Origin of the sequence: Stutzerimonas stutzeri, from assembly GCF_000219605.1 — a bacterium.
GTDB classification, from domain to species: domain Bacteria; phylum Pseudomonadota; class Gammaproteobacteria; order Pseudomonadales; family Pseudomonadaceae; genus Stutzerimonas; species Stutzerimonas stutzeri.
Genome location: NC_015740.1, coordinates 514,375 through 745,060, shown reverse-complemented (window position 1 = coordinate 745,060; position 230,686 = coordinate 514,375). Strand labels below are relative to the sequence as shown.

Genomic DNA, 230,686 nt, shown 5'->3' with positions numbered 1-230,686 from the left:
CTTCGAACTTGGTGTGCGGCTTGATGGTGCCCGGCTTGGCCAGAACCTGACCACGCTCCACTTCGTCACGCTTGGTGCCACGCAGCAGCACACCGCAGTTCTCGCCAGCACGACCTTCATCGAGCAGCTTGCGGAACATCTCAACGCCGGTGCAGGTAGTCTTGGTGGTCGGACGCAGACCGACGATCTCGATCTCTTCCTGAACCTTGACGATGCCGCGCTCCACGCGACCGGTTACCACGGTGCCGCGACCGGAGATCGAGAACACGTCTTCGATCGGCATCAGGAACGGCTTGTCGATGGCACGAACCGGCTCGGGGATGTAGCTGTCGAGGGTCTCGACCAGCTTCTTCACCGCAGTGGTGCCGAGCTCGTTGTCGTCTTCGCCGTTCAGCGCCATCAGCGCGGAGCCGATGATGATCGGAGTGTCATCACCCGGGAAGTCGTAGGTCGACAGCAGGTCGCGAACTTCCATCTCGACCAGCTCGAGCAGCTCGGCGTCATCAACCATGTCGGCCTTGTTCAGGAACACGACGATGTACGGAACACCAACCTGACGGGACAGCAGGATGTGCTCGCGAGTCTGCGGCATGGGGCCGTCAGCAGCCGAGCAGACCAGGATCGCGCCGTCCATCTGGGCAGCACCGGTGATCATGTTCTTCACGTAGTCAGCGTGACCCGGGCAGTCAACGTGCGCGTAGTGACGGACGTTGGAGTCGTACTCTACGTGGGCGGTGTTGATGGTGATGCCGCGAGCCTTCTCTTCCGGAGCGCTATCGATCTTGTCGAAGTCGACACGAGCGGAACCGAAGACCTCGGAGCACACGCGAGTCAGAGCGGCAGTCAGAGTAGTCTTGCCATGGTCGACGTGACCAATGGTGCCGACGTTGACGTGCGGTTTGTTACGTTCGAATTTTTCCTTAGCCACGACAGTAAACCTCTTACTTAAAGGGCTGAATCAACCTTGTTTTTTGACGAGCGTCTCGACGATATTCGCCGGAGCCTCAGCGTATTTGGAGAATTCCATGGAGTAGCTCGCGCGACCCTGAGACATGGAACGAACGTCGGTTGCGTAACCGAACATCTCTCCGAGCGGAACCTCAGCACGGATAATCTTGCCGGAGACCGAGTCTTCCATACCCTGGATCAGACCACGACGACGGTTCAGGTCACCCATCACGTCACCCATGTAGTCCTCAGGGGTCACCACTTCGACCTTCATGATCGGCTCGAGCACCTTGCCGCCGCCCTTCTGGGCCAGCTGCTTGGTCGCCATCGAAGCTGCAACCTTGAACGCCATCTCGTTGGAGTCGACGTCGTGGTAGGAGCCATCGAACACGGTCGCCTTCAGGCCGATCAGCGGATAGCCGGCGACAACGCCGTTCTTCATCTGCTCTTCGATGCCCTTCTGGATTGCCGGGATGTATTCCTTCGGAACCACACCACCCACAACTTCGTTGGTGAACACCAGGCCTTCGGTGATGTTGCCCTTCTCGTCCACGTCCGGGGTCGAGAAACGGATCCAGCAATGACCGAACTGACCACGACCACCGGACTGACGAACGAACTTGCCTTCGATCTCGACATTGTCCTTGGTGATGGTTTCACGGTAGGAAACCTGCGGCTTACCGATGTTCGCCTCAACGTTGAACTCGCGACGCATACGGTCGACGAGAATGTCGAGGTGCAGCTCACCCATACCGGAAATGATGGTCTGACCAGTCTCTTCGTCGGTCTGGACACGGAACGACGGGTCTTCCTGAGCCAGTTTGCCCAGCGCGATACCCATCTTTTCCTGGTCTGCCTTGGTCTTCGGCTCGACAGCTACCGAGATAACCGGCTCCGGGAAGTCCATACGCTCGAGGATGATCGGCTTCTCGATCGAGCAGAGGGTGTCACCCGTGGTGACGTCCTTCATGCCGATCAGCGCGGCGATGTCGCCGGCACGGCACTCCTTGATCTCGTCACGCTGGTTGGCGTGCATCTGCACCATCCGACCCACGCGCTCCTTCTTGCCCTTGACCGAGTTGATTACCGAGTCACCGGAAGACAGCACACCGGAATAAACACGAGTAAAGGTCAGGGTACCCACGAACGGGTCGGTAGCGATCTTGAACGCCAGAGCGGAGAACGGCTCGTCATCACTTGCATGACGCTCGTCGATCTGCTCTTCGTTATCCGGATTGACGCCCTGAATCGGGGGAATCTCGGTCGGCGCAGGCAGATAGTCGATGACAGCATCGAGAACCAGGGGCACGCCCTTGTTCTTGAAGGACGAACCACAAACGGCCGGAACGATTTCACAGGCGATGGTGCGCTGACGCAGACCAGCCTTGATCTCTTCGATGGTCAGCTCACCACCTTCGAGATACTTGTTCATCAGCTCTTCGTTGGCCTCGGCCGCAGCCTCGATCATGCTCGAGCGATATTCTTCGGCCAGATCCATCAGCTCCGCCGGAATCTCTTCCTCGCGGTAGGTGGTTCCCTTGTCGTCATCGTTCCAGTAGATGGCCTTCATCTTGATCAGATCGATCTGACCGGCGAAGTTCTCTTCGGAACCAATGGCCAGCTGAACAGGAACCGGGGTGTGACCCAGGCGCTGCTTGATCTGACCGACGACGCGCAGGAAGTTGGCACCCTGACGGTCCATCTTGTTGACGTAAACGATACGCGGCACGCCGTACTTGTTGGCCTGACGCCATACGGTTTCGGACTGCGGCTCAACGCCGGAGGTACCACAGAACACAACGACAGCACCGTCGAGAACGCGCAGGGAGCGCTCTACTTCGATGGTGAAGTCAACGTGACCGGGGGTATCGATGACGTTTACACGATAGTTGTCGTACTGACCGCGCGAACCCTGCCAAAAGGTCGTGACAGCAGCGGAGGTGATGGTGATACCACGCTCCTGCTCCTGCACCATCCAGTCGGTGGTCGCCGCACCGTCATGCACTTCACCCATCTTGTGGCTGAGGCCGGTGTAAAACAGAATCCGCTCCGTGGTGGTAGTCTTGCCCGCGTCGACGTGGGCACAGATACCGATGTTACGGTAGCGGTTGATAGGGGTAGTACGGGCCACAATAAGGTCCTCGTAAAAGTTGCGCTTGATTTAGAAGCGGTAGTGCGAGAAGGCCTTGTTGGCTTCAGCCATACGGTGCACGTCTTCGCGCTTCTTGACCGCAGCGCCTTTACCTTCAAAAGCATCCAGCAGCTCGCCAGCGAGGCGCAGCGCCATGGATTTTTCGCCACGCTTGCGCGCAGCATCTACCAGCCAGCGCATGGCCAGCGCGTTACGACGGGAAGGACGAACTTCGACCGGAACCTGGTAGGTAGCACCGCCTACACGGCGGGACTTGACTTCGACCAGCGGAGCGATGGCATCGAGTGCTTTTTCGAAGACTTCCAGGGGGTCGCCATTCTTGCGCTCCTTCACCTTGTCCAAGGCACCATAAACGATACGCTCGGCAACGGCCTTCTTGCCGCTTTCCATCACGTGGTTCATGAACTTGGCCAGGATCAGACTTCCGTACTTCGGATCGTCCAGAATCTCGCGCTTGGCTGCTACACGACGTCTTGGCATTGATAAGCCCTCAAACGGTCTTCAGGTTAGCTCGGAACGGTAACGCGCAGGTTACGCCCGACCTTACTCTTATCGACTCAAATAAATAGAAATACTGCTTACTTCGGACGCTTGGCGCCGTACTTGGAACGACCCTGCTTACGGTCTTTTACGCCGGAGGTATCCAGCGAACCGCGCACGGTGTGGTAACGCACACCCGGAAGGTCTTTTACACGACCGCCACGGATCAGCACTACGCTGTGCTCTTGCAGGTTATGACCTTCACCACCGATGTAGGAGGCGACTTCATAGCCATTGGTCAGACGAACACGGCACACCTTACGCAGTGCGGAGTTCGGTTTCTTCGGCGTGGTGGTGTACACACGGGTGCACACGCCACGACGCTGCGGGCAGTTTTGCAGCGCAGGGACGTCGCTTTTCTCGACGACCCGCTTGCGCGGCTGACGTACCAGCTGGTTGATAGTTGCCATCTACTAGCTCCACTGTTGTCTTTCGACACAAACGAAAAATGGCAGGGCACGAAGCCCCGCCAATTTAGGGGTACGAGAGTCTAAAGAGCTTCTCGCCCACCGTCAAGGCAGGCCCCGGCTTGCGACCGGGGCCTGGCACTCTCAATTGCCGCTGGAGTTCAGCGCTTCAGTCAGCGCCGCCTCGACTTCATCGGCACTCACGCGGACCGGCTTCTCGGCATCACGCTTGCGCTTGCGCTCGCTGTGATACGCCAGACCGGTACCGGCCGGGATCAGACGACCCACAACCACGTTCTCCTTCAGGCCGCGCAGGTAGTCGCGCTTGCCAGTCACGGCCGCTTCGGTCAGCACGCGGGTGGTCTCCTGGAATGAGGCCGCGGAGATGAACGACTCGGTCGACAACGACGCCTTGGTGATGCCCAGCAGGACGCGGACGTACTTGGCGACGAACTTGTCCTCTGCGCTCAGACGCTCGTTCTCTTCCAGCACCTGGGTCAGTTCCATCTGGTCGCCCTTGATGAAGCTGGAATCGCCCGACTCGGTGATCTCGACCTTGCGCAGCATCTGCCGCAGGATGGTCTCGATGTGCTTGTCGTTGATCTTCACGCCCTGCAGTCGGTAAACGTCCTGGATCTCGTTGACGATGTAGCGTGCCAGTGCGCTGACGCCCAACAGCCGCAGAATGTCGTGCGGGTTGCTCGGGCCGTCGGAGATCACTTCACCCTTGTTCACCTGTTCGCCTTCGAAGACGTTCAGGTGACGCCACTTCGGAATCAGCTCTTCGTACGGATCGCTACCGTCGGTCGGCGTAATCACCAGGCGACGCTTGCCCTTGGTTTCCTTACCGAAGGAAATCGTGCCGCTGATTTCCGCCAGGATGGACGGCTCCTTCGGACGACGCGCTTCGAACAGGTCGGCAACGCGCGGCAGACCACCGGTGATGTCGCGGGTCTTCGAGGTTTCCTGTGGGATACGTGCGATGACGTCACCCACATTGATCTCGGAGCCGTCCGCAACACCGACCAGCGCGTTAGCCGGCAGGAAGTACTGGGCCGGTACGTCGGTACCTGGCAGCAACAACTCCTTGCCATTGGCGTCGACCATCTTGATCGCCGGACGGATGTCCTTGCCTGCTGCCGGACGGTCCTTCGGATCCATCACCTCGATGTTGGTCAGACCGGTCAGCTCGTCGGTCTGGCGCTTGATGGTGATGTTCTCCTCCATGCCAACGAAGGTCACGACACCCTTCATTTCGGTCACGATCGGGTGGGTGTGCGGGTCCCACTTGGCAACCACGGCGCCAGCGTCGACCTTGTCGCCTTCCTTCACGGAAATCACAGCACCGTACGGCAGCTTGTAGCGCTCGCGCTCACGACCGAAGTCGTCCGCCACGGCCAGCTCGCCGGAACGAGACACGGCCACCAGCGCGCCATCGGCACGCTCGACGTGCTTCAGGTTATGCAGGCGGATGGTACCGCCGTTCTTCACCAGCACGTTGTCGACGGCCGAGGTACGGCTCGCCGCACCACCGATGTGGAACGTACGCATGGTGAGCTGAGTACCCGGCTCACCGATCGACTGGGCAGCGATAACGCCGACCGCCTCGCCGATGTTGACCTGATGCCCACGGGCCAGATCACGACCGTAGCACTTGGCACAGATGCCGTAGCGGGTTTCACAGGAGATCGGCGAGCGCACGATCACTTCGTCGATGCTGTTCAGCTCGATAAAGTCGACCCACTGCTCGTCGATCAACGTACCCGCCGGAACCAGCACGTCATCGGTGCCCGGCTTGAGCACGTCACGCGCAATCACGCGACCCAGCACGCGCTCGCCCAGCGGCTCGACCACGTCGCCGCCTTCGATGTGCGGAGTCATGTGCAGACCCTGCTCGGTGCCGCAATCGATCTCGGTGACCACCAGATCCTGCGCGACATCCACCAGACGACGAGTCAGGTACCCGGAGTTCGCGGTTTTCAGTGCGGTATCCGCCAGACCCTTACGAGCACCGTGCGTGGAGATGAAGTACTGCAGTACGTTCAGACCCTCACGGAAGTTCGCCGTAATCGGCGTTTCGATGATGGAGCCGTCCGGCTTGGCCATCAGGCCACGCATACCGGCCAGCTGGCGAATCTGAGCCGCGGAACCCCGCGCACCGGAGTCGGCCATCATGTACATCGAGTTGAACGAATCCTGCTCGGCTTCGTTGCCTTCGCGGTCGATGACCTTCTCTTTCGAGAGGTTGGCCATCATGGCCTTGGACACTTCGTCGTTGGCCTTGGACCAGAGGTCGATCACCTTGTTGTACTTCTCGCCCTGGGTAACCAGGCCGGAGGCGTACTGCGATTCGATCTCCTTCACTTCTTCGGTGGCCGCATCGATGATGCGCGCCTTCTCGTCCGGGATGACGAAATCGTTCACACCGATCGAAACACCGGAAATGGTCGAGTAGGCGAAGCCGGTGTACATCAGCTGGTCGGCGAAGATGACAGTATCCTTCAGACCAACGGTGCGGTAGCACAGGTTGATCAGCTTGGAGATCGCCTTTTTCTTCATCGGCTGGTTGACGACGTCGAATGACATCCCTTCCGGCACGATCTGGAACAGCAGCGCGCGGCCGACGGTGGTGTCGACGATGCGGGTGTTCTTGGTGATGCTGCCGTCACGATCCTTGATGGTCTCGTTGATGCGCACCTTGACCCGGGCGTGCAGCGAGGCTTCACCGGCGCGGAACACGCGGTCGACTTCCTGCAGGTCGGCGAACACGCGCCCTTCGCCCTTGGCATTGATGGCTTCACGGGTCATGTAGTATAGACCCAGAACCACGTCCTGCGACGGAACGATGATCGGCTCACCGTTGGCTGGCGAGAGGATGTTGTTGGTCGACATCATCAGCGCGCGCGCTTCCAGCTGAGCTTCCAGCGTCAGCGGCACGTGCACGGCCATCTGGTCACCGTCGAAGTCGGCGTTGTACGCGGCACAGACCAGCGGGTGCAGCTGGATCGCCTTGCCTTCGATCAGTACCGGCTCGAACGCCTGGATACCCAGACGGTGCAGGGTCGGTGCGCGGTTGAGCAGTACGGGATGCTCGCGAATCACTTCGGCGAGAACGTCCCAGACTTCCGGCAGCTCGCGCTCGACCATCTTCTTGGCCGCCTTGATGGTGGTGGCCATGCCGCGCATTTCCAGCTTGCCGAAGATGAACGGCTTGAACAGCTCGAGCGCCATCTTCTTCGGCAGGCCGCACTGGTGCAGACGCAGGGTCGGACCTACGGTGATCACGGAACGACCGGAGTAGTCCACGCGCTTGCCGAGCAGGTTCTGACGGAAACGACCCTGCTTGCCCTTGATCATGTCAGCCAGGGACTTCAGCGGGCGCTTGTTCGAACCGGTGATGGCGCGGCCGCGGCGGCCGTTGTCCAGCAGCGCATCGACCGCTTCCTGCAGCATGCGCTTTTCGTTGCGCACGATGATATCCGGCGCCGACAGGTCGAGCAGGCGCTTCAGACGGTTGTTGCGGTTGATCACGCGGCGATACAGATCGTTCAGATCCGAAGTCGCGAAACGACCGCCATCCAGCGGAACCAGCGGACGCAGATCCGGCGGCAGCACCGGCAGCACGGTCAGGATCATCCACTCCGGCAGGTTGCCCGAGCCATGGAAAGCCTCCATCAGCTTCAGACGCTTGGAGAGCTTCTTGATCTTGGTTTCCGAGTTGGTCTGCGGAATTTCCTCGCGCAAACGGCCAATCTCGTGCTCCAGGTCGATCTGGATCAGCAGCTCGCGGACAGCCTCGGCACCCATGCGGGCATCGAAGTCGTCACCGAACTCTTCGAGGGCTTCGAAGTACTGCTCGTCGTTAAGCAGCTGACCTTTCTCCAGAGTGGTCATGCCCGGATCGATCACCACGTAGCTCTCGAAATAGAGCACGCGCTCGATATCGCGCAGGGTCATGTCCAGCAGCAGGCCGATACGGGACGGCAGCGACTTCAGGAACCAGATGTGCGCGACCGGAGAAGCCAGTTCGATGTGCGCCATGCGCTCGCGACGCACCTTGGCCAGCGCAACTTCCACACCACACTTCTCGCAGATCACACCGCGATGCTTGAGGCGCTTGTACTTGCCGCACAGGCACTCGTAGTCCTTGACCGGGCCAAAGATCTTGGCGCAGAAAAGGCCGTCACGCTCGGGCTTGAACGTACGGTAGTTGATGGTCTCCGGCTTCTTCACTTCACCGAAGGACCAGGAACGGATCATCTCGGGGGACGCCAGGGCAATCTTGATGGCATCGAACTCTTCGATTTGACCCTGGTTTTTCAACAGATTCAGCAAGTCTTTCAAGGCCTTTCCTCCTCACGGACCTGCGGCAGCCGGCTGACGCCGGGTGCCGCGCAGGCGGTGCGTGGTTATTCGGTTTCCAGATCGATATCGATACCGAGCGAGCGGATTTCTTTGATCAGCACGTTGAAGGACTCCGGCATGCCGGCCTCCATGCGGTGATCGCCGTCCACGATGTTCTTGTACATCTTGGTCCGCCCGTTCACGTCGTCCGACTTGACCGTGAGCATTTCCTGCAGGGTGTACGCGGCGCCATAGGCCTCCAGGGCCCAGACCTCCATCTCCCCGAAACGCTGACCACCGAACTGCGCCTTGCCGCCCAGCGGCTGCTGGGTGACCAGACTGTACGAACCGGTGGAACGCGCGTGCATCTTGTCGTCGACCAGGTGGTTCAGCTTGAGCATGTACATGTAGCCGACGGTGGTGGTGCGCTCGAACGCATTACCGGTACGGCCGTCGAACAGCTGCATCTGGCCACTTTCCGGCAGATCGGCCAGCTTCAGCATGGCCTTGATCTCGCGCTCCTTGGCACCGTCGAACACCGGGGTCGCCATCGGCACGCCCTTGCGCAGGTTGTTCGCCAGGTCCAGCACTTCCTGATCGCTCAGGTCGTCCAGATTTTCCTGACGCCCGCCGATCTCGTTGTAGATCTCGTGCAGGAACTTGCGCAGCTCGGCGACCTTGCGCTGCTCTTCGAGCATCAGGTTGATCTTCTCGCCCAGGCCCTTGGCCGCAAGGCCCAGGTGGGTTTCGAGGATCTGCCCGACGTTCATACGCGACGGTACACCCAGCGGGTTCAGGACGATGTCCACCGGCGTACCGTTGGCATCATGCGGCATGTCTTCGACCGGCATGATCACCGAGACCACACCCTTGTTACCGTGACGACCGGCCATCTTGTCGCCCGGCTGGATGCGACGCTTGATGGCCAGATAGACCTTGACGATCTTCAGCACGCCCGGTGCGAGGTCGTCGCCCTGCTGCAGCTTGCGCTTCTTGTCTTCGAACTTGTCGTCGATCAGCTGACGGCGATCGGAGAGGTAGGCCTGGGCCTTCTCCAACTGCTCATTCAGCGCGTCTTCGGCCATGCGCAGCTTGAACCACTGGCCATGCTCGAGCCCGTCGAGGATCTCGTCGGTGATCACGACACCCTTCTTCAGACCTGCACCGCCCTCGGCAGTCGCACCGACCAAGGCCGAGCGCAGACGCTCGAACGTGGCGCCTTCGACGATACGGAACTCTTCATTGAGGTCCTTGCGGATCTCGTCGAGCTGCATCTTCTCGATGGCCAGCGCACGGGAGTCGCGCTCGACGCCGTCGCGGATGAACACCTGCACGTCGATGACGGTGCCCTTGGTGCCGGTCGGCACACGCAGGGACGTGTCTTTCACGTCGGAAGCCTTCTCACCGAAGATCGCACGTAGCAGCTTCTCTTCCGGGGTCAGCTGGGTTTCGCCCTTCGGCGTCACCTTGCCGACCAGGATGTCGCCTGGGCCGACTTCGGCACCGACGTAGACGATACCGGCCTCGTCCAGCTTGTTCAGCGCAGCCTCACCCACGTTCGGGATGTCTGCGGTGATCTCCTCTGGGCCGAGCTTGGTGTCGCGCGACACGCAGGTCAGTTCCTGGATATGGATAGTGGTAAAACGGTCTTCCTGAACCACGCGCTCCGAGAGGAGGATGGAGTCCTCGAAGTTGTAGCCGTTCCACGGCATGAACGCGACGCGCATGTTCTGACCCAGTGCCAGCTCGCCCATGTCGGTGGACGGACCGTCGGCCATGATGTCGCCACGCGCCACCACGTCACCCTTGCGCACCAGCGGACGCTGGTTGATGCAGGTGTTCTGGTTGGAGCGGGTGTACTTGGTCAGGTTATAGATGTCGACACCCGCTTCGCCGGTCTCGACCTCATCGTCACGCACGCGCACCACGATACGGCTGGCATCGACCGAGTCGATCACGCCGCCGCGACGAGCGACCACGCAGACGCCGGAGTCGCGTGCCACGTTGCGCTCCATGCCGGTACCTACCAGCGGCTTGTCCGAACGCAGGGTCGGCACGGCCTGACGCTGCATGTTGGAACCCATCAGCGCGCGGTTGGCGTCGTCGTGCTCGAGGAACGGAATCAGCGAGGCAGCGACGGAGACGACCTGCTTCGGAGAGACGTCCATCAGGGTCACGTCTTCCGGCGCCTTGACGGTGAATTCGTTCAGATGACGCACAGCCACCAGCTCGTCGACCAGCTTGCGACCGTCCAGCTTGGCGCTGGCCTGAGCGATGACGTGGTCGGCTTCTTCGATTGCCGAGAGGAATACGATCTCGTCGGTGACTTCGCCATCCTTGACCACGCGGTACGGACTTTCCAGGAAGCCATACTGGTTGGTGCGGGCGTAGGCGGCCAGCGAGTTGATCAGACCGATGTTCGGACCTTCCGGAGTTTCGATCGGGCAGACACGGCCGTAGTGAGTCGGGTGCACGTCACGCACCTCGAAGCCGGCACGCTCACGGGTCAGACCGCCCGGGCCGAGTGCGGAGACGCGGCGCTTGTGGGTGATCTCCGAAAGCGGGTTGTTCTGGTCCATGAACTGCGAGAGCTGGCTGGAACCGAAGAACTCCTTCACCGCCGCCGCAACCGGCTTGGCATTGATCAGGTCCTGCGGCATCAGGCCTTCGCTTTCGGCCATCGACAGACGCTCTTTGACCGCACGCTCGACGCGCACCAGGCCAACGCGGAACTGGTTTTCGGCCATTTCGCCGACACAGCGCACGCGACGGTTACCCAGGTGATCGATGTCGTCAACGATGCCTTTGCCGTTGCGGATGTCGACCAGGGTCTTCAGAACCGCGACGATATCCTCACGGCTCAGTACGCCGGAGCCCTCGATCTCGGTACGACCGATACGGCGGTTGAACTTCATCCGGCCGACAGCCGACAGGTCGTAGCGCTCGGCAGCGAAGAACAGGTTGTTGAACAGCGTCTCGGCGGCGTCCTTGGTTGGCGGCTCGCCCGGGCGCATCATGCGATAGATCTCGACCAGCGCTTCGAGCTGATTGGTGGTCGAATCGATCTTCAGCGTGTCGGAAATGAACGGACCACAATCGATGTCGTTGGTGTACAGCGTCTCGAAGCGTACGACCTGCGCCTTGACGATCTTCGCCATGACGTCGACGGTCAGCTCGGTGTTGCACTCGGCGATGATCTCGCCAGTGGCCGGATGCACGATCGCCTTGGCGACGGTACGACCCAGGACGTAGTCCATTGGCATCTCGAGTTCTTTGATGCCGGACTTGTCGAGCTGGTTGATGTGGCGAGCGGTGATGCGACGGCCCTGCTCGACGATGACTTTGCCGCTGTCATCCTTGATGTCGAAAGTAGCGATCTCGCCGCGCAGACGCTGCGGTACCAGTTCCAGCGCCAGGGTTTCGCCTTTGACGTGGAAGACGTTGGTATCGTAGAAGGCGTCCAGGATCTCTTCGGTGCTGTAATTGAGCGCACGCAGAAGAACCGAAGCCGGCAACTTGCGGCGACGGTCGATACGGACGAACACTGCGTCCTTCGGATCGAATTCGAAGTCCAGCCAGGAGCCGCGGTAAGGAATGATGCGCGCGGAGTACAGCAGCTTGCCGGAGCTGTGGGTCTTGCCGCGGTCATGATCGAAGAACACGCCCGGCGAACGATGCAGCTGGGAAACGATGACGCGTTCGGTACCGTTGATGATGAAGGTACCGTTCTCGGTCATGAGGGGGATTTCCCCCATGTAGACTTCCTGTTCCTTGATGTCCTTGATGGCCTTGTTCGACGACTCTTTGTCGAAAATGATCAGGCGCACCTTGACGCGCAGCGGAACGGCGAAGGTCACGCCGCGCAGGACACATTCCTTGACATCGAAAGCCGGCTCGCCCAGGCGATAGCCGACGTATTCCAGCGCTGCATTGCCGGAATAGCTGATAATCGGGAAAACGGATTTGAAGGCTGCATGCAAGCCAATGTCGCGGAACTGATCTTTGGTCGCTCCCGCCTGCAGGAATTCGCGATACGAATCCAGCTGGATGGCCAAAAGATACGGCACGTCCATCACGTGCGGTAACTTGCTAAAGTCCTTGCGGATACGTTTTTTCTCAGTGTATGAGTAAGCCATCAGCGTTCCCCAGCTTGGTCACCTGCTTGTTGGCTTCTCCCGACGGGAGCAGCCAGAAAATCTTGCGAACCCCATGGTTCGCGCCACCTGTAGGTGGCTTCCGAGGAAGAGCCAGCATGGCTGGCTTTCCATAACGGAAAAAGGCCGGTGGCAAGAGCCACCAGCCATCAGCCTGTCGCGAGTCGCTCGGGCTGTAGACGCAAGGTCGTCGCTTACTTGAGCTCGACTTTGGCGCCAGCTTCTTCCAGAGCCTTCTTGGCTGCTTCGGCTTCTTCCTTCGAAACGCCTTCCTTGACCACGCCCGGGGCGCCGTCAACGACAGCCTTGGCTTCTTTCAGGCCCAGACCGGTCAGCTCGCGAACCGCCTTGATCACGTTCACTTTCTTGTCGCCGGCTTCGGCCAGAACGATGGTGAACTCGGTCTGCTCTTCAGCAGCCGGGGCAGCGGCAGCCGGGCCAGCGGCAACAGCGGCAGCAGCGGTAACGCCGAAAGTTTCTTCCATCGCCTTGATCAGCTCGACGATTTCCATGACGGATTTCTGGCCGATCGCTTCGATGATTTGCTCGTTAGTCAGAGACATGACTATCTATTCCTGTATTGGGGTGACAGCTTACGCAGCCATCAAATTAAACATGTGATTTTGAAAGGGCTTACGCTGCCTTAGGCAGCCGCAGCTTCTTTCTGGTCGCGAATAGCTGCCAGGGTGCGAGCGAGCTTGCTGGTGGCGCCTTGAATCACGCTCATCAGCTGTGCAATGCCCTCTTCGCGAGTCGGCAGGCTTGCCAGTACGTCGATCTGGTTTGCTGCGAGGAACTTGCCCTCGAACGCAGCTGCCTTGATCTCGAACTTGTCCTGACCCTTGGCGAATTCCTTGAAGATACGAGCAGCAGCGCCCGGATGTTCATTGGAAAATGCGATCAGGGTCGGGCCTTTGAACACGTCGTTGAGCACGTCGAACTGAGTGCCTTCAACAGCGCGCTTGAGCAGGGTGTTACGCACGACTTTCACGTATACACCAGCCGCTCGGGCCTCTTTACGGAGTCCGGTCATTGCGCCGACGGTCACGCCACGGGCATCAGCCACGACAGCGGACAGACCGGCTTTGGCAGCCTCGTTGACTTCAGCGACGATGGCCTTCTTGTCTTCGAGTTTAATTGCCACGGGTTTACTCCTGGTTTTTACCGTTTCGTCAGGCCGAAGCCCGACGGCGTTTTGGTGTCTGATTCGGTACGAATCGGGAGCACCATCTGCGTAGGTTCAAGAGATCACTCTCCGGGTTTAAGGCTTGCGCCACCTACGGTCTTGGATAGCCCCCGCCAGGCAGGGACCCCAATCTTGCGAGCCGCCTCACGAATGAGGCGACTGATGTCTTACGCTTCCAGGGAAGCCTGATCGATGACCAGTCCCGGACCCATGGTGGTGCTCAGGGTCACGCGCTTGACGTAAATACCTTTGGACGTCGACGGCTTCAGGCGCTTCAGATCCGACAGCAGCGCTTCGACGTTCTGCTTCAGCGCAGCGGCGTCGAAACCGACTTTACCCACGGAGGTGTGGATGATGCCGTTCTTGTCAGTACGGAAACGTACCTGACCGGCCTTGGCGTTCTTGACAGCGGTCGCGACGTCCGGAGTGACAGTACCCACCTTCGGGTTCGGCATCAGGCCACGCGGGCCGAGAATCTGGCCCAACTGACCAACGACACGCATAGCATCCGGAGAGGCGATGACGACGTCATAGTTCAGGTCGCCGCCCTTCATTTCGGCAGCCAGATCGTCCATACCTACGCGGTCAGCACCGGCGGCCAGAGCAGCTTCGGCGCCCGGACCCTGGGTGAAAACGGCTACGCGGACGGTCTTGCCAGTGCCATTCGGCAGAACGGTTGCACCGCGAACGACCTGGTCGGACTTACGCGGATCGACACCGAGATTGATCGCGATATCGAACGACTCGGTGAACTTGACAGCAGAAACCTCTGCCAGCAGCTTGGCGGCGTCTTCGAACGCATACTGCTTGCCGGATTCGATTTTCTCAGCGATAGCCTTCTGGCGCTTGGTCAGCTTAGCCATTACACACCCTCCACATTCAGACCCATGCTACGAGCCGAACCAGCGATGGTCCGAACGGCAGCTTCCATTTCGGCAGCAGTCAGATCAGCCTGCTTGGCCTTGGCGATCTCTTCCAACTGCGCACGAGTGACGGTGCCGACCTTCTGAGTGTTGGGGCGAGCGGAACCGCTGGTGATGCCAGCAGCTTTCTTCAGCAGCACTGCAGCAGGAGTACTCTTGGTTTCAAAAGTGAAGCTGCGATCGCTGTAGACAGTGATGATCACGGGAGTCGGCAGACCGGGCTCCTGGCCCTGGGTCCGGGCGTTGAACGCCTTGCAGAATTCCATGATGTTGACGCCATGCTGACCCAGAGCGGGGCCGACGGGCGGCGACGGGTTAGCCTGACCGGCCTTTACCTGAAGCTTGATGTAAGCTTGAATCTTCTTAGCCATAGTTACTCCGTTACGGGTTATAACGCCTTGCGGCTCCCCATTGCTGATTTATCCCAGTGACGACAAAACCCCGCAGCCTGAAGCTGCGGGGTGAGGGATGCTTCGTTCAGTTAAACCTTTTCGACCTGACTGAACTCCAGCTCTACTGGCGTAGAGCGACCGAAGATAAGAACCGCAACCTGGATTCTGCTCTTCTCGTAATTGACCTCTTCGACCACGCCATTGAAATCTGCGAACGGACCATCGGCCACCCGCACCACTTCACCTGGCTCGAAGAGCGTTTTCGGTTTCGGCTTATCACTGCCATCGGCGACGCGACGAAGAATGGCCTCAGCCTCTTTGTCCGTAATGGGCGCCGGCTTGTCAGCCGTACCGCCGATAAAGCCCATCACACGAGGAGTATCCTTGACCAGGTGCCAAGTACCCTCATTCATCTCCATCTGAACGAGCACGTAACCTGGGAAGAACTTGCGCTCACTCTTGCGCTTCTGCCCGTTACGCATCTCGACCACTTCCTCGGTCGGAACAAGAATCTCGCCGAACTCATCTTCCATGCCGGCAAGCTTGACGCGCTCAATCAGAGAGCGCATGACGTGCTTCTCGTAACCCGAGTAAGCATGCACAACATACCAACGCTTAGCCACGAGACACCCTTAACCCACAACCATGGAGACCAACCAGCCAAGCAGGGAATCGAGCCCCCACAACAGCAGCGCCATAACCAGAACGACAACGACCACGATCAACGTAGTCTGAGTGGTTTCCTGACGGGTCGGCCAGACGACCTTGCGAATCTCGCCGCGCGCTTCTTTCAGCAACACGGCAAACGAACGCCCCTTGGACGTCTGCAGAGCAACAAACGCGGCAACCACGCCTATTGCGAGAACAGCAAGGACACGATAGAGAATAGGCTCAGCGGAGTAGTACTGATTGCCAACAACAGCAACCACAACCAAAGCAGCCACAACAAGCCACTTCACCAGATCGAAGCGCGCATCATTGGCTTCAGCTTTGACATTCATCTGCTAGAACCTTGTAAAGACTGCCATATTCGATATTGAAAATGGCAGGCCAGGAGGGAATCGAACCCCCAACCTGCGGTTTTGGAGACCGCCGCTCTGCCAATTGAGCTACTGGCCTAGAAAGAGACAGGCCGACTATTATGCCGACCTGCTTCAAACAGATCAATCGTTATTCGACGATCTTGGCAACCACGCCGGCACCAACGGTACGACCACCTTCGCGAATCGCGAAGCGCAGGCCGTCTTCCATGGCGATCGGCTTGATCAGGGTGACAACCATCTTCACGTTGTCGCCCGGCATTACCATCTCGACGCCTTCCGGCAGTTCGCACGATCCGGTCACATCAGTGGTACGGAAGTAGAACTGAGGACGGTAGCCCTTAAAGAACGGGGTGTGACGACCACCTTCTTCCTTGGACAGCACGTACACTTCGGCTTCGAACTTGGTGTGCGGCTTGATGGTGCCCGGCTTGGCCAGAACCTGACCACGCTCCACTTCGTCACGCTTGGTGCCACGCAGCAGCACGCCGCAGTTCTCGCCAGCACGACCCTCGTCGAGCAGCTTGCGGAACATCTCAACGCCGGTGCAGGTAGTCTTGGTGGTCGGACGCAGACCGACGATCTCGATCTCTTCCTGAACCTTGACGATGCCGCGCTCTACGCGACCGGTTACCACCGTGCCGCGACCGGAGATCGAGAACACGTCTTCGATCGGCATCAGGAACGGCTTGTCGATGGCACGAACCGGCTCGGGAATGTAGCTGTCCAGGGTCTCGACCAGCTTCTTCACCGCAGTGGTGCCGAGCTCGTTGTCGTCTTCGCCGTTCAGCGCCATCAGCGCGGAGCCGATGATGATCGGAGTGTCGTCACCCGGGAAGTCGTAGGTCGACAGCAGGTCACGAACTTCCATCTCGACCAGCTCGAGCAGCTCGGCGTCATCAACCATGTCGGCCTTGTTCAGGAACACGACGATGTACGGAACACCAACCTGACGGGACAGCAGGATGTGCTCGCGAGTCTGCGGCATGGGGCCGTCAGCAGCCGAGCAGACCAGGATCGCGCCGTCCATCTGGGCAGCACCGGTGATCATGTTCTTCACGTAGTCAGCGTGACCCGGGCAGTCAACGTGCGCGTAGTGACGGACGTTGGAGTCGTACTCTACGTGGGCGGTGTTGATGGTGATGCCACGAGCCTTCTCTTCCGGAGCGCTATCGATCTTGTCGAAGTCGACACGAGCGGAACCGAAGACCTCGGAGCACACGCGAGTCAGAGCGGCAGTCAGAGTGGTCTTGCCATGGTCGACGTGACCAATGGTGCCGACGTTGACGTGCGGTTTGTTACGTTCGAACTTTTCTTTAGCCATCGAGACCGTCTCCCATCGTTGAATTGAGCTAGTCACGCCACCATTAAAACAAAGGCAGATATTCACATATCTGCCTTTGAGGTTTGGAGCTCATGAGCGGATTTGAACCGCTGACCTCACCCTTACCAAGGGTGTGCTCTACCAACTGAGCTACATGAGCGAAACATATACCGCAAACATCGAACCTGGAGCGGGTAGCGGGAATCGAACCCGCATCATCAGCTTGGAAGGCTGAGGTTCTACCACTAAACTATACCCGCGAACGCCGAAGCTTACGCTTGAATCTGGTGGAGGGGGAAGGATTCGAACCTTCGAAGTCTATGACGTCAGATTTACAGTCTGATCCCTTTGGCCGCTCGGGAACCCCTCCAAAGTGAGGCGGCATTTTCAGCATCTGCCACCACGCTGTCAAGCATTTTCTCATATAAATCTTGAGGTTAGCTTCATTGACAGCCGCTCCACGGAGAGACCATTCAGCCCTCGCTGCGAAGCGGGCGCCATTCTATGCAAACTATTCAGAAGTTGCAACGCCCGCGCAGGGCATCTGCCGATGCTGCAGCTCCGGCATGTCGTTCTTCAACCCCTGCAACATTGCATCGTCCAGCTGACCACGGCTGGCGGCCCCTACGCGCACCCAGTACTTGCGGTGCATTCTCGGTAACTCTCGAACCAGCGCCGCATAATCCACCTCGCGCAAGCGCGCAACGACCCCTTCTGCAGAGTCTTTGCGGGAAAATATTCCAAGGGAAATGCCGTTTGCCAGATCGCCTACCGTAATGATGTAGCTGTCGATATTGCGACTTTGCAGCTCACGCAACTGACGCAAAGACGCCTGCCTGGACGCTAGAGGAGGCAGATACACCCAGTAGTCCACGCCACTGGCTGTATCCACCTCCTGTATTTCAGACTGTACGTCCAGGCTTAGCAGCCTCTGCTCCAGGGCTTCCGCCGGCGGCCGATCATCGAACCCACCCAGGAACAAGCAACCGTTCTCTGTAGCGAGCGGCGAGGCACTGCTTCTGCGCTCCTTTGCTGAAGATTCACTTAGCAGCGTTATGTTCTGCTGAGGGCGATTATAGGAATCCAGCGGCGTTATTTCTTTGACACGGACCGGAGACTGATACTGGTGCTGAATCCAGAAAAAAACATTCAAAAGCACCAAAAGAAGAAACAACCAACGCATTCGATTTTCAACCTTATAGATGCGCTAGGGGCAAGCGATTGCCAGCCCTCGGAAAACGAGATCCGGCACCCGCTGGATCAGATCGATATCCTCTATGAGCGCAGCGTCCCCTCCCGTGGCATATACACTGACGTCCGTCCCGAAACGACCACTGGCGTGCGCGATTTGCGACGACACAAAGCTGCGAAGCATCAACAGGCAGCCGCGCTCTACTGCTTCACCTGTAGTGCGCCCAGGCTCTAGAGCGTCGCACGAGGAAAGCGCCTCCTCCATCGAATAACGTATGCGCTGCGTATGAGTATGTAACTGACTTCTCAGCAAGGACAGGCCGGGACAAATGTAGCCACCTAGGTGCAAGCCGTTCTCATCCACAAGATCCGCAGTTACTGCCGTGCCCAGGTCCACCACAAGCATTGCATTGCGCCTTAACTGAAAAGCGCCAACCATAGCCAGCCAGCGATCCATCCCGAGACGCTCGTGCTCTAAATATCCATTGACTACCCCGCCAAGCTCCTTCGAGGGCACAGCGCGCTGCACCCCAACACCTAGCGCGTCCGATATACGCGAGCAGATTTCTGCGGTTTCCTGATCGCTGCGGACACTGACCAATCTGGCTTTTGATATTCGCAACAAGGCCAAACTGGCGAGTTCGCTCAACAGTTCTATCGACGAACTCGAGGCCCCTTGCGCAACCACGACTCCAGAGTCAGGGCTCAACGCGCGCCACTTGATCAAGCTGTTGCCGCAATCCAGCTCAAGAATCATCGATCCAACCTCAAGCTAAGTTCTCCCCCACTGAAGGAACGCTCAACACCATCAATCATTAGCCTGAGCCCACCTTGCGGATCGACCCCTAAGACCGTTCCTGATAGCTCATGCGCGCCGGTACTAAGCGTACAGCTTTGCCCCTGCCAAATATGGGCGGCCTCCCACTCCTCCCTGAGGCTGGCGAAACCAGCAGCCAGGTGTCGATCAAGGTATGTCTTGAGTGTGGCGGCGAGCGTCAGCAGCAGCTCATTTCGATCAACCATCCCAATCCACTCCCGGAGCGATGTCCAAGGTTGGTCGATCCCCTCAGCGTCCGCCATATTCACATTGATCCCGATGCCGGCTATGACATGGCACTCATCCGCCGGATCCCCGGTCAACTCCAGCAGAATCCCGCCGATCTTGCGCCCGTCCACATACACGTCGTTCGGCCACTTCAGCCCGGCTTGAGGCAATCCCATTCCGCGCAATGTCTGCATGACGGCCAAGCCGACCACCAGACTCATGCCCGACAGCTGCCTAGTGCCACCGTGCACCTTGAACGCCAAGCTGCAATACAGGTTCTGCCCGAACGGACTCACCCAGTGCCGCCCACGCCGCCCCCGTCCGGCAGACTGAGACTCGGCAACTACCAGGAACGGAGCCCGACCAGTAGACAGAAGCCGTAGAGCTTCTGCGTTTGTCGAGTCGAGAGCGTCGAAGAGATAGAGCTCCCAGCCCAACGCCTCCAATTGCGGAAGCAACTGATCTTCGGTGAGCAGCGACAATGGCTCTGCCAATCGGTACCCGCGGCCTGGGACCTTATAGAGGGGGAGCGCGGTTTCATTCTGAATGCGCTGGAGGTGTTTCCAGACAGCACTGCGACTTACTCCCAATGCCTCGCCCAACTCCTGCCCAGAATGAAACCGCCCATCTTGGAGCAACCTTAAAAGCTTATTCATGCCACCCCCATAACGAGGCCCGAATAATAGCGATACAGAGAATGGCTGCACAAAGCTTTCTGCCGCCCCAAAAGCAAACCCCCGACCCGCTTACGCGGATCGGGGGTTTGGTGTAGGAGCTTGACGATGACCTACTCTCACATGGGGAAACCCCACACTACCATCGGCGATGCATCGTTTCACTTCTGAGTTCGGAATGGGATCAGGTGGTTCCAACGCTCTATGGTCGTCAAGCAATTCGGTTGCTGCCTCGGGGTTTAGCCGCTGCAGCGAATTGGGTATGTGATCGAATCGGTATTGCGTGTTCGTGCAGATTTTCGGTCTGTTTGTCGACTTACCGTCTAACAGCCAAATTGTTTGGGTGTTATATGGTCAAGCCTCACGGGCAATTAGTATTGGTTAGCTCAACGCCTCACAGCGCTTACACACCCAACCTATCAACGTCGTAGTCTTCGACGGCCCTTTAGGGAGCTCAAGGCTCCAGTGAGATCTCATCTTGAGGCAAGTTTCCCGCTTAGATGCTTTCAGCGGTTATCTCTTCCGAACGTAGCTACCCGGCAATGCCACTGGCGTGACAACCGGAACACCAGAGGTTCGTCCACTCCGGTCCTCTCGTACTAGGAGCAGCCCCTCTCAAATCTCAAACGTCCACGGCAGATAGGGACCGAACTGTCTCACGACGTTCTAAACCCAGCTCGCGTACCACTTTAAATGGCGAACAGCCATACCCTTGGGACCGGCTTCAGCCCCAGGATGTGATGAGCCGACATCGAGGTGCCAAACACCGCCGTCGATATGAACTCTTGGGCGGTATCAGCCTGTTATCCCCGGAGTACCTTTTATCCGTTGAGCGATGGCCCTTCCATACAGAACCACCGGATCACTAAGACCTACTTTCGTACCTGCTCGACGTGTCTGTCTCGCAGTCAAGCGCGCTTTTGCCTTTATACTCTGCGACCGATTTCCGACCGGTCTGAGCGCACCTTCGTACTCCTCCGTTACTCTTTAGGAGGAGACCGCCCCAGTCAAACTACCCACCATACACTGTCCTCGATCCGGATAACGGACCAGAGTTAGAACCTCAAGGTTGCCAGGGTGGTATTTCAAGGATGGCTCCACGCGAACTGGCGTCCACGCTTCAAAGCCTCCCACCTATCCTACACAAGCAAGCTCAAAGTCCAGTGCAAAGCTATAGTAAAGGTTCACGGGGTCTTTCCGTCTAGCCGCGGATACACTGCATCTTCACAGCGATTTCAATTTCACTGAGTCTCGGGTGGAGACAGCGCCGCCATCGTTACGCCATTCGTGCAGGTCGGAACTTACCCGACAAGGAATTTCGCTACCTTAGGACCGTTATAGTTACGGCCGCCGTTTACCGGGGCTTCGATCAAGAGCTTCGCTTGCGCTAACCCCATCAATTAACCTTCCGGCACCGGGCAGGCGTCACACCCTATACGTCCACTTTCGTGTTTGCAGAGTGCTGTGTTTTTAATAAACAGTCGCAGCGGCCTGGTATCTTCGACCGGCATGGGCTTACGTAGTAAATACTTCACCCTCACCGGCGCACCTTCTCCCGAAGTTACGGTGCCATTTTGCCTAGTTCCTTCACCCGAGTTCTCTCAAGCGCCTTGGTATTCTCTACCCAACCACCTGTGTCGGTTTGGGGTACGGTTCCTAGTTACCTGAAGCTTAGAGGCTTTTCCTGGAAGCATGGCATCAACCACTTCGCTTTCTAAAAGAAAGCTCGTCATCAGCTCTCGGCATTAAGACCCCGGATTTACCTAAGATCTCTGCCTACCACCTTAAACAAGGACAACCAACGCCTTGCTGGCCTAGCCTTCTCCGTCCCCCCATCGCAGTAACTAGAAGTACGGGAATATTAACCCGTTTCCCATCGACTACGCTCTTCAGCCTCGCCTTAGGGACCGACTCACCCTGCGTCGATTAACGTTGCGCAGGAACCCTTGGTCTTTCGGCGTGCGAGTTTTTCACTCGCATTGTCGTTACTCATGTCAGCATTCGCACTTCTGATACCTCCAGCGAGCTTCTCAACTCACCTTCACAGGCTTACAGAACGCTCCTCTACCGCTCAACTTGCGTTGAACCCGTAGCTTCGGTGCATGGTTTGAGCCCCGTTACATCTTCCGCGCAGGCCGACTCGACTAGTGAGCTATTACGCTTTCTTTAAAGGATGGCTGCTTCTAAGCCAACCTCCTAGCTGTCTAAGCCTTCCCACATCGTTTCCCACTTAACCATGACTTTGGGACCTTAGCTGACGGTCTGGGTTGTTTCCCTTTTCACGACGGACGTTAGCACCCGCCGTGTGTCTCCCGTGCTGACACTTGCTGGTATTCGGAGTTTGCATCGGTTTGGTAAGTCGGGGTGACCCCCTAGCCGAAACAGTGCTCTACCCCCAGCAGTGATACACGAGGCGCTACCTAAATAGCTTTCGAGGAGAACCAGCTATCTCCGAGCTTGATTAGCCTTTCACTCCGATCCACAGGTCATCCGCTAACTTTTCAACGGTAGTCGGTTCGGTCCTCCAGTCAGTGTTACCTAACCTTCAACCTGCCCATGGATAGATCGCCCGGTTTCGGGTCTATTCCCAGCGACTAGACGCCCTATTAAGACTCGCTTTCGCTACGCCTCCCCTATTCGGTTAAGCTCGCCACTGAAAATAAGTCGCTGACCCATTATACAAAAGGTACGCAGTCACCTAACAAAGTAGGCTCCCACTGCTTGTACGCATACGGTTTCAGGTTCTATTTCACTCCCCTCTCCGGGGTTCTTTTCGCCTTTCCCTCACGGTACTGGTTCACTATCGGTCAGTCAGTAGTATTTAGCCTTGGAGGATGGTCCCCCCATGTTCAGACAAAGTTTCTCGTGCTCCGTCCTACTCGATTTCACTTCTAAGATCCTTTCGCGTACAGGGCTATCACCCACTATGGCCGCACTTTCCAGAGCGTTCCGCTAAAATCAAAGAAGCTTAAGGGCTAGTCCCCGTTCGCTCGCCACTACTAAGGGAATCTCGGTTGATTTCTTTTCCTCAGGGTACTTAGATGTTTCAGTTCCCCTGGTTCGCCTCACACACCTATGTATTCAGTGTGTGATAACCATCTTATGATGGCTGGGTTCCCCCATTCAGACATCTCCGGATCAAAGTCTGTTTGCCGACTCCCCGAAGCTTTTCGCAGGCTACCACGTCTTTCATCGCCTCTGACTGCCAAGGCATCCACCGTATGCGCTTCTTCACTTGACCATATAACCCCAAGCAATCTGGTTACTGTCTATAACGTGAAGACGACATTCGCCGAAAATTTGCATAGAGAACACGCAAATTTTACCTTGACGCGACATGCTGCCAGTGAAAGCAACACATCGGTCTACTTCTATCACATACCCAAATTTTTAAAGAACAGTTCTGGCGCAAAGTCCAGAAATCAATGCTCAACCCAGGCAATCAACCTCATCCTGGTAAACACTCATTTCTGAGCTTTCGGCGACTAGAGTTAATGGTGGAGCCAAGCGGGATCGAACCGCTGACCTCCTGCGTGCAAAGCAGGCGCTCTCCCAGCTGAGCTATGGCCCCTTCGATTGGTGGGTCTGGGCAGATTCGAACTGCCGACCTCACCCTTATCAGGGGTGCGCTCTAACCAACTGAGCTACAGACCCAATCGTTACTCTCGGGTCTAAACCCAATCGCCTTTCGCAAGTGAATCAAGCAATTCGTGTGGGAGCTTATGACGAAGCCGGTGTCTTCGATTAAGGAGGTGATCCAGCCGCAGGTTCCCCTACGGCTACCTTGTTACGACTTCACCCCAGTCATGAATCACTCCGTGGTAACCGTCCCCCCGAAGGTTAGACTAGCTACTTCTGGAGCAACCCACTCCCATGGTGTGACGGGCGGTGTGTACAAGGCCCGGGAACGTATTCACCGTGACATTCTGATTCACGATTACTAGCGATTCCGACTTCACGCAGTCGAGTTGCAGACTGCGATCCGGACTACGATCGGTTTTATGGGATTAGCTCCACCTCGCGGCTTGGCAACCCTTTGTACCGACCATTGTAGCACGTGTGTAGCCCAGGCCGTAAGGGCCATGATGACTTGACGTCATCCCCACCTTCCTCCGGTTTGTCACCGGCAGTCTCCTTAGAGTGCCCACCTTAACGTGCTGGTAACTAAGGACAAGGGTTGCGCTCGTTACGGGACTTAACCCAACATCTCACGACACGAGCTGACGACAGCCATGCAGCACCTGTGTCAGAGTTCCCGAAGGCACCAATCCATCTCTGGAAAGTTCTCTGCATGTCAAGGCCTGGTAAGGTTCTTCGCGTTGCTTCGAATTAAACCACATGCTCCACCGCTTGTGCGGGCCCCCGTCAATTCATTTGAGTTTTAACCTTGCGGCCGTACTCCCCAGGCGGTCGACTTAATGCGTTAGCTGCGCCACTAAGATCTCAAGGATCCCAACGGCTAGTCGACATCGTTTACGGCGTGGACTACCAGGGTATCTAATCATGTTTGCTCCCCACGCTTTCGCACCTCAGTGTCAGTATTAGCCCAGGTGGTCGCCTTCGCCACTGGTGTTCCTTCCTATATCTACGCATTTCACCGCTACACAGGAAATTCCACCACCCTCTGCCATACTCTAGCTCGCCAGTTTTGGATGCAGTTCCCAGGTTGAGCCCGGGGCTTTCACATCCAACTTAACGAACCACCTACGCGCGCTTTACGCCCAGTAATTCCGATTAACGCTTGCACCCTTCGTATTACCGCGGCTGCTGGCACGAAGTTAGCCGGTGCTTATTCTGTTGGTAACGTCAAAACAGCAAGGTATTAACTTACTGCCCTTCCTCCCAACTTAAAGTGCTTTACAATCCGAAGACCTTCTTCACACACGCGGCATGGCTGGATCAGGCTTTCGCCCATTGTCCAATATTCCCCACTGCTGCCTCCCGTAGGAGTCTGGACCGTGTCTCAGTTCCAGTGTGACTGATCATCCTCTCAGACCAGTTACGGATCGTCGCCTTGGTGAGCCTTTACCTCACCAACTAGCTAATCCGACCTAGGCTCATCTGATAGCGTGAGGTCCGAAGATCCCCCACTTTCTCCCGTAGGACGTATGCGGTATTAGCGTTCCTTTCGAAACGTTGTCCCCCACTACCAGGCAGATTCCTAGGCATTACTCACCCGTCCGCCGCTGAATCATGGAGCAAGCTCCACTCATCCGCTCGACTTGCATGTGTTAGGCCTGCCGCCAGCGTTCAATCTGAGCCATGATCAAACTCTTCAGTTCAATACTGCTTGGGTTTTGAGAAAACCCTAAACTTGGCTCAGCAATCGCAAATCTCTTTACTAGAAAGAGTAACTCTCGAATAAACGAGTGTTGCTTTGTGATGCTGATAATCTTGCGACTACCAGTCTTACATTCACAAGCACCCACACGAATTGCTTGATTCAGTTGTTAAAGAGCGTTTCGATCAAGCCTTTCGTCTCAACCGAGGCCGCGCATTCTACAGCAGCCTTTCTTACTGTCAAGCTGTTTTTCGAAAATCTCTTTTCTACTCAACCGCTTGCCGCCTCGATCAATCTGCATCTCTCGTCAGCGGGAGGCGAATCATACAGCGTCCAAAACCGCTGTCAACCACCTCTTTCAACCGCTTTCGATCAACCCGACCGAAGCCACCAACAGGACTCAACCACCGCCCTGCCAGCGCGGCGCATTCTACCCGAATCCGCCACCAGTGCAACCCTTTTATTTAGCTAACCTTTTGATTTACAAGAGGTTTTGCTTGAGGACTGCGCCGGAAGTGGTGCGCATTATAGGCACCTGAAAACTGCCGTCAACCGTTTATTTCGGTTTTTAACCCGACTTTAGCGCAACGCGAGCGAACGACTTCTTGCCTGCCTGACAGACATGCGTCGCGCCCAACTCAAACACGAAATCGCGATCCACGACCTGCCCGTCAACACGCACCCCGCCAGAGCCGAGCAGATCGCGCGCCATGGCAGCGTTCTTAACGAGCCCGGCTTTATTGAGAACAGAGGCAATAGGCATGTCCTGCTCGGAAACCAAGTCAATCTGAGGCAGGTCCTCTGGTAGCTCGCCATCCTTCATTCTATTACCTGCCGAGCGATGAGCCGTCGCAGCGGCTTCGTCACCATGGAAACGCGCAACGATTTCCTCAGCCAACTTGATCTTGATGTCGCGCGGATTGGCACCGCGCGACACGTCGGATCGAAACTCGGCAATCTCTTCCTCAGAGCGGAAGCTAAGCAGCTCGAAATACCGCCACATGAGCGAATCAGGAATCGACACCAGCTTGCTATACATCACTCCAGGCGCTTCCTGGATCCCGACGTAGTTCCCAAGGGATTTGGACATCTTCTTGATGCCATCGAGCCCTTCAAGCAACGGCATGGTCACCACGCACTGGGAAGGCTGGCCGTACGCCCGCTGCAGCTCACGCCCCATGAGCAGGTTGAATTTCTGGTCCGTCCCGCCGAGCTCGATATCAGCTTTCAGCGCCACGGAGTCATAGCCTTGAACCAGCGGATACAGGAATTCGTGAATGGCGATCGGTTGGTTGGTCGAGTAACGCTTACTGAAGTCGTCACGCTCGAGCATTCGCGCAACTGTGTACTGGGAAGCCAGGCGAATGAAGTCTGCAGGCGACAGCTGGTCCATCCAGGTTGAGTTGAATGCCACTTCGGTTCTTGCCGGATCCAGAATCTTGAACACTTGAGCCTTGTAGGTCTCGGCGTTCTCCAGCACCTGATCCCGCGTCAGCGGCGGCCTTGTGGCACTTTTGCCACTTGGGTCACCAATCATCCCGGTAAAATCACCTATAAGGAAGACTACCTGATGCCCGAGCTCCTGAAGCTGGCGCATCTTGTTGATCAGCACCGTGTGACCGAGATGAAGGTCGGGAGCCGTCGGATCGAATCCAGCCTTGACGCGCAGCGGCTCGCCTCGCTCAAGCTTGGCAACCAGCTCAGACTCGACGAGCACCTCATCAGCGCCCCTCTTGATCACCGACAACTGCTCTTGAACCGACTTCATGGCAATGCCCCGCACCATCCATTATAAAGGGCGACAACCTTACAATATCGCAGGCCGTTTACAAACCTCGAGGCCTGCACCGGCCGGCAGTTAACTAGCCGCAAGGGTTGCCTCAGCAGGGCTTTGCTTATATTTTAGACAGTTATTTCCCGCACAAAAAAATGCCAGAAGCCCAATGATGCCTTCCAAATCAAAAGCTCCGAACTACCCCAAGAGCCATCTTCTGGCTGCTAGTGGTGTAGCCGCGCTGCTGAGCCTGGCGCTGCTCGTATTCCCATCCCGTGAAGTCGAAGCGAAGAAAACCTTCCTCGACCTCAAGCTCGAGTCCTCCGGACAGATCATCGCCGAGCCTGATACCACCGCGCAAAGCCCCGCAGATTCTCCGTTCGCCTACGCTTCCGACATGCAGACATCCGAGCAGGCGAGCAGTGACGAGGACAAACCAGAAGACCAGACTGGCGAGCCTGTTGCCGAAACCGATCCTCTGGCAAAAAGCGTAGTGGTAGCCAATGGGGATACGCTATCGACCGTATTTGCCAAGGTTGGCCTGTCGCCAGCCGTCATGCATGCAGTCCTGGCGAGCAGTCCGGATGCCAAGCAGCTTTCCCGCCTGAAGATCGGTCAGACGCTCGAATTCCAGCTGACCGAGCAAGGTGAGCTCGCGAGCCTGCGAAGCAAGCTCAACAGTCTCGAAACCCTCGCGCTGGAACAAACCCCCAAGGGTTACGTATTCAAGAAAGAGCAGGTGAAGCCGGAGGTCAGTACCGTCTATGCCCGCGGCGAGATCGATAGCAGCCTGTTCCTCGCAGCCAAGCGCGCCGGCCTCAGCCACAACCTGACGATGGATCTGGCCAATGTCTTCGGATATGACATCGATTTCGCGCTCGACATCCGCAAGGGCGACAGCTTCGAGGTCATTTACGAAGAGAAGACTGTGGAAGGTCAGCGCGTAGGTACCGGCAATATCCTGGCTGCCCGCTTTACCAACCGTGGCAAGACCTATTCTGCGGTTCGTTACACCAGCAAGGATGGCACCACCAGCTACTACAACGCCGACGGCACCAGCATGCGCAAAGCGTTTATCCGTACGCCGGTGGACTTCGCCAGAATCAGCTCGCGCTTCTCCAATGGCCGCAAGCATCCCATTCTGAACAAGATTCGTGCACACAAAGGCGTGGATTACGCCGCTCCACACGGCACGCCGATCAAGAGCGCGGGAGATGGCAAGGTCCTGCTGGCAGGCCGCAAGGGGGGTTACGGCAATACCGTGATCATCCAGCACGGCCAGCGCTATCGGACCCTTTACGCGCACATGCAGGGCTTCGCCAAAGGCGTACGCAACGGTTCCACCGTGAAGCAGGGCCAGATCATCGGGTATATCGGGACCACCGGACTTTCCACCGGACCGCACCTGCATTACGAGTTCCAGGTAGACGGTGTCCACGTCGACCCACTCGGACTGAAACTGCCAATGGCCGACCCGATCGCCAAGAGCGAGATGCCACGTTTCATGCAGCAGAGCCAACCCCTGATGGCGCGCATGGATGAAGAAAGGGCCACCATGCTGGCCCTCAACCGGCAGTAATCGTGCCCCTCTATCTGGGAGTGATGTCTGGCACCAGCCTGGATGGTGTGGACCTCGCTCTTGTAGAGCAGACCGACCACACTCGCCTGCTTGCCACCCGCTACCAGGCGATGCCTGACCAGCTCCGCCAGGAGCTGTTGGCGTTGTGCTCATCCTCTGGGGATGAACTGGCGCGGGCGGCCATAGCGGAGCAGCATTGGGCGAAGCTGGTGGCCGGCATGGCCAACCAGCTACTCGCCGAGCAGCACCTCTCGCCCGAATCCGTACGCGCCATCGGCAGCCACGGCCAAACGGTGCGTCATGAACCCCAGCGCGGTTTCACCATTCAGATCGGCAATCCAGCGCTGCTGGCAGAGCTGACCGGCATCACCGTCGTCAGCGACTTCCGCCGTCGCGATGTGGCCGCTGGCGGCCAGGGCGCGCCGCTTGTGCCGGCCTTCCATGAGTCGGTTTTTGGCAGGGCTGATCGAGTGCGCGCGGTGCTCAACATCGGCGGCTTCAGTAATCTCAGTCTTCTATGTCCCGGTAAGCCCACCCATGGTTTCGACTGCGGGCCGGGCAATGCCCTCATGGATGCGTGGATTCAGCGCCACTTGAGCCAACCGTACGACCGTAACGGCGACTGGGCGGCCAGCGGCACGACAGATCAAGGCCTGCTTGGCGACATGCTGCGCGACAGCTTCTTCACGACGCGTGGGCCGAAGAGCACCGGACGCGAGCGATTCAATCTCGAATGGCTGGAAAGAATGCTGGCAGGACGCGAGCACCTGCAGCCCGAAGCAGTACAGGCAACACTGCTCGAGCTGACCGCCAGAAGCATTGCCGAATCACTTGTTGGGAGCCAACCCGGTACCCAGGACCTGCTCGTTTGCGGCGGCGGCGCGCATAACCTGGTGCTGATGCGGCGTTTACAAGCGCTACTCCCCGCCATAGATGTCAGAAGCACGGACAGCGAAGGCGTGCCGCCGGATTGGGTGGAAGCGATGGCGTTCGCCTGGCTCGCGCATTGCTGCCTGGAGCGCATTCCTGCCAACCGCCCCAGCGTGACCGGGGCAAGAGGCGAGCGCATCCTCGGCGCCATTTATCCCGCATAGCAAGCCGCGCAAACAAAAACGCCGTGCATAAGCACGGCGTTCTCGGTTCAACGATGGGTCAGATTGAAAACGACTGTCCGCAACCGCAGGTGGTCGTGGCATTCGGATTCTTGATGACAAAGCGCGAGCCTTCCAGACCTTCCTGATAGTCAACCTCAGCACCTGCCAGGTACTGATAGCTCATCGGATCCACCACGAGACTGACGCCCTCGCGCTCGATAACCGTATCGTCATCGGCCACATCCTCATCGAACGTGAAGCCATACTGGAAACCCGAGCACCCGCCACCCGTGACGAAGACGCGCAGCTTCAGGCGCGGATTGCCTTCCTCATCGACGAGGCTCTTCACCTTGCTCGCAGCCCCCTGACTGAACTGGATGGCGGTGGGCGTGAAGGATTCGACACTCATTGGGTTCTCCTGGCGTGAAACGCCCTACTGCGTTGACGTTGCATTATCGGCTTGCCTGACAAAACCGGTCAACTATTCACCATTGCCCGGTCGAGCTACGTCATGCGACTCCATCACGGCAGCAGCGCCGCATTGCCCAGCCCCATGCGCTCGTCCAGATCAAAAAGGATGTTCATGTTCTGGACGGCCTGACCAGAGGCACCCTTCACCAGATTGTCGATGACCGACAGGATCACGACCAGATCGCCACCCTGAGGGCGGTGCACAGCGATACGGCAGACGTTGGCGCCACGCACGCTACGGGTCTCAGGGTGGCTGCCCGCGGGCATGACGTCCACAAAAGGCTCATCGGCATAGCGATGCTCATACAGGCGCTGCAGATCCACCGAAGTATCCGCAACCGTAGCGTACAGTGTCGCATGGATGCCGCGAATCATCGGGGTCAGATGCGGGACGAAGGTCAGGCCAATGTCACCCTGAGCTGCCCGGCGCAGCCCTTGGCTGATTTCAGGCAGATGACGGTGCCCTTTGACGGCGTACGCCATCATGCTTTCGCCAGCCTCGGTGAACAGCGATCCGATCTTTGCGGCGCGTCCGGCACCACTGACACCGGACTTGCAGTCGGCGATCAAGCGCGACGCATCGGCCAGTCCGTTCTCCAGCAAAGGCAGAAAACCCAACTGGGTCGCGGTTGGATAGCAGCCAGGTACCGCGATCAGGCGAGCCTTCCTGATCTGATCGCGATTGACCTCCGGCAGGCCGTAAACCGCTTCGGGCAGCAGCTCGGGAGCGCCATGAGCCTGGCCGTACCACTTGGCCCACTCATCGGCATCCTGCAACCGGAAATCCGCCGACAGGTCGATCACCCGCGTTCCCGCGGCCAGCAGCTCTCCGGCCAGTGCGTGAGCAACACCATGCGGAGTAGCGAAGAACACGACATCGCAGGCGCCCAGCGTGGCTGCATCGGGCACGCTGAATGCGAGGCCATCGTAATGCCCGCGCAGGTTCGGGAACATGTCGGTGACCTTCACTCCATCCTCAGAGCGGGAGGTGATCACCACCACTTCGGCCTGCGGATGCTGAGCGAGCAGGCGCAACAATTCGACGCCCGTATAGCCTGTGCCGCCTACGATACCGACCTTGATCATGACCTGCCCTCGAACTGAAAACGTAAAGGCGCGATGATAAAGCTGCTTTGATCGCGGGCCAACCGTCGGGATGACGGGCGCGACCCCAGCCACTACTATCGACGCGTCCGCCTTCGAAGGATTCAATCCGATGCTTTACCTCTGGCTCAAAGCGCTGCACATCATCGCCATCGTTTGCTGGTTTGCCGGCTTGTTCTACCTGCCGCGCCTGTTCGTCTATCACGCGATGAGTGACGATCAACCTAGCCGGGAACGCTTCAAGATCATGGAAAGGAAGCTGTACCGCGGCATCATGCTGCCGTCGATGATCGCCACCCTGGTTTTCGGAGTATGGATGGTCATGCTCAACCCCGGATTGTTCAGCACCGGAGGATGGCTCCACGCGAAGCTGACCCTGGTGCTTCTGCTGATCGGCTATCACCACATGTGCGGTGCGCAGATGAAGCGCTTTGCACGTGACGAGAACATGCGGGGCCACGTTTTCTATCGCTGGTTCAACGAGATTCCCGTGCTCTTTCTGATCGCCATCGTCATTCTGGTGGTCATCAAGCCGTTCTGAAAGCTCCGATCAAAGCCGGCCCGGCGGCCGGCTTTGTGGCATACAGCTCGAAGTCTTGGCTGAACCGTGTTGTTTCCGCTGTGCAAGCTCTCTACTCTTGCCCCACCACCCATCTGTGACACGGACGCCACATGCAAGAAGCTCAATTCAGGATTGTCTTCAACGGCGAATTGATGCCAGACATGCCTCTCGAGGCAGTGAAGACCAATCTCGCAGCGCTATTCAAGACCGACCTCGGCAAGGTGGAACGCCTGTTCAGTGGCGAGGCTGCCATCATCAAGAGCAAGCTCAGCAGCAATGAGGCCGACAAGTACCTCGGCGCGCTGCACCGGGCGGGGGCCAGGGCATACAAGGAGCCCGAGCGCATGGCACCCTCGTTGAGTCTGGTCCAGACCGAGGAAGAGCTGGCTGCTGCACGCGTTCATGAGCCCAGCGCCGCTCCGATGACCTGCCCCAAATGCGGCCACGTGCAAAGCCAATCCAGCGAATGCAGCGCCTGCGGCATCATCATCGACAAGTACCTCGCACGCCAGGCCCAGCTGCGCGAGGAGACCAAGCCTCGCAGCGCAAGTGCAGGGCCTTCCCCGTACGCGCCTCCCTCGTCCCTCGTAGGCGAGGTCATGCCGATGCACGGGGAACTCAAGCCCTTCTCCGTCAGCGGACGGATCGGTCGACTTCGCTATCTGGCCTGGTCACTGGTCGTCGTGCTCGCGTCAGCGGGGCTGTTCGGCATCGCCGGAATTATCATGGCCATCTCCAGCATTGCCGGCGTGATCTGCATGGGCCTGATCTTCATCGGCATGCTGGTGGTCAACGTACAGATCGGCGTGCAGCGCCTGCACGATTTTGGTTGGTCTGGCTGGCTGCTCCTGCTGAACCTGGTGCCAGTCGTCGGCACGATCTTCCCCTTCGTCATGATGCTCGTGCCGGGAAGCAAAGACGTCAATCGATACGGCTCGCCGCCGCCCCCCAACAGCCTGTCGGTAAAGATACTCGCGACCCTCTGGCTGGTGGTCATCCTGATTGGCGTCGCGGCAGCATTGACCGTCCCGACGCTGGTCGATCTGCGCCAGAGTGCCTTCTGAGGTCAGCAGTCAATCAGCACGCACCGTACGACCCTGCGCCCAGGCGCGCAGGGCCGATAGATGCTCGGACATGACCACCGACAGTGGCGCGGTCGCTCGCAGGCTTTCGAGCAGCATCGCCTGATCGACCGGTCTTTGCTGGGCTTGGGCGGCATAGACGGCGCTGACCACCACCTGCTCGATTTCCGCACCAGAGAATCCTTCACTGGCCTCGGCTAGCGCCATGAGCCCGAGACCGTCCGGCTCCATTTCACGGCGAGCAAGGTGAATTCGGAAGATCTCCGCGCGCGTCGCCAGGTCGGGCAGGTCGACGAAGAACAGCTCGTCAAAGCGCCCTTTGCGCAGCAACTCAGGCGGCAGCCGATCGATCGCGTTCGCCGTGGCCACCATGAACACCGGGGCGGTGCGCTCAGCCATCCAGGTCAGCAACGTCCCCAATACCCGCTGGCTGACACCGCCGTCCATGTCGCCGGTTGCCAGGCCTTTCTCGATCTCGTCCATCCACAGCACACAAGGCGCCATCTGTTCGGCCAGTGCCAGAGCCTCCCGCAGATTGCGCTCGGTTTCGCCGAAGTACTTGTTGTACAGGCACGCGAAGTCAAGGCGCAGCAGGGGCAGCCCCCATAAACCGGCAACCGCCTTCGCAGCGAGGCTCTTGCCGCCACCCTGGACCCCGACCAGCATCACTCCGCGTGGCAGGTCGTCACCCTGACCGCCGAGGAATGCGCCCTGACGCTCAGCCAGCCAGCGCTTGAAATTCGCCAGCCCTCCGACTTCCGCAAAGCGCGCGGTTTCGTATTCGAAGCCCAGCACGCCGTCGAGATCCAGCAGCCGGAACTTGGCCCGGTTGAGGTCGGGCAGGTCATCTTGCGTGATGGCGCCGTCATCGCAGATGACATTGCGCGCGAGGGCTCGCGCCTCGGCGTGGCTTAGGCCGCGCAGATTCTTCACGACCTGCTGCAGGGTCCGATTGTCGGTGCGAACCCTCGCCCCTCGATTGCGCTCGCTCCAGCGAGTGGCTTCCTCACGAACGATCGCGATCAGCTCCTCTTCGGCAGGCAACGACAGGCTGAATCGTGCAGCGAGGCGTTGCACCTCGGGCGGCAGCTTGAGCGCATGCGACACCAGGACGATGGTGGGCGCCATGGGCGCTTCGCTCAGTGCAATATCCTTGAGCAAGCGCACCAGCTTTGGCTCGTCCAGGTATGGATGCAGGTCGCAGAACACATAGAGGTTCGCCCGAACGTCCTGCTTCACCCGCTTGAGCGCCACCTCCGGCGAGCAGCTTTCCTCGCCGCCTTGCAGCTCACCCCCGAAACCCAGATGCCGCAGCCCTTCGGTAGCAGACCAGACGTAAAAACCCAAGCCTTGCCGTACGGCCAGCCCCGTCAGGGTTTCGAGCACCCGCCGCTCGTCCCACGACTCGACCAGCACGAGTTTGACGCGCGATTCGAGCACAAGGCCCAGATCATGGATATCGTTCTTCACCTCACCTCCCTGTGCAGGCTCACCCTGGCTGGATCGCCCTGATACACTGTACGGCCGACGCAATCGGAGAACCGTCATGGATTGCCTGTTTTGCAAGATCGTGGCCGGGGAAATCCCGGCGCGCAAGCTTTATGAGGACGATCAGGTCATTGCCTTCCACGACATTGGCGCTCCGGCTCCCGTCCACTTTCTGGTCATTCCGAAAAAGCACATTGCCACGCTGCATGATTTGAGCGAGAAGGACGACAAGGTGCTCGCCGGGCACATCCTCTTCACGGCGCAGCGCCTGGCCGAAGAACAGGGCTGCCAGGATGGCTTTCGAGTCGTAATGAACTGCAACGACCTTGGCGGGCAGACGGTCTATCACATTCATATGCACGTACTCGGACAACGCCAGATGCACTGGCCGCCCGGCTGACGGCAGCGCAATCCCCGCACCGCGAATGATGCCTTGCTAGCGACCTCATCTTTTTCCGGAGGACATATGCCCAGCCAACGCCACTACTCCCCTGCCGACCGACTGCTCATGCAGGCCGATGCGGCATTACGGACGCTGCTCCCGTTCAGCGGTCAACCCTCGCGCCCTTCGCCGGCACTGCTGAAGACCGAGACGGAGCTCAGCGAGAGTGAAACCCGCCATGTTGCCGGGTTGATGCGCATCAACCACACCGGTGAAGTCTGCGCCCAGGCGCTTTACCAGGGGCAGGCACTGACGGCGCGCCTGCCGCGGGTGCGCCAGGCGATGGAGCAGGCTGCGGATGAGGAGATCGATCATCTGGCCTGGTGTGAGCAGCGCATCCGCCAGCTGGGCAGCCACACCAGTGTGCTCAACCCGATTTTCTATGGCCTTTCCTTCGGCATCGGGGCCTCGGCCGGGTTGATCAGCGACCGCATCAGTCTCGGCTTTGTCGCGGCGACCGAAGACCAGGTCTGCAAGCACCTGGACGATCACCTCGGCCAGTTGCCAGCCGGGGATGAGAAATCCCGATCCATTCTCGAGCAGATGCGCGAGGACGAAGCACAGCATTCCACGGCGGCGATCGAAGCCGGTGGGCTGCGCTTCCCGGCACCCGTCAAGTTCGGCATGAGCCTGGTTTCCAAAGTCATGACCAAGGCCACCTACCGCATCTGAATAGGCGAGCGGGCACAAGAAAGGGCGCAGCGGCGCCCTTTCTTGTTTATGTCGAACCTCTGATACGCCGGGCATGTATCCGCGAAGACACAATTGAATTCATGCTCGATGCGATGTGTTCGTTCCCTCGATCCGAATGAACGCGCAAAAAGCCGAAGGTGACGATGTTCGATCGAATCTTCGATCAGCAAAGAGTGCCTTCAGCGGCGAGATCATGGCAATGTCGAGATATTTGCACTTGTGATCGATCACATCGCTAAGAATCTGGTGAGCCATTCGGCGTCGTACGCGTCGTCCATGCGTTGTACATACGCCAGTTAATCTTGGTCAGGTTATCGAGCCTGGCCGGACCTGCACGGCCACGATCAGTCCAGTTCGACGATTTCGTAAGCGTGGGTGATCTCGACGCCAGCTCTACCGAGCATGATGGAAGCGGAGCAGTACTTCTCGGCCGACAGCTCGACGGCGCGCTTGACCTGAGCCTCCTTCAGCCCGCGGCCCTTGACGACGAAACGCAGGTGGATACGAGTAAATACCTTGGGGTCTTCCGAAGCGCGTTCGGCCTCTACGAAGGCTTCGCAGCTATCGACCGCCTGTCGCGACTTTTTCAGGATGCTGACCACGTCGAAATTGCTGCAGCCACCCAGGCCGAGCAGCAGCATCTCCATGGGCCGTACACCGAGGTTTCGCCCACCGTTCTCGGGTGGCCCGTCCATGACAACGACATGACCGCTTCCGGACTCACCCAGGAACATTGCGCCATCGACCCATTGAATGCGCGCTTTCATCGCCAACTCCATAAAGACCAGAACAAATAGCTTAACATGGGTCGTCTTGTCGCCAGCGACGATACACACGACTAAAGGTGCGTTGACCCGCACGTTTCCGGTGTCGCAACTTTGCTCTCGGACTACCTTCGTCGTTAAGCTGACGAAAGCTGAATCATAGTCACAAATAACAATAACCAATCAGTCTTTCAAATACTTATCCGGACCCCACAGCATGGTAGCTATCTCGCTCACGCCCAAGATCAAGATCAAGAATATCGACAAGTTGCTCGCGCACTGCCATAGACGGCGGTACACGGCAAAAAGCACGATCATTTACGCTGGCGACCGTTGCGAGTCGCTTTTTTTCATCGTCAAAGGCTCGGTCACCATCCTTATCGAGGATGATGACGGCCGCGAGATGATCATCGCTTACCTGAACGCGGGCGACTTTTTCGGAGAGATGGGGCTTTTCGAAAAGGAAGGTTCGGACAAGGAACGTAGCGCCTGGGTCCGCGCAAAGACCGAGTGCGAAGTGGCCGAGCTGAGTTACGCGAAATTCCGCGAGCTGACCCAGCAGGATCCGGACATCCTCTACGCCCTCGGCAGTCAGATGGCCGAGCGTCTGCGCAACACCACACGCAAGGTCGGCGACCTGGCCTTCCTCGACGTTACCGGCCGTGTCGCGCGCACCTTGCTCGACCTGTGCAAGCAGCCCGACGCCATGACTCATCCGGACGGCATGCAGATCAAGATCACCCGCCAGGAAATCGGCCGTATCGTCGGTTGCTCCCGCGAGATGGTCGGTCGGGTGCTCAAGAGCCTGGAAGCCCAGGGTCTCGTCTATGTCAAAGGCAAGACCATGGTGGTATTCGGCACTCGCTGATCCTTCAGACCGCTACCTGCCAGCGCGCAATGCGCGGGCAGGCGGTCACTCCGGATCGGCAGCGACAGGGGCCGCACGGCCGCGCGAACGATCAGGGTAGAACAGGCGCTGCAGCTCTACGCCAGGTTGCTCGGCGCGCATGAACGCTTCGCCCACCAGGAATGCATACACCTGGTTTATCTCCATCAGCTCGACATCGGCACGATTGAAGATCCCGCTCTCGGTCACCACCAGACGATCCTTTGGAATCCGCGGCAGCAGATCCAGCGTGGTTTCCAGATTGACCTCGAAGGTATGCAGGTTGCGGTTGTTGATGCCCACCAGCGGCGTTTCCAGACGCAGCGCACGTTCGAGTTCGGCAGCGTCGTGCACCTCTACCAGCACGTCCAGCCCCTGCTGCTTGGCCACCGCGGCCAGCTCGTGCATACGCACATCGTCCAGTGCCGCGACGATCAGCAGAATGCAGTCGGCGCCAAGCGCTCGCGCTTCGACCACCTGATACGGGTCGATCATGAAATCCTTGCGGATAACCGGCAGCGAGCAAGCCGCCCGCGCCTGCTGCAGATATTCATCGGCGCCCTGAAAGAAATCGATGTCGGTCAACACCGACAGGCAAGCAGCGCCCCCGGTCTCGTAGCTGGCGGCAATTTCGGCGGGCAGGAAGGGATCGCGAATGACCCCTTTGCTCGGCGATGCCTTCTTCACCTCAGCGATAACCGCAGGCTCCTTGCTGCGCACCCGGCGCTCAAGCGCGGCAGCGAAGCCACGCACCGGTTCGGCAGCTGCGGCACGCTGCTCCAGCTCACCCAGCCCGACCTGGCGACTGCGCTGCGCAACCTCCTCGAACTTGCGGGCGATGATCTTCTCCAGAACGGTCGGCACGCTCACTTTTGATTCTCCTGCTTGAATACCGCGGTGAAGGACACCAGCTCCTCCAGCTTGTCACGCGCCAACCCGGTGCTGAGGGCATCATGCGCCATCTCGACACCCTGCTTCAGGCTGCTCGCCAGATCGGCTGCGTAAAGCGCAGCGCCAGCGTTGAGCACGATCATGTCGGCAGCCTTCTGCCCGTTCTCGCTCTGCCGACGCCCCAGCGCATCGCGGATCAAGGCCAGCGAACCCTGTGCATCCTCGACGTTCAGACCGATCAGGCTCTGACTCTTGATCCCGAAGTCTTCGGGCTGAATGCTGTATTCACGGATCTCACCATCCTTCAGCTCGGCAACATGCGTTGGCGCGGCCAGACTGATCTCGTCCAGCCCGTCCTGCGCATGCACCACCAGCACATGCTTGCTGCCCAGACGCGCCAGCACTTCGGCCATCGGCCGGCACAATGCCTTGCTGAACACGCCAAGCACCTGATGGCAGACGCCGGCCGGGTTGGCCATGGGGCCGAGGATATTGAACAGCGTCCGCAGGCCGAGTTCGCGGCGCGGGCCGGCCGCATGCTTCATGGCGCCATGATGGGCCGGGGCGAACATGAAGCCGACGCCGACCGTATCGACACTGCGCGCCACCTGCTCGGGCGTCAGGTCGAGGAAGACCCCGGCCGCCTCGAGCAGATCGGCGCTGCCGCTCTTGCCGGATACTGCGCGGTTACCGTGCTTGGCGACCTTGCCGCCAGCGGCCGCAACGACGAACGAGGCGGCAGTGGACACGTTGAAGATATTCATGCCGTCGCCACCGGTGCCACAGGTGTCGACAAGCTTGTCGGTGTCGAAACGCACCGGGGCAGCAAGCTCACGCATGACCTGCACCGCGCCGACGATCTCGTCGATGGTTTCGCTCTTCATGCGCATGCCCATGAGGAACGCACCGACCTGCGCATCAGTGCATTGACCGGTCATGATCTGACGCATCACCGCCTGCATCTCTTCGGTGGTCAGGTCCAGCTGACCGACGATGCGGTTGAGGGCTTCCTTGATATCCATCAGCGCACGCCTCCGGTCTGCTTCAGAAAATTCGCGAACAGCTCATGGCCCTGTTCGGTGAGGATCGATTCGGGGTGGAACTGCACACCCTCTATATTCAGCGTTTTGTGCCGCAAGCCCATGATCTCGTCGGCCGAGCCATCGTCCAGCTGGGTCCAGGCGGTGATTTCCAGGGAGTCGGGCAACGTCTCGCGCTTGACCACCAGCGAGTGGTACCGGGTGACGGTCAGCGGATTATTGAGCCCGGCGAACACACCCTGGTCATGGTGAAACACCGGGCTGGTCTTGCCGTGCATGGCCTGCCGAGCACGTACCACATCGCCACCGAAGGCCTGACCGATGCTCTGGTGGCCGAGGCAAACGCCGAGAATGGGCAACTTGCCGGCGAAATGACGAATCAGCTCCAGCGACACGCCGGCCTCGTTCGGCGTGCACGGGCCCGGCGAGACGACGATGCGCTCCGGATTCAGCGCTTCGATCTCGGCCACGCTCAGCTCGTCGTTGCGCACCACCTTGACGTCGGCACCAAGCTCGCCGAGGTACTGCACGACGTTGTAGGTAAAGGAATCGTAGTTATCGATCATCAGCAGCATGATCAGTTCTCCTGCTGGTCGCGTTCGGCCAGGGCCACCGCGCGGAACATGGCGCGGCGCTTGTTCAGCGTCTCTTCCCACTCGAGCGCAGGCTGCGAATCGGCAACGATGCCGGCGCCGGCCTGCACGTGCAGTTCGCCGTCCTTGATCACCGCGGTACGAATTGCGATGGCGGTGTCCATGTTGCCGTTCCAGGCCAGATAGCCGACCGCGCCACCGTAGACACCACGCTTGACCGGCTCCAGCTCGTCGATGATTTCCATCGCGCGGATCTTTGGTGCCCCAGAGAGCGTGCCGGCCGGCAGGATCGCGCGCAGCGCGTCCATCGCCGTCAATGGCGCCTTGAGCTGACCGGTGACGTTGGACACGATGTGCATGACATTCGAATAGCGCTCGATGACCATCTTCTCGGTCAGGCGCACGGTGCCGGTCTCGGCGACACGACCGACATCGTTGCGGCCCAGGTCGATCAGCATCAGGTGTTCGGCGAGCTCCTTGGCATCGCTGAGCAGGTCCTGCTCCAACGCCAGATCAGCCTCTTCGTTGGCACCGCGCGGACGCGTGCCGGCGATGGGGCGGACCGTGACCAGGCCTTCCTCGACCCGCACCAGCACTTCCGGCGACGACCCCACCACGTGGAAGTCGCCGAAATTGAAGAAGTACATGTAGGGCGTCGGATTGAAACAGCGCAGCGCGCGGTACAGATCGATCGGTGCGGCCTGGAACGGGATCGACATGCGCTGGGAAATCACCACCTGCATGCAGTCGCCAGCCAGGATGTAGTCCTTGATGCGGTTGACGGCCTGCTCGTAGTCCTCGCGGCTGAAGCTGGAGCGAAAGGTCGGCTCGGCGCCGTTGCTCTTTTCGAAATCCAGGCCCAGGCGCGGCGTGATCGACTGGCGCAGCTTTGCCCGCAGCGATTGCAAGCGAGCCTGGCCCGCCTCGTAGGCGTCCGGCTGCGACGGGTCGACCAGCACGATGCAGTGCAGCTTGCCAGCGAGGTTGTCGAACACCACCACGGCGTCGGACACCATCAGCAGGATATCCGGCGTGCCCAACGGATCGGGATTGGGGCAGTTACCCAGTTTGCGTTCGACATAACGCACGCTGTCGTAGCCAAAGTAGCCCACCAGGCCGCCATTGAAGCGCGGCAGGCCCTCCACCGGCGCGACGCGGTAGCGCTGCTGGAAGGACTCGACGAACGCCAGCGGATCTTCGACCTCACAGGTTTCGGTCTCGACGCCATCGGTAGTTATGCTGATGCGGTGATCCTGCACGCGCATTACAGTGCGGCAAGGCAGACCGATGATCGAATAGCGCCCCCACTTCTCGCCGCCCTGGACGGACTCGAGCAGGTAGGAATTCGGCGCATCGGCCAGTTTCAGGTATAGCGACAACGGGGTGTCGAAGTCGGCGAGGGTCTCGAACGACAGGGGAATGCGGTTATGGCCTTCGGCGGCCAAACGCAGGAATTCTTCGCGGGTCATGTCAGCCTCGTGGTCTGAGGAGGGTTCGAACGAACAACGGCAAACGCGCCGGCCTGGCCGGCAGGAAAAGTCAGGCGCGCCAGCGCCAACGGGCCAGGGCCTTGATGACTTTCATCCATTGTCTGCGGGTGAGCACCACGAGCGGATCTCTTCGGGGGGTCAAAAAGAGTCCGGCCACACTAGCGCAGCCCCGGAGCCGAAGCAACCAGCTCGCGCAGGTTGTCGAGCACCAGCGCTGGCTGCTCATTCGCGATGGGCTCGCCGTGGTTGTAGCCATAAGTGAGCGCGACACAGGGGACCGCCGCCGCCTTCGCAGCCCGCACGTCATTGCGCGAATCCCCCACGAACAGCGATTCGCGGGGCGCAACGCCCGCCTTGTCCATCACCCAGAACAGCGCCGCCGGATCGGGCTTCTGCTGCGGCAAGGTATCGCCACCGACCAGCCACTGGAAGTAACCGGCCAGCCCCTTCTCCTCCAGCAGCGGTTCGATGAACTGCGCCGGCTTGTTGGTGATGATCGCGAGCTTCACCTCGCGCTCGCGCAGCCAATCCAGGCATTCGCGAACGCCCGGATAGACGGTGGTTAGCTCATGGCCGCCGGAGTATGCCTGCATGAACAGCGCCAGCGCCTCGTCAGCCAGCTCGTCGGCCACACCGTCATGGTCCAGCTGCCCGGCCAAGGCGCGACGCACCAGCACGCGCGAGCCGTTGCCGACCCAGTCGCGTACCCGCTCGATGCCGGCGGGCTCGCGACCGAGCAGCATCAGCATCTTGTCCACCGCGGCGGCCAGGTCCGGTACCGAGTCCATCAGGGTGCCGTCCAGATCGAACATCACCAGCCGTGGCAGCGTGCCGTCGAACAGTTGCTCCAGGCGAGTCATGGGCGGGCCAGCGCCAGCTCGGCGCGCATCTGGTCGATCACCGCCTTGTAGTCCGGTTGGTTGAAGATGGCCGAGCCGGCGACGAAGGTGTCCGCGCCTGCTGCGGCGATCTCGCGGATGTTCTTCGGATTGACGCCGCCATCGATCTCCAGGCGAATCTCGCGGCCGCTGGCGTCGATCAGGGCGCGCGCCTCGCGCAGCTTGTCCAGCGTGCCGGGAATGAACTTCTGCCCGCCGAAGCCAGGGTTGACGCTCATCAGCAGGACCATGTCGACCTTGTCCATGACGTACTTGAGCACGTCTAACGGCGTTGCCGGATTGAACACCAGACCGGCCTTGGCGCCGCCGTCCTTGATCAGCTGCAGCGAACGGTCGATGTGCTCCGAGGCTTCCGGGTGGAAGGTGATGTAAGTAGCGCCGGCCTCGAGGAAGTCGCCGATCATGCGATCCACCGGCTTGACCATCAGGTGCACGTCGATGGGCGCGGTGACGCCATGCTTGCGCAGCGCCGAGCAGACCATCGGGCCGATGGTCAGGTTGGGCACGTAGTGGTTGTCCATCACGTCGAAATGGACGATGTCGGCGCCGGCGGCCAGCACGTTGTCCACTTCCTCGCCCAGGCGGGCGAAATTGGCGGAAAGAATCGAAGGGGCGATGGCGAACGGCTGCATGACGACCTCGGGTAGCACGGCAAGATGCCGCGCATTGTACCCGAGGGGTCAGGGTTGCGGCGCGCCTGACATCCGCCACGAATGCCGGCGCGCCAGGTCGGATCAGGTCAGCTCGTCGAAACACTCGCCGAGGATGGCCAGGCCGCGCTCGAGCAGCTCGTCCTCGACGGTCAGCGGCACCAGCACGCGCAGCACGTTGTAGTAGGTACCGCAGGACAGCAGGATCAAGCCCTTCTCCCGCGCCCGGGCGACGATCTGCGACGTCAGCGCCGCGGCCGGTCGCGCCAGGTCGCCATCCTCGAACAGCTCGATGGCGATCATCGCGCCGAGGCCGCGCACCTCGCCGATCTCCTTGTGCTTGGCCTGGATCGCCTTGAGGCCGGCGGTGAGCTTCTCCGCCACCGCCTTGCAGCGGTCGAGCAAATGCTCCTCCTCGAAGATTTCCATGACCGCCAGCGCCGCCGCGCAGGACAGCGGGTTGCCGGCATAGGTGCCGCCCAGCCCGCCGGGCGCGATGGCATCCATGATCTCGGCCTTGCCACAGACACCAGCAATCGGGAAACCACCACCGACGGATTTGGCGAAGGTGGTCAGGTCGGCAACCACGCCCATCTGCTCCATGGCGAAGAAGGTGCCGGTGCGTCCGGCGCCGGTCTGCACCTCGTCGGCGATCAGCAGGATGCCGTGCTCGTCGCAGAGCGCGCGCAGGCGGGCCATGAAATCCTTCGGCGCGACATTGAAGCCGCCCTCGCCCTGCACCGGTTCGACGATGATCGCGGCGATGTCGCGCGGCTCGGCGTCGTTCTTGAAGATGCGCTCGATGCTCGCGATCGAGTCATCGACGCTGACACCATGGATCGCGCAGGGATACTGCGCACGGAAGATCCCGCCGGGCATCAGGCCCATGCCGGCGGAGTACGGGGCGACCTTGCCGGTCAGACCGAGGGTCATCATGGTGCGGCCGTGAAAGGCGCCGGTGAAGGCAATCACGCCGGCACGGCCGGTGGCGGCGCGGGCGATCTTCACCGCGTTCTCCACGGCCTCGGAGCCGGTGGTGACCAGCAGAGTCTTCTTGGCGAAATCACCCGGTACCCGCGCGTTGATCTTCTCGCACAGCTCGACGTACGGCTCGTAGGCCAACACCTGGAAGCAGGTGTGGGTGAGCTTGTGCAGCTGGTCTTCCACCGCCTTGACGATCTTCGGGTGCAGGTGGCCGGTATTCAGCACGGCGATGCCGCCGGCGAAATCGATGAACTCGCGGCCCTCCACATCCACCACGCTGCTGTTCTTCGCGTGGTCGGCAAAGATCGGGTGGATCTGGCCGACGCCACGGGGAACAGCGGCGACACGGCGTTGCATCAGGGATTCGTTGGTCTTGCTCATAAGCTCCTCGGTAGCCGCTCATCGTCGGCACGGGTCGGAAAGAACGCCAGGAAGCGGGCGCGGCAGCATACGATGATCGACTGCCGCACCATCCAGAGCGTTCGGATTACAGTAAAACTCCGTGCATTATTTTGCACGCCTGATTTGAGCCGCTTGGTCAGATGCCGCCCAGGCACAGGTATTTGATTTCCACGTATTCATCCAGGCCGTACTTCGAGCCTTCACGTCCGAGGCCCGATGTCTTCATGCCACCGAACGGCGCCACCTCGGTGGAGATCACCCCGGTGTTGATGCCCACCATGCCGTACTCCAGCGCCTCGGCGACGCGGAACACGCGGCTCAGGTCGCGGGCGTAGAAATAGGCGGCAAGGCCGAATTCGGTGTCGTTGGCCTGGCGGATCACCTCGGCTTCATCGCGGAAGCGGAACAGCGGCGCCAGCGGGCCGAAGGTTTCCTCGCGCGCCACGGCCATCTCGGCAGTGACGCCGCCCACCAGCGTCGGCTCGAAGAAGTTGCCACCCAAGGCATGGGGTTTGCCACCGGCCAGCAGGGTGGCACCCTTGGCGAGGGCGTCCTGCAGATGGCGCTGAACCTTGGCCACGGCTGCGGCGTCGATCAGCGGACCGGTGGTCACGCCCTCCTCCGCTCCGTTGCCGACCTTCAGCCGCGCGACCGCCGCGGAGAATTTGTCGACGAAGGCGTCGTAGATGCCGTCCTGCACGTAGATGCGATTGGCACATACGCAGGTCTGCCCGGCGTTGCGGTACTTGGAGATCATCGCGCCCTCGACCGCCGCGTCCAGATCGGCGTCGTCGAAGACGATAAAGGGTGCGTTGCCGCCCAGCTCCAGCGAGAGCTTCTTGAGCGTCGGCGCGCACTGCTGCATCAGCTTGATGCCCACCGCCGTCGAGCCGGTGAACGAGAGCTTGCGCACCACCGGGTGTTCACAGAGCTCGGCGCCCACTTCGCGGGACGTGGCGGCATCGGCGGTGATCACGCTGAACAGCCCCGCCGGGATGCCCGCACGCTCGGCCAGTGCGGCCAGTGCCAGCGCCGAGAATGGTGTCTGCGGTGCCGGCTTGAGCACCATGGCACAGCCCGCGGCGAGGGCCGGGCCGGCCTTGCGGGTGATCATCGCGCTGGGGAAATTCCACGGCGTGATTGCCGCGGTGACACCGACCGGCTCCTTCTGCACCAGGATGCGCTTGTCGCCCGCGTGGGCCGGGATCACGTCGCCGTACAGGCGCTTGCCTTCCTCGGCGAACCATTCGAGGAAGGATGCGGCGTAGGCCACCTCACCCCGCGCCTCGGCCAGCGGCTTGCCCTGTTCGGCGGTCATGATCCGCGCCAGGTCTTCCTGATTCTCCAGCATCAGTTCGTACCAGCGCCGCAGGCGCGCAGCGCGCTCCTTCGCGGTCAGCGCGCGCCAGGCCGGCTGGGCTGCCTGCGCGGCTTCGATGGCGCGGCGGGTTTCACCGCGGCCCATGTTCGGCACGGCGCCGATCAGCTCGCCGGTGGCCGGGTTGAAGATCTCGGTGCGCGCGCCACTGTCGGCCTCGCGCCATTCACCGTTGAGATAGGCCGTTTGGCGCAACAGATCGGGTTGCCCAAGTTGCAGAGTCATGTGCGTATTCCGTCAGGCAGGTTGTTGGGTGCGCAGCTTCTCGGCGCGGCCTCGCAGCCACTCCAGGGTCAGCAGCAGGGCGATGGAGAAGCCGATCAGCAACGTCGCCGCGGCGGCGATGGTCGGGCTGAGGTTCTCGCGGATGCCGCTGAACATCTGCCGTGGCAGGGTGATCTGCTCGGGGCCGGCGAGGAACAGCGTCACCACCACTTCATCGAACGAGGTGGCGAAGGCGAACAGCGCGCCGGAAATAACCCCCGGTGCGATCAGCGGCAGGGTTACCCGGAAGAACGCGGTCAGCGGCGAGGCGCCAAGGCTGGCCGCGGCGCGCACCAGGTTGTAGTTGAAGCCCTGCAGCGTCGCCGACACCGTGATGATCACGAAGGGCACGCCGAGCACCGCGTGCACCAGGATCAGCGACAGGTAGCTGTTGCCCATGCCCAGCGGGGCGAAGAACAGGTAGCTGGCGACACCGATGATCACCACCGGCACCACCATCGGCGAGATCAGCACCGTCATCAGCAGCGCCTTGCCGCGGAACTCCGCGCGGGTCAGGCCGACCGCCGCCAGGGTGCCAAGGACCACGGCGAGCAAGGTCGCAGCCGGGGCGATGAGCAGACTGTTCTTCAGCGAGCGCATCCAGTCCGCCGAGGTGAACAGCGCCTCGTACCAGCGCAACGAGAACCCCTGCAGCGGATAGACCAGGAACGAACCGGAGTTGAACGACAGCGGCACGATGACCAGCACCGGCACGATCAGAAACAGCAGCACCAGCGCGCAGAGGATGCGCAGAGCGTAGTACCAGGCCCGCTCAACGGGCGACATGTAGGGGCTCAGCATGAACGGTTCTCCTGCCCGGCATGAAGACTCTGAAAAGGCGGCCGCGCCGCGACGTGGCCCATCTCAACCCAGCCGCAGACGGCTGGCACCGACCAGCCAGCTGTAGATGACGTACAGCAGCATGGTGGCGAGCAGCAGCAGGCCGCCCAGCGCCGTGGCCATGCCCCAGTTGATGGTGGTGTTGGTATAGAAGGCGACGAAATAGCTGACCATCTGGTCGTTCGGGCTGCCGAGCAGCGCCGGGGTGATGTAGTAGCCGATGGCGATGATGAACACCAGCAGGCTGCCGGCACCGACCCCGGCCAACGTCTGCGGGAAGTACACCCGCCAGAAGCTGGCGAACGGATGACAGCCCAGCGAGACCGCCGCACGCATGTAGCTCGGCGAGATGTTCTTCATCACGCTGTAGATCGGCAGGATCATGAACGGCAGCAGAATGTGCACCATGGCGATGTACACACCGGTGCGGTTGAACACCAGCTGCAGCGGCTCGTCAATCAGGCCCATCTTGAGCAGCGCACCGTTGATCAGCCCGCCCGACTGCAGCAGCACGATCCATGCGGCGACGCGCACCAGGATCGAGGTCCAGAACGGCAGCAGCACCAGGATCATCAGCAGGTTGCTCTGCCGCGCCGGCAGGTTGGCCAGCAGATAGGCCAGCGGATAGGCCAGCAGCAGGCAGACCACCGTGATCACCAGGCCCATCCAGAACGTGCGGGCAAAGATGTCCAGGTACACCGCCTGATCCGGCGAGACCTTGGCCAGCTCACCCAGCTCGTCGATGCGGTGATCCAGCGCCGCCAGCAGGTAATAACCGGTCACCGCACTGTCGTTACGCTGGATGATCTGCCAGAACGCCGGATCGCCCCAGCGCTCGTCGAGCGCCTCCAGCGCCTCCTGATACGACGCGGGCGTCTCGCGGAACGGCAGCGCTCGCGCGGTCTTGGTCAGCAGGCTGCGGTAGCCGGCCAGCTCCATGTTCAGCCGCTTGGACAGATCGCCCAGGGTTTGCTCGCGACGCGCCTGATAGAGGTCCTCGGCCAACGCCTGGTAGGCGGGTTCCGCCGGCAGTCCGCGACCATCCCATGCGGCCAGCGCCTCCAGCGTGCGTGGCAACGTGTTCACCACCTCCGGATTCTCGACGCTGCGCCAGAGCAGCGAGGCGATGGGAACCAGGAAGGTCAGCAGCACGAACAGCAGCAGCGGCAGGATCAGCGCCTGCGACTTGAGCTTGTTCACCCGTTCGGCCCGTGCCAGTCGCTGTTTCAGATTGGGCTCGGCGATCTGGTTCGCCGGCAGGGATATTGCTGTGGCCATGAAGACTCCGCGATTCGTTCCGATGGCTGGGACCGGCCCCGCCAGTGCGGCGGGGCTCCAGGGTCAGCGTGCTGCCCAGGCGTTGAAACGCTGTTCAAGCTGTTCGCCGTAGTCGGCCCAGAAGGTCACGTCCATCGCCACCTGGTCGGCGATGTTTTCCGGCGCGGTGGGCATCTGCGCCAGGCGTTTTTCATCCAGCAACGACACGGCCTGGGTGTTCGCCGGGCCATAGGCGATGTTCTCGGCATAGGCCTTCTGCTGCTGCGGCTCGACGGTGAAGGCGATGAACTTGCGTGCCTGCTCCTGACTCTTGGCACCCTTGGGGATGGCCCAGGAATCGAAGTCGTAGATGCCGCCGTTCCAGACGATCTGCAGGTTGCTCTCGTTCTGCACGGCAGCGATGCGGCCGTTGTAGGCGCTGCTCATCACCACGTCGCCGGAGGCGAGGAACTGCGGCGGCTGCGCGCCGGCTTCCCACCACTGGATATGCGGTTTGAGCTGATCGAGCTTCCTGAAGGCGCGGTTCTGGCCGTCCTTGGTGGCCAGCACCTGATAGACCTCCTTGGCCGGCACACCATCGGCCATCAGCGCAAATTCCAGGGTGTACTTGGCACCCTTGCGCAGGCCGCGCTTGCCGGGGAATTTCTCGGTATCCCAGAAATCCGCCCAGCCGGACGGCGCGTTCTTGAGCTTGTCGGCGTTATAGGCGAGTACCGTCGACCAGACGAAGAAGCCCACGCCGCAGGGCTGTATCGCACCCTTGACGAAATCGCCCGGATTGCCGACGAAGCCCGGATCAAGCTCCTCGAACAGCCCCTCGTCACAACCGCGCGCCAGCTCCGGCGACTCCACCTCCACCAGGTTCCACGACACACTGTTGGTGTCGACCATCGCCTTGACCTTGGCCATTTCGCCGTTGTATTCGCCGGCGACGATGCGGCCGTGACCGGCGGCTTCCCACGGCTGATAGAAGGCCTTCACCTGGGCCTGCTTGTTGGCGCCGCCGAAGCTCACCGCAGTGAGGTTCTCGGCAGCCGCTTGCCCGGCACAGACGAGCCCGAGCGCCAGCGCGGACAGTTTCAGGTAGTTGCTCATGACAGTTCGCTCCTTGATGCAGTTGTTTGGGGTTGCTGCGGGCTTGGCTCAGGCCGCCTGCAGCGGGTCGAGCGCGCGGACGTGCTCGACGTGCCAGCCGATCGGCACCACGTCGCCCACGCGCAGGGCTTGGTCGAACTCGGCGATCGGCTGCTTGACGAAGAAATCGCTGACGCCGCAGACCTCGAGACGGATGCGGATGTGGTCGCCCAGGTAGATGAACTCGGCAACGCGCCCGGTGAAGCGGTTCGGGCAGCTGGCACTGGCACCGTTGAGCAGCACCCGCTCCGGACGGATCGACAGGCTGACCGGCGACCCCGTCGCACCGACATTGACCGCCAGCGCCTCGACGGTTTCGCCGCGGCCGAGCTTGACCGTGCAGCTCTCGCCACGCCGCTCCAGCAGGTGCGCCGGCAGCCGGTTGTTTTCGCCGAGAAAGTTGGCGACGAAGGTGTTCAACGGCTTTTCGTACAGGGTGCGCGGGTCTTCGATCTGCTGGATCTGGCCCTGATGGAACACCGCCACCCGATCGGACATGGTCAGCGCCTCACCCTGGTCGTGGGTGACGTACACCACGGTGACGCCGAGGCGCTCGTGCAGGTGCTTGATCTCCATCTGCATCTGCTCGCGCAGCTGCTTGTCCAGCGCGCCCAGCGGTTCGTCCATCAGCACTAGCTGCGGCTCGAACACCAGCGCGCGGGCGAGCGCCACGCGCTGCTGCTGGCCACCGGAAAGCTGCGCCGGATAGCGGTTGCGAAAGCCCTCCAGCTGGACCATCGCCAGCGCGCGCTTGACCCGCTCCTTGATGTCCGGCTTGGCCATGCCGCGCACGCTGAGCGGAAACGCCAGGTTTTCCGACACGGTCATGTGCGGGAACAGCGCGTAGTTCTGAAACACCATGCCCATGTCGCGCTTGTGCGGCGGCACGTTGTTGATCGCCCGGCCATTGAGGAGAATCTCCCCCGCGGTGGGCGTCTCGAAACCGGCCAGCATCATCAGGCTGGTGGTCTTGCCCGAGCCGGACGGCCCGAGCAGGGTGAGGAATTCGCCGCGGCGGATGTCCAGGTTCAGATCCCTGACGATCAGCGACTCGCCGTCATAACTCTTCTGGACGCCGCGAAAGCTCACCAGGATATCGTTCGTCGTTGACTCGACCATGCTGCTGCACCTGCCTAACCGTTGAACCGTGGCCACAGCGTAGAAGCGCAGCGGCGGCGGAAAAATCGGTGCAGCGGAGCGATTGCCCTAGGCGTGCAGGAGAGTCGCGTGTAGGGAACGCCCTACAGACGGGTCGGCGGGCGGGAGCTCAGACCAGCTTGTGTTCCATGGCATAGCGCACCAGGTCGGCCACGGAATGCGCGGCCAGCTTCTGCATCAGGCGGGCCTTGTGGGTGCTGATGGTCTTGCTGCTCAGGGCCAGCTTGCCGGCGATGTCGTTTACCGAATCGCCCTGCACCAGGCGTTCGAACACCGAGTACTCGCGCTCGGAAAGCAATGCATGGGGCGGCCGCGAATCGGTCAGACCGACCTCGAAGACCATGCGGTCGGCCAGTGCCGGGTCGATGTAGCGCCCGCCACCGGCCACCTTGCGCAAGGCAGTCAACAGCAGCGCCGGCTCGCTGTCGTTGGTCGCGTAGCCGGCGGCACCTATCTTCAGTGCCCGCGCCGCCATCTGCGCTTCGTCGTGCATCGACAGCACCAGCACCGCCGGCGGCTGGCTCAGCGCGCGAATCCGTGGGATCGCCTCGAGGCCGTTGACGCCGGGCATGGAAAGGTCCAGCAGCACCACGTCGCAGCTGACCTGGCGCAGCTGGTCGAGCAACTGCTGGCCGTTGGCGGCCTCGCCGACCACCTGCATGTCGCGCGCCATACCGATCAACTGTTTGATGCCCTCACGGACGATGGTGTGATCCTCGGCGACCATGACCCTGACCATGACGGCAGTGCTCCAGTGCTTGCAGGTGAAGGAAGTGGCAGGGGGTCCAGCGGGACCCGTGCCGTGATGGTAGTGCCCTCGCCGGGCTGGCTGTCGATGCAGAGCTGGCCGCCGAGCATCTGGATGCGCTCGCGCATGCCCACCAGGCCGAACGAGCTGCCCGCGCTGCGCGCCGCGTCGGCGAAGCCACAGCCGTCATCGCTGACGCGCAGGCAGAGCATGTCGCCCTCGAGCTGCAGCTGCACGCTGACCGTTTGTGCGCGGGCATGGCGCATCACGTTGGTCAACGACTCCTGAAGGATGCGGAACAGGCCGATGGCCTTGGCATTGCCCAGCGCGGGCGGGCACTCGGGCACCTCGACCAGGCAGGCCACGCCGCTGCGTTCCTCGAAGCGCCGCGCCTGCCACTCCACCGCCGAAGCGATGCCGGCATCGAGGATCGGCGGGCGTAGCGCCGTGGCCACGTCGCGCACCCGCTGGAACAGCTGGGCGATCAGCCGCTTCATGCTGTCCAGCCGCTGCGCCAGCGCCGGATCGAGCTCGGCGAAGCCCAGCTCGCACATCGAGGTCTCGAGCTTCAGCACGGTCAGCACCTGGCCCAGCTCGTCATGCACCTCGCGCGCGATGTGCGCCTTCTCCTCCTCGCGCACCGTCTCCAGGTGCGCGGCCAGCTGGCGCAATTGCGCGCGCGAGGCATCCAGCTCCAGCTCGATGCGCTTGTTCTCGGTGATGTCCCAGACGATACCGTCCCACACCTGGCGGCCATCCGGCTGGCCGCGCACGGAAGCGCGGATATCGGCCCAGCGCACGTCGCCATCGCGATTGAGAATGCGCCCCTGCCAGCGCCAGTCCTGGCTTTTCTCCAGCGCCAGCTGCTGGCTGGCCCAGTAGCCGGCCTCGTCATCGGCATGCACCAGGCTGCGGATGCCCTGCCCCGGCTGCAACAGGCGCTCGGCGGAGTAGCCCACTAGGCGCTGGCTGGCTTCGCTGATATAGGCGACCCGTACCGGCGCCTGCGGCCCGTCGCGCTCCAGGCGAAACACCAAGCCCGGCACGTTGCCCGCCATGGCCTTCAGGCGCGCTTCGCTCTCCTGCAGCTGGGCGCTGGCGCGGCGGCGCTCGGTGATGTCGGCGAGAAAGACCACCAGGTATTCGCGGCTGCCGAAGCGCAGGAAGCTGTAGGTGACCGCCGCCGGAAAGCGCTGGCCGTCGGCGCGCTGCCACTCGCATTCGTGCACCTGGCGGTCGTCTTCGCCCGTGCGCGCGGCCCGCCAACGCGCCAGCCAGGCATCCATGCCCAGCGCCGGGTCGAAGGTTTCCAGCGGCAGGTCGAGCAAGCCACCGGACGAATGCCCGAGCAGCAGTTCGGCGGCCTGATTGGCGTAGCGCACTCGGCTGTCCCAGTTGAGCCAGAGGATGCCGACAGTGCTGTGATCGAGACAGAACTGCGTCAGCCGCTGCGCTTCCTCGGCCGCCTCGCGCAGCGCGATGTCGCGGCGTGCGGTCTTCAGCCGACTTTCCAGCAGGCCATGCTGACGTCGCTGCCAGGCCAGCATCAGCAGACAGGCCAGCAGCAGTACGCCCAGCAGCAAGGCCAGGCTTCGCCAGTACCCGACCTCGCGTCCGAGGTCGATGCTGCGAGGCTTGAGCCACTGTTCCTGCAGCTGGCCGAACTCCCGAGCCGGGAACTGCCGCAGCGCGGCGTCGAGCACCGCGGCGAGCTCGGGGCTGTCGCGCCGCGAAGCGATCCGCAGCAGCTGCGGGTTGCCCAGGTCGCCGACCACTGCCAGGGCGTCGTATTCGAGCTGTTGCGACAGACGAGCGAACAGCGGCTCGTCGACGACCGCGTAGCTGGCCTTGCCCTCCAGTACCTGGCGCAAGGCATCGGCCTGGCTCGCCGCGGTGAGCACGGTGATATTGGGGTAGTTGCTGGCAAGGAACTCGCTGACCGGCCCCGGCCCCGCCGCGGCAACCAGCTCGCTGGGATGCAGGTATTCCAAGTCGACGGCGCGTGGACCAGCGCGATCACCGACGATCAGCCGCGGGATGCGCAGGAAAGGATCGCTGTAGCGCCACAGGCGCAACCCGGCCGGCGTCTGGCGCAGCCCGGGTGCCACGTCGATCCTGCCTTCCAGCGCCGCCTCCTGCAGCGCCGCCTCGTCGTTGAAGCGGCGCCATTGCAGCCGCACGCCGAGTTCGGCGGCAAGCTGTTCCATCAGCTGCACATGGAATCCGGACAGGCGCCGCTGACGCTGGTCATATTCGGCATACGGCGCGCCCATCACCACGCCCACCCGCCATTCGGCATGCTGTTCGAGCCAGGCACGACTGGCGGCATCCAGCGACACGGCGCCAGCGGCAAATGGCGTGGCCAGGCTGAGCAGAAGAAAGAGGCGCAGGGATAGAGCGAACATATATTCACGCGATTGATGGGCGTGCCGACACGCTGTTGTAATGCATAACCCCTGCCGGCGCCAGCGTGGTGCCGGCCGCTATCCGGAGACAGCCCATGTGCCGCCTGCCCGCTATCGTGCTCCTGCTCAGCGTTGCGCTCGGTGGCAGCCTGCCGTCTGTTGCTCAGGCCCAGGAGCCGGAAGCCGCCGAGCAGACGCAGGCGGATGAGCCAGCCTCCCGCCCGCGTCCGGCCCCGCAGACCCGCGGCGAGGCATTGGCTGCCGGGCTGCAGCGGCAGCTCGAGACGGCGGCGCAGATCGAACTGGGCGGCGACGACAGGTTTCTTGCCCTCTGGCAGCCAGCCAATACCGCCAAGCCCCGCGGCGTGGTGGTCATCGTGCCGGGCGAAGGCGAGACGGCCGACTGGCCGCGGGCGGTCGGCCCGCTTAGACGGGGCCTGGCGGCACATGGCTGGCATACCCTCAGCCTGACGCCCGACGATCCGGAGCTGAGTCCCGGCCCGCGCCTGCCGCCACCCGAGCCATCGGCTGCGGCCGATAAGCCCACCGGGGACAGCGACAGCGAGACCGAACAGCCTGCTGCGCCGCCCGATTCGGCTGGCTATCTACCCGAACAGACAGCCCCGGCGGACAGTGACGAGCCTGACGCGACTGCAGCCGAGCAGGATGCGCCGCGGCCCAGCCACGCCGAGCGCATGCAGGCGCGACTGGCGGCCGCCATCGAAAATGCCCGGACCTTGCAGGCACCGACGATCACCCTGCTCGGCCATGGTACGGGAGCTTACTGGGCTGCCCGCTATCTCGCGCAGACACCGTCGAAGGAGATCGCCCAGCTGGTCCTGATCGATCCGCGCGCGCCGGCGGTCGCCGAGAAAGCCTTGGATGATGATCTGGCGAAGCTGGCGGTCGGCATCGGCGACTTCCACACTGGCGACCGCCCGGTTGCCCAGCGGCAGGCCATGCAGCGACGCAACGCCATGCGCCGCGCCGGACATCCGGATTATCGACAGGTCGCCCTGCCGAACCTGGGTGGCGGTCGCGACGCCGATCAGGAGCAGCTGGTGCGCCGGGTGCGCGGCTGGCTCGCGCGCAAGCCAGTGCGCTGACCGGCTCAGCGAAAACCGCGGCGCTCGCGGATCAGCGCATAGGCGCTGTGCAGCTCGCGGGTGCGCTCGGTCGCTTCGCGAACTTGCGCCGGGCTCGCTCCCGCGCCAGCCTGCTTGTCCGGGTGATGCTTGCTCAGCAGGCGGCGATAGGCCCGTTTGATCAGCTGCGGGTCGCTATCTTGGCGCACACCCAGTAGCTGCAAGGCCTGCTCGTAGGCTCCGCCGCGCCCGGCCGGCGCCTCGTTGCGCCGCGCCGCGCCCTGATCGAGCGCCGCCACTTCGGCAGCATTCCAACCCAGCCACTTGCCCCAGAGCAGCACCAGTTCATGCTCACGTGCGCCCATGCTTCCCTGGGCTCGGGCCATGCGCCAGCAGGCCTGGATCAGGCGCCGCCCCTCCTCACGCTGCCCACGTAGCCGCTGCAGGGTCACGCGCAAGCCATCGCCGCTGGCCTTGCCGCGATTGAACGCGGCGATGGCCCGCTGCTGCCCCGACGCATCGAGGCCCTGGCGGCGCATCTCCTCGCGTGCCGCCTGGATATGCGCAGGACTGACCCGCCCGCCACTTTTGGCCAGGCGCCCGAGTAGAAAGAACAGCAGCTCATTGCCCTTCAGCGCCGACTTGCCAGCCAGGCGCTCACGCAAGCTGGCCCATGAATCGAGCCCCAGACGGCGATCCAGCACCTGGCCCAGCAGACCGCCGAGCAGGGCACCGGGAATGCTGGCGAGCAACCAGCCGATCAACAGCCCCAGCAGGGTAATGGGCCAGAACATCTCAGCGCCGCGCCTCGAGTATCCGTTCGACTTCCGCCAGCCGTTCGTGGGTACCGACGTCAATCCAGATGCCTGCGAAACGCTCGCCGCTCACCTGCTGGTCGGCCATGGCACGCCGCAACAGGGGTGCGAGCTTGAAGGCACCGGCCTGACAGCCTTCGAACAAGGCCGGATGCAGCACCGAGATGCCGCTGTAGGTCAGCGCGTCGCCCTCCCCTTCGGCTGTCGCGACACGCTCGGCGGCCAGGCGGAAATCGCCGCCGGGGTTGTGCGGCGGATTGTCGACCAGCACCAGGTGGGCCAGCCCATCGAGCGGTTTGCGTAGCCGGGTAAAATCGTAGTCGGTCCAGATATCGCCGTTGACCACCAGGAAGGGCTCATCGCCGAGCAGGCCCAGGGCCCGGTGGATTCCGCCGCCAGTCTCCAGCGGCTCGCCTTCGGCCGAATAGCGGATCGCCACGCCGAAACGGCTGCCATCGCCGAGATAGTCCTCGATCTGCTGGCCGAGCCAGGCATGGTTGATCACCAGCTCGTCGAAGCCGGCGGTCGCCAGGGCACGAACGTGATACTCGATCAGCGGCACGCCGGCGGCGCGCACCAGCGGCTTGGGCGTGTGCAGGGTCAAGGGGCGCAGGCGCTCGCCCTTGCCCGCGGCGAGGATCATGGCCTTCATGCCTGCGGCGCCTTTGGCAGCTCGGCGATCAGCTGCCGCAACTCGCCCAGCTCCGGCCGCCGCGCCAGCACGGCCTCGATATAGGCGAAGAAACGCGGCACATCGGCGAGATAACGGGGCTTGCCGTCGCGATGGCAGATTCGCGCGAAGATGCCGATCACCTTGAGGTGACGTTGCACCCCCATCAGATCGCTGGCGCGCAGGAATTCCTCGAACGACTCGGGCAGCGCCACGCCCGCCGCACGGGCACGGCCCCAATAGACCTCCAGCCACGCCCGTACCTGCGGCTCGGGCCAGCTGAGGAAGGCGTCCTTGAACAGCGAGGTGATGTCGTAGCTGACCGGGCCGAGCACCGCGTCCTGAAAGTCCAGGACGCCAGGATTGGGCTCACTGATCATCAGGTTGCGCGGCATGTAGTCGCGATGCACCAGAACCCGTGGTTGCGCCAGGGCCGAGTCGATCAGCAGCCGGCAGATGCGCTCCCACGCGCCCTGCTGCGCTTCGCTGAACGCATGGCCCAGGTGGCGCTGCACGTACCATTCGGGAAACAGCTGCAGTTCGCGCCGCAGCAAGGCCTCGTCATAGGCCGGCATCGCCTGCGCGACCGGCTGCAGCTGGAACTTGAGCAGCGCCTCGATGGCATCATCGAACAGCTGATCGGCGTTACCCGCGTCGATCACGTCCAGATAGGTCTGACGTCCGAGGTCGGTCAGCAGCAGAAAGCCGCGCTGCAGGTCAGCAGCCAGCACCTGCGGTACATGCACACCGGCTTCGTCCAGCATCTGCGCCACCTTGACGAAGGGACGGCAGTCTTCCTGGGGTGGCGGCGCGTCCATCACGATCAGGCTGCGCTCGCCGCCTTGCCAGCGGAAGTAACGACGAAAACTGGCATCGCTGCTCGCCGCGGTGAGCTCCGCGGTCGGTACTTCGCCCCAGCCGCAACGGGCGAAGAGTTCCGGTAGTTGCTGGTCCAGCCAGGCGCTGAGGTCCAGCAGACGTTGATCTTGATGCGGCATCCAGGGGGTCTCCACGGCGCTAGCCGATAGGCGGGTCATGCTTTATTATCCTGCATCTTTCTCAGCCCATCGAGAGGCGTGCGGCCCAGCCGGCCGATGGCTCGCCGCAAGCACGGACCAAAAAACAAGATGGCAGTCAAATACCCCGCGTTTCGTAAAAAATTCCCTCTATTGGTTACTGGCGGTCTGCTCGCATTGCAACCGGTAGCTGTTCCTTTTGTTTTCGCCGCCGAACAGTTCGCCTGCCAGCCGGACGCATCCGGGGGCTGGAACTGCGCCTCCAACGCGGCCAGCCCCGCTCTGCCTCCGCGCCCGGCCCATAGCGGCAGCGCCGTGAGCACTGCGGCCACCGCCAAGCCAGGCACTGCCCAGGCGCAGCAGCCGACAGCCACGACCAAACTGGTCACCGAGAGCAAGGGCCGCGCGCTGGCCTCACGCAGTGCCGACTACAGCCATCTGGACTGGGTGCCCCGCGATCAGCTGACACCCGCTCAGCTCGCCGAAACCGGCCCGTACTGCGCAGGCACCTATGTCGAGCCTGACCGTCCCGGCAAATTCGACACCACGCCGATGAGCGAAGCGCCGACCTACGTGTCGGCCAAGGCCACACGCTACGAGCAGGAGCAGGAAATCGCCACCCTCGCTGGCGATGTGGTTCTGCGCCAGGGCAGCATCCAGGTCGAGGCGGATGAAGCCAGCCTGCACCAGCTGGAAAATCGCGGCGAGCTGACCGGCAACGTCCGTCTCCGCGACCGCGACGCACTGCTGGTAGGCGATCGCGCCGAAATCTTCCTCGACAGCGGCGAAGCCAAGGTGGAGAACGCCGAATATGTCGTGCACTCCGGCAAGGTCCGCGGCAGCGCGCAGTACGCCAAGCGCGAAGAGACCGCGATCATCCGCCTCAAGGATGGCACCTACACCAGCTGCGAGCCGGGCGAAAATACCTGGCACCTGAAAGGCAACAACGTCACGCTGAACCCGGCCACCGGCTTCGGTTCGGCAACCAACGTCACGCTGCGGGTCAAGGATATTCCGGTGTTCTACACACCTTATATCCACTTCCCCATCGATGACCGTCGCCAGTCGGGCTTCCTCGCACCGAGCATCGGTTCGTCCAGCGACAACGGCTTCTCCGTGCAGACCCCGTACTACTTCAACCTGGCGCCGAACTTCGACGCCACGCTGTATCCGCACCTGATGACCGATCGCGGCCTGCTGATGGAAGGCGAATTCCGCTACCTGACGCGCAGCAGCGAGGGCCAGTTCGGCGCCGCATACCTGGATGACAGCAACGACGACCGCAAACTGCAGTCCGAGTACGAGGACCAGCGCTGGATGTACAGCTGGCAGAACCGTACCGGCCTGGATTCGCGCTGGCTCGCCGAGGTGGACTACACCGATATCAGCGATCCCTACTACTTCCAGGATCTGGATACCAACCTCAACATCAACCAGCCCGATCATCTCGATCAGCGCGGCACGCTCACGTACCGCGGCAACACCTACACCGCGCGCCTGAACATGCATGCCTACGAGCGCGCCACGGTAACCGACATCACGCCTTACGAGCGCCTGCCACAGCTGACCCTGGACGGGCGCCTGCCTTTCCAGCCGGGCGGCCTGAACTTCGCTTACAAGACCGAGTTCGTCAGCTTCCAGCGCAGCCTGCGCAGCGGCAACTTCATCAATGAAGATGGCAATCCGGAGCAGTGGTATGACGATCGGCTGAGCGGCCTGAACCGCGCCGAAGGCGAACGCGTGCACCTAGAGCCCGGTGTCAGTTTGCCGCTGAACTGGGCATGGGGATTCATTACCCCATCGCTGAAGTACGCTTACACCCAATATGATCTGGATTTGGACGCTCGCGGGCGTGATCCGGCATTCGGCGGCGTCACCGACTTCAAACGCTCACCTGATCGAAGCGTACCGATCCTTAGTGTCGACAGCGGTCTGTATTTCGACCGAGACACCCAGTGGTTCGGCCAGAACTATCGCCAGACCCTCGAGCCGCGCCTGTTCTATCTCTATGTGCCGAAGGAAGATCAGGACGATATTCCGGTTTTCGATACCGGTGAAAGCAGCTTCAGCTATTCCTCGCTATGGCGCGAGAACCGCTTCTCCGGTAATGATCGGATTGGAGATGCCAATCAGGTTTCGCTCGGCGTCACCAGCCGCTGGGTCGAGCCCAACGGTTTTGAGCGCCAGCGCTTCAGCATCGGTCAGAGCTATTACTTCCGGGACCGCGAAGTCCAGTTGCCTGGCATGACCGTTGCGGACCGCGCCGATGCCAGGGCAGACGTGTCGCCCTACGCACTGGAGTATATGTATCGCTACAACCGCGACTGGCGGTTCACCTCAACCTTCAATTGGGATCCGGATGCTGGCCAAACACGTTCGGGCAGCGCCATGTGGCATTACCAGCCGGAAGATAACCCAGGCAAGATCGTCAACCTCGGCTATCGCTACCGCAACGACACAGTACGTTTCGACCAGGCGACCGGCGAATGGAGATATGGCGGGGATTATGGCAACGAAGTGCTTGAGAACGGCGATCCGAATCCGGAGTACATCAAGGACTACTACAAGATCAACCAGCACGACTTCTCGGTCATCTGGCCGGTGGTCCCGCAATGGAGCGTCATCGCCCGTTGGCAGCATGACTACAGCCGCAGCCGCACCCTGGAAGCCTTCGGTGGCTTCGAGTACGACAGTTGCTGCTGGAAGCTGCGCCTGATCAATCGCTACTGGATCGACTACGACGAGACCAGCCTCAACCCCGACCGCAACGACGAGCCGGACCGCGGCATCTTCCTGCAGATCGTCCTCAAGGGACTCGGCGGCGTAGTCGGCAATGCGACCGAAACTTTCCTCGACGAAGGCATCCAAGGCTACCGTGAACGTGAAGACCAAGCTTTCTGAAGTACTGCGCCCGCTCGCGCTCGGCGCACTGCTGCTGAGCGGTGCGACCCTCGCGCCTGCGGCCCTCGCCCAGGTTCAACCACTGGATCGCGTGGTGGCGATCGTCGATAACGACGTCATCATGCAGAGCCAGTTGAATCAGCGCATGCGCGAGGTCCAGCAGACCATCGAGAAGCGCGGCGCCGATGCGCCGCCGACCGACGTGCTGCAACAACAGGTGCTCGAGCGCCTGATCACCGAGAATTTGCAGCTGCAGATCGGTGAGCGCTCCGGCATCCGCATCTCCGACGAAGAACTCAACCAGGCCATGGGCACCATCGCCCAGCGCAACAACATGTCGCTGGAGCAGTTCCGCGAGGCGCTGGCCCGTGACGGCCTGAGCCTGGAAACCGCCCGCGAGCAGATCCGCCGCGAGATGGTCATCAGCCGTGTGCGTCAGCGCCGCGTCGCCGAGCGTATCCAGGTGTCCAACCAGGAGGTGCAGAACTTCCTCGCGTCGGATCTCGGCAAGCTGCAGCTGTCCGAGGAGTACCACCTGGCCAATATCCTCATCGCCGTGCCGGAAGGTGCCGACTCGGCCACCATCCAGGCTGCCGAGCGCACGGCCATGGACACCTATCAACAGCTACAGCAGGGCGCGGACTTCGCCCGCCTGGCCGTGTCCCGCTCGGGCAGCGAGAACGCGCTGGAAGGTGGCGACATGGGTTGGCGCAAGGCCGCCCAGCTGCCGCCACCGTTCGACACAGAAGTACGCGAGCTGTCGGTCGGCGAAGTGACCCAGCCGGTGCGTACGCCGCCGGGCTTCGTCATGCTCAAGCTGCTGGACAAGCGTGGTGGCGAGACGCAGGTGCGCGACGAAGTGCATGTGCGTCACATCCTGATCAAGCCCAGCGCGATCCGCAGCGACGAAGAAGCCCGACTGCTGGTGCAGCGTCTGCGTGACCGCATCAATGCCGGCGAAGATTTCGCTCAGCTGGCCAGGAGCTTATCCGAGGACCCGGGTTCGGCTCTCAACGGTGGCGACCTGAACTGGATCGATCCGGCCTCGCTGGTGCCCGAGTTCCGTGAAGTCATGGCCAACACCCCCAGTGGCGAGCTGTCCCAGGTATTCAAGTCGCCCTATGGTTGGCACATCCTCGAGGTGCTCGGCCGCCGCGCCACCGATGCCAGCGAGCAGTTCCGCGAGCAACAGGCGCTGAGCCTGCTGCGCAACCGCAAGTACGATGAAGAGCTGCAGGCCTGGCTGCGCCAGATCCGTGACGAGGCCTACGTCGAGGTCAAGCTCTAAGCTGCACGCTGTAACTACACGCAACAGCAATGCGGGGTGATGGCCGAAGGGTCGCCACCCCGTTTTCATTTCCGGCGGATCACCGCCCGATGCCTAGCGGAGAATCTCGATGCCCACGTCCCGCCCCTTCGTTCTGACGCCCGGCGAACCGGCCGGCATCGGCCCGGATCTGTGCCTGTTGCTGGCACGCCAGGCGCAACCGCGGCCATTGGTGGCCATCGCCAGCCGCGCGCTGCTGGCCCAGCGCGCCGAACAGCTGGGGCTGAGCATCGAACTACGCGATGCCGGACCGCAGGACTGGCCCGGCGAGCCCGCGCCAGCCAACTGTCTGTACGTCTGGGACACACCGCTCGCCACAGCGGTGACGGCAGGCCAGCTCGACCCGCGCAACGCTCACTATGTACTGGAGACGTTGACCCGCGCCGGGCGCGGCTGCCTGGACGGCAGTTTCGCCGGCATGATTACCGCCCCGGTGCACAAGGGCGTGATCAACGAAGCCGGCATTCCCTTCTCGGGACACACCGAATTTCTCGCCGAGCTGACCCACACCGAACAGGTGGTGATGATGCTCGCCACGCGCGGCCTGCGTGTGGCGCTGGTGACCACCCACCTGCCGCTCAGGGATGTCGCCGATGCGATCACCGCCGAGCGTCTGCAGCGGGTCACGCGCGTCCTGCACGCGGACCTGGTGAGCAAGTTCGGCATCGCCCGCCCGCGCATTCTGGTCTGTGGCCTGAATCCCCATGCCGGGGAAGGCGGCCACCTGGGGCGCGAGGAAATCGAAGTCATCGAGCCGACGCTGGCGGGTCTGCGCGAGGAGGGCATCGAGCTGATCGGCCCACTGCCCGCCGACACGTTGTTCACCCCCAAGCACCTCGAACACTGCGATGCAGTGCTGGCGATGTATCACGATCAGGGCCTGCCGGTGCTCAAGTACAAGGGCTTCGGCGCAGCGGTCAACGTCACCCTCGGCCTGCCGATCGTACGCACCTCGGTGGACCACGGCACCGCCCTGGACCTGGCCGGGACCGGCCGCGTCGACATCGGCAGCCTGCAGGTCGCGCTGGAAACGGCCTACCAGATGTCGGGCGTCGCTTAGGAAGCCGGTCCACCCCGGCATCCGTCTCGCAATGGGTGCCGGCCCGGCGACTCAGCTGGTAAGCTTCGCTCCTTTCATTTTTCGCTTTACGCTCTTGCTTGACGCTTGCGGCTTGAAGCCTGGAGCTGCCTTCATGTCCGACTACCAACACCGCGCGCGCAAACGCTTCGGCCAGAACTTCCTGCACGACGCCGGCGTGATCCACCGCATTCTGCGGGCGATCCACGCTAAGCCGGGTGAGCGACTGGTGGAGATCGGTCCCGGGCAGGGTGCCCTCACCGAAGGGCTGCTCGACAGCGGCGCCCAGCTGGATGTCGTCGAGCTCGACCTGGACCTGATCCCCATCCTTCAGGCCAAGTTCGCCGGGCGCGAGAACTTCAACCTGAACCAGGGCGACGCCCTGAAGTTCGACTTCAGCCGGCTCAGCCAGGAGCCGGCCAGCCTGCGCATCGTCGGCAACCTGCCCTACAACATCTCGACCCCGCTGATCTTCCACCTGCTCGAACACGCACAGCTGATCCGTGACATGCACTTCATGCTGCAGAAGGAAGTGGTCGAGCGGCTGGCCGCGCAACCTGGCGGCGGTGATTGGGGGCGGCTGTCGATCATGGTGCAGTATCACTGCCGGGTGGAGCATCTGTTCAACGTCGGCCCGGGTGCCTTCAACCCGGCACCGAAGGTCGATTCGGCGATCGTTCGCCTGGTGCCGCACGAGACGCTGCCTCATCCGGCGCGCGATCACCGCCAGCTCGAGCGCGTCGTTCGCGAGGCGTTCAATCAACGGCGCAAGACCCTGCGCAACACCCTCAAGGGCCTGCTGGATGCCGAAGCCATCGAGGCAGCGGGCGTAGATGGCAGTCTGCGCCCCGAACAGCTGGACCTGGCGGCCTTCGTCCGCCTTTCCGATCAACTGACCGAGCGCAGCTAGCGCATCCGCCCTGGCGCCTCCCGCGAGCTGACCATGACCGAAGACCCACGCTACCGCATCGACGTCAGCGTCACGCCCCGCTATCTGGCCGCGCAATCCGAGCCGGAACAAAACCGCTATGCCTTTGCCTACACCGTAACCATCGAGAACAAAGGCGAGGTGGCGGCGCAGCTGCTGTCGCGACACTGGATCATCACCGACGGCGACGGCCACGTGCAGGAAGTGCGTGGCGCCGGCGTCATCGGCGAACAACCGTTGATCGCACCGGGCGAGCACCACGTCTACACCAGCGGAACGTTGCTGCCGACCTGTGTCGGCAGCATGCAGGGCAGCTATCAGATGGTGGCCGAGGACGGTCACAGCTTCGATGCCGTCATCGCACCGTTCCGCCTTGCCGTACCCGGAGCATTGCATTGACGACCTATGCCGTCGGCGACCTGCAGGGTTGCCTCGAACCCCTGACCTGCCTTCTGGAGCGGGTCGACTTCAGCCCCTCGCGGGATTGTCTGTGGCTGGCCGGTGATCTGGTCAACCGCGGCCCGCAGTCGCTGGAAGCCCTGCGTTTCGTGCGCGACCTCGAATCCTCCGCGATCACCGTGCTGGGCAACCACGACCTGCACCTGCTGGCGGTGGCCCATAACATCGAGCGCATGCGCAAGTCCGACACCCTGCAGGCGATCCTCGACGCTCCGGATCGCACCGACCTGATCGACTGGTTGCGCCAGCAGAAACTCATTCACCATGACGCCGAGCGGCATACCGCCATGGTGCACGCCGGCATCCCGCCGCAGTGGTCGCTGGAAAAGGCCCTGCGCCGCGCCGCCGAGGTTGAGCAGGCGCTGCAGGACGACGCATTGCTGCTGCCCTTCCTCGACGGCATGTATGGCAACCAGCCGGCGAAGTGGAACAAGGAGCTGCACGGAGTGCCGCGCCTGCGCCTGATCACGAACTACTTCACCCGCATGCGCTTCTGCAAGGCCGACGGCACGCTCGACCTGGACGCCAAGGAAGGTGCCGACAGCGCGCCAGCCGGCTACGCGCCCTGGTTCAGTCACGCCAGCCGCAAGACCCGCAACGTCAAGCTGATCTTCGGCCACTGGGCCGCACTGGAAGGCCAGTGCGACGAGCCGAACGTCTTCGCGCTGGACACCGGCTGCGTCTGGGGCAACGCCATGACCCTGATGAACCTCGACAGCGGCGAAATGCATCGCTGCGAATGCGAACACGGGAAACCCGCATGACCGACTTCAAACGCATCCCGCCGGAACAGGCCCACGCCATGCGCAATGCAGGCGCGGTCATCGTCGATATCCGCGACCCGCACAGCTTCGCCAACGGCCATATCAGCGGCTCGCGGCACCTGGACAACCATTCGCTGCCGGACTTCATCGCTGCGGCCGACCTCGACCATCCGCTGATCGTTACCTGCTATCACGGCCACTCCAGCCAGAGCGCCGCAGCCTATCTGGTCAACCAGGGCTTCTCCGAGGTCTACAGCCTCGACGGTGGCTTCGAGCTCTGGCGCCATACCTACCCCAGCGACGTCGAGCACGACGAACAACAGTAAAAAATTATTTCGCCTCAACGCCGCGTCATCCGCGGCCCAGACGCTGTTGTCAGCCGAACGGCAGCGCCGAAAACCCCTCGCGCACCTTGACCTTGCCGAATCCGAACTATCCTTGAGTTCAGGCCATCCAAATAAACGAAGCCGGGAAACGGCTGACGGAATTCAGGGTTTCGACCATTAGGTGTTCGGGGGAACTCCACTGGCCGCCACTTCGGCCGTGCTCCAGAGTGCCTGATGACGCGCCTATTCGTGCATCGATCGAGGTGAAGTCATGAGCATTTTCAGCCACTTCCAGCAACGTTTCGAAGCGACCCGCCAGGAGGAATATTCACTCCAGGAATACCTCGATCTGTGCAAGGCGGACCCACGAACCTACGCCAGCGCGGCCGAGCGCCTGCTGATGGCGATCGGCGAGCCCGAACTGGTGGACACTTCCACCGACCCACGACTGTCGCGCATCTTCTCCAACAAGGTGATCCGCCGTTATCCGGCCTTCGAGGATTTCCATGGCATGGAGGAATGCATCGACCAGATCGTCTCCTACTTCCGCCACGCCGCGCAGGGCCTGGAAGAGAAGAAGCAGATCCTGTATCTCCTCGGCCCGGTGGGCGGCGGCAAGTCGTCGCTAGCCGAAAAGCTCAAGCAACTGATGGAACGCGTGCCCTTCTACGCCATCAAGGGCTCGCCGGTCTTCGAATCGCCGTTGGGGCTGTTCAACCCGGTGGAGGACGCGCAGATCCTCGAGGAGGACTACGGCATCCCGCCGCGCTACCTGAACTCGATCATGTCGCCCTGGGCGACCAAGCGCCTGCAGGAATTCGGCGGCGACATTTCCAAGTTCCGCGTGGTCAAGCTCTACCCGTCGATCCTCAACCAGATCGCCGTGGCCAAGACCGAGCCGGGTGACGAGAACAACCAGGACATCTCTTCGCTGGTGGGCAAGGTGGATATCCGCAAGCTCGAGGAATTCCCGCAGAACGATGCCGACGCCTACAGCTACTCGGGCGCGCTGTGCCGGGCCAACCAGGGCCTTATGGAATTCGTCGAGATGTTCAAGGCGCCGATCAAGGTCTTGCACCCGCTGCTGACCGCGACTCAGGAGGGCAACTACAACAGCACCGAGGGCCTGGGCGCGATTCCCTACAGCGGCATCCTGCTGGCCCACTCCAACGAGTCGGAGTGGCACAGCTTCCGCAACAACAAGAACAACGAGGCCTTCATCGACCGCATCTACATCGTCAAGGTGCCGTACTGCCTGCGCGTCTCGGATGAGATCAAGATCTACGACAAGCTGCTGGCCAACAGCTCGCTGTCCAGAGCTCATTGCGCGCCGGACACGCTGAAGATGCTGGCGCAGTTCTCGGTGCTGTCGCGCCTGAAGGAGCCAGAGAACTCAAACATCTATTCGAAGATGCGCGTCTATGACGGCGAGAACCTCAAGGACACCGATCCCAAGGCCAAGTCGATCCAGGAATACCGCGATGCCGCTGGCGTCGACGAGGGCATGAACGGACTTTCCACCCGTTTCGCCTTCAAGATTCTTTCCAAGGTGTTCAACTTCGACCCCCACGAGATCGCCGCCAACCCGGTGCACCTGCTTTACGTGCTGGAGCAGCAGATCGAGCAGGAACAGTTCCCCGCCGAGGTGCGCGAGCGCTACCTGCGCTTCATCAAGGAGTACCTGGCGCCGCGCTACATCGAGTTCATCGGCAAAGAGATCCAGACCGCCTACCTCGAGTCTTACAGCGAGTACGGGCAGAACATCTTCGATCGCTACGTGCTGTACGCCGACTTCTGGATTCAGGATCAGGAATACCGCGATCCGGAGACCGGCGAAATCCTCAACCGCGTGGCGCTCAACGAGGAGCTGGAAAAGATCGAGAAGCCAGCCGGCATCAGCAACCCGAAGGATTTCCGCAACGAGATCGTCAACTTCGTGCTGCGCGCCCGCGCCAACAACAACGGCAAGAACCCGTCGTGGCTGTCCTACGAGAAGCTGCGCGTGGTGATCGAGAAGAAGATGTTCTCCAACACCGAGGACCTGCTGCCGGTCATCAGCTTCAACGCCAAGGCCAGCAAGGAAGACCAGAAGAAGCACAACGATTTCGTCGTGCGCATGGTTGAGCGCGGCTATACCGAGAAGCAGGTTCGCCTGCTCTCCGAGTGGTATCTGCGGGTGCGTAAATCGCAGTAAGCGGCTGGAAGCCTGAAGCCGGGAACGGAACGCTCCGCTTCCGGCTTCGGGTCTATGCTTTTCAGCCTAGCCCGGAGGGCCTATGAGCTACGTGATCGACCGTCGCCTGAATGGCAAGAACAAAAGCACGGTGAACCGCCAGCGCTTCCTGCAGCGGTACCGTGGGCACATCAAGAAAGCGGTGGAGGAAGCCGTTGGCCGTCGTTCCATCACCGACATGGAACACGGCGAACAGATCAGCATCCCCGGACGCGACATCGATGAGCCGGTACTTCACCACGGCCGCGGCGGACGCCAGACCATCGTCCACCCCGGCAACAAGGAGTTTGTCGCCGGCGAGCGCATTCCAAGGCCGCAGGGTGGCGGCGGAGGGCAAGGCGCAGGCCAGGCCAGCAACAGCGGCGAAGGCATGGATGACTTCGTCTTTCAGATCACCCAGGAGGAGTTTCTCGACTTCATGTTCGAGGACCTGGAGCTGCCCAACCTGGTCAAGCGTCACCTTACCGGCACGGACACCTTCAAGACGGTACGCGCCGGCATCGCCAACGAAGGCAACCCGTCGCGCATCAACATCGTCCGCACCCTGCGTTCAGCCCATGCCCGCCGCATTGCGCTATCGGGCAGCAGCCGTGCCCAGCTCAGGGCGCTGAAGGCCGAGCTGGAACGGCTGCGCCTGGAGGAGCCGCACAATTTCGGCGACATCAAGGCTGCCGAAGAAGAGATCGAACGGCTCAAGGCGCGCATCAACCGCGTGCCATTTCTGGACACCTTCGATCTCAAGTACAACCTGCTGGTCAAGCATCCCAACCCCAGCTCAAAGGCGGTGATGTTCTGCCTGATGGACGTTTCCGGTTCGATGACCCAGTCCACCAAGGACATCGCCAAGCGCTTCTTCATCCTGTTGTACCTGTTCCTCAAGCGGAACTACGACAAGATCGACGTGGTATTCATTCGCCACCACACCAGCGCCAAGGAAGTGGACGAGGAAGAGTTCTTCTACTCGCGCGAAACCGGCGGCACCATCGTTTCCAGCGCGCTGAAGATGATGCAGGAGATCATGGCCGAGCGTTATCCGGCCAACGAGTGGAACATCTACGCCGCGCAAGCTTCCGACGGCGACAACTGGAACGACGATTCGCCGCTGTGCCGCGATATCCTGATCAACCAGATCATGCCGTTCGTGCAGTACTTCACCTACGTCGAAATCACCCCGCGCGAACACCAGGCGCTCTGGTACGAATACAATCAGGTCGCCGAAGCCTTTTCCGATGCGTTCGCCCAACAGCAACTGGTGAGCGCCGCGGACATCTATCCGGTGTTCCGCGAACTCTTCCAGCGGCGCATGACCAGCTGAGGTGTGCAGCATGAAACGACAGCCCATTTCCACCGGCTCGGAATGGACCTTCGACCTGATCCGGCAGTACGACCGCGAGATCGGCCGCATCGCCGAACGCTATGCGCTGGATACCTATCCGAACCAGATCGAGGTGATTACCGCCGAGCAGATGATGGACGCCTATGCGTCGGTGGGCATGCCGCTGGGCTATCACCACTGGTCCTACGGCAAGCAGTTCCTGCATACCGAAAAGCACTACAAACGTGGCCAGATGGGGCTGGCCTACGAGATCGTGATCAACTCCGACCCCTGCATTGCTTACCTCATGGAAGAGAACACCATGTGCATGCAAGCACTGGTAATTGCCCATGCGAGCTACGGCCACAACAGTTTCTTCAAGGGCAACTACCTGTTCCGCACCTGGACCGACGCCAGCTCGATCATCGACTACCTGGTGTTCGCCAAGCAGTACATCATGCAGTGCGAGGAACGCCACGGCATCGATGCGGTGGAAGACCTGCTCGACTCGTGCCACGCGCTGATGAACTACGGCGTCGACCGCTACAAGCGCCCCTACCCCATCTCTGCCGAGGAAGAACGGCGCCGGCAGAAGGACCGCGAGGAGCATCTGCAGCGGCAGATCAACGATCTCTGGCGAACCATTCCCAAGGGCGCCGACAAGGGCGACGGGCAGGCCGGGAACCAGCGTTTCCCGGCGGAGCCGCAGGAGAACATTCTCTATTTCATCGAGAAACACGCCCCTTTGTTGGAGCCGTGGCAGCGCGAGGTGGTGCGCATCGTGCGCAAGATCGCACAATACTTCTATCCACAGCGCCAGACCCAGGTGATGAACGAGGGCTGGGCCACCTTCTGGCACTACACCCTGCTCAACGATCTGTACGACGAAGGCCTGGTCACCGACGGCTTCATGATGGAGTTCCTGCAGTCGCATACCAGCGTGATCTACCAGCCCGGCTTCGACAGCCCCTACTACAGCGGCATCAACCCTTACACCCTGGGCTTCGCCATGTACCAGGACATCCGCCGGATCTGCGAGAACCCGACCGAAGAGGACAAGCGCTGGTTCCCGGACATCGCCGGCAGCGACTGGCTGACCACTGTGAAATTCGCCATGAACAACTTCAAGGACGAGAGCTTCATCCTGCAATTCCTCTCGCCCAAGGTGATCCGCGATTTGAAGCTGTTCAGTATTCTCGACGACGACCGCAAGGACGAACTGCTGGTGCCGGCGATCCACGACGAAAGTGGCTACCACACCATTCGCGAATTGCTCGCGGCGCAGTACAACCTCGGCAACCGCGAACCCAACGTGCAGGTGTGGAACGTCGATCGCCGCGGTGATCGCTCGCTGACCCTGCGTCACATGCAGCATGATCGCAAGCCGCTGGGCGCATCCACCGACGAGGTACTCAAGCATCTGCACCGGCTGTGGGGGTTCGACGTGCACCTGCAATCGATGCAGGACGACAAGCTGGTCAACACCCATCACATGCCCCCTCGCGCCAGCAACGAGACGGAGACCGACAGCCGCTTCCCCGGCATGAACTTCGCCTGACCGACGTCGCGGGCAACGCCCGCGGCCCCTTCCTCAGCACCAATCTGTGGCCATACGGCCGATATCCTTTATCCTCCGCGCCTACGGAGGTGGTTATGCAGATCTACAAAGTCGGCGGCGCGGTGCGTGATCGCCTGTTGGGGCGCGCGGTCAGTGAAGTGGACTGGGTGGTGGTCGGCGCCACCCCGGAGGTAATGCAGGCCCAGGGCTTTCGCCCGGTGGGAGCAGACTTTCCGGTGTTCCTGCATCCGCAGAGCGGCGAGGAGTACGCCCTGGCCCGTACCGAGCGCAAGAGCGGCCGCGGTTATGGCGGCTTCACCTTCCATGCCAGCCCCGAGGTCACCCTCGAGGAGGATCTGCAGCGACGCGACCTCACCATCAATGCCATTGCCGAAGACGAGCAGGGGCAATTGATCGACCCCTACGGCGGCCAGCGTGATCTGCAGGCCCGACTGTTGCGCCACGTGTCGCCGGCCTTTGCGGAAGACCCGCTGCGCGTGCTGCGCGTGGCGCGCTTCGCCGCGCGTTACGCCGACCTCGGTTTTCGCATCGCCGACGAAACCCTTGAGCTGATGCGTCAGCTGGCGCGCTCCGGCGAGCTGTCGGCACTCACCGCCGAACGCAGCTGGAAGGAGATCTCCCGCGCCTTGATGGAGCCGCGCCCAGATGTCTTCATTCAGGTACTGCAAGCCTGTCACGCCCTACCAGAGCTGTTCCCCGAACTGGCTGCCAGTTTCGAGGAGCAAAGCGCACATGGCGAAGCATTGCTCGGCGCACTGCGGCGCTGTGCGAAGCACGCCCAGCCACTGCCGGTACGCTGGGCCTGCCTGCTGCTCGGCAGCGCCGGACCAGCCGCCAGCCAGGAGGCACGCCTGCAGGCCATCGCCGCCCTGAACCAGCGCTGCAAGGCGCCGCGGGATTGCCAGGAACTGGCGATGCTGTTCGGCCGCTACCACCAGAACGCACTCGATGCGCGCACGCTGCCCGCCGAGGCATTGCTCGACATGCTGCAGCACTTCGATATCTATCGCCGCCCGGAACGCTTCGAGCACTTCATCGCGGCCTGCGAAATGACCGCCCCGGCAGACGGCGCCGCGCAACCCTTACCCCAGGTCGACTACCTGCGGGCGGCGGCGAAAACAGCTCGTGACGTCGCGATCAAACCGCTGCTGGAACAAGGCCACCAGGGCGCCGAGCTGGGCAAGGCACTCGCCGCTGCCCGACTCGAGGCACTGCGGCGGCATTGCCAGCAGAATGCGAATAACGGCTAGTCAGGCACAACGCGGCGGGTGGGCGCGGACCAGCTCCGGGGGCGTGAGCTCCGCGCCGCGCCACTGGAAGGGCACCGGCCAGAGCTGTTGGTCGATGGTCGATTGCGCCCACAGCTCGGCAAAGCTGGCGTCCGCGGCCGGGTGCCGTACGGTCGGGGCCAGCAGCGCCAGCGGCCAGAGCACGAAGGCGTTCTTGAGAATCTCCGCACGCGGCAGCAGCAAACCGTGGAAATTGCCGACCAGCTCGCCATAGAGCAGCACGTCGATATCTAGTGGCAATCCCTTGCGATCCGGCGCGTAACGACCGTTGTCCGCCTCGATGAACTTGAGCCGCCGGTCCAGTTCGGTCAGCGGCAGCTCGGTATCGCCGGCGACCACGAGGTTGTAGAAGTTGTCGCCCTTGTAGCCCACCGCCAGGCTTTCGAACACCGGCGAACAACGCATGTTCACCAGCAGCTCGGCCAGCGCATCGAGGCCGGCATGCAGATGGGGCTCACGCTGGACATTGCTGCCCAGGCCGAGCAGCACCGGAGTTAGCGACATCCGCGTTCGATCTCCACGCCCAGCGCACGGGCGCGCGCATTGACGCCGGGCTTGGTGACCCGCAGGCGCAGCCAGAGAATGCCGAACTCGCTCATCAGGCGCTGCGCCAGGCGTTCGGCGAAGGTCTCGACCAGCTCGAAGCGCGCCTCGGCAGCGAACTGATCGATGGCTGCGGCGACCTTGGCATAGTCCAGCGCCTTGTCCAGCTCGTCGTTCCGCGCCGCCGGACGGATGTCCCAGCCCAGCGTCAGGTCCAACTGCAGGCACTGCCGGATGCCGCGCTCCCAATCATAGGCGCCGATCACCGTATCCACTTCCAGGCCTTCGATGAAGACTGTATCCACGCAACGTTCTCCTGCGGCACGACAAGCTCGAAACGCGCCGTTAGACTCAGGGACTCCCTGCCCCGGATGGATTCCATGTTCTGGCTGCTGACCTTGCTCGCGTACCTGATCGGCTCGCTGTCATTCGCCATACTGCTCAGCCGCCTGGCCGGGATACCCGACCCGCGCGCCGGTGGCTCCGGCAACCCCGGCGCCACCAATATGCTTCGTCTGGCCGGCAAGCGCCTGGCGATCTGCACGCTGTTCGGCGATCTGCTCAAGGGCTTGCTGCCCGTCCTGCTGGCCGCCTCGCTGGACATGAGCGTCCAGCAGCAGGCCTGGATCGGTCTGGCGGCGGTATGCGGCCATCTCTATCCGTTGTACTTCCGTTTTCGCGGCGGCAAGGGCGTGGCGACCGCCGCCGGCGCCCTGCTCGCGCTCTACCCGCCGGCCGCGCTGTTGGCCATCGCCGCCTGGCTCCTGGTATTCCGCATGACCCGCACCAGTTCGCTGGCAGCCCTGATCGCCCTGCCGCTCTGCCTGCCGCTGCTGGCCTGGCAGCAGCCCGGTGCGCTGCTGCCGATGAGCCTGTTGGCAACGCTGATAGTCTGGCGTCACCGCAGCAATGTTCGCGATCTGTTCGCTGGCCGGGAAAGGCACTTCTAGGTCGATGCGGTTCAGATCGCCGGCAGCGTCTCCATTGACCAGCGTGGCTGTACGGCGATCGCCGGCCCATCATGCTGGCCCGCCAGCAGGCGTTGACAGCCAGCGTAGGCGATCATTGCGCCGTTGTCGGTGCAGAAACGTGGCCGCGCATAGAACACCTGCCCCTTGAGTTCGGCAAGCATCGTTTCCAGCGACTGACGCAGCGACTGGTTGGCACTGACCCCTCCAGCGATGACCAGCGATTTCAGCCCGGTCTGCTTCAGCGCCCGTCGGCACTTGATGGTCAGCGTCTCCACCACCGCCTGCTGGAAGGCCAGCGCGATGTCGCAGCGAGTCTGCTCGCTGTCGTCGCCGGCATCGCGGCACTGCTGCCAGGTATTGAGCGTGAAGGTCTTCAACCCACTGAAGCTGAAGTCCAGCCCCGGCCGGTCGGTCATCGGGCGCGGGAAGACGAAGCGTCCCGGCGTGCCCTGCTCGGCCAGCCGTGCGATCTCCGGTCCGCCCGGGTAGCGCAGGCCCATGAGCTTGGCGGTCTTGTCGAACGCCTCGCCAGCGGCATCGTCCACCGATTCGCCGAGCAGCTCGTAGCGGCCGATGCCATCCACACGCACCAGCTGCGTATGCCCGCCAGACACCAGCAAGGCGACGAACGGAAACGCCGGAGGCTGCGCTTCGAGCATCGGCGCCAGCAGATGACCTTCCATGTGATGCACACCGACCGCCGGCACGCCCCAGGCCAGCGCCAGCGCCTGAGCACAAGACGCACCGACCAGCAGGGCACCGACCAGGCCCGGGCCTGCCGTATAGGCCACCGCGTCGACCTGCCCCGCCTCGCGGCCGGCCTCGGCCAGCACCTGACGAATCAGCGGCAGCATGCGTTTCACGTGATCACGGGAAGCCAGCTCCGGCACCACGCCGCCATAGACGCGATGCAGGTCGATCTGGCTGAATAGCGCGTCGGCCAGCAGGCCCCGCTCGCTGTCATAAAGCGCGACACCCGTTTCGTCGCAGGACGTTTCCAACCCCAGCACCAGCATGGGTTCAACCTTCCGGAAGGCGAATGAAGCCGTGCATATTAATCGTCGGGCCGTCCGACCGACCAGCGCTTTTCGATCAGGGGCTTTGCATTCCGCCATTGGAGCGGGTAACATCCGCAACCCTTAAAACCAGCGTGCTTGCGAGTCATTGCCGAAGCGCGTTGCCACCGGTAATCAAGTGAAGGTAAGTCCTGGATGCCCGCTGTCAAAGTTAAAGAGAATGAACCCTTCGACGTAGCACTGCGTCGCTTCAAGCGCTCCTGCGAAAAAGCCGGCGTTCTGGCCGAAGTCCGTTCGCGTGAGTTCTACGAGAAGCCGACTGCCGAGCGCAAGCGCAAGGCTGCTGCAGCAGTCAAGCGTCACGCCAAGAAAGTGCAGCGCGAGCAGCGCCGTAGCGTCCGCCTGTACTGATCCAGTACGGCTGACGTCGCATCAAACCCGGCTTCGGCCGGGTTTTGCATTGCATGCAGACTCCGCTTCGCCAGCCGGCGAAAGGCCGGAGTTTTTTCATTTCCGGCGCATGCGAGCGTAATCTGATACCCCTATGGCCGGACTGATCCCCCAATCCTTCATCGATGACCTGCTCAACCGCTCCGACATCGTCGAAGTGGTCGGTTCGCGCATCCAGCTGAAGAAGACCGGCAAGAACTACAGCGCCCTCTGCCCGTTCCACAAGGAAAAGACGCCGTCCTTCAGCGTCAGCCCGGACAAACAGTTCTACTACTGCTTTGGCTGCGGCGCCGGCGGCAACGCCCTCGGCTTCGTCATGGACCACGACCAGCTGGACTTCCCCCAGGCGGTCGAAGAACTGGCAAAGCGCGCCGGCATGGAAGTCCCACGCGAGGACAGCGGGCGCAAGCACAAGCCCCGCCAGCCGGTCGATTCGCCACTCTACCCACTGCTCGCCGCCGCCGCCGACTATTACCGCCAGGCGCTGAAAAGCCATCCGACGCGCAAGGCCGCGGTGGAGTACCTCAAGGGACGCGGGCTGTCCGGCGTCATCGCCCGCGACTTCGGCCTGGGCTTCGCACCGCCCGGCTGGGACAACCTGATGAAGCACCTCGGCGGTGACGCCCTTCAGCAGAAGGCGCTGATTGATGCCGGCCTGCTGATCGAGAACGCCGAGAACGGCAAGCGCTACGACCGCTTTCGCGACCGCGTGATGTTTCCCATCCGCGACAGCCGTGGTCGGGTGATCGCCTTCGGTGGTCGGGTGCTGGGCGACGACAAGCCCAAGTACCTCAACTCGCCGGAGACCCCGGTATTCCACAAAGGTCAGGAGCTCTACGGCCTCTACGAAGCGCGCCAGGCCAACCGCGATCTCGACGAGATCATGGTGGTCGAGGGCTACATGGACGTCATTGCCCTGGCCCAGCAAGGTCTGCGCAATGCCGTCGCCACCCTGGGCACCGCTACCAGCGAGGAACACCTCAAACGCCTGTTCCGCATCGTTCCCAGCGTGCTGTTCTGCTTCGACGGGGACGCCGCCGGACGCAAGGCTGCCTGGCGCGCACTGGAGGCAACATTGCCGAACCTTCAGGACGGGCGCCGCGCCCGCTTCCTGTTCCTGCCGGACGGCGAAGATCCGGACACCTTGGTCCGCGCCGAGGGCACCGACGCCTTTCGCGCCCGCATACAGCAACACTCGCAACCACTGGCCGACTATTTCTTCCAGCAACTGAGTGAAGAGGCCGATCCGCGCTCCCTGGAAGGCAAGGCCCATCTGGCGACACTGGCCGCACCGCTCATCGAAAAGATACCGGGCAACAACCTACGCGCACTGATGCGTCAGCGCCTGGCCGAGATCACTGGGCTCAACGGCGAGGCGCTGCAGCACATGGCCGCCGCGCCCGTATCTGCGCCCAGCAGCACGCCGACCTACGACGACTACACCTACTACGACGCCAGCCCGGCCTACGGCGAGCCCGACCACTTCGAGCCACCGGAACCCGTGCAGCCGCAACCGCGCAACGGCAAGCCAGGCAAGAAAGAGTGGAAAAAGGACTGGAAAAAAAACGGCCAGGGTCCAGACTTAATGCCACGCGGGCCGCGCACACCCGCCACGGTCGAGCCTCCGGCACTGACCACCCTGCGCACCCTTCTGCACCACCCGGAGCTGGCGCAGAAGGTCGAAGACGTCAGCCATTTCGCCGCAGAAGACGATACCTATGCCCAACTGCTGGTAGCGCTGCTCGGCACCCTGCAGAAAAACCCCAAGCTGCGCAGCCTGCAGCTGATCGCCCGGTGGCACGGCACCGATCAGGGACGACTTTTACGCGCACTTGCAGAGAAAGAATGGCTGATCTCTGCCGATAACCTTGAACAGCAGTTTTTCGACACCATTAATAGCCTTGCCGCCAGACAGCGGGAACGGCGCCTCGAAAGCCTGCTGCGCAAGGCTCGCCAGGGTGAACTCAGCGCAGAGGAAAAAGACCAACTGCGTAACCTATTGAGCCGCAACGCAATACCCGCTACACCGACCTCAACTGGCGCGTGAGGTCCTAGCTCGGCTATAATGCTCAGCTTGTTTTCAGCCCGCCAGAACCTTCAGTGGATAGGGTTATATGTCCGGAAAAGCGCAACAGCAGTCCCGCCTCAAAGAGTTGATCCAGCGTGGCCGTGAGCAGGGTTACCTGACTTACGCCGAGGTTAACGACCACCTGCCGGAGGATATTTCCGATCCGGAACAGGTGGAAGACATCATTCGCATGATCAACGACATGGGCATCAACGTATTCGAGACCGCTCCGGATGCCGATGCCCTGTTGTTGGCCGAAGCCGATACCGATGAAGCCGCAGCCGAAGAGGCCGCAGCCGCACTCGCCGCGGTCGAGACCGATATCGGCCGCACCACCGACCCAGTGCGCATGTACATGCGCGAGATGGGCACCGTCGAACTGCTGACCCGCGAAGGCGAGATCGAAATCGCCAAACGCATTGAGGAAGGCATTCGCGAAGTCATGAGCGCGATCGCCCACTTCCCTGGCACCGTCGACAGCATCCTCGCCGACTACGAGCGCGTGACGAACGAAGGCGGTCGCCTGTCCGACATCCTCAGCGGCTACATCGACCCCGACGACGACGGTGCTGCCGCACCGCAGGAAGTCGAGCCGGAAACGCCGCAGACCACGGCCAAGCCGGTAGTCGACGACAAGGACGACGACGACGAAGAAGAGTCGGATACCGAGGAAGAAGAAGGCGACGGCGGGCCCGATCCGGAAGTTGCGCGCGTGCGCTTCGGCGCGGTCGCCGAACAGCTTGAGAAAGCCAACAAGGCCCTTAAGAAGCACGGCCGCGCCAGCCAGCAGGCCACCGAGGAGCTCGAAGCCCTCGCCATCCTGTTTATGCCGATCAAGCTCGTGCCCAAGCAGTACGATGCCCTGGTCGAGCGCGTGCGTGATGCTCTGAACCAGATCCGTGCTCAGGAACGCGCCATCATGCAGTTGTGCGTGCGTGATGCCCGCATGCCGCGCGCCGACTTCCTGCGTCAGTTCCCGAGCAACGAGACCAATCTCGACTGGGCCGAGCAACTGGCTGCAGGCAAGAGCAAGTACGCCGAAGCCATCGGCAACCGCAAGGAAGAGATTCAGCGCTGCCAGCAGAAGCTCATCGAACTGGAACAGCAGTGCGAACTCGCCATCGCCGACATCAAGGACATCAATCGCCGCATGTCCATTGGTGAGGCCAAGGCCCGCCGGGCGAAGAAGGAGATGGTCGAGGCCAACCTGCGCCTGGTGATATCCATCGCCAAGAAGTACACCAACCGCGGCCTGCAGTTCCTCGACCTGATCCAGGAAGGCAACATCGGCCTGATGAAGGCGGTGGACAAGTTCGAATACCGCCGCGGCTACAAGTTCTCGACTTACGCCACCTGGTGGATTCGCCAGGCGATCACTCGCTCCATTGCCGACCAGGCGCGGACCATCCGCATCCCGGTACACATGATCGAGACGATCAACAAGCTCAACCGCATCTCCCGTCAGATGCTGCAGGAAATGGGCCGCGAGCCCACGCCCGAAGAGCTTGGCGAGCGCATGGAAATGCCCGAGGACAAGATCCGCAAGGTGCTGAAGATCGCCAAGGAGCCAATCTCCATGGAAACGCCGATCGGTGACGACGAAGACTCGCACCTGGGCGATTTCATCGAAGATTCGGCCATGCAGTCGCCGATCGACGTGGCCACCGTGGAAAGCCTCAAGGAAGCCACCCGCGAAGTACTGTCCGGCCTCACCGCCCGTGAAGCCAAGGTACTGCGCATGCGCTTCGGCATCGACATGAATACCGACCACACCCTCGAGGAAGTCGGCAAGCAGTTCGATGTCACCCGCGAGCGCATTCGCCAGATCGAAGCCAAGGCGCTGCGCAAGCTGCGCCACCCGACGAGAAGCGAGCACCTGCGCTCCTTCCTCGACGAGTAAGACCCAGAACCCCCGGCATGCCGGGGGTTTCTTTTTTCACCAATGCCTATCAACAGGGCGCTTCGATTGGCGCCACTGTCATCCGCCGTTATAATCCGCCGGCCTTCTGGGGGCCTATAGCTCAGTTGGTTAGAGCAGAGGACTCATAATCCTTTGGTCCACGGTTCGAGTCCGTGTGGGCCCACCACCTTCAAAGCCGCGCATTGCGCGGCTTTTTCATTTGTGCAGGACACCAGGTCTGCCCTACAGCTGTCGCGCTGGAGTGCCGGCTACTGCCACAGCTCGCTAATAACCAGATCGCATATAAACAGCAGGAAAGGTTTCTGGACTCTCTAAGCTGACCTCTCTATCGTGCGCGCGGGGCCGCTGTTCGGCTCTTCGTCGTCGCCACCTTAAGGATGTCCATGTTTCCCGAATCGCTGCCGCTGTTGTTCGTCTGCGCCTTGCTGATCTGGGTATTGGTGGCGTTCATCAGGGAGAGCTGGAGCCCGGATATCGTCGTCGCAATCGCGGTGGCGGTGTTGCTGGCCACCCAGCTGCTGACACCGGGCGAGGTGCTCGGCGTGCTGTCCAACTCGGCGCCAGTGACGATCGCCTGCATGTTCATCATATCCGCGGCGCTGGAGCGCACCGGCTGTATCGATGCCCTAGGCACCTGGCTCGGCGACCTGGTCGGCACCAGCCCTACCCGCGTACTGTTCGGCCTGACGATCACCGCGCTGGTGATTTCCGCCTGCCTGAACAACACGCCGGTGGTCGCGATCCTCACGCCGGTGGCGATTTCGCTGGCCAAGCGCGCCGGCACCACGCCGTCGAAGCTGCTGATTCCGTTGTCCTACGCGACCATTCTCGGCGGCACGCTGACCATGATCGGCACGTCCACCAACATCCTCGTCGATGGCGTGGCGCGCAAGGCCGGCCTGGCGCCGTTCGGCATGTTCGAGATCACTGCGGCCGGCCTGATCATGGCAGCTGCCGGCATGATCTACCTGCTGACGGTCGGCAGGCATCTGCTACCGGAGCGCGACACCCTGTCCAAACTGCTCGGCCCGCGTCTGGATCGCAACTTCATGACCGAACTGCGCGTGCCGCTCAACTCCCCGGTGATCGGCAAGACCATCGCCGAGGCCAACCTGAACGGCGGCAGCGGCCTGCAGGTGCTGCAGGTGAACCGCGACAGCCAGCTGTTCAGCCGCCCGGAGCACGACTTCGTCCTCAGCGCCGGCGACCTGCTGATGATCCACGGGCAGGTCAAGGATGTGGTGGAGCTGCGCGAGAGCGGCCACCTGACCTTCAACCGCGGCGACGCCTTCGAGACCATCAGCAGCGAAGACGTGATTCTCGCCGAAGCCATTGTCGGCCGCGGGTCGCGCTACAGCCACCGGCCGATGCGCGACCTCGACCTGTCTGCCCGCTATGGCATCAGCGTGCTTGCCGTGCACCGCCAGGACGAGAACATTCAAGGCAACTTTGATGATTTCCAGCTGCAGTTCGGCGACGTCATGCTGGTCGAAGGCACCCCGGCGCAGATCAAGCGTTTCGCCGACAACGGCGAGCTGATCAGCCTCAACGCCGTACAGGAACGCGCGTTCCGCCGTGACAAGGCGCCGATCGCCATCATCGCCACGCTGGCAGTGATGGGGCTCGCCGCCTTCGGCGTGATGCCGATCGAAGGCCTGGCGATCATCGGCGCCGCCACGGTACTGGCCACGCGCTGCCTCGATGTCGAGGACGCCTACAAGGCCGTGGACTGGAAGATCCTCAGTCTGATCTTCGGCATGCTGGCCATCAGCATCGCCATGGACAAGGTAGGTCTGGTACAGCTGATCGTACAGAACGTGACCACCGTGACGCCCTGGGCCGGGCCGTTGTTCATGCTGTCGTTCATCTACCTGCTGACCTCGTTGCTCACCGAGATGCTGTCCAACAACGCCGTGGCGGTGCTGATCACCCCCATCGCCATCGGCCTGGCGCAGCACCTGGGCGTCGACCCACGCGCCTTCGTGGTGGCGGTGATGTTCGCAGCAAGCGCCAGCTTCGCCACACCGATCGGCTACCAGACCAATACCTTCGTCTACAACGCCGGGGGCTATCGCTTCGCCGACTTTCTCAAGATCGGCATCCCGCTGAACCTGCTGCTCTGGCTGGTCGGAACGCTGGTGATCCCGCTGTTCTGGCCACTAACGCCGATTTGACGGCAAGGCTTGCGCTGGATCATTGACCGGTCAGGTGTTCAGTTTCATGCTCTCGGGCCTTTGCCATGATGAACAAGAAAAAGGAGCGCGCCATGAAACTGGAAACCCTCGCCATCCACGCTGGCTACAGCCCGGACCCGACCACCAGGGCGGTGGCGGTGCCGATCTACCAGACCACCTCCTACGCCTTCGATGACACCCAGCACGGCGCCGACCTGTTCGACCTGAAGGTGCCGGGCAACATCTACACGCGCATCATGAATCCCACCACCGACGTGCTTGAACAGCGCGTCGCAGCGCTTGAAGGCGGCGTGGCTGCACTGGCCGTAGCCTCGGGCATGGCAGCGATCACCTACGCCATCCAGACCATCGCCGAAGTGGGCGACAACATCGTCTCGGTGGCCAAACTCTATGGCGGCACCTACAACCTGTTCGCCCATACCCTGCCGCGCCAGGGCATCGAGGTGCGTTTCGCCGCCCACGATGACATCGCAGCCCTGGAAGCGCTGATCGATGGTCGCACCAAGGCGGTGTTCTGCGAATCCATCGGCAACCCGGCGGGCAATGTCATCGATCTCGCCGCCCTGGCCGAAGCCGCGCACCGCCACGGTGTGCCGCTGATCGTCGACAATACAGTCGCCACGCCGATGCTCTGCCGGCCGTTCGAGCATGGCGCCGACATCGTCGTGCATTCGCTGACCAAGTACATGGGCGGCCACGGCACCAGCATCGGCGGAATCGTCGTCGACTCCGGCAAATTTCCATGGGCACAGCACAAGGAGCGCTTCGCCCTGCTGAACACGCCGGATGTGTCCTACCACGGCGTCACCTACACCGAGGCCTTCGGCCCGGCCGCCTTCATCGGTCGCTGCCGCGTGGTGCCGCTGCGCAACATGGGCGCAGCGATTTCCCCGTTCAACTCGTTTCTGATCCTGCAGGGGCTGGAAACCCTGGCGCTGCGCATGGAGCGTCATTGCGAGAATGCGCTGAAGGTCGCCGAGTTCCTCCAGGCCCATCCGCAGGTAGCCTGGGTCAAGTACGCCGGCCTGCAGGATCATCCCGAACACGAACTGGCACGCCGCTACATGGGTGGTACGCCGGCCTCGATCCTCTGCTTCGGCATCGAAGGCGGCATGGAGGCCGGCGCACGGTTCATCGATGCACTCAAGCTGGTGGTGCGCCTGGTCAACATCGGCGATGCCAAGTCCCTGGCCTGCCATCCGGCGAGTACCACGCACCGCCAGCTGAATGCCGAGGAGCTGGCCCGCGCCGGGGTGTCGCAGGATCTGATCCGGCTGTCCATCGGCATCGAGCATATCGACGACATCCTTGCCGACCTGGCCCAGGCGCTGAGCGCATCCAGGGGCTGAGAGCGCCCGCGGCTTGATATCCGCCGGCGAGGCTCCACATTATCGGCATACCGCCGTGGAGCCTCGCCATGACCGATTCGTTGATCGTTCCCTGCGCACAGTGCGCCAGCCTCAACCGCATCCCTGCCGCGCGCGTACATGACGCGCCACGCTGCGGGCGCTGCAAGTCCGAGGCGCTACCGGACCAACCGTTCGAGCTGCAACAGAGCCAGTTCGCCAACCAGATCAAGGGCGACCTGCCGCTACTGGTGGATGTCTGGGCGAGCTGGTGTGGCCCCTGCCGCAGCTTCGCCCCGACCTTCGCCGAGGCCGCCCGCCAGCTGCAGGGCCGCTGCCGCCTGGCCAAGCTCGATAGCGAAGCCAATGCCCAGCTGTCGACACAGCTCGGAATCCGCTCCATTCCCAGCCTGATCCTGTTCCGTGACGGTCGCGAAGTGGCACGACAGAGCGGTGCCATGCCACTGCCGCAACTGCTCGCCTGGCTGGCACAGCAGGGCGTGCGGTGAGGGGCCGACCGTCTGCTGGAACGTTTGCCGTTGCCGTCGAGTCCACTGAATATCAGTGACCTCCACAGGAGCGCCTCATGTTCGGCAAGTCTTCGCACACCTTCGAAATCAACTACATCTACCAGAACGACCCGCGCGCCGAGACCTATGACGCCGACGTCGACAGCCTGTCCCAGGGCGAGGCGGCGCGGCACCTCATCCAGCTGCACAATGCCGATGCCGAGAACAGCCTGGTGATGCCGAAGGCCGATGCCGACGAGGCGCAGCTGCTGGAGCAGGCCGAAGTCATGGGCATCACCGACATCCGCGTGACCCGTGTGCACAAGCACGAGAAGGGCGATACACCCGGCCACTACAAGCAGCCCTGAGCGAACGCCTAGCGCTGAGCGGAGGCCTCGCGCGTTACCAGCTCCATGAAGGCCTGCGCCAACGGCGACTGCTCCTGCCGGCGTTTGACCAGCCAGACGGCGGTGGTCGCATCCTTGTCCTGCAGGGTGAGAAAGCGCACGCCGTCGATGCGGATGCGCTGGAACGACGCCGGCAACACCGACACTCCCAGCCCGGCGGCGACCAGGCCGATGATGGTCAGCGCCTCGTTCGCCTCCTGGGCGATGCGTGGATTGAAGCCCGCACGGCGCGCCAGGCTGAGCAGCTGGTCGTACAGCCCCGTACCGTAGCTGCGCGGGAAGAACACGAAGGGCTCCTCGGCCAGATCGGCCAGCGTCAGCCCCTCGTCCCCGGCATCAGCCAGCCGGTGTCCCGCATGCATCAGCGCCACCAGCGGCTCACTGAACAGCTCGACGGTCTGCAGGCCCGCCGGCAACGCGAACGGGCGAATCATGCCCACTTGCAGCGTCTCGTCCTGGACGGCATCGACCACCTGCTTGCTGGTCATCTCCTGCAAATCCAGATGCACCGCAGGAAAGGTGCGGCGAAAGGCCAGAATCGCCCGCGGCAGGATCGAGGTGAACGGCGCCGATGAGGTGAACCCCACCTTGAGCTCACCGATTTCGCCCTGTTCGGCGCGCCGGGCCACGTCTACCGACTTGTCGACCTGCGCGAGCGTGCGCCGCGTTTCCTCGAGAAACAACCGGCCCGCGTCGGTCAGCGCCACGCGCCGGTTGGTCCGATCGAACAGCCTTACGCCGAGTTCCTGTTCCAGCGCCTGGATCTGCTGGCTCAACGGCGGCTGTGAAATGCGCAGCTGTTCGGCGGCGCGACCGAAGTGCAGTTCCTCGGCGACCGCCACGAAGTAGCGAAGATGACGCAGCTCCATGAGGGCTCCTTATGAGTCGCAAAACATATCATTCAGGTCGAATAATATATTGGATAGCTTAGACAAAGCTTCCTATCATTCCTCCCATAAACCCAAACAACAGCAATCGCGCCCGTCGATCGAAAAAGCGATCACAGGCGTAACGGGCCGCTTTTGGCCGGAAAAAGCGAATCGGACAGAGGTCTTCATCGTGAGCAGTACGCACGACGCCAGCGACGCGTCAGCAGAGATACCGGCGCCTGGCGCGCCCATCAGCCATACAGAGAAAGGCACCCCGCGCTTCGCGCGCACCGCCCTGGCGCTGTTCGCCGGCGGCTTCGCCACCTTCGCCCTGCTCTACTGCGTGCAGCCGATGATGCCCATGCTGTCGCAGGCATTCGGCATCAACGCAGCGCAGAGCAGCTTGATCCTTTCGCTCTCGACGCTGACCCTGGCCGTCGGCCTGCTGATCACCGGGCCGATCTCCGATGCCATCGGCCGCAAGCAGGTGCTGGTCGCCTCCCTGCTCGCTGCCGCGGTGTTCACCGTCGGTAGTGCGCTGGCGCCCAGCTGGCATGGCGTTCTGCTGATGCGCGCACTGGTCGGCCTGGCGCTCAGCGGCGTGGCTGCAGTGGCCATGACCTACCTGAGCGAGGAGATCCATCCCCACCACCTGGGCCTGGCAATGGGACTGTACATCGGCGGCAACGCCATCGGCGGCATGAGCGGACGCTTGCTGAGCGGCGTGCTGGTGGATTACCTGTCCTGGCATAGCGTGCTGGGACTGATGGACGGGCTGGCGCTGCTGGCGGCCCTGCTGCTCTGGCGCTTTCTACCGGAATCGCGGCACTTCCGTCCGCGACCGCTGCGCCCGCAGGGGCTGTTGCAGGGCTACCGCCTGCACTTCCGCGATGCCGGCCTGCCCTGGCTGTTCCTGCAGGGCTTCCTGCTGATGGGCAGCTTTGTCACGCTGTACAACTACATCGGCTATCGGCTGATTGCCGAGCCGTTCCACCTCAGCCAGACCATGATCGGTCTGCTGGCGGTGCTCTACCTGTCGGGCATCTACAGCTCGGCTCAAGTCGGCGCGCTGGCCGATCGCTTCGGCCGGCGGGTGTTCTGGCTGGTAATCGCCCTGATGCTGGCGGGCGTGGGCCTGACCCTGTTCGACCGGCTGCCGCTGGTGCTGCTGGGCATGCTGCTGTTTACCTTCGGTTTCTTCGGCGCCCACTCGGTCGCCAGCAGCTGGATTGGCCGCCGTGCCCGGCAGGCACGCGGCCAGGCCTCCTCGCTCTATCTGTTCAGTTACTACCTGGGCTCGAGCATCGCCGGCACGCTGGGTGGGGTCTTCTGGCACGCCGCCGGCTGGGATGGCGTCGGCCTGTTCATCGCCTCGCTGCTGCTGATCGCCTTCGCCGTGGCGCTGCACCTCGCGCGCCTGCGTCCGCTGCCGGAGCCGCAGACGGCACACTGAGCCCGCAATGCAAAACGCCCAGCTGATGCGGGGCGTTTCGTTTCGAGCCGTTGAAAAGTCAGGCGTGGTATTGCGCGGACAGTTCGTGCACCGACTCGATGAAGGCGCCGGCATGGGCTGGATCGACTTCCGGCGTGATGCCGTGGCCCAGGTTGAACACGTGGCCATTGCCATGACCGAAGCTTGCCAGGATACGCGCGACCTCGGCGCGGATGGCGTCGGGCTTGGCATAGAGCACGCTCGGGTCCATGTTGCCCTGCAGCGCCACCTTGTCGCCGACGCGGCGGCGCGCCTCGCCGATGTCGCAGGTCCAGTCCAGCCCCAGCGCTTCGGCACCGGCGTCGGCCATGGACTCCAGCCACAGCCCGCCACCCTTGGTGAACAGGATCACCGGCACGCGGCGGCCGTCATGTTCGCGGATCAGACCGTCTACGATTTTGCGCATATAGGCCAGGGAGAACTCCTGATAGGCCGCGGCCGACAGGCTGCCACCCCAGGAATCGAAGATCTGCACCGCCTGGGCGCCGGCCAGGATCTGGCCGTTGAGGTAGCTGGTAACCGACTGGGCCAGCTTGTCCAGCAAGGCGTGCATTGCCTGCGGGTTTTCGTAGAGCATCGCCTTGGATTTGCGGAAGTCCTTCGAGGAGCCGCCTTCGACCATGTAGGTCGCCAGGGTCCACGGGCTTCCGGAGAAACCGATCAGCGGTACGCGGCCGTTGAGTTCGCGGCGAATGGTACGCACCGCGTCCATCACGTATCCCAGATCCTTCTCCGGATCGGGAATCGGTAGCGCCTCGATGTCTGCCGCACTGCTCACCACCTTCTTGAAGCGCGGACCTTCACCGGTCTCGAAGTACAGGCCGAGCCCCATGGCGTCCGGCACGGTGAGGATATCGGAGAACAGGATCGCAGCATCCAGCGGATAGCGATCCAGCGGCTGCAGGGTTACCTCGCAGGCGAGCTCAGGATTCATGCACAGGCTCATGAAGTCACCGGCCTTGGCGCGGCTGGCCCGGTATTCGGGCAGATAGCGGCCGGCCTGGCGCATCATCCACACAGGGGTGACGTCGACAGGCTGCTTGAGCAGGGCACGAAGGAAGCGGTCGTTCTTCAAGGCAGTCATGGCAGGGTTCCAGCGAAAAAGTGCCGTGCATTGTCGCAAAGCGGAAAAAAAAAGGCACGGCGAGTGCCGTGCCTTTTACCTTTGGGCTTGATTCAAATCAGGCCGTTCCGAGCCCCTGTCGGCGCTCGATCAACACCGATCAGACGCCGAGGTAGTCCATGATGCCTTCGGCAGCCTGGCGCCCTTCGTAGATCGCGGTCACCACCAGATCGGAGCCGCGAACCATATCGCCGCCGGCGAAGATCTTCGGGTTGCTGGTCTGGTGCTTGAACTGACCCCGCTCCGGGGCGACGACGCGGCCCTGGTTATCCAGTTGGATACCCTGGCCCTCGAACCACGGTGCCGGGCTCGGCCGGAAACCGAAGGCGATGACCACCGCATCGGCAGGCAACACCTGCTCGGAGCCCGGGATCGGCTCGGGGCTGCGGCGGCCACGGGCATCCGGCGCGCCGAGACGGGTCTCGACTACCTTCACACCTTCGACCTTGCCTTCGCCGACGATGGCGATGGGCTGGCGATTGAAGAGGAACTTCACGCCCTCTTCCTTGGCGTTCTTCACTTCACGGCGCGAACCCGGCATGTTTGCCGCATCACGACGATAGGCACAGGTCACGCTCTTGGCGCCCTGGCGGATGGAAGTCCGGTTGCAGTCCATCGCGGTATCACCGCCACCCAGAACCACGACCTTCTTGCCCTTCATGTCGATGAAGTCCTCGGCGGACTTTTCGAAGCCAAGGTTGCGGTTGACGTTGGCGATGAGGAAATCCAGCGCGTCGTACACCCCCGGCAGATCCTCGCCAGGGAAGCCGCCCTTCATGTAGGTGTAGGTGCCCATGCCCATGAACATGGCATCGTAATCAGCCAGCAGCTGATCGATGCTGATGTCCTTGCCCACTTCGGTGTTCAGGCGGAACTCGATGCCCATGCCGCTGAAGATCTCGCGGCGGCGGCTGAGCACGGTCTTTTCCAGCTTGAACTCAGGGATGCCGAAGGTCAGCAGGCCACCGATCTCGGGGTTCTTGTCGAACACTACCGGGGTCACGCCGTTGCGCACGAGGATATCCGCGCAACCAAGGCCCGCCGGGCCGGCACCGATGATGGCGACTTTCTTGCCGGTCGGCTTGACCTTGGACATGTCCGGCCGCCAGCCCATGGCGAAGGCGGTGTCGGCGATGTACTTCTCTACCGAGCCGATGGTCACCGCACCGAAACCGTCATTCAGTGTGCAGGCACCTTCGCAGAGGCGATCCTGTGGGCATACGCGGCCACAGACTTCCGGCAGGGTGTTGGTCTGATGAGCCAGCTCGGCAGCGGCGAGGATGTTGCCCTCGGAAACCAGCTTGAGCCAGTTGGGGATGTAGTTGTGGACCGGGCATTTCCACTCGCAATAAGGGTTGCCGCAGCCCAGGCAGCGATGGGCCTGCTCGCAAGCCTGCTGCGGCTTGAAGGGTTCGTAGATCTCGACGAACTCCTTCTTGCGCTGGCGCAGCAGCTTCTTCTTCGGATCCTTGCGCCCGACCTCGATGAACTGGAAGTCGTTATTCAGACGTTCAGTCATTTCATAACCTCTCAACAGCGGCCGTAGACGATACATACGGCTGCAAGACAATCAGGGTGAGCAGCGGCCCCAGCCAAGGCGGGGCCGCTGCCTGAAGCGGCTTCTTGTTATTGCGGGTTGGCCCGGGTGCTCGACAGCAGCGAGGCCAGGTTGGCCGCCTTGGGCTTGACCAGCCAGAAACGACGCAGATAGTCGTCAAGATTATCCAGCAGTTCTGCCCCCCACTCGCTCGCGGTTTCGGCAACGTACTCACGCAGCACATCCTGCAGATGGCTGCGATGGGCTTCCATCGCCTCGCCGGTGATGCGCTGCAGGTTGACCAGTTCGTTGTTCACGCGGTCGACGAAACTGTTGTCCATGTCCAGCACGTAGGCGAAACCACCGGTCATGCCGGAGCCGAAGTTGTGCCCGGTCTTGCCCAGTACGCAGACAAAGCCGCCGGTCATGTATTCGCAGCAATGGTCGCCCGTGCCCTCGACGACCGCATGGGCGCCGGAGTTGCGCACGGCGAAACGCTCGCCGGCAGTACCGGCGGCGAACAGCTTGCCACCGGTGGCGCCGTACAGGCAGGTATTGCCGATGATGGCCGAATCCTGCGAACGATAGGCAGCGCCCTGCGGTGGGGTGACCACCAGCTTGCCGCCGGTCATACCCTTGCCGACGTAGTCGTTGGCGTCGCCTTCCAGGTACAGGTTCAGGCCGCCGGCGTTCCACACACCGAAGCTCTGCCCCGCCGTGCCCTTGAAGCGGAAGGTAATCGGCGCATCCTTCATGCCCTGGTTGCCATGCTGACGGGCGATCTCGCCGGAGACGCGCGCACCGATGGAACGGTCGCAGTTGCAGATCTCCAGTTCGAACTCGCCGCCGCTCTTGGCGTCGATGGCACTCTTGGCCAGCTTGACCATTTCTTCTGCCAGCAACCCTTGGTCGAACGGCGGGTTCTTCTCCACTTCGCAGAACTGCGGCTTGTCGGCCGGGATGCTGCTGCCGCCGAGCAGCGGCGTCAGGTCGAGGTTGTTCTGCTTGGCGGTGTCGCCCGGCAGCACTTCGAGCAGATCGGTACGGCCGATCAGCTCGCCGAGGCTGCGCACGCCCAGCTTGGCCAGCCACTCGCGGGTTTCCTCGGCGACGAACTGGAAGAAGTTGACCACCATGTCGACCGTGCCGATGAAGTGATCCTTGCGCAGCTGCTCGTTCTGGGTTGCGACGCCGGTGGCGCAGTTGTTCAGGTGGCAGATGCGCAGGTACTTGCAGCCCAGGGCGATCATCGGCGCGGTCCCGAAGCCGAAGCTTTCGGCGCCGAGGATCGCGGCCTTGATCACGTCCAGGCCAGTCTTCAGGCCACCATCGGTCTGCACCCGGACCTTGCCCCGCAGGTCATTGCCGCGCAGGGTCTGGTGGGTTTCCGCCAGGCCCAGCTCCCACGGCGAACCGGCATAGCGGATCGAGGTCAGCGGCGAGGCACCGGTGCCGCCGTCGTAACCGGAGATGGTGATCAGGTCGGCGTAGGCCTTGGCCACGCCGGCGGCGATGGTGCCCACGCCCGGCTCGGCCACCAGCTTGACGGACACCAGCGCCTGCGGATTGACCTGCTTGAGGTCGAAGATCAGCTGCGCGAGGTCCTCGATGGAATAGATGTCATGGTGCGGCGGCGGGGAGATCAGGGTCACGCCGGGCACGGCGTAACGCAGACGCGCGATCAGGCCATTGACCTTGCCACCGGGCAGCTGGCCGCCTTCACCCGGCTTGGCGCCCTGGGCGACCTTGATCTGCAGCACTTCGGCGTTGACCAGGTATTCCGGGGTCACACCGAAGCGGCCGGTTGCGACCTGCTTGATCTTCGAGCTGCGCTCGGTGCCGTAGCGGGCCGGGTCTTCACCGCCCTCACCGGAGTTCGAACGCGCCCCGATGCGGTTCATCGCCGCGGCGATGGCTTCGTGGGCTTCCGGCGACAGTGCGCCCAAGGAAATACCAGCGGAGTCGAAGCGCTTGAGGATGGCATCCAGCGGCTCGACCTCCTCCAGCGCCAGCGGCTGATCGGCCAGCTTGACCTTGAGCAGGTCACGCAGCATCGCCACCGGGCGCTGATCGACCAGCGCCGTGTACTCCTTGAAGCGGCTGTAGTCACCGCTCTGCACGGCGAGCTGCAGCGCGCTGACCACGTCGGGGTTGTAGGCGTGGTACTCGCCGCCGTAGACGAACTTCAGCAGGCCACCCTGCTGGATCGGCTTGCGGCTGCTCCAGGCTTCGACCGCCAGCGCCTTCTGCTCGGCCTCGAGGTCCTCGAAGCGGGCACCCTTGATGCGACTGGCGACGCCGCGGAAGCTGAGCTCCACGACCTCGTCGGACAGGCCGACGGCTTCGAACAGTTGCGCGCCGCGGTAGGACGCGATGGTCGAGATGCCCATCTTGGAGATGATCTTCATCAGCCCCTTGGAGATGCCCTTGCGATAGTGCTTGAACACTTCGTAGAGATCGCCCAGCACCTCGCCGGTACGGATCAGGTCACCCAGCACTTCGTAGGCGAGGAACGGGTAGACAGCTGTCGCACCGAAACCGATGAGCACTGCGAAATGATGCGGATCGCGAGCGGTGGCGGTTTCCACCAGGATGTTGCAGCTGCAGCGCAGCCCGGTCTCGACCAGGCGGTGGTGTACCGCACCGACCGCCAGCGAAGCATGCACCGGCAGTTTGCCCGGAGCGATGTGGCGATCGCTCAGCACCAGCAGCACCTTGCCCCCGCGCACGGCCTCTTCGGCCTGATCGGCGATGTTGCGGATCGCCGCCTCGAGGCCGGTACCTTCCTCGTAGTTGAGGTCGATGACCAGACGCTCGAAGCCGGGCCGCTCGAGGTTCATGATCGTGCGCCATTTGGCGGGCGAGATCACCGGCGTGGTCAGGATCGCCCGATTGGCGTGTTCGGCGGTTTCCTCGAAGACGTTGCGCTCGGCACCCAGACAGGTTTCCAGCGACATCACGATGGCTTCGCGCAGCGGGTCGATCGGCGGGTTGGTCACCTGGGCGAACTGCTGGCGGAAGTAGTCGTAGGGCGAACGCACGCGGCGCGACAGCACGGCCATGGGCGTGTCGTCGCCCATCGATCCGACCGCTTCCTGGCCCTGTTCGGCCAGCGGGCGCAGCACCTGGTCACGCTCCTCGAAGGTGACCTGGTACATCTTCATGTACTGCTTGAGCTGGTCGGCATCGTAGAAAGCCGAACCGTGATCGTTGTCATCCAGCGTCGACTGGATGCGCAGCGCGTTCTGCCGCAGCCACTTCTTGTAAGGCTGCTGCGCCTTCAGGTGGTTGTCGATGTCATCGGTGTGCAGCACCTTGCCGGTGTGGGTGTCCACCGCGAGGATCTGCCCCGGGCCGACACGACCCTTGGCAAGCACATCTTCCGGCTTGTAATCCCAGACGCCGACTTCGGACGCGAGGGTGATATAGCCATTCTTGGTGGTTACCCAGCGCGCCGGACGCAGCCCGTTGCGGTCGAGCAGACAAACCGCGTGGCGGCCATCGGTCAGCACCACGCCGGCCGGGCCATCCCAGGGCTCCATGTGCATGGAGTTGAATTCGTAGAAGGCACGCAGGTCGGGGTCCATGGTCTCGACGTTCTGCCAGGCCGGCGGAATGATCATGCGCAGGCCACGGAACAGATCCATTCCTCCGGTGACCAAGAGTTCGAGCATGTTGTCCATGCTCGAGGAGTCAGAACCGGTGCGGTTGATCAGCGGCGACAGGCTTTCGAGATCCGGCAGCAATTCGTTGGCGAACTTCAGGCGGCGCGCCTGGGCCCAGTTGCGGTTACCGGTGATGGTGTTGATTTCGCCGTTGTGCGCAAGAAAGCGGAACGGCTGAGCCAGCCGCCACTGCGGCATGGTGTTGGTGGAGAAACGCTGGTGGAACACGCAGATCGCGGTCGCGAGGCGCTCGTCACCCAGGTCCGGGTAGAACTGGGCCAGGTCGGCCGGCATCATCAGGCCTTTGTAGATGATGTCCTTGTCCGAGAGGCTGCAGACGTAGAAGGCGCTGTCGTCGGCCAGTGCGACTTCGGCGCGGCGGCGGGCGAAGAACAGCTTGATGCCGAACTGACGCTCATCGAGGCCCTCGCCGGAAACGAACACCTGCTCGATGCGCGGCAGACGCTCGAGCGCCAGCTGCCCGAGAACGCTGGTGTCCACCGGGACCTCACGCCAGCCAACCAGGGTAAGCCCCTGCGCCTGGATTTCCTCGCTCAACTGAGCACGAGCGCGATCCGCCTTGCTGGCGTCCTGATCGAGGAAGACCATGCCAACCGCATATTGGGCCGGCAGCTCGGCGTTGAAATGCTCCAGGGCCTTCGCGCGCAGAAAGGCGTCAGGCTTCTGCATCAACAGACCGCAGCCGTCGCCGGTCTTGCCATCGGCGTTGATGCCGCCGCGGTGAGTCATGCATGTCAGGGACTGAATGGCAGTCTTTAGCAGGTGATGGCTTGCCTCGCCCTGCATGTGGGCAATCAGACCGAAGCCGCAGTTATCCTTGAACTCTTCAGGACGAAACAGACCTGCTCTCATAGGCACTCCACCAGCTAAATGCGTTGTAAATCAACCCCTTATTGACGGCGCAGCGACTCACCCCGTCATTCACGTGGGCAAAAGGGGGAGCAGTTTACAAAGCCCGCTAGATCGGCACAATTATTTTTGCAAGCCCCAAAACAGTGCGTTGCGCACTTTTTTGGGGCATTTTTTATCGAGCTGGCGCCAATTCCTGCTGGACGCTGGCGAAACTTCGTACCCATGGCTTGCCGGCCTGGAGCGAAGCGGGCAGCGACTTCACCGCTGCAACCGCTGCCGCTCGGTTGGCAAAATTGCCATAGGTGACGACGTAGAGCGGCTTGCCTTCGTGCGTCTTGGTGAAGTAGCGATAGCTGGCGCCGTGCTGCTGAACGATCGCTTGGGCATTCTTTTCGACACGTGTCCCGAGGATCTGGACCAGATAGTTGCTGCCCGGCTGACTGGCATACCAAGACCGATTGCCTGAAGCGCTGGGCGCAGCAGTAGGCGCTGGCGTACGCTCGGCGACATTCTGCCGCACCTGCGGCGATGCCGGAGCAGGCGCCTGTGTCGGCGCCGGCGTCGGCACCGTTGCAACAGGCGGAGCAGGCTGGGCACGCTCCACCGGTGCAGGTGCAGGTGCAGGTGCAGGTGCAGGTGCAGGTGCAGGTGCAGGTGCAGGAATTGTCGATTCGCGCGCACCGGGAAGCGCAACCTCAGCATCGTTTTCGCCACCTGCAGCGGCAGCGGCAGCGAGCGGCTCTCGAATCACCGGCTGCGCATCACCGCCCAGCGGCAGCGACAACGGCCGTTCCTCAGCATCGAACTCGATCGCGGTTTGCCCGCCCTGCTCAGACGAAGCCGCTGATGAGCCCGCCGGAGCATCGAGCGGCAACTGAGTGGCTTGCGGCGCAACCGACCGCTCACCCTCGCCACCACGCAGAACCAGAAAGCCAATCGCGACCACCACAATCACGGCCAGCGCCGCCAACAGATGTTTCTTCGGCAGCGGCAATGCCATGCCGGTGGACTTCCGCCGTCCGCGACTGCTCTGCATCGCCGCGAGAAGTTCGTCACGCGCCACCTGGTTGATCGCTCCAGGCCAGCCGCCCGACTGATCATGGATACGCGCAATCTGCTCCTCGTTCAGGCACTCGATGCCGCTACCCGCACCTTCGAGCCGCAGCGCCAGATACTCGCGCGTCTCATCTTCTTCATAAGGTTGCAAGGCGATGGCGTGATGGCGTTCTTCGCCTTCGCTCAGGGCTTCAAGTCGCCCGGCCAGCGCAGGCTCGCCAAACAGAAAGACGTGCGGGCGCGCTTCAGGTGTCCCCGCAGCCAGACGCAGCAGGGTCTCCACCGCAGCGCCAGTCAGGCGCTCGGCATCATCCACCAACAGATAGACTTCCTGCCCCGTCAGAGCCAGCTGGACTACCTGCGCCATGATGCCATCGAAATCGGCGTCCTGACTGTTGAGTGCCTGAGCGATCTGCGCCAACAGCGCACTGGCGTCCATGGTGCTCTGCGGAGTGACGACTACGCTCTGCACAGCCTGCTTGTTGCTGCTGGCGACAAGCGCCTGGCGTAGCAACGTTTTGCCGCTGCCTTCCGGCCCGGTCACCAACAACAGCAACTGGCTGTAACGGGCCAGGTGGTGCAGCTGCCCAAGCACCGGCTTGCGCTGAGCGGGAAAGAACTTGAACCCCGGAACACGGGCCGCGAAAGGGTCATGGCTGAAGCCATAGTGAGTCAGAAACGCGTCGTCCGCGGACAAACTGTTCATGGAAATTTTCTTACGCTCCCAAGTGTTCCGTCATAACACCGTAATCGGCGCTCAAGGTGGTTTCGAGCACGCCGCGAGGGAAGTCGCCTGTGACAACCGCCTCCCCCATCTGCCGAAGCAGCACGAGACGGAGACGACCATCCAGGACCTTCTTGTCCACCGCCATGTGCTCAAGGAAATCTTGCGGCTGCATCTCGGCAGGAGGCACCACCGGCAGCCCGGCTCGCTGCAAAAGCCGGATGGCGCGATCACGATCCGCCTGGCCGATCCAGCCGAGCTGAGAGGACATCTCAAGCGCCATCACGGTTCCCGCCGATACCGCCTCACCATGCAGCCAGACCCCATAACCCATATGGGTCTCTATGGCGTGGCCAAAGGTATGGCCCAGGTTGAGGGTGGCGCGCACACCCGATTCTCGCTCGTCCGCATTGACCACCTTGGCCTTGGCTGCGCAGGAACGGTGGATCGCCTCGGTCAGCGCCAGTGAATCCAGCGAGCGAATCCGATCGATATTGGCTTCGAGCCAGGTCAGGAAGGGCTCGTCGCAGATCAGCCCGTACTTGATGACTTCAGCCAGCCCTGCAGACAGCTCGCGAGACGGCAACGTCGCCAACGTGGCGGTATCGATGACCACCGCACGAGGCTGGTAGAACGCGCCGATCATGTTCTTGCCCAGCGGGTGGTTGATGCCGGTCTTGCCACCGACCGAGGAGTCCACTTGCGAGAGAAGCGTGGTCGGCACCTGGATGAAGTCCACACCACGCTGGTAGCTGGCGGCCGCGAATCCCGCCATGTCGCCGATGACGCCGCCGCCCAACGCCACGACCGTTGTATTGCGATCGTGCCGAGCACCGAGCAGTGCGTCGAAAATAAGCTGAAGCGTCTCCCAATTTTTGTGGCTTTCGCCATCAGGCAGGATTATGGGGGTAACGGAATAGCCGGAAAGCGTGCTCGTCAGACGATCGAGGTACAGTGGCGCAACCGTTTCATTGGTCACGATGGCGACTTGGCGGCCGCGAATCTTGCTTGCAAAAAGATCGCTGCGATCGATCAATCGCTCGCCGATATGAATGGGATAGCTACGCTCGCCGAGATCGACCTGAAGAGTCTGCATGGGGCCCCCAACAATAAAGGGGGCTAGGATAGCGCAGATTCATCCTGGCTTTCACGGGGAGGCAATGAAGCGAGCCTATCGAGAATTTCCATGACCACCAGCCGCGGCGGACGCTCGTCTGTCTCGATGATGATATCCGCAATGGAGCGGTACAGCGGGTCGCGAATAGCCATGAGCCCAGCAAGAACGGTACGGGGATCGCTTGCCTGCAGCAACGGACGATTGCGGTCGCGCGACGTGCGCTCGAGCTGCTGATCGACAGAAGTGCAGAGATAGACGACGCGACCACCGGAGCGAAGTGCCTTGCGATTGTCCTCGCGCAACACCGCGCCCCCACCCGTAGCGAGCACCACCCCGTCCTGCTGACAAAGATCGGCGATCACTGCACGTTCACGCTCGCGAAAACCGGCCTCACCCTCTACATCGAAAATCAGAGGAATGCTGGCGCCGGTCCGCTGCTCGATTTCCTTGTCGGAATCCTTGAATGGCAGACGCAGCTCTTTGGCAAGCAAGCGCCCGATGGTGCTTTTACCAGCTCCCATCGGGCCTATGAGGATGAAGTTGTGCAACGATTACTGGCCCACGGCGACCGCTCGGTAGTTGAGGATTCTAGGGGTCAAGAAGACCAGAAGCTCGGATTTTTTATCTTCCACGATGTCCCGTCGGAAGAGGCGACCAACGAACGGAACGTCGCCCAGAAACGGCACTTTTTCAATGCTGCTGATCTGGCTGTTGGAGAATACACCACCGATGACGATTGTTTCTCCGTCGGTAACAAGAACTTTGGCGTTGACTTCGTTCTTGTTGATCGGCGGCACGCCATTCAGAGCGTTAGCAAAATCAGGGGCATCCTTGGTGACCTTGACCTCCATGATAATGCGGTTGTCCGGCGTGATCTGCGGCGTCACCTCAAGCGAAAGAGCTGCCTCCTTGAAGGATGTCGACGTTGCGCCACTCGAACTGGCTTCTTGGTAGGGGATTTCCGCACCTTTCAAGATCTTGGCCGTTTCTTTATCCGCAGTAACCACCTTTGGCTGGGAGACGATTTCACCGTTACCGGTTTTCTCCATAGCCGACAATTGAAGGTCCAGGATTCCATGGTCCGAGACATAGCCGATCCCAATGCCGGCGGTGCTGTTAAGCACTCCTAGATCGACAAATGGAACCGGGGCCAACGCATCTTCAAGCTTAAAATTGCCGACTTTGTCTGTACCTGGGAGAAGATATCGACCGCTATCTTCATCACGGCCGATGGCACCGTCCTTGCCATACAAGCCCCAGCTGTCGTTGGTGTAGCTCCCCCCCCAACGAACCCCAAGCGCTTTGTCGTAGCCCACATTCGCCTCAACAATGCGCGCCTCAATCATCACTTGCCGCACAGGAATGTCGAGCTGAGCGACGATGCGACGCAGCTCGTCAAGTCGCTCCTGCGTTTGATAAGCGATGATGTTATTGGTGCGATCATCCACCGCTATAGAGCCACGATCCTCTGCAACGGCGCCGTTGCTCGTCACTGACTGGAACAGGCGAGCAATGTCCGCAGCCTTGGCATAGTTGACTTGCACGACCTCACGACGCAACGGTGCAAGCTCGGCAATCTGGCGCTGCGACTCGAGCTCTTGGCGCTCACGCGCAGCGATTTCGTCAGCTGGCGCAACGAGCAGCACGTTCCCTACTTGCCGCTTATCCAGCCCCTTGGTTTTCAAAACCAGATCGAGCGCTTGGTCCCAAGGCACGTTCTGCAAACGAAGGGTGATGTTGCCACTGACGGTGTCGCTGGCAACCAAGTTCAGGTCAGTAAAATCAGCGATCAACTGGAGTACGGAACGAACATCAATATCCTGGAAGTTCAGCGACAGTTTTTCACCGGAATAGGCAAAACGGTCTGTCTTGCGCTTATCGGCCTCTTCTTCTGTAAGGGGCTTTACGCTGATGGTCAGCTTGTTGTCTGTCTGATAGGCGAGATAATCGTATCGCCCTGTAGGCTCGATGGCGATACTGGCGCCGCCTGCCTGAGCGGTCGAGTCGACAAACTTCACCGGCGTAGCAAAATCCTGGACGTCGAGCCGAACACGCAGTGCTTCAGGCAGCTCCGCCTTGGCGAACACAACGCGGATCTTTCCACCCTGCTCTTCGATAGTCGAACCTACCGACGGATCGGACAGTGTGATTACCACGTTTCCGGCACCATCCTCACCGCGGCGAAAATCGATATTGTCGATCGCCTTGCCGGCCGCAAACGGCTTTACCGGGGCTGGCTTGACAAGCGGAGCAGTGATCGCGGCGGATGCAGACACAGGGTTGGCCGCTCCCGAACTTTCTCCCAGCACGACAAACAGATTGTTCCCGTCCACTCGAGTGGAATACGGAACAAGCGCGGTCAGATTGACGATGAGCCGGGTGCGCCCTTGAGCCTCGACGACCGTTACGCTGCGTGCATTACCAACGCCCAGCTCCCGATTTTTGGCCCCCAGGTTGTTGGATACGCCTGGAAGATCCAGGGCAATGCGCGCGGGCTGATCCAGCGTGTAGCCACGAGGTGACGCGACAGGCTCGTCAAATGCCAGTTTCAACTCAACCCGATCGCCCGGCAAAGCAGCCACATCCAAGGCGTTGAGATTGGCCGCCAGCAGTGCTGGCGAAATAAATGCCGCCAGCAGAGATACGCCCAGGCGAGAAAGGGTAGTGTTCATAAATTGCTTCCGTTGTGCAGACCGGTAAAGGTTTTCCATTCTTTTGCCCCGCGCTAGGTGCGCTCTTTCAAGGTCAGACTGCGCGGGCGCTCAAGCCACCCACCCTCTCCATCAGGGACGATTTCAACCACATCCACTGCGGCCTCGCTGATTTCGACGATGCGCCCGTGGTTACGCCCCAGGTAATCGCCAATCTTGACCCGGTGAACACCATCGCCCCCCTTGATCAGCGCATACCGGCCACCTCCATTGGCCAGCGTGCCGACCATGGAAAAGTTCTCGATATTGAACCCCTCGAGAAACTGCTTGACTCGTGACTCGTCGGGCTGGATGTCCTTCGACCCTCGCTGCCGCTGCGCCAAGTCAAGCTTCACGGGCGGCTGGAATGGATGACGCAACGCTGCTGCGCTATAGGTGAACGCCTCATAAGGGATGAAGGCCGGCAGAGGTTCGATCGTGCCCTTCGGCTTGGTTCTCACCTCATCCATATACTGCTGTAGGTCGTTGAAGTCAGAACTGCCACTGCAGCCCGAAAGCACCGCCAGGGTCAGACCCAGCGCAGTCAGTCGCCCCCCCTTCATTTCTGCAGCCCCTTGTCGTTATAGCGATAAGTCTTGGCAACGATGCTCATGCGCAATTTCGATGTAGCAGCTTCACCCTTTTCGGGAAGTATCTCGAAATCATGCAGCGTAACTATTCGCGGAAGACTTGATACGCCGCTTACGAATGTCGCCAGGTCGTGATAGCCGCCAATGACCTTGATATTGATCGGCAGTTCGATATAGAACTGCTGAGCCACTTCGGGCTGCAACTTGATCTCCTCGAACTCCAACCCGCTACCTAAACCAGTACGAGTGATGTCTTCCAGCAGCCCCGGGACCTCGGTATCGCTTGGCAGCTGTCGAAGCAGCGCACCGAATGATGTTTCCATTTCGGCCATCTGCTCTTTGTAAGCTTCCAGGTTAGCGGCCTGAAACGCCTTGGTTGAAAACTGTTGTTTTAGAGTTACCTCTTGAGCACGGTGCTGCTCGAGTTGCAACTGCAGATCCTGCAAGTGAAAGTAATACCCCAGGCCGAGCACTGCCGCGAGCACTATCACACCAGTAATAAATTTAACCGGCGCTGGCCACGATCCCAGGTTATTCAAATCCAGATCGGCAAGATCAACCTTGCGAAGACTTTCCAACGACTCAGCCAGACTCATGGCTTAGCTCCTTCCGTAGATGCGCCCGGCTGGGTCTGCTGCACTGTCAACTGGAAGACATTTTCCTGATCGACGGCCCCCGCAGTAACCGCCTTCACCTCGTTCAGATTCGGCGCTTCAAGCCAATCGGAGCCGTCGAGATTACGCATGAGGTTTGAAACCCGATTGTTCGATTCAGCAGCACCAACGATCGCGATGTTCTTTCCGGTCATTTTGAGCGACGTGAAATAAACACCTTCGGGCAGCGTTCTAACGAGCTGATCGAATACCCGGCCAATGATGGGGCGATTCCCCTGAAGATCCTGAATAATCTTCATTCGCTCCAGAAGTTGCTGGCGACGCTCCTTCAACTCTTTGATTTCCGCGATCCGAGCATCCAGAACTGCAATTTCTTTTTTGATGAACTCGTTCCTCGCATTCTGATGCTCGATCGCACCCTGAAAATAGCGATCGCCTAGGAATACCAATCCGGCAGCGACGACAAGTACGCCCATGAGGGAAGCCAGAAAGCGCTGCTTACGCTCTTCCCGCAGCTGTTCACGCCAAGGAAGTAGGTTGATCTGAGCCATCAGTCAAAGCTCCTCAGCGCCAAACCGCATGCAATCATTAATGCAGGCGCATCGCTGGCCAGCGCCCCGGCGTTCACCTTGCCGCTCAAAGCCATATCGGCGAAAGGATTAGCCACTAGAGTTTGCGTTCCGATCTTTTGCTGAATCATGTGATCGAGACCTGGAATGGAGGCCGTCCCGCCCGCGAGCAGGATGCAGTCGACGTCGTGGAACTGCCCTGCAGCGAAGAAGAACTGCAACGAGCGGGATACCTGCTGCACCACCGCCTCCTTGAACGGAAGCAGGACTTCACTGTCGTAGTCATCTGGGAGACCGCCTTGCTTCTTGGCAAGGCCGGCTTCTTCCTGAGACAGACCGTAGCGGCGCTGGATCTCTTCGGTCAGTTGGCGACCACCGAACAGCTGCTCGCGCGTGTAGATGGTACGCCCGTTATGCAGCACGCTCAGGGTTGTCATGGTCGCGCCGATATCGACGACGGCAACGGTCAGCTCGCCGTGCGCTGTACCCAGCTGTGAAGCGAGCAACCCATAGGAGCGCTCAAGCGCATAGGCCTCGACATCCACCACTTTGGCGGTAAGCCCGGCCAAGGCCAGCGCGGCTTCACGGATCTCGACATTCTCTTTACGGCAAGCGGCGAGGAGAACTTCTACCCTGCCAGGCGCGCGAGGCGCAGGACCTTGCACCTCGAAGTCGATCGCGACTTCCTCCAGTGGGTAGGGGATGTACTGATCCGCCTCGATCTTGAGCTGGTTCTCGAGCTCTTCATCAGAAAGCCCGGCATCCATTTCAATCATCTTTGTGATGACGGCAGACCCGGAGACAGCGACAACAGCGGACTTGCAGCCGGTCTTGGCCTTGGCAACGACTCGCTGCAGGGCCTGACCGACACCCTCAAGTTCGGCGATATTCTTTTCGACGACGGCATTCGGTGGTAGCGGCTCGACGGCATAAGCCTCGACGCGGTACCGATTACCCGATCGACTTAATTCGAGGAGCTTGACTGAGGTCGAACTGATATCGATCCCAAGCAGCGTGTTCGCTTTCTTAGTGAAGAGCCCTAGCACGACCGATTTCCTATCTTTATCCGCAACTTACGGATTAATTATGTTTATCCACATTAGATAACAGCCTTGACAGAAGCGCAAATGGCTACCCGGCAAAAAAAGCGCATATAATGTGAACGGTTTTCCCTTTCAGCATCGTCGCCGCTCCCCCTCCCAAATCCTGGATTCCAAGAACCCCGATGCGTTTTTTGAAATTTCTTATCTGGTCGTGCTTCGCAGTTTTTTGCGCCCTGTTGCTCAGCATCAGCGGTGCATTTCTCTACCTCAGCCCTAACCTGCCCTCGGTCGATTCCCTTCGCAGCATCCAGCTCCAGATCCCGCTGCGAGTCTACAGCGCCGATGACAAGCTGATCGCAGAGTTTGGCGAGATGCGGCGCTCGCCCATTCGCTTCGACGACATACCGCAAGCCTTCATCCACGCGCTGCTTGCCGCGGAGGATGACAATTTCGCCAATCATTATGGCGTCGACATAACCGGCCTGATGCGCGCTGCCACGCAATTATTGAAAAGCGGGCAGATTCAGACCGGTGGCAGCACCATCACCATGCAGGTTGCAAAGAATTACTTCCTGACCAGTGAGCGGAGCTTTTCACGCAAAATCAACGAAATTTTGCTGGCCCTGCAGATCGAGCGAGAGCTGAGCAAAAACGAGATCCTCGAGCTGTACGTCAACAAGATCTACCTCGGCAATCGCGCCTATGGAATCGAGGCCGCCGCTCAGGTCTATTACGGCAAGCCCATCTCCGAGCTGAGCGTTGCCCAGCTGGCGATGATCGCCGGCCTGCCGAAGGCCCCATCCGCATTCAACCCATTGGTCAATCCGGCGCGCAGCAAGGAGCGACGGGATTGGATCCTCGGTCGCATGTATCGCCTTGGCTCCCTGGATGAATCAAGCTATCGGCAGGCCCTGGCCGAACCTGAGACCGCTCGGTACCACGGAGCAAAGCCGGAGCTCGACGCCTCCTATATCGCCGAGATGGCACGCGCAGAAATGGTCGGCCGCTTCGGCAGCGCCGCCTACACGGATGGCTTCAGGGTCTACACGACGGTTTCCAGCGAGCGCCAGATCGCGGCCAATAATGCACTGAACAGCGGACTGATCGAGTACGACCAGCGCCATGGCTATCGGGGGCCGGAAGCCAATCTGGCCAACGCGCCCCGCGATACCTGGCTTCAAGAACTTGCCAAGTACCGAAGCCTTTCCGGCCTGCAGCCTGCCGCGGTCACCCAGGTAGAGACCAGTGGAATCCTCGTCATCACCCGCGATGGTCAGGAACACACGGTGAGCTGGGATAGCATGAAGTGGGCCCGGCCGTACCTCGGCATCAATAGCATGGGGCCTCGCCCGCAGCGTCCGGCGGACGTGGTGAAGGTGGGAGACGTGGTGCGCATTCGCTGGCAGGACGAAGCCGCCGTGTTCAGCCAGGTTCCGCAGGCACAAGCGGCACTGGTTTCGCTCGACCCTGAGGATGGTTCGATCGAAGCGCTGGCGGGCGGTTTCTCCTTCGGCCAGAGCAATTACAACCGTGCCATCCAGGCCAAGCGCCAGCCGGGATCCAGCTTCAAGCCGTTCATTTATAGCGCCGCGCTGGACGCCGGTTACACCGCGGCGAGCCTGGTCAACGACTCGCCCATCGTGTTCGTAGAGCAGGGCATGGACCGCATCTGGCGACCGAAGAACGACAACAACACATTCCTGGGGCCGATCCGCATGCGCGAAGCGCTGTACAAGTCCAGGAACCTGGTGTCGATTCGGCTGCTGCAGACCATGGGGGTCGACTACACCATCAACTACATCACTCGCTTCGGCTTCAACGCGCAGGACCTGCCGCGAAATCTTTCCCTGGCGCTAGGCACGGCAACGCTCACGCCAATGGAAATCGCCACCGGCTGGACCACCTTCGCCAACGGCGGCTACAAGATCGAGCCCTACCTGATCCAGCGCATCGAGGATCGCGAGGGCAACCTGCTGTTCGAAGCCAATCCGGCACGCGTCCCGCCGCGAGAAACGCAGACTGCAGATGTCGAGGTCCATCCGGTGCAGAGCAGCCCGGACATCGCGGACGGTGAACAAATGCCAGCCGCGCCGCGCTTTGCCGAACAGGTACTCGACGAACGCACCGCCTACATCATGACCAGCATGCTGCAGGATGTGATCAAACGAGGCACCGGGCGCCGCGCGCTAGCCATGGGCCGTGACGACATCGCCGGCAAGACGGGCACGACCAACGACTCCATCGACAGCTGGTTCTCCGGCTACAACGCCGACCTCGTCACCACCGTTTGGGCTGGCTTCGATCAACCGCAAAGCCTCGGACGCAACGAGTATGGCGGAACGGTCGCGCTGCCGATCTGGATGAATTACATGAGCGCCGTGCTCAAGGACATGCCTGAGCATCCTCCGGCTGAGCCCGACGGACTGCTCAAGCTGCGGATCGATCCTGTCAGCGGCCGGGCTGCCACGCCCAACACACCCGATGCGTACTTCGAAGTGTTCAAGAGCGAAGACTCACCACCGCCGATGGGCGAGTTCGATCCTGGCTACCAGGCGCCGGGCAGCCCGCTGCCCGCTGACGAAGCCGCGCCACTCGATCTGTTCTGATCCAGAGGCGGACTTCGCAGCCAAAAAAAACCCCGCCTCGGCGGGGTTTTTCTTTTTCAGAGCGAATCAGCCGTTGAACACATCGCCGACCGACTGCAGCGGATAGTGCGATGGGTATGGCAGCGTGGCCACACCACTCTCGATCGCCGCCTTGGCCACGGCATCCGATACCAACGTGATCAGACGCGGATCCATGGGCTTCGGAATGATGTACTCGCGACCGAACTCCAGGCTGTCCACACCATAGGCAGCGGCAACTTCGGCCGGTACCGGCAGCTTGGCCAGATCACGAAGAGCCAGCGCGGCGGCGATCTTCATCTCTTCGTTGATGCGCTTGGCACGAACGTCCAGCGCACCGCGGAAGATGAACGGGAAGCCGAGGACGTTGTTGACCTGGTTCGGGTAATCGGAACGACCGGTCGCCATGATCACGTCCGAACGGGTTGCATGTGCCAGCTCAGGACTGATCTCCGGATCCGGGTTGGAGCAAGCGAACACGACCGGATTGGCCGCCATGCGCTTGAGGCCTTCCGGGCTCAGCAGGTTGGCACCCGACAGGCCGACGAAGACATCAGCACCATCGAGCGCGTCATCCAGGGTGCGCTTGTCGGTTTCGTGGGCGAACACGGCCTTGTACTGGTTGAGGTCGTCGCGGCCGGCGTGGATCACGCCCTTGCGGTCGATCATGAAGATGTTTTCGATCTTCGCGCCCATGCTGACCAGCAGCTTCATGCATGAGGTAGCGGCAGCGCCGGCACCAAGGCAGACGATCTTCGCCTGCTCCAGCGTCTTGCCGGCGATCTCCAGTGCGTTGAGCATGCCTGCCGCGGTCACGATGGCGGTGCCGTGCTGGTCGTCGTGGAAGACGGGGATGTCGCACTGCTCGATCAGCGCGCGCTCGATCTCGAAACACTCCGGCGCCTTGATGTCTTCAAGGTTGATGCCACCGAAGGTGATCGAGATGCGCTTGACGGTATCGATGAAGGCCTGCGGGCTCTCTGCGTCGACTTCGATGTCGAACACGTCGACACCCGCGAAGCGCTTGAACAGAACGCCCTTGCCTTCCATTACCGGCTTGGAAGCCAGCGGACCGAGATTACCCAGACCGAGAATAGCGGTGCCATCGGAGATAACCGCCACCAGGTTGCCCTTGCCGGTGTAGCGGTAAGCCAGTTCCGCATCGCGAGCGATTTCGCGAACCGGCTCGGCGACGCCTGGGCTATAGGCCAGAGAAAGGTCACGAGCGGTGGCGGTCGGCTTGGTGAGCTCGACGCTCAACTTTCCCGGACGGGGCTGGGCATGGTATTCGAGCGCGGCAGTTTTCAGGTCAGTCATGTGGCATTTCCGCTTATTTTTACTGGGACAGACAGGCGGTCGAGCATACGCCAAGAACGAGCGCGCTCACAAGCCAACGTGCGGAGCAGGCTGTCAAGCCCAGACCCATACGACTTTTCGGGTAGAGCACTGACTGCCCGGTCAGCGTGACAACCCGAGCATTGCGGGATGGGTAACCCGCAACATCCAGCGCGCCTGCCCTGTCCCAGTCCGTCCGCGACGATCTACCAGCCAACCTCTGGGTTCGAGCGTCTTGCCAGCAAGCCTGGGTAATTGAGCCAGGTCGAAGGCACTGAACGCCTGCGGCGGAATGTGAACCACCAGCGGGCCCTCCATCTCCAGCCAGTAGCCGCCGCGATTATGCTCGACCCGCTCGACCATCCCCTGCAACAAGGCGAACCCACCCTGCCTCACGGCGCGAGTCGAACGCGGCGTCAACTTGCGCCAGACACCCAGGCGAGATTGACGCGCCTGCTGCTCGGCCCGCTGGTGGCAAGCCACCAGCGCCGTGTTAGGGGCGATCGCCACCATCAGGCCAAGGCCCTCGGCCAGCAAGGCCGATTCCAGATTACGGCCCTGCTCGTCATAGGCGTGGGCCAGGGTACGACCGTAGCGATCCTTTGACTCGCGCCCGGGGACCAGCCCCACTCGCCCATTGCTGGCCTCGACCAGCGCGCGCAACCGGCGCTGCGCCGCCACGGCGAACGGCTCGGCCTTGCGCCCATCACGCCCCAGTTCCGGCGTGTTGATACCGATCAGGCGCACGCTTCGCCCATCGACCAGACGCAGCGTATCGCCATCGACCACCTTTGCCACGCCCACCAGCGGCAGTGTCCCGGGCGAGGGACAGAACGCAAGGGCCTGCAGGCTGTAGAAGACAGAAACGAAAAAGGCGCCCACGAGGGACGCCTTTTTCATGTGTTCGGAAAACCTCATCGGATTCCCGCCGCGTCGGCTTACTTGGCGCCGAACACACCGAAACGCTGCTTGAAGCGATCGATACGGCCGCCGGTATCCAGCACCTTCTGCTTGCCGGTGTAGAACGGGTGGCACTCGGAGCAGACGTCGATGTTCAGGTTCTTGCCCAGGGTGGAGCGGGTCTTGATGACGTTGCCACAGCTGCAGGTGGCTTCGATTTCGACGTAGTTCGGATGGATATCGGCTTTCATGGTGAATCCTCTGGGATTGCGTGCCGCCACCCGACCCTATGTCGAGTACCGCACGAAGTAGGGCGCGAATCATACCAGAGCACAAAGGTGATGCAAGCGCAGGCGACCGGCGTCCCGCCACCCGGATCGCGCTATGGGACGGCGGCGAGCGCCGCGATCGTTTACCATCGGCGCTCATTATCAAGGATCACCGCGTGCCTTCCTGCATCCTCCGTCTGGCGCTGCCTTCGCCGCTGCGCCGCCTGTTCGACTACCTGCCACCGCACGGCGCAACTGCCGGCTCGTTGCAGCCGGGCATGCGCCTGCGCGTGCCGTTCGGCCGGCGCGAGGTCATCGGTGTGCTGGTAGAGCTGAGCGATCAGAGCGAAGTGCCGCTGGAAAAGCTCAGACCGGCCATCGAGCTGCTGGACAGCACGCCGCCGCTGCCGCCCTCCCTGTTCAAGCTTTGCCTGTGGACCGCCCAGTATTACCAGCACAGTCTGGGAGACACCCTGAGCTGGGCACTGCCGGTCCTGCTGCGCCAGGGTGAACCGGCCGAAGCCCGTCTGGAACGCTACTGGCGCCTGGCGGAAGGCGCCAATCCGGACGATCCCCGACTGTCGCGCGCTCCGCGTCAGCGCGAAACCCTGAAGATCATCGCGCAGCATGCCCACGGCCTGCCCCATGCCCTGTTGGGCAAACTGCAACTGAACAAGGACAGCCTCGATCTGCTGCTGGAAAAAGGCCTGGTGCGAGTCGAATCGCGTCGCTGCAGTCCGCCGCGACAGCACAGCGGCAGCTGGCTGCTGCAGGCCGAGCTGACGCTGAATGCGCAGCAGCGCGCGGCGTTCGAAGCGATCAGCGCCGGCCTTGGTGGTTTTCAGGCCTTCCTGCTGGCCGGCGTCACCGGCAGCGGCAAGACCGAGGTCTATCTGCAGCTGATCCATCGAGTGCTCGCGGCCGGCAAGCAGGCCCTGGTGCTGATTCCGGAAATCAACCTGGGCCCGCAGACACTGGCCCGCTTCGAACAGCGCTTCAATGCCCGGATCGCGCTGCTGCACTCCAACATCAACGACCGCGAGCGGCTCGATGCCTGGCTCGCGGCCCGCGATGGCGAAGCGGACATCATCATCGGCACCCGCTCAGCCCTGTTCACGCCGATGAAGAATCCCGGCCTGATCATCATCGACGAGGAACATGACGCTTCCTATAAACAGCAGGAAGGCCTGCGCTATCACGCTCGCGACCTGGCGCTGGTCCGTGCTCGCCAGGAAAACCTGCCGATCGTGCTCGGCTCGGCGACGCCCTCTCTGGAAAGCCTGCACAACGCCCACAGCGGACGCTATGCGCTACTCAAGCTGAGCCAGCGCGCCGGCAATGCCCAGCAGCCGCGCTTCCTGCGGCTGGATGTGAAAAGTCGCCCCCTGGACGCCGGCATATCCGGCCCGCTGCAACAGGCCATCGGCCAGACGCTCGCAGCCGGACAGCAGGTACTGGTCTATCTCAACCGCCGCGGCTTCGCCCCAACCCTGCTCTGCCACGACTGCGGCTGGCTCAGCCAATGCCAACGCTGCGATGCGCGCATGACCCTGCACCAGCGGCACAACGAACTGCGCTGCCACCACTGCGGGCACGTCGAGCGCCCGCCGCGCAACTGCCCCGATTGCGGCAAGGTGGACCTGCGTCCGGTCGGCGCCGGGACCGAGCGCGCCGAAGAACGGCTTGGCGTCCTGTTCCCGGATTACCCGGTGCTGCGCATCGACCGCGACAGCACGGCGCGCAAGGGCGCGATGGAAAAGATGTTCACCACCATCAACCGTGGCGACCCCTGCCTGCTGGTCGGCACCCAGATGCTCGCCAAGGGTCACCATTTCCCCCGGGTGACCCTGGTGGCGATTCTCGATGCCGACGGCGGGCTGTTTTCCGCCGACTTCCGCGCCAGCGAACGCATGGCTCAGCTGATCGTGCAGGTCGCCGGGCGCGCCGGACGCGCGGAGGAGCCGGGCAAGGTGATCATTCAGACGCACCTGGCCGATCACCCGCTGCTGGTGCAGCTGACCGACCAGGGCTATTTCGCCTTCGCCGAGCAGGCGCTGTCCGAACGGCGCGCGGCCGGCCTGCCGCCCTTCAGCCACCTGGCATTGCTGCGCGCCGAAGCGCAGAAGCCCGGCCAGGCCGAGTCCTTTCTCGACGAGGCCTGCACGCTGGCGGAGCAAACGCTTGGGCAGCTGCCGCTCAGCGGCATCGAGCTGCTCGGTCCGGTGCCAGCGCCGATGGAGCGTCGCGCCGGGCGCTACCGGGCGCAGTTGCTGCTGCAGGGCAACGCCCGCGCAGCCCTGCATCGTCTGATGGATGCCTGGGTGCCGCTGCTCGAGCAGCTGCCCGGCGGACGCGCCGTGCGCTGGAGCCTGGATGTCGACCCGATCGATCTGTTCTGATCATGCCGTCGGAACCATGACTTTCCGGCAGCGCGAACCACACGGCTTGAAGCCGCACCCATCACGCCCCGATAATGCCGGGTTTTCGCGCACTTCCTGCGGACCGAGCCGACCATGAAAGACAGCATTCGCCACCTGATCCAGCAAGCCCTAGTCCGCCTGACCAGCGAGGGCGTGCTGCCGGAGGGACTGACGCCCGCGATCCAGGTGGAAAACACCAAGGACAAGAGTCACGGCGACTTCGCCAGCAACATCGCCATGATGCTGGCCAAGCCGGCCGGCATGAAACCGCGGGAGCTGGCCGAGAAGCTCATCGCCGCGTTGCCCCAGGACGCGCAGATCAGCAAGGTCGAGATCGCCGGCCCGGGCTTTCTCAACTTCTTCCAGAACAGCGACGCCCTGGCCCAGCGCCTCGAAACCGCGCTGGCCGATGCGCAACTTGCGGTGCACAAGGCGAGCGCCAAGCAGCGTGTGGTGATCGACCTGTCCTCGCCGAACCTGGCCAAGGAGATGCATGTCGGGCATTTGCGCTCCACCATCATCGGCGATGCGGTGGGCCGGGTGCTGGAGTTCCTCGGCGACGAGGTGATCCGGCAGAACCACGTCGGCGACTGGGGCACCCAGTTCGGCATGCTGCTGGCCTACCTCGAGGAGAAGCCGGCCGCCGCGGAAAGCGAGCTGGCCGACCTCGAGCAGTTCTACCGCGCCGCCAAGCAACGCTTCGACGAGTCGCCCGAGTTCGCCGATCGCGCCCGTGAGCTGGTGGTCAAGCTGCAGGCGGGTGATGCCCAGTGCCTGAGCCTCTGGACGCGCTTCAACGATATCTCGCTGTCGCATTGCCAGAAGATCTATGACCGCCTCAACGTCAAGCTGACCCCGGCTGACGTCAAGGGCGAAAGTGCCTACAACGCCGACCTGGCGGACATCGTCGAGGCCCTGCGCGAGAAAGGCCTGCTGACCGAGGACAATGGCGCCCAGTGCGTCTTCCTCGATGAATTCAAGAACGCCGAAGGCAACCCGCTGCCGGTGATCGTGCAGAAGGCCGGTGGCGGCTATCTCTACGCCACCACCGACCTGGCCGCCATGCGCTATCGCAGCCAGCAGCTGCACGCCGATCGCGTGTTGTATTTCGTCGATCAGCGCCAGGCCCTGCATTTCCAGATGGCCTTCGAAGTGGCCCGCCGCGCAGGCTTCGTCCATGAAGGCATGCAGCTGGAGCACATGGGCTTCGGCACCATGAACGGCGCCGACGGCCGCCCGTTCAAGACCCGCGATGGCGGCACGGTCAAGCTGATCGACCTGCTCGACGAAGCCGAGCAGCGCGCCTATGCCCTGGTCAAGGGCAAGAACCCCGAACTCGACGAGGCCGAGCTGCGTCAGATCGCCCGTGCGGTGGGCATTAGCGCGGTCAAGTACGCCGACCTATCCAAGCATCGCACCAGCGATTACCGCTTCAACTTCGAACTGATGCTGAGCTTCGAAGGCAACACTGCACCTTACCTGCTCTATGCCTACACCCGCGTGGCCAGTGTGTTCCGCAAGCTGGGCAAGGGTATCGACGAGATCAGCGGACATATCCAGCTGGACGCTGAGCAGGAACTCGCCCTGGCCGCCAAGCTCGCCCAGTTCGGCGAAGTGCTGAACAGTGTGGGCGAAAAAGGCGAGCCGCATCTGCTATGCGCTTACCTCTACGACCTGGCCGGGCTGTTCTCCAGTTTCTATGAGCACTGTCCGATTCTCAGTGCCGAACAGGATGCGCAAAAGCAGAGCCGCCTGCGCCTGGCTGCCTTGACCGGCCGTACCCTCAAGCAGGGCCTGGAACTCCTCGGCCTGGAACCACTGGAGCGCATGTAAGTGGCAGCAAGGAAGAAAGCCGCACCCAAGCGGGGCGCCAGCCGTTACCAGGCGCCGGCCAAGCAGCCCGTGCCTGGCTGGATCTGGCTGGTCTGCGGCCTGGTCATCGGCGGATTCATCATGTTCCTGATGAGCCTCGAACCGGGCGGTGAAGAGGTCAAACGCGCCAAGGAAGCACCCAAGACCGCCGTGAAGGAACAGCCCAAGCGCACGCCAGCCACTGAGCAGCCACCCAAGCCGAAGTATGATTTCTACACCCTGCTGCCCGAGTCCGAGGTGATCCTGCCGCCGGAGGCCAAGCAGCCCGAGCCGCCGAGCGCGCCGGTCACACCGGAAGAAGCGGCGAAGATCGACGAGGCTCGCGCCCAGGCCGCGCTCAATGGTCAGGTGCCACCGCCGCCACCGACCGTGGCCAAGGCGCCGGTGACGCAGTTCTTCCTGCAGGCCGGCTCGTTCCGCCAACAGGCGGAGGCCGACCGGGTACGCGCACAGATCATCCTGCTTGGCCAGGATGTGCGGGTGGAAAGCGTCAAGGTACGTGACGAGCCCTGGTACCGGGTGCTGGTCGGCCCGTTCGGTAGCCGCGAGCAGCTAAACGCTGCGCAGAAGACGCTGGCCGCCAGCGGCTACAAGAATCTACTGCTGCAGCAACGGCAAGCGCGCTGACAATAAAACGCCGGGCATGCCCCGGCGTTTTTCTAAGTTAGCGGGAGGGCTCCGCTCAGCTTTCCCGGGGCGCATAAGCGAAGACATCGGCACGCATCTGATGCGGGTCCATCCCCGCGGCCACCAGCGCATCCAGCGTGCCGTACACCATCGACGGCGAGCCACTGGCATAGATATGCAGCGGCTTGAGGTCACTGAAATCCTCGCGAATCGCCTCGTGCAGCATGCCGCAGCGTCCTTCCCAGCCGCAGACGTCGCTGACCACACGGTGCAGGTGCAGATTGCTCATGCCCTGCCACTCTTCCCAATGGGGCAATCGGTAGAAATCCTCCGGCCGCCGCACACCCCAGTACAGATGCACCGGATGCGGGAAACCGGCAGCCCGGCAGTACTCGATCAGGCTGTGCATCTGCGCCATGCCGGTACCGGCGGCGATCAGCACCAGCGGCCCCTCCGGCAGCTCGGCCAGGTGCGTGTCGCCGAAGGGCATCTGGATTCGGGCGAAGCCCTGGCGACGCAGGAAGGCCAGCAGTTCGACGGCCGACTCCTCGCGAGCCAGCACGTGCAGTTCCAGCTCGCGGCCACTGCCCGGCGCCGACGCCAGGGAGAAGGCCGACCATTCGCCGTCCTCGCGCTGCAGCAACAGGTACTGTCCGGCGTGGTAGCGCGGCTGACGCCCGGCCGGCAGGCGCAAGCGCAGGCGCACCACGTCGCCACCCACATCCTCGTAGCCGCTGATCTGACAGCTCAGCTCGCGCACCGGCAGCTCGCCGGGTGCCAGCACGCCATCCCAGAGCAACACACAGTCTTCCAGCGGCTCGGCCAGGCAGGCCAGCAGCTCGCCATGATCCCGCACCTCGCCGGCCTGCCGCACGCTGCCCTCGACCAGCAGCGAGGCGCAGATATGACAATTGCCGTTGCGGCAGCTCTGCGGGCATTCGTAGCCCAGCCGCTTGGCTGCATCGAGGAGGCGTTCGCCGGGGCGTACATCGAGCACGGCGCCGGAGGGCTGCAAGGTCACTTTCATCTGCACGTCTTTTCTGTGAACGGGATAACCCGCCAAGGCTTCGGACGGGCTCGGGCCCGCCTCTTCGGTTATGTCAGTCGATACCCAGCTGCGACCAGAGTTCATCGACCCGCCGCTTTACTGCCGGATCCTGGACGATGGCCCGCCCCCACTCACGGTTAGTCTCGCCCGGCCACTTGTGTGTCGCATCCAGGCCCATCTTCGAGCCCAGCCCGGAGATCGGTGAAGCGAAATCCAGGTAGTCGATCGGCGTGTTGTCGATCATCACCGTGTCGCGCTTGGGGTCCATGCGCGTGGTGATGGCCCAGATCACGTCGTTCCAGTCGCGGGCATTGATGTCATCATCGGTGACAATGACGAACTTGGTGTACATGAACTGCCGCAGAAAGCTCCACACGCCGAGCATCACCCGCTTGGCGTGGCCGGGATACTGCTTCTTCATCGTCACCACCGCCATGCGGTAGGAGCAGCCTTCCGGCGGCAGATAGAAGTCGACGATCTCCGGGAACTGCTTTTGCAGGATCGGCACGAACACCTCGTTCAGCGCCACACCGAGAATCGCCGGCTCATCCGGCGGACGCCCGGTATAGGTGCTGTGGTAGATCGGATTCTTGCGGTGGGTGATGCGCTCGACGGTGAACACCGGGAAGCGGTCCACCTCGTTGTAGTAGCCAGTGTGATCGCCGTAGGGCCCCTCATCGGCCATCTCGCCGGGATGGATATGCCCTTCGAGGACGATCTCGGCATAGGCCGGCACCTGCAGTTCGGAGCCGATGGCCTTGACCAGCTCGGTGCGCGAGCCGCGCAGCAGGCCGGCGAAGGCGTACTCGGAGAGCGTATCGGGCACCGGCGTGACCGCGCCGAGAATGGTTGCCGGATCGGCACCCAGCGCCACCGCTACCGGGTAGGGTCGATCAGGGTACTTCTCGCACCACTCGCGGAAATCCAGCGCTCCGCCGCGGTGGCTCAGCCAGCGCATGATGACCTTGTTACGGCCGATCACCTGCTGACGGTAGATGCCGAGGTTCTGCCGTTCCTTGTTCGGCCCCTTGGTGATGGTCAGGCCCCAGGTGATCAGCGGCGCGGCGTCCCCCGGCCAGCAGTGCTGCACCGGAATCTTCGTCAGGTCGACGTCGTCGCCCTCGACGATCACTTCCTGACAGGGCGCATCCTTGAGCACCTTGGGCGCCATGCTGATGACCTTCTTGTAGATCGGCAGCTTGCTCCAGGCGTCCTTCAGCCCCTTCGGCGGCTCCGGCTCCTTGAGAAAGGCCAGCAGTTTGCCGATCTCGCGCAGCTCGGAGACATCCTCGGCGCCCATGCCCAGTGCCACCCGTCCCGGCGTGCCGAACAGATTGCCCAGCACCGGCATATCGAAGCCGGTCGGATTTTCGAAGAGCAGTGCCGGGCCTCGCCTGCGCAAGGTGCGGTCACAGATTTCGGTCATTTCCAGGACGGGAGACACAGCAGCCGTGACGCGCTTGAGCTCACCACGTTTTTCCAGGCCGCTGATAAAGTCGCGCAGATCGCGATACTGCATGCTTGAGCCTCGCATGGGCCGGCAGGTCGGGGCGCAGAGTTTAGCGCCAGCGCCGGGTTTTCCAAAACCTGCAGACAGACAAAGGCCGGGTTTCCCCGGCCTTGTTGGCAACAACGAATCGCTTACTTGCGCTTCATGGACATGAAGAATTCGTCGTTGGTCTTGGTGTCCTTGAGCTTGTCGAGCAGGAACTCGATGGCGGCGATCTCGTCCATCGGATGCAGCAGCTTGCGCAGGATCCAGATGCGCTGCAGCTCGTCCTCGGCGGTCAGCAACTCCTCGCGGCGGGTGCCGGAGCGGTTGATGTTGATGGCCGGGAACACACGCTTTTCAGCGATGCGGCGGTCCAGTTGCAGCTCCAGGTTACCGGTGCCCTTGAATTCCTCGTAGATCACCTCGTCCATCTTCGAGCCGGTTTCCACCAGCGCGGTGGCGAGGATGGTCAGCGAGCCGCCCTCCTCGATGTTGCGCGCGGCGCCGAAGAAACGCTTGGGCTTCTCCAGCGCGTGGGCGTCGACACCACCGGTGAGTACCTTGCCGGAGCTCGGGATCACGGTGTTGTAGGCACGCGCCAGGCGAGTGATGGAGTCGAGCAGGATGACCACATCCTTCTTGTGCTCGACCAGGCGCTTGGCCTTCTCGATCACCATCTCAGCGACCTGCACGTGGCGGGTCGGCGGCTCGTCAAAGGTGGAGGCCACCACTTCGCCGCGCACGGTGCGCTGCATCTCGGTCACTTCTTCCGGGCGCTCGTCGATCAACAGGACGATCAGGTGGCACTCGGGATTGTTGCGGGTGATGTTGCTGGCGATGTTCTGCAGCATGATCGTCTTGCCCGCCTTCGGCGGGGCGACGATCAGGCCGCGCTGACCCTTGCCGATCGGTGCGCAGAGGTCGATCACGCGACCGGTGAGGTCTTCGGTGGAGCCGTTGCCGGCCTCCATCTTCAGGCGCTCGTTGGGGAACAGCGGGGTCAGGTTCTCGAAGAGAATCTTGTTCTTCGCGTTTTCCGGCCGATCGTAGTTGATCGAGTCGACCTTGAGCAGGGCGAAGTAGCGCTCGCCTTCCTTCGGCGGGCGGATCTTGCCGACGATGGTGTCGCCGGTACGCAGGTTGAAGCGACGGATCTGGCTGGGCGACACATAGATGTCGTCCGGGCCGGCCAGATAGGAAGAATCCGCGGAGCGCAGGAAGCCGAAACCGTCCTGGAGAATCTCCAGCACGCCGTCACCGGAGATTTCCTCGCCGCTTTTCGCGTGCTTTTTCAGCAGGGAGAAAATCACGTCCTGCTTGCGCGAACGGGCCATGTTGTCGATGCCCATCTGTTCGGCCATTTCCAGCAGTTCGGTGATGGGCTTTTGCTTGAGTTCAGTCAGATTCATAGAAAGAGATCAGGAAGGATGTAGAAAGCGATTAGCTTGAGAAGCCGCGCAGCAGGAGACGAACGAGGTTCGTTGTGCTTTATGAGGCTGAAGTGCGTCGGCGACGGCATGCAGAGGGCGACGGAAGAAAGCGTCGCGTGGCCGAATTTAGCACCGTGCAGGCGAAGCGTCCACCCTGCAGATGAAAAAAGCCCCCGCATCTGCGAGGGCTTTGGAGGCGATCTTCGTCGTACTCAGATGTTGCTGTCGAGGAAGGCGGCCAGCTGCGATTTGGACAGCGCACCGACCTTGGTCGCTTCGACGTTGCCGTTCTTGAACAGCATCAGGGTCGGGATACCGCGCACGCCGTACTTCGGCGGGGTTTCCTGGTTCTCGTCGATGTTCAGCTTGCAGACCTTCAGACGGCCCTCATAGTCCTTGGCGATCTCGTCGAGTACCGGCGCGATCATCTTGCAGGGGCCACACCACTCAGCCCAGTAGTCGACCAGCACGGGACCGTCGGCCTGGAGGACGTCCTGCTCGAAGCTGCTGTCGCTGACATTGTTGATGTAGTCGCTCATGGATTTTCTCCAGGGTCGGAACGGAAAGGTCGCCATCATAGCCCTACTGCGTGCGGACCGAAAGCTGCAGACCGGTCGGCGGCCGACGAGCGCCCGTCCGGAGCAGGCCGCTGCGGCGATGACTGCGTTGGCGGATGGGGTCGATCGTGTCAGGATGTCGGGGTTTTGCATCGAGACCGCCCAATGCGCCAGAACACCGCTGAATCCTTTCCCATGATCGCCGCCCTGGATCTGGGCTCGAACAGTTTTCACATGGTGCTCGCGCGCACCAGCAACGGTGAAATGCGCATCCTCGAACGACTCGGCGAAAAGGTGCAGCTGGCTGCCGGCATCGACGAGAACCGCCTGCTCGACGAGGCCGCCATGCAGCGTGGCCTGGACTGCCTGCGGCGCTTCGCGCAGATGGTCAACCACCTGCCCCAGGGCGCGGTACGCATCGTCGGTACCAATGCCCTGCGCGAGGCGCGCAACCGCGCCACCTTCATTCGCCGCGCCGAAGAGATCATCAACCATCAGGTGGAAGTCATTTCCGGCCGCGAAGAGGCGCGCCTGATCTACCTCGGCGTGTCGCATACCGTTCCGGCCAGTCAGGGCCGGCGCCTGGTCGCCGACATCGGCGGCGGCAGCACCGAGTTCATCATCGGCGAAGGCTTCGAGTCGCAGCTGCGTGAAAGCCTGCAGATGGGCTGCGTGAGCTATACCCAGCGCTTCTTTCGCGACGGCAAGATCACCCCGGCGCGCTACGCTCAGGCCTACACGGCGGCACGCGTCGAATTGATGGGTATCGAACACGGCCTGCGCCGGCTTGGCTGGCAGGAATCCATCGGCGCGTCCGGCACCATTCGCGCCGTCGGGCTGGCGATCAAGAGCGGTGGTTTCGGCAACGGTGAGGTCAACGCCGACGGTATCGGCTGGCTCAAGCGCAAGCTGTTCAAGCTCGGCGATGTGGAAAAGATCGATATCGACGGCATCAAGCCGGATCGCCGCGGGGTGTTTCCGGCGGGTCTGGCGATTCTGGAGGCGATCTTCGATGCCCTCGAGATCAGCAGCATGACCCACTCCGAAGGCGCGCTGCGAGAAGGCGTGCTCTACGACCTGCTGGGCCGCCATCACGACGAGGACATCCGCGACCGCTCGCTGAGCTTTCTCATGGAGCGCTACCACGTCGACATGGAGCAGGCCGCACGGGTCGAGGCCAAGGCGCTGGAGGCCTTCGACCAGGTGGCCGAAGCCTGGAACCTGGATCAGGACTGGCACCGCGAGCTGCTCGCCTGGGCCGCGCGCGTGCATGAAGTGGGTCTGGACATCGCCCACTATCACTACCACAAGCACGGCGCCTATCTGATCGAGCACTCCGACCTGCCCGGCTTCTCGCGGCAGGACCAGCTCATGCTGGCACTGCTGGTGCGCGGCCATCGGCGCAATATTCCGCAGGACAAGTTCGGTGAAACCGGGGCCGACGCCGACGCCCTGGTTCGTCTGTGCATCCTGTTGCGCTTCGCGATCCTGTTCCACCACATCCGCGGCGCCAATGCCGTCTCCGACGTGCAACTGAAGGCCGACGAACGCAGCCTGGAACTGATCTTCCCGACCGACTGGCTGAACGCCAACCCGCTGACCCGCGCCGACTTCGAGGCCGAAGCCGCCTGGCTCGCGCGCGTGGGCTACGACCTGCGCATGAAATGAAACAAGGGCCCGCAGGGGCCCTTGTTCATTCAGCTAACCGGCAGCCAGTCGGGACTCAACGCGTCCCGACCTGCGGTCCGGTGAGACGCTCGAGCAAGGTGCTCTGCACGTTGCGCGCGTTCTGGTTGCCGGTCGGGCTGTTGCGCACGTAGCTGCCGTCAGGCTGCAGGATCCAGCTCTGGGTGTTGTCGCTGAGGAAGCCCTCCAGCTCTTTCTTCACCCGCGTCACCAGCTTCTTGCCCTCGACCGGGAAGCAGGTTTCCACCCGCCGATCGAGATTGCGCTCCATCCAGTCCGCACTGGAGAGATAGAGTTTCTCGTCGCCATCGTTCTGGAAGTAGAACACCCGGCTGTGCTCGAGGAAGCGTCCGATGATCGAGCGCACATGAATGTTGTGCGAGACCCCGGCGATGCCAGGGCGCAGGCAGCACATGCCGCGCACGATGAGGTCCACACGCACGCCGGTCTGGCTGGCCTTGTACAGCGCCTTGATCATCTTCGGATCGGTCAGTGCGTTGATCTTCAGGATGATGTGCGCCGGCCGGCCCTCGGCCGCATGCTGGGTCTCCTGGGTGATCAGGTCGAGCAGCGTCTTCTTCAGCGTGAAGGGCGCGTGCAGCAGCTTCTTCATGCGCATGGTCTTGCCCATGCCGATCAGCTGGCTGAACAGCTTGGAGACGTCCTCGCAGAGCGCGTCGTCCGAAGTCAGCAGGCTGTAGTCGGTGTACAGCCGCGCGTTGGCCGCGTGGTAGTTGCCGGTGCCCAGGTGCGCGTAGCGGCAGAGCTCGCCGTTCTCGCGACGCAGGATCAGCATCATCTTGGCGTGGGTCTTGTAGCCGACCACGCCGTAAATCACCACCGCGCCGGCCTGCTGCAGGCGGCTGGCCAGCTGCAGGTTGGATTCCTCGTCGAAGCGGGCGCGCAGTTCGATCACCGCAGTGACCTCCTTGCCGCTGCGCGCCGCATCCACCAGCGCGTCGACGATCTCGGAGTTGGCGCCGGAGCGGTACAGCGTCTGCTTGATCGCCAGCACGCAGGGGTCCTTGGCCGCCTCGCGCAGCAGGTCGACCACCGGCGTGAACGACTCGAACGGGTGCAGCAGCAGGATGTCCTGCTTGTTGATCACGCTGAAGATCTTGTCGCTGTTCTGCAGGAGCTTCGGAATCGACGGGGTGAACGGGCTGTATTGCAGCTCCGGGTGGCTGTCCAGGCCGGTGATGCTGAACAGCCGGGTCAGGTTGACCGGGCCGTTGACCCGGTACATCTCGCTCTCGCCGAGGCTGAATTGCTTGAGCAGGAAGTCCGCCAGGTGTTGCGGACAGGTATCGGCCACCTCGAGACGCACGGCATCGCCGTAACGCCGCGAGATCAGCTCGCCACGCAGCGCGCGGGCCAGGTCCTCGACGTCCTCGGTGTCCACCGAGAGGTCGGCGTTACGGGTGAGGCGGAACTGGTAGCAGCCCTTGACCCGCATGCCATGGAACAGGTCGTCGGCGTGGGCATGGATCATCGATGAGAGGAAGACGAAATTGTCGCCTGGACCACCGACCGACTCCGGCACGCGAATCACCCGCGGCAGCAGCCGTGGCGCCGGGATGATCGCCAGACCGGAATCGCGACCGAACGCATCGACGCCCTCCAGCTCGACGATGAAGTTCAGACTCTTGTTCACCAGCAGCGGGAACGGATGGGTCGGGTCAAGCCCGATGGGCGTGACGATCGGTGCGATCTCGTCGCGGAAATAGCGACGCACCCAGGTCTTGAGCTTGGCCGTCCAGTGCCGGCGGCGGATGAAGCGGATCTGATGTTCGGCAAGCGCCGGCAACAGCACGTCGTTGAGGATCGCGTACTGGCGGTCGACCTGTTCATGCACCAGCTCGGAAATGCGCGCCAGCGCCTGATGCGGCTGCAGACCATCGGCGCCGGCCTGCTCGCGGGCGAAGGTGACGCGCTTCTTCAACCCGGCCACGCGAATCTCGAAGAACTCGTCGAGGTTGCTGGAGAAGATCAACAGGAACTTCAGCCGTTCCAGCAGCGGATAGGACTCGTCCAGCGCCTGCTCCAGCACGCGGATATTGAACTGCAGCTGGGAAAGCTCGCGGTGGATGTACAGCGCGCTGTCATCCAGATTGGTCACCGGTGCGACCGGCGCCTCCTCGACGACTTCCGGCGGCGCGGAAGGCACCGCTACCGCTTCCGGCTCGACCACCTCCAGCGCCTCGCTGACGACGGCGTCCTGCAGATCCTTTTCGCTGAGTCCCTGGTTGATCATCGCTTTGCCTCGAAAAGGGCTCACTGGCCCCGTTTTAATTGTTGTGCCGCCTGCTTGGCGAAGTAGGTGAGGATGCCATCGGCCCCGGCGCGCTTGAAGCCGACCAAAGACTCAAGGATGACGGCCTCGCTCAGCCAGCCGTTCTGGATGGCGGCCATGTGCATGGCGTACTCGCCGCTGACCTGATAGACGAAGGTCGGCGCCTTGAAGGCCTCCTTCACCCGCCAGACGATGTCTAGGTACGGCAGGCCGGGCTTGACCATGACCATGTCGGCGCCTTCGGCCAGGTCCGCGCCCACCTCGTGAAGTGCCTCGTCGCCGTTGGCCGGGTCCATCTGGTAGGTGTTCTTGTTGCTCTTGCCGAGATTCGCTGCCGAACCCACCGCATCGCGGAACGGGCCGTAGTAGGCACTGGCGTACTTGGCCGAATAGGCCATGATGCGCACGTTGTGGTGCTCGGCCACTTCCAGCGCCTCGCGGATCGCCTGAATGCGGCCATCCATCATGTCCGACGGCGCGACCACCTGAGCACCGGCCTCGGCATGGGAGAGCGCCTGCTTGACCAGCGCATCGACGGTGACGTCGTTCTGTACGTAGCCGTTGTCGTCGAGGATGCCGTCCTGGCCGTGAGTGGTGAACGGATCGAGGGCGACGTCGGTGATGATGCCCAGCTCCGGGAAGCGAGCACGCAGCGCACGCGTGGCACGCTGGGCAATACCGTCCGGATTCCAGGCTTCGGCGGCATCCAGAGATTTCTTTTCCAGCGGCGTCACCGGGAACAGCGCCAGTGCCGGGATGCCCAGCGCCACCAGCTCCTCGGCCTCCTCGAGCAGCAGGTCGATGGACAGCCGCTCGACGCCGGGCATCGACGGCACGGCTTCGCGACGGTTCTCGCCATCGAGCACGAACACCGGGAGGATCAGGTCATCGACCGTCAGCACGTTCTCGCGCACCAGACGGCGGGAAAACTCGTCGCGACGGTTGCGGCGCAGGCGGGTGGCGGGGAACAGGCGGCTGGCAGGAACGAAACTCACAACGGACTCCTGGCCCGCAAAACGGGCGAATATGACGTTTTATAGGCCCGGCGCATGACGAAATGATGACAACGCCATGCCGCCGGACCAGCGAAATCGTCCCATTGTCGCCAGCCCCGCCCACGACTGCCAGTGCTTTGAGCGGGCGCAAAGTCGCGTGCCAGACCTGCGGCAATGAACACCGGCGAGTCAGGCGAATCCAAACCAGCATGCGGGGCTTACCTGGAACCGCCCCAGGTATTAGCATCGAGCCCATCCGCAGCGCCCACCCCAGGGCCGTTGAAACTGACCAGGAGTATCGCTATGAACAAGAAAGTCGCCGTGATCCTATCCGGCTGTGGCGTCTACGACGGCTCGGAGATCTATGAGAGCGTCATCACCCTGCTGCGCCTGGACCAGCGCGGCGTCAAGGTACAGTGCTTCGCACCGAACATTGCGCAGATGCACGTGATCAACCACCTGACCGGCGAGGAAATGCCGGAATCGCGCAACGTACTGACCGAATCGGCACGCCTGGCCCGTGGCGAAATCAAGGATCTGCGCGAGGCACGCGCCGAGGATTTCGACGCGCTGATCATGCCTGGCGGCTTCGGTGCCGCGAAGAACCTCTCCACCTTCGCCACCGAAGGTGCGAACAGCAAGGCCCTGCCGGACGTGGTGGCGCTGGTCAAGGCCTTCGCCGAGGCGCGCAAGCCGGTCGGCATGATGTGCATCGCGCCAACCATGGCCGCGGAGATCTTCGGCGCTGGCGTGATCTGCACCCTCGGCAGCGACGACGCCGACGCCGCCAAGGCGGTCGGCCAGATGGGAGCCAGCCACCAGGCCTGCGAGGTCAGCGACATCGTGGTGGACAAGCAGCACCGCCTGGTCACTACTCCGGCCTACATGCTGGCGCAGTCCATCAGTGAAGCGGCGTCCGGCATCTACAAGCTGGTCGACCGAGTGCTGGAGATGACCACCGAGGACTGAGTCTTCGAACAGACCGTAATCCCGGGGCAACCCGGGATTTTTTTGCGCGAAAGTCGCCAAAGCCGCGGGTGCTCTTGCCGTCGACCTGTTCAGCCCGGACGACCTCGGGCAGTTTGGTCCGACCCTTTTCAGGAATGCCGACCATGAACCATGACGATGCGCTGCTCGCCGAGCAGGCCCAGGCGGTACGCCAGATGTTCGAGCGCATCCCCTTCAACCAGGCCCTGGGCATCGAGCTCGATGAGATATCCACGTCGCGGGTGGTGATGCACCTGCCAATGAAGCCCGAGCTGGTCGGCAACTTCGTCCATGGCATCCTCCACGGCGGCGTGATCGCCTCGTTGCTCGACGTCGCCGGTGGCGCCATGGCGATGCTGGGCGCCTTCGACAAGCATCGTCACCTGACCATGCAGGAACGCGCCGCCCGCCTGTCCCGCCTCGGCACCATCGACCTGCGCATCGACTATCTGCGCCCCGGCCGCGGTACGCGCTTCACTGCCAGCGCGACCCTGCTGCGCTCGGGCAACAAGGTCGCGGTGGTGCGTTCGGAGCTGCACAACGAATCGGACACGCTGATCGCGGTGGGCACCGGGACTTATCTTTGCGGCTGAACGGCCGATAGGAGATTGGCGGCCGGGGTGCGCTCTCGTACACTCTGCCGAACATGGCCATGAGCCATCATCTCCACGAGGCAGGACGCCCGACAGTTCGAGTGCCGCCGCGTGTCCAGACTGCAGTTTTCCGACCTGCCCGCCGACCAGGTTGTCCTGCTCGGGCATAGCCATGACCCGATGCTGGTCGTGCTCTCCTATCTGATCGCCAGCGCCGCGGCCTTCACCGCCCTGGCCCTGGCCAAGCGGGTCAGCCGCAGCAGCAGCCCGCGCGGGCGCGAGCTATGGCGCTGGGTCGGCGCCTTCGCCCTGGGAGGCGGTATCTGGTCGATGCATTTCATCGGCATGCTGGCCTTCCGCGCGCCGCTGGACATTCGCTACGAGCACGGCATCACCGCCCTTTCGCTACTGATCGCCGTGGCGGTGTCCTACGTGGTGATGCGCGTGCTCGGCCGCGATCACCTGAGCGTGGCGCAGTATGCCCTGGCCGGAACCGCCGCCGGCATCGGCATTGCGGCGATGCACTACACCGGGATGGCCGCGATCCGTTCGCTGGCCACGCTTTACTACGCGCCGCTGGCTTTTGCCGCCTCGGTGCTGATTGCCATTGGCGCTTCCATCGCCGCGCTGGTACTGGGCTTTCATTTTCGCACCAGCCAGAGCCGCCATCAGCGCTGGCAGCGCCTGCTATGCAGCCTGGTGATGGGTGCAGCAATCGTCTCCATGCACTACACCGGGATGCACGCGCTGACCCTGGCTGTCCCCGCCGGTCTCGTGGAGCACGCCGCGCCATTCGGCAGCCACACCGGCCAGGGCGCACTCGCCTCGGCGATCGGCTTGGTAGCCCTGCTGGTGATCGTCACCGGCATTGCTGCGAGCTGGGCCGAACAGCGCTTCAGCGAGCAGCGCGAGGCGCTCGATCTGGCCGAGCACCAGCTCAACGCCATGACCCACTACGACCCGCTGACCAACCTTTTCAACGGCCGCGCTTTCACCGAGATGGTCACCCAGGTGCTGGCCGCACGCGAGGAGCGCCAGGCACTGGCGGTGCTGGTGGTGGACCTGGACAACTTCAAACGCATCAACGACAGCCTCGGTCACCGCAGCGGCGACCTGGCGCTGCAACAGGCGGCGCAACGCATTCGCGCGGTGCTCGGTCAGCACGACATGCTGGCGCGCTTCTCCGGCGACGAGTTCTGCGTGCTCACCCTGGGCGCCTGGGAGCATGCCCAGGCGACCGCCGAGCGGATCCTCGACCAGCTGCGCCCGCCGTTCGTCCTGGGCGACACCCAACTGCGCCTGACAGCCAGCATCGGCATCAGCCAGTACCCCGAGGACGGCCTCAACTTCGACGCCCTGTTCCGTCACGCCGGCCTGGCCGTCGGGCAGTGCAAGGCCAGCGGCCGCAACCGCAGCCTGCGCTTCAATCCGGCACTGGAACTGCGCGCCCAGGAGGACCTGTCGCTGGAGCAGGACCTGCGCCGAGCGCTGAACGAGAATCTGCTCAGCGTGCACTACCAGCCCATCGTCGACGGCCGCAGCGGGCGCCCGGTGAGCCTCGAAGCGCTGGTGCGCTGGCAGCATCCGCAGCAGGGGTTCATCAGTCCGGAGCGTTTCGTCGGGCTGGCCGAACAGCATGGCTTCGTCGCCGAGCTGGACACCTGGGTGGCGCGCCGCGCCTGCGCCGACCTGGTCGGGCTGCTGGAGGAAGGCCACGATCTGCGCATGGCGGTCAACTGCTCGGCGCTCAACCTGTCCAACCCGCAGATGCCCGCGGTGGTTGCGCGGATCCTAGAACGCACGGGGCTGGAGCCCGCGCGACTGACCGTGGAAGTCACCGAGAACGCCCTGATGAACAGCCTCGGCGCGGCGATCCGCACGCTGGACGCGGTGCGCGAGCTGGGCGTGAAGGTTTCGATCGATGACTTCGGCAGCGGCTATTCCTCGCTGACCTACCTGCGTCAGCTGCCGGTCGATACGCTCAAGGTCGACCGTGCGTTCGTTCGGGAAATTGCCGAGCAGGCCAACGACCGCGCCATCACCGCAGCGATCATCGCCATGGCGCACAAGCTGGGTCTGAAGGTGGTGGCCGAAGGGGTGGAAGAGGCAGTGCAGCTCGATTATCTGCGCGAAAACGGCTGCGACTTCATCCAGGGTTACTACTACAGCCGGCCGCTGCCGTTAGCGGCGCTGCGCGACTGGCTGGCCGAGCGGCCACTCACTGCGACCGTGACAACCGCGTAAGCAAGCGGTCCAGCGCATTGGCGAACGCCTGACGGTCACGCTCGCCGTAAGCCGCCTGGCCGCCACCCACCTGCCCCTGATCCCGCAGATCGGTGAACAGGTTGCGCACCGCCAGGCGCTCGCCCATGTTGCGCTCGTCGAACTCGCGCCCGCGCGGGTCGAGCGCGGCGACCCCCTTCTTCACCAGCCGGTCGGCCAGTGGCACGTCGCTGCAGATCACCAGGTCACCGGGCTCGGCATGTTCGACCAGATAGTCGTCCGCGGCATCCGGCCCGCTCGGCACGACAATCAGACGCACGCAGGCGAACGCCGGCTTGACCTGGCTCTGCCCGGCGACCAGCAGCACCTCGAACTTGCGTTTGAGGGCGAACTTGATCACCTGATCCTTGGCTGCGCGCGGGCAGGCATCGGCGTCGATCCATACGCGCATCGTAACCGCCTCGCTCATGCCGCGGCACGCCGAACGGTCGCCAGCAGGGCCGCCGCCCCGGCGAACATGGTGGCAAAGCTGCGGTTGACCAGGCGCTGCTGACGCGGCGTACGCAGCAGGCGCAGCACCTTGGCGGCAAGCCCGGTGTAGCCGGCCATGACCACCAGATCGACCACCACCATGGTCGCGGCCATCTCGCTGTACTGCAGCAGCAGCGGCCGCTGCGGATCGAGGAACTGCGGCAGCACCGCAAGAATGAAGACGATCGCCTTGGGGTTGCTGGCATTGACCAGGAAGCCACGCAAGACCAGGCTCAGCGGCCGGCCGATGGGCCGCGGCGCCGCCGAATCGTCCAGCGCTTCGGGCTGCGCCTGCCACTGCTTCCAGGCCAGCCAGAGCAGGTAGCAGACGCCGAACCACTTGATCAGGCCGAACGCCAGTTCCGAGGTGGCCAGCACCGCGCCGACGCCGGCGGCGACCACGGCAATCTGCAGTACCAGCGCCAGCTGCAAGCCGATGGCGTTCCAGTAGCCGCGCCAGAAGCCGTACTGCAAGCCGCAGGACATCGACGCGATGGCCCCGGCGCCCGGCGACAGGCTGATCACCCAACAGGCGACAAAGAATGCGAGCCAGGTTTCCAGTGTCATCGTGATGCCCTCCGTTTCAGACGCGTGGGTTCAGTCCGGCGAGCCCTTGCCCAGCTTCACCGGTTCCTTGAGCTTGCGCTTCATGGCCTTGCGCATGCGGATGTTCAGCGCCTCGACGCCGAGCGAGAAAGCCATGGCGAAGTAGACGTAGCCCTTGGGCACGTGCACATCGAAGGCTTCGGCGATCAGCAGCGTGCCGACGACGATGAGGAACGACAGCGCGAGAATCTTCAGCGTCGGATGCTTGTCGATGAAATCGGCGATGGTCCCGGCCGAAACCATCATCACCAGCACCGCGATCACGATTGCCGCGACCATCACCGGCACATGCTGCACCAGGCCTACCGCGGTGATCACCGAATCCAGCGAGAAGACGATGTCGATCACTGCGATCTGCAGGATGATGCCAACGAAACCCGCCTTGGCCGCGCCGCCGGCGGTCTGTTCTTCCTCCTCGCCTTCGACGCTGTGCCAGATTTCCAGGGTGCTCTTGAACAGCAGGAACAGGCCGCCGAAGAACAGGATCAGGTCACGCCCCGATACGCCCTCCCCCAGGACCGTGAACAGGTCGTTGGTCAGACGCATCACCCAGGCGATCGACAGCAACAGCAGGATGCGTGTGCCCATCGCCAGCGCCAGGCCGAAGAAGCGCGCCTTGGGCTGCTGTTCCTTGGGCAGGCGGCTGACCAGAATGGAGATGAAGATGATGTTGTCGATGCCCAGGACGATTTCCAGGGCAGTCAGCGTCAGAAACGCGACCCAGATTTCCGGGTTGCTGAGCCATTCCATGATGGTGTTCTACTCGTTGAGATTACGGTTGAAGAGCTGGACGTCGGCACCACGCCAGCGGCGCACGGCTTTCTGGAAGAACAGGCTGTTGGGCACCTGGACGATAGCCCCGGTACCCGCCTCGGCCACTTCTTCCAGGGTGGTATAGAGCAGGTTGATATCGATGACACGCCCTTTGACGATCGGCTTGTCGAACGCCTCGACGATTTCCACCACGTCTCCCAGACGGAACGGCCCGACAGTCAGGATCAGCACCGCACACAGCAGGTTGGACAGCACGCTCCAGATGGCGAAGAAGGCGATCGCGGCTACCGCGACGAAACCGGAAATGGCCGTCCACAGCACCGTGGCGGACACCCCGAAGCGCTCCAGCACCATGATCAGCGCGCCGCCGATGATGAACCAGCGGATGCCGCCGCGCACCGGGATCAGCAACTCCGGTGGCAGCGGGTAGCGCGACGAAACCCGCGTCAGACCGCGTACCACCAGCCGTTGCAGCACGTAGGCCACCAGCAGGATCAGCAATACTTGCAAGCCCAGCATCCATTGCAGGCGCCATTCCTCGACCAGGGTCAGCCAGGGTTCGCTCATGCGCTGGCCTCCAGCTGCGCCTGCAAGGCTTCCAGGGTTTCCAGTGCCTCCAGCCAGGCCTCCTCCAGCTCGCCTTCACGAACCTTGAGCTCGGCCTGCTGCGCCAGCAACTGGCGCAGTTCGTCCTTGCGCGCCGCCTCGTAGAGCGCACTGTCGCCGAGTCGCGTTTCCAGGGCGGCCAGCTTTTCGTGCACGTCAGCCAGGTCCTTCTCCAGCTTGTCGGCCTGGCGCTTGTGCGGTGCCAGCTGCTGGCGCAGCGCGGCGGCGGCCTGGCGCTGGGCGCGCTTGTCGGTCTTGTCGGCGACCGCTTCAGCGGCAACAGACGGCTGCTGCCGCGCACGGTAGTCCACCAGCCAGCGCGCGTAATCCTCGAGATCGCCGTCGAAGTCCTGCACCCGGCCGTCTGCCACCAGCAGGAACTCGTCGGTGGTGCTCTTGAGCAGATGCCGATCGTGGGACACCACCAGCACCGCGCCTTCGAAGTCCTGCAGCGCCAGGGTCAGCGCCAGGCGCATCTCCAGATCCAGATGGTTGGTCGGTTCGTCGAGCAGCAGCAGGTTGGGCTTGCCCCAGGCGATCAGCGCCAGCGCCAGGCGCGCCTTCTCGCCACCGGAGAAGTTCAACACCGGCTCGTCGCAACGATCGCCGCGGAAATCGAAGCCGCCGAGGAAATCGCGCAGGGTCTGCTCGCGCTCGTTGGCGGCGATGCGCTGCAGGTGCAGCAGCGGGCTGGCCTTGGGGTCGAGCGAGTCGAGCTGATGCTGGGCGAAGTAGCCGACCACCAGGTTCTCGCCGCGCTGCAGGCGGCCGCCGAGGGGCGAAATCTCGCCGGAGAGCGTCTTGATCAGGGTCGACTTGCCGGCACCGTTGGGACCCAGCAGGCCGATCCGCGCGCCAGGCACCAGCTGCAGCTTGACCTTGTCCAGAACCAGCTTGTCGCCATAGCCGAGGCGGCCCTCGGCCAGATCCAGCAACGGACTGGAGACCTTGTCCGCTTCGCGGAAACGAAAGTCGAACGGCGAATCCACGTGCGCCGGGGCCAGCTCTTCCAGCCGCTCCAGGGCCTTGATCCGGCTCTGTGCCTGGCGCGCCTTGGTCGCCTTGGCCTTGAAGCGGCGGATGAAGCTTTCCATGTGCGCGCGCTGCGCCTGCTGCTTCTCGTAGGCCTGCTGCTGCTGGGCCAGACGCTCGGCGCGGGTGCGTTCGAACGCCGAGTAGCCGCCGCGATAGAGGGTCAGCTTGCGCTGCTCCAGGTGGATGACGTGGTCGACCACCGCGTCGAGAAAGTCGCGGTCGTGGGAAATCAGCAGCAGCGTGCCGGGGTAGCCCTTGAGCCAGTCCTCCAGCCAGAGGATCGCATCCAGATCCAGGTGGTTGGTCGGTTCGTCCAGCAGCAGGAGGTCTGACGGGCACATCAGCGCCTGCGCCAGGTTCAGACGCATGCGCCAGCCGCCGGAAAAGCTGCCGACCGGCAGCACCATCTGCTCATTGGAAAAGCCCAGCCCGGCGAGCAGCTTGCGCGCCCGCGCATCGGCGCTGTAGCCGTCGGCGTTGTCCAGTTCGGTGTGCAGGCGCGCCAGTGCGTTGCCATCATGGGCCTGCTCGGCGGCAGCCAGTTCGGTCTGGATGCGCCGCAGCTCAACATCGCCATCGAGCACATAGTCCACCGCCAGGCGCTCGAGGGTCTCGATCTCCTGGCGCATGTGCGCGATGCGCCAGTCCGGCGGCAGCTGGCAGTCGCCACCATCGGGTACCAGCTCGCCACGCAGCAGGGCGAAGAGTGTGGATTTGCCGGCACCGTTGGCACCAACCAGGCCGGCCTTCTGGCCGGGATGCAGGGTCAGCTCGGCGCCTTCCAGCAGTCGCTGGGGCCCGCGCTGTAGAGTGAGGTTCTGAAGTCGGATCATAATGGCCGCGAGTTTATCAGTTCGCCTGGAAAGCCAGCCGGGCGGTCGACAAAAAAAGGCGCCACTCGAATGCGAACCCCTGACCTTTGGACCTTCGCCCTAGCCTGCTATGCCCGACCAGGTGTCGAAACGGCCTGCCTGGAGCTGCAAAACCAGGGCGCGGACGTGTGCCTGCTGTTGTGTGGCGCCTGGCTGCAGGCACGCGGCGTCGCCTGCAGCCAGGCGCGTCTGCAGGCGTTGACCACGCTTGCTGCGCCCTGGCGCGGGGACGTGATCGAGCCGCTGCGGGGGTTGCGTCAGGCATGGCGATCGCAGGCCGAACAGGACCTGGCGCTACACAGCCTGCGTGAGGCGTTGAAAGCGCTGGAACTGCAAGCCGAGCGCGAACTGCTCGAACGGTTGCAGAAGATCAGCCAGGACTGGCCTTCGAACGGCGCTGCCGACGCCTGGCTGGAACCCCTCGTCCCGGTAGCGCACAACCGCGCCGCGCTGGAAGTCCTGCGCAGCGCGGCGCTGCAGACTCAGCTGGAGCTGGCTGCTGGCTGAGCGGCGGCGCGCTTGGCCGCTGGCTTGCGCGCCACCGGCTTCTTGGCTGTGGCCTTGGTTGCAGGCTTGGCAGCTGCCGCCTTGTCCGGCGCCTCTGCCGACGCGGCAGTCTTTTTCTCCGCCGACGCGGGTGCCTTCGAACCGGCAGCCGCACGTGAACGGGCCGGCGCCTTGCTTGCGCTCGCCCCCGTCGTGGCGGGCTTGGCCGCGGCACTGGCGGGCGCTTTCGCAGCCGGTTTGACCGCAGCCTTGGCTGGCGACTTTGCCGCAGGCTTGGCGGCCGGCTTGGAGGCAGTCGTGGTCGTGCCGGCTTTCGCTGGGGCACTGTCAGCCTTGGCTGCGGGAGCTCTGGTCGTAGAGGTGCGGGGCTTGGCGGCCGCCGGCGCGGACTTGCCGGCCGCCGGGCGCGCTGCTGCAGGCTTGGCTGGCTGCTGACGGCCTTGCAGCGCCTGGTCTGCAGCATCGGCAACCTGACGGATGCCCTGCGCCAGCTTCAGGCTGTGCTCGGCGTCGCGCTTGAGCTCCGCCAAGTAATTCAGCGTTTCGCTCTGACGGGTCTGCAGCAGGGTAAGGGACTCTTCCAGTTCGCCGAGTCGGGCACGTGCCTTGGTCTGCGCCTTGGGCTTGCCAGTGCTGCCCGCCTCGTCCAGCTTGGCCCGGGCCTTGGTCAGCTTGTCCTGCGCCTTGCCGCGCTGCTTCTGCAGCTTGGCGAGCGCGCCCTCGGCGTCCTTGATCGCCTGGCTGCAGGCCTTGTCCAGATGTTCGATAAGGCTGTGGGAAAGCTGCTGCAACAGATGCAGCGGGGTGGTAACCGACTTCTTCTTCGCGGGCATGAAGGTGCCTCCTGGCAGGAACGGTGCACCCATACTAGACGGCCCGCCAGGTGGCCGCCAGGGGACGCGAAGCGTTGCACCCGCCGCAGCGGGTGGCTCGGTTCTCAGGCCGGAGCAGCCGCTTGCTTATGCGCTGTATGCAGCACTTCGATCAGGCAGTCTTCCAGTTCGAAACGCTCGTGCAGAAGCTGCCCGAGCTTCTTCAGCTCATCGGCCAGACCGGGGCTGCCGAGGCAGTCACCCTTTTCGCAACGATCGTTGAAGCTCAGCGCCACCTGGGTGATGGTCTCGATGCGCGGGTAGATCTGCTTGGCCAGCTCGATGGCGCGCGCATCGCCGAACGCCTCGGCCTCGGCAAGCAGTTGTTCGTAGATTTCGAAATGGCCGGCCGAGACGTAGTCGACCAGATATTCGCAGAACCTTTGCAGGGCCTGGCGAGCGTCGTCGCGCTCGATATGCAACCGGTCGTAGGCGTTGATCAGCGCATGGCGTTCATGCAGCCAACGGTCGATCAGCAGATGTACACCGCCCCAGCGTTCCTGGGCATTCCGACAGCTCTCGAGCATGATGACCTCACTTCCCTAATCGATGATGCTTGTACGCCATTCCGAGACGTTTTTTTGTCTTTCGGTAGCGGCCTTGGGTGAGTGGCGGCGCGAATGGCAAGAATCCGTCACCGCACGAGCAGACTATGCCGCGCCGCTCGATGCATCAAGCAAAATGCCCAACGAATCGCGCGAGCGCACAGGCAGCCTCAGCTGCGCCGCACGTCCATGAGAAGACCGTGCAAAAGCAGCAGGAGTTCGGCGGGAAAAAGAGAAAAGTCGATCAGTCTCGGCGCAGCAGCTGCCAGAGGCAGACGATCGCCATACCGATGAAGCCCAACAGGCTCCACTCGGGGATGCTCATGCCGAGCATGGTCCAGCTGACCTCGGCGCATTCGGCGGTGCCGTGCAGAACAAGGCGGGCGATTTCCTGGAAGGGCAGCGCCTCCATCATGTATTCCAGGCTCGGCAGGCAGCTCGGCAGCTGATCGGCCGGCACGCTCTGCAGCCAGATCTGGCGGATTGCGGTAGCGGCACCGGCGGCCACGAACAGCGCGGCGATGGCCGCATAGACGCGACGCCCCACCTTCGCCGGCCCGTGGATCGCCGCCACCAGGCAGACCAGGCCGAAGCCGATCACGCAGATGCGCTGAACGATGCACAGTGGGCATGGCGCAAGGCCCATCACGTGCTCCATGTAGAGCGCGATGGCGATCAGCAAGGCGCTGCCCAGGAAGGCGATGACGAACAGGGAACGAGGGCTGGCCAGGCGCATGGAGGCTCCGCTAGCAGGAAAAGTTCGCTACGGTAGTGGAAACCCCGTCGTGGTTACAAGCGCTCGCAGGCCTGCAGGAAGCCGTCAAGCCCGCCGCATGGCGGACCTGACGAAGCGGTCACAGCGTAGCCGGAAGATTGCGATCGAGCAGGCCAACACCCTGCTGGAACAACCGGTTGCTGCTTTCGGTATCGCCCAGCTGCGCGAGCAGACGCGCCAGCTCGGCGCAGGTTTCCGGACGATGATCGAAACGCAGGCTCGCCTCCAGATAGTCGCGCGCCTTGCCCCACAGCGCATTGCGCAGGCTGAGCCGCCCGAGAGCCAGCAACAGGACGGCATTCTGTGGGTGATCCTTCAGCCAGCCCTCGGCATTGGCCAGCTGGCGCGCCGGATCGCTACCCTGCACACGCCCATAGCGTTCCACCAGGCGATCGTCGTACTGCCGTTTGATCGCCGCGTAGAGCACCTCTTCGGCCTTCGCCTGCGCACCCAGACGGACGAGCCCGTCGGCATAGGCACGCACCACCAATGGCTCCCCGCGCTGCGCGCTGGGAACGGTCTGCCAACGCTGATTCAGCGCCTCCAGGCTCGCCTCCGCGGTCAGTTCGGAAGGTTGCCCGGCCTGCTCGACCGCCGCCGTCCACGCCAGTACCTCCAGTTCGCTCAGGCGCGCCGGTGGCAGCACTCGATGCTTGCGCAGCTCCGGCAGCAGGCGGCACAGCGCCGCCCAGTCCTCGAGCTGCACGTAGAGCTGCTGCAACAGTGTCAGCACGTAGGGGTGCCGTGGATGATCGCTTTGCAGTGCGCTGAGAGACGCCCGCGCTTCGACATACTGGCCACGGGCGATCTGCAGCTGCGCCTGGGTCAGGCCGATCGCCAGTGCGGCTTCGGGTTCGCGCTCGCGAGCCTTCTGCAGCAACTCGTCGCTCTGTGCGTACTCGCCCAGCTCGTTGGCTGCCCGCGCCGCGCCCAGGTAGTGGACCAGCGGCTGACGATCCCTTTCCGCAGCCAACTGCAGATGGCCGAGCGCCGGCCCCCACTGCCCTTCGGCAAGTTCGCGCAGGCCTCGTCGAGAGGCCTTCTCGACACGGCGCTCACGATGGCGACGCGACCAGGGATTGATCAGCGCGCCGGACACGTGCAGCAGCCCAAGCACCCAGTGCACCGCCAGCGCCAGCAACCACAGGCAGCCAATCAGCGCGAGGAAGACCCAGAAACTCGATTCGTAGCGGAAGCGGTCATAGGTGATCAGCACATAACCGGCGCTCTGGCTGATCGCCCAGCCGAGCAGACCTGCGATCGCGAGCAGCAGAATGAAGACCAGAACCAGACGTCTCATGTGCGCTGGGCCTCCTGCTCCGCGTCCTGCGCCTCGGGCTGAGCGGACGTCTCGCCCGCGTCGCTTTCATCGCGGCGCTCACGTTTCTGCACGTAGGCCTGCAGCGCCTGCAGGGCGGGTGCGAGATCGGGCAGGCTCACCTCGACCTCGCGCTGGGTAAGGGCTTCCAGGCGCTCGCGCAGGCCACGGGCCTGGCCGTTATCATCGCTGAAATGATCCTTGAGCAGTGTGCTCGCCTGCTCCAGCGACTGCCGATAGACCCGGGTGTTGCCGTTGAGCACGGCCCATTGCGCCTGCTCGATGGCCAGCGACAGTGCCAGGCGCACCTGGCCCAGGGTCTGGCCGGCGAGCAGCGGCTTCACGTCGGCACTGGCATCGAAGTCCACCCGCACGTAGCGCGTCAATTCGTTCAGCCAGCGCTGCCAGCGACTGTCCTGGGCGTTTTCCGGCAGCGCCTCGCCGTTGACGAATTCCGGGGCGAGCGCGCTGAGCTGGCCGGTCTGCCCACGCAATGCCCCCAGCTGCAGGAACAGCCCGGTACGGTCCAGCTCCGGCAGACTGCGCAGCGCTTCGAGACCTTCGAGCAACTTCTGCCGGGTGCCATAGGCACCGGGATCGTCCTGCTTCTGCAGAATCAGATCGGCTTCGTGAACCAGCATCTCGGCGCTTTTCACGTCCTGCATGGCCGAGAGTCGCAGCATCGCCATGCGCAGCAGGTGCTCGGCTTCGGCCAGGCGCCACTCCTCGCGGCTCGCGCCCAGCACCTGCTCGACCCGCCCGGAAAGGCGCTGCTGATCACTCTGCAGCGCGGCCAGCAGGCGACGGCGCTCCTCCAGCTCGCTGGCCGACGGCAGCTGTTCCAGCCGACCGAGCCGCGCAGCCAGCTGGCGTTCGCGCTCGGCCAGCTGACGCGTCTGCTCGGCAGCCCCCTGCATGGCTTCGAGCCGCTGGTCTTGCTGAGCACCGAGCTGTTGCAGCTGCCAGATGCCATAACCACCGAGCGCCACGCCGCCCAGGCCGACCAGCAGCGCCAAGGCTGCCAGGGACTTGGCGCCGCCGTTGGCGGCAGGCTTGGATGGGACGGGCTTGGCGGGCTTTGCGGGTTTCGCAGGCTCGGTCGCGGGGGCCGGCTCGCTGGCGGGGGGTTGCAGCGGTTCTTTCTTGGAATCTGCTTCGCTCACGTTTCCATCCTTTGCATCAGGAAGCGGCCACCGCGGTTTCCCGCAAGGCCGCCAGCAAGGCCGCAGCTCCTGCGCCACGGCAATCCACAATTCGTTTGGCGCCCAGCTGTCGAGCCATCTCCGCCACCCGCGGACTGGGTACGAACAAGGGTAGCTCACACAATTCGGGCCAGGTATCGGCTGCCAGCTCATGCAGCGACAGCAGACCCTGCCCACTGCTGACCACCAGGCCGTTGAGCCGTTCCGACCGAACGACCTGCACCAGCGTTCCAGGCGGATAGTCGGGCAGGCTGCGACGGTACAGTTCGAGAAAGTCGACCTGCACGCCACGCCCGCGAAGCGTCTCGGCGAGGAACTCGCGGCCGCCCTCGCCGCGCATGATCAATACCTTTGGATCGGGCCTGGCCAGCGCCTGCGCCAATCGTGGCAGCGCCAGCAGCGCTTCACTGTCGTCACCCCGCTCGGGCCAGCTGACGTCCAGCCCGTAGGCTTCGAGGATCGCCCCGGTGGCGCCACCGACGCTGAACCAGGCCTGACCGAACGGGGGCTGCAGCCAGTAGCGATCGAGCAGTTCCAGGCCCAGGCGGGCGGCCGGCTTGCTGACCACGACGACAGCGCAATAGCGATCCAGCTCGAGGATCATTGCACGCTGCTCGGCGGACTCCGGCAGCGGCTCGATCACCAGCAGCGGCAGGCTGGAGCTGTGCACACCAGCCTCGGCGAGAGTCGCGGCCAATGCCTCGCATTCCTCGGTCGGCCGGGTCAGCAGCAGGCGCCAGCCGGTCACGCGTGACCAGCCTCGCCATAGACTGCCTTGAGGATCTGCTCGGCACCCTGGCCCAGCAGTTCCTCGGCGACCTGCACGCCCAGCGCCTCGGCTTCTGCGGCCGGCGCACGACCTTCGGCGCGCAATAGCAGAGTACCGTCCGGCTGCCCGACCAGCCCACGCAGCCACAGCTGCTCGCCTTCGAGCACCGCATAACAGGCGATCGGCACCTGGCAGCCGCCGTTCAGGCGCTTGTTCAGCGCGCGCTCGGCGACGACGCGGGTGGCAGTCGGCGCATGGTTGAGGCAGGACAGCAGCGCATGCACTTCGCTATCGCCGGTGCGGCACTCGATGCCCACCGCACCCTGTCCGCCGGCCGGCAGACTTTCATCGACGCCGATGCTGGAACGGATGCGCTCACCGAAACCAAGGCGGATCAACCCGGCGGCAGCGAGGATGATGGCGTCGTATTCGCCGGCGTCGAGCTTGGCCAGCCGAGTGTTGACGTTGCCGCGCAGGAACTGGATTTTCAGGTCAGGTCGGCGCGCCAGCAGCTGGGCCTGGCGACGCAGCGACGAGGTGCCGACCACGCTTCCCGGCGGCAGCGCGTCAAGGCTGTCGAAGCGATTGGAGACGAAGGCATCGCGCGGGTCTTCCCGCTCGCAGATGCAATACAGGCCCAGCCCTTCGGGGAATTCCATCGGCACGTCCTTCATGGAGTGCACGGCGATGTCCGCCTCGTTTTCCAGCAGCGCGGTTTCCAGTTCCTTGACGAACAGCCCCTTGCCGCCGATTTTCGCCAGCGGCGCATCGAGCAGCTTGTCACCACGGCTGACCATCGGCACCAGGCTGACCTTCAGCCCTGGATGCGACGCCTCCAGGCGTGCCTTGACGTATTCGGCCTGCCACAGGGCCAGGGCACTCTTGCGGGTGGCGATGCGAATTTCGCGAGACATGGGCAATTCCAGAACAGTGAATTGCCGGCGATGATAACAGGCCGGACGTCCGGGCTGGGTTGGCCGGAATCAAGGAAAGCGTGGGCGCGACGCAGCGTCAGCGCTGGCGCCCGCGACCCTCGGGCCGCGGACGCCAGCGCCACCGGCGGTATGCTTCAGAGGTTCTGCATCAGCTTGCGCACACCGGCCACGTGACGCCGACTCACGGTCAACGCCTCGCCATCGAGTCCCTTGAGGAACAGCTGGAAGTGCCCGAGCGGCGTGCGCTGCAGACGCTCGATCCGATCGCGGAACACCAGCGCGTTGCGATGGATGCGCACGAAGCGTTCACCGAACTCGTCTTCCAGGGATTTGAGCGGCTCGTCCAGCAGCACCTCACCGCCGACATGGCGCAGGGTGACGTACTTGTGGTCGGCGATGAAGTAGATCACCTGATCCAGCGGAATCAGCTCGATGCCCTTGCGGGTACGTGCGCTGATGTGGCTGCGCGGCCCGGCACCGGAAACGGCGGCCGGTCGGGTCAGCGCCGCCAGCTGCATGCGGTTGGGCCGCTCGGCCTTCTTCAGCGCCTCCGACAGATGCTCCGGGCGCACCGGCTTGACCAGGTAGCCAACCGCGCTGACCTGGAACGCCTCCAGGGCGAATTCATCATGGGCAGTACAAAAGATCACCGCCGGCGGCGCATCCGTCTCGCAGAGCCTGGCTGCGACCTGCAGGCCATCGAGCCCGGGCATGCGGATATCCAGCAGCACGATATCAGGGCGCAGTTCCTCGATCAGCGTCAGTGCTTCTTCGCCATTGCTAGCGGCAGGCTCGAGGACACGATAGCCGTCGAGGTCACCTACCAGTCGGCTCAGGCGCTCGCGGGCTAGAGGTTCGTCATCGACAATCAGGACATTCATATAGATCTGGCTTCCTGCGGTTGTCTCGCACACGGATAGCGTAGACATGTGTAATGGCGGCCTTCACGGCGCTCCACGCTGAGACTCGCTAGCGGACCGAAAAGTGCCGCTAATCGTGCGTCGATGTTCTGCAAACCCTGCCGTGTGCCCCGTGAGGCCTGCGCTTGAGCGGCTTCGTCGAACGGGTTGCTGACCACCAACTGAAACATGCCGTCGACATAATCGGCGGTTACGCTGACCACGCCCCCCTCGATACGTGGCTGAATGCCATAGACCAATGCGTTCTCCAGCAGCGGCTGCAGCGTCAGCTGCGGAATCGGCAAGTCGTCCGGCACGCCATCGACCCGCCAGTCCATCTGCAACCGGTCGCCCAAGCGGTATTGCTCGATCGACAGGTAACGCCGCGACAGCTCCAGCTCATCCCGCCAGGCCACCAGTGTGCCCGGCCGCGCGAGGCTCGCACGGAACAGGTCGGACAGGTCCAGTACAGCCTGCTCCGCCTTGGCCGGATCGCTCGCCACCAGTGCGGCGATGCTGTTGAGGCTGTTGAACAGGAAGTGCGGACGAATGCGCGCCTGCAGCGATTCGATCCGCGCCCGCAGCTCGGCCTGCTCCTGGCGCCGCCACTGGCTCTGCAGATAGAAATAGCGTAGCAGCAGACCCGACATGATCAGGCTGATCAGCGCGTGGCGCAGGTAGAGATTGACCTCGCCGTCGCGCGAGAGCGGCCCCCCGAGCTGGTAGATGTCCGCCACGGCGGTGCAGGCCAGGGTCAGCCCGACCACCAGCGCGCAGCACGCCAGCCCGGCGAATGCCGCTCTGAGCCTCGCCAGCAGAGGACGCAGCAGGCACATGGTGCCGGCGGACAGCAGCACGATCCACTGCACGAACAGCGAGGTCAGTGCCAGGCGCATCCAGTTGAAGCCCGGCTGCATAGGCTCGGCCAGCACCAGCACGAAAACCAGCAGCTCGGCGAGCAGGACGAGGCCGAGCAACGCCTCGGGCTGGCACAGCTCGGGCACGAAAAAATCATCGGATACGGCAGTGGATTTCACAGGTTCAACCCGGCGGTTCGACTGCCCGGCAGTTTCCGTGCAGGCCCGGACAACGGCAAGCCGCGTGTCGGGCTGCGCGGGCGGAATAATGCGAAAATGCCAGCCAGCTCACCCTTCGCCGACGCCTGCCGCCGTGCCCGCCAAGGGCGCCATCCCTGCTATCATCGCCGCCTTTCCACAGCCTTCGGATTTCAGCGAGCGCATTCATGAGCACCGACAAGACCAACCAGTCCTGGGGCGGCCGTTTCAGCGAGCCCGTCGACGCCTTCGTCGCCCGATTCACCGCCTCCGTCGAGTTCGACAAGCGCCTCTACCGCCACGACATCATGGGCTCCATCGCCCACGCCACCATGCTCGCCAAGGCCGGCGTGCTGACCGATGCCGAGCGCGACCAGATCATCGCCAACCTGAAGGACATCCAGAGCGAGATCGAGGCCGGCACCTTCGACTGGCGCGTGGACCTGGAAGACGTGCACATGAACATCGAGGCGCGCCTGACCGACCGCATCGGCATCGTCGGCAAGAAGCTGCACACCGGCCGGTCGCGCAACGACCAGGTCGCCACCGACATCCGCCTGTGGCTGCGCGACGAGATCGACCTGATCCTTGGCGAGATCACCCGTCTGCAGCAGGGTCTGCTGGGTCTCGCCGAAGCCGAAGCCGACACCATCATGCCCGGTTTCACCCACCTGCAGACCGCCCAGCCGGTGACCTTCGGCCACCATCTGCTGGCCTGGTTCGAGATGCTCTCGCGTGACTACGAGCGTCTGGTCGACTGCCGCAAGCGCACCAACCGCATGCCGCTGGGCTCGGCTGCCCTCGCCGGCACTACCTACCCTATCCAGCGGGAAATCACCTGCGAGCTGCTGGGTTTCGAAGCGATCTCCGGCAATTCGCTGGACGGCGTCTCCGATCGCGATTTCGCCATCGAATTCTGCGCCGCCGCCTCGCTGGCGATGATGCACCTGTCGCGCTTCTCCGAAGAGCTGGTGCTCTGGACCAGCGCCCAGTTCCAGTTCATCGACCTGCCCGACCGTTTCTGCACCGGCTCCTCGATCATGCCGCAGAAGAAAAACCCCGACGTGCCCGAGCTGGTACGCGGCAAGACTGGCCGCGTATTTGGCGCGCTGGCCGGCCTGCTGGTGCTGATGAAGGGCCAGCCGCTGGCCTACAACAAGGACAACCAGGAAGACAAGGAGCCGCTGTTCGACGCCGCCGACACCCTGCGCGACAGCCTGCGCGCCTTTGCCGACATGGTTCCGGCGATCAAGCCCAAGCGCGAAATCATGCGCGAGGCGGCGTTGCGCGGCTTCTCCACCGCCACGGATCTGGCCGACTACCTGGTGCGCAAAGGCCTGCCCTTCCGCGACTGCCACGAGATCGTCGGCCATGCGGTGAAGTACGGCGTGCAGACCGGTAAGGATCTGGCCGAGATGAGCCTCGACGAACTGCGCCAGTTCAGCGGAGAGATCGGCGACGACGTCTTCGCCGTGCTGACCCTGGAGGGCTCGGTCAACGCCCGCGACCACATCGGCGGTACTGCGCCGGCGCAGGTGCGCGCCGCAGTCAAGCGCGGTCAGGCGCTGCTCGCCGGCCGCTGATGGCCATTCGGTGACGGGGCTCAGGCCCCGTCACGCATCCCGCAGGAGGTGCGCAATGCACCCACGCCAACCGCGCCTGCCGTTCGCCAACGCCTGGTTCTTCCCCGTCGCCGCACTCTATGCGGCCTTCATCCTGCCCATCTCGGTATTCGCGCTGCTCGGCCTGATCCCCACACCGCCCGGCCTGAGCACGCCCAGCGGGCACGCCCACGAAATGCTCTTCGGCTTCGCCCTGGCGGTGGTCGCCGGTTACCTGCTCGGTCCGCAACCACTGCGCCTGATCCTCTCGCTGCTCGGCTGTTGGGCACTGGCGCGCCTGAGCTTCCTGCTCTGGCCGGGTTCCTGGCTGGCGCTGGCAAGCGCCGCGACCTTCGCCGGCGGCGTGGCCTGGAAGGTGCTGCCGCGCTTTTTCGGCGCCGCGAAGAAATGGCGCAACCAGAGCGTCGCGCCACTGCTGGCCGGGCTCGCCCTGCTCAGCGCCATGGCCGGCAACGAACTGGGGGTGGCCGTCGAGCGGCTGCTGCTGGTCGAAGCCTTGCTGCTGTTCGCCACGCTGATGGCCTTCATGGGCGGCCGGATCATCGCGCCGGCGATGGCCGGTTATGCGCAGAGTGAGGGTCGGCGGCTGGATGCTCGGGTACAGCCTGGCCTGGAAGGCGCCGTCCTGATTCTGCTGGGCCTCGCCTTCGTGCTGAATCCGCTGCCCTGGCCGCTGCTGCGTCAACTCGCGGCCGCGCTGGTGATCAGCGCCGGCGTGCTCAGCGCGATCCGCCTGCTGCGCTGGCAACCGTGGCGTTGCGCGCGCGCGGACCTGCTGATCCTGCTGCTCGGTTACGCCTGGCTGGCGTTCGGCCTGCTGCTGCTCGGGCTGGGCTTGCTGCTGCCAGCGCTGTCGTTGAGCGCAACGCTGCATGCGCTGAGCGTAGGCGCTCTGGGCAGCCTGACCTTCGCGGTGATGGCACGTACGCGTCTGCTCTACCGCTTCCGCGACCCGGCTGCGCGGCCCTGGATCCAGGCCATGGCGCTGCTGATCAGCCTGGCCGCCCTCGCCCGCGTCGTGCCCGCGCTGCTGGCGCTGCCACAGCCGGGTTGGCTGCTGATCGCGGCAGGCTGCTGGTCCCTGGCCTTTCTCAGCCTGGCCTTGCTGCTCTGGCAGTGCCGCGCTGCGCACGTCGACAGCCCGCGCGCCCAGCCTGACCGATAGCGCATCGCTCGGAACTCTAGCGCTCCACGCTTGACCTACATGCAGCAACCGCCATTCACCGATGACACGGAACCCGCATGCCCGACCTGCGCACCCTGCTGTTGAATCAGGACACCCAGGGCGGCGAGCTCTTCGAGTCGCCCAAGGAGCGCCTGCTGTTCTACCGCTCCGAAATCCACTTCGAGTCCAGCCTGCTGGCCGAACGCACCAGCGCCTACCTGGCCTCGCAGTCGTTCCTGATGATCGCGTTCGCGTCGTCCATGGCCAACAGCAACCCCGAATGGGGCGACCTGTTCCGCCTGGTGGTGCCGGCCATCCTGTCGCTGCTCGGCCTGCTCACCTCGATCCACGCCATGCCCGGCATCAAGGCCAACTTCGACGTCATCGAGCGCTGGCATCAGAAACAGGCCGAGCTGCTGCAGATCGAAGGCCGGGTCGGCATGCTGCCGAACAACGAATCGGCACTGTTCGGCGAGGGCAACAGCCCGGTCGGCGGGCATCGCTACAAGCGCACGCTGCTGTTCTCGCTACGCACGCCGATCATCTTTTCGCTGGTCTGGGGCGCGTTCGGCCTGCTCTGCCTGGCGCTAAGCTTCATGGATTGAGCCCGCGGCACGGCATGCATTGCTCTCGGCGCGTGCGGGTGCTTAGCTGGAAAGAGCCAGGAGGTGCACCATGACCGCCCCAGACCGCCCGCGTTACCGCGTCGATGCCGATCGCCAGGCCGCCCAGCGGCGGGTACGCTACGTCGAAACTAACCGGCCGGACGACGGCAGCTGTACGCTCTGTCAGCTGGACGAGGAAAATCCGGCGCCGCTCGATAGGAATCCCATGACCAACGACACGCATACCAGCGACGAAGACGAAGCCTTCGCCGAAGAAGCCCTGCTCCAGGCCATCGAGAACCAGCTGGAGAGCGGCGAGCCGGCGGCCACCCAGGCGACGCTGAACAAACTGACCCTGGTCGGCTACGAGCGCGACGAGTGCCTGCAGATGATGGCGCTGGTGCTGGCGCACGAAATCCGCGCCATGCTGCGCGACGATCGGCCCTTCGACGGCGCCGCCTACGAAACCATGCTGCGCAAGCTGCCGGAATTGCCGGAAGCATCCGAATAGGATCTGGATCAAGGCAGGGGCGCCGACAGCATCTACACTCAGCGAACAGGGCATGAGCCCACCATCCGAGGAGCGAGCATGTCGTACACCCCTGAGTTGGTCGCCGAGCTGGAAGTCCTCTGCCAGTTCAATCTGGAAAACCTGCAGGAAGGGCTGAAGGTGCACCACAACGCCAGCCCCTCCACCATCGCCGCCTTCAGCCGCTTGCATGCCAAGGGCCTGATCACCCAGGCCGACGGCGGCTATCTCACCAGCCTCGGGCGCGACGCCGCCGAACAGGCTCAGACGCTGCTGACCATTCTTTCGGAGACCGTTCCGGCCTGATCCGCCACTGCGTTTTGCTTCGCTTGCCCGGGCCGCGGATAATGTGCGGCCGCGGGCAGGTGCAGCCACCGGTCGGCGGGCGCCCTGCCGGGCTCAAGCCCTGCCCATACCGGCCGATCAACAGGGTTAGCCTCGCCTGCACGAAGCCCCATGACCCGTACTCAGCACATCCACCTGGTTCTCGAAGAAGGCATCGACCGCAAGGTGCTGGCCACCCTGCGCACGCGCTTTCTGGCAGTCAACGCTGCACGCCTGGAACGGGCCCTGGCCGCCATGTCGACCCGTCAGCAGCAGGTGCTCAAGCTCCTGCCGCTGCTGTTTCACGTCAATCATCCGATTCTGCCCGGTTACATCTCGGCCACCACGCCGGCCGGTCTCGCCAACTTCGAGCCGGACGCCGAGCAGCTGGCCGAGGCGCAGCGCCTGAGCCGCTCCTTCGCCTACAAGCCCGTGCGCGGCAAGGCACCTCAGCCGATTCTCGGCCTGTTTCTGATGGGCAGCCTGGGCACCGCTGCCCAGGACGAGCACAGCGATCTGGACGTATGGGTCTGCCATGATCCGGAACTCGACGGACGGCAACTCGAGGAACTGCGCCGCAAATGCGAGTCGCTACGAGCCTGGGCGGCGAGCCAGGGCAGCGAGGCGCACTTCTTTCTGGTGGACCCCGAACGTTTCACCCAGGGCCAGCGCGACGCCAAGCTGACCTCCGACGACTGCGGCACCACGCAACATTATCTGTTGCTCGACGAGTTCTACCGCACCGCGCTGTGGCTCGGCGGGCGAACGCCACTGTGGTGGCTGGTGCCCGACTACGAGGAGCATCGCTACGACGATTACGTGGCGACGCTGCTGGCCAAGCGCTTCGTGCGCGCCGACGAGGTGCTCGATCTCGGTCATCTCGGCCAGGTGCCGCCAGGCGAGTTCGTCGGCGCCGGCCTGTGGCAGCTGTACAAGGCCATCGACTCGCCGTACAAGTCGCTGTTCAAGCTGCTGCTGGTGGAGGTCTATGCCAGCCGGTACCCGCAGCTGCGTTGCCTGGCGCTGGATTTCAAGCAGGCCATCTATCATGGTCGCACCGACCTGGACGAGCTCGATCCGTATATCGCCGCCTATCACGCCATCGAACGCTACCTGTGCGAGCGCGGCGCTCAGGAGCGGCTGGAGCTCGCCCGACGCTGCCTGTACCTGAAGATCAACCGACCGCTGAGTCGCCCACCGGTCAACCGCAACAAGAGCTGGCAACGCAGCCTGCTCGAACGCCTGACCCGCGACTGGCGCTGGGACGAGCGGCAGTTCGCTCTGCTCGACAATCGCAGCCAGTGGAAGGTGCGCCAGGTCAGTCAAGAACGCCGCGCGCTGGTCAACGAACTGACCTATGGCTATCGCTTCCTCAGCGATTTCACCCGGCGCGTGCAAGCGACCAGCCCGCTCACCAGCCGCGATCTCGGCGTACTAGGCCGCCACCTGTACGCGGCCATCGAACGCAAGGCTGGCAAGGTGGAGGTGGTCAACCTCGGCATCTCGCCGGACATGTCCGAGGACAGCCTGACGCTGGTGCACGGTTATGACGGTGCGGGCGACGTGCACTGGTCGCTCTACCAGGGCCAGCTCACGACGCCGGAACTGCCCAATTACGCGCCATTGAAGCGCGCCCGCGAACTGCTGGCGCTACTCGCCTGGGGCCACCGCAACGGCGTGGTGGATACCGGCACCCATCTGTCGCTCTTCCCCGGCGACAGCGGCTTGAGCGAAGCCGAGCTGTTCGCGCTGCTGAGCGACCTGCGCCGTGCGCTGCCCATGCCGCTACCGGCCGTGGACGAGGAGGCGCTGCTCGCACCGAGCAGGGCCAGCCGTGTGTTGCTGCTGGTCAACATCGGGATGGATCCCGCGCTGCATGCCGCCGGACTGGCCAGCAGCGAGTCGATCCTCGCCGGCGCCGTTGAGAATCTGGTGCAGAGCGTGGATCAGGTGACGCTCAACAGCTGGAACGAGATGCTGGTAACGCGCTACGAAGGGCCGAAAGCGCTCGCCCTGTGCCTGCGCGACAACCTCGTCGACCTCGGAGCCAGCGACCAGCCCCCGCAACTGCAGGTGTTCTGCTTTGCCCGCCACCGTGGGCAAGCCATTGCGCGACGCCTCGAGCAGATCTTCGATGACGCTCGACGCAGCCTGGCCGGCGCTACTCACGGCCGCTATCTCCTGCAGATCCGCCAGCACTTTCATGTGCTGCAGCGCGACGGGAGCGACCTGCGGCTGACCAGCCTGGTCGACCGGGCGGCACTGCTGGAATACCTTGGCGAGGCCCATCATCTCTACAGCCCACTGCAGCTCGATCGCGCGGCGCTGGCCGGCGACGACCTGGCGCTGATCCTGACCCAGGGGCGGCCTGGCTGCCTGCAGGTGTTCTACCGTGCGGAGGACTGCAGCGCCGAACTCAGTGTGCTCGACGAGTGCAACGCCTTGTGGCGCCAGCAACTGCCCTATCGCGATGAACGCACGCTGCTGCGCCCATTGCTGCGTTTTCTCGAATCACTGATGTTCCGCCGCGCCGCGCAGCAGCCGGGTGAGGGTGTCGCCCCGCTGGATCCGACGATTCTGGTCTACCGCATCCAGCCCGGTCAGGGTCCGCAACCGTCGACGCTGGAGCGGCGTCCAGCCCCCCTGGGCGAGGTCACCGATCCGTTCTATGAGGTGCAGGCGATCGTCGAAGCCGGCGATAACGGTCGTTCGCAGGTCACGCTGTACTGCAACCAGCAGGAGTTCTCCGGCCTTGAATACGGCAACGACCTGTTCGCCGCCGTGACACGCACCATCGTCGCCCGCCGCCGCGACGGCGAACGCTACCCCTGTTACATCACCGATATCGATCTGTTCGGGCTGCACGGCAATGGGCGCAGCCAGACCGTCCAGTACCTGCGCTACAAGTCGCGGCTGGAGGCCGCGCTGAACGCCGCCATGGACGCCTGAAATCCCGCACCTCAATGAATTGCGCCATGGAATGGCTTATCTGGCTGCAGGCTTCGCCCGACGACCAGGAATTGCGTGCTGCCTGCGAGGCCTGGCAGCGGGCCTCGCCTGTCAATGCCAGCGCCTGGCAACGAGCGGAGCAGATATGGCGGCTGACCGGACAGCTTCCGTCGGAAGCCCAACGGCCGCCACGAACTGACGAGAACGCTGGCGCCTGGATAGTCAGAACCTTCTGCCGTCGCGCTCGGCGAGCCTGACGCGCCCACCCTTGCAGCAGGCGCCGCCCCACATCGATGGGAACCGGCGGGACGCCGGTCCTATAGAGCGGACAACCGCAGGATCAGAACGGATCGCCGGCTGCTTCGGGCTGATACTCGATGGCTAGCAGGGTGAGCTTGATCATCTTGCCGCCCGGGGCTGGCCAGTCGATGTGCTGACCGACGCTCATGCCCAGCAGCGCGGTGCCGACCGGAGCGAGGACGGACACGGTGCCTTCCTTGCCGGCATCGTGCGGGTAGACGAGCGTCAGGTGGTAGTCCTTGCCGCTGCCCTCGTCGCGGCAGTGCACGCGCGAGTTCATGGTCACGACACCGGCAGGCATCTCGCTGCGTTCCACGACCTGCGCCCGCGACAGTTCCTGCTCGAGCGCTTCGGCGGCCGGACCGTAATCGTCCAGGCTGTCGAGCAGCCGCTCGAGGCGCTGCAGGTCGAGTTTGGTAAGGATGATCGGCGGTGCACTGGTCATGGGCTCTGGCTAGCTCCTGGGAAAATGAAATGCTGAAAAAAGCAAAACCCCGCCCGAAGGCGGGGTTTTGCTGACCTGCCGGAGACACTATCACAGCAGCCCGAATAAGCAAGACCCCAGCCCGCAGGCCAGTAAACTCGCGGGCTGCAGACCAGCCGGATCAGAGATCCTCGAACTCAAGCGCCTCCCCACCCTGCTCCTGCGTGACCCGCGTCAGGAGTTCGCCGAGGCGCTCGCCGCTGGCATCGCACAGCCACAGCTGGCTGCCTTCGTCATAGTCGAAATGAAAGCCGCCGGAACGTGCCGCCACCCACAGCTGACGCAGCGCCGGCTGCCGACTGAGGATCAGCTGGCTGCCGTTGTCGAAACGCACGGTCAGTACGCCACCGGAGTTCTCCAGGTCGACATCCAGGCTGGTGTCGTCGAACACGTCCTCGACGCTCTCCTGCACGGCATCGACCAGGTCGTGGTAACGGGCTTCGCTCAGGCTCATGCAACTTTCCTCGATGATTCTGCGCGCGACGCAGGTCGCGCTCGACGGCGGCGAGCTTAGCAGGGCGCGGACGGGTCAAGCGAGCCGACCGCCAGGTCAGCCGCCGTGTGACGTGCGGCTCGCATAGGCAATCCGGCGGGTGCTGGGTATACTCCGGCGATTAGATTTTTCAAGGATTCCAGTCCCCATGAAGCGCCTTCTGCTTCCCTTCATCGCTCTCGCCGTCTTCGCCGCCGCGCTCAGCGGCTGCGGCCAGAAAGGTCCGCTGTATCTGCCGGATGACGAGCAGACCGTCAAAGAACGTTCCAAAGACCGTTTCGAACTCTAAAGGAGGCTGTTCATGGAGGCCTTCTCGTACCGCGACGGTCAACTCTTCGCGGAGGGCGTGGCACTGCCCGCACTCGCGCAACGCTTCGGCACGCCGACCTACGTCTATTCCCGCGCCCACATCGAGGCCCAGTACCGGGCTTACGCCGATGCGCTGGAAGGCATGCCGCACCTGGTCTGCTTCGCCGTCAAGGCCAACTCGAACCTCGGTGTACTGAACGTGTTGGCACGTCTCGGCGCGGGCTTCGACATCGTCTCGCGCGGTGAACTGGAGCGCGTGCTCGCCGCCGGCGGCGAGCCGGGCCGCATTGTCTTCTCCGGCGTCGGCAAGACTCGCGACGACATGCGCCGTGCGCTGGAAGTCGGCGTGCACTGCTTCAACGTCGAGTCCACCGACGAGCTGGAGCGTCTGCAGCAGGTCGCCGCCGAACTGGGCATGAAGGCGCCGGTTTCCCTGCGGGTCAATCCAGACGTGGATGCCGGCACCCATCCCTACATCTCCACCGGGTTGAAAGAGAACAAGTTCGGCATCGATATCGACAACGCCGAGGCGGTCTACGCCCGCGCGGCCGAGCTGCCGAACCTGGAAGTGGTCGGCGTCGACTGCCACATCGGCTCGCAGCTGACCAGCCTGCCGCCCTTCCTCGATGCCCTCGACCGCCTGCTGGCGCTGATCGATCGGCTCGCCACGCGCGGCATCCAGATCCGTCACCTGGACCTGGGCGGCGGTCTCGGGGTGCGCTATCGCGACGAACAGCCGCCGCTGGCCGGTGACTACATCCAGGCCGTGCGCCAGCGCATCGAAGGCCGTGGCCTGGCGCTGGTGTTCGAGCCGGGCCGCTCCATCGTCGCCAACGCCGGCCTGCTGCTGACCCGCGTGGAGTATCTCAAGCACACCGCGCACAAGGATTTCGCCATCGTCGATGCGGCGATGAACGACCTGATCCGTCCGGCGCTGTACCAGGCCTGGATGAACGTGGTCGCGGTGCAGCCGCACGAAGGCGATGCGCGCCGCTACGACATCGTCGGGCCGATCTGCGAGACCGGCGACTTCCTCGCCAAGGATCGCGAGCTGGCACTGGCCGAAGGCGACCTGCTTGCGGTGTGTTCGGCCGGCGCCTATGGCTTCGTCATGAGCTCCAACTACAACACCCGCGGCCGCGCCGCCGAGGTGCTGGTGGATGGTGACCAGGCCTTCGAAGTGCGCCGTCGCGAGAGCGTTCAGGAGCTGTACGCCGGCGAAAGCCTGCTGCCCACTTGAGGCCACGATCATGCTTCTGCGCTTTACCAAGATGCACGGTCTGGGCAACGACTTCATGGTCATCGACCTGGTCAGCCAGCACGCGCACATCCAGCCCAAGCACGCCAAGCAATGGGGCGACCGTCACACCGGCGTCGGCTTCGATCAGCTGCTGATCGTCGAGCCGCCGCAGAATCCGGACGTGGATTTTCGCTACCGCATCTTCAACACCGACGGTTCGGAAGTGGAGCAATGCGGCAACGGCGCGCGCTGCTTCGCCCGCTTCGTGGTCGACAAGCGCCTGACTGTCAAACGCAAGATCAAGGTGGAGACCAAGGGCGGCATCATCGAGCTGGACATCCGCCCCGATGGACAGATCCGCGTCGACATGGGCCCGCCGCGCCTGGTGCCGGCCGAGATACCGTTTCAGGCCGAACGCGAAGCCCTGAGCTATGCGCTCGAGGTGGACGGGCAGCAGGTCGAACTGGCCGCGGTATCCATGGGCAACCCCCATGCGGTGCTGCGGGTGGACAGCGTCGAGCGTGCGCCGGTGCATGAACTGGGGCCGAAGATCGAGCATCACCCGCGCTTTCCGCAGCGGGTCAACGTCGGCTTCCTGCAGGTGGTTGATCGCCGCCATGCACGGCTGCGCGTCTGGGAGCGCGGGGCTGGCGAGACCCAGGCCTGCGGCACCGGTGCCTGTGCGGCCGCGGTAGCCGCCATTCGCCAGGGCTGGATGGACTCGCCGGTGCAGATCGAACTGCCCGGCGGCCGTCTGTCCATCGAATGGGCAGGTCCGGGGCAGCCGGTTATGATGACCGGCCCCGCCGTTCGCGTTTTTGAAGGACAGGTTCGCCTATGACCGACCAGACCCAGGGCAGCACTCCGCTACCCGACGCCGAAGCCGTCGCCGCCTACCTGCGCGCCCATCCGGAGTTCTTCGTCGACCACGACGAGCTGATCCCGGAATTGCGTATCCCACACCAGCCGGGCACCGCCGTGTCGCTGGTGGAACGCCAGGTCAAGCTGCTGCGCGAGCGCAACATCGAGATGCGCCATCGCCTGTCGCAGCTGATGGACGTGGCCCGCGACAACGATCGCCTGTTCGACAAGACCCGCCGCCTGGTGCTCGACCTGCTCGACGCCGGTAGCCTGGAAGAGGTGGTCAGCGCGGTGGAAGACAGCCTGCGCCATGAGTTTCAGGTGCCTTACGTCAGCCTGATCCTGTTCAGCGAGGCGACATTGCCGGTCGGCCGCTGCGTCAGCACCGCCGAGGCCAAGCAGAACATCGGTGGCCTGCTCGAGGGTGGCAAGACCATCTGCGGCGTGCTGCGTCCCCACGAGCTCAGCTTTCTGTTCGGCGAGGATGGCCCCAGCGTCGGCTCCGCCGCAGTGGTCAGCCTCGACGACCAGCTGGGGGTTCTCGCCATCGGCAGCCGCGACCCGCAGCACTACAAGAGCTCGCTGGGCACCCTGTTCCTCGGTTATATCGCCGAAGTGCTCGCGCGCGTCTTACCGCGCTTCGGCACCCCGCTGCGCTCGGTACGCTGAGCGCAGCCGCCGGCGTCGGCTGGCGCGGCCGTTCTTTTCGCGAGCGAGGGAGCACGGTGCAGAACGAACTCGACGCCTACTTCGAATACCTGCGCAGCGCGCGGCAGCTGTCCGGCCATTCGCTGGATGCCTATCGTCGCGATCTGGACAAGGTTCTCACCTACTGCGAGCGCGAGCGCATCGCCGGCTGGCGCGACCTGCAGGGCCGCCATCTGCGCCACCTGATCGCCGAACAGCATCGCCAGGGACAGTCCAGCCGCAGCCTGGCACGCCTCTTGTCATCAGTGCGCGGGCTGTATCGCTACCTCAACCAGGAAGGGCTCTGCGAGCACGACCCGGCCACCGGCCTGTCCGCCCCCAAGGGCGAGCGCCGATTGCCGCGCCTGCTGGATACCGATCGCGCCATGCAGCTGCTCGATGGCGGTGTCGAGGACGATTTCATCGCCCGTCGCGATCAGGCGATGCTCGAACTGTTTTATTCCTCCGGTCTGCGCCTGTCCGAACTGGTCGGTCTGAACCTCGATCAGCTCGACCTCGCCGCCGGTCTGGTGCGGGTACTGGGCAAGGGCAACAAGGTGCGCGAACTGCCGGTCGGCAGCAAGGCGCGTGAGGCGCTGCAGGCCTGGTTACCGTTGCGAACGCTGGCCGGGCCCGCCGACGGTGCGGTGTTCATCGGCCAGCAAGGGCGTCGCCTCGGCGCCCGTGCCGTGCAGCTGCGGGTGCGCCAGGCCGGTGTGCGCGAACTCGGTCAGCATCTGCACCCGCACATGCTGCGCCACAGTTTCGCCAGCCATCTGCTGGAATCCTCGCAGGACCTGCGCTCGGTGCAGGAGCTGCTCGGCCATGCCGACATCGGCACGACGCAGATCTACACCCACCTGGATTTCCAGCACCTGGCCAAGGTCTACGACCATGCGCATCCGCGCGCCAAGCGCAAGCAGGACACCGACACATGAGCATCCGCCTGATCACCTTCGACCTCGACGACACCTTCTGGGAAACCACGCCAGCCATCCAGAGCGCGGAAACCGCACTGCGCGACTGGCTCGCCGCCCATGCACCGCGGCTCGGCGATTTTCCCATCGAGGCGCTGGGTGCAATACGCCGCATGCTGGTGGAGCAGGAGCCGGCGCTGCGCCACCGCATCAGCGAGCTGCGCCGGCGCATTCTGCAACATGCCCTGCAGGATGCCGGCTACCCTGCCGACGAGGCGAACGGCCTGGCCGAGCAGGCGTTCCAGGTGTTCCTCGATGCTCGTCACGAGGTACAGATCTTCCCCGACGTGCAACCCACCCTGGAATTCCTGGCCAATCACTACACCCTCGGCGTGATCACCAACGGCAATGCGGATGTGCGCCGCCTGGGCCTGGCGGACTACTTCCAGTTCACCCTGTGCGCTGAGGATCTGGGCGTCGGCAAACCGGATCCGCATCCATTCCAGCAGGCCCTGCGCCTGGGTGATGCGCGCCCGGAACAGGCGGTGCACATCGGCGACCATGCCCTGGACGACATCGCCGGCGCACAGCAGGCTGGGCTACGCGCGGTGTGGTTCAACCCGAAGCGGATCGCCTGGGCGCACGACTACCAGCCTGACGCCGAGATCCAGCGCCTGGCCGACCTGCCCAAGCTGCTGCTCGCCTGGCGCGACAACTGAGCCACCGCCAGCGCGCCGCTGAAACGAAGAAGCCCGCTCAATAGCGGGCTTCTTCGTGATCCGTGCAGCTCAGATAGGACGGCTGCCGTACTTGCTATCCGGCTTCTTCGGCGGGTCGGCGACCACATTGGGTTCGACCTCCTGAACGCGGCCGCCACGTGCCAGGAACTCTTCCATGGCCCGCGCCAGCGCTTCGCGCTCCTTCTGCTTGGCTTCCAGGCTCGGCAGCTCGTCCGGCTCGGCGGACTTGGCCTTGGCCTTCTTGGTCGGCGTGGCCCGCTCGCTGTCGGTGCCCTCCTCGTCGAGGCTGTCGTCGCCGTCATCGGCAGCGTTCAGCTCCTCCCCTTCCTCCTCGTCGCCCACTTCCAGATCGTCTTGTTCTAGTTCTTCGTCGCTCATGTTGTACCTCATGGCTTGCCAAAGCGGAGTAAGTTATAGCCCAGCGATGCGGAATGACCGACATCACCAAAAAAAATTCAACTTGCCGTCCCGTGCAGCGTTGCCACTATCTGCCGCGCGCCACCCTGGTCGCGGTGCTCTCCGAGATAGACGCCCTGCCAAGTCCCCAGTGCCAGGCGCCCCGCGCTTACCGGCAGGCTCAGCTGGCAGCCGAGCAGGCTGGCCTTGAAGTGTGCCGGCAAGTCGTCCGGCCCTTCGTAGTCATGCTCGTAACCGTCCTCGCCCTGCGGCACCAGACGATTGAAGAACCGTTCGAAATCGCGCCGTACCGCTGAGTCGGCATTCTCGTTGATCGTCAGCGAGGCCGAGGTATGCCGCAGCCACAGGTGTAACAGACCGACCTGACATTGCCGCAGTTCCGGCAGCGCGGCGAGCAGCTCGTCGGTGATCAGATGAAAACCGCGTGGGCGCGCGCGCAAGGTGATCAGGGTCTGTTGCCACATGTACAGCACTCATGTTCGACGGCTGGTCGCGCGCATTCTAGCGTGGCGCCGGAAAAAACAAAGGGCGCCAAAAGGCGCCCTTGTCATGTATCAGCGAAACATTACTGGCGAGTGAACTCCGGGTACGCCTCCAGGCCGCACTCGACCACGTCCACGCCCTCGTACTCCTCTTCCTCGCTGACGCGCAGGCCCATCACCGCCTTGATGATGCCCCACACGATCAGGCTGGCGATGAACACCCAGAGGAAGATCGACACCAGGCCCAGCAGCTGCGCGCCGAAAGAAGCGTCGGCATTGGTCAGCGGCACGGCCAGCAGGCCCCACATACCGGCGACACCATGCACGGAGATGGCACCGACCGGGTCATCGAGCTTGAGCTTGTCCAGACCGAGGATGCTGAACACCACCAGCACACCGCCCACACCGCCGATCAGGGTGGCTTGCAGCGCGCTCGGGGTCAGCGGTTCGGCAGTGATCGCCACCAGGCCGGCCAGGGCGCCGTTGAGCACCATGGTCAGGTCTGACTTGCCGAACAGCAGGCGCGCGGTGATCAGGGCCGCGATCAGGCCACCAGCGGCACCCATGTTGGTGTTGACGAAGACCTGGGCCACCGCGTTGGCGTCCTCGATGGTGCTCATTTTCAGCTGCGAGCCGCCGTTGAAGCCGAACCAGCCCATCCACAGGATGAATGCCCCGAGGGTCGCCAGCGGCATGTTGGCACCCGGAATGGCATTGATCTGACCGTTCGGGCCGTACTTGCCCTTGCGCGCCCCGAGCAGCAGGACACCGGCCAGGGCCGCAGCGGCACCGGCCATGTGCACCACACCGGAACCGGCGAAGTCGAGGAAGCCGGCCGCGTCGAGGAAGCCGCCGCCCCACTTCCAGAAACCCTGGATCGGGTAGATGAAGCCGGTCATCACCACCGCGAAGGCGATGAAGGCCCACAGTTTCATGCGCTCGGCCACCGCACCGGAGACCACCGACATGCAGGTCGCGGCGAAGACGATCTGGAAGAAGAAGTCCGCGCGGGCCGAATAGTAAGGCGCATCCTCGCCGCCGCCGGCGACCAGGTCGACCGCATGCTCGTCACCGATGAGGAAGCCCAGGCTCGGGAAAATGCCGCCTTCCGGACTGGAGTACATGATGTAGTAGCCGACCAGCAGGTACATGATCGACGCCAGCGCGTAGAGCACGATGTTCTTGGTCAGAATCTCGGCAGTGTTCTTGGCCCGCACCAGACCGGCCTCGAGCATGGCGAAACCCGCCGCCATCCACATCACCAGCGCTCCGCAGATCACGAAGTAGAAGGTATCGAGTCCGTACTGGACGGGTATCAATGCAGTGCTATCCATGTGTCACCTCTTGCTGTCGCGCTGTGTGCGCTGTTCGGTCCGCAGGCCGCCGCACGCTGCTCCGGCGGGCCTGCCCTGACCCCGGTGTTGGCTCCGGGGTACTGCGCTGAAATGGGTTACAGGTTGTAGCCGCGCTCGTTGTGCAGGCTGAGGTCGAGGCCGATGGTCTCTTGCTCCTCGTTCACCCGCAGGCCCATCACCAGGTCGATCGCCTTGAGGATCAGGTAGGTGACGATGCCGGTGTAGACGACGGTGAAGAGCACGCCCTTGAACTGAATCCACAGCTGCAGGCCGATGTTCTCCACCTCACCGAAACCGCCCAGCATGGGTGCGGCGAAGATGCCGGTGAGCAGCGCGCCGACGATGCCGCCCACGCCGTGCACGCCGAAGGCATCCAGCGAATCGTCGTAGCCGAGCTTGCGTTTCAGGCTGGTGGCGCAGAAGAAGCAGACCACCCCCGAGACCAGGCCGATGATCAGCGCGCCCATCGGCCCGACGGTGCCGGCAGCCGGGGTGATGGCGACCAGACCGGCGACCACGCCCGAGGCGATGCCCAGCGCGCTGGGTTTGCCGTGGCCGATCCACTCGGCGAACATCCAGCCGAGCGCAGCTGCGGCGGTGGCGATCTGGGTCACCAGCATGGCCATGCCGGCGGTGCCGTTGGCAGCCACGGCCGATCCGGCGTTGAAGCCGAACCAGCCAATCCACAGCATCGCCGCGCCGACCAGGGTCAGCCCCAGGTTGTGCGGTGCCATCGGCGTGGTCGGGAAGCCCTTGCGCTTGCCCAGGACCAGGCAGGCCACCAGACCGGCGACACCGGCATTGATGTGCACCACGGTGCCACCGGCGAAATCCAGCACGCCCCAGTCCCACATCAGGCCACCGTCACCGCCCCAGACCATATGCGCGATCGGCGCATAGACCAGGGTGAACCACACGCCCATGAACACCAGCATCGCCGAGAACTTCATGCGCTCGGCGAAGGCGCCGACGATGAGCGCCGGGGTGATGATGGCGAAGGTCATCTGGAACGTGATGAAGACGCTTTCCGGGAAGGCGCCGACCAGGCTGTCAGGAGTCAGGCCGCTGAGGAAGGCGCGATCCAGACCACCGACGAAGGAATTGAAGTTGGTGACGCCCGCTTCCATACCGGTGGTATCGAATGCGAGGCTGTAGCCATAGACCATCCAGAGGATGCTCATCAGGCCGGTGATGGCGAAGCACTGCATCATCACCGAGAGGATGTTCTTCGAGCGGACCATGCCGCCGTAGAACAGCGCCAGTCCGGGGATGGTCATGAACAGCACCAGCGCAGTGGCCGTCAGCATCCATGCCGTATCGCCTGAATCCAGCGTTGCCTCCTGCGCCATGGCCAGGCCTGGGCTTAACAGAGACAAAAGGGCTCCTAGCCCTGCGAATCTTCGCAGAGTCATGGTTTTACTCCTGGGGCGTGGGGGTTCGGAGGTGCTGCTTAAATCGCGTCGGTATCGGTTTCGCCGGTACGGATGCGGATGGCCTGTTCCAGGTTGACCACGAAGATCTTGCCGTCACCGATCTTGCCGGTGTTGGCCGCCTTGGTGATGGCCTCGATCACGCGATCGAGCTGATCGTCGGCGATGGCCACGTCGATCTTCACCTTTGGCAGGAAGTCGACGACGTATTCGGCGCCGCGGTACAGCTCGGTGTGGCCCTTCTGACGGCCGAAGCCCTTGACTTCGGTGACGGTGATGCCCTGTACGCCAATCTCCGACAGCGACTCGCGCACGTCGTCCAGCTTGAACGGCTTGATGATGGCAGTGACTAGTTTCATGAAAACTTCTCCCGTTTAGGTGGACTTGCCCCAGAAGTACGAACCCGGCTCAAGTCTAAGCTCAGTGTCTGGCTCTTGTAACGCTCCGGCTTCAGCCGGGCCGCGGACCGACACCACCAATCTCGCCGACGAAGCGTCGCGAATCGCCCATGCACCGCAACGAACCGGTGCGTGCGTCAACGGGGACAAAGCAGAATCGATGCCAGCTTTGCGCGAGCCGCTTGCTGCGGGGGCTCGGCCGCAAACGGAGCGGTCCGACGGACGGTTGAGCACAACGAACGCACGAAAATGGTGCGCAGCTGCACCATGGCCTGCTCATTTTTTGTGCACCGCAGCCGGGAAAGGCGAAAAAAACGCCGTGCTACACTGGGCCCCGTTCAACGACAGGTGTTTTCAATGTTGCCGCCAAAAGCTTTCCTAGATGCCATCGGCTCCCAGGCCTCGCGCCTGTTCAACGGTGAAACGCCGCTGCCGCGCGGCGAGTTCGAAGCCCAGCTCAAGGGCGTGGTGCAGGGTGCACTGAACAAGCTCGACGTGGTCAGTCGCGACGAGTTCGACAGCCAGATGGTGGTGCTCGCCCGCACCCGCGCCCGACTCGAGGCGCTCGAAGCCAAGGTCGCCGAACTGGAAGAGAAGCTCACACCGCCCGCGTCCTGACCGACCGGGCCGTGACACGATCAAAGGAGTGATCGCATGTCCCTGGCCATCGTCCATAGCCGCGCTCAGATCGGCGTCGAAGCCCCGGCGGTGACCGTCGAGGCGCATCTGGCCAACGGCCTGCCGGCGTTGACCCTGGTCGGCCTGCCGGAAACCGCCGTCAAGGAGAGCAAGGATCGCGTGCGCAGCGCCATCCTGACCTCCGGTTTCGATTTCCCCGCCCGGCGCATCACGCTCAATCTCGCCCCTGCCGATCTGCCCAAGGACGGTGGCCGCTTCGACCTGGCCATCGCGCTGGGCATCCTCGCCGCCAGCGGACAGCTGCCCAGCGAACGCCTGGAGCAGCTGGAATGCCTGGGCGAACTGGCGTTGTCCGGTGCCTTGCGCCCGGTCCAGGGCGTGCTGCCTGCCGCCCTCGCCGCGCGTGCCGCCGGCCGTGCGCTGCTGGTGCCGCGAGCCAATGCCGAGGAGGCCAGCCTCGCCTCGGGCCTGACCGTCTTTGCCGCCGAGCATCTGCTGGAAGTTGCCGCCCACTTCAACGGCGTTACCCCGCTCGAGCCCTACGTGGCCCAGGGGCTGCTGCGGCAGGTCCAGCCCTACCCCGACCTGGCCGACGTACAGGGCCAGCAGGCGGCCAAACGCGGCCTGCTTATCGCCGCGGCCGGCGCACACAACCTGTTGTTCTCCGGGCCGCCCGGCACCGGCAAGACGCTATTGGCCAGCCGGCTGCCCGGCCTGCTGCCGCCGCTGGATGAGCAGGAGGCGCTGGAAGTGGCCGCGATTCATTCGGTGGCCAGCCACAGCCCGCTGCAGCACTGGCCGCAGCGCCCGTTCCGCCAGCCCCATCACAGTGCATCGGGCCCGGCGCTGGTGGGTGGCGGCAGCCGGCCGCAACCGGGCGAGATCACCCTGGCGCATCAGGGTGTACTGTTTCTCGACGAGCTACCGGAGTTCGACCGCAAGGTGCTGGAGGTGCTGCGCGAGCCACTGGAATCGGGCCATATCGTCATCGCCCGGGCGCGGGACAAGGTGCGTTTTCCGGCGCGTTTCCAGCTGGTGGCGGCAATGAACCCCTGCCCGTGCGGCTATCTGGGCGACCCTAATGGTCGCTGCCGCTGCACGCCGGAGCAGATCCAGCGCTACCGCAACAAGCTCTCCGGACCGCTGCTCGACCGCATCGACCTGCATCTGACCGTGGCGCGCGAGGCCACCGCCCTCAACGCAGCGCCACAGACCGGCCAGAGCAGCGCCGTGCTCGCCGCACAGGTGGCCGAGGCGCGGCGACTGCAACTCGCCCGCCAGGGCTGCGCCAACGCCTTTCTCGACCTGACCGGTCTGCGTGAGCACTGCCAGCTGACCGCCGAGGATCAGGCGTGGCTGGAGCGCGCCTGCGAGCGTCTCGCACTGTCCCTGCGCGCCGCACACCGGTTGCTCAAGGTCGCACGCACCCTGGCCGACCTGGAGCAGGCCGAACGCATCGGCCGGCAACATCTGGCCGAAGCGCTGCAATATCGCCCCGGCAGCCAGGCCTGAGCCCCTCCGGCCGGGGCATTCGACGTTGCCGGATGCCTGCTGACAAGCGGACGCTTTTGCGGTCTGTGTTAAGTTGCCTGGCTTTCGCCACAGGCGGCCACTCCCCAGACACAACCGAAGGAGCGCAGCATGGAGGCCAAACAGCCCTCGTCTTCTCACCTCAACGCCCCGGTCTTTTACGGCTCGGCAGTCATCATCCTGGCACTGGTGATCTACAGCGTCGCCTTTCAGGAACACGCGCAGGACCTGTTCGGCGACGCCCAGGCCTGGATCATCGCCAATGTCAGCTGGCTGTACATTCTCGCCGTCGCACTCATCCTGCTGATGGTGGTGCTGCTGGCCTTCAGTCGCTACGGCGACATCAAGCTCGGCCCGGACCACAGCGAACCGGACTACAGCGCCCTGACCTGGTTCGCCATGCTCTTCTCCGCCGGCATGGGCATCGGCCTGATGTTCTTCGGCGTCGCCGAGCCGGTCATGCATTTCCTCTCGCCGCCGGTCGGCGAAGGCGGCACGACGCTCGCCGCCCGCGAAGCGATGAAGATCACCTTCTTTCACTGGGGCCTGCACGCCTGGTCGATCTACGCCATCGTGGCGATGATCCTCGCCTACTTCGCCTACCGTCACGGCCTGCCGCTGACACTGCGCTCGGCGCTCTACCCGCTGATCGGCGAGCGTATCTACGGCCCCATCGGGCACGCGGTGGACATCTTCGCCATCATCGGCACGGTGCTCGGCGTCGCCACCTCGCTGGGCCTGGGTGTCACCCAGATCAACACCGGGCTGAACCACCTCTACGGCCTGCCGGTGACCATTCCGGTGCAGATCGGCCTGATCGTCGCCACCACCTTGCTCGCCACCATTTCGGTGGTGACCGGGCTGGACAAGGGCGTGCGGCGGCTGTCCGAGCTGAATCTGTCGCTGGCCGGCCTGCTGATGCTGATGGTGCTGATCGCGGGGCCGACGGTGTTCATCCTGCAGACCTTCGTGCAGAACATCGGCAGCTACCTGTCGGACATCGTCAACAAGACCTTCAACCTCTACGCCTACGAGCCGAACGACTGGATCGGCGGCTGGACGCTGTTCTACTGGGGCTGGTGGCTGGCCTGGTCGCCCTTCGTCGGCCTGTTCATCGCGCGCATTTCCCGCGGCCGGACCATCCGCGAATTCGTTGCAGGTGTGCTGCTGGTACCCACCGCCTTCACCCTGTTGTGGATGACCGTGTTCGGCGATACCGCCATCCACATGATCCTCTGGGAGCACGTGAGCAGCCTCGGCGAGGCCATCGAACAGGACAGCTCACTGGCACTGTTCGCCTTCTTCGAACATTTTCCGTTCTCGGCACTGATCTCCCTCGTGGCGATCATCATGGTGGTGGTGTTCTTCGTCACCTCCGCCGACTCCGGCGCACTGGTGGTGGACATGCTCGCGTCCGGCGGCAAGCAGGGCACGCCGGTCTGGCAGCGCATCTTCTGGGCCGCCTCCATGGGCGGCGTGGCCATCGCGCTGCTGCTCGCCGATGGTCTGACCGCGCTGCAGACGGCGACCATCGCCAGCGCCCTGCCCTTCACCATCGCGCTACTCTGTTCGATGTGGGGTCTGCTCAAGGCGCTGCGCCTGGATGCCACCAAACAGGGGCTGCGCTACCAGGCCCTGAGCACGTCACCCAGCGCACCGCGCAGCGCCGGTGGCTGGCAACGTCGCCTGCGTACGCTGATGCTGTTCCCGCGACGCGCCCATGTGGTGCGCTTCATCACCGAAGTGGTGCGTCCGGCCTACGAAGACATCGCCGAGGAAATGCGCAAGCAGGGCTATGCGGTGGAGATCAGCGAAGGTGACGATCGTCGCTTGCGCTTCGAAATCACCCACGAAGGCGAGCCGGACTTCATCTACGAGGTGCGCCCGCGGGCCTACGCCATGCCGAGTTTCGTCGCCACCAGCGAGGACGACGAGCGCGAGGAGCGCAAGTACTTCCGCGCCGAGGTGCATCTCAAGGAAGGCGGGCAGGATTACGACGTGATGGGCTGGAGCCGTGAAGACGTGATCGGCGACATCCTCGGCCAGTACGAGAAGCACATGCACTTCCTGCACATGGTCCGCTGAGGCGGAGCGGGTTCCGCCGAGCGCTTCAGCTCAGTGCGTCAGGCCCGCAGCCTGGCGCTCGGCGTTCATGAAGCTCATCAGCTCGGCCAGCGGCAACGGCTGGCTGACCAGATAGCCCTGCACCTGCTGCGCACCAAACTGGCGCAGCAGCTCCAGTTGCTCAGCGGTTTCAACCCCCTCGGCGACCACTTGCAGCTCCAGTTCGCGGGCCAGGCCGATCATTGCCCGTACCAGCTGCATCTTCTCGGGGCGCGCGATCATCCCGGCGACGAAACTCTTGTCGACCTTCAGCAGGGTGATCGGCAGGTTGGACAGGTGCACGAAGGAGGAAAAGCCGGTGCCGAAGTCATCCAGCGAGAAGCGCACGCCCAGCTGGCCAAGCGCCTGCATGGCGGTCTGCACCTGCTCGCTGCGGCGCATGACGGCGGTTTCGGTAAGCTCGAACTCGAGCCAGTGCGGGTCGATGGCGCGCTCGTCGATCAGCCGCGTCAGTGTCGGCAGCAACTGGCTGTCCTGGAACTGCCGGAACGACAGGTTGACCGCCATGTGCAGCGAGTCCGCACCCTGCTCGTGCAGGCTCTGCAGGTCGCGCAGGGCGTGGGCGATGACCCAGTAGCCGAGCGGCACGATCAGGCCGCTTTCCTCGGCCATGGGAATGAAGGCGTCCGGCCCGAGCAGACCGCGTTCGGGATGCAGCCAACGCACCAGCGCCTCGATGCCGACCACGCGGCCCGTGTCCAGACACAGCCGCGGCTGGTAGTGCAGCTCCAGCTCACCACGGCGCAGCGCGCGGCGCAGCTCGCCCTCCTGGTCGGCCAGGCTGCGGGCACTGCGGCTGACGTGCTCGTCGTACAGGCACCAGGTGCAGCCCTGGCTGGCCTTGGCCTGACGCATCGCCAGTTGCGCATGCCAGAGCAGCGCATCGGCCGAGGTGCCGGCGCTGGCTCGCGCCAGCCCGAGGCTGCAGCCGAGCATCAGGCTTTCGCCGTCCACCCAGTAGGGCTCGGCCAACGCTTCGACGATGCGATCGGCGATCGCATCGGCGCGTCCGGCATCGTCACGGGTGTCGAGCAGCAAGGCGAACTCGTCGCCGCCCAGCCGCGCCAGCAGATCGCCCACTTCCAGCTGCGCCTTGAGCCGGGCAACCACCTGCAGGATCAGCCGATCTCCGGCATCGTGGCCGAGGGCGTCGTTGACGTGGCGGAAATTGTCCAGGTCCAGGTAGCCGAGCTCCAGGCCATGACCGTCGTGCTCGCTCAGGGCGTCGAGCAGCTGCGCCTGGAAGCCCTGACGATTGGCGATGCCGGTGTGCGGGTCGCGCACCGCCAGCTTCTGCAGGGTGCCCTGCAGGTTGCAGCGCTCGCGCACGTAGCGCAGACAACGGCGCAGCACCTCGGCGCTGAGCTGGTCGGCCACCAGCCAGTCGACCGCACCTTCCGGGGTTTCTTCCGGCTCCTCGTCGAGCAGCAGGATCAGCGGCCAGGGAAAGCGCCCGGGTGCGGGCCGGCATTGCGGCGTCGCCAGGACCAGACAGGGAGATTCGAGCTGCTGGCTGACGGTTTGCCAGTCCGTCGCCACGACCAGCTGTTCGGCGTGGGCCGAACCCTGCAGGCAGGCGCGCAGCCGCACCGCCCAGTCTGGGCGATGCGCCAACAGCAACAATGGCATGGGTTGGGCAGGCGCTGGCAAGCGGCCTCCGGACTCTTGAGCTGTTGAAGACACCAAAGGGTCTCCGATCCCACCAGTCCCTGTGCAACCACCCCAGCATCCTGCAGCGCGACAAGACTAATCGATTCTTGCCATTAGCCAAGCCCCACGCGCGACGACCGGCGTTTTATTGCGTCTGTAACGCGCCTGCATCACCCTTTCGGCCTGTTAAACTCGCGCCCCCGTTTCGAACGACCTGAACAACATGTCCCGACTCAATCCTCGGCAGCAGGAAGCCGTGAACTACGTCGGCGGCCCCCTGCTGGTGCTCGCCGGTGCCGGCTCCGGCAAGACCAGCGTGATCACCCGCAAGATCGCCCACCTGGTGCAGAACTGCGGCATCCAGGCCCGTCACATCGTCGCCATGACCTTCACCAACAAGGCGGCGCGGGAGATGAAGGAGCGCGTCGGCACCCTGCTCAAGGGCAGCGAGGCGCGCGGCCTTACCGTGTCCACTTTCCACAACCTGGGCATGAACATCATCCGCAAGGAATACGCGCGCCTGGGCTACAAGCCCGGCTTCTCGATCTTCGATGACGGCGACATCAAGGCGCTGCTCACCGACATCATGCAGAAGGAGTATTCCGGCGACGACGGTGCGGACGAGATCAAGAACCTCATCGACAGCTGGAAGAACGACCTGATTCTGCCCGACGAGGCCCTGGCCAAGGCGCGCGGCCCCAAGGAGCAGACCGCCGCCATCGTCTACCTGCACTACCAGCGCACGCTCAAGGCGTACAACGCGGTGGACTTCAACGACCTGATCCTGCTGCCGGTCAAGCTCTTCCAAGAACACCCCGACATCCTCGAGAAGTGGCAGAACCGCATCCGCTACCTGCTGGTGGACGAATACCAGGACACCAATGCCAGCCAGTACCTGCTGGTGAAGATGCTGGTGGGCATGCGCAACCAGTTCACCGTGGTCGGCGACGACGACCAGTCGATCTACGCCTGGCGCGGCGCGCGTCCGGAAAACCTGATGCTGCTGAAGGAGGACTACCCGTCCCTGAAGGTGGTAATGCTGGAGCAGAACTACCGCTCCACCAGCCGCATCCTCAAGTGCGCCAACATCCTCATCGCCAACAACCCCCACGTGTTCGAGAAGCAACTGTGGTCGGAAATGGGCCATGGCGACGAGATCCGCGTGATCCGCACGCGCAACGAAGAGGCCGAGTGCGAGCGGGTGGCACTGGAAATCCTCACCGAGCACCTGCGCACCCAGCGTCCCTACAGCGACTTCGCCATCCTCTACCGCGGCAACTACCAGGCCAAGCTGATGGAGCTGAAGCTGCAGCACCACCAGATTCCCTATCGCCTGTCCGGCGGCACCAGCTTCTTCGCCCGCCAGGAGGTGAAGGACCTGATGAGCTACTTCCGCCTGCTGGTCAACCCGGACGACGACAACGCCTTTCTGCGGGTGATCAACGTGCCGCGACGGGAGATCGGCTCCACCACCCTGGAAAAGCTCGGCAACTACGCCAGCGAGCGCGGCATCAGCATGTACGCCGCCGCTGACGAAATCGGCCTCGGCGCGCATCTGGACAGCCGCTATGCCGAGCGCCTGGCGCGCTTCAAGCACTGGATGGACAACGTGCGCCAGCAGTGCGCGCAGAACGACCCGATCGCCGCCATCCGCAGCATGGTGATGGACATCGACTACGAGAACTGGCTCAGGCAGAACGCCTCCAGCGACAAGGTGGCCGACGCGCGCATGGGCAACGTCTGGTTTCTCGTCGATGCGCTGAAAAACACCCTGGAAAAAGACGAAGACGGCGACATGACCATCGAGGATGCCATCGGCAAGCTGGTGCTGCGCGACATGCTCGAGCGCCAGCAGGAAGAGGAAGAAGGTGCCGAGGGCGTACAGATGATGACGATGCACGCCTCCAAGGGCCTGGAATTTCCTTCGGTGTACATCATCGGTTTCGAGGAGGAAATCCTTCCGCACCGTTCCAGCATCGAGGCCGACACCATCGAGGAAGAGCGGCGCCTGGCCTACGTCGGCATCACCCGCGCCAAGCGCAACCTGGCGCTGACCTTCGCCGCCAAGCGCAAGCAGTATGGCGAGGTGATCGACTGTACGCCGAGCCGCTTCCTCGACGAGCTGCCGCCCGAGGATCTGGTCTGGGAAGGCATGGAAGAAGCGCCGGTGGAGGTCAAGGCCGCGCGCGGCAACGACGCCCTGGCAGCGATGCGGGCGATGCTCAAGCGCTGACGGCTCGCCGCGCCCATCTTTTTTTTTCGCGGCCGGTTTGAATCCCGTAACGCTGACGCGGCATGCTGCTGGCATCGTGGTTTTCGGGAGGGTTGGGATGTATCACGGCGAACGCTTCAATGCCTGGACGCACCTGGTCGGTGCTGCGCTGGCGTGTCTCGGCGCGATCTGGCTGCTGGTCCTCGCCGCGCTCGACGGCTCGACGGTAAAGATCGTCAGCGTTGCGATCTACGGTCTGAGCCTGATCCTGCTGTATAGCATCTCGACGCTCTATCACAGCCTGCGCGGGCGGGCGAAGGTGGTCATGCGCAAGCTCGATCACCTGTCGATCTACCTCTTGATCGCCGGCAGCTACACGCCGTTCTGTCTGGTCACCCTGGCCGGCACCTGGGGCTGGACGCTGTTCGGCATCGTCTGGGGCCTCGCGGTGATCGGCATGCTGCAGGAGATCAAGCCGCGCTCCGAAGCACGGGTGCTGTCACTGGTGATCTACGCCGTGATGGGCTGGATCGTGCTGGTGGCGGTCAAGCCGCTGTTCGCCGCCCTGGGGGGCGCCGGTTTCAGCTGGTTGCTGGCCGGCGGCATCTGCTACACGGTGGGCATCGTCTTTTTCGTCTTCGACGACCGCTTCCGGCACTGGCACGGCATCTGGCACATCTTCGTGATGGTCGGCAGCCTACTGCACTTCATCGCCATTCTGTTCTACGTGCTCTGATCGGCCTCCAGCGCCGCCGCGCTGCCGAGCACCGCCTCCAGTTCGCGTGCAGCGGCACGCATTCGTGGCACGAATGCCAGCAGCTGCGCCATCGAACAGCGGATCACCGGCGCGTGGCTGAACAGGCAGGCCAGCAGCTCGCCGTCGGAGGCACGTACCGGCACCGCACAGGCGACCATGCCGTCGATGAACTCCTCGCAGTCGGTTCCCAGCTGTTCCTCGCGTACGCGGGCCAGGTCGTCGCGCAGCGCGCTGAGATCGGTGAGGGTGTTGCGCGCCATGCGCTGCAGCGGCAGGCGCGGCAGCACCCGCTCCAGCTGCTCCGGCGGCAGCGAGGCCAGATAGAGCTTGCCGCTGGCGGTGCACCAGAGCGGCGTGTGGCTGCCGATCGGCAGGTTGATCTGCAGCGGCCAGTTGGTCTGCACCCGATCGAAATAGAGCATGTCCAGCCCGTCCGGAATCGCCAGACCGCAGGTCTCGCCGATGGCTTCGGAGAGCTGGCGCAGGATCGCCTGGCGCAGCGCCTTGTGCCGGCTGCTGCGCAGGATGTTCAGCGCCGCGACATGCAGGCGCTCGCCCGGCAGCAGCCCGCCGCGCAGGCCGAATTGCAGGAAGCCTTCCTTTTCCAGAGTCTGCACCAGCCGGTGCGCGCTGGCCTTGGGGATGTCCAGGCGCTCGGCCAGTGCAGTCGGGCTGAGCGGCTCCTTCGCCGCCGCCACCGCCTCGATGATTTCCAGCACGCGGGTGATGGAAGAGCCTTTCTCGCGGGGAGTGCTGCGCATCGTCTGCCTTGTCGTTCGATAGAGATGGACGCCCACAGGGCGCCCAGGAGTGTAGCGACCGGCACCGCCAGTGCAACGGGACCGCGCGGGCTACTTCATGGTCGGCATGGCGAACTCGGTGCCGGCACGGATACCGGTGGGCCAGCGCCGGGTCACGGTCTTCATCCGGGTGAAGAAACGCACCCCATCCGGGCCGTGCATGTTCAGCGGGCCGAACACCGAGCGCTTCCAGCCGCCGAAGCAATGGAAGGCCATCGGCACCGGAATCGGCACGTTGACGCCAACCATGCCAACCTTGACGTTCTCCTCGAACTGCCGCGCGGTGTCGCCGTCACGGGTGAAGATCGAGGTGCCGTTGCCGAACTCGTGGTCGTTGATCAGTTGCAGCGCCTCGTCGAACGACGCAACCCGCACCACGGCCAGCACCGGGCCGAAGATCTCCTCGCGGTAGATGCGCATGTCTGGCGTGACCCGGTCAAACAGCGTCGGGCCGACATAGAAGCCGTTCTCGTGGCCCTCGACCTTGATGCCGCGGCCGTCGCAGACCAGCGTTGCACCTTCCGCCACGCCCAGATCGATGTAGCCGCTGACCTTCTGCTGGTGCTCGCGGGTCACCAGCGGGCCCATGTGCGGCTCGGGCTCGACGCCCAGGCCCGGGCCGGTGCGCATCTGACTGATTTCGCCTTTGAGCATTTCGACCAGCTTGTCAGCCACCTCGTCGCCGACACACACCGCGACGGAAATCGCCATGCAGCGCTCGCCGGCGGAGCCGTAGGCCGCGCCCATCAGCGAGCTGACCACCTGCTGCGGATCGGCGTCGGGCATCACCACCATGTGGTTCTTCGCCCCGCCCAGCGCCTGGCAGCGCTTGCCGTGGGCCGAGGCGGTGGCATAGATGTATTCGGCGATGGGCGTCGAGCCGACGAAGCTGACCGATTGCACCCGCTCATCGGTGAGCAGCACGTCCACCGCCTCCTTGTCGCCGTTGACGATGTTCAGCACACCAGCCGGCAGCCCCGCCTCGGCCAGAAGTTCGCCGATCAGCATCGTCGCGCTGGGGTCCTTTTCCGAGGGCTTCAAGACGAAGGTGTTACCGCAGGCGATGGCCACCGGCAGCATCCACAGCGGCACCATGGCCGGGAAGTTGAACGGGGTGATCCCGGCGCAGACACCGAGCGGCTGCATCAGCGAATTCGAATCGATGTCGCGGCCGACGTTGGAAGAAAACTCGCCCTTGAGCAGATGCGGGATGCCGCAGGCGAACTCCACCACTTCCAGCCCGCGGGTCACCTCGCCCTGGGCGTCGGAAAATACCTTGCCATGCTCACTGGTGATCAAGCGGGCGACGTCGTCGCGGCGGCGCTCGAGCAGTTCCTTGAAGCGGAACATGACCCGCGCGCGCACCAGCGGCGGCGTCTTCGACCAGCCATCGAAGGCGGCCTGGGCAGCGGCAATGGCCTGGCGGGTCTCGTCCGCCGAGGACAGTGAGACATACAGGCGCGGCTCGCCGGTGGCCGGGTTGTAGACGGTGGCATGGCGCTCGGAGCGGCCGGCGACGGCCTCGTTGTTGATCAGGTTGCCGAGGGTCTGCATGGCTTCACTCCTGGTTCCAGACGGTTTCGTAGAGGTCGATGATTTCCGCTTCCGTGGGCACGCGCGGGTTGTTGCCCGGCGAGCCGGAGGCCAGCGCCTGACGCGCCATGGTCGCGCGCAGCTCGAAAAAGCGTTCGCGGGCGATGCCGAATTGTTCCGGGCTCGGCACTTTCAGCTCCTGATTGATCGCCCGCAGCTCGGCGAGCAGCTTGTCGTTCGCCATCTCGACGCTGTCGGTCTGTGCAGCGACGCCCATGGCCCGCGCGCAGTCGGCGTAGCGCTCGGGCGCCGCGGGAATCGAGAAAGCGGTGATCGCCGGCAGCAGCATGGCGTTGGACAGCCCGTGCGGCACGTGGAAGAAGGCACCGATCGGCCGGCTCATGCCGTGCACCAGCGCCACCGAGGCGTTGGAGAAGGCGATTCCGGCCAGGGTCGCCCCGAGCATCATCGCTTCACGCGCGGCGCGGTCGTCCGGCTGGTGGAAGGCTGTGCGCAGGTTCGGCGCCAAGAGGCGCATGGCTTCCAGCGCCTGAGAGTCGCTGTAGAGGCTGGCCTTGCGGCTGACATAGGCCTCGATGGCGTGGGTCAGCGCGTCGATGCCGGTGTCGGCGGTGACCCGCGGCGGCAGCGAGAGGGTCAGCTCGTAGTCGATCAGCGCGGCGATGGGCATGAAGCCGAGGCCCGCGCAGAGCATTTTCTCGTCGCTGGTCTCGTCGGTGATGATGGTGAAACGCGTCGCCTCCGAGCCGGTGCCGGCGGTGGTGGGGATGGCGATCAGCGGCAGGCCGGCTTCGCTGACATCGCGCGGGAAGCGGTAGTCGCGCATCTCGCCGCCGAACTTGCCGAGGATGCCTATGGCCTTGGCCGAATCGATCGGGCTGCCGCCGCCGAGGGCGACGATGGAATCGAAATCGCCCTGGCGAACCATTTCGACGCCGGCGCGAATGGAGGCAGCGGTCGGTTCGGGCAGGGTATCGGCAAAGCACTGGCTGGCGATGCCGGCCTCTTCCAGCTGACCGGCGATGCGCGCGACATAGCCGAGCTCGACCATCATGCGGTCGGTGACGATCAGCGGGCGACTGCAGCCCAGTTCCTGCAACACGCGGGCGAGTTGCCCGCTGGCGCCAGCGCCGACTTCCATCAGGCGCGGCAGGACGATGCGGTGGCTCATGAGCATTCTCCGAGGTGGGCCGCCTGAGGCATGGCGGCTTCTTATTCTGAGACTTTATGTCTCACTATCGAGCCTGGAGAGTAGAAAGCGAATGGGTAGACGTCAATAAAAAACGAGACCGATGGTCTCGTTTTATTCGTTGCGCAGTGCGCGTGCTGATCAAACCGAACGTTGCCGATGCCGCTCCACTGCCATGGCCAGCCGCTCGGCCCGCACCTGCACTCGCGCGCGCGCCTGCGCGTCGTCCAGCCCTTGCAGATCGGCGTCGACATTGAGCAGCACGGCATCGACACAGGCAACCAGCAACAGGACGGCAGCCTCGACGTCGCACCGTAGCGCGGGGTTGACCAGCGGCACGGCACGCTCGGCTATGCCCAGCGCCTCGATACAGGCATGGGCCGTGGCCAGCGGCACGGCACACGCCTGGCGCGCCGCCGAGGACGCCAAGCGATCATCGTGCTGATCCTTGAGCACCTCGCGGAACACCGCCACATCGTCGTCGGCAAAGGCACCAGGACGGCCGAGCAGTGCCCGCGCCTCGTCGAGCAACGCGCTGCAGCGGTCATCGTCGCGCTGCCCGGCCGTGACCCGCAGCGCCTTGACGATCAGCGCTACGGCGAGGTCCGCGGTCACCGCCGCGACCGCGCCGCAGCCGGGCAGCGCGCGCTCGGCCACGGCATTGCGAAACTGCGCCAGGGGCAGTTGCCAGAGCCCCTGCCCCACACCAGGTCGGTCGGCGTCGGTCATCCCGCGTTGGCGCCTTGCCAGTGCAGCAGCACATCGAGCATGCGGTTGGAGAAGCCCCACTCGTTGTCGTACCAGGCCATCACCTTGACCAGCTCACCCTGCACGCGGGTCTGGCTGAGGTCGGCGACGCAGGAGGCGGGATAGCCGTTGAAGTCGCAGGACACCAGCGCCTCGTCGTTGCACTCCATCACACCGGCCGGCAGCTTCTGCGCACCGTCGCGCAGGATCTGGTTGATCGCGTCGACGCTTGCCGGCGCGTTCTCGGCGATGAAGGTCAGGTCCACCAGCGAGACGTTCGGCGTCGGCACACGCACCGACAGCCCGTCCAGCCGCCCGGCCAGTTCCGGAAGCACCAGGCCGATGGCCTTGGCCGCACCGGTGGTGGACGGAATCATCGACAGCCCGGCGGCGCGGGCTCGATAGAGGTCCTTGTGGGCCTTGTCCAGCAGGTTCTGGTCGTTGGTGTAGGAGTGCACGGTGTTGAGCAGCCCCTGGCGGATGCCGACCGCCTCGTGCAGCACCTTGGCCAGTGGTGCCAGGCAATTGGTGGTGCACGAGGCATTGGAGATCACCCGCTGGTCGGCCAGCAGCTGATGGTTCACGCCGTAGACCACGGTCAGGTCGCCGCCATCCAGCGGATGCGAGGCGAACACCCGGCCGGCACCGGCCTGCAGGTGCTGCTCGATGGCCGCGCGCTGCTTGAACTTGCCGGTGCACTCGAGCACCACATCGACGCCCAGCTCCTTCCACGGCAGTTGGGTGGCGTCGCGTTCGGCCAGCAGGCGGATGGACTGACCGCGCACCACCATCGAGTCGCCCTCGAGCGTCACCGGCTCGGGAAAACGACCGAAGGTCGAGTCGAAACGGGTCAGGTGCACCAGCGTGTTGTGTTCGCTGAGGTCGTTGATGGCGACCACCTGCACCTGATTCTGCAGTCCGCGCCCGAACAACGCGCGCACCACCGCGCGACCGATACGCCCATACCCATTGATGGCAATACGCAGCATGGCAAATCTCCTCGGAGGGGTTGAAAGTCAGTCGTTAGCTTAGGCGCAGTATCCACCCTTGCGTTCTCCATGAACCGACCGGGATCAAGGGAAGTGGCGAACCCGTGTCCCGCTTGCCAGTCGTATGGCTGACGAGGCGGCGTTGCCGAGCCGCCGCGACCTCAGACGAATCAGGGGGTACGCTGCATGAGCGAGACAACGCGAACGCCGTGGTGGATGGGTGCGACCGTTTATCAGATCTACCCGCGATCCTTCGCTGACAGCAACGGCGACGGCATCGGCGACCTCCAGGGCGTACTGCGGCACCTCGACTACCTCAAGCGGCTGGGGGTCGATGCTCTGTGGCTATCGCCGATCTTCCGCTCGCCGATGGCCGATGCCGGCTACGACATCAGCGACTACTGCGACATCGACCCGCTGTTCGGCTCGCTGGCCGACATCGACCGGCTGATCGCAGAGGCCCATGCCCGCGATATTCGCGTGCTGCTGGACTTCGTGCCCAATCACACCTCCGACGAGCATCCCTGGTTCGTCGAGTCGCGCAGCTCGCGGGACAACCCCAAGCGCGACTGGTACATCTGGCGGGACCAGCCGAACAACTGGCGCGCTGCGCTGGGTGCCGGCAGCGCCTGGACCTGGGACGAGCACACCCAGCAGTACTACCTGCACCTGTTCCTGGCCAAGCAGCCGGACCTGAACTGGCGCAACCCCGAAGTGGTCGCGGCAATGCACGACGTGCTGCGCTTCTGGCTCGATCGCGGCATCGATGGCTTTCGCATCGACGTCATTCACTGCACCGGCAAGGATCCGAGCTTCGCCGACGATCCGCGCTGCCAGGCCGGTCAGCCGTTGTCGGACTTCAACGACCAGCCCTACAGCCACGAGGTGCTGCGCGGCCTGCGCAAGCTGGTCGACAGCTATCCCGGTGATCGCATGCTGGTCGGCGAGGTGAACATCCGCTCCACCGAGCGCGTGCTGCAGTACTACGGCGCCGGCGATGAGCTGCACCTGGCCTTCAACTTCAATCCGCTCGATGCGCCCTGGGACCCGGTGCTGTTTCGCACCTGCATCCGTGAGGTCGAGCACTGGCTGCAGCCGGCCGGCGCCTGGCCGACCTGGGTGCTGTCCAACCACGACAATGTGCGCCAGCGCAGCCGCTACCAGGGCTCCGAGCGCGCGGCCCGCGCTGCCGCGGTGCTGTTGCTGACGCTGCGCGGCACACCGTTCATCTACCAGGGCGAGGAGCTGGGCCTGGAAGACGCACACATCGCCGACGAGGCGCGCATCGACCCGGGCGGCCGCGACGGCTGTCGTGCTCCCATTCCCTGGCTGGCCGAACCGCCCCATGACTGGAATGGCGCCTCACCCTGGCTGCCCTTTCCGCCCGATGCCGACGAGCTGGCCGCGGAACGGCAGGTCGGCGCGGCGAACTCGATGTTCGCCCTCTATCAGCGCCTGCTCGCGGCGCGCAAGGCCAGCCCGGCGCTGCTGCACGGCGACTTCGAGGAACTGCCCTCGCACCCCGAGGTGCTCGCCTACCGCCGGCAGCTGGGCGATGACCTGCGGCTGGTCTGCATCAATTTCGCCGAAGCGGCGCATGCCTGCCCGCAGAGTGGCGACTGGACGGTGGAAATCGCCAGCGACGGCCTCGGCGAAGGCGAGCCCTATGCCGGCACCCTGAACCCGGGCCAGGCACTCGTGCTGCGCCCGACGGAGGCCTGACCATGCGCCCACTCTGGTACCGCAACGCGGTGATCTATCAGATCGACCCCTCGCTGTTCCGTGACAGCAACGGCGATGGCTGCGGCGATCTGCGCGGCATCACCGAGCGCCTCGACTACATTCGCGGCCTCGGTTGCACCGCGATCTGGCTCATGCCCTTCTACCAGTCGCCATTCGAGGATGCCGGCTACGACATCAGCGACCATCTGCAGGTGGCCGAGCGCTTCGGCGACCTGGCCGACATCGTCGCCCTGCTGGAGAAGGCCGAGGAGCTGGGTCTGCACGTGATCATCGAGCTGGTCGTGCAGCATACCTCCAGCGAACACCGCTGGTTCCAGGAAGCGCGCCGCGACCGCGACTCGCCCTATCGCGACTACTACATCTGGGCCGACGAGCCGGACGACGCCATCGAGCCGATCTTTCCCACGGTCGAAGACAGCGTCTGGACCTGGGACGAGCAGGCCGGCCAGTACTATCGCCATCTGTTCTACAAGCATGAGCCGGACCTGAACCTGACCAACCCGCGGGTGATCCACGAGATCGAGCGGATCATGTCGTTCTGGCTACGCCTGGGCGTGTCGGGCTTTCGCATCGACGCCGCGGTGCACATGGTGCGCCAGGCCGGCGGTGGCGACCTGCGCCAGGGTTACTGGCTGCTGGAACACATGCGCGACTTCGTCACCATGCGCCGCCCGGAGACCGTATTGCTCGGCGAGATCGATACCGATCCGGAGAAGTACATCGAGTACTTCGGTGACGAGGCCGACCGCGTCACCCTGCTGCTGGACTTCTGGGTCAACAACCATCTGTTCCTCGCCCTCGCCAGGCAGCAGGCCGAGCCGCTCTGTCGCGCGCTGAACAGCCAGCCGCTGCCACCCAGCCATTCGCAATACGCCCTGTGGATTCGCAACCACGACGAGCTGAGCCTCGACCGGCTGGAGGAGGATGAGCGCAACGAGGTGCTGGATACCTTTGCCCCCGACCAGAACATGCGCGCCTACAACCGCGGTATTCGCCGACGCCTGGCGCCCATGCTCGACGGCGACGAGCGACGCATCGCCGCCACCCACGCCCTGCTCTTCTCCCTGCCCGGCACGCCGATCATCCGCTACGGCGAGGAAATCGGCATGGGCGACGATCTCGAGCGCCCGGAACGGCTGGCGGTGCGCACGCCGATGCAGTGGTCCAACGAGCCCAACGCCGGCTTCTCCTGCATCGACGCGCAACGGCTGATCGCCCCGGTGATCGATGAAGGGCCCTTCGCCTTCGACAGGGTCAACGTATTCGCCCAGACCCTGCGCAGCGACTCACTGATGGCGCGCACCGGCAACATGATCCGCACCCGCATCGGCCTGCGCGAGATCGGCATCGGCAAGCGGCGCACGGTGGAGGTGGACGACCCGAGCGTGTTCGCCATTCGCCACGACAACGATTCCACGGTGCTGATGCTGGTGAATCTGGCGGACCGCGAGACCACCGTGACGATCACCGACGACGACCTGCAGGACATGGTCGATGTACTCGCCGACTGCGACTACGGGCAGCCCGAGGGCACCCCGCTCCAGCTGCGGCTGGGTCCGTACGGCTACCGCTGGCTGCGGCGCAAGCAGCAACTGTTCGGATAGGAGCGACGCATGATTCTCGACGCAACACAGTGGCGTGCCTGGCACGGTGACGATTTTCCCGAGGGCAGCTGGTACCGCGACGAGGAGCAGCTGTGCGCCATCGTCGGTGCGCCGCGGATCGACCTGATATCCCGCGAGCGCTACGCGAACTTCATCCTGCGTTTCGAATACGCGCTGCCGGTCGGCGGCAACTCCGGGGTGTTCTACCGCGTCGACGAGGCCGCCGAACTTGCCTGGCACAGCGGGCCGGAAATGCAGCTGCTGGACGATGCCGTGCATCCCGACGGCGCCGAGCCGACCACACGCAACGGCGCCCTGTACGGCCTGCGGGCAACGCAGCAGGAAACGCCGATCGAACCGGGCAGTTTCATGGAAGGCGCGCTGGTGGTTCGCGACGCGGACGTCGAACACTGGCTGGACAACCGCATGGTGCTTTCTTATCGCCTGGATGACCCGGATCTGCGCATGCAGATTCGGACCAGCAAGTTCGCCGACAAGCCGTTGTATGCACAGGCCACCGCCGGCCACATCGTGCTGCAGCACCATGGCGAGGCCGTGCGCTTTCGCCGCCTGTCGATCGAACCGCTCAGCTGAACGTCGCCCTTGGATCGGCGCCGCGAATTGAGCGAGAATGCGCGGCTTTTCCAGGCTGCGAAACGCAGTGACGGCAGAAGCGCCACCGCGCCGAGCGTCAGGCAAGCCGCGGCCGCCCACGCTTGAGGTAGCGTTCGTGGAACAGCTGAAAGATAAGATTCGCAGTCATGGCATCGTGCTTTCCGACCGGGTTCTCAAGGTCGACGCGTTCCTCAATCACCAGATCGACCCGGTGCTGATGCAGGCCATCGGCCGAGAATTCGCTCGTCGCTTCCGCGATGACGGGATCACCAAGATCGTCACCATCGAGGCCTCGGGCATCGCACCGGCCGTGATGGCCGGCCTGGAGCTGGGCGTACCGGTGATCTTCGCCCGCAAGCATCAGTCGCTGACCCTGCATGACAACCTGCTCACCGCGACCGTCTATTCGTTTACCAAGCAGGTGGAAAGCACCATCGCTGTATCGACGCAGCACCTGTCTGCCAACGATCGCGTGCTGATCATCGACGACTTCCTGGCCAACGGCAAAGCCGCCAAGGGTCTGATCTCGATCATCAACCAGGCCGGTGCGAGCATCGCCGGTCTCGGCATCGTCATCGAGAAATCCTTCCAGACCGGTCGCAAGGAACTGGAAGAGGCTGGCTACCGCGTCGAGTCACTCGCCCGGGTCGCCTCGCTGGCCGACGGTGCCGTGCAGTTCATCGACTGAGCGCGACCTGCGCCGACTCATCGGCTGACAGGCGCGGCCTCCCCGCGCCAGAGCGTCACCAGTGCGCCCTGCGTGCCGGCCAGCGGATCGCTGACGGGCACGCCGACGCGGGCGATGCGTGCCCGCGAGGCATCATGGCTGGCCGCATCGGGGCGCTGCATGTCGTACTGCTGATCCAGCGGATAACCGGCTACCACCTGAAAATCCTCGCTGGCCTCCAGTGCGCAATGGCCAGTACCGGCAGGCAATACCAGCGCATCGCCGGCACGCAGCTCGACTTCCTCGCCTTTCTCCCCGCCGAGCATCAGCCGCGCCCAGCCGCTGGCCACGCCGAGCACTTCGTGGGCGGTGGAATGGTAATGGTGGTAGTCGTAAACCGTTCCGCGCCAGGCGGAGGGCCACAGATGGCTGTCGAACAATCGCTCGAACGCCTCGGCCGGGCTCGGCCCCGCCAAGGGTAGCTGGCGATAGATCAGCACCGGGTGCGGGCTGTTGGGCGTGCGCCCGTCACTACAGAGCTGCAGCAGTTCGGGATGCGGCGCGGTACTGGGCATGCGGGGCCTCCTGCTCGGGTCGATGAGTCAGGCCGATCGGCCTATCGGTTTCGACTCGAGGCAGCCGCGCTTTGCTCCCTCCAGAAACGACAAAGCCGCCCGGAGGCGGCTTTGCTGATGACGCAGCGCTCGATCAGAGGCCGGACATGTGCTGGATGGCGGCCTTCAGCTCGTCATCGGAGCAGTCGCCACAGGTGCCCTTCGGCGGCATGGCGTTGATGCCGCTGATGGCGTGCTTGAGCAGGCCGTCCAGACCACCGGCAGCGTCGGCACGGGCGGACCAGGCGGCGCTGTCACCGGTCTTCGGTGCGTTCAACAGACCGGAGCCATGGCAGGCAGTGCAGAACTTGCCATACACGTCGGAACCGCTGCGAGCTGCACCACCGGCGGCTGCGGCAGCACCGGCACCAGCGGCTGCGCACTCTTCACCTTGGATACATACTTCGCCCACCGGCTTGAGGCGCTCGGCGATTGCTTCGTCGGTCGCAGCCTGAGCGCTCATTGCCCACAGGGCCAATACGGCAGTCTGTGCTACCAGGATCTTCTTAATCAGGTTCACCTTACACCCTCATTGTGGCTAGACACGCCCGCGGCCACGGTATCGCGAGCGGCGATCAGTATACCGGCAAGCCATGCCGGCTGAAACAATACGAAAGGCCCAGCTATTCTCAGCGACGCTTTGTCGCATCGAACTTTCGAACGAGACGCGCTGGTCGCGTTAAAAATTCGCCGGTGTGGTGGCGCTGATCAGCCGCGCCGGCACATCGAACGGATTGCGGAAACGATGCGGCTTGCTGCTCTCGAAGTAATAGCTGTCGCCGCTTTCCAGCACGTAGACCTGGCCGCTCACCGTCAGCTCCAGGCGCCCCTCGACCAGCATGCCGGCCTCTTCACCCTGGTGCGACAGCATGTCCATGCCGGTATCGGAGCCCGGCGGATAGGTTTCGTCGAGAAAGGCGATGGCACGACCGGGGTGCGCCTTGCCCACCAGCTTCATGCTCACCGCGCCGTCGGAAATATCGATCAGTTCGCTGCCCTTGTAGACCACCTGGGTATCGCTGTCCTGATCGAAGTCAGGGGAAAAGAATTCCACCAGCGACATCGGAATGCCGCTCAGCACCTTTTTCAGCGAGCTGATGGACGGGCTGACGCTGTTCTTCTCGATCATGGAAATGGTGCTGTTGGTGACGCCGGCGCGCTTGGCGAGTTCGCGCTGGGACAGGCCCTTGAGCTTGCGGATGGTTTGCAGTCGAACACCGACGTCCAATACGGGAGCCCCCTTTCAAGAGCGAAGCGATAAGGGGGCTTATGATGGCAATGGCGTTCAGAATTTACAACACGCGTACCGGGCGGCTCGTCGCGCGGCACGCGGCCGATGTTCAGAGTACCGGGCCTGCCAAGTCGGGCATCGCAGCGACGATCGTGATTTCCACCCGCACGTCAGGGGCGTACATCAGTGCCTGAACGGTGGTCCGCGCCGGCGCGGTGCCCGAGGGCAGCCAGGCGTCCCATACCTCGTTCATCCCGGCATAGTCGCCCGCGATATCCTTGAGGTGGATGGTCGCCGAGAGCAGGCGGGCCTTGCTGGTGCCCGCCTCGTCCAGCAGGCGCTCGATGCTGGCAAGCGTCTCGCGGGTCTGCTGACGGATGTCTCCGGTCAGGTCATCGGCCAGTTGCCCGGACAGATAGACCGCGCCGTTGTGGATCACCGCCTCGCTGTAGCGCGTCTCAGTGTGCAGCCGCCGGATGGGCATGTTTGTGATTCTCCTTGTGCTTGCCGTAACGGAAGATATCCAGGCCCTCGGTGCTGATCTGCGGGCGCTTGGAGGCGAGCAGATCGGCGAGCACCCGGCCAGAGCCGCAGGCCATGGTCCAGCCCAGAGTGCCGTGACCGGTGTTGAGGAACAGGTTGCGATACGGGGTCGCGCCGATGATCGGTGTGCCATCGGGCGTGGCCGGTCGCAGGCCGGTCCAGAATACCGCGTCGGACGGATCCCCGCCCTGCGGATAGAGGTCGCCCACCACCATTTCGAGGGTCTCCCGCCGACGCGGGTTGAGCGACAGGTCGTGGCCGGCGATCTCCGCCATGCCACCAACGCGGATGCGCTGGTCGAAGCGGGTAATGGCGACCTTGTAGGTCTCGTCGAGCACGGTGGACTGCGGCGCCATCGCCGGATCGCTGATCGGCACGGTCAGCGAATAGCCCTTGAGCGGGTAGACCGGCGCGCGGATGCCCAGCGGCTTGAGCATCTGAGGGCTGTAGCTGCCCAAGGCCAGCACGTAGCGATCGGCAGTTTCCAGCTTGCCGTCGATCCACACCCCGGCGATGCGGTCGCCGGCATGTTCCAGACGCTGGATGTTCTGCTCGAAACGGAACTCGACGCCCAGGGCTCGGGCCATCTCCGCCAGACGGGTGGTGAAGAGCTGGCAGTCACCGGTCTGGTCGTTGGGCAGACGCAGGGCCCCACTGAGCTTGTGCGAGACCTTGGCCAGGGCGGGTTCGACCCGTGCGATACCGGCGCGATCGAGCAGTTCGTACGGCACGCCGGAGCGCTCCAGCACGGCGATGTCCTTGGCCGCTGCATCCAGCTGGGCCTGAGTGCGGAACAGCTGCGTGGTACCGAGCTGGCGCCCTTCGTAGGCGATACCGGTTTCGGCGCGCAGCTCGTCGAGGCAGTCGCGACTGTACTCGGACAATCGCACCATGCGCTCCTTGTTCACCGCATAACGCGCCGCAGTGCAGTTGCGCAGCATCTGCGCCATCCACAGATACTGGTCGATATCACCGGTAAGCTTGATGGCCAGCGGCGCATGACGCTGCAGCAGCCACTTCATCGCCTTCAGCGGCACACCCGGCGCGGCCCAGGGAGAGGCATAACCCGGCGACACCTGGCCGGCATTGGCGAAGCTGGTTTCCATTGCCACGGCCGGTTGCCGATCGACCACAACCACCTCGAAACCGGCCCGCGCCAGATAGTAGGCGCTGGCGGTGCCGACGACTCCGCTACCCAGTACCAGTACACGCATTGCAGCCTCCCGCCCGCTCGAACAGGCTTTTCCGGATTCACTGTTCGGAGTATAAAAAGGCTGAAGCAGTGTTATTCACCATATAAAAAGCTATCTTTGGCCTTAATTCACGCCAGAGCCGCTTTATTTGGAGCGTATTTCCCTTGAGAACTCGCCATCAGACCCGACGCGAACTGGACAAGATCGATCGTCATATCCTGCGCATCCTGCAAGCCGAGGGGCGTCTGCCGTTCACCGAACTGGGCGAGCGGGTCGGCCTGTCCACCACGCCCTGCACCGAGCGGGTCCGGCGCCTTGAGCGCGAGGGCATCATCATGGGCTATTCGGCGCGGCTGAACCCGCAGTATCTGAAGGCGGGGCTACTGGTATTCGTCGAGATCAGCCTGGCGTACAAGTCCGGCGACATTTTCGAGGAATTCCGCCGCGCGGTGCTCAAGCTACCCCATGTGCTGGAGTGCCATCTGGTGTCCGGTGATTTCGATTACCTGGTCAAGGCGCGCATTTCGGAGATGGCTTCCTACCGCAAGCTGCTTGGCGACATCCTGCTGAAGCTGCCCCACGTGCGGGAATCGAAGAGTTATATCGTGATGGAAGAGATCAAGGAGTCCCTCGACCTGCCGGTCCCGGACTAGAGCCTCCGGATGTGCATCCGGACGTACCGCGACAAGCAAGTCGTCGCACCGTCGGTCCAGCTCGCCTTTGCCCCGCGGCACCGCTCCGGTCTACCCTAGAAAGATGCAGACCTTTCATGACACTTCAGTGAATCATCGTGCATCCGCTTCGAACACCGGCGACCATGCACCTTCCTACTATGCCGCGAGCGTCAACCGCGAGCTGTCCTTCGAGCCCCTGCAGGGCGAACAGCGGGCCGACGTGTGCATCGTCGGTGGCGGCTTCTCCGGCCTCAATACCGCCATCGAACTGGCCGAACGCGGGCTCAGCGTCATCCTGCTGGAAGCGCACTGCATCGGCTGGGGCGCCAGCGGGCGCAACGGCGGCCAGCTGATCCGCGGCGTCGGCCATGATGTCGAGCAGTTCACCAACATCCTCGGCGAAGAGGGTGTGGATGAGCTCAAGCGCATGGGCTTCGAGGCGGTGGAGATCGTTCGCCAGCGCATCGAACGCTATGCCATCGATTGCGACCTGACCTGGGGTTATTGCGACCTGGCAACCAAGCCGCGTCACCTCAAGGGCTTCGACGAAGACTATTCCGACCTGCTGCGCCTGGGTTATCCGCATCCGCTGCAACGGGTATCGCGACCGAACCTGGCCACCGTGATCGGCTCGCAGCGTTACCTCGGCGGCCTGCTGGATATGGGCTCCGGGCACCTGCACCCGCTGAATCTGGCGCTTGGCGAGGCGGCCGCGGCGCAGTCGCTGGGCGTACGCCTGTTCGAGCAGTCGAAGGTCGAACGCATCGAGTATGGCCCGCAGGTCAAGGTCCACACGGCCGATGGCGTGGTGCAGGCAGAAACCTTGGTGCTCGCCTGCAACGCCTATCTCAACGGCCTGCAGCCGAAGCTCGCCGGCAAGGTGCTGCCGGCCGGCAGTTACATCATCGCCACCGAGCGCCTGCCCGAACCGCTGTGCCGCGAACTGCTGCCGCAGAATACGGCAGTCTGCGACCAGCGCGTGGCGCTCGACTACTTCCGTCTCTCGACCGACGGACGTCTGCTGTTCGGCGGCGCCTGCCACTATTCGGGCCGCGACCCGAAAGACATTGCGGCCTACATGCAGCCGAAAATGCTCGAGGTGTTCCCGCAGCTGATCGGCATCGGCATCGACTACCAGTGGGGCGGCATGATCGGCATCGGCGCCAATCGCCTGCCGCAGATCGGGCGCCTGCCCGAGCAGCCCAACGTGTTCTACGCCCAGGCGTATTCCGGGCACGGGCTGAATGCCACTCATCTGGCCGGTCGCCTGCTGGCCGAAGCCATCACGGCGCAGCAGAGCCATGGCTTCGATCTGTTCGCCAAGGTGCCGCACCCGACCTTTCCCGGTGGCCGCCTGCTGCGCTCGCCGCTGCTGGCCATGGGCATGCTCTGGTATCGGCTGAAGGATCGCTTCTGAATTTTCCGACGAAGCGCAGCGTCCAAGCATGGAATGAATGGATGCAGACCCGGAGAAACCTTGCGCGCCTATCTGGCGCTGTTGCTGCTCGTGCTGCTGGCCGGTTGCGCCAGCCATCCAGCCCCGACCGAGTCCTACTCGGTCGCCCCGGACGCCTCTCCCCTCGGCCGGCGGATACAGCAGCTCGCTGCCTCCCAGCCGGACGGCTACTCCGGCTTTCGCCTGCTGGCCGAGAGCACCGAGGCCTTCACGGCCCGCAGCGAAATGATCCGCGCCGCCCAGCTCAGCCTGGACGTGCAGTACTACATCGTCCATGACGGCCTGACCACCCGCGCACTCATCGACGAGCTGCTGCAGGCGGCCGACCGTGGCGTTCGTGTACGCCTGCTGCTGGACGACACCACCAGCGACGGCCAGGACTACCGCATCGGCGCCCTCGCCGCCCATCCCAACGTCCAGATCCGCGTCTTCAACCCGTTGCACCTGGGCCGCAGCAACGCGATTACCCGAACCATGGGCCGCCTGCTGCACCTGTCGTTGCAGCATCGGCGCATGCACAACAAGCTCATGCTGGTCGACGGCAGCCTGGCCATCGTTGGCGGGCGCAACCTGGGGGACGAGTACTTCGAGGCCGACCAGGCGATGAACTTCACCGACATCGACCTGCTTGGCGCCGGCCCGGTGGCCGAGCAGCTGGCGCGGAGTTTCGACGAGTACTGGAACAATCAGCTGAGCGTGCCGATCCAACGCTTTCTCTGGTGGCAACCGAAGGCCAGCGGCCTGGACAAGGCCCGCCGGCAACTGCGCGACTACCTGCAGCAGGCGCGGCAGGACAACAGCGAGCAGTATCAGCGGCTGATGCAGTACAAACAGGAGCCGCAGTTGCAGCAATGGCTCGACGAGCTCATATGGGCACCCGGCGAGGCGATGTGGGATGCCCCGGAGAAGCTGCTCGCCGAGGGCATACCGGCCACCTCGCTGCTGCTGACCACTCAGCTGGCACCGACCATGCAGGCGGTGAGCCGCGAGCTGACACTGATATCGGCCTACTTCGTGCCGACCGCCAGTGGCGTGGAATACCTGGCCGAGCGCGCCGGTGCGGGGGTGACGGTACGCATCCTCACCAATTCGCTGGAGGCGACCGACGTGCCGGCCGTGCATGGGGGTTATGCACCCTACCGCCGCGAGCTGCTGGAGCACGGCGTGCGCCTGTTCGAGCTGCGCCGGCAGCCGCAACAGGAGCCGTCCTACAGCTTTCTCGGCGAGTCCGAATCCAGCCTGCACAGCAAGGCGGCAGTGTTCGATCAGGAAAAGGTGTTCATTGGCTCGCTGAATTTCGATCCGCGCTCGGTGCTCTGGAACAGCGAAGTCGGCGTGCTGGTGGAAAGCCATGAGCTGGCCCGCGAGGTCCATCGCCTGACCCTGGAGGGCATGTCGCCCGCGCTCAGCTACGAGGTACGCCTGGAGGAGCGCGACGGGCGCCAGCAGCTGGTCTGGATCGCCGAGGACGGCGGTCGCCTGCGCGTGCTGGAGAAGGAGCCCGGCGGGCTCTGGCGACGCTTCAACGCCTGGTTCGCCGACGTGATCGGACTGGAGAAGATGCTCTAGCATCCGCTCTGGACCGCCCTGCCGCCGGTGACTGCGCAGCGAGTACCTGCCGGCGCGTCAGCTGCAGCACATCTCCGCCCTTCTGTCCTCCCCCTGCAAATCATTCTTTGGGGTGATACCAGATAGCCAGTGGTCCGTTAGGCTCAGGAATGCTGCTGCCACGCACGCATCGCTTCTATAAAAATAAAAAAGGAGCACGACAATGGACCGTTTCACTCGCTTCTGGTTATTGCTGATCCTCGGCATGCTGCCCGGCCTCACCGAGGCTGCCGAGCCGACCACCCCGCTGCAGAACATGCAGATTCACGCCAACCGCGCCACCAGCAGCCTGCTGCTCTACCGTGGCGAAGGGTTTCAGAAGGCACACCTGCTGCGCTTGGAAGACGATCTGCGGGCGCTGAACGCCGCCCTGATGCAGGTACCCAACCCCACCAGCGCATTACGCGAAAGCCATCAGGAACTGCTGGCCCGGCTTCGCGAAGGTGCGAGCTTCGGCACCGCCGAAGACGACATGCCCTGGGGCTTTCCGCTGCAGATGAGCAAGGCGCTACGCGATTTCCTCACGGCCGTGCGCGCCCAGCAGGGCGCCGACAGCCAGGCCGAACTGCCGGCCAAGGTCGAATACCTTGCCGTGCAATACCTCAGCCGCGCCTATATCGGCTCCTTCGAGATCGCCCGCGAACAGCCGGATACCTACCTCGGCCAGGATGAGCGCCACCTGGTGCCGGCCATCGACGCCCAGCTCGCCGAGCTGGACGGCAAGCGCGACCCGCTGTTGGCCAAGCTCAAGACCCGCTGGGATTTCCTCCGGGTGGCGCTGCAGGACATGAACAGCGCCAGCAACAACCTCACCACCGCCTCGGGCCGCCCGTTCGCGCCGATCATGGTCGACCGCCATACGCGCAGCCTCAGCGACCAGTGGATGGCCGCCAAGCCCTGAGGACCCTCAGCCGTGAGCGGCCGAGTGGCGCAGACGCACCGGCCCGACCCGCGCCTCGATGGCGAGGCGCAGCGGCTCGCGCAACCCGAGCATGAAGCCGAGCTCGGCCGCGACGAACAGCGGCCCGATGATCAGCCCGCTGAGGTCGTCGACGAACGCCGGCTTGCGCCCCTCGAAATAGTGGCCGACGAACTGGATGATCCAGCCCACTACGAACAGCCCAACGCCGATACCCAGCCAGAGCGCCGTGCCCGCTCCGGCGGTCAGCGCACCCAGCCACAGGCAGAGCGCCAGCACGGCGCTCATCAGCATGCCGTAGCGCAGGTCCAGACGCAGATAGAACAGCGCGGCGACAAGCGACACCAGCGCCGCCGGACTGAGCCACAGGCCCGCCCAGGCGATGCCGGGGCGCGACAGCAGCACGGCCACGGCCACCACGATCAGGGGAATGCCAACGAAATGGGTGAGCAGGTTGCGCGGGTCGCGGTGGTAGGCCGCGTATTGCGCGAGGTGATCGGTGAGCGTCTTCATCGGCTGCATCTCCGCAGAACCAGTAGCGAGCAAGCTTAGTCGCTTCCTGGCCCGTGCAGCTGCACAGGGCCAGGGCGATCGCGCCAACCTCGGGATCGGCCTTATTGCTCGGGGCGATAGCCCAGCCGCAGCCCACCCCAGTGGCGCCCGCGAACCATGATCGGCACCGACAGATCATGCATCAGCTCGCCGGTGTCGCGACTGTAGGTCTGCAACAGCAGGCGCCGCTGATGACTGCCGCAGCGGCCGCCGGTGCGATCGTTGAACAGCCGCTTGCTGCGGCTCTTGACCCGATCGATCTCCGGATTGCCCACCGGCGGCTGGCTGAAGGCCCGGTTGTGGGTCGGCACATAGCCTTCCGGGGTCGTCGCGATGGCGTAGACCAGTGCCGGATGCCGCTGCAGCAGCGGCTCCTGGATCGCTGGCAGAACCTCGTCGGCATACTTGTCGAAGCGCGTCTGGTACTTCACCGGGTCGGTATTGGGCAGCGCCCGGTAGTTGCGATCGAAGAGATCATCCAGGCTGACCCGCCCGGCCTGGATGTCCGCCTCGAACCGCTCGGCGATGGCCGCAGCGCCCTGCCGCGCCAGGTCGAACATGGCCTGGTGATAGTCGTCCAGCTGCACCTCGGCGAGCTGCTCGCTGGCACTCTCGGCCTGGGCCACCAGCCGCTCGGCGGCCTGCTCCAGCTGGCGGGTCTGTTTCTCGCTGTCCAGTGCGTCGGCGCGCAGCTGGTCGAGGGCGACGAACTGCCCGGTCAGGCGCTGATGGTTGTCGGCGGTGCCGGTGGTGATCTGCTCCACCTGGGACTCGACGCTGCCGGCCAGCCCGGCGATGCCGCTGAGCTGCTCGCCGGTGGTGGCGATCTGCTCGGCGGCGGCGTCCAACTCGTTGGCCTGGCGCTGGATGTAGCTGACCACCGCTTCGCTCTGCTGGCGAATGTCGGCCACCATGCGCCCCACTTCTTCGGTAGCGCTGGAGGTACGCGCCGCCAGGCTGCGCACCTCGTCGGCCACCACGGCAAACCCGCGCCCCGCCTCGCCGGCGCGGGCGGCCTCGATGGCTGCGTTGAGCGCGAGCAGATTGGTCTGGCTGGCAATGGACTGGATCACGTCGGTGATCCGGCGAATCTCTTCGGTGCGGGCGGACAGGCCGTCGATCAGCTCGCGACTGGCATGGGTCTGCGCGCTGAGCTGCTGCATCCGCTCGATGGCGCGCTGCAACTCGGCCTGGCCGGCATCGCTGCGCTGGCGCACCGACTGCGCGGCATCCAGCGTGTGTCGGGCGCGCTCGGCGCTGTCCTGCTCGGTGGCCGCAATCGCCTCGGCACCGTTGGCGATTTCGCTCACCGCCTTGAGCTGCGACTGCAGGCGGCTGGCCAGCTGCTCGGCGCTGAAAGCGACCTGAGCGGCGGAAAGCGCGTTGTGGCAGGTGTTGCGCGACAGATTCTTGGTCAGCTCACTGAACGCCGGCGGCGTATCGGCAGCCGTCGCGCCGTCGTCTGCCGCGCCCCAGAAGGTGAACCAGGGCCATAGCGCCGCGGCGAGCAGCAACAGCGCCGTCAACAGCAGAGGCGGGGCCAGCCAGTAATGCATGAGCAGCAGACCGACGATCAGCGCTACATGGAACACGATGGCCTTGGGGTGGCGGTTGGCGGGGCTCATGGACGGGCCTCTTGTTCTTGTCGGATTGATCCGACGTTGTACCCACAGCCTCCGACAAAGAACAGTAGTGCCTTAGTAGCACCGTGCCGTTATCGAAGGCTCACCCCAGGCTTAACGGCCGCGGCCGGACAAACTGAAGGCGCCACCGCGCGCCTCCGGTCGCCTCGACAACTAGGGTGCCGACGCCCGCTCCGGCGCGCTCAGGGGCAGCGCGAGCTGTACCCGCCGGCGCAGCCAGGGGCTCGGCCGGTAGCGCGCCTCACCGCCATAGCAGGCCTGCATCGCCTCGAGAATGGCGAGGACGCGCGCCGCACCATAATGCTCGGCGAAACCCAGCGGTCCCTTCGGGTAGCCCAGCGCCAAGGTAATCGCCCGGTCCAGCGTATGCGGATCGGCGATGCCCTTCTGCGCGATCTCGCAGCCCAGGTTGACGATGCTGGCCACGACGCGCTGACTGACGAACCCCGGCGAATCGTTGATCACCTCCACCGGCACGCCGTCGCCACCCAGCGCCTGCCGCGCCTGGGCTTCCAGCGCGGGGTCGAGCGCAGGCGTACGCATCAGCACGTGCCGCCGTTCGCGATCGCAAAACAGGTCGTAGGCGACGCAACGCGCCGCCGGCAAACCCAGACGCGCGATCATCGAGCTGGCGTCCTCACCCAAAGGAGTGATCAGGCAGATGGCCCGTTCCGACGGCGTCTCACCCGACTCCAGCTGCGCACCCGTCTGGCCCAGCAAGGCTGCCAGCCAACCGCGCAGCTCGGCGTCCTGGCTGTCCAGCCAGAACGGTCGGTCGACCGAGACTGGCTCGAGGGCCGGCGCCGGCGTTCGCATCTGCTGGCCATTGTCGTAGCGGTAATAGCCCTGGCCGCTCTTGCGCCCGAGCAGACCGGCGGCGACCCGCTGCGCGGCCTGGTAGGACGGCGTATAGCGTGGGTCCTGGTAGAACTGCTGGTACACCGACTCCATCACGGCGTGAGAGACGTCCAGGCCGGTGAGGTCGAACAGTTCGAACGGCCCCATGCGAAAGCCCGGGCCGTCGCGCAGGATGCGGTCGATCTGCTCGGCATCAGCGATGCCCTCGGCGAGGATGCGCTGCGCCTCGGTGCTGTAGGCGCGACCGGCATGGTTGACCAGAAAACCGGGAGTATCGGGTGTGATCGCAGGGAAATGCCCGGCCTCTTCGGCCAGCTTGACCAGCCGCTCGATCACCTGCGGATCGCTGCGCTCGCCGCGCACCACTTCCACCAGCTTCATCAACGGCACCGGGTTGAAGAAATGAAAACCGGCCACCCGCTGCGGGTGCCGGCAGGCCGCGGCGATCCGCGTGACCGACAGTGACGAGGTATTGGTCGCCAGTACCGCGTCCTCGGCAACCAGCGCCTCCAGCTCGACGAACAGTGCCTGTTTGGCCTCGAGATTCTCGACGATGGCCTCGATCAGCAGGTCGCAACCGGCCAGCTCCTGCAACGTCGACGCCGGCCGCATCCGCGCCAGGGTTGCGTCGAGCGCCTCGGCGCTCAGGCGGCCCTTGGCCAGGCTGCGCTCCAGCAGCTCGCGATTGAAACGCAGCGCCTCGGCGACCGACTCGCCGCGCGCATCGTAGAGCCACACCTGCTTGCCCGCGCTGGCAAACAGCTGAGCGATGCCCCGCCCCATGGCGCCGGCACCGATGATTCCGATACGTTCGAACATCCCAAACCCTCCTCACACACCGCATATTCCGCAGTGCGGAATGGCATTCCGTCAGATTGACCAGCAGGCTAAAGGCTGCCACTCTGCGGCGCAACTTCCTACCGATACGCCCTTATGTCCGAGCATTCACGCCAGCAGGTCGAAGCCTCCATAACCGGCTTCTTTCAGGATCTCGGCTGCCGCCTGACCGAGTACGGCCCCGAGCGGGTGGTGATCGAACTGCTGCTGCAGCCGCGCCACCTGAACAACGCCAGCAACCTGCACGGCGGCGTCAGCGCAACCTTGCTCGACGTGGCGATGGGCCTGTGCGGCACCTGGACCGAGCAGGCGGACCAGCGCCGCGTGGCGACCACCCTGTCGATGAACGTCAACTTCAGCGCACCGGCGCCAGCCGGCAGCCGCATCCGCGCGGTGGCACGCTGCCGCTCCTCCGGGCACAAGGTATTCATGGCCAGCTGCGACCTGCTGGACGAGCAAGATCGCCTGCTGGCCTTTGGTGAAGGCGTCTACCAGCGCGGCAAGCTGCGCAGCGAGCTGCCCTGACCGATGCTGGCCCTGCTGCCACTGGCGCTCGCCTGCGAGCTGTTCGCGCTGGTCTCCCGCCTGCAATGGCCGAGCGTGATCAGCGGCGCCCTGCTGGTACTGTTCTTCCTCTGGCACTGGCGCTCGCTGATGCCCTACCCGCGCCGGCTGGGGCTGGTCACGCTCGGCCTGCTCGCCTACTGGTTGCTGCTTGGCACGCCCAGCTGGGAACAAGCGCAGCGGATGCTGGCTGCCGCTGCCTATTACGGCGCGTTCATCGGCGCGCTGGGGCTCGCGCACTGCGCAGTCAAGCGGCTGCCACAACTGGGCGAGCTGCACCGCTTGCTGCTGCGACAACCGCGCCGGCGCCTCTACCCGAGCTATCTGCTGAGCACCTTCGCCATCAGTTCGGTGCTGAGCTTCGGCATGCTCAACCTGGTCTGCGGCTCGCTGGAACGTCATCTGGACGGCCGCGGCTACAGTCCGGCACAGCGGCGCGAGGGCGCCCGCGGGGTGATGGTCACGGCACTGCGCGGCTTCGCCCTGGTGCCTCTGCTGGCGCCCACCAGCGTTGCCGTGGCGATCCTCACTCGCGAGCTGCCGGGGCTCAGCTGGAGCGCACTGCTGCCGTTCGGGCTGCTCTGTGCGGCAATCCTGCTAGTGGTCGGTTGGACGATTGACAATCACCGGCTGCATCAACTGCAGATGGGCAGCGAACGGCCGCCCGCGCCAGCCGGTGAGCTGCGCAGGCTGCTGTATGGCAGCCTCCTGGGCATTGCGCTGATCGCTCTGCTGGCCAGCCAGACCTGGCTGTCAGCGACCCAGGCAGCGATGCTGCTGGTGCCGCTCGCCGTGATCGGCCTGCTACTGCACCAGGGCGGCTCGCCAACCGCCGTCTACGGCGAGGTACGTGACACCCTTGCCGGAATGCGTAACGAGACTTTCATCTTCGCCTGCTCCGCCTTGCTGGGCGGGCTGACCGCCATCCTGATTCCGGTCGAACGTCTGGCAGGTCATTTCAGCAGTACGCCCCTGGCGCTGTTCGGCCTCGGCGCCATCGGCATGCTCGCCATCATCGCGTTGGCGCTGCTGGGTGTCGCGCCGATCATCTCGCTGAGCCTGTGCGCCGCACTGCTGGCCCAGCTGGCGGGCCACGGCGTCGCGGTGATGCAGCCGGCGGTGGCGCTGCTGGTGGGCTTTTCTCTGGCGATGCTGCTGTCGCCCTATGGGCCATCGGCGCTGATGCTGGCGCGCCACGCGGGGATCTCCCCGTGGCGCATCGCCTTCGGCTGGAACGGCCGCTTCGTTTTGCTGGTGCTCGGTCCGCTGCTGCTGGTACCGCTGCTGGCGTAGCGACGCTCACATCCAGCCATATTCGGCCATCGACAGCGGCTCGCCGTCACCGACGATGAAATGATCGAGCACCCGCACGTCGATCAGCGCCAGGGCGTCTTTCAGCCGCTGGGTCAGCTGACGGTCGGCCTGGCTCGGCTCGGCCACACCGGACGGGTGATTGTGGGTGAGGATCACCGCCGCCGCGTTCTGCGCCAGGGCACGCTTGACCACCTGCCGCGGATAGACGCTGGCGCCATCGATGGTGCCGTGGAACAACACTTCGAAGGCCAGGACCCGGTGCTTGGCGTCGAGAAACAGGCAGCCGAACAGCTCGTGCGGTTCGTGGCGCAGGCGCGCCTTGAGGTAATCGCGTACCGCCTGCGGCGATTCCAGTGCCGAATCGCGGCGCAGCCGTTCGGCCAGGTGCCGGCGCCCCATCTCCAGCACGGCCTGTAACTGGGCGAACTTGGCCGGTCCAAGCCCCAGGTGTGCGCTGAACTGATCGAGATCCGCCTCCAGCAACGCGCGCAGGCTGCCGAACTCGGCGAGCAGGTAGCGAGCCAGGTCCACCGCGCTCTTTCCGGCGACGCCGGTGCGCAGGAATATCGCCAGCAATTCGGCATCGGAAAGCGCGGCCGCGCCCTGATCGAGAAGCTTCTCCCGCGGCCGCTCCGACGCCGGCCAGTCACGTATGCTCATGTCATCTCCCTGTCGAGCAGGCTCACTTTTCCGCTATGGGCGCTGTGCTATCTTAGCCCGTCATTTTTCCGGGGCACCGGGCAACTTCAGACCTGGTTCTCACTCCGGACATCCCTACCAGATAACAAGGCAGGCCTATGCAGCGGCTGTATCGTAAACGCATCGTCCTGGGCGTCGGCGGCGGCATCGCCGCCTACAAGAGCGCCGAACTGGTCCGCCGCCTGCGCGACCATGGCGCCGAAGTCCGGGTGGTGATGACCCAGGGCGGGCGCGAGTTCATCACTCCCCTCACCCTGCAGGCGCTCTCCGGCCATCCCGTCCACCTGGACCTGCTCGACCCCGCGGCGGAAGCGGCCATGGGGCACATCGAACTGGCTCGCTGGGCAGACCTCGTGCTGATCGCGCCGGCCACCGCCGACCTCATGGCCCGCCTTGCTCAGGGCGTCGCCAATGATCTGCTGACCACCGTGGTGCTGGCGACCAACGCCCCGGTCGCCCTGGCACCGGCCATGAACCAGGCCATGTGGGCCGACCCCGCTACCCAGGCCAATCGTGAGCAGCTGCTGGCACGTGGCATTCGCCTGTTCGGACCCGGCTCTGGCAGCCAGGCCTGCGGCGACATCGGCATGGGGCGCATGCTCGAAGCCGAGGAGCTGGCGCGCGCCGCCGCCGACTGCTTCGAGACCGGCATGCTGACCGGCAAGCATCTGCTGATCACTGCCGGCCCCACCCAGGAAAACATCGACCCGGTGCGCTACATCACCAACCACAGCTCGGGAAAAATGGGTTTCGCCCTCGCCGAGGCCGCTGCCGAAGCCGGCGCGCGGGTCACCCTGGTGACCGGCCCGGTGTTCCTGCCCACTCCCGATCGTGTGCAGCGCATCGACGTCGTCAGTGCCCGTGACATGCTCGCGGCCTGCGAAGCGGCGATGCCCTGCGACATCCTCATCGCCGCGGCAGCCGTCGCCGATTACCGTCCGGAAGTGGTGGCACCCCATAAACTGAAGAAAGACCCCAGCACTGGCGATGGCCTGCTGCTGCAGATGGTGCGCAACCCGGACATCCTCGCCACCCTCGCAGGCCGTGCGGATCGCCCGTTCTGCGTCGGCTTCGCCGCGGAGACCGAGAATCTTCTCGAATATGCCGCCCGCAAGCTGCGCGACAAGAACCTCGACCTGATCGTCGCCAACGACGTGGCCAACCCCAGCATCGGCTTCAACAGCGAAGACAACGCGGTCAGCGTGATCGACCGCCAACAGCACGAAACCCGCTTCGGCCAGGCCAGCAAGGGGCATATTGCCCGTGCGCTGGTAGCCTTCATCGCCGAGCGCTACAAAGAGTCCTGACATGCACGCACTCCAAGCCAAGATCCTCGACCCGCGCCTCGGTCGGGACTTCCCACTGCCCGAATACGCCACACCTGGCTCGGCCGGTCTCGACCTGCGCGCCATGCTGCAACAGGACACCGTCCTGGAACCCGGCCAGACCCTGCTGATCCCCACCGGCCTGGCCATCCACATCGCCGACCCGACCCTGGCCGCGCTGGTCCTGCCGCGTTCGGGCCTCGGCCACAAGCACGGCATCGTGCTCGGCAACCTGGTCGGGCTGATCGACTCGGACTACCAGGGTGAGCTGATGGTGTCCTGCTGGAACCGCGGCCAGAGCGCATTCACCATCGCCGTCGGCGAGCGCATCGCGCAGCTGATGCTGGTGCCGGTGGTGCAGGCGCGTTTCGAACTGGTCGACAGCTTCGACAGCAGTGATCGCGGCGCCGGCGGATTCGGCCACTCCGGCAGCCACTGAGCGATACCCCCGCTTACTTCTTTCAGGATGATCCGAGGAGCTTCATGGCACTCTTCAAGCGCACCGCCAAGGATTCAGGCGTACTGAACCCGGCCGAGACCCGCAGCAAGCGCAGCGGCATCAACATCAAACCCTTGCTCGGTGGCCTGGCGAGCTGCCTGATCGGCCTCGGCGCAGCGGCAGCGCTGCTCTGGCTGGGCCTGCAGAATGCCGAGCAGGAGCAACGGACGCAGCTGGCCAGCGCCTGGGGCCAGAGCCAGGCCAGCGCGCTGCAGCAAGCGCTGCGTCAGCTGCAGGGCGATACCCAGGCGGTGACGGAGCGACTGATGCTGGTCGACGCGCTGCGTGGCGACGGTGAGCGTCGACGCGATGCCGAGCAGCGCCTGCTGGACCTGCCCGGCGTGGTCGACGCGCATCTGAATGTCCGCGGCCGCGCCGTACCCGACACCAGCCGCCCGGGACCGCTGAACTTCGCCGCGCTCGATCTGCTGCAGCGTGCGGAAGCCGGCCAGGCGCCCGCCCCCGAAGCGTACAAGGTCGACAACCGCTGGCTGCTGTACAGCGCCGTCGCCCTGCGCGGCGAAGGTCAGCAGGCGATTCGCGGCACGCTGCTGCTGGTGACTGACCTCGAACGCCTCCTCGCCGGCCTCCCGACGCTGCCCGCCGGCGCCGGGCAACTGCGGTTGAGCCAGCAATTCGCCGGCGCACCGGAGCAAGTGCTGCTGCAGCGCGGCACCCCGGGCAATGCCACGGCCCTGACACTGCCCAGCGGCAATTCCAACTGGACGCTGAGCTACGTTCCGGGCAGCGAAGCCGCGCCGGCCATGCTGACGCCCCTGCACCTGATCGCCGCGGCGCTGCTGGCACTGGCCGGCGTACTGATCGGCCTGCAACTGGTGCTCGGCAGCCAGCAACGCAAGCTGCGCGAAGACGTGCTGCGGATCAGTCGCCTGCTGCAGGAACTCTCCACGGGCAAGACCATCCAAATACCGGCCTTGAGCCTGCCGGTCCTCGACGCACTGGCCAGGAACATGGTCCGACTGCCCGTCCGCCCCGCCGGATCGGCTCCGACTCAGGCACCTGCCGCGGCCCCCGCCGTACGGCCCGCCAAACCTACCGAGTACGTCGCTCCGCCCCTGCCGGAGACCGATATTCTCGACATCGACATTCTCGACGAGGACCAGGACATCTTCGGCCTCGACACCAAGGAGCGAGAAACCGCAATGAGCAGCGCCAAAGCCCCGAACTTGCCCGCCAGTATCTTCCGCGCCTACGACATCCGTGGCGTTGTCGGCGACAGCCTGACCACCGAAACCGCGTACTGGGTCGGCCGCGCCATCGGGTCCGAGAGCCTCGCCAAGGGTGAACCCAACGTTTCCGTCGGCCGCGACGGTCGCCTGTCCGGCCCGGAGCTGGTCCAGCACCTGATCCAGGGCCTGCTCGACAGCGGCTGCGACGTCAGCGACATCGGCATGGTGCCGACGCCGGTGCTCTATTACGCGGCCAACATCCTCGCCGGCAAGTCCGGGGTGATGCTCACCGGTAGCCACAACCCGCCGGACTACAACGGCTTCAAGATCGTCATCGCCGGAGACACCCTGGCCAACGAGCAGATCCAGGTGCTGCGCAAGCGGATCGAGACCAACGACCTGTCCAGCGGTGTCGGCAAGGTCGAACAGGTCGATGTACTGGAGCGTTACTTCGAGCAGATCCGCAGCGACATCGCCATGGCCAAGCCGATGAAGGTGGTGGTCGACTGCGGCAACGGTGTGGCCGGCGTCATCGCGCCCAAGCTGATCGAGGCCCTGGGTTGCACCGTGATCCCGCTGTACTGCGAGGTCGACGGCAACTTCCCCAATCACCACCCCGATCCCGGCAAGCCGGAGAACCTGGTCGACCTGATCGCCAAGGTGAAATCCGAGAAGGCTGATCTGGGCCTGGCCTTCGACGGCGACGGCGATCGCGTCGGCGTGGTGACCAACGCCGGCACCATGATCTACCCGGACCGCCTGCTGATGCTGTTCGCCAAGGACGTGGTTTCGCGCAATCCAGGCGCCGACATCATCTTCGACGTCAAATGCACCCGCCGCCTGACCCCGCTGATCAGCGGCTATGGCGGCCGCCCGGTGATGTGGAAGACCGGCCATTCGCTGATCAAGAAGAAGATGAAGGAATCCGGCGCGCTGCTGGCCGGCGAGATGAGCGGCCACATCTTCTTCAAGGAACGCTGGTTCGGCTTCGACGACGGCATCTACAGTGCTGCACGCCTGCTGGAGATCCTCAGTCAGGACAAGCGTGACGCCGAACAGGTGTTTGCCGCCTTCCCCTGCGATATCTCGACGCCGGAGATCAACATCACGGTGACAGAGGAAAGCAAATTCACCATCATGGACGCCCTGCAACGCGACGCCAAATGGGGCGAAGCCAACCTGATCACCCTCGACGGTGTGCGGGTCGACTATCCCAAGGGCTGGGGCCTGATCCGCGCCTCCAACACCACCCCGGTGCTGGTACTGCGCTTCGAGGCCGACAGCGAAGAAGAGCTCAGCCGCATCCAGGACGTCTTCCGCGGCCAGCTGCTCAGCGTTGCACCCGACCTCAAACTGCCGTTCTGATTTTGCGGAGTCCTGCATGACCCTCAGCCGTGAAGCTGCCACCCAATTCGCCAAGGTCCTGTCCGAAGCGCTGCCCTACATCCGCCGATTCGTCGGCAAGACGCTGGTCATCAAGTACGGCGGCAACGCGATGGAGAGCGAGGAGCTGAAGACCGGCTTCGCCCGCGACATCGTGCTGATGAAGGCGGTGGGCATCAACCCGGTGGTGGTGCACGGCGGCGGCCCGCAGATCGGCGATCTGCTCAAGCGCCTGAACATCGAAAGCCACTTCATCGACGGCATGCGGGTCACCGACAGCCAGACCATGGATGTGGTGGAGATGGTCCTCGGCGGCCAGGTCAACAAGAGCATTGTCAGCCTGATCAACCAGCATGGCGGCAGCGCCATTGGCCTGACCGGCAAGGATGCCGGCCTGATCCGCGCCAGGAAGCTCAAGGCGACCCGTCAGACGCCGGAGATGACCAAGCCGGAAATCATCGACATCGGCCATGTAGGCGAGGTTACCGGCGTCAACGCCGAGCTGCTGGAAATGCTGGTGCAGGGCAACTTCATCCCGGTCATCGCGCCGATCGGCGTGGGCGAGAACGGCGAGTCGTACAACATCAACGCCGATCTGGTGGCCGGCAAGGTGGCAGAGGCGTTGAAGGCCGAAAAGCTCATGCTGCTGACCAACATCGCCGGCCTGATGGACAAGCAGGGCAACGTGCTGACCGGGCTGTCCACCGCTCAGGTCGATGCGCTGATTGCCGATGGCACCATCTATGGCGGTATGCTGCCGAAGATCCGCTGTGCACTGGAAGCCGTGCAGGGCGGCGTCAACAGCGCGCATATCATCGACGGCCGCGTGCCCAATGCGGTGTTGCTGGAGATTTTTACTGACGTTGGGGTCGGCACGCTGATCACCAACAGTCAGCGCTGATACCTGTACATGAAAAAGGGGAGCCCAGGCTCCCCTTTTTCGTGTGCGCTAGAACCTCAGAGATCGATGCGGAACGATTCGAGCATCGCCGGAATGCCCGGGAACATGCCGATGCCCAGCATCACCGCGCACAGCACGATGAACACAATCGTCGGAATCACCCAGCGGTGCAGATGGCTCAGCGACTGACCGCGCTCCTTGTCACCGATCAGTCCGAGGTTGTCCAGCAGCACGGTGAGTGACCAACCGAACACCGGATTGACCAGCGCCGAAGAGAAAATCACGATGGCTGCCGACTGCGAGGTCTTGCCCTCGCGGGTCATCTGCATGCCGGCTTCCAGCAGCGGCAGGAACACGCCGACCATCAGCGCCACGCTCAGAACCGGCGGCCAGATGGCCAGGTCCATCGGATAGCCCCAGAGCGCGGCGACCACGCAGAGCAGGCCGGTGAGCAGCGCACCTGCGGGGATCGGACGCTTGGCGATGGCCGCCGGGACCATGAAGGTACCCCAGGACGACGCCAGATTGCCCCCGCCCAGCGAAGTGCCGACGATCTGCCGCGCTGCCGCGACGCACATGGTGTCGTCGATGTTCATCAGCACCTTCTTCGCCTTGGGCGGATAGTTGAGCTGCTGAAACACGCGATGGCCGAGAAAATCCGGTGACCACATGGCCACCGCCAGCACGGCGAAAGGCGCGACCGCGATGAAATGATGCAGGTCCGGCAGGCCGATCTGCCAGCCGGTGTCCTCGCCCCACCAATACATTGGATTGAGATTCGGCACGCCCGGCTCGGTGGTGAACTCGAACGGAGCGCCCATCACGAAGGCGATCAGCGCAGCCAGAGCCGAGCCCAGCGGAATCGCCAGCCAGCGCATGCGGATATGCTCGAGATAGGCATACATGACGATGGTCGCGAAGACCACGACAAAGGCGATATAGCCCATGTCGAAACTGTCCGCCCAGCCGAACAGCTTCTTGATCTGCGAGGTGATGCCGATGAAGCCGAGGTAGAGCAACAGACCGCCGCACACCCCGTCGCTGGTCAGCCGCGCCAGCAAGCTGCCACCCTTGAACACGCCGAGGGTAAAACCGAGCACCCCAACCATGATGCCCAGCGCCATCGGATGACCGCCCGAGGCGACGATCAGTGGAATCAGCGGGATCAGCGGACCATGGGTTCCGGCCAGGTTGGCGGTGGGATTGAGGAAGCCGGAAAACAGCACCACGAACAGCAGCGCGGCAATCAGCATCTCGTAGCGCGCGTTCTCGATCACGAACTCGTTGGACAGCCCCATCGGACCGGCGAACGCTGCGACCACTGCGGCCACCATGACAATCTTGCCGATGGTTGCCGCCATGGCTGGCACCCAGTCTTCGTACTCGAAACGGTAGTCACGAAACGGCAGGTTCACGCCCCAGCGTTTCGGCGCCATGATCTCCAATTCGTGTTCAAGGTATTCAGCGCGAGTCGCGAAATTTCCCTTCGGCTTGTGAAGCTCCTGATAACTGCGTAGGTTCCTATCATTCATGCCAGTCAGCCATACCGAAAATTTTGCGCAACGGTACAGACTGACTCCAAGCAACTCATCACGACCTTGAAACTATTGAGTTAGAGCGGTCTTTTATGATAGTAAGCAAGCTACGCATTCATCCAGAAAAATGGCGAATCGCCATTAATGCGTCGAGATTGCTTTCAGCAGGAAGTTTCGAAGGGGCGCGCCAGGTCGACGCGCTTATGGATTCTGCCCGAGCAGCTCGGCGACTCGCTGCCGATCCTGGGCGAAGCTGACCTCCGCCTCGGCACGCGTCTTCTCGAAACGCGCCAGGTCTCGCAACAGGCTCTGCTCTTCCTTCTCGAGGTTTTCGATCTGCGCCAGCAGATTCTCAGGGACATTGCGCCCCGCCCGCTCGTGGTTCGCCGCCTGCTTGCGCAGACTGCTGTGCTGACTGCGGATGGATTGCAGGTTGCCCTGAGACAAACCGATCACGCTATCGAGCTCGGCCAGTTTGCGCGTTTCAGCTCGCTCGACATCCTCTACGCTGGCATAGAGACGCAGCAGCTGTGCATCCGACGCATCGCGCGCCTTCTTCGCCTGCAGCCGGGCGAACTCTTCGGCGGTCGGCGCCGGCGGCACCTCGCGGACCACGCGTCCCTGCTCGTTGAGCACCTGATAACCGCGGGAGATATGCTGCGGCGGCACGCCGTGGCGATCGAGAACCACCACGCCTCGTTCGTCGACATAGCGATAAAGCTCGGCAGCCGAGGCCATTACCGGACAGATGACCCCCAACAGGAGCATCGTTCGAGTGGCTACCGATCTACGCATGTGCAATACCTACCCTGGGTCAGATTCCGTACTGCTCGCGATAAGCCTGAACCGCGGGCAGGTGCTGTTTCAGCTGAACATCATCGGCGAGATATTCCAGCACTTGCTCCAGGGACACAATACTGATCACCGGCATTCGATAATCACGTTCAACTTCTTGAATCGCCGACAGCTCGCCCTGCCCTCTTTCCTGCCGATTCAGGGCAATCAGCACACCTGCCGCCTCGGCATTCTGTGCCCGAATGATCTGCATGACTTCACGGATGGCGGTGCCGGCGGTGATCACGTCGTCAACGATCAGCACGCGGCCAGTCAGCGGGGCGCCGACCAAGGTGCCGCCCTCGCCGTGATCCTTGGCTTCCTTGCGGTTGAAGCACCACGGCAGGTCACGCTGATGCTGCTCGGCCAGCGCGATGGCCGTGGCTGCGCCTAGCGGGATGCCCTTGTAGGCCGGACCGAAGATCACGTCGAAATCCAGGCCGCTCTCGATCACCGCCGAGGCATAGAACCGCCCGAGCTGTGCCAGCGCGCTGCCGCTGTTGAACAGGCCGGCATTGAAGAAATAGGGACTGGTACGCCCCGACTTGAGGGTGAACTCACCGAAACGCAGAACGCCGCGCTCGATGGCGAAGCGGATGAACTCGCGCTGGTACGCCTGCATGAAGAAATTTCCCGGAAAACCACTGTTTTAGCTAATTGCGAAGAGCTTGGGTTATCATACACGCACGTGTTTTTAGGGGCCATTTATGCGGATCATCAGCGTCAACGTGAATGGCATTCAAGCGGCGGCACAGCGGGGATTGCTCAGCTGGCTGCAAGCGCAGAATGCCGATGTCATCTGCCTGCAGGATACCCGCGCCTCCGCCTTGGAACTCGACGACCCCGCCTACCAACTGGATGGCTACTTCCTCTACGCCTGCGATGCCGAGATTCCGGAGCAGGGAGGCGTGGCGCTCTATTCCAGGCTGCAGCCCAAAGCCGTGATCACCGGTCTGGGCTTCGAGACGGCGGATCGCTACGGGCGTTATCTGCAGGCCGACTTCGACAAGGTCAGTATCGCCAGCCTGCTGGTGCCTTCGGGTCAGGGCGGCGATGCCAACCTGAACCACAAGCTCAAGTTCATGGATGACTTCGCCCACTATCTGGACAAGCAGCGCCGCAAGCGCCGCGAGTACATCTACTGCGGCTCGCTGTACGTCGCCCACCAGAAGCTGGACGTGAAGAACTGGCGCGACTGCCAGCAGGATCCGGGCTTCCTCGCGCCCGAGCGCGCCTGGCTGGATGAGATCTTCGGCAACATGGGCTATATAGACGCGCTGCGCGAGGTCAATCGCGAAGGCGACCTGTTCAGCTGGTGGCCGGATACCGAGCAGGCCGAGATGCTCAACCTCGGCTGGCGCTTCGACTACCAGATCCTGACCTCAGGCCTGCGCCGCTTCGTGCGCAGCGCCCGCCTGCCGCGCCAACCGCGCTTCTCGCAGCACGCTCCGCTGATCGTCGATTACGACTGGACGCTGAGCCTGTAATACGCGATTCGCAACGGCAGCCGGCACGCGATGTGTCGGCCGCCGTTCAGCTGTCAGGGAATCGAAACCGTCCTATCTGACGATCCGCCAGCAGAAGGGGTAGCGATAGGGCTTGCCTTCGTTGGCACGGATGCCGGCGATCACCACCAGCACCAGCGCCACCACGCTCACCAGCACCATCAGCGGAAAGCCGATGAGGATCCAGGCCAGCACGCCACAGATCATCATCGCAAGGCTGAAGGTCAGCTGGAAATTCAGCGCCTCCTTGCCCTGTTGGTCGACGAAGGGGTCCATGTCCTTCTTCAACTGCCAGACGATCAGCGGGCCGAGCACGTTGCCGATCATCGGCGCCAGGAACCAGAAGAACGCCGAGTAGTGGCAGAACATCGCCCACTGACGCGCTTCGCGGCTGGGCAACGGCACGAGATCCTGATCGCTCATTTCGCCTTACCTCTCGCTCAGTCCGCCAGCACCGCGCGCTGCAGTTCGAACAGCTGACGCACACCATCGTGGGCCAGCGCCAGCATGGCGTTGAGCTCGTCGGCATGGAACGGCGCGCCCTCGGCCGTGCCCTGAACCTCGATGAAGCCACCGGCGTCGGTCATCACGACGTTCAGATCGGTTTCGGCAGCCGAGTCTTCCAGATAGTCCAGATCGAGCACCGGCTCGCCCTGATAGATGCCGACCGATACGGCGGCAATCATCTGCTTGACCGGATCGCCGCCCTTCAGACCGCCGCGCTTCTTCAGCACCTTGAGGGCGTCGATCACTGCCACCATGGCGCCGGTGATCGAGGCGGTGCGCGTACCACCGTCTGCCTGGATCACGTCGCAGTCGATGTACAGGGTGTTCTCGCCGAGCTTGCTCATGTCCAGCGCGGCCCGCAGCGAACGGCCGATCAGACGCTGGATTTCCAGGGTACGTCCGCCCTGCTTGCCCCGCGCCGCTTCGCGCTGGTTACGCTCACCCGTGGCGCGCGGCAGCATGCCGTATTCGGCGGTCAGCCAGCCCTGGCCCTGCCCCTTGAGGAAGCGCGGTACGCCTGTCTCGATGCTGGCTGTGCAGATCACCTTGGTATCACCGAACTCCACCAGCACCGAGCCTTCGGCATGCTTGGTGTAGTTGCGGGTGATGCGGATCGAGCGCAGCTGGTCGGCGGCACGGCCACTGGGTCGCTTCATGGGTAGGTCCTGCTAGAGAAGAGTCGGGTAGGGACAGGCCATTACTGGCCCGTCCCCCCCTAAGAACCGTACGTGCGGCTTTCACCGCATACGGCTCAAGTTTACGAAAAGCCAGCCTATGGCTGGCCGGCAACTATGGTGGCGATATTAACATTACCCTCCATATCGCAGAGCTACCTTTTCACGCTGGCTGTGCACCAGCGCATGGCAGTTGGGATGAAGCAGCATACGATTCCTCAGAGTATCCGGCCCGCCGTCCACACGCCTGATGACGTGATGGTCGTGCCAGCCGGTTTCCTTGTTGATCGCATGTCCGCACAGGGCACAAAGCCCCTTCTGCCTGCGGAAGATGCTGAGTATCTGCCCCCGATAACGCAGCGAGTGCTGCATCCGTTTGACCCTCAGCGCTTCCCACTTCAGCTCCTGCATCGCGTCGTAGGGCTGATACTCACCCGGTAGACGCTTGTGACGCACGATTGCGGTTTCCGCCAGCCCGTACAGCCGTCGGAACTGCCTTTCTCCCTTGCCATTCTTGTAGGGATACGCAAACACCCAGTTCTGCCTGCCTATGGATCGGAAGTATTTATTCCTGATCCAGTCAGCCGACTTCTTCGGATGCCTACGCTTTGGACTTGCCCCTATCAAACCGGACACCACAACCCTGTTAAGTTGATGTTACGGCCAACCGCCTGAACTCCCGAGGCGAGCGGTACTTCAGTGCGCTGTGCGGATGCTCTTCGTTGTAATGCTCAAAAGCAATCGCCAGGTTGCGTAGCGCTGTCTGGCGATCCGGCCGTGGCATATGGGCGATGTAATCACGCTTCATCGTCTTCACAAAGCTCTCGGCCATGCCGTTGCTCTGCGGGCTGCACACTGGCGTGGTCAGCGGTATCAAGCCGATTTCGCGAGCAAAGGCGCGCGTCTGTTCGGCGGTGTACGCCGAGCCGTTATCGCTCAGCCACTGAATCTGAGTGACAGGCAGTGCCTGTTCAAAACGTTTCTCGATGGCTTCAAGCATGACGTCACGGACGTCATCACCGCTGTAGCCACTCGGGCTGGCTACCCAGCTGATAGCCTCGCGGTCGCAGCAGTCCAAGGCAAAGGTCACACGCAGCTTGGCGCCATCGTCACAACGAAATTCAAAACCGTCCGAGCACCAACGGGTATTACTCTCGCTCACTGCCACTCGGCCTTCATGACGACGAGCCACACCGGGCTGCTTGCGGCGTTTCTCCAGCAGCAGGTCATGGTCGCGCATGACCCGATAAACCCGTTTCACATTGACCACCGGTTCGGCCTGCCTACGTAGAAGCGCCCAGACCCGGCGGTAGCCATAGCTGGGCAAGTCGGAGATTGAGGCCTTGATCCGCTCCACCAGAGCCGTATCGTCAGGGATACGCCGACGACGGGCTCCTCTGTCTTCTTTGGCCTGCTTGATTCGAGCCGTCAGTTGCGAGCGCGACACACCGAGACTTTCGCTGACCAGCTTCACTGGTCGTCCCCCGGCAACAAGGGTGAGTGCGCAATCCATTTTCGCGAACGGGCGATCTCCACAGCTTCCTTGAGCACCTCCGCTTCCATAGTCTTCTTGCCCAGCATTCGTTGCAGTTCGCGGATTTGCTTCATCGCATCGGCCAGCTCCGAAGCCGGAACTACGGCCTCTCCGGCGCTCACTGCCGACAGGCTGCCATCCTGATAGAGCTTGCGCCAATGAAACAGCTGGTTGGGGTTGATGCCGTGGCGTCGGGCGACCACTGAGACGCTGTGCCCGGGCTCAAGGCTCTCGCGCACCATGGTGAGCTTCTCCTCGACGCTCCAGCGGCGACGCCGCTCCTGGCCGAGTACTTCGATATGTCTGTCTTTGCTGGTAGTCATAAACACGACCGTTTGCCTATCCCTTATGGTAAGGGGGAAACGGTGTCCGGTGTTTCAGGGGGCTCGTTCACGCTTCGCCCACCTCCAGAGTCGCCAGAACACCAAGTGATCAAGCTTGCTGAAGGTCTGTTTTGCCACGACCGGGGAGTGGTATTGCGCCCACCCTCTCAGTACCGGGTTCAGCTGGCCGATCAACGCATCCTGCGTCAGAGCCCCGCTGCCTTTGATGATCTCGCGCACTTTCCGATAGAACGCCGAGACGTTCTTCTTCGAGGGTTTGATCAACAGCTTGGCGTTCCTATACGGCGATTTCGGCACGTACTTCCTGAAATTCCACCCCAGAAAATCGAAGCCTTGATGGATATGCGTGATCTGCGTTTTCTCCCGTGACAGCGCAACCCCTCGTACCGACAGGAATTGCTCTACCCAGGGTTTGACCTCCTCTTCCAACAGCTCTTTCGAGGCTGCTGTCACGACGAAGTCATCCGCATAGCGCACACACTGCACTTTGATCTTCCTGGCCTTCATGGCACCCAGCTTCTGCGCCAGATGGCGCTTCAGCTGAGTCTCCAGACCATTCAGGGTGGCGTTTGCCAGACAGGGCGAGATAATTCCTCCCTGCGGCGTCCCGGCCTCCGTAGCCATGAGTTGTCGCCGGTCGATAACCCCGGCCTTCAACCATTTGCGCAGCACCTTCCTATCCATCGGGACATTCCGGCACAGCCACTCGTGGTTAATGTTGTCGAAGAACCCTTTGATATCACCTTCCAGAATCCAGACCGGCGCCGTTTGCGGCGACAGCAGGTGGAAAAGCTCAACCATTGCGTCAGCAGTCGAACGATCCGGGCGAAATCCATAGGACTTCGGATCGCTGGTGCTTTCCACGACAGGCTCCAACGCTTGGAGATACAGCGCCTGCATGGCCCGATCCAACATCGTCGGGATACCCAGCGGGCGTTTCTCCTGTTTACCGGGCTTCGGTATCCATACCCGCCACAGCGGTCTGGGCCGATAGCCTCGTTGTTTCGACAGACGTCCCACGGCATGGAGCTTGGCCTGAGGCGTTCCCCAGGTTTCTCCATCGACACCCGGCGTCTTACGACCCCGGTTCTCCGTGACTCGTCTTACGGCCAGACAGCGACCATAGAACGAGTGGGTCAGCAGTCGTTGCAGGCGTTTAACCCTGCGCCAGTCGCCTTCCCGAGTTGCCTGCGCAATCTTTAGCTGCGTTTTCCGAACGGTTTGTTGAATTCTGGCCCAATCGAGATCGTGCCAGTTCTTCACCCCGTCGAAGGACGCAGACGCGACCGATGTTGCTGGTTGCGTTTTCATACAGTCCTCCTGATATGCACGACATTCAGGACGGACTACTCCCCTATGGGCAGTAGTCGCCCATAGGGTCGTTTGGTTATCGCTGGAATCAGCGGCTCTTCTTACGCTCGTAAACCAGATGCACGTCAGCCAGGGTTGCCCCTGCCGGTAATATCTCAACCGGTATGCCACCCATTACAGGTAGCCCTTCGCTTTTTGCATCCTCCCATTCCCCACACCCATCAGCGCCCCTTGCGGTTTGCCTGCCTGACCGATGTTGCTGGCCAGGCGAGTGGTCGGGATTGCCACGTTCCCCGAGTCGCATCAATTCCCCGTTTAGGCTTCGTCTTTCCCCCGGCAGTCGTCGTGGTACCGCATCACACTCACCTACTGTGATGACCGACTGCGTTGCCGTTTGGCTGGGGCCGATAATTGCCGTAGGCCCGTCAATGCTTACGGAGGTTCTGGCGACGATTCACATGTGTTAGCCATGCGGGTTGGGTCATTAGCCTCGACACGTCCGTGCAATTCGGACGCGAAGCGTTCTCCGTCACCGGATAACACCCTCTTGCGAGCGAGACATTGTTAATCAGGCTTCACACCTTGGAGTTGGCCCCCAACGCATGCCGATCTAATGAACTGGCGGGTACACGCCAGGCTCGGTACTCCCTGAACAAGCAGAGCTGAGCAATGCGATTCGGAGCTTGACGCTCCGTGCTTGGTTCAACGTCCCCCAACGTCTCACGACGGTGATAAAGGCTCTATGCCCAACGTGAGGGACGAAATCTGCCCAGAGGGCGGAATTCACCCCATGGGTTAGACATTATTTGTAACAATCGAGCCAGGCTGGATTGCTACTTTCTGGTTTCTACACCCCATTGCGGACCCATTTTGGGTGCGAATTGATGCAGATTTATTGCCTCGCTTCGACAAAACGCAGAGCGTCCGAAGCGTAGGATTACCAGGCAAAGCCGGTACATTGACTGCTGTTTTAGGCATCAACCCCTTGATATCAAAGGATTTGGAGCCATGGTGCAGTGAACCAGACCAACCACGACACGTACACACGTGTCGCACATGTGAGCGGCATTATAGAGCCCCTTGGCCGGGAAAGGGTCGCGACAGTCCGGTCGTCTCTGCAGCGATTGCCGGTTTCCTTTACAATCCTCCGCCTTTCGCAGTCCGCATCCGAGAGGTTAACCCGATGGTCCACAGCATGACGGCCTTTGCCCGCAGCGAGCAGGCCGGCGCCCATGGCACCCTCAGTTGGGAAATCCGCTCGGTCAATCATCGCTATCTGGAGCCGCACCTGCGCCTGCCGGAAGCCTTTCGCGACCTCGAAGGCCAGGTGCGCGATGCCCTGCGCAAAGGACTCTCGCGCGGCAAGGTGGAATGCACCCTGCGCTTCGCGGAGGAAGGCCAGCGCGGCAACCTGCAGGTCGACCAGGAGCGCGCCAGCCAGCTGATCGCCGCCGCTGAAAGCGTTGCCGCGCTGATCCGCCAGCCTGCCGCCATCGATCCGCTGCAGGTGCTCGGCTGGCCTGGTGTGCTGGTCGGCGATGCGCTCGATCCGCAAGCGCTCAACCAGAGCGCACTCGAGCTGTTCCACAAGGCGCTGGAGCAGCTCAAGGAAGGTCGCCGCCGCGAGGGCGAGGAGCTGGCCAAGTTACTCGGCGAACGCCTGGACAGCATCCTCGAGGAAGTCGCCACGCTGCGTGAGCAAGTGCCACAGATGCTCGCCACCCAGAGGCAGAAGATTCTCGACCGTTTCAGCGAGGTGCGTGCCGAGCTGGATCCGCAGCGCCTCGAGCAGGAAATGGTTCTGCTGGCGCAGAAGAGCGATGTCGCCGAGGAACTCGATCGCCTGAGCACCCACGTCAGCGAAGTGCGGCGGGTGCTCAAGGCCGGCGGTGCCGCCGGGCGCCGCCTCGACTTCCTCATGCAGGAACTCAACCGCGAGGCCAACACCCTCGGCTCGAAAGCCTTCGACCCGCGCAGCACTCAGGCCGCGGTAAACCTGAAAGTCCTCATCGAGCAGATGCGCGAACAGGTACAGAACCTCGAATAACTGCCAGCAGCCGTTGCGGCTGGTCTATTTTTTGTCCCACAGCGTTTTCCAGGAAGCCGTCATGTCCGCCACCACCGGTACGCTCTATATCGTTTCCGCGCCTTCCGGGGCCGGCAAGACCAGCCTGGTCAAGGCCCTGGTCGATGCACAGCCGCAGGTGCGGGTGTCGGTCTCCCACACCACCCGCGCCATGCGTCCGGGTGAGGTAGACGGGGTCAACTATCACTTCGTCAGCCGCGACGAATTCCTCGCGCGCCTGGAGCGCAACGAGTTTCTCGAACACGCCGAAGTGTTCGGCAACCTTTACGGCACCTCCCAGCGCTGGCTGGAACAGACGCTGGCCGAGGGCTACGACCTGATCCTCGAGATCGACTGGCAGGGCGCGCAGCAGGTGCGCCGGCTGATGCCCCAGGCGCAATCGATCTTCATCCTGCCGCCGACCCAGGAGGCCCTGCGCCAGCGCCTGAACAACCGCGGCCAGGACAGCGACGAGATCATCGAGAAGCGCATGCGCGAAGCGGTCAGCGAGATGAGCCACTACGTCGAGTACGACTACCTGGTGATCAACGACGACTTCGCCCACGCGCTGATCGATCTGCAGTCGATCTTCCGCGCCAATCAGCTCAAGCAGCAGGCCCAGCAGCAGCGCCATGCGCGCCTGCTCAGCGAGTTGCTGGCCTAAGCCGGCACGGCGCTACCGCCTGAGAAACAGCGCTTCCATTACGGCTGGTGATTTTTTAGACTACTCCGTCCGCTCGCCCATCCGGGCATGCTCTACCGTTACTGATCACGAGGAACACCATGGCCCGCGTTACCGTTGAAGACTGCCTGGACAACGTTGATAACCGCTTCGAGCTGGTCATGCTTGCCACCAAGCGCGCACGTCAACTGGCGACCGGCGGCAAGGAGCCGAAAGTGGCCTGGGAAAACGACAAGCCGACCGTTGTCGCGCTGCGCGAGATCGCTTCCGGCCTGGTCGACTACGATGTCATTGCTCAGGACGAAATCGTTGACGATGAACCGCTCTTCACCCAGTACGAGGAAGAGCCGAACGAGGCCATCTGATTAAATGCCAGGTCGAAGTCGAACCGAGAAGATCGAAGTCAGCCGGCAGGGAGTACGACCTTGCCAGCCATAGACGCACTCGCGGATCGCCTGTCGACCTATCTCGGCCCGGACCAGGTCAACCTGGTTCGCCGAGCCTATTTCTATGCCGAGCAGGCCCATGACGGGCAGCGCCGGCGCAGCGGTGAAGCCTACGTCACCCATCCCCTCGCGGTAGCCAATATCCTCGCCGACATGCACATGGACCATCAGAGCCTGATGGCCGCGATGCTGCACGACGTCATCGAGGATACCGGCATTCCCAAGGAAGCTCTGGTCGCCCAGTTCGGCGAAACCGTCGCCGAGCTGGTCGATGGGGTCAGCAAGCTGACCCAGATGAACTTCGAGACCAAGGCCGAGGCCCAGGCCGAGAATTTCCAGAAGATGGCCATGGCCATGGCCCGCGACATCCGCGTGATCCTGGTCAAGCTCGCCGACCGCCTGCACAACATGCGCACCCTGGAGGTGCTGGCCGGCGAGAAACGCCGGCGCATCGCCAAGGAAACCCTGGAAATCTACGCACCGATCGCCAATCGCCTCGGTATGCACACGATGCGCGTGGAGTTCGAGGACCTCGGCTTCAAAGCCATGCACCCGATGCGCTCCGAACGTATCCGCGCCGCGGTGCGCCGCGCTCGCGGCAACCGCAACGAGATCGTCGAGAAGATCGAGCAGTCGCTGATTCACTGCCTCGAGCGCGATGGTCTGGAAGGCGAGGTCCTGGGTCGCGAGAAGCACCTGTACAGCATCTACAAGAAGATGCGCGGCAAGCGCAAGGCGTTCCACGAGATCATGGACGTCTATGCCTTCCGTATCGTGGTGGACAAGGTCGATACCTGCTACCGCGTGCTCGGCGCAGTGCACAGCCTGTACAAGCCGCTTCCAGGGCGATTCAAGGACTACATCGCGATCCCCAAGGCCAACGGTTACCAGTCGCTGCACACCACCCTGTTCGGCATGCACGGCGTGCCCATCGAGATCCAGATCCGCACCCGCGAAATGGAAGAGATGGCCAACAACGGCATCGCTGCGCACTGGCTGTACAAGTCCAACGAGGATGAAGTGCCCAAGGGCACCCACGCCCGCGCACGGCAATGGGTCAAGGGTGTGCTGGAGCTGCAGCAGCGCGCCGGCAACTCGCTGGAATTCATCGAGAGCGTCAAGATCGACCTGTTCCCGGACGAGGTCTACGTCTTCACGCCCAAGGGCCGCATCATGGAACTGCCCAAGGGTTCCACCGCGGTCGACTTCGCCTACGCGGTGCACACCGATGTCGGCAACACCTGCATCGCCTGCCGCGTCAACCGTCGCCTGGCGCCGCTGTCGCAACCGCTGGAAAGCGGCTCGACGGTGGAGATCGTCACCGCACCGGGGGCTCGGCCGAACCCGGCGTGGCTGAATTTCGTCGTCACCGGCAAGGCGCGCACACACATTCGCCATGCGCTCAAGCTGCAGCGCCGCTCGGAGTCCATCAATCTCGGCGAGCGGCTGCTGAGCAAGGCCCTCAGCGGTTTCGAGACAAGCCTGGACAAGATCAGCCCCGAGCGCATCCAGCAGGTGCTTGCCGAATACCACATGGAATACGTCGAGGACCTGCTGGAAGACATTGGCCTGGGCAACCGCATGGCCTATGTCATCGCCCGGCGTCTGATTGCCCGGGACGACGAACAGGCACCAGCGCTCGAAGGGCCGCTGGCTATCCGCGGCACCGAAGGGTTGGTACTCAACTACGCCAAGTGCTGCACACCGATCCCCGGCGACCCCATCGTCGGGCACCTGTCGGCCGGCAAGGGCATGGTGGTGCACCTGGAAACCTGCCGGAACATCGCCGACGTCCGCCACAATCCGGACAAGTGCATCCAGCTGTCCTGGTCCAAGGACGTCACCGGCGAGTTCAACGTCGAACTGCGCGTCGAACTGGAGCACCAGCGCGGCCTGATCGCCCTGCTCGCCGGCAGCGTCAATGCCGCCGACGGCAATATCGAGAAGATCGGCATGGACGAGCGCGACGGCCGCATCAGCGTGGTCCAGCTGGTGGTCAGTGTGCATGACCGCGTGCATCTGGCCCGCGTAATCAAGAAGCTGCGCACCATCAAGGGCGTCACCCGCATCACCCGCGTCAAGGCCTGATCGCCTACCCCGCTCACGGCGGCGGTGCTGTCGCCCCGCCGCGCCCCGCGCCCGCCTGCCCTGATACCTGTCCACCCAGACGACTGTCGCGGGTGGCCGCTGCCGGCATCAGCCATTATGCTGGCTGCCCGTTGCCCAATTCCCAGAGGAGTTTCCATGAGCAAGACCGTGATCAACACCGACAAGGCCCCGGCCGCCATCGGCACCTACTCCCAGGCCATCAAGGCCGGCAACACCGTCTACCTGTCCGGGCAGATCCCGCTGGACCCCAAGACCATGGAGCTGGTGGAAGGCTTCGAGGCGCAGGCCGTGCAGGTGTTCGAGAACCTCAAGGCGGTGGCCGAAGCGGCTGGCGGCTCGCTGAAGGACATTGCCAAGCTCAACATTTTCCTCACCGACCTCGGCAACTTCGCCACCGTCAACGAGGTGATGAGTCGTTACTGCCAGCAGCCTTATCCGGCGCGCGCCGCCATTGGCGTTGCTGCGCTGCCGAAAGGCGCGCAGGTCGAGATGGACGCGATCCTGGTCATCGACTGACCCGCTCCAGCCGGCGTGGCCCGCGCCGCGCCGGTGCCCTTCAGCGCACCAGCACCTCGACCCGCCGATTGCGCGGTTCGGCGGTGGCATCCGGCGTCGCCACCAGCAGGTTGCGCTCGCCGTGGGACTCCACCCGCAGCTCCATCGCCTCCAGCCCCCGGGCGCGCAGCAGCTCGGCCATGCGCTGGGCACGGCGCATGCCGACCTGCTCGTTGGCGGCACGGTGGCCCAGGGTGTCGGTATGGCCGATCACGGTGACCACCGGATAATCCCGGCGGCGCGCGGCAAGCAGCACGCTGTCCAGCAGCTGCTCCGCACCGGCATCCAATTCGCCGGAAGGCGCCAGATGGAAGGTGAAACGCTCCGGCAATGCAGGCTGCGCCGAAAGCGCCTTGGCGAAATCGGCCTTGCGCTGCATGTCCGACACCGCAAAGGCCTGCCCGCCAGGAGCAATCGCCATGCCCTGCCCCGGCATGTCCAGCACCCGTTGTTCGTCGCCCAGCACGGCAGCGCCACGCCCGCCCGAATCATCCGCCAGCATCACGTAGGAATGCTGCGCGCAGCCGCCCAGCGCGGCCATTGCCAGCAGCAGCGTGCCGCTCATCAACCGGGCTTTCACGGTTTCACCTTCAGCAGCACCTGCCCGCCACGCACTCCGACCCGGCCCTCCGGGGTCTCGACGGCGATGGCCTGGGGATCGAGCCGAGCCATGTCGCCAGCGATCAGGTTGAGCGTGCCGCGGTTGAGCGTCGCGCGCAGACGCAGCTCATCGCTCGCCGGTGCGAAGCGGTAATCGTCCAGCGTCAGCTCGCTGTCCGGGCCGAACGACAACACGCTGCCGTCGCCCATGATCACCCCCAGCCCACCCTCGGCACCGGTGCTCAGGGCAACGCCCGGGATGATCGCCTGGCCGACCTTGGCCGCATTGGTATGGCCGCGGCTGCTGACGAAGGCCGCACCCTCCACACGGGCCACGTGGCCGACGGGCTCGGGCAAGGTGCTGCCGAAGGCCGGCACCAGCCAGACGGCCGCCAACGTGCAGAACGCGCGCATGTAATGATCCAGACAGGTCATCGAAGCTCTCGAATCGACAGAATTGCACAAGGGAAGGGTCCCGCTCGACTCCAGAGAACTAAGGCAGTCCAAATCGGCAAAAAATCCCGCAGCGTTCCGTTTTCTGCGCTCCACCGCTGGCAGCGCTTCGCAAATGCCATGGCGCCGGCTGCGCGGAGCAGAAAAATTTCGCGATTTTTGCCGCTCCCGTTGTCTCGATCTAACGCGCGCATCCAACCAGACATAAGCGCGCCGTTTCCGAGCCTAACGTGAGGTCCCCGTTCCATGCTGACGCTTTCCATCAACGGCACCGACCTGCAGGTCGACGTGCCCGAAGACATGCCCCTGCTCTGGGTCCTGCGCGACGTGCTAGGGCTCACCGGCAGCAAGTACGGCTGCGGTATCGCCCAGTGCGGCGCCTGCACCGTGCACCTGGACGGCCAGGCGGCGCGCGCCTGCGTCTTGCCGGTCGGCGAGGTGAAGGGCCGCAAGGTGGTGACCATCGAACGCATCGGCAACACGGAGCTCGGCCGCAAGGTGCAACAGGCCTGGCTGGAGGATGAGGTGGTGCAGTGCGGCTACTGCCAGTGCGGGCAGATCATGTCCGCCGTCGCCCTGCTGGAGCAAAACCCGCAGCCCGACGACCGCGCCATCGACCAGGGCATGGCCGGCAACCTCTGCCGCTGCTGCACCTATACCCGCATCCGCAGCGCCATCAAGCGCGTCGCCCAGGCATGAGGAGGCGCGAGATGAGCCAACCCGACACGACCCTGCAGTCCCCTTCGCGCCGCACCTTGCTCAAGGTCGGCAGCCTCGCACTGGGCGGGCTGGTGATTGGTTTTACCCTGCCGTTCGCCGGGCGCAGCTTCGCCGAGCAGGTCCTGAACGAAGGCCCGGAAGACCAGCCGATGTCCAACGCCACGGCGCTGGATGCCTTCATCAGCATCGACCGCGACGGCCAGGTCACCTTCACCGTGCCGAAGATCGAGATGGGCCAGGGCGCGCAGAGCGGCCTGGCGGTGATGGTCGCCGAGGAGCTGGAGATCGGCCTCGAGCAGATCACCCTCAAGGAAGCCCCGCCGAACGAGCAGATCTACAACGACAAGCTGCTGAATTTCCAGGCCACCGGCGGCTCGACCTCGATCCGCAGCAACTGGGAGCCGCTGCGCCAGGCCGGCGCGGCGGCGCGCCTGCTGCTGATTCAGGCCGCGGCCCAGCACTGGCAGCTGGGCGCCGATCAGCTGCGCGCCGAGAACGGCCGCGTACTGGGCCCGGACGGCCAGAGCCTCGGCTATGGCGAGCTGGTCGAGGACGCCGCGAAGTTGCCGGTCCCCGAAGACATTCCGCTCAAGCCGGCCGATCAGTTCAGGCTGATCGGCAAGCCGACCCGGCGCCTGGACACACCGGCCAAGGTCGACGGCACCGCGCGCTTCACCATCGACCTGGTGGTGCCGGGCATGAAGTACGCCTCGATCCGCGCCTGCCCGGTGCTCGGCGGCACCCTGCGCGAGGTCGACGAACGCGCGGCCCGGCAGATCCCGGGGGTGATCGAGGTGGTGCGGCTGGACAATGCCGTGGCGGTCATCGGCGAACACACCTGGGCTGCCTTCGCTGGCGTGCGCGCGCTGGAGATCGACTGGGCGCTGGGCGACAACGCCGGCATCGACTCGGCGCAGATGGAGCGCGAGATCAGAGAGGCGCTGGACAAGCCCGGCGCCATCGCCAACGAGCAGGGCGACATCGATGCAGCACTGAAGGACGCGGCCAGGACCTTCGAAGCCGAATACGAAATGCCCTTCCTCGCCCACGCCGCGCTGGAGCCCATGACCTGCGTCGCCGAGGTGCGCGCAGACGCCGTCGAGCTGTGGGTCGGCACCCAGGTGCCGGTGCGCGCGCAGACGGCCGCCGCCGAGGCCGCCGGGCGCCCGGCCGAGCAGGTGATCGTCAACAACCAGCTCATCGGCGGCGCCTTCGGCCGGCGGCTGGAGGTGGACTTCATCAGCCAGGCGGTGGCGATCGCGGCGCAGGTCGATTATCCGATCAAGCTGACCTGGACCCGCGAGGAAGACACCACCCACGACATGTACCGCCCGCACTACATCGACCGCTTCGCTGCCGCGCTGGATGCCGAAGGTCGCTTGCAGGGCTGGCGCCACACCATCGCTGGCGCCTCGGTGCTGGCCCGTTTCGCGCCCGAGGCGGTGCCGGAGAATGGCCTGGACGGCGATGCGGTGGAAGTCGCCATGCATCCGATCTACGCGATGCCGAACCTGCGGGTGAACTACGTGCCGGTACCACCCCGGGCACTGCACCAGTCCTGGTGGCGCGGCGTCGGCCCGCTGCGCAGTACCTACATGCTGGAAAGCTTCATCGACGAGGTGGCCCGCAGCGCCGAGCAGGACCCGGTCGACTACCGCATGGCCCTGCTCGGCAGCCATCCCCGTGCCCAGGGCGTTCTGCGTCTGGCTGCGGAAAAGGCCGGCTGGGGCGAACCGCTCGAGGCCGGGCACGGTCGCGGCGTGGCCGTGCAGGAGGTCTTTGGCAGCTTTCTCGCCACCGTGGTCGAGCTGCAGGTCAGCGAGGACAAGGGCATCAGGCTCAAGCGACTGGTGGTGGCCATCGACTGCGGGCAGGTGATGAACCCGGTGTCGGTCAAGTCGCAGATCGAGGGCGGCACCCTGTTCGGTCTGTCTGCCGCGCTGTTCAACGAAATCACCGTGCGCGAGGGCCGCGTCGAGCAGACCAACTTCCATGACTACCGGCAGTTGCGCATCAGTGATGCGCCGCCAGTGGAAACCTACATCGTCGAAAGTCGCGAGGCGCCCGGCGGGGTCGGCGAGGCCGGCACGGCGATGATCGCCCCCGCGCTGGTCAACGCCCTGGCGGCGGCCAACGGCACGCGCATCCGCCGCCTGCCGCTGGCGCGCGCCGGCTACTACGTGATCTGAGGAGTCCCAGCATGAACAATGGATTCACAATCGGCAGCCTGCTGGGCGCTGCCCTGGCCCTGTTCGGCACGGCGGCCTTGGCGCAGCAGGCGGACGACGCCCTGCTCGAACGCGGCGAATACCTGACCCGCGCCGCGGACTGCCTGGCCTGCCACGTCACCGAAGGCGGCAAGCCCTACGCCGGCGGCCTGCCGGTGGAAATGCCGTTCGGCACGCTGTACTCGACCAATATCACGCCGGACAAGGAAACCGGCATTGGCAACTGGACCGACGATGAGTTCGTCGAGGCCATGCAGAAGGGCGTCGGCCCGGATGGCCGCCACTACTACCCAGCCTTTCCTTATACCTCCTACACCCTGATGCCGCGCGAGGACATCCTCGCCATCAAGGCCTACCTGTTCAGCCTGGAACCGGTGAACCAGCCGAACCGGGAGAACGACATCGGCTTTCCGTTCAACCAGCGCTGGGGCATCGCCCTGTGGAACCTGCTGTTTCTCGACGACGAACGCTTCGAGCCGGACCCGCAGCAGTCCGCGCAATGGAACCGCGGCGCCTACCTGGTGGAAGGTCCGGGGCACTGCGGTGAATGCCATACGCCACGCAACGTCATGCAGGCGAAGCAGAGCTCCAAGGCGCTCGTTGGCGCGACCATCCAGGGCTGGGCCGCCTGGAACATCACCGGCGACGAGCAGAGCGGCATCGGCGGCTGGCCGGACGACGCCCTGGCGGCTTACCTGGCCACCGGCGTCGCGCCGGGCTACGGCGTGGCGGGCGGGCCGATGGCCGAAGTGGTCAACCACAGCCTGCGCCACCTCACACCCGAGGATATCCAGGCCATGGTCGTCTATCTCAAATCGGTGCCAGCCCAGCCGGCGGACGTGAAACGCCCCGAAGCCCGCTCACTGGCCAATCAGCCGCCCGCCGAAAGCCAGCACCCGCTGGGGCAGAAGCTCTTCGCCGACGCCTGCGCCAGCTGCCACCAGTGGGACGGCAGCGGCCGCCAGAGCGACTACGCCGCGTTGCGCGGCCTGCGCACGCTGAACGACCCGCAGGGCCTGAATCTGGTCAGGGTCATCCTCGATGGCGACGCCCTGCACGGGCCCAGCGGGCATCACCTGATGCCGGCCTTCAACCGGCACTTCAATGATCGGGAAGTGGCGGAGCTGGCCAACTTCATGCTCGAGCATTTCGGTGCGCAGCCCGGAGCGCTGAGCGCAGGGACGATTTCCGAGCGGCGCTGAAGCCCGTCGCGCCGCCCCCGCGGCGCGGGCTGACTTCAGTTCACGTAGCGGCGCGCAGCCTGTTGCAGCAGGCCTTCCTGCTTCATCTGATCGAGGGTGCGCTGCAGCTTCTCGACGACCTCGTCGGGAGTTTCCTTGTTCATCGCCAGGTAGAGGTCGACCCGACTCAGGGTCAGGGCCACCGCCAGCGGGCCGACGCCGGCCTGCTTGGCTTCGTATTCGCCGGAGGGGTTGGTGGTCGCCCAGAGATCGAACTGGCCGGCCTTCAGCTTGGCCGGCGTATCGATCAGCGAACTCTGCACCTCGATACCCCGGCTGATCAGGTACTGGCTGCCGACGCTGCCGTCCTTCGAGCCGATGCGGTACTGCCGGGCCTCCTCCAGGCTGGATATCTGGATCGGGCTGTCGGGGCGCTTGAGCAGCACGATCTGGATCTCGCTGAGCGGGCCGACCCACTTGTATTTCGGCTCACGCTCAGGCGTACGGCTGAGGGAGAACACGGCGAAGCCGGGCGTTTTTTCCGCCAGCTGCTGCAGGCGGCTCCAGGGGAAGCGCAGGGTCAGCGTGTAGGGTATGCCGGCACGCTTGAACAGAGCGGCCACAACCTCGGCGTCGATACCGCTGATGGCCTCCTCCTTCGCGAAGTTCTTGCCGTCATTGGCCATGCTGAACGGCGGGAAGTTCTGCGTGAGCAGGTTGACCGTATCCTGGGCGTTGGCCGAGGCGAACGGGAGTAGTGCGAACAGCGCGCCCAGAACGGCAGAGCGCAGGGTCTTGTTGCGGGTTGGCATGTTGAAGTCTCGGCTCGATCGAACGTTGTTTTTATGAGCGCGCCCGGCATCGTGGCAGGGTCGGCTGTCGGCAGTGTGTCGCATGTCCGCAACGGAGCGTGACGGACGTCCATGCGGCGTCGAACGGTAACAGGCCCTTGCGCGGCAATCTCTGCAGCCGGTCACTTATGTGGCACGTGCCGCTGCGGCGCGTCGACGCAATGGCGCTGCACCAGCAGCCCTGCCGTGCTTGTGCAGCGACGATTTCGTTCCCGGCGCGAACGGTCATTCGTCGAAAACCTGCCGTCCGTTCGTCGCACAGCCGCCCCCATGGTGGCACTTGCCGTATTCTCGCCGGCTATCGGAGTCTGCCGATCCGAGACACAGTCGGGCATATAAATCGCATCCAACACATCCGAACTGTGGCGCGCCATACCTTTGGCGCCGCGGGTTTCCCGCACATCAACTGTGGTCCGCCTGCGGGCGGTGGTTTGTCGAAACATCGGGCCTCCCGATTGGATGTGAAATGAAAACACCACGTCTGCTACAAGGTCGTCGCGGCCCTGTGCTCTCCGTTTTCCTGCTTCTGCTGATCGCCGCCTGCGTGGCCTATTGGCAGCTGCGCCCAGCCGCGCCGTCGACGCCAGCCACTGGCGCGGCGGCGAGCATGCTCGAAGCCCTGCAGGAGTCCACCGCCCCCTGGCAGGCCAATCGCCGCGATCTCTCGGTACTGCTGGCCGACCTGCGTGGCGCCAGCATCGCCAGCGCCGCGCTGGGCAAGGATGCGGTCTACGTCAGCCTGCACGACGGCCTGCGCTACTGGGTGCCGGACCAGTCCGGACGCGTGGCTGGATTGCTGCTCGAGCAGTACGCGCAGAGCAACGGCGAGCTGTTCCCGCTGGCGATGTTCCAGACCGACGCGGAAAAGCCCTTCTACACCTACCTGCTGCCCTACTCGCCGATCGCCCTGCTGCTGCTCGGCGCGGCAATCTTCTTCGCCATGAAGACGCGCAGCTTCGAGGTGCAGCGCAAGGGCAGCGGCATCACCTTCGCCGACGTGATCGGCGCCGCCGAGGCCAAGCAGGCGCTCAGCGACGTCACCGCCTACCTGCGTGACCCGGGCGCCTATGCGCGTCTCGGCGCCCGCCCACCCAAGGGCGTGCTGCTGACCGGCGAGCCGGGCACCGGCAAGACCCAGCTGGCCAAGGCGCTGGCGAGTGAATCGAATGCCAGCTTCATCCAGGTCACCGGCAGCGATTTCTCCTCGATGTACTTCGGCGTCGGCATCCAGAAGGTCAAGGCGCTGTTCCGCACCGCGCGCAAGCAGGCACCATGCATCATCTTCATCGACGAGATCGACGGCATCGGCAAGCGCGCCGAGCAGACGCGCTCCAGCGATGCCGAGAGCAACCGCATCATCAACCAGTTCCTCGCCGAGATGGACGGCTTCGACGGCGCCAGCGGCGTGCTGGTGCTCGGTGCCACCAACTTCCCCAACTCGCTCGACCCGGCGCTGGTGCGCGAAGGCCGCTTCGACCGCTCCATCGCCGTCGGCCTGCCGGGACTGGATGACCGCGAGGCGCTGTTCCGCCTCTACGCCGGCAAGCTCAACGCTGCCGACGACCTGGATTTCCCGCAGCTGGCGCGCAATACCGTCGGGCTGACGCCGGCGGCGATCGCCTACATCGCCAACCATGCCGCACTGCTGGCCGCCCGTACCGGCGCGCAGCAGGTGAACATGGCCCACTTCGTCGATGCAGTGGAAACCTGCCGCATCGGTGAGCAGCCGTCCGGCGTGACGCCGATGTCGCCCACCGACCGCAAGCGCATCGCCGTGCACGAGGCCGGCCACGCGCTGGTGGCCGCGGCGTTGAATGTCGGCCGGGTGGAAAAGGTCACCATCCTGCCTCGCGGCCAGGCGCTGGGCGTGACCCTGGTGACGCCGGTAGAGGACAAGCGCCTGCACATGTATTCCGAGCTGCGCAACCGCATCCAGATGCTGCTGGCCGGGCGCGGTGCCGAGCAGCTGTATTTCCACGAAGTCTCCTCCGGCGCCGGCCAGGATCTGCAGGAAGCCTCGAAGATCGCGCTGTCGATGGTCGGCGCGCTGGGCATGGGACCGAACGGCTCGCTGCTCAGCCTGCAGGCCGTGCGCGACGCCCATATCGAGTTCGATTCCGGCGAGTCCATCCGCGCCGCCGACCAGTTGCTGCAGCAGCTCTACAGCGACTGCATCGCCTTGCTGCAGCGTCTGAAGCCGGCCCTGGACGAGATCGCCGACAAGCTGCTGGCCGAAGAAACCGTGCCGGGCGAAGACGTGCTGGCGGCCATCGAGCGACTGCCGGCGCAGCATCACGAAGCCAGCGTCAGCTCCATCATCGGCCATGCGCTGAGCAGCATCGACCGTGTCGCCGCCAGCGCCATGGAGGGGGCCGACCGTTTCGAACTGGCTCCGGTGGTCTCGCCGGACGAGGACGACGAAGGCCCGACCCGGCTCTGAATCGGGTATAACCGGGTGCCGGCCCGCTCAGTGCAAGGCCGGCGCCCGCTCCTCCTGCAGCGTGGCGATACCGGCCAGACGCCGCGACAGCACGCCGAAGCGTCGGCGGTACTGTGCCGGGGTCAGGCCGACCTTGCGCCGGAACAGCCGGCCGAAAAAGCCCGCATCCTGATAGCCCACCTCCCAGGCGATCGCCTCCACCGACAGCTCGCCGCTCTCTAGCAATTGCTTGGCCTCCTCCAGACGCAGGGTGTGGATGTAGTCCAGCGGCGTCAGCCCGGTGGCCAGGGCGAAGCGGCGCTGGAAGGTGCGCTCCGGCAGGCCGCTGATGCGCACCATGGCACTCACCGGCGCCTCCTCCTCGTAATGCTGTGCGGCCCATTCCTGGCAGCGGGCGATGATCGGATCGGCCAGCTGACCGGTGCGCATCATCGCCGCGTAGGCCAACGGGCTGGTGGCGTCCCAGTCGAACAGGTTCAGCCGCGCCACTTCCATCGCCTCGCGCGCACCGACGAAACGGGCGATGAGAAACAGCCCCAGCGCGTGCCAGCTGCTGCCGCTGCCGGACATCACCAGGCGCTGGCCGATGCCGGTACTGACCAGCGCCTTGTCCGGATGCCAGTGCACGTCCGGATACTCGCGGCGCAGGCAATCGCAGTAACCCCAGTGCGAGGTGCCTTCGCAACCGGCCAGCAGCCCGGTCTGCGCCAGCAGCATCGCCCCCGAGCAGGCCGCGGCCAGCGTCGCCCCGGCCGCGTAGCGCTCGCGTAGCCATTGCGCCTCGGGCGCATAGCGCTCGTCCAAGGGCTCCCAGGGGCTGACGGCTAGATTGCTGACGATCACCACGTCCGCCGGCGGAGCTTCGGCGAGGCTCGCATGGGGCTGGACCGGAATGTCGTTATAGACCCGCAGCAGCCCGCCGTCACGGCTGACGATGAGTGGCCGGAACGGCGACGCCACATCGCAGCGGTGCATCAGCTGCTGCCAGTCGCGACGGGTGCCAAGCAGCAGGTCATAGAGGCCGAACAGCGTCGAGGCCGTGCTGTCCGGCGTCGCCAGCAGGGCGACGGTCAATGGCGGACGTTCGGCGATCTCGGAGCGGGCCATGGCGGAAATAGCCGTTTTGTTTCCAGGATGACTGGGGTGCAAAGCAAGCGTAACCCTGAGTATTGGCGCGTTGGCCGACACCAACGAACCGGACTCATGGAGCATAGAACAATGAAAGACGCACACGGGTACCAACTGACCGGCTGCAACGGCGAGGCGCAGGCCCTGCTCGACCAGGCGCTGGCGCAATTTCGCTGCCTGCACGCCGCCTCGCTGGCAACCACCGAGGCCGCGCTGCAGGCCTCGCCTGAACTGGTGATGGGCCATGTCCTGCACGCCTGGCTCTATCTGCTTGGCACGGAGGCAGCTGCCCTCCCGGTGGCCCGGGCCTCGCGTGACCGCGCCCTGGCCTTGCCGCACAACGAGCGGGAAGCGCGTCACCTGCACGCCCTGGGGCTGCTCATGGATGGCCGCTGGTACGCCGCCGGCCGCGCGCTGGAAGACCTCAGCGTCGACTACCCCCACGACCTGCTCGCCCTGCAGGCCGGCCACCAGATCGACTTCTTCACCGGCGACGCCCGCATGCTGCGCGACCGCATCGCCCGCGTGCTTCCGGACTGGTCGCTGGAAGTGCCGGGCTACCACGCCCTGCTCGGGCTGTACGCGTTCGGCCTCGAGGAAAGCGGCGACTACCGCCTTGCCGAGCGCCTGGGCCGTGAAGCGGTGGCACTGCAGCCCGACGATGCCTGGGCCCAGCACGCCGTTGCGCATGTACTGGAAATGCAGGGGCGGCGCGAGGAAGGCATCGCCTGGATGCGCGGCAATCCGGCCTGGCAGCAGGACAGCATGCTCGCCGTGCACAACTGGTGGCACCTGGCGCTGCACCATCTGGAAATGGACGACTTCGACAGCGTCCTGGCTCTGTTCGACGGCCCGCTGAACGGCCACGGCAGCAGCCTGGCGCTGGAGCTGATCGACGCCAGCGCGCTGCTGTGGCGCCTGCAGCTGCGCGGGGTGGAGGTCGGCCAGCGCTGGTCCGGCGTGGCCGAGCGCTGGGCGGCGATGGCCGCGGATGGCTGCTACGCCTTCAACGACTTCCATGCGGCGATGGCCTTCGCCTGCGCCGGCCGCGACGACCTGCTCGACCTGTTGCACGACGCACAGCGGCGGGCCTGCGGGCGCGCTGACGACAACGCACGCTTCACCGCCCTGATCGGCGCTCCGGCAGTCGGGGCGGTCGAAGCCTTCGTCGAGGGCGACCATGCGCGCTGCGTCGAGCGGCTGCGGGGCATCCGCAATCAGGCGCAGCTGTTCGGCGGCAGCCACGCCCAGCGTGACCTGATCGACCAGACGCTGATCGTCGCCGCCCAGCGTGCGGGCCAGCAGGGTCTCGCTCGTGCGTTGCAGCGCGAGCGCCTGATGCTGGCCGAGCAGCGGCGCATGCAGTGAAGGAAGGGAGTGACGGGGAGAGGCAATGCACGCCTCTCCCCTTGCGTGACGCTAAGGCAGCAGCACCAGGCGGTTGGGCAGTTCGTTGCGCTCGTGGGTCTTGGGTACATGCTGCGCCAGCAGTGCACCGCTGGCTTCGATGCAACCGAGGAAACCTTCGAGCACCTGTCCCTGCTTCACCCGCTCGGTGAAGCAGCCGACGATGGATTCCCAGGCGGCGTTGTCGATGCGACTTGAGATACCGCGATCCACCAGGATTTCCACATAGCGTTCGGCTTCGGAGACGAAGATCAGCACGCCGGTATCGGCCTCGGTGTGGTGCAGATTGAGTTCGATGAACTGCCGCCGCGCCAGATTGCAGGCGCGCCAGCAGCGCACCGAACGCGGAATCAGTCGGCTGGTCACCCCGGGAAGCCTGAACAGCAGCGCCAGCACGATGAAGGTCGCCCATTGCACCAGCAGCAGCTGCCAGGCGCTCAGCCAGCCGCTGAAGAACAGTAATGCACCAGGCAGCAGCAGCGCGATCAGGCTGGCCCAGAGCAGTGGGATGTAGTGGTAGTCGTCGGCCTGCGCGGCGAGCACCGTCACCAGTTCGGCGTCGGTGCTGCGCTCTACGCGCTCGATCGCCTCGGCCACCTGCCGCAGTTCGCTTTCGCTGAGTAAGGTCATCGTTCGTCCATCGTCCGTTTACCAGCCACCGGAAGCGCCGCCGCCACCGAAGCCACCACCGCCTCCACCGAAGCCTCCGCCGCCGAAACCGCCACCGCCAAAGCCGCCTCCGCGCCCCATGCCACCGAGCAGCGCGCCGAGCAGCAGGGCGCGACGTCCACCGCCGCGACCGCCACGGCCACCGCCGAGCACGAAGATCGCCACCAGCATCAGGAAGAACGCCAGCACGCCGAAGCCACCGGGTTCCTGCTGGCCCATCGGCATGACCGGCCGCAGCTCCGCCGGCAGCGGATCGCCGCCGAGCACGGTGATGATCGCCTGCGTGCCTTCGGTGATGCCGGCCGTGAAGTCGCCGCGCTGGAAGGCCGGCGCGATGACCCGGTTGATGATCACCGAAGACTGCGCGTCGGTCAGGCGATCCTCCAGCCCGTAGCCGACCTCGATGCGGATCTTGCGGTCGTCACGGGCGACGATCAGCAGTGCGCCGTTGTCCTCGCCCTCCTGCCCGATACCCCAGGTGCGACCCAGCTCCAGGCCGAATTCCTCGATGCTGCGCCCGCCCAGGTCCGGTACGGTGACCACCACCACCTGCTCGCCGGTGGCCTGCTCGTGGGCCGCCAGCATGCTGGTCAGGCGCGCCTCGGCCTGGGTATCGAGCAATTCGGCGCGATCGACCACGCGACCGGTCAGCGCCGGCAGCTCGGCCTGCTGCGCGAACAGGCTGCCGGCCCAGAGCAGCAGGGCCAGCAGCAGCGGAAACCGGCGCGTCATTGAAACTGCACTTGCGGCGCCTGCTCGGCGTTCTCGGCCGTCGCCTCGAAGTTCTCGCGAATCGGCATGTCGCTGTACATCAGCGTGTGCCAGATGCGGCCAGGGAAGGTGCGGATCTCGGTGTTATAGCGCTCTACCGCCGCGATGAAATCACGCCGGGCCACCGCAATGCGGTTCTCGGTGCCTTCGAGCTGCGATTGCAGGGCGAGGAAGTTCTGATTGGATTTGAGCTCCGGATAGCGCTCGGATACCGCCATCAGCCGGCTCAGGGCGCCGGTCAGCTGATTCTGCGCCTGTTGGAACTGCTGCAGCTTCTGCGGATCATCCAGGGTGCTGGCATCGACCTGAATCGACGTGGCCTTGGCCCGCGCTTCCACCACCGCGGTGAGGGTTTCCTGCTCCTGACGAGCGAAGCCCTTGACCGTTTCAACCAGGTTGGGAATCAGGTCGGCACGCCGCTGATATTGGTTCTCTACCTGCGACCAGGCGGATTTCACCTGCTCGTCATAGCGGGGGATGTTGTTGATCCCGCAGCCGGCCAGCAGCCAGGACATGAGGACGACAACCGTCAGTTGCCAGGTGTAGCGAAAACGCTGCGTATGCATGATGCGCCTGTCCATTGTGTTAACCAGTACTCAGATAAGAATAGCCAAACGCCATAAGAGTTCAGGCCGGCAACGAACGTGCCTGGCTGTGGCTCAAAACGAGCTACAGCTTCCGCCAGGGCGCGCGCACCAGCAGCGCCTTGCAACGCGTCTGCAGATGTTCATGCAGCAGCCGCACCGGTTTGCTCAACTGCGCGCGATGGGCGCAGAGCAGGGTCAAGGGCGCCGCCTCGCCGAGACAGTCTGGCAACAACACCTGTAGACGGCCCGCGGCCACGTCGTCGGCGATATCCAGCCAGGACTTGTAGGCCAGCCCACCGCCGGCCAGCGCCCAACGTCGCACCACGTCGGCATCGTCGCTGACCCGATCACCGCTTACCTGCACGGTGCGCACCCGGCGGCCCTCCTGAAAGCACCAGCGGTCGTGCACGCGTCCGGCGAGCATGAAGCGCAGGCAGTTGTGCCCGGCCAGTTCGTCCAGCCGCTGCGGCGCGCCATGGCGCTGCAGGTAGGCCGGTGAGGCGCACAGCACCCGGCGATTGCCGGCCGCCACCGGTAGCGCCACCAGGCTCGAATCCTGCGGCTCGCCGTAACGCAGGACCAGGTCCACCGGCTGGCGGAACAGGTCGGTCAACCCGTCGCCCAGCAGCAGGCGCAGCTGCAATTGCGGATGGCTCGCCTGGAATTCGTCGAGCCAGGGCAGCAGAACGTTGCGCCCGAAGTCGGACGGCGCCGACAGCTGCAGCACGCCGCTGATCGCCTCGCGCCCGCCAGCGAGCGCCTGGGCACCCTCGTGCAGGCTGGCCAGTGCTGCCCGGGCATGCAGCAGATACGCCTCGCCCTCGGCGGTCAGACGAAGGCTGCGGGTGGAGCGCACGAACAGTCGCGTGCCCAGGCTCGCCTCCAGGCGCTTCAAGGCTGCACTGGCCACCGCCGGTGACACGTCGAGCCCGCGCGCGGCCGCGGAAAGGCTGCCGCTGTCGGCGGTACGGACGAACAGCTGCAGGTCGTCGATACGCAGCATTTTCAAAATCCTGTTGAAAGAGCCTCGCTTATCGCCCCGTTTTTCCGCCGCGTCAAATAGCTGAGCATGCCCCTCCACCGAACCCATACGGAGCAACAGCATGAAAGCGGTCGCCTATTTCGAATCCCTCGCCATCGACGATCCCCGCGCGCTGCAGGACGTGGAACTGCCCGAGCCACTACCCGGCCCGCGTGACCTGCTGGTGGAGGTGCGCGCCATTTCGGTCAACCCGGTGGATACCAAGGTACGCCGCAACACTCAGCCCGAGGGCGGTCAGCCGAAGGTGCTGGGCTGGGACGTCGCCGGTGTGGTGGTCGGGGTGGGCAGCGAAGTCAGCCTGTTCAAGGTCGGCGACGAGGTGTTCTACGCCGGCTCCATCGCCCGCGCCGGCGGCAACAGCGAACGCCATCTGGTGGACGAGCGCATCGTCGGCCGCAAGCCGCGGAGCCTGAGCTTCGCCGAGGCCGCCGCACTGCCGCTGACCGCCATCACCGCCTGGGAGCTGCTGTTCGAACGCCTGCAACTGGTGGAAGGCCAGGGCGCCGGGCAGCAGCTGCTGATCGTCGGTGCCGCCGGCGGCGTCGGTTCGATCATGCTGCAGCTGGCCCGTCAGCTCACGAAGGTCAGCGTGATCGCCACCGCCTCGCGCCCGGAAACCCAGGCCTGGGCCCGCGAACTCGGCGCCCATCATGTCATCGACCATAGCCAGCCGCTGCACGCCGAGCTGCAGCGCGCCGGTTTCGCCAGCGTCAGCCATGTCGCCAGCCTGACCCAGACCGATCAGCATTTCGACCAGCTGGTCGAGGCACTGACGCCCCAGGGCCGCCTGGCGCTGATCGACGATCCGGCCCAGCCGCTGGACGTGATGAAGCTCAAGCGCAAGAGTCTGTCGCTGCACTGGGAGCTGATGTTCACCCGCTCACTGTTCGAGACGCCGGACATGATCGAGCAGCACCACCTGCTGCAGCGCGTCAGCCAGCTGGTCGATCTGGGCGTGCTGCGCACCACCCTCGGCGAGCACTTCGGCACCATCAACGCGGCCAACCTGCGCCGCGCCCATGCCCTGCTGGAAAGCGGCAAGGCCAAAGGCAAGATCGTGCTGGAAGGCTTCTGAGCTAGATAGCCTCCAGGCTAGATCACTCCGGCCGCGCGTAGGCCGGCGATCTGCTCGTCGTTCATGCCCAGCAGGCGCTGCAACAGCGCCTCGCTGTGCTCGCCGAGCAGCGGCGGCGGGTTGCGGTACGCCACTGGCGAAGCGGACAGCCGCAGCGGGCTGGCCACCTGCGGCACGCGGCCGGCCAGCGGATGCGGCATCTCCACGCTCAGCCCGCGATGCTGCACCTGTGGGTCGGCGAACACCTGCGCCAGGTCGTTGATCGGCCCGCAGGGCACGCCGGCCTGCTCCAGCGCACTGACCCATTCGGCCGTGGTGCGGAACACCGTGACCTGGCGGATCAGCGGAATCAGTTCGGCGCGATGGGCAACGCGCGCGCGATTGGTGGCGAAGCGGGCATCAGCCGCCCACTCGGGACGCCCGGCCACCTCGCAGAACTTGCGGAACTGACCGTCGTTACCGACGGTGAGGATGATGTCGCCGTCCGCAGTGGGGAAATCCTGATAGGGCACGATGTTCGGATGGGCATTGCCCATGCGCCTGGGCGCCACGCCGGTGGTGAGGTAGTTGAGCGCCTGGTTGCCGAGGCAGGCGACCTGCACGTCGAGCAGCGCCGTGTCGATATGCTGGCCCTCGCCGCTGCGTTCGCGATGTGCCAGCGCAGCGAGCACGCCAACGGTGGCGTACAGACCGGTGAGGATATCGGTCAGCGCCACGCCGACCTTCACCGGCCCGGCGCCCTCCTCCGCATCGCTGCGGCCGGTCAGGCTCATCAGCCCGCCGAGCCCCTGGATCATGAAGTCGTAGCCGGCACGTGTGGCGTAGGGGCCGTCCTGGCCGAAACCGGTGATCGAGCAATAGATCAGCCGCGGATTGATCGCCTTCAGGCTTTCGTAATCCAGCCCGTAGGCGGCCAGCCCGCCGACCTTGAAGTTCTCCAGCAGTACATCGCATTGCGCCACCAGCTCGCGGATGATGCGCTGGCCCTCGGGCCGGGTGAAGTCGACGGTCAGCGACTGCTTGTTTCGGTTGGCGGTCAGGTAATAGGCGGCCTCCGAGGTGTTCTCGCCGTGCTGGTCCTTGAGATAGGGCGGGCCCCAGTGGCGAGTATCGTCGCCCGTGCCAGGGCGCTCGACCTTGATCACCTCGGCGCCGAGATCACCGAGGATCTGCCCGCACCAGGGCCCGGCGAGCACGCGCGACAGGTCGAGAACACGGATATGGGACAGGGCGCCGGGCATGGACGAAACCTCGAAGGCTATTGGACGGAGCAAGCCCCCTCTCCTTCTGGGAGAGGGGTGCAGTTTCAGAAGAACGCCTGAATGCCTGTCTGCGCGCGGCCGAGGATCAGTGCATGCACATCGTGGGTGCCCTCGTAGGTGTTCACCACCTCCAGGTTGACCAGGTGCCGGGCCACGCCGAACTCGTCGCTGATGCCATTGCCGCCCATCATGTCGCGCGCCATGCGCGCCACGTCGAGTGCCTTGCCGCAGCTGTTGCGCTTCATGATCGAGGTGATTTCCACCGCGGCGGTGCCCTCGTCCTTCATGCGGCCGAGGCGCAGGCAACCCTGCAGGGCCAGGGTGATCTCGGTCTGCATGTCGGCCAGTTTCTTCTGGATCAGCTGGTTGGCCGCCAGCGGCCGGCCGAACTGCTGGCGGTCGAGCACGTACTGGCGCGCGGTGTGCCAGCAGAACTCGGCGGCGCCCAGCGCGCCCCAGCTGATGCCGTAGCGGGCACTGTTCAGGCAGGTGAACGGGCCCTTCAGCCCGCGCACGTCGGGGAAGGCGTTCTCTTCCGGGCAGAACACGTTGTCCATGACGATCTCGCCGGTGATCGAGGCGCGCAGGCCGACTTTTCCGTGAATCGTCGGGGCGGACAGCCCTTCCCAGCCCTTTTCCAGCACGAAGCCGCGAATCTCGCCGGCGTCATCCTTGGCCCAGACCACGAAGACATCGGCGATCGGGCTGTTGGTGATCCACATCTTGCTGCCGGACAGGCGATAGCCGCCGTCGACCTTTTTCGCCCGGGTGACCATCGAGCCAGGGTCGGAGCCGTGGTTCGGCTCGGTGAGGCCGAAGCAGCCGATGTATTCGCCGCTGGCCAGCTTGGGCAGGTACTTCTGCCTGGTCGCCTCGTTGCCGAACTCGAAGATCGGCACCATCACCAGCGAGGACTGCACGCTCATCATCGAGCGGTAGCCCGAATCGATGCGCTCGACCTCGCGGGCGATCAGGCCGTAGCACACGTAGTTCAGCCCGCTGCCGCCGTAGGCTTCGGGAATGGTCGCGCCGAGCAGGCCGGTCTCGCCCATCTCGCGAAAGATCGCCGGATCGGTGCGCTCATGGCGGAAGGCTTCCAGCACCCGCGGCGCCAGCTTGTCGGCGGCGAACTGCGCGGCGCTGGCCTGCACCATGCGCTCTTCCTCGGTCAGCTGCTGGTCGAGCAGCAGCGGGTCGATCCAGTTGAAGCTTGCTTTGCCGGCCATTCGGGAGGCTCCTCTTGTTGTCTTCGGCACCGCGGGCGCGGGGCGGGATGAGCTGATCCTAGGCGCCGCACCGGTGCGTCGCAAACGAGGATTTCGCACCAAACTGTGCGTTTCGCTCATTCCGAGATAAGCTCCTTGGCCATCGTCAGGCTTATCCCGTGAGGTCTTTGCATAATGCGCCGCAAGATTCCCAGCACCGCCGCGCTGATCGCCTTCGAGGCCGCTGCCCGCCACGAGAGCTTCACCCGCGCGGCCGACGAGCTGGCACTGACCCAGAGCGCCATCTGCCGGCAGATCGGCGGGCTGGAGGAATTCCTCGGCCTGGCGCTGTTCCGCCGTTCGCGGCGCGGCGTGAAGCTCACCGCCGCCGGCCAGTCCTACGCCCGCCGCATCGCAGCGCAGCTGGACGCGGTGGAGCGCGACACGCTGTCGGTGATGGGCCAGCAGGGCGCCATGAGCCTGGAGCTGGCCGTGGTGCCGACCTTCGGCACCCAGTGGCTGGTGCCGCGCCTCAGGCATTTCCAGGCGCTGCATCCGGAAATCACGGTGAACCTGACCAACCGCACCCGGCCCTTTCTCTTTGCCGATACCGAGTTCGATGCTGCCATCTACTTCGGCGATGCCGACTGGTCCGGTACCGAGGCGCACTACCTGATGCCCGAGGACCTGCAGCCAGTCTGCAGCCCCGCCCTGCTGCGCGACGGTCAGCCGTTCACGACCCAAGCCCTGGCCCACCTGCCGCTGCTTCAGCAGACCACCCGACCCTATGCCTGGCGGCAGTGGTTCGATTCACTGGGGTTGAAAGTCGCCCGCGACATGACCGGCCCGCGGCTGGAGCTGTTCTCCATGCTGGCGCAGGCGGCCGAGCACGGCATGGGGGTAGCGCTGATTCCGCCGTTCCTGATCCAGCGGGAACTGGCCGAGGGGCGGCTGGTGCTGGCGCATCCCCACGCCTATCGCAGCGAGACGCGGGCGTACTACCTGATGATTCCGGAGCGCAAGGTGGAGTCGGCGGGGCTGGTGGCGTTTCGGGACTGGCTGAAGGATGAGGCGAAGGTTTGGCGGGAGCGGGCGTAGGAAGGTGTAGGAATCTGGCACCGGGAAGGCGGTAGGGTGGAAGCCGCGCAGCGTTTTCCACCACAAGTGACCTGCAGGCTTGGGTCTGACGAGCCGGGTGCCGGACATCCAGAAATGAGCGCGCCGAATCGCGGGCTCAGGGCGACACTACTTCTTCTTTTTCGGCTTCAGGTATTTGGTCAGTCCCTGGAACCACATCACCAGCGCCGGGTTCCCCTGGATCTGGATGTCCTTGTTCTGAATCCCCTGCATGAACGCCAGCTGCTTGTTCTTCGCCGTCATGGTGGCGAAGCCATAGGCGGCATCCTTGAACCCCAGGGAGAACGCCGGCTCAGGCGCCGGGCCGCGCTTGCTGGTGACGCGCTGGTCTTTCACCACGAAGTGCCGGGCGACCTTGCCATCCAAGGTGTGCAGCTGAAAGGTCAGATCCTTGTCGCCCAGCTGCTGCTGGAACTCGGGGTTGGTGCGGCTGGCCTTGGCCATCAGGCGGCCCAGCATCCAAAGCAGAAAGCGGAATTTCATGACGTGTTGTCCCGACCGGTACGAGAGGAAGGCCGCATTGTAGTGGCTTGGTCGGCGGGGGGAAGGACGGGTACGAACGGGTCCGGGGAAGACCAGTCGGTCAGGTTTACCCGGAGCCGATCGGCTCCGGGTCGGCGCAGCGTCAGTTGACGGCGTCTTTGAGCATCTTGCCCGGTTTGAACGCGACGGTATTGCTGGCCTTGATGGTGACCGGTTGCCCGGTCTGCGGGTTTTTCCCGGTGCGGGCGCCACGGTGGCGCTGAACGAAGGTGCCGAAACCGACCAGGGTGACGCTGTCCTTGCGGTTCAGCGCATTGGTGATTTCATCCAGCACGGCGTTGAGTACGCGATTGGCCTGGTCCTTGGACAGATCAGCCTTCTCGGCAATGGCTGCGGCGAGTTCCGGTTTACGCATTGGGAGCCTCTGAGACGTTTTTGTTGTTGTGTCCGTACTGTTCACAAGAACAGCGCTAAAGGCGCTGCAACAGCTCTAGGCTGGGGCAGCCCCATGGAGAATGGCACGGCGCTAGCACCTGCGCCAGTCCCCGCGGACGCCCTGCAAGCTCAGTTGGGGGACTTTAGCGACAGAATTTGCGGTAGTTCCGCCAATACCGGTGGCAACTGCTTGTTCAGCGCCAGTCGCTCCTGCACCGCCGCGCCGGTCAACGCGTAGCCGAGCAACTCCCCGCAAGCCCCGAGATAGAGCGCCTTGACGTCGTTGCCCTGGGCCTCGACGGACCAGCTGCCGGCACTGCCCACGGCGGGCATCGAGACCACTACCGGACAGGCCGGGGTCTTCACGGTTACCGGCATGGGGCCATAACTGACAAAGGTCGGATTGCCAAACAGCGTTTTAGCCAAGGCCCGTGCGCCGGCCATCAGCGGCATCACGTAGAGCAGGCTGAGCCCTTCCACCTCGGCGCAATCGCCCAGGGCATAGACGTGCTCCGCCGAGGTCTTGAGCAGGCGATCGACGACGATGCCGCGCTTGACCTCAAGCCCCGCCTCGGCGGCCAGCTCGGTACGTGGGCGCAGGCCGACGGCACTGACCACCAGATCGCAGGCCCGCTGCGAGCCGTCGGACAGGGTCGCCTGCAGACCGTCGGTGCTGCGCTGCAGGCGCTCCAGCGTGGCCCCGAGATGAATGCGCGCGCCGATGCCCTCCAGGCCGCGCTTCACCGCCTCGGCGGCCTGCAGCGGCAGCAGGCCCGGCATGACCTGCTCGCTGGGGGCGACCAGATCCACCTCGTGGCCGCCCTGCAGCAGGTCGTTGGCGAACTCGCAGCCGATCAACCCGGCGCCGAGGATCAGCACGCGGCGTTTGCCGGCGGCAGCGGCACGGAAGCGTCCATAGTCGTGCAGGTCGTTGATCGGATAGACCGCATCCGCCGCATCGCCCTCCACCGGCACACGGATCGTCTGCGCGCCCCAGGCCAGCACCAGATCCCGGTATGGCACCGGTTCGTTGCCGATCCAGACACGGCGGTGCGCCGGGTCCAGACGGGTGACGCGGGTGTGCGTGCGAATCTCCGCGTTCAGCTGCTCGGCCATGGCTCCGGCGGTGGCCATACCCAGGCTGTCGGCGTCCTTGTTGGCGGCAAAACCGGTGGACAGCAGTGGTTTGGAATAGGAACGACCGTCGTCGGCGGTGATCAGCAACAGCGGCGTCTGCGGGTCCAGCTTGCGGAACTCCCGCGCCAGGTTGTAACCGGCCAGGCCGGTGCCGATGATGACTACGGGTGCGCTCACGTCAGGTCCTCATGGGGTAGGTTGGCGAAACGGAATCAGCCGATGGCGATCATCTCGAAGTCCAGCTTGCCGACGCCGCAATCGGGGCAAACCCAGTCTTCCGGCACATCTTCCCAGGCCGTGCCGGGGGCGATGCCCTCTTCCGGCGCGCCCAGCGCTTCGTCATAGATATAGCCGCACACCACACATTGCCATTTCTTCATGGGTAACCTCGATGATCCGTCGACTGCGACGCACGCTATACCAGAACGGCGCGCCGCACCAACTGCACAAATGAAAACGGGCGGCCTGGGCCGCCCGTCAAACTACCGCCTGGCTTAGCCTGCGGCACCCACCAGCGGATCGCTGATGCCCATCACGTAGAACCCGATCAGGCCGATGGTGCCGGCCAGGATGAGGTAGTACAGGGTTGGCAGCATGGTCTTGCGCAGGGTGATCCCTTCGCGACCGAGCAGGCCGACGGTGGCCGAGGCCGCCACCACGTTGTGGATGGCGATCATGTTGCCCGCCGCCGCACCGACCGACTGCAGCGCCACCATCAGCGCACCGGACAGCCCCAGCAGGCCCGCGGTGTTGAACTGGAACTGCGACAGCATCAGGTTGGACACGGTGTTGGAACCGGCGATGAAGGCGCCCAGCGCACCGACCGCCGGCGCGAAGAACGGATAGACATCACCCACGCTGTTGGCCACCAGCTGCGCCATGGCCACCGGCATGGACACCAGGTCGGAGCCGTTCACGCCCGAGTTGATCAGGATGCGCACCATCGGGATGGTGAAGATCAGCACGAAGCCTGCGCCGAGCAGGGTCTTGCTCGACTCGGAGATCGCCGCGCCCAGTTCCCGCGCGCTCATGCGATGCAGGAAGAAGGTGATCAGCACCACGATGCAGAGAATGCCACCGGGCAGGTACAGCGGCTCCAGCGTGCCGGAGACGCCGGTCTCACCGAGAATGTCCTTCCAGCCGAACGACAGCGACATCAGCAAGGCCTTGAAGTCCGGGAACACCCGCGAGGCCACCAGCAAGCCGGCCAGGATCAGGTACGGCGCCCAGGCCATCGGCACGGAAATCGGCGTCTTGCCGGCGACGTCCTCGATCTTCATCTCGATCTTGCCCATCCACTCGGATGGCCACTCGCTCGCCGGGGCAAAATCCCAGCTGTCCTTCGGCAGCAGGAAGCCGGCCTTGGCCGCCGGCACCACGATGGCCAGGCCCACCAGGGCACCGATGATCGAGGGGAATTCCGGGCCGAGGAACACACCGGCGGCGGCATACGGGATGACGAAGCACAATCCGGTGAACACCGCGAACGGCGCCACGGCCAGGCCTTCGGTCCAGGATTTGTTGCGGCCGAAGTAGCGGGTCATGATGCTGATCATGATCAGCGGCATGAGGATGCCGCACAGCGCATGGATGATCGCCACCCGCGAGAAGATCAGGTGGAAGAACACGTCCCAGTTGCTGCCCACGGTCGCCAGCTGCGCGCTGATCCCGCTCTTGTCCAGGCCGGCGCCGACCCCGACCAGGATCGGCGTGCCCACCGCACCGAAGGACACCGGCGTGGACTGCACCATCATCCCCATCACCACCGCCGCCAACGCCGGGAAGCCCAGCGCTACCATCAGCGGTGCCGCCACCGCCGCTGGCGTACCGAAGCCCGAGGCCCCCTCGATGAAGCAGCCGAACAGCCAGGCGACGATCAGCACCTGGACACGACGGTCAGGGCTGATGTTGGAGAAGCCACGCCGAATCGAACTGATCCCCCCGGAATGTTTCAGCGTGTTGAGCAGCAGGATCGCACCGAAGATGATCCAGAGGATCGCCGCGGTGAGGATCAGGCCCTGGAAGGTCGAGGCGATAACCCGGTTGAGGGTCATGTCCCAGGCCAGCAGGCCGATCAGCGCAGTGAGGACGAAAACCAGCGGCATGGCGTACTTGGCCGGCCAGC

The 230,686-nt window shown here is 63.7% G+C and carries 200 protein-coding genes, 7 tRNA genes, 3 rRNA genes and 3 pseudogenes (2 of these 213 running past the window's edge); 83 read left to right on the top strand and 130 right to left on the bottom strand.

From position 1 onward, the window contains the following. The 26 genes from tuf (PSTAB_RS03390) to tyrS form a co-directional block, all read right to left on the bottom strand. Positions 1-928 carry the 5' portion of an elongation factor Tu gene (tuf, locus tag PSTAB_RS03390; protein ID WP_011911986.1) on the bottom strand. The gene continues 266 nt to the left of window position 1, outside the view, so only the first 928 of its 1,194 coding nucleotides appear in the window; the start codon lies at positions 926-928; the stop codon falls past the left edge of the window. A 30-nt stretch (positions 929-958) separates the two neighbouring features. Next, positions 959-3,079, bottom strand: a complete 2,121-nt coding sequence (gene fusA, locus PSTAB_RS03385; protein ID WP_013981712.1) for an elongation factor G — start codon at positions 3,077-3,079, stop codon at positions 959-961. Positions 3,080-3,109: 30 nt separating this feature from the next. After that, complete coding sequence (gene rpsG / locus PSTAB_RS03380; protein WP_011911984.1) at positions 3,110-3,580, bottom strand: 30S ribosomal protein S7; 471 nt, start codon at positions 3,578-3,580, stop codon at positions 3,110-3,112. Between the two features lie 98 nt (positions 3,581-3,678). After that, positions 3,679-4,050, bottom strand: coding sequence for a 30S ribosomal protein S12 (rpsL, locus tag PSTAB_RS03375; protein ID WP_003280832.1), 372 nt, complete (start codon positions 4,048-4,050; stop codon positions 3,679-3,681). Positions 4,051-4,191: 141 nt separating this feature from the next. Further along, entirely contained in the window at positions 4,192-8,391 is a 4,200-nt protein-coding gene (rpoC, locus tag PSTAB_RS03370) for a DNA-directed RNA polymerase subunit beta' (RefSeq protein ID WP_013981711.1), read from the bottom strand. A gap of 65 nt (positions 8,392-8,456) precedes the next feature. Continuing rightward, the gene (gene rpoB / locus PSTAB_RS03365; RefSeq protein WP_013981710.1) at positions 8,457-12,527 is read right to left on the bottom strand and encodes a DNA-directed RNA polymerase subunit beta; all 4,071 of its coding nucleotides are present in this window, start codon (positions 12,525-12,527) and stop codon (positions 8,457-8,459) included. Between the two features lie 212 nt (positions 12,528-12,739). Further along, positions 12,740-13,108: a 50S ribosomal protein L7/L12 gene (gene rplL, locus PSTAB_RS03360; RefSeq protein WP_011911980.1), complete on the bottom strand. Its 369-nt coding sequence runs from the start codon at positions 13,106-13,108 to the stop codon at positions 12,740-12,742. Between the two features lie 80 nt (positions 13,109-13,188). Further along, on the bottom strand, positions 13,189-13,689 hold the full coding sequence (rplJ, locus tag PSTAB_RS03355; RefSeq protein WP_011911979.1) for a 50S ribosomal protein L10: 501 nt from the start codon (positions 13,687-13,689) through the stop codon (positions 13,189-13,191). 209 nt (positions 13,690-13,898) lie between these two features. After that, entirely contained in the window at positions 13,899-14,594 is a 696-nt protein-coding gene (gene rplA / locus PSTAB_RS03350) for a 50S ribosomal protein L1 (RefSeq protein ID WP_013981709.1), read from the bottom strand. Next, complete coding sequence (gene rplK / locus PSTAB_RS03345; RefSeq protein WP_011911977.1) at positions 14,594-15,025, bottom strand: 50S ribosomal protein L11; 432 nt, start codon at positions 15,023-15,025, stop codon at positions 14,594-14,596. Before rplK ends, rplA begins: the two co-directional genes overlap by 1 nt. Positions 15,026-15,135: 110 nt before the next feature. Continuing rightward, positions 15,136-15,669, bottom strand: coding sequence for a transcription termination/antitermination protein NusG (gene nusG / locus PSTAB_RS03340; RefSeq protein ID WP_011911976.1), 534 nt, complete (start codon positions 15,667-15,669; stop codon positions 15,136-15,138). Between the two features lie 9 nt (positions 15,670-15,678). Beyond that, positions 15,679-16,047 (bottom strand): preprotein translocase subunit SecE, encoded by a 369-nt coding sequence (gene secE, locus PSTAB_RS03335; RefSeq protein ID WP_011911975.1) that lies wholly within the window; start codon positions 16,045-16,047, stop codon positions 15,679-15,681. Between the two features lie 42 nt (positions 16,048-16,089). Next, a tRNA-Trp gene (locus tag PSTAB_RS03330) sits at positions 16,090-16,165 on the bottom strand. Positions 16,166-16,216: 51 nt separating this feature from the next. Then, complete coding sequence (gene tuf / locus PSTAB_RS03325; RefSeq protein WP_011911986.1) at positions 16,217-17,410, bottom strand: elongation factor Tu; 1,194 nt, start codon at positions 17,408-17,410, stop codon at positions 16,217-16,219. Positions 17,411-17,494: 84 nt separating this feature from the next. Continuing rightward, positions 17,495-17,570 (bottom strand) — tRNA-Thr (locus PSTAB_RS03320). A gap of 26 nt (positions 17,571-17,596) precedes the next feature. Continuing rightward, positions 17,597-17,670 (bottom strand) — tRNA-Gly (locus PSTAB_RS03315). A gap of 25 nt (positions 17,671-17,695) precedes the next feature. Continuing rightward, positions 17,696-17,780: transfer RNA gene (locus PSTAB_RS03310), tRNA-Tyr, on the bottom strand. A gap of 141 nt (positions 17,781-17,921) precedes the next feature. Next, positions 17,922-18,593 carry an SPOR domain-containing protein gene (locus PSTAB_RS03305; protein ID WP_041771634.1) on the bottom strand — a complete coding sequence of 224 codons (672 nt, stop codon included), beginning with the start codon at positions 18,591-18,593 and terminating at the stop codon, positions 17,922-17,924. 24 nt (positions 18,594-18,617) lie between these two features. Next, a complete protein-coding gene (locus PSTAB_RS03300; protein WP_041771633.1) occupies positions 18,618-19,358 on the bottom strand; it encodes a pantothenate kinase in 741 nt (246 codons plus the stop codon). Then, the gene (gene birA, locus PSTAB_RS03295; RefSeq protein ID WP_041771632.1) at positions 19,355-20,302 is read right to left on the bottom strand and encodes a bifunctional biotin--[acetyl-CoA-carboxylase] ligase/biotin operon repressor BirA; all 948 of its coding nucleotides are present in this window, start codon (positions 20,300-20,302) and stop codon (positions 19,355-19,357) included. The genes PSTAB_RS03300 and birA overlap by 4 nt, the downstream gene beginning before the upstream one ends. Positions 20,303-20,420: 118 nt before the next feature. Next, a 5S ribosomal RNA gene (rrf, locus tag PSTAB_RS03290) occupies positions 20,421-20,536 on the bottom strand. Between the two features lie 134 nt (positions 20,537-20,670). After that, positions 20,671-23,561, bottom strand: a 23S ribosomal RNA gene (locus PSTAB_RS03285). A 254-nt stretch (positions 23,562-23,815) separates the two neighbouring features. After that, positions 23,816-23,891 (bottom strand) — tRNA-Ala (locus tag PSTAB_RS03280). Positions 23,892-23,897: 6 nt separating this feature from the next. Further along, positions 23,898-23,974 (bottom strand) — tRNA-Ile (locus PSTAB_RS03275). Between the two features lie 91 nt (positions 23,975-24,065). Next, positions 24,066-25,602, bottom strand: a 16S ribosomal RNA gene (locus PSTAB_RS03270). Together the 16S, 23S and 5S rRNA genes with 2 tRNA genes alongside form the textbook arrangement of a ribosomal RNA operon. A gap of 567 nt (positions 25,603-26,169) precedes the next feature. After that, the gene (tyrS, locus tag PSTAB_RS03265; protein ID WP_013981706.1) at positions 26,170-27,369 is read right to left on the bottom strand and encodes a tyrosine--tRNA ligase; all 1,200 of its coding nucleotides are present in this window, start codon (positions 27,367-27,369) and stop codon (positions 26,170-26,172) included. Positions 27,370-27,544: 175 nt separating this feature from the next. On the opposite strand from tyrS, the gene PSTAB_RS03260 reads away from it, so the two are divergent. Next, positions 27,545-28,954: an OapA family protein gene (locus tag PSTAB_RS03260; protein WP_013981705.1), complete on the top strand. Its 1,410-nt coding sequence runs from the start codon at positions 27,545-27,547 to the stop codon at positions 28,952-28,954. 2 nt (positions 28,955-28,956) lie between these two features. Next, entirely contained in the window at positions 28,957-30,048 is a 1,092-nt protein-coding gene (locus PSTAB_RS03255) for an anhydro-N-acetylmuramic acid kinase (RefSeq protein WP_187283643.1), read from the top strand. Between the two features lie 58 nt (positions 30,049-30,106). Here PSTAB_RS03255 and erpA read toward each other — a convergent pair whose 3' ends face one another. Both erpA and argC read right to left on the bottom strand, forming a co-directional pair. After that, positions 30,107-30,457 carry an iron-sulfur cluster insertion protein ErpA gene (erpA, locus tag PSTAB_RS03250; protein ID WP_011911967.1) on the bottom strand — a complete coding sequence of 117 codons (351 nt, stop codon included), beginning with the start codon at positions 30,455-30,457 and terminating at the stop codon, positions 30,107-30,109. Between the two features lie 113 nt (positions 30,458-30,570). After that, a complete protein-coding gene (gene argC, locus PSTAB_RS03245; RefSeq protein ID WP_013981704.1) occupies positions 30,571-31,605 on the bottom strand; it encodes an N-acetyl-gamma-glutamyl-phosphate reductase in 1,035 nt (344 codons plus the stop codon). Positions 31,606-31,735: 130 nt separating this feature from the next. Between argC and hemJ the strand changes: the two genes are divergently transcribed. Both hemJ and PSTAB_RS03235 read left to right on the top strand, forming a co-directional pair. Beyond that, the gene (gene hemJ, locus PSTAB_RS03240) at positions 31,736-32,164 is read left to right on the top strand and encodes a protoporphyrinogen oxidase HemJ (RefSeq protein WP_013981703.1); all 429 of its coding nucleotides are present in this window, start codon (positions 31,736-31,738) and stop codon (positions 32,162-32,164) included. Between the two features lie 131 nt (positions 32,165-32,295). Continuing rightward, positions 32,296-33,249, top strand: coding sequence for a DUF805 domain-containing protein (locus PSTAB_RS03235; protein ID WP_013981702.1), 954 nt, complete (start codon positions 32,296-32,298; stop codon positions 33,247-33,249). 9 nt (positions 33,250-33,258) lie between these two features. On the opposite strand, the gene PSTAB_RS03230 is transcribed toward PSTAB_RS03235, so the two are convergent. Then, on the bottom strand, positions 33,259-34,737 hold the full coding sequence (locus PSTAB_RS03230; protein ID WP_013981701.1) for an AAA family ATPase: 1,479 nt from the start codon (positions 34,735-34,737) through the stop codon (positions 33,259-33,261). 76 nt (positions 34,738-34,813) lie between these two features. On the opposite strand from PSTAB_RS03230, the gene PSTAB_RS03225 reads away from it, so the two are divergent. Both PSTAB_RS03225 and coq7 read left to right on the top strand, forming a co-directional pair. After that, complete coding sequence (locus tag PSTAB_RS03225; RefSeq protein WP_013981700.1) at positions 34,814-35,155, top strand: histidine triad nucleotide-binding protein; 342 nt, start codon at positions 34,814-34,816, stop codon at positions 35,153-35,155. 66 nt (positions 35,156-35,221) lie between these two features. Beyond that, on the top strand, positions 35,222-35,869 hold the full coding sequence (coq7, locus tag PSTAB_RS03220; protein ID WP_013981699.1) for a 2-polyprenyl-3-methyl-6-methoxy-1,4-benzoquinone monooxygenase: 648 nt from the start codon (positions 35,222-35,224) through the stop codon (positions 35,867-35,869). A 365-nt stretch (positions 35,870-36,234) separates the two neighbouring features. Here coq7 and PSTAB_RS03215 read toward each other — a convergent pair whose 3' ends face one another. Next, positions 36,235-36,657 (bottom strand): OsmC family protein, encoded by a 423-nt coding sequence (locus PSTAB_RS03215; protein WP_013981698.1) that lies wholly within the window; start codon positions 36,655-36,657, stop codon positions 36,235-36,237. Between the two features lie 214 nt (positions 36,658-36,871). Between PSTAB_RS03215 and crp the strand changes: the two genes are divergently transcribed. Beyond that, positions 36,872-37,522 carry a cAMP-activated global transcriptional regulator CRP gene (gene crp, locus PSTAB_RS03210; RefSeq protein ID WP_013981697.1) on the top strand — a complete coding sequence of 217 codons (651 nt, stop codon included), beginning with the start codon at positions 36,872-36,874 and terminating at the stop codon, positions 37,520-37,522. A gap of 45 nt (positions 37,523-37,567) precedes the next feature. Here the strand turns inward: crp and trpC are convergent, their stop codons facing one another. The 14 genes and pseudogenes from trpC to PSTAB_RS03140 form a co-directional block, all read right to left on the bottom strand. Continuing rightward, the gene (gene trpC / locus PSTAB_RS03205; RefSeq protein ID WP_013981696.1) at positions 37,568-38,410 is read right to left on the bottom strand and encodes an indole-3-glycerol phosphate synthase TrpC; all 843 of its coding nucleotides are present in this window, start codon (positions 38,408-38,410) and stop codon (positions 37,568-37,570) included. After that, positions 38,407-39,453: an anthranilate phosphoribosyltransferase gene (trpD, locus tag PSTAB_RS03200; RefSeq protein ID WP_013981695.1), complete on the bottom strand. Its 1,047-nt coding sequence runs from the start codon at positions 39,451-39,453 to the stop codon at positions 38,407-38,409. Before trpD ends, trpC begins: the two co-directional genes overlap by 4 nt. Continuing rightward, a complete protein-coding gene (locus tag PSTAB_RS03195; protein WP_013981694.1) occupies positions 39,453-40,046 on the bottom strand; it encodes an aminodeoxychorismate/anthranilate synthase component II in 594 nt (197 codons plus the stop codon). Before PSTAB_RS03195 ends, trpD begins: the two co-directional genes overlap by 1 nt. Before the next feature lie 2 nt (positions 40,047-40,048). Further along, positions 40,049-41,533 carry an anthranilate synthase component I gene (gene trpE, locus PSTAB_RS03190; protein WP_013981693.1) on the bottom strand — a complete coding sequence of 495 codons (1,485 nt, stop codon included), beginning with the start codon at positions 41,531-41,533 and terminating at the stop codon, positions 40,049-40,051. A 70-nt stretch (positions 41,534-41,603) separates the two neighbouring features. After that, positions 41,604-42,414 (bottom strand): annotated as a pseudogene (locus PSTAB_RS03185) (phosphoglycolate phosphatase). Beyond that, positions 42,411-43,085, bottom strand: a complete 675-nt coding sequence (gene rpe / locus PSTAB_RS03180; RefSeq protein ID WP_013981691.1) for a ribulose-phosphate 3-epimerase — start codon at positions 43,083-43,085, stop codon at positions 42,411-42,413. Before rpe ends, PSTAB_RS03185 begins: the two are co-directional and overlap by 4 nt. Before the next feature lie 102 nt (positions 43,086-43,187). Next, on the bottom strand, positions 43,188-44,468 hold the full coding sequence (gene gabT / locus PSTAB_RS03175) for a 4-aminobutyrate--2-oxoglutarate transaminase (RefSeq protein WP_013981690.1): 1,281 nt from the start codon (positions 44,466-44,468) through the stop codon (positions 43,188-43,190). Positions 44,469-44,625: 157 nt separating this feature from the next. Continuing rightward, entirely contained in the window at positions 44,626-46,086 is a 1,461-nt protein-coding gene (gene gabD / locus PSTAB_RS03170) for an NADP-dependent succinate-semialdehyde dehydrogenase (RefSeq protein WP_041771914.1), read from the bottom strand. 18 nt (positions 46,087-46,104) lie between these two features. Beyond that, positions 46,105-46,932, bottom strand: a complete 828-nt coding sequence (locus PSTAB_RS03165) for an ABC transporter permease (RefSeq protein ID WP_011911951.1) — start codon at positions 46,930-46,932, stop codon at positions 46,105-46,107. A 63-nt stretch (positions 46,933-46,995) separates the two neighbouring features. Continuing rightward, a complete protein-coding gene (locus PSTAB_RS03160) occupies positions 46,996-48,249 on the bottom strand; it encodes an ABC transporter permease (RefSeq protein WP_013981688.1) in 1,254 nt (417 codons plus the stop codon). 63 nt (positions 48,250-48,312) lie between these two features. Beyond that, a complete protein-coding gene (locus PSTAB_RS03155) occupies positions 48,313-49,344 on the bottom strand; it encodes an ABC transporter substrate-binding protein (protein WP_013981687.1) in 1,032 nt (343 codons plus the stop codon). A gap of 48 nt (positions 49,345-49,392) precedes the next feature. Next, the gene (locus PSTAB_RS03150) at positions 49,393-50,502 is read right to left on the bottom strand and encodes an ABC transporter ATP-binding protein (RefSeq protein ID WP_011911948.1); all 1,110 of its coding nucleotides are present in this window, start codon (positions 50,500-50,502) and stop codon (positions 49,393-49,395) included. A 148-nt stretch (positions 50,503-50,650) separates the two neighbouring features. Beyond that, positions 50,651-51,280, bottom strand: coding sequence for a response regulator (locus PSTAB_RS03145; RefSeq protein WP_041771913.1), 630 nt, complete (start codon positions 51,278-51,280; stop codon positions 50,651-50,653). Then, on the bottom strand, positions 51,220-53,694 hold the full coding sequence (locus PSTAB_RS03140) for a PAS domain-containing sensor histidine kinase (RefSeq protein ID WP_013981685.1): 2,475 nt from the start codon (positions 53,692-53,694) through the stop codon (positions 51,220-51,222). Before PSTAB_RS03140 ends, PSTAB_RS03145 begins: the two co-directional genes overlap by 61 nt. Before the next feature lie 95 nt (positions 53,695-53,789). Here PSTAB_RS03140 and PSTAB_RS03135 point away from each other — a divergent pair, with 95 nt between their 5' ends. Then, complete coding sequence (locus tag PSTAB_RS03135) at positions 53,790-54,800, top strand: alpha/beta hydrolase family protein (protein ID WP_013981684.1); 1,011 nt, start codon at positions 53,790-53,792, stop codon at positions 54,798-54,800. Between the two features lie 5 nt (positions 54,801-54,805). Here the strand turns inward: PSTAB_RS03135 and PSTAB_RS03130 are convergent, their stop codons facing one another. From PSTAB_RS03130 to PSTAB_RS03120, 3 genes are read right to left on the bottom strand one after another with little or no spacing between them, the layout of a single operon-like run. Then, positions 54,806-55,573 (bottom strand): TerB family tellurite resistance protein, encoded by a 768-nt coding sequence (locus tag PSTAB_RS03130; protein WP_013981683.1) that lies wholly within the window; start codon positions 55,571-55,573, stop codon positions 54,806-54,808. 1 nt (position 55,574) lies between these two features. Further along, positions 55,575-56,246 (bottom strand): N-acetylmuramate alpha-1-phosphate uridylyltransferase MurU, encoded by a 672-nt coding sequence (gene murU, locus PSTAB_RS03125; protein WP_013981682.1) that lies wholly within the window; start codon positions 56,244-56,246, stop codon positions 55,575-55,577. Next, the gene (locus tag PSTAB_RS03120) at positions 56,243-57,262 is read right to left on the bottom strand and encodes an aminoglycoside phosphotransferase family protein (RefSeq protein WP_013981681.1); all 1,020 of its coding nucleotides are present in this window, start codon (positions 57,260-57,262) and stop codon (positions 56,243-56,245) included. The genes murU and PSTAB_RS03120 overlap by 4 nt, the downstream gene beginning before the upstream one ends. Before the next feature lie 129 nt (positions 57,263-57,391). Between PSTAB_RS03120 and PSTAB_RS03115 the strand changes: the two genes are divergently transcribed. From PSTAB_RS03115 to PSTAB_RS03065, 11 genes are all read left to right on the top strand, one after another. Further along, the gene (locus PSTAB_RS03115; RefSeq protein ID WP_013981680.1) at positions 57,392-60,181 is read left to right on the top strand and encodes an LPS-assembly protein LptD; all 2,790 of its coding nucleotides are present in this window, start codon (positions 57,392-57,394) and stop codon (positions 60,179-60,181) included. Beyond that, positions 60,162-61,469 (top strand): peptidylprolyl isomerase, encoded by a 1,308-nt coding sequence (locus PSTAB_RS03110; RefSeq protein WP_013981679.1) that lies wholly within the window; start codon positions 60,162-60,164, stop codon positions 61,467-61,469. The genes PSTAB_RS03115 and PSTAB_RS03110 overlap by 20 nt, the downstream gene beginning before the upstream one ends. A gap of 109 nt (positions 61,470-61,578) precedes the next feature. Further along, positions 61,579-62,568 (top strand): 4-hydroxythreonine-4-phosphate dehydrogenase PdxA, encoded by a 990-nt coding sequence (pdxA, locus tag PSTAB_RS03105; protein WP_013981678.1) that lies wholly within the window; start codon positions 61,579-61,581, stop codon positions 62,566-62,568. A 133-nt stretch (positions 62,569-62,701) separates the two neighbouring features. Beyond that, positions 62,702-63,496, top strand: a complete 795-nt coding sequence (gene rsmA / locus PSTAB_RS03100; protein ID WP_013981677.1) for a 16S rRNA (adenine(1518)-N(6)/adenine(1519)-N(6))-dimethyltransferase RsmA — start codon at positions 62,702-62,704, stop codon at positions 63,494-63,496. 33 nt (positions 63,497-63,529) lie between these two features. After that, positions 63,530-63,913, top strand: coding sequence for a Co2+/Mg2+ efflux protein ApaG (gene apaG, locus PSTAB_RS03095; RefSeq protein ID WP_013981676.1), 384 nt, complete (start codon positions 63,530-63,532; stop codon positions 63,911-63,913). Further along, complete coding sequence (locus tag PSTAB_RS03090; protein WP_013981675.1) at positions 63,910-64,737, top strand: symmetrical bis(5'-nucleosyl)-tetraphosphatase; 828 nt, start codon at positions 63,910-63,912, stop codon at positions 64,735-64,737. Before apaG ends, PSTAB_RS03090 begins: the two co-directional genes overlap by 4 nt. Continuing rightward, entirely contained in the window at positions 64,734-65,063 is a 330-nt protein-coding gene (gene glpE, locus PSTAB_RS03085; protein ID WP_011911935.1) for a thiosulfate sulfurtransferase GlpE, read from the top strand. Before PSTAB_RS03090 ends, glpE begins: the two co-directional genes overlap by 4 nt. Before the next feature lie 271 nt (positions 65,064-65,334). Then, positions 65,335-67,257, top strand: coding sequence for a PrkA family serine protein kinase (locus PSTAB_RS03080; RefSeq protein WP_013981674.1), 1,923 nt, complete (start codon positions 65,335-65,337; stop codon positions 67,255-67,257). A gap of 82 nt (positions 67,258-67,339) precedes the next feature. Further along, the gene (locus PSTAB_RS03075; RefSeq protein WP_011911933.1) at positions 67,340-68,611 is read left to right on the top strand and encodes a YeaH/YhbH family protein; all 1,272 of its coding nucleotides are present in this window, start codon (positions 67,340-67,342) and stop codon (positions 68,609-68,611) included. 10 nt (positions 68,612-68,621) lie between these two features. After that, on the top strand, positions 68,622-70,169 hold the full coding sequence (locus PSTAB_RS03070; RefSeq protein WP_013981673.1) for a SpoVR family protein: 1,548 nt from the start codon (positions 68,622-68,624) through the stop codon (positions 70,167-70,169). Between the two features lie 95 nt (positions 70,170-70,264). Further along, a complete protein-coding gene (locus PSTAB_RS03065; protein WP_013981672.1) occupies positions 70,265-71,440 on the top strand; it encodes a multifunctional CCA addition/repair protein in 1,176 nt (391 codons plus the stop codon). Here PSTAB_RS03065 and folK read toward each other — a convergent pair whose 3' ends face one another. Beyond that, positions 71,441-71,983, bottom strand: coding sequence for a 2-amino-4-hydroxy-6-hydroxymethyldihydropteridine diphosphokinase (gene folK / locus PSTAB_RS03060; RefSeq protein ID WP_013981671.1), 543 nt, complete (start codon positions 71,981-71,983; stop codon positions 71,441-71,443). Then, positions 71,974-72,327, bottom strand: coding sequence for a dihydroneopterin aldolase (gene folB / locus PSTAB_RS03055; RefSeq protein WP_013981670.1), 354 nt, complete (start codon positions 72,325-72,327; stop codon positions 71,974-71,976). Before folB ends, folK begins: the two co-directional genes overlap by 10 nt. Before the next feature lie 75 nt (positions 72,328-72,402). Here folB and plsY point away from each other — a divergent pair, with 75 nt between their 5' ends. Further along, positions 72,403-72,972, top strand: coding sequence for a glycerol-3-phosphate 1-O-acyltransferase PlsY (plsY, locus tag PSTAB_RS03050; protein ID WP_013981669.1), 570 nt, complete (start codon positions 72,403-72,405; stop codon positions 72,970-72,972). 11 nt (positions 72,973-72,983) lie between these two features. Here the strand turns inward: plsY and tsaD are convergent, their stop codons facing one another. Continuing rightward, positions 72,984-74,009 carry a tRNA (adenosine(37)-N6)-threonylcarbamoyltransferase complex transferase subunit TsaD gene (gene tsaD / locus PSTAB_RS03045; protein ID WP_013981668.1) on the bottom strand — a complete coding sequence of 342 codons (1,026 nt, stop codon included), beginning with the start codon at positions 74,007-74,009 and terminating at the stop codon, positions 72,984-72,986. A gap of 195 nt (positions 74,010-74,204) precedes the next feature. Here tsaD and rpsU point away from each other — a divergent pair, with 195 nt between their 5' ends. The 8 genes from rpsU to PSTAB_RS03005 all read left to right on the top strand — a co-directional run bounded on the left by rpsU (position 74,205) and on the right by PSTAB_RS03005 (position 82,866). Further along, a complete protein-coding gene (gene rpsU, locus PSTAB_RS03040) occupies positions 74,205-74,420 on the top strand; it encodes a 30S ribosomal protein S21 (protein ID WP_003290642.1) in 216 nt (71 codons plus the stop codon). 133 nt (positions 74,421-74,553) lie between these two features. Further along, positions 74,554-76,506: a DNA primase gene (dnaG, locus tag PSTAB_RS03035; RefSeq protein ID WP_013981667.1), complete on the top strand. Its 1,953-nt coding sequence runs from the start codon at positions 74,554-74,556 to the stop codon at positions 76,504-76,506. 67 nt (positions 76,507-76,573) lie between these two features. Beyond that, a complete protein-coding gene (gene rpoD / locus PSTAB_RS03030; protein WP_013981666.1) occupies positions 76,574-78,427 on the top strand; it encodes an RNA polymerase sigma factor RpoD in 1,854 nt (617 codons plus the stop codon). Between the two features lie 110 nt (positions 78,428-78,537). Then, a tRNA-Ile gene (locus PSTAB_RS03025) sits at positions 78,538-78,614 on the top strand. 217 nt (positions 78,615-78,831) lie between these two features. Beyond that, positions 78,832-80,622, top strand: coding sequence for an SLC13 family permease (locus PSTAB_RS03020; RefSeq protein WP_013981665.1), 1,791 nt, complete (start codon positions 78,832-78,834; stop codon positions 80,620-80,622). A gap of 92 nt (positions 80,623-80,714) precedes the next feature. Beyond that, entirely contained in the window at positions 80,715-81,992 is a 1,278-nt protein-coding gene (locus PSTAB_RS03015; protein WP_041771630.1) for a bifunctional O-acetylhomoserine aminocarboxypropyltransferase/cysteine synthase, read from the top strand. Between the two features lie 68 nt (positions 81,993-82,060). Then, positions 82,061-82,498, top strand: a complete 438-nt coding sequence (trxC, locus tag PSTAB_RS03010; RefSeq protein ID WP_013981663.1) for a thioredoxin TrxC — start codon at positions 82,061-82,063, stop codon at positions 82,496-82,498. Between the two features lie 77 nt (positions 82,499-82,575). Beyond that, positions 82,576-82,866 (top strand): hypothetical protein, encoded by a 291-nt coding sequence (locus PSTAB_RS03005; RefSeq protein WP_013981662.1) that lies wholly within the window; start codon positions 82,576-82,578, stop codon positions 82,864-82,866. Positions 82,867-82,874: 8 nt separating this feature from the next. Here the strand turns inward: PSTAB_RS03005 and PSTAB_RS03000 are convergent, their stop codons facing one another. Beyond that, a complete protein-coding gene (locus PSTAB_RS03000) occupies positions 82,875-83,774 on the bottom strand; it encodes a LysR family transcriptional regulator (RefSeq protein WP_011911798.1) in 900 nt (299 codons plus the stop codon). A gap of 229 nt (positions 83,775-84,003) precedes the next feature. Between PSTAB_RS03000 and PSTAB_RS02995 the strand changes: the two genes are divergently transcribed. Further along, positions 84,004-85,227 (top strand): MFS transporter, encoded by a 1,224-nt coding sequence (locus PSTAB_RS02995; protein WP_049790892.1) that lies wholly within the window; start codon positions 84,004-84,006, stop codon positions 85,225-85,227. Between the two features lie 58 nt (positions 85,228-85,285). Here the strand turns inward: PSTAB_RS02995 and hemE are convergent, their stop codons facing one another. The 11 genes from hemE to PSTAB_RS02940 all read right to left on the bottom strand — a co-directional run bounded on the left by hemE (position 85,286) and on the right by PSTAB_RS02940 (position 100,870). Continuing rightward, entirely contained in the window at positions 85,286-86,350 is a 1,065-nt protein-coding gene (hemE, locus tag PSTAB_RS02990; protein WP_013981660.1) for a uroporphyrinogen decarboxylase, read from the bottom strand. Positions 86,351-86,489: 139 nt separating this feature from the next. Beyond that, positions 86,490-87,908: an FAD-dependent oxidoreductase gene (locus PSTAB_RS02985; protein ID WP_013981659.1), complete on the bottom strand. Its 1,419-nt coding sequence runs from the start codon at positions 87,906-87,908 to the stop codon at positions 86,490-86,492. Between the two features lie 107 nt (positions 87,909-88,015). Further along, positions 88,016-92,464 (bottom strand): glutamate synthase large subunit, encoded by a 4,449-nt coding sequence (gene gltB, locus PSTAB_RS02980; RefSeq protein WP_013981658.1) that lies wholly within the window; start codon positions 92,462-92,464, stop codon positions 88,016-88,018. Between the two features lie 172 nt (positions 92,465-92,636). Then, complete coding sequence (locus PSTAB_RS02975; RefSeq protein WP_013981657.1) at positions 92,637-94,226, bottom strand: AAA family ATPase; 1,590 nt, start codon at positions 94,224-94,226, stop codon at positions 92,637-92,639. A 10-nt stretch (positions 94,227-94,236) separates the two neighbouring features. Beyond that, positions 94,237-95,340, bottom strand: coding sequence for a 3-dehydroquinate synthase (gene aroB, locus PSTAB_RS02970; RefSeq protein WP_013981656.1), 1,104 nt, complete (start codon positions 95,338-95,340; stop codon positions 94,237-94,239). A gap of 23 nt (positions 95,341-95,363) precedes the next feature. Continuing rightward, positions 95,364-95,909: a shikimate kinase AroK gene (gene aroK, locus PSTAB_RS02965; RefSeq protein ID WP_080564967.1), complete on the bottom strand. Its 546-nt coding sequence runs from the start codon at positions 95,907-95,909 to the stop codon at positions 95,364-95,366. 3 nt (positions 95,910-95,912) lie between these two features. Next, positions 95,913-98,033 carry a type IV pilus secretin PilQ gene (gene pilQ / locus PSTAB_RS02960; RefSeq protein WP_013981654.1) on the bottom strand — a complete coding sequence of 707 codons (2,121 nt, stop codon included), beginning with the start codon at positions 98,031-98,033 and terminating at the stop codon, positions 95,913-95,915. Positions 98,034-98,086: 53 nt separating this feature from the next. Next, positions 98,087-98,614 carry a type 4a pilus biogenesis lipoprotein PilP gene (pilP, locus tag PSTAB_RS02955; RefSeq protein ID WP_013981653.1) on the bottom strand — a complete coding sequence of 176 codons (528 nt, stop codon included), beginning with the start codon at positions 98,612-98,614 and terminating at the stop codon, positions 98,087-98,089. Continuing rightward, entirely contained in the window at positions 98,611-99,237 is a 627-nt protein-coding gene (pilO, locus tag PSTAB_RS02950; RefSeq protein WP_017244292.1) for a type 4a pilus biogenesis protein PilO, read from the bottom strand. Before pilO ends, pilP begins: the two co-directional genes overlap by 4 nt. Then, positions 99,234-99,806, bottom strand: coding sequence for a type 4a pilus biogenesis protein PilN (pilN, locus tag PSTAB_RS02945; RefSeq protein ID WP_013981651.1), 573 nt, complete (start codon positions 99,804-99,806; stop codon positions 99,234-99,236). Before pilN ends, pilO begins: the two co-directional genes overlap by 4 nt. Then, positions 99,806-100,870: a pilus assembly protein PilM gene (locus PSTAB_RS02940; RefSeq protein ID WP_013981650.1), complete on the bottom strand. Its 1,065-nt coding sequence runs from the start codon at positions 100,868-100,870 to the stop codon at positions 99,806-99,808. The genes pilN and PSTAB_RS02940 overlap by 1 nt, the downstream gene beginning before the upstream one ends. A gap of 179 nt (positions 100,871-101,049) precedes the next feature. On the opposite strand from PSTAB_RS02940, the gene PSTAB_RS02935 reads away from it, so the two are divergent. Beyond that, the gene (locus PSTAB_RS02935) at positions 101,050-103,473 is read left to right on the top strand and encodes a penicillin-binding protein 1A (RefSeq protein ID WP_013981649.1); all 2,424 of its coding nucleotides are present in this window, start codon (positions 101,050-101,052) and stop codon (positions 103,471-103,473) included. Between the two features lie 66 nt (positions 103,474-103,539). On the opposite strand, the gene PSTAB_RS02930 is transcribed toward PSTAB_RS02935, so the two are convergent. The 3 genes from PSTAB_RS02930 to rpmE form a co-directional block, all read right to left on the bottom strand. Beyond that, positions 103,540-104,808: a malic enzyme-like NAD(P)-binding protein gene (locus PSTAB_RS02930; protein WP_011911783.1), complete on the bottom strand. Its 1,269-nt coding sequence runs from the start codon at positions 104,806-104,808 to the stop codon at positions 103,540-103,542. Between the two features lie 141 nt (positions 104,809-104,949). Next, complete coding sequence (locus PSTAB_RS02925) at positions 104,950-105,744, bottom strand: thermonuclease family protein (RefSeq protein ID WP_013981648.1); 795 nt, start codon at positions 105,742-105,744, stop codon at positions 104,950-104,952. Between the two features lie 20 nt (positions 105,745-105,764). Further along, positions 105,765-105,977: a 50S ribosomal protein L31 gene (gene rpmE, locus PSTAB_RS02920; protein ID WP_003301052.1), complete on the bottom strand. Its 213-nt coding sequence runs from the start codon at positions 105,975-105,977 to the stop codon at positions 105,765-105,767. A gap of 194 nt (positions 105,978-106,171) precedes the next feature. Between rpmE and PSTAB_RS02915 the strand changes: the two genes are divergently transcribed. From PSTAB_RS02915 to PSTAB_RS02905, 3 genes are all read left to right on the top strand, one after another. Beyond that, positions 106,172-108,394: a primosomal protein N' gene (locus PSTAB_RS02915; RefSeq protein ID WP_013981647.1), complete on the top strand. Its 2,223-nt coding sequence runs from the start codon at positions 106,172-106,174 to the stop codon at positions 108,392-108,394. 114 nt (positions 108,395-108,508) lie between these two features. Beyond that, positions 108,509-110,248 (top strand): arginine--tRNA ligase, encoded by a 1,740-nt coding sequence (gene argS / locus PSTAB_RS02910; RefSeq protein WP_013981646.1) that lies wholly within the window; start codon positions 108,509-108,511, stop codon positions 110,246-110,248. Next, positions 110,249-110,914: an SPOR domain-containing protein gene (locus PSTAB_RS02905; protein WP_011911779.1), complete on the top strand. Its 666-nt coding sequence runs from the start codon at positions 110,249-110,251 to the stop codon at positions 110,912-110,914. A 55-nt stretch (positions 110,915-110,969) separates the two neighbouring features. Here PSTAB_RS02905 and PSTAB_RS02900 read toward each other — a convergent pair whose 3' ends face one another. From PSTAB_RS02900 to trxA, 4 genes are all read right to left on the bottom strand, one after another. Beyond that, positions 110,970-111,941 carry a CDP-6-deoxy-delta-3,4-glucoseen reductase gene (locus PSTAB_RS02900; protein WP_013981645.1) on the bottom strand — a complete coding sequence of 324 codons (972 nt, stop codon included), beginning with the start codon at positions 111,939-111,941 and terminating at the stop codon, positions 110,970-110,972. A 73-nt stretch (positions 111,942-112,014) separates the two neighbouring features. Next, positions 112,015-113,481 (bottom strand): 4-hydroxy-3-polyprenylbenzoate decarboxylase, encoded by a 1,467-nt coding sequence (gene ubiD, locus PSTAB_RS02895; RefSeq protein ID WP_013981644.1) that lies wholly within the window; start codon positions 113,479-113,481, stop codon positions 112,015-112,017. Between the two features lie 122 nt (positions 113,482-113,603). Next, on the bottom strand, positions 113,604-114,863 hold the full coding sequence (gene rho / locus PSTAB_RS02890) for a transcription termination factor Rho (protein ID WP_011911776.1): 1,260 nt from the start codon (positions 114,861-114,863) through the stop codon (positions 113,604-113,606). 233 nt (positions 114,864-115,096) lie between these two features. Beyond that, positions 115,097-115,423, bottom strand: a complete 327-nt coding sequence (gene trxA / locus PSTAB_RS02885; RefSeq protein ID WP_013981643.1) for a thioredoxin TrxA — start codon at positions 115,421-115,423, stop codon at positions 115,097-115,099. Between the two features lie 183 nt (positions 115,424-115,606). Between trxA and ppx the strand changes: the two genes are divergently transcribed. Next, positions 115,607-117,109, top strand: a complete 1,503-nt coding sequence (gene ppx, locus PSTAB_RS02880; protein ID WP_013981642.1) for an exopolyphosphatase — start codon at positions 115,607-115,609, stop codon at positions 117,107-117,109. Positions 117,110-117,164: 55 nt separating this feature from the next. On the opposite strand, the gene ppk1 is transcribed toward ppx, so the two are convergent. Both ppk1 and hemB read right to left on the bottom strand, forming a co-directional pair. Continuing rightward, a complete protein-coding gene (gene ppk1, locus PSTAB_RS02875; RefSeq protein ID WP_013981641.1) occupies positions 117,165-119,381 on the bottom strand; it encodes a polyphosphate kinase 1 in 2,217 nt (738 codons plus the stop codon). A 20-nt stretch (positions 119,382-119,401) separates the two neighbouring features. Continuing rightward, on the bottom strand, positions 119,402-120,415 hold the full coding sequence (gene hemB / locus PSTAB_RS02870; protein ID WP_011911773.1) for a porphobilinogen synthase: 1,014 nt from the start codon (positions 120,413-120,415) through the stop codon (positions 119,402-119,404). A gap of 303 nt (positions 120,416-120,718) precedes the next feature. Between hemB and elbB the strand changes: the two genes are divergently transcribed. The 3 genes from elbB to PSTAB_RS02855 all read left to right on the top strand — a co-directional run bounded on the left by elbB (position 120,719) and on the right by PSTAB_RS02855 (position 124,239). Continuing rightward, the gene (elbB, locus tag PSTAB_RS02865; RefSeq protein WP_011911772.1) at positions 120,719-121,384 is read left to right on the top strand and encodes an isoprenoid biosynthesis glyoxalase ElbB; all 666 of its coding nucleotides are present in this window, start codon (positions 120,719-120,721) and stop codon (positions 121,382-121,384) included. Positions 121,385-121,527: 143 nt separating this feature from the next. Next, positions 121,528-121,995 (top strand): thioesterase family protein, encoded by a 468-nt coding sequence (locus PSTAB_RS02860; RefSeq protein ID WP_013981640.1) that lies wholly within the window; start codon positions 121,528-121,530, stop codon positions 121,993-121,995. A 111-nt stretch (positions 121,996-122,106) separates the two neighbouring features. Further along, complete coding sequence (locus PSTAB_RS02855) at positions 122,107-124,239, top strand: putative bifunctional diguanylate cyclase/phosphodiesterase (RefSeq protein ID WP_013981639.1); 2,133 nt, start codon at positions 122,107-122,109, stop codon at positions 124,237-124,239. Here PSTAB_RS02855 and PSTAB_RS02850 read toward each other — a convergent pair. Genes PSTAB_RS02850 through PSTAB_RS02830 form a run of 5 tightly spaced genes read right to left on the bottom strand, consistent with a single transcriptional unit; the run spans position 124,214 to position 128,603 of the window. Then, positions 124,214-124,669 (bottom strand): YaiI/YqxD family protein, encoded by a 456-nt coding sequence (locus tag PSTAB_RS02850; RefSeq protein WP_013981638.1) that lies wholly within the window; start codon positions 124,667-124,669, stop codon positions 124,214-124,216. The two genes, PSTAB_RS02855 and PSTAB_RS02850, sit on opposite strands and share 26 nt — an antisense overlap. Positions 124,670-124,683: 14 nt before the next feature. After that, entirely contained in the window at positions 124,684-125,316 is a 633-nt protein-coding gene (locus tag PSTAB_RS02845; RefSeq protein ID WP_011911768.1) for a LysE family transporter, read from the bottom strand. Between the two features lie 30 nt (positions 125,317-125,346). Next, positions 125,347-126,105, bottom strand: a complete 759-nt coding sequence (locus PSTAB_RS02840) for a TerC family protein (RefSeq protein ID WP_011911767.1) — start codon at positions 126,103-126,105, stop codon at positions 125,347-125,349. Positions 126,106-126,114: 9 nt separating this feature from the next. Next, positions 126,115-126,696, bottom strand: coding sequence for a mechanosensitive ion channel domain-containing protein (locus tag PSTAB_RS02835; RefSeq protein ID WP_013981637.1), 582 nt, complete (start codon positions 126,694-126,696; stop codon positions 126,115-126,117). Beyond that, complete coding sequence (locus PSTAB_RS02830) at positions 126,693-128,603, bottom strand: ATP-binding cassette domain-containing protein (RefSeq protein ID WP_013981636.1); 1,911 nt, start codon at positions 128,601-128,603, stop codon at positions 126,693-126,695. The genes PSTAB_RS02835 and PSTAB_RS02830 overlap by 4 nt, the downstream gene beginning before the upstream one ends. Before the next feature lie 69 nt (positions 128,604-128,672). On the opposite strand from PSTAB_RS02830, the gene PSTAB_RS02825 reads away from it, so the two are divergent. Next, positions 128,673-129,149, top strand: a complete 477-nt coding sequence (locus PSTAB_RS02825) for a TIGR02444 family protein (protein WP_013981635.1) — start codon at positions 128,673-128,675, stop codon at positions 129,147-129,149. Here the strand turns inward: PSTAB_RS02825 and PSTAB_RS02820 are convergent. The 9 genes from PSTAB_RS02820 to PSTAB_RS02780 all read right to left on the bottom strand — a co-directional run bounded on the left by PSTAB_RS02820 (position 129,125) and on the right by PSTAB_RS02780 (position 137,501). Continuing rightward, positions 129,125-129,982, bottom strand: a complete 858-nt coding sequence (locus PSTAB_RS02820) for an AlgP family protein (RefSeq protein ID WP_013981634.1) — start codon at positions 129,980-129,982, stop codon at positions 129,125-129,127. The two genes, PSTAB_RS02825 and PSTAB_RS02820, sit on opposite strands and share 25 nt — an antisense overlap. A gap of 104 nt (positions 129,983-130,086) precedes the next feature. Then, on the bottom strand, positions 130,087-130,548 hold the full coding sequence (locus tag PSTAB_RS02815; RefSeq protein WP_011911762.1) for an Rsd/AlgQ family anti-sigma factor: 462 nt from the start codon (positions 130,546-130,548) through the stop codon (positions 130,087-130,089). A 262-nt stretch (positions 130,549-130,810) separates the two neighbouring features. After that, positions 130,811-131,302: a disulfide bond formation protein B gene (locus PSTAB_RS02810; RefSeq protein WP_011911761.1), complete on the bottom strand. Its 492-nt coding sequence runs from the start codon at positions 131,300-131,302 to the stop codon at positions 130,811-130,813. Between the two features lie 118 nt (positions 131,303-131,420). Next, complete coding sequence (locus tag PSTAB_RS02805) at positions 131,421-132,641, bottom strand: heme biosynthesis HemY N-terminal domain-containing protein (protein WP_013981633.1); 1,221 nt, start codon at positions 132,639-132,641, stop codon at positions 131,421-131,423. Beyond that, positions 132,638-133,822 (bottom strand): uroporphyrinogen-III C-methyltransferase, encoded by a 1,185-nt coding sequence (locus PSTAB_RS02800; RefSeq protein ID WP_041755264.1) that lies wholly within the window; start codon positions 133,820-133,822, stop codon positions 132,638-132,640. Before PSTAB_RS02800 ends, PSTAB_RS02805 begins: the two co-directional genes overlap by 4 nt. Positions 133,823-133,838: 16 nt before the next feature. Next, positions 133,839-134,609, bottom strand: coding sequence for a uroporphyrinogen-III synthase (locus PSTAB_RS02795; RefSeq protein WP_013981631.1), 771 nt, complete (start codon positions 134,607-134,609; stop codon positions 133,839-133,841). Next, positions 134,606-135,544, bottom strand: a complete 939-nt coding sequence (hemC, locus tag PSTAB_RS02790; protein WP_013981630.1) for a hydroxymethylbilane synthase — start codon at positions 135,542-135,544, stop codon at positions 134,606-134,608. Before hemC ends, PSTAB_RS02795 begins: the two co-directional genes overlap by 4 nt. A 155-nt stretch (positions 135,545-135,699) precedes the next feature. Next, complete coding sequence (locus PSTAB_RS02785; RefSeq protein ID WP_013981629.1) at positions 135,700-136,446, bottom strand: LytR/AlgR family response regulator transcription factor; 747 nt, start codon at positions 136,444-136,446, stop codon at positions 135,700-135,702. Continuing rightward, positions 136,443-137,501, bottom strand: coding sequence for a sensor histidine kinase (locus PSTAB_RS02780; RefSeq protein ID WP_013981628.1), 1,059 nt, complete (start codon positions 137,499-137,501; stop codon positions 136,443-136,445). Before PSTAB_RS02780 ends, PSTAB_RS02785 begins: the two co-directional genes overlap by 4 nt. A 206-nt stretch (positions 137,502-137,707) precedes the next feature. Between PSTAB_RS02780 and argH the strand changes: the two genes are divergently transcribed. The 7 genes from argH (at position 137,708) to PSTAB_RS21045 (ending at position 144,970) form a co-directional block, all read left to right on the top strand. Beyond that, positions 137,708-139,102 (top strand): argininosuccinate lyase, encoded by a 1,395-nt coding sequence (argH, locus tag PSTAB_RS02775; RefSeq protein ID WP_013981627.1) that lies wholly within the window; start codon positions 137,708-137,710, stop codon positions 139,100-139,102. Between the two features lie 55 nt (positions 139,103-139,157). Next, positions 139,158-140,306: an NnrS family protein gene (locus PSTAB_RS02770; RefSeq protein WP_013981626.1), complete on the top strand. Its 1,149-nt coding sequence runs from the start codon at positions 139,158-139,160 to the stop codon at positions 140,304-140,306. A gap of 77 nt (positions 140,307-140,383) precedes the next feature. Further along, positions 140,384-140,911 carry a hypothetical protein gene (locus PSTAB_RS02765; protein ID WP_011911752.1) on the top strand — a complete coding sequence of 176 codons (528 nt, stop codon included), beginning with the start codon at positions 140,384-140,386 and terminating at the stop codon, positions 140,909-140,911. A 70-nt stretch (positions 140,912-140,981) separates the two neighbouring features. Continuing rightward, positions 140,982-141,422 carry a hypothetical protein gene (locus PSTAB_RS02760; protein WP_011911751.1) on the top strand — a complete coding sequence of 147 codons (441 nt, stop codon included), beginning with the start codon at positions 140,982-140,984 and terminating at the stop codon, positions 141,420-141,422. Positions 141,423-141,500: 78 nt separating this feature from the next. After that, on the top strand, positions 141,501-141,746 hold the full coding sequence (locus tag PSTAB_RS02755; RefSeq protein WP_011911750.1) for a TIGR02647 family protein: 246 nt from the start codon (positions 141,501-141,503) through the stop codon (positions 141,744-141,746). Between the two features lie 150 nt (positions 141,747-141,896). Beyond that, positions 141,897-144,713, top strand: a complete 2,817-nt coding sequence (locus tag PSTAB_RS02750; protein ID WP_013981625.1) for a class I adenylate cyclase — start codon at positions 141,897-141,899, stop codon at positions 144,711-144,713. A gap of 14 nt (positions 144,714-144,727) precedes the next feature. Next, entirely contained in the window at positions 144,728-144,970 is a 243-nt protein-coding gene (locus PSTAB_RS21045) for a FecR/PupR family sigma factor regulator (protein ID WP_020306711.1), read from the top strand. Positions 144,971-145,053: 83 nt separating this feature from the next. Here the strand turns inward: PSTAB_RS21045 and rnk are convergent, their stop codons facing one another. Both rnk and cyaY read right to left on the bottom strand, forming a co-directional pair. Next, a complete protein-coding gene (gene rnk / locus PSTAB_RS02745) occupies positions 145,054-145,458 on the bottom strand; it encodes a nucleoside diphosphate kinase regulator (RefSeq protein ID WP_011911747.1) in 405 nt (134 codons plus the stop codon). A gap of 160 nt (positions 145,459-145,618) precedes the next feature. After that, positions 145,619-145,951: an iron donor protein CyaY gene (gene cyaY / locus PSTAB_RS02740; RefSeq protein ID WP_011911746.1), complete on the bottom strand. Its 333-nt coding sequence runs from the start codon at positions 145,949-145,951 to the stop codon at positions 145,619-145,621. A gap of 187 nt (positions 145,952-146,138) precedes the next feature. Here cyaY and lptM point away from each other — a divergent pair, with 187 nt between their 5' ends. The 6 genes from lptM to PSTAB_RS02710 are packed head-to-tail and all read left to right on the top strand — an operon-like array spanning position 146,139 to position 150,723. After that, the gene (gene lptM, locus PSTAB_RS02735) at positions 146,139-146,279 is read left to right on the top strand and encodes an LPS translocon maturation chaperone LptM (RefSeq protein ID WP_003283423.1); all 141 of its coding nucleotides are present in this window, start codon (positions 146,139-146,141) and stop codon (positions 146,277-146,279) included. 12 nt (positions 146,280-146,291) lie between these two features. Further along, positions 146,292-147,539, top strand: coding sequence for a diaminopimelate decarboxylase (gene lysA, locus PSTAB_RS02730; protein ID WP_013981624.1), 1,248 nt, complete (start codon positions 146,292-146,294; stop codon positions 147,537-147,539). 10 nt (positions 147,540-147,549) lie between these two features. Continuing rightward, positions 147,550-148,380, top strand: a complete 831-nt coding sequence (gene dapF / locus PSTAB_RS02725; protein ID WP_013981623.1) for a diaminopimelate epimerase — start codon at positions 147,550-147,552, stop codon at positions 148,378-148,380. Next, positions 148,377-149,069 (top strand): DUF484 family protein, encoded by a 693-nt coding sequence (locus tag PSTAB_RS02720; RefSeq protein ID WP_011911742.1) that lies wholly within the window; start codon positions 148,377-148,379, stop codon positions 149,067-149,069. Before dapF ends, PSTAB_RS02720 begins: the two co-directional genes overlap by 4 nt. A 56-nt stretch (positions 149,070-149,125) precedes the next feature. Beyond that, the gene (gene xerC / locus PSTAB_RS02715) at positions 149,126-150,025 is read left to right on the top strand and encodes a tyrosine recombinase XerC (RefSeq protein ID WP_011911741.1); all 900 of its coding nucleotides are present in this window, start codon (positions 149,126-149,128) and stop codon (positions 150,023-150,025) included. Next, the gene (locus PSTAB_RS02710) at positions 150,022-150,723 is read left to right on the top strand and encodes an HAD family hydrolase (protein ID WP_011911740.1); all 702 of its coding nucleotides are present in this window, start codon (positions 150,022-150,024) and stop codon (positions 150,721-150,723) included. The genes xerC and PSTAB_RS02710 overlap by 4 nt, the downstream gene beginning before the upstream one ends. Positions 150,724-150,792: 69 nt before the next feature. On the opposite strand, the gene sutA is transcribed toward PSTAB_RS02710, so the two are convergent. The 5 genes from sutA to glnK form a co-directional block, all read right to left on the bottom strand. Next, positions 150,793-151,122: a transcriptional regulator SutA gene (gene sutA, locus PSTAB_RS02705; RefSeq protein WP_011911739.1), complete on the bottom strand. Its 330-nt coding sequence runs from the start codon at positions 151,120-151,122 to the stop codon at positions 150,793-150,795. Positions 151,123-151,199: 77 nt separating this feature from the next. Continuing rightward, positions 151,200-151,625, bottom strand: coding sequence for a secondary thiamine-phosphate synthase enzyme YjbQ (locus PSTAB_RS02700; protein ID WP_011911738.1), 426 nt, complete (start codon positions 151,623-151,625; stop codon positions 151,200-151,202). Between the two features lie 101 nt (positions 151,626-151,726). Beyond that, positions 151,727-152,977 (bottom strand): ammonium transporter, encoded by a 1,251-nt coding sequence (locus tag PSTAB_RS02695; RefSeq protein WP_013981622.1) that lies wholly within the window; start codon positions 152,975-152,977, stop codon positions 151,727-151,729. 116 nt (positions 152,978-153,093) lie between these two features. Next, positions 153,094-154,410, bottom strand: coding sequence for an ammonium transporter (locus tag PSTAB_RS02690; RefSeq protein WP_041771628.1), 1,317 nt, complete (start codon positions 154,408-154,410; stop codon positions 153,094-153,096). A gap of 38 nt (positions 154,411-154,448) precedes the next feature. Next, positions 154,449-154,787, bottom strand: a complete 339-nt coding sequence (glnK, locus tag PSTAB_RS02685) for a P-II family nitrogen regulator (RefSeq protein WP_003096476.1) — start codon at positions 154,785-154,787, stop codon at positions 154,449-154,451. A gap of 396 nt (positions 154,788-155,183) precedes the next feature. On the opposite strand from glnK, the gene PSTAB_RS02680 reads away from it, so the two are divergent. From PSTAB_RS02680 to PSTAB_RS02670, 3 genes are all read left to right on the top strand, one after another. Then, on the top strand, positions 155,184-155,444 hold the full coding sequence (locus PSTAB_RS02680) for an accessory factor UbiK family protein (protein WP_013981620.1): 261 nt from the start codon (positions 155,184-155,186) through the stop codon (positions 155,442-155,444). 36 nt (positions 155,445-155,480) lie between these two features. Beyond that, positions 155,481-156,977 carry a YifB family Mg chelatase-like AAA ATPase gene (locus PSTAB_RS02675; protein WP_013981619.1) on the top strand — a complete coding sequence of 499 codons (1,497 nt, stop codon included), beginning with the start codon at positions 155,481-155,483 and terminating at the stop codon, positions 156,975-156,977. Between the two features lie 129 nt (positions 156,978-157,106). Beyond that, positions 157,107-159,080 (top strand): BCCT family transporter, encoded by a 1,974-nt coding sequence (locus PSTAB_RS02670; protein WP_013981618.1) that lies wholly within the window; start codon positions 157,107-157,109, stop codon positions 159,078-159,080. A gap of 30 nt (positions 159,081-159,110) precedes the next feature. Here the strand turns inward: PSTAB_RS02670 and PSTAB_RS02665 are convergent, their stop codons facing one another. Then, the gene (locus PSTAB_RS02665) at positions 159,111-160,748 is read right to left on the bottom strand and encodes a putative bifunctional diguanylate cyclase/phosphodiesterase (protein ID WP_013981617.1); all 1,638 of its coding nucleotides are present in this window, start codon (positions 160,746-160,748) and stop codon (positions 159,111-159,113) included. 244 nt (positions 160,749-160,992) lie between these two features. On the opposite strand from PSTAB_RS02665, the gene rep reads away from it, so the two are divergent. Together rep and trhA are read left to right on the top strand one after the other, a co-directional pair. Then, positions 160,993-163,002 carry a DNA helicase Rep gene (rep, locus tag PSTAB_RS02660; protein ID WP_013981616.1) on the top strand — a complete coding sequence of 670 codons (2,010 nt, stop codon included), beginning with the start codon at positions 160,993-160,995 and terminating at the stop codon, positions 163,000-163,002. Positions 163,003-163,099: 97 nt separating this feature from the next. Beyond that, entirely contained in the window at positions 163,100-163,717 is a 618-nt protein-coding gene (trhA, locus tag PSTAB_RS02655; protein WP_013981615.1) for a PAQR family membrane homeostasis protein TrhA, read from the top strand. Here trhA and PSTAB_RS02650 read toward each other — a convergent pair. The 5 genes from PSTAB_RS02650 to gap all read right to left on the bottom strand — a co-directional run bounded on the left by PSTAB_RS02650 (position 163,705) and on the right by gap (position 169,017). Then, on the bottom strand, positions 163,705-164,499 hold the full coding sequence (locus tag PSTAB_RS02650) for an IclR family transcriptional regulator (protein WP_013981614.1): 795 nt from the start codon (positions 164,497-164,499) through the stop codon (positions 163,705-163,707). The genes trhA and PSTAB_RS02650 overlap by 13 nt on opposite strands. A gap of 90 nt (positions 164,500-164,589) precedes the next feature. Next, positions 164,590-166,092 carry a CoA-acylating methylmalonate-semialdehyde dehydrogenase gene (locus PSTAB_RS02645; protein ID WP_013981613.1) on the bottom strand — a complete coding sequence of 501 codons (1,503 nt, stop codon included), beginning with the start codon at positions 166,090-166,092 and terminating at the stop codon, positions 164,590-164,592. A gap of 4 nt (positions 166,093-166,096) precedes the next feature. Continuing rightward, positions 166,097-167,263 carry an iron-containing alcohol dehydrogenase gene (locus PSTAB_RS02640; RefSeq protein ID WP_013981612.1) on the bottom strand — a complete coding sequence of 389 codons (1,167 nt, stop codon included), beginning with the start codon at positions 167,261-167,263 and terminating at the stop codon, positions 166,097-166,099. 159 nt (positions 167,264-167,422) lie between these two features. Next, the gene (locus tag PSTAB_RS02635) at positions 167,423-168,010 is read right to left on the bottom strand and encodes a cyclodeaminase/cyclohydrolase family protein (protein ID WP_013981611.1); all 588 of its coding nucleotides are present in this window, start codon (positions 168,008-168,010) and stop codon (positions 167,423-167,425) included. Then, positions 168,007-169,017 (bottom strand): type I glyceraldehyde-3-phosphate dehydrogenase, encoded by a 1,011-nt coding sequence (gap, locus tag PSTAB_RS02630; protein ID WP_013981610.1) that lies wholly within the window; start codon positions 169,015-169,017, stop codon positions 168,007-168,009. The genes PSTAB_RS02635 and gap overlap by 4 nt, the downstream gene beginning before the upstream one ends. Positions 169,018-169,203: 186 nt before the next feature. Here gap and PSTAB_RS02625 point away from each other — a divergent pair, with 186 nt between their 5' ends. The 4 genes from PSTAB_RS02625 to PSTAB_RS02610 all read left to right on the top strand — a co-directional run bounded on the left by PSTAB_RS02625 (position 169,204) and on the right by PSTAB_RS02610 (position 173,667). Then, positions 169,204-170,739, top strand: a complete 1,536-nt coding sequence (locus PSTAB_RS02625) for an alpha-amylase family glycosyl hydrolase (RefSeq protein ID WP_017246165.1) — start codon at positions 169,204-169,206, stop codon at positions 170,737-170,739. 2 nt (positions 170,740-170,741) lie between these two features. After that, on the top strand, positions 170,742-172,364 hold the full coding sequence (locus PSTAB_RS02620) for an alpha-amylase family protein (RefSeq protein ID WP_013981608.1): 1,623 nt from the start codon (positions 170,742-170,744) through the stop codon (positions 172,362-172,364). Positions 172,365-172,373: 9 nt separating this feature from the next. Further along, a complete protein-coding gene (locus tag PSTAB_RS02615) occupies positions 172,374-172,958 on the top strand; it encodes a 3-keto-disaccharide hydrolase (RefSeq protein ID WP_011911722.1) in 585 nt (194 codons plus the stop codon). 136 nt (positions 172,959-173,094) lie between these two features. After that, complete coding sequence (locus PSTAB_RS02610; RefSeq protein ID WP_013981607.1) at positions 173,095-173,667, top strand: xanthine phosphoribosyltransferase; 573 nt, start codon at positions 173,095-173,097, stop codon at positions 173,665-173,667. A gap of 17 nt (positions 173,668-173,684) precedes the next feature. Here PSTAB_RS02610 and PSTAB_RS02605 read toward each other — a convergent pair whose 3' ends face one another. From PSTAB_RS02605 to dadA, 5 genes are all read right to left on the bottom strand, one after another. Beyond that, positions 173,685-174,221, bottom strand: coding sequence for a cupin domain-containing protein (locus PSTAB_RS02605; RefSeq protein WP_011911720.1), 537 nt, complete (start codon positions 174,219-174,221; stop codon positions 173,685-173,687). Between the two features lie 133 nt (positions 174,222-174,354). Continuing rightward, positions 174,355-174,780 carry a c-type cytochrome gene (locus tag PSTAB_RS02600; protein ID WP_011911719.1) on the bottom strand — a complete coding sequence of 142 codons (426 nt, stop codon included), beginning with the start codon at positions 174,778-174,780 and terminating at the stop codon, positions 174,355-174,357. Positions 174,781-174,939: 159 nt separating this feature from the next. Next, complete coding sequence (locus PSTAB_RS02595; protein WP_011911718.1) at positions 174,940-175,488, bottom strand: cupin domain-containing protein; 549 nt, start codon at positions 175,486-175,488, stop codon at positions 174,940-174,942. Between the two features lie 112 nt (positions 175,489-175,600). Beyond that, entirely contained in the window at positions 175,601-175,975 is a 375-nt protein-coding gene (locus PSTAB_RS02590) for a RidA family protein (protein WP_013981606.1), read from the bottom strand. Then, on the bottom strand, positions 175,950-177,248 hold the full coding sequence (gene dadA / locus PSTAB_RS02585) for a D-amino acid dehydrogenase (RefSeq protein WP_013981605.1): 1,299 nt from the start codon (positions 177,246-177,248) through the stop codon (positions 175,950-175,952). The genes PSTAB_RS02590 and dadA overlap by 26 nt, the downstream gene beginning before the upstream one ends. Positions 177,249-177,391: 143 nt before the next feature. Here dadA and PSTAB_RS02580 point away from each other — a divergent pair, with 143 nt between their 5' ends. From PSTAB_RS02580 to PSTAB_RS02565, 4 genes are all read left to right on the top strand, one after another. Continuing rightward, positions 177,392-177,880 carry an Lrp/AsnC ligand binding domain-containing protein gene (locus PSTAB_RS02580; RefSeq protein WP_013981604.1) on the top strand — a complete coding sequence of 163 codons (489 nt, stop codon included), beginning with the start codon at positions 177,392-177,394 and terminating at the stop codon, positions 177,878-177,880. A gap of 103 nt (positions 177,881-177,983) precedes the next feature. Further along, complete coding sequence (locus PSTAB_RS02575) at positions 177,984-179,318, top strand: NAD(P)/FAD-dependent oxidoreductase (RefSeq protein WP_049790736.1); 1,335 nt, start codon at positions 177,984-177,986, stop codon at positions 179,316-179,318. 60 nt (positions 179,319-179,378) lie between these two features. After that, positions 179,379-180,926, top strand: a complete 1,548-nt coding sequence (locus tag PSTAB_RS02570; RefSeq protein ID WP_013981602.1) for a phospholipase D family protein — start codon at positions 179,379-179,381, stop codon at positions 180,924-180,926. Between the two features lie 202 nt (positions 180,927-181,128). Then, entirely contained in the window at positions 181,129-181,866 is a 738-nt protein-coding gene (locus PSTAB_RS02565; protein ID WP_011911714.1) for a hypothetical protein, read from the top strand. A 6-nt stretch (positions 181,867-181,872) separates the two neighbouring features. Here the strand turns inward: PSTAB_RS02565 and PSTAB_RS02560 are convergent, their stop codons facing one another. From PSTAB_RS02560 to PSTAB_RS02550, 3 genes are all read right to left on the bottom strand, one after another. After that, positions 181,873-182,397: an Mpo1 family 2-hydroxy fatty acid dioxygenase gene (locus tag PSTAB_RS02560; protein ID WP_013981601.1), complete on the bottom strand. Its 525-nt coding sequence runs from the start codon at positions 182,395-182,397 to the stop codon at positions 181,873-181,875. A 101-nt stretch (positions 182,398-182,498) separates the two neighbouring features. After that, positions 182,499-184,061 (bottom strand): methyl-accepting chemotaxis protein, encoded by a 1,563-nt coding sequence (locus tag PSTAB_RS02555; protein WP_013981600.1) that lies wholly within the window; start codon positions 184,059-184,061, stop codon positions 182,499-182,501. A gap of 171 nt (positions 184,062-184,232) precedes the next feature. After that, positions 184,233-185,756, bottom strand: coding sequence for a 3-hydroxyacyl-CoA dehydrogenase (locus PSTAB_RS02550; protein WP_013981599.1), 1,524 nt, complete (start codon positions 185,754-185,756; stop codon positions 184,233-184,235). Between the two features lie 114 nt (positions 185,757-185,870). Here PSTAB_RS02550 and PSTAB_RS02545 point away from each other — a divergent pair, with 114 nt between their 5' ends. Together PSTAB_RS02545 and PSTAB_RS02540 are read left to right on the top strand one after the other, a co-directional pair. Continuing rightward, on the top strand, positions 185,871-186,299 hold the full coding sequence (locus PSTAB_RS02545) for a PaaI family thioesterase (protein ID WP_013981598.1): 429 nt from the start codon (positions 185,871-185,873) through the stop codon (positions 186,297-186,299). A gap of 3 nt (positions 186,300-186,302) precedes the next feature. Continuing rightward, positions 186,303-187,631, top strand: a complete 1,329-nt coding sequence (locus PSTAB_RS02540; protein WP_013981597.1) for a hypothetical protein — start codon at positions 186,303-186,305, stop codon at positions 187,629-187,631. A gap of 6 nt (positions 187,632-187,637) precedes the next feature. Here PSTAB_RS02540 and radC read toward each other — a convergent pair whose 3' ends face one another. After that, complete coding sequence (gene radC, locus PSTAB_RS02535) at positions 187,638-188,312, bottom strand: RadC family protein (protein ID WP_011911708.1); 675 nt, start codon at positions 188,310-188,312, stop codon at positions 187,638-187,640. Positions 188,313-188,449: 137 nt separating this feature from the next. On the opposite strand from radC, the gene coaBC reads away from it, so the two are divergent. From coaBC to argB, 4 genes are read left to right on the top strand one after another with little or no spacing between them, the layout of a single operon-like run. Then, a complete protein-coding gene (coaBC, locus tag PSTAB_RS02530) occupies positions 188,450-189,658 on the top strand; it encodes a bifunctional phosphopantothenoylcysteine decarboxylase/phosphopantothenate--cysteine ligase CoaBC (protein WP_011911707.1) in 1,209 nt (402 codons plus the stop codon). 1 nt (position 189,659) lies between these two features. Next, positions 189,660-190,115 carry a dUTP diphosphatase gene (gene dut / locus PSTAB_RS02525; RefSeq protein WP_011911706.1) on the top strand — a complete coding sequence of 152 codons (456 nt, stop codon included), beginning with the start codon at positions 189,660-189,662 and terminating at the stop codon, positions 190,113-190,115. Positions 190,116-190,159: 44 nt separating this feature from the next. Further along, positions 190,160-192,730 (top strand): phosphomannomutase/phosphoglucomutase, encoded by a 2,571-nt coding sequence (locus tag PSTAB_RS22085; protein WP_013981596.1) that lies wholly within the window; start codon positions 190,160-190,162, stop codon positions 192,728-192,730. 16 nt (positions 192,731-192,746) lie between these two features. Then, entirely contained in the window at positions 192,747-193,649 is a 903-nt protein-coding gene (gene argB / locus PSTAB_RS02515) for an acetylglutamate kinase (RefSeq protein ID WP_011911704.1), read from the top strand. A 56-nt stretch (positions 193,650-193,705) separates the two neighbouring features. Here argB and PSTAB_RS02510 read toward each other — a convergent pair whose 3' ends face one another. The 3 genes from PSTAB_RS02510 to pyrE form a co-directional block, all read right to left on the bottom strand. Then, positions 193,706-195,181 (bottom strand): DUF3360 family protein, encoded by a 1,476-nt coding sequence (locus tag PSTAB_RS02510; protein WP_011911703.1) that lies wholly within the window; start codon positions 195,179-195,181, stop codon positions 193,706-193,708. 204 nt (positions 195,182-195,385) lie between these two features. Then, positions 195,386-195,952, bottom strand: a complete 567-nt coding sequence (locus PSTAB_RS02505) for a DUF4124 domain-containing protein (RefSeq protein WP_041771627.1) — start codon at positions 195,950-195,952, stop codon at positions 195,386-195,388. A 46-nt stretch (positions 195,953-195,998) separates the two neighbouring features. Continuing rightward, positions 195,999-196,640 (bottom strand): orotate phosphoribosyltransferase, encoded by a 642-nt coding sequence (pyrE, locus tag PSTAB_RS02500; RefSeq protein ID WP_013981594.1) that lies wholly within the window; start codon positions 196,638-196,640, stop codon positions 195,999-196,001. An 85-nt stretch (positions 196,641-196,725) separates the two neighbouring features. Between pyrE and PSTAB_RS02495 the strand changes: the two genes are divergently transcribed. Next, a complete protein-coding gene (locus tag PSTAB_RS02495; protein ID WP_011911700.1) occupies positions 196,726-197,505 on the top strand; it encodes an exodeoxyribonuclease III in 780 nt (259 codons plus the stop codon). A gap of 72 nt (positions 197,506-197,577) precedes the next feature. Here the strand turns inward: PSTAB_RS02495 and PSTAB_RS02490 are convergent, their stop codons facing one another. The 5 genes and pseudogenes from PSTAB_RS02490 to ltrA form a co-directional block, all read right to left on the bottom strand. Beyond that, a complete protein-coding gene (locus PSTAB_RS02490) occupies positions 197,578-197,946 on the bottom strand; it encodes a DUF4870 domain-containing protein (protein ID WP_011911699.1) in 369 nt (122 codons plus the stop codon). A gap of 17 nt (positions 197,947-197,963) precedes the next feature. Beyond that, positions 197,964-198,686 (bottom strand): ribonuclease PH, encoded by a 723-nt coding sequence (gene rph / locus PSTAB_RS02485; RefSeq protein ID WP_013981593.1) that lies wholly within the window; start codon positions 198,684-198,686, stop codon positions 197,964-197,966. A gap of 153 nt (positions 198,687-198,839) precedes the next feature. After that, a pseudogene (locus PSTAB_RS02480) lies at positions 198,840-199,313 on the bottom strand (HNH endonuclease); the annotation flags it as partial. Between the two features lie 37 nt (positions 199,314-199,350). Continuing rightward, positions 199,351-200,561 (bottom strand): IS3 family transposase gene (locus PSTAB_RS21040; protein ID WP_418080429.1). Its coding sequence is split into 2 segments (ribosomal slippage): positions 199,351-200,216 and positions 200,216-200,561, totalling 1,212 coding nucleotides; the frame shifts between segments, so codons are not numbered across the junction. A 69-nt stretch (positions 200,562-200,630) separates the two neighbouring features. Next, a pseudogene (ltrA, locus tag PSTAB_RS02465) lies at positions 200,631-201,893 on the bottom strand (group II intron reverse transcriptase/maturase); the annotation flags it as partial. A gap of 1,183 nt (positions 201,894-203,076) precedes the next feature. On the opposite strand from ltrA, the gene PSTAB_RS02460 reads away from it, so the two are divergent. The 5 genes from PSTAB_RS02460 (at position 203,077) to PSTAB_RS02440 (ending at position 207,711) form a co-directional block, all read left to right on the top strand. Further along, positions 203,077-203,940, top strand: coding sequence for a YicC/YloC family endoribonuclease (locus PSTAB_RS02460; RefSeq protein WP_013981589.1), 864 nt, complete (start codon positions 203,077-203,079; stop codon positions 203,938-203,940). Positions 203,941-204,001: 61 nt separating this feature from the next. Then, the gene (gene gmk, locus PSTAB_RS02455) at positions 204,002-204,622 is read left to right on the top strand and encodes a guanylate kinase (protein ID WP_013981588.1); all 621 of its coding nucleotides are present in this window, start codon (positions 204,002-204,004) and stop codon (positions 204,620-204,622) included. A 119-nt stretch (positions 204,623-204,741) separates the two neighbouring features. Then, entirely contained in the window at positions 204,742-205,005 is a 264-nt protein-coding gene (rpoZ, locus tag PSTAB_RS02450; protein ID WP_003295433.1) for a DNA-directed RNA polymerase subunit omega, read from the top strand. 60 nt (positions 205,006-205,065) lie between these two features. After that, positions 205,066-207,174: a bifunctional GTP diphosphokinase/guanosine-3',5'-bis pyrophosphate 3'-pyrophosphohydrolase gene (gene spoT / locus PSTAB_RS02445; RefSeq protein WP_013981587.1), complete on the top strand. Its 2,109-nt coding sequence runs from the start codon at positions 205,066-205,068 to the stop codon at positions 207,172-207,174. Between the two features lie 156 nt (positions 207,175-207,330). Beyond that, positions 207,331-207,711, top strand: coding sequence for a RidA family protein (locus tag PSTAB_RS02440; protein ID WP_011911694.1), 381 nt, complete (start codon positions 207,331-207,333; stop codon positions 207,709-207,711). Between the two features lie 40 nt (positions 207,712-207,751). On the opposite strand, the gene PSTAB_RS02435 is transcribed toward PSTAB_RS02440, so the two are convergent. Then, positions 207,752-208,315: an OmpA family protein gene (locus PSTAB_RS02435; RefSeq protein WP_014595654.1), complete on the bottom strand. Its 564-nt coding sequence runs from the start codon at positions 208,313-208,315 to the stop codon at positions 207,752-207,754. Between the two features lie 11 nt (positions 208,316-208,326). After that, on the bottom strand, positions 208,327-208,785 hold the full coding sequence (locus PSTAB_RS02430; protein ID WP_013981585.1) for a FecR domain-containing protein: 459 nt from the start codon (positions 208,783-208,785) through the stop codon (positions 208,327-208,329). Between the two features lie 264 nt (positions 208,786-209,049). On the opposite strand from PSTAB_RS02430, the gene PSTAB_RS02425 reads away from it, so the two are divergent. The 3 genes from PSTAB_RS02425 to PSTAB_RS02415 are packed head-to-tail and all read left to right on the top strand — an operon-like array spanning position 209,050 to position 212,953. Beyond that, positions 209,050-209,502: a (2Fe-2S)-binding protein gene (locus tag PSTAB_RS02425; RefSeq protein ID WP_011911691.1), complete on the top strand. Its 453-nt coding sequence runs from the start codon at positions 209,050-209,052 to the stop codon at positions 209,500-209,502. Positions 209,503-209,513: 11 nt separating this feature from the next. After that, positions 209,514-211,712 carry a xanthine dehydrogenase family protein molybdopterin-binding subunit gene (locus PSTAB_RS02420; protein ID WP_013981584.1) on the top strand — a complete coding sequence of 733 codons (2,199 nt, stop codon included), beginning with the start codon at positions 209,514-209,516 and terminating at the stop codon, positions 211,710-211,712. 11 nt (positions 211,713-211,723) lie between these two features. After that, positions 211,724-212,953, top strand: a complete 1,230-nt coding sequence (locus PSTAB_RS02415; protein ID WP_013981583.1) for a c-type cytochrome — start codon at positions 211,724-211,726, stop codon at positions 212,951-212,953. A gap of 35 nt (positions 212,954-212,988) precedes the next feature. On the opposite strand, the gene PSTAB_RS02410 is transcribed toward PSTAB_RS02415, so the two are convergent. Next, positions 212,989-213,744: a substrate-binding periplasmic protein gene (locus PSTAB_RS02410; protein WP_013981582.1), complete on the bottom strand. Its 756-nt coding sequence runs from the start codon at positions 213,742-213,744 to the stop codon at positions 212,989-212,991. 505 nt (positions 213,745-214,249) lie between these two features. On the opposite strand from PSTAB_RS02410, the gene PSTAB_RS02405 reads away from it, so the two are divergent. Continuing rightward, complete coding sequence (locus PSTAB_RS02405; RefSeq protein ID WP_019407008.1) at positions 214,250-216,223, top strand: AAA family ATPase; 1,974 nt, start codon at positions 214,250-214,252, stop codon at positions 216,221-216,223. A gap of 27 nt (positions 216,224-216,250) precedes the next feature. Here the strand turns inward: PSTAB_RS02405 and PSTAB_RS02400 are convergent, their stop codons facing one another. Further along, positions 216,251-217,330 (bottom strand): GlxA family transcriptional regulator, encoded by a 1,080-nt coding sequence (locus tag PSTAB_RS02400; protein ID WP_013981580.1) that lies wholly within the window; start codon positions 217,328-217,330, stop codon positions 216,251-216,253. A 111-nt stretch (positions 217,331-217,441) separates the two neighbouring features. Here PSTAB_RS02400 and PSTAB_RS02395 point away from each other — a divergent pair, with 111 nt between their 5' ends. Further along, entirely contained in the window at positions 217,442-218,719 is a 1,278-nt protein-coding gene (locus tag PSTAB_RS02395; RefSeq protein ID WP_041771626.1) for a tetratricopeptide repeat protein, read from the top strand. 51 nt (positions 218,720-218,770) lie between these two features. Here the strand turns inward: PSTAB_RS02395 and PSTAB_RS02390 are convergent, their stop codons facing one another. The 4 genes from PSTAB_RS02390 to PSTAB_RS02375 form a co-directional block, all read right to left on the bottom strand. Continuing rightward, the gene (locus tag PSTAB_RS02390; RefSeq protein ID WP_011911684.1) at positions 218,771-219,388 is read right to left on the bottom strand and encodes a TPM domain-containing protein; all 618 of its coding nucleotides are present in this window, start codon (positions 219,386-219,388) and stop codon (positions 218,771-218,773) included. A gap of 18 nt (positions 219,389-219,406) precedes the next feature. Further along, positions 219,407-220,159 (bottom strand): TPM domain-containing protein, encoded by a 753-nt coding sequence (locus PSTAB_RS02385; RefSeq protein ID WP_013981578.1) that lies wholly within the window; start codon positions 220,157-220,159, stop codon positions 219,407-219,409. Beyond that, a complete protein-coding gene (locus PSTAB_RS02380) occupies positions 220,156-220,764 on the bottom strand; it encodes a LemA family protein (RefSeq protein ID WP_013981577.1) in 609 nt (202 codons plus the stop codon). The genes PSTAB_RS02385 and PSTAB_RS02380 overlap by 4 nt, the downstream gene beginning before the upstream one ends. A gap of 103 nt (positions 220,765-220,867) precedes the next feature. After that, complete coding sequence (locus PSTAB_RS02375) at positions 220,868-221,788, bottom strand: LysR family transcriptional regulator (protein WP_013981576.1); 921 nt, start codon at positions 221,786-221,788, stop codon at positions 220,868-220,870. Between the two features lie 100 nt (positions 221,789-221,888). On the opposite strand from PSTAB_RS02375, the gene PSTAB_RS02370 reads away from it, so the two are divergent. Then, positions 221,889-222,902, top strand: a complete 1,014-nt coding sequence (locus PSTAB_RS02370) for a zinc-binding alcohol dehydrogenase family protein (RefSeq protein ID WP_013981575.1) — start codon at positions 221,889-221,891, stop codon at positions 222,900-222,902. Positions 222,903-222,919: 17 nt separating this feature from the next. On the opposite strand, the gene PSTAB_RS02365 is transcribed toward PSTAB_RS02370, so the two are convergent. Together PSTAB_RS02365 and PSTAB_RS02360 are read right to left on the bottom strand one after the other, a co-directional pair. Then, positions 222,920-224,143 carry a CaiB/BaiF CoA transferase family protein gene (locus PSTAB_RS02365; protein WP_013981574.1) on the bottom strand — a complete coding sequence of 408 codons (1,224 nt, stop codon included), beginning with the start codon at positions 224,141-224,143 and terminating at the stop codon, positions 222,920-222,922. Between the two features lie 65 nt (positions 224,144-224,208). Next, positions 224,209-225,390 carry an acyl-CoA dehydrogenase gene (locus PSTAB_RS02360; protein ID WP_013981573.1) on the bottom strand — a complete coding sequence of 394 codons (1,182 nt, stop codon included), beginning with the start codon at positions 225,388-225,390 and terminating at the stop codon, positions 224,209-224,211. A gap of 174 nt (positions 225,391-225,564) precedes the next feature. Between PSTAB_RS02360 and PSTAB_RS02355 the strand changes: the two genes are divergently transcribed. Further along, entirely contained in the window at positions 225,565-226,467 is a 903-nt protein-coding gene (locus PSTAB_RS02355) for a LysR family transcriptional regulator (RefSeq protein WP_013981572.1), read from the top strand. Positions 226,468-226,614: 147 nt separating this feature from the next. On the opposite strand, the gene PSTAB_RS02350 is transcribed toward PSTAB_RS02355, so the two are convergent. The 5 genes from PSTAB_RS02350 to PSTAB_RS02330 all read right to left on the bottom strand — a co-directional run. Continuing rightward, complete coding sequence (locus PSTAB_RS02350) at positions 226,615-226,989, bottom strand: SCP2 sterol-binding domain-containing protein (RefSeq protein WP_013981571.1); 375 nt, start codon at positions 226,987-226,989, stop codon at positions 226,615-226,617. Between the two features lie 142 nt (positions 226,990-227,131). Continuing rightward, positions 227,132-227,404 carry an HU family DNA-binding protein gene (locus PSTAB_RS02345; RefSeq protein WP_003283322.1) on the bottom strand — a complete coding sequence of 91 codons (273 nt, stop codon included), beginning with the start codon at positions 227,402-227,404 and terminating at the stop codon, positions 227,132-227,134. A gap of 149 nt (positions 227,405-227,553) precedes the next feature. Beyond that, on the bottom strand, positions 227,554-228,738 hold the full coding sequence (locus PSTAB_RS02340; protein WP_013981570.1) for an NAD(P)/FAD-dependent oxidoreductase: 1,185 nt from the start codon (positions 228,736-228,738) through the stop codon (positions 227,554-227,556). Between the two features lie 35 nt (positions 228,739-228,773). Then, positions 228,774-228,941, bottom strand: a complete 168-nt coding sequence (gene rd / locus PSTAB_RS02335; RefSeq protein WP_011911673.1) for a rubredoxin — start codon at positions 228,939-228,941, stop codon at positions 228,774-228,776. A 114-nt stretch (positions 228,942-229,055) separates the two neighbouring features. Continuing rightward, positions 229,056-230,686, bottom strand: the 3' portion of a protein-coding gene (locus PSTAB_RS02330) for an L-lactate permease (protein WP_013981569.1). It continues 73 nt past the right edge of the window; the window shows 1,631 of its 1,704 coding nt (coding positions 74-1,704); the start codon falls outside the window, past its right edge; the stop codon is at positions 229,056-229,058.

Excerpts from the sequence above, each read along its gene's own strand:
- rpsG (WP_011911984.1), bottom strand. The coding sequence starts at position 3,580 with ATGCCAAGACGTCGTGTAGCAGCCAAGCGCGAGATTCTGGACGATCCG.
- rpsL (WP_003280832.1), bottom strand. The coding sequence starts at position 4,050 with ATGGCAACTATCAACCAGCTGGTACGTCAGCCGCGCAAGCGGGTCGTC.
- rpoB (WP_013981710.1), bottom strand. The coding sequence starts at position 12,527 with ATGGCTTACTCATACACTGAGAAAAAACGTATCCGCAAGGACTTTAGC.
- rplL (WP_011911980.1), bottom strand. The coding sequence starts at position 13,108 with ATGTCTCTGACTAACGAGCAAATCATCGAAGCGATCGGCCAGAAATCC.
- rplA (WP_013981709.1), bottom strand. The coding sequence starts at position 14,594 with ATGGCTAAGCTGACCAAGCGCCAGAAGGCTATCGCTGAGAAAATCGAA.
- rplK (WP_011911977.1), bottom strand. The coding sequence starts at position 15,025 with ATGGCTAAGAAGATTCAAGCTTACATCAAGCTTCAGGTAAAGGCCGGT.
- secE (WP_011911975.1), bottom strand. The coding sequence starts at position 16,047 with ATGAATGTCAAAGCTGAAGCCAATGATGCGCGCTTCGATCTGGTGAAG.
- tuf (WP_011911986.1), bottom strand. The coding sequence starts at position 17,410 with ATGGCTAAAGAAAAGTTCGAACGTAACAAACCGCACGTCAACGTCGGC.
- PSTAB_RS03305 (WP_041771634.1), bottom strand. The coding sequence starts at position 18,593 with ATGCGTTGGTTGTTTCTTCTTTTGGTGCTTTTGAATGTTTTTTTCTGG.
- PSTAB_RS03300 (WP_041771633.1), bottom strand. The coding sequence starts at position 19,358 with ATGATTCTTGAGCTGGATTGCGGCAACAGCTTGATCAAGTGGCGCGCG.
- birA (WP_041771632.1), bottom strand. The coding sequence starts at position 20,302 with ATGAATAAGCTTTTAAGGTTGCTCCAAGATGGGCGGTTTCATTCTGGG.
- tyrS (WP_013981706.1), bottom strand. The coding sequence starts at position 27,369 with ATGAAGTCGGTTCAAGAGCAGTTGTCGGTGATCAAGAGGGGCGCTGAT.
- PSTAB_RS03260 (WP_013981705.1), top strand. The coding sequence starts at position 27,545 with ATGATGCCTTCCAAATCAAAAGCTCCGAACTACCCCAAGAGCCATCTT.
- erpA (WP_011911967.1), bottom strand. The coding sequence starts at position 30,457 with ATGAGTGTCGAATCCTTCACGCCCACCGCCATCCAGTTCAGTCAGGGG.
- argC (WP_013981704.1), bottom strand. The coding sequence starts at position 31,605 with ATGATCAAGGTCGGTATCGTAGGCGGCACAGGCTATACGGGCGTCGAA.
- hemJ (WP_013981703.1), top strand. The coding sequence starts at position 31,736 with ATGCTTTACCTCTGGCTCAAAGCGCTGCACATCATCGCCATCGTTTGC.
- PSTAB_RS03235 (WP_013981702.1), top strand. The coding sequence starts at position 32,296 with ATGCAAGAAGCTCAATTCAGGATTGTCTTCAACGGCGAATTGATGCCA.
- PSTAB_RS03225 (WP_013981700.1), top strand. The coding sequence starts at position 34,814 with ATGGATTGCCTGTTTTGCAAGATCGTGGCCGGGGAAATCCCGGCGCGC.
- coq7 (WP_013981699.1), top strand. The coding sequence starts at position 35,222 with ATGCCCAGCCAACGCCACTACTCCCCTGCCGACCGACTGCTCATGCAG.
- PSTAB_RS03215 (WP_013981698.1), bottom strand. The coding sequence starts at position 36,657 with ATGAAAGCGCGCATTCAATGGGTCGATGGCGCAATGTTCCTGGGTGAG.
- crp (WP_013981697.1), top strand. The coding sequence starts at position 36,872 with ATGGTAGCTATCTCGCTCACGCCCAAGATCAAGATCAAGAATATCGAC.
- trpD (WP_013981695.1), bottom strand. The coding sequence starts at position 39,453 with ATGGATATCAAGGAAGCCCTCAACCGCATCGTCGGTCAGCTGGACCTG.
- PSTAB_RS03195 (WP_013981694.1), bottom strand. The coding sequence starts at position 40,046 with ATGCTGCTGATGATCGATAACTACGATTCCTTTACCTACAACGTCGTG.
- trpE (WP_013981693.1), bottom strand. The coding sequence starts at position 41,533 with ATGACCCGCGAAGAATTCCTGCGTTTGGCCGCCGAAGGCCATAACCGC.
- rpe (WP_013981691.1), bottom strand. The coding sequence starts at position 43,085 with ATGCAGCCGTTCGCCATCGCCCCTTCGATTCTTTCCGCCAATTTCGCC.
- gabT (WP_013981690.1), bottom strand. The coding sequence starts at position 44,468 with ATGAGCAAGACCAACGAATCCCTGATGCAACGCCGTGTCGCCGCTGTT.
- PSTAB_RS03165 (WP_011911951.1), bottom strand. The coding sequence starts at position 46,932 with ATGCTGAGCCCCTACATGTCGCCCGTTGAGCGGGCCTGGTACTACGCT.
- PSTAB_RS03160 (WP_013981688.1), bottom strand. The coding sequence starts at position 48,249 with ATGGCCACAGCAATATCCCTGCCGGCGAACCAGATCGCCGAGCCCAAT.
- PSTAB_RS03155 (WP_013981687.1), bottom strand. The coding sequence starts at position 49,344 with ATGAGCAACTACCTGAAACTGTCCGCGCTGGCGCTCGGGCTCGTCTGT.
- PSTAB_RS03150 (WP_011911948.1), bottom strand. The coding sequence starts at position 50,502 with ATGGTCGAGTCAACGACGAACGATATCCTGGTGAGCTTTCGCGGCGTC.
- PSTAB_RS03145 (WP_041771913.1), bottom strand. The coding sequence starts at position 51,280 with ATGGTCAGGGTCATGGTCGCCGAGGATCACACCATCGTCCGTGAGGGC.
- PSTAB_RS03140 (WP_013981685.1), bottom strand. The coding sequence starts at position 53,694 with ATGTTCGCTCTATCCCTGCGCCTCTTTCTTCTGCTCAGCCTGGCCACG.
- PSTAB_RS03135 (WP_013981684.1), top strand. The coding sequence starts at position 53,790 with ATGTGCCGCCTGCCCGCTATCGTGCTCCTGCTCAGCGTTGCGCTCGGT.
- PSTAB_RS03130 (WP_013981683.1), bottom strand. The coding sequence starts at position 55,573 with ATGTTCTGGCCCATTACCCTGCTGGGGCTGTTGATCGGCTGGTTGCTC.
- murU (WP_013981682.1), bottom strand. The coding sequence starts at position 56,246 with ATGAAGGCCATGATCCTCGCCGCGGGCAAGGGCGAGCGCCTGCGCCCC.
- PSTAB_RS03120 (WP_013981681.1), bottom strand. The coding sequence starts at position 57,262 with ATGCCGCATCAAGATCAACGTCTGCTGGACCTCAGCGCCTGGCTGGAC.
- PSTAB_RS03115 (WP_013981680.1), top strand. The coding sequence starts at position 57,392 with ATGGCAGTCAAATACCCCGCGTTTCGTAAAAAATTCCCTCTATTGGTT.
- pdxA (WP_013981678.1), top strand. The coding sequence starts at position 61,579 with ATGCCCACGTCCCGCCCCTTCGTTCTGACGCCCGGCGAACCGGCCGGC.
- rsmA (WP_013981677.1), top strand. The coding sequence starts at position 62,702 with ATGTCCGACTACCAACACCGCGCGCGCAAACGCTTCGGCCAGAACTTC.
- apaG (WP_013981676.1), top strand. The coding sequence starts at position 63,530 with ATGACCGAAGACCCACGCTACCGCATCGACGTCAGCGTCACGCCCCGC.
- glpE (WP_011911935.1), top strand. The coding sequence starts at position 64,734 with ATGACCGACTTCAAACGCATCCCGCCGGAACAGGCCCACGCCATGCGC.
- PSTAB_RS03080 (WP_013981674.1), top strand. The coding sequence starts at position 65,335 with ATGAGCATTTTCAGCCACTTCCAGCAACGTTTCGAAGCGACCCGCCAG.
- PSTAB_RS03075 (WP_011911933.1), top strand. The coding sequence starts at position 67,340 with ATGAGCTACGTGATCGACCGTCGCCTGAATGGCAAGAACAAAAGCACG.
- PSTAB_RS03070 (WP_013981673.1), top strand. The coding sequence starts at position 68,622 with ATGAAACGACAGCCCATTTCCACCGGCTCGGAATGGACCTTCGACCTG.
- PSTAB_RS03065 (WP_013981672.1), top strand. The coding sequence starts at position 70,265 with ATGCAGATCTACAAAGTCGGCGGCGCGGTGCGTGATCGCCTGTTGGGG.
- folK (WP_013981671.1), bottom strand. The coding sequence starts at position 71,983 with ATGTCGCTAACTCCGGTGCTGCTCGGCCTGGGCAGCAATGTCCAGCGT.
- plsY (WP_013981669.1), top strand. The coding sequence starts at position 72,403 with ATGTTCTGGCTGCTGACCTTGCTCGCGTACCTGATCGGCTCGCTGTCA.
- tsaD (WP_013981668.1), bottom strand. The coding sequence starts at position 74,009 with ATGCTGGTGCTGGGGTTGGAAACGTCCTGCGACGAAACGGGTGTCGCG.
- rpsU (WP_003290642.1), top strand. The coding sequence starts at position 74,205 with ATGCCCGCTGTCAAAGTTAAAGAGAATGAACCCTTCGACGTAGCACTG.
- dnaG (WP_013981667.1), top strand. The coding sequence starts at position 74,554 with ATGGCCGGACTGATCCCCCAATCCTTCATCGATGACCTGCTCAACCGC.
- rpoD (WP_013981666.1), top strand. The coding sequence starts at position 76,574 with ATGTCCGGAAAAGCGCAACAGCAGTCCCGCCTCAAAGAGTTGATCCAG.
- PSTAB_RS03020 (WP_013981665.1), top strand. The coding sequence starts at position 78,832 with ATGTTTCCCGAATCGCTGCCGCTGTTGTTCGTCTGCGCCTTGCTGATC.
- PSTAB_RS03015 (WP_041771630.1), top strand. The coding sequence starts at position 80,715 with ATGAAACTGGAAACCCTCGCCATCCACGCTGGCTACAGCCCGGACCCG.
- trxC (WP_013981663.1), top strand. The coding sequence starts at position 82,061 with ATGACCGATTCGTTGATCGTTCCCTGCGCACAGTGCGCCAGCCTCAAC.
- PSTAB_RS03005 (WP_013981662.1), top strand. The coding sequence starts at position 82,576 with ATGTTCGGCAAGTCTTCGCACACCTTCGAAATCAACTACATCTACCAG.
- PSTAB_RS03000 (WP_011911798.1), bottom strand. The coding sequence starts at position 83,774 with ATGGAGCTGCGTCATCTTCGCTACTTCGTGGCGGTCGCCGAGGAACTG.
- hemE (WP_013981660.1), bottom strand. The coding sequence starts at position 86,350 with ATGACTGCCTTGAAGAACGACCGCTTCCTTCGTGCCCTGCTCAAGCAG.
- PSTAB_RS02985 (WP_013981659.1), bottom strand. The coding sequence starts at position 87,908 with ATGACTGAACGTCTGAATAACGACTTCCAGTTCATCGAGGTCGGGCGC.
- gltB (WP_013981658.1), bottom strand. The coding sequence starts at position 92,464 with ATGAGAGCAGGTCTGTTTCGTCCTGAAGAGTTCAAGGATAACTGCGGC.
- PSTAB_RS02975 (WP_013981657.1), bottom strand. The coding sequence starts at position 94,226 with ATGAACAGTTTGTCCGCGGACGACGCGTTTCTGACTCACTATGGCTTC.
- aroB (WP_013981656.1), bottom strand. The coding sequence starts at position 95,340 with ATGCAGACTCTTCAGGTCGATCTCGGCGAGCGTAGCTATCCCATTCAT.
- pilQ (WP_013981654.1), bottom strand. The coding sequence starts at position 98,033 with ATGAACACTACCCTTTCTCGCCTGGGCGTATCTCTGCTGGCGGCATTT.
- pilP (WP_013981653.1), bottom strand. The coding sequence starts at position 98,614 with ATGAAGGGGGGGCGACTGACTGCGCTGGGTCTGACCCTGGCGGTGCTT.
- pilO (WP_017244292.1), bottom strand. The coding sequence starts at position 99,237 with ATGAGTCTGGCTGAGTCGTTGGAAAGTCTTCGCAAGGTTGATCTTGCC.
- pilN (WP_013981651.1), bottom strand. The coding sequence starts at position 99,806 with ATGGCTCAGATCAACCTACTTCCTTGGCGTGAACAGCTGCGGGAAGAG.
- PSTAB_RS02935 (WP_013981649.1), top strand. The coding sequence starts at position 101,050 with ATGCGTTTTTTGAAATTTCTTATCTGGTCGTGCTTCGCAGTTTTTTGC.
- PSTAB_RS02930 (WP_011911783.1), bottom strand. The coding sequence starts at position 104,808 with ATGACTGACCTGAAAACTGCCGCGCTCGAATACCATGCCCAGCCCCGT.
- PSTAB_RS02925 (WP_013981648.1), bottom strand. The coding sequence starts at position 105,744 with ATGAGGTTTTCCGAACACATGAAAAAGGCGTCCCTCGTGGGCGCCTTT.
- rpmE (WP_003301052.1), bottom strand. The coding sequence starts at position 105,977 with ATGAAAGCCGATATCCATCCGAACTACGTCGAAATCGAAGCCACCTGC.
- argS (WP_013981646.1), top strand. The coding sequence starts at position 108,509 with ATGAAAGACAGCATTCGCCACCTGATCCAGCAAGCCCTAGTCCGCCTG.
- PSTAB_RS02900 (WP_013981645.1), bottom strand. The coding sequence starts at position 111,941 with ATGAAAGTGACCTTGCAGCCCTCCGGCGCCGTGCTCGATGTACGCCCC.
- ubiD (WP_013981644.1), bottom strand. The coding sequence starts at position 113,481 with ATGCAGTATCGCGATCTGCGCGACTTTATCAGCGGCCTGGAAAAACGT.
- rho (WP_011911776.1), bottom strand. The coding sequence starts at position 114,863 with ATGAATCTGACTGAACTCAAGCAAAAGCCCATCACCGAACTGCTGGAA.
- trxA (WP_013981643.1), bottom strand. The coding sequence starts at position 115,423 with ATGAGCGACTACATCAACAATGTCAGCGACAGCAGCTTCGAGCAGGAC.
- ppx (WP_013981642.1), top strand. The coding sequence starts at position 115,607 with ATGCGCCAGAACACCGCTGAATCCTTTCCCATGATCGCCGCCCTGGAT.
- ppk1 (WP_013981641.1), bottom strand. The coding sequence starts at position 119,381 with ATGATCAACCAGGGACTCAGCGAAAAGGATCTGCAGGACGCCGTCGTC.
- elbB (WP_011911772.1), top strand. The coding sequence starts at position 120,719 with ATGAACAAGAAAGTCGCCGTGATCCTATCCGGCTGTGGCGTCTACGAC.
- PSTAB_RS02860 (WP_013981640.1), top strand. The coding sequence starts at position 121,528 with ATGAACCATGACGATGCGCTGCTCGCCGAGCAGGCCCAGGCGGTACGC.
- PSTAB_RS02850 (WP_013981638.1), bottom strand. The coding sequence starts at position 124,669 with ATGCGCGTATGGATCGACGCCGATGCCTGCCCGCGCGCAGCCAAGGAT.
- PSTAB_RS02845 (WP_011911768.1), bottom strand. The coding sequence starts at position 125,316 with ATGACACTGGAAACCTGGCTCGCATTCTTTGTCGCCTGTTGGGTGATC.
- PSTAB_RS02840 (WP_011911767.1), bottom strand. The coding sequence starts at position 126,105 with ATGGAATGGCTCAGCAACCCGGAAATCTGGGTCGCGTTTCTGACGCTG.
- PSTAB_RS02835 (WP_013981637.1), bottom strand. The coding sequence starts at position 126,696 with ATGAGCGAACCCTGGCTGACCCTGGTCGAGGAATGGCGCCTGCAATGG.
- PSTAB_RS02830 (WP_013981636.1), bottom strand. The coding sequence starts at position 128,603 with ATGATCCGACTTCAGAACCTCACTCTACAGCGCGGGCCCCAGCGACTG.
- PSTAB_RS02825 (WP_013981635.1), top strand. The coding sequence starts at position 128,673 with ATGCGAACCCCTGACCTTTGGACCTTCGCCCTAGCCTGCTATGCCCGA.
- PSTAB_RS02820 (WP_013981634.1), bottom strand. The coding sequence starts at position 129,982 with ATGCCCGCGAAGAAGAAGTCGGTTACCACCCCGCTGCATCTGTTGCAG.
- PSTAB_RS02815 (WP_011911762.1), bottom strand. The coding sequence starts at position 130,548 with ATGCTCGAGAGCTGTCGGAATGCCCAGGAACGCTGGGGCGGTGTACAT.
- PSTAB_RS02810 (WP_011911761.1), bottom strand. The coding sequence starts at position 131,302 with ATGCGCCTGGCCAGCCCTCGTTCCCTGTTCGTCATCGCCTTCCTGGGC.
- PSTAB_RS02805 (WP_013981633.1), bottom strand. The coding sequence starts at position 132,641 with ATGAGACGTCTGGTTCTGGTCTTCATTCTGCTGCTCGCGATCGCAGGT.
- hemC (WP_013981630.1), bottom strand. The coding sequence starts at position 135,544 with ATGTCTCGCGAAATTCGCATCGCCACCCGCAAGAGTGCCCTGGCCCTG.
- PSTAB_RS02785 (WP_013981629.1), bottom strand. The coding sequence starts at position 136,446 with ATGAATGTCCTGATTGTCGATGACGAACCTCTAGCCCGCGAGCGCCTG.
- argH (WP_013981627.1), top strand. The coding sequence starts at position 137,708 with ATGAGCACCGACAAGACCAACCAGTCCTGGGGCGGCCGTTTCAGCGAG.
- PSTAB_RS02770 (WP_013981626.1), top strand. The coding sequence starts at position 139,158 with ATGCACCCACGCCAACCGCGCCTGCCGTTCGCCAACGCCTGGTTCTTC.
- PSTAB_RS02765 (WP_011911752.1), top strand. The coding sequence starts at position 140,384 with ATGCCCGACCTGCGCACCCTGCTGTTGAATCAGGACACCCAGGGCGGC.
- PSTAB_RS02760 (WP_011911751.1), top strand. The coding sequence starts at position 140,982 with ATGACCGCCCCAGACCGCCCGCGTTACCGCGTCGATGCCGATCGCCAG.
- PSTAB_RS02755 (WP_011911750.1), top strand. The coding sequence starts at position 141,501 with ATGTCGTACACCCCTGAGTTGGTCGCCGAGCTGGAAGTCCTCTGCCAG.
- PSTAB_RS02750 (WP_013981625.1), top strand. The coding sequence starts at position 141,897 with ATGACCCGTACTCAGCACATCCACCTGGTTCTCGAAGAAGGCATCGAC.
- PSTAB_RS21045 (WP_020306711.1), top strand. The coding sequence starts at position 144,728 with ATGAATTGCGCCATGGAATGGCTTATCTGGCTGCAGGCTTCGCCCGAC.
- rnk (WP_011911747.1), bottom strand. The coding sequence starts at position 145,458 with ATGACCAGTGCACCGCCGATCATCCTTACCAAACTCGACCTGCAGCGC.
- cyaY (WP_011911746.1), bottom strand. The coding sequence starts at position 145,951 with ATGAGCCTGAGCGAAGCCCGTTACCACGACCTGGTCGATGCCGTGCAG.
- lptM (WP_003283423.1), top strand. The coding sequence starts at position 146,139 with ATGAAGCGCCTTCTGCTTCCCTTCATCGCTCTCGCCGTCTTCGCCGCC.
- lysA (WP_013981624.1), top strand. The coding sequence starts at position 146,292 with ATGGAGGCCTTCTCGTACCGCGACGGTCAACTCTTCGCGGAGGGCGTG.
- dapF (WP_013981623.1), top strand. The coding sequence starts at position 147,550 with ATGCTTCTGCGCTTTACCAAGATGCACGGTCTGGGCAACGACTTCATG.
- PSTAB_RS02720 (WP_011911742.1), top strand. The coding sequence starts at position 148,377 with ATGACCGACCAGACCCAGGGCAGCACTCCGCTACCCGACGCCGAAGCC.
- PSTAB_RS02710 (WP_011911740.1), top strand. The coding sequence starts at position 150,022 with ATGAGCATCCGCCTGATCACCTTCGACCTCGACGACACCTTCTGGGAA.
- sutA (WP_011911739.1), bottom strand. The coding sequence starts at position 151,122 with ATGAGCGACGAAGAACTAGAACAAGACGATCTGGAAGTGGGCGACGAG.
- PSTAB_RS02700 (WP_011911738.1), bottom strand. The coding sequence starts at position 151,625 with ATGTGGCAACAGACCCTGATCACCTTGCGCGCGCGCCCACGCGGTTTT.
- PSTAB_RS02695 (WP_013981622.1), bottom strand. The coding sequence starts at position 152,977 with ATGGATAGCACTGCATTGATACCCGTCCAGTACGGACTCGATACCTTC.
- PSTAB_RS02690 (WP_041771628.1), bottom strand. The coding sequence starts at position 154,410 with ATGACTCTGCGAAGATTCGCAGGGCTAGGAGCCCTTTTGTCTCTGTTA.
- glnK (WP_003096476.1), bottom strand. The coding sequence starts at position 154,787 with ATGAAACTAGTCACTGCCATCATCAAGCCGTTCAAGCTGGACGACGTG.
- PSTAB_RS02680 (WP_013981620.1), top strand. The coding sequence starts at position 155,184 with ATGTTGCCGCCAAAAGCTTTCCTAGATGCCATCGGCTCCCAGGCCTCG.
- PSTAB_RS02675 (WP_013981619.1), top strand. The coding sequence starts at position 155,481 with ATGTCCCTGGCCATCGTCCATAGCCGCGCTCAGATCGGCGTCGAAGCC.
- PSTAB_RS02670 (WP_013981618.1), top strand. The coding sequence starts at position 157,107 with ATGGAGGCCAAACAGCCCTCGTCTTCTCACCTCAACGCCCCGGTCTTT.
- PSTAB_RS02665 (WP_013981617.1), bottom strand. The coding sequence starts at position 160,748 with ATGCCATTGTTGCTGTTGGCGCATCGCCCAGACTGGGCGGTGCGGCTG.
- rep (WP_013981616.1), top strand. The coding sequence starts at position 160,993 with ATGTCCCGACTCAATCCTCGGCAGCAGGAAGCCGTGAACTACGTCGGC.
- trhA (WP_013981615.1), top strand. The coding sequence starts at position 163,100 with ATGTATCACGGCGAACGCTTCAATGCCTGGACGCACCTGGTCGGTGCT.
- PSTAB_RS02650 (WP_013981614.1), bottom strand. The coding sequence starts at position 164,499 with ATGCGCAGCACTCCCCGCGAGAAAGGCTCTTCCATCACCCGCGTGCTG.
- PSTAB_RS02645 (WP_013981613.1), bottom strand. The coding sequence starts at position 166,092 with ATGCAGACCCTCGGCAACCTGATCAACAACGAGGCCGTCGCCGGCCGC.
- PSTAB_RS02640 (WP_013981612.1), bottom strand. The coding sequence starts at position 167,263 with ATGAGCCACCGCATCGTCCTGCCGCGCCTGATGGAAGTCGGCGCTGGC.
- PSTAB_RS02635 (WP_013981611.1), bottom strand. The coding sequence starts at position 168,010 with ATGACCGACGCCGACCGACCTGGTGTGGGGCAGGGGCTCTGGCAACTG.
- gap (WP_013981610.1), bottom strand. The coding sequence starts at position 169,017 with ATGCTGCGTATTGCCATCAATGGGTATGGGCGTATCGGTCGCGCGGTG.
- PSTAB_RS02625 (WP_017246165.1), top strand. The coding sequence starts at position 169,204 with ATGAGCGAGACAACGCGAACGCCGTGGTGGATGGGTGCGACCGTTTAT.
- PSTAB_RS02620 (WP_013981608.1), top strand. The coding sequence starts at position 170,742 with ATGCGCCCACTCTGGTACCGCAACGCGGTGATCTATCAGATCGACCCC.
- PSTAB_RS02615 (WP_011911722.1), top strand. The coding sequence starts at position 172,374 with ATGATTCTCGACGCAACACAGTGGCGTGCCTGGCACGGTGACGATTTT.
- PSTAB_RS02605 (WP_011911720.1), bottom strand. The coding sequence starts at position 174,221 with ATGCCCAGTACCGCGCCGCATCCCGAACTGCTGCAGCTCTGTAGTGAC.
- PSTAB_RS02590 (WP_013981606.1), bottom strand. The coding sequence starts at position 175,975 with ATGCCCATCCGGCGGCTGCACACTGAGACGCGCTACAGCGAGGCGGTG.
- dadA (WP_013981605.1), bottom strand. The coding sequence starts at position 177,248 with ATGCGTGTACTGGTACTGGGTAGCGGAGTCGTCGGCACCGCCAGCGCC.
- PSTAB_RS02575 (WP_049790736.1), top strand. The coding sequence starts at position 177,984 with ATGCAGACCTTTCATGACACTTCAGTGAATCATCGTGCATCCGCTTCG.
- PSTAB_RS02565 (WP_011911714.1), top strand. The coding sequence starts at position 181,129 with ATGGACCGTTTCACTCGCTTCTGGTTATTGCTGATCCTCGGCATGCTG.
- PSTAB_RS02560 (WP_013981601.1), bottom strand. The coding sequence starts at position 182,397 with ATGAAGACGCTCACCGATCACCTCGCGCAATACGCGGCCTACCACCGC.
- PSTAB_RS02555 (WP_013981600.1), bottom strand. The coding sequence starts at position 184,061 with ATGAGCCCCGCCAACCGCCACCCCAAGGCCATCGTGTTCCATGTAGCG.
- PSTAB_RS02550 (WP_013981599.1), bottom strand. The coding sequence starts at position 185,756 with ATGTTCGAACGTATCGGAATCATCGGTGCCGGCGCCATGGGGCGGGGC.
- PSTAB_RS02545 (WP_013981598.1), top strand. The coding sequence starts at position 185,871 with ATGTCCGAGCATTCACGCCAGCAGGTCGAAGCCTCCATAACCGGCTTC.
- PSTAB_RS02540 (WP_013981597.1), top strand. The coding sequence starts at position 186,303 with ATGCTGGCCCTGCTGCCACTGGCGCTCGCCTGCGAGCTGTTCGCGCTG.
- radC (WP_011911708.1), bottom strand. The coding sequence starts at position 188,312 with ATGAGCATACGTGACTGGCCGGCGTCGGAGCGGCCGCGGGAGAAGCTT.
- coaBC (WP_011911707.1), top strand. The coding sequence starts at position 188,450 with ATGCAGCGGCTGTATCGTAAACGCATCGTCCTGGGCGTCGGCGGCGGC.
- dut (WP_011911706.1), top strand. The coding sequence starts at position 189,660 with ATGCACGCACTCCAAGCCAAGATCCTCGACCCGCGCCTCGGTCGGGAC.
- PSTAB_RS22085 (WP_013981596.1), top strand. The coding sequence starts at position 190,160 with ATGGCACTCTTCAAGCGCACCGCCAAGGATTCAGGCGTACTGAACCCG.
- argB (WP_011911704.1), top strand. The coding sequence starts at position 192,747 with ATGACCCTCAGCCGTGAAGCTGCCACCCAATTCGCCAAGGTCCTGTCC.
- PSTAB_RS02510 (WP_011911703.1), bottom strand. The coding sequence starts at position 195,181 with ATGAATGATAGGAACCTACGCAGTTATCAGGAGCTTCACAAGCCGAAG.
- PSTAB_RS02505 (WP_041771627.1), bottom strand. The coding sequence starts at position 195,952 with ATGCTCCTGTTGGGGGTCATCTGTCCGGTAATGGCCTCGGCTGCCGAG.
- pyrE (WP_013981594.1), bottom strand. The coding sequence starts at position 196,640 with ATGCAGGCGTACCAGCGCGAGTTCATCCGCTTCGCCATCGAGCGCGGC.
- PSTAB_RS02495 (WP_011911700.1), top strand. The coding sequence starts at position 196,726 with ATGCGGATCATCAGCGTCAACGTGAATGGCATTCAAGCGGCGGCACAG.
- PSTAB_RS02490 (WP_011911699.1), bottom strand. The coding sequence starts at position 197,946 with ATGAGCGATCAGGATCTCGTGCCGTTGCCCAGCCGCGAAGCGCGTCAG.
- rph (WP_013981593.1), bottom strand. The coding sequence starts at position 198,686 with ATGAAGCGACCCAGTGGCCGTGCCGCCGACCAGCTGCGCTCGATCCGC.
- PSTAB_RS02460 (WP_013981589.1), top strand. The coding sequence starts at position 203,077 with ATGGTCCACAGCATGACGGCCTTTGCCCGCAGCGAGCAGGCCGGCGCC.
- gmk (WP_013981588.1), top strand. The coding sequence starts at position 204,002 with ATGTCCGCCACCACCGGTACGCTCTATATCGTTTCCGCGCCTTCCGGG.
- rpoZ (WP_003295433.1), top strand. The coding sequence starts at position 204,742 with ATGGCCCGCGTTACCGTTGAAGACTGCCTGGACAACGTTGATAACCGC.
- PSTAB_RS02440 (WP_011911694.1), top strand. The coding sequence starts at position 207,331 with ATGAGCAAGACCGTGATCAACACCGACAAGGCCCCGGCCGCCATCGGC.
- PSTAB_RS02435 (WP_014595654.1), bottom strand. The coding sequence starts at position 208,315 with ATGAGCGGCACGCTGCTGCTGGCAATGGCCGCGCTGGGCGGCTGCGCG.
- PSTAB_RS02430 (WP_013981585.1), bottom strand. The coding sequence starts at position 208,785 with ATGACCTGTCTGGATCATTACATGCGCGCGTTCTGCACGTTGGCGGCC.
- PSTAB_RS02425 (WP_011911691.1), top strand. The coding sequence starts at position 209,050 with ATGCTGACGCTTTCCATCAACGGCACCGACCTGCAGGTCGACGTGCCC.
- PSTAB_RS02420 (WP_013981584.1), top strand. The coding sequence starts at position 209,514 with ATGAGCCAACCCGACACGACCCTGCAGTCCCCTTCGCGCCGCACCTTG.
- PSTAB_RS02415 (WP_013981583.1), top strand. The coding sequence starts at position 211,724 with ATGAACAATGGATTCACAATCGGCAGCCTGCTGGGCGCTGCCCTGGCC.
- PSTAB_RS02410 (WP_013981582.1), bottom strand. The coding sequence starts at position 213,744 with ATGCCAACCCGCAACAAGACCCTGCGCTCTGCCGTTCTGGGCGCGCTG.
- PSTAB_RS02405 (WP_019407008.1), top strand. The coding sequence starts at position 214,250 with ATGAAAACACCACGTCTGCTACAAGGTCGTCGCGGCCCTGTGCTCTCC.
- PSTAB_RS02400 (WP_013981580.1), bottom strand. The coding sequence starts at position 217,330 with ATGGCCCGCTCCGAGATCGCCGAACGTCCGCCATTGACCGTCGCCCTG.
- PSTAB_RS02395 (WP_041771626.1), top strand. The coding sequence starts at position 217,442 with ATGAAAGACGCACACGGGTACCAACTGACCGGCTGCAACGGCGAGGCG.
- PSTAB_RS02390 (WP_011911684.1), bottom strand. The coding sequence starts at position 219,388 with ATGACCTTACTCAGCGAAAGCGAACTGCGGCAGGTGGCCGAGGCGATC.
- PSTAB_RS02385 (WP_013981578.1), bottom strand. The coding sequence starts at position 220,159 with ATGACGCGCCGGTTTCCGCTGCTGCTGGCCCTGCTGCTCTGGGCCGGC.
- PSTAB_RS02380 (WP_013981577.1), bottom strand. The coding sequence starts at position 220,764 with ATGCATACGCAGCGTTTTCGCTACACCTGGCAACTGACGGTTGTCGTC.
- PSTAB_RS02375 (WP_013981576.1), bottom strand. The coding sequence starts at position 221,788 with ATGCTGCGTATCGACGACCTGCAGCTGTTCGTCCGTACCGCCGACAGC.
- PSTAB_RS02370 (WP_013981575.1), top strand. The coding sequence starts at position 221,889 with ATGAAAGCGGTCGCCTATTTCGAATCCCTCGCCATCGACGATCCCCGC.
- PSTAB_RS02365 (WP_013981574.1), bottom strand. The coding sequence starts at position 224,143 with ATGCCCGGCGCCCTGTCCCATATCCGTGTTCTCGACCTGTCGCGCGTG.
- PSTAB_RS02360 (WP_013981573.1), bottom strand. The coding sequence starts at position 225,390 with ATGGCCGGCAAAGCAAGCTTCAACTGGATCGACCCGCTGCTGCTCGAC.
- PSTAB_RS02355 (WP_013981572.1), top strand. The coding sequence starts at position 225,565 with ATGCGCCGCAAGATTCCCAGCACCGCCGCGCTGATCGCCTTCGAGGCC.
- PSTAB_RS02350 (WP_013981571.1), bottom strand. The coding sequence starts at position 226,989 with ATGAAATTCCGCTTTCTGCTTTGGATGCTGGGCCGCCTGATGGCCAAG.
- PSTAB_RS02345 (WP_003283322.1), bottom strand. The coding sequence starts at position 227,404 with ATGCGTAAACCGGAACTCGCCGCAGCCATTGCCGAGAAGGCTGATCTG.
- rd (WP_011911673.1), bottom strand. The coding sequence starts at position 228,941 with ATGAAGAAATGGCAATGTGTGGTGTGCGGCTATATCTATGACGAAGCG.